Origin of the sequence: Mycobacterium sp. 2YAF39 (assembly GCF_052114565.1) — a bacterium.
Lineage (GTDB): Bacteria > Actinomycetota > Actinomycetes > Mycobacteriales > Mycobacteriaceae > Mycobacterium.
Window position 1 is genome coordinate 1 of the sequence record NZ_JBFREZ010000005.1, and the last position, 228,808, is coordinate 228,808.

A 228,808-nucleotide genomic window follows, 5' to 3' on the forward strand; every position below is an offset into this window, starting at 1 on the left:
GGGTCGTAGCGGTCGACCCAGTAGTCGATGGCCTGCTCTGTCTTGGCTACCGACAGCGAGCCCCACCCGGTGAGGTGGGCGGCGATCTCGGTGTCCACCTTGGCCACAGCATCGCGATCGTGGATGAGCCGGGTCCGTGCGGACACCGCGGCCACCAGCCGGTAGTTGATGGCGCCGGCGGCGAACACCTCAGCCACCCGCGGCAGGCGATGCCGCAGGTCGTCGGCGACCACCAGTTGATGGGCGGCCACCCCCAGCGACACGTTCTGCGCGGCGGCCACCGATGCGGCGACGGCGTCCCAGTTGTCCAGACACCACTGCGCGCGTTCGTCGGACCCGTCCGCGGCGAGCATCCGTTCGAGTTCATCGGCCATCGCCGCCAGCCGCCGCGCGCAGGCTGCATTCTCCACCCGCGCCCACGCCCCCACCGCGGCAGCGTGCCGGGAGGCTTCAGCCGCTGCGACCAATGAATCGAACATACATTCGACACTAACCGTGAAGCCGACACGAACAAGCAGGTCAAACCCAGCCTGTGGATAAAAACACGATTGGGGATAACTCGGGACAGCTAGAGCTTGGACGCCGCGCCCTCGTCGAGCAGCCATACCGTCGCCTCGCGACCCACTCCGCCGGCAGCGGGCACGTCGACAGGCTTGGCGCCGCCGATCGCCGCGGCAACAGCATCGGCCTTCCCGTCGCCCGACACCACCAACCACACCTCACGGGACCGCTGAACAGCTGGCAATGTCAACGTGATTCGTCGTGGCGGCGGTTTGGGGGAGTCCGTCACTCCGATGACCATCCGGCTGGTTTCCTGCACCGCGGGCGTGTCCGGGAACAGCGAGTTGATATGCCCCTCGCCGCCCATGCCCAGGAGATGGACGTCGAAATCGGGCACGGACTGGCCGTCGTCGGCGACGTCGGCCAGCTCCTGCCCGTACGCCGCGGCCGCGGCGTCGAGGTCGTCCCCGAACGCGCCGCCGCTGGGCGCCATGGCATGCACATTCGCCGCGGGGATGTCGACGTGGTCGATCAGCGCCTCACGCGCCTGCTTCTCGTTGCGCTCGTCGTCATCGGCGGGCACGAAACGATCGTCACCCCAGAACAGGTGCACCTTCGACCAGTCGATCGCCTCGGCCTGCTCGCGGACCCGTTTGAGCAGTCCCGTCCCTGTCCCGCCGCCCGTGAGTACGATCAGTGCACGGCCGCGTTCGTTGATCGCCGAGGTGATCGCCGCCACGAGCCGATCGCCGGCGGCCGCCACCAAAGCGTCTGTGTCCGCATACTTCTCGACGCAGATGCTCATACGTACTGCACCTTCTCGATTCCCTTCAGTGCCTCGTGGTAGATCTCGTCGGCGTCGAGCCTGCGCAGATCCTCGGCGAGGCATTCCTTTGCCTCCCTGCGGGCCAACGGGATCAGAGAGTCCGGCTTGGCGGTTCTGCTGATTGTCGCCGTCACACCGGTCTGCGGCCTGCGCAATGTGATGGTCTCGGTTTTGCGGATCAACTCGACCTTCAAGTCGCCCACCTCCCGCTGCACGGGACCGTCGATCCGCGCGGCCAGCCACCCGGCGAGGACATCGAGGGACGGTTCGTCGCGAAGCCCGGAGACCACCGCCGAGGTGACCGGCTCGAATGGCGGCTGATCTAGCGCGGCCGTCAGCAGCGCGCGCCAGTACGTGATGCGGGCCCACGCCAGATCGGTGTCACCCGCCGTGTACCCGGCAAGGCGTCCCTTGATCGCCGCCATCGGGTCGGCACAATCGGTCGCATTGGTGATCCGGCGAACCGCCAACTGCCCCAGTGGGTCCCGCGAAGGATCATCGGGACCGCCGGCCGGCCACCATGCCACCACGGGGGTGTCCGGGAGCAGGAACGGCAGCACCACGCTGTTGGCGTGGTCGGCCATCTCGCCGTGCAGATGCAGGGCGACCACTTCGCCCGCACCCGCGTCCCCGCCGACCCGTAGCTGTGCATCGAGGCGCGGTTCTTTCGCATCCCGATCGCCTGCCACCACAACGATGACGCGGCAAGGGTGTTCACGGCTGGCGAAGTTGGCCGCCTCGATGGAATCCTCGAGCAGGTCATCGGTGTGCAGCGAGATCACGAGTGTGAGCACGCGGCTCAGCGTGATCGCGCCGCCCTCTTCACGCAGCCCGGTGATCTTCTTGCTGATGTCGTTGGTGTTCGTATCCGGCAAGTCGACGATCATGGCCGCCTCCATTCCCGACCCATGCGTTGCAACATCTCGGCGGCCGACTCGGGCCCCCAGGTACCGGACTCGTAGGCATCGGGTTTACCGTGCGAAGCCCAGTACTCCAATACGGGATCGAGTATCTCCCAAGAGAATTCGACCTCTCGATTGACCGGGAACAGCGACGGCTCACCGAGCAGCACATCGAGGATGAGTCGCTCGTAGGCTTCGGGGGAGTCCTCGGCGAACGCCGAGCCGTAGGAGAAGTCCATGTTCACGTCGCGGACCTCCATGGCGCTTCCTGGCACCTTGGATCCGAACCTCGTGGTGATGCCTTCATCGGGCTGCACCCGGATCACCAACGCGTTCTGGCCGAGTTCCTCCGTCATCGTCTTGTCGAACGGCAGATGCGGTGCCCTCTTGAAGATCAACGCAATCTCGGTGACCCTGCGCCCCAACCGTTTTCCGGTCCGAAGGAAGAACGGCACACCTGCCCAGCGGCGGGTGTCGATCTCCAGGGCGATCGCCGCGTATGTCTCGGTGGTGGACTCTTTGGAGAACCCCTCCTCTTCGAGCAGCCCTACGACCTTCTCGCTGCCCTGCCATCCCGCGGAGTACTGTCCGCGCGCAGTTGTCTGATCCAGCGGCTGCATCACCTGGGTGGCCGAGAGAATCTTGATCTTCTCCGCCTGCAGTTCACCAGGTCCGAAGCTCACCGGCTCCTCCATGGCGGTCAGCGCCATGAGCTGCAGCAGATGATTCTGGATGACGTCACGGGCGGCGCCGACACCGTCGTAGTAGCCACCGCGGCCGCCGAGGCCGATGTCCTCGGCCATGGTGATCTGGACACTGTCGACGTAGTTGTTGTTCCAGATCGGTTCGTACAGCTCGTTGGCGAAGCGCAGAGCCAGGATGTTCTGGACCGTCTCCTTGCCGAGATAGTGGTCGATGCGAAACACCGAGTCCTCGGGAAAGACGCTGTTGACCACCGCGTTGAGATCTCGTGCGCTCTGCAGATCGTGGCCGAACGGCTTTTCGATGACCACTCTGCTCCAGGAGCCGTCGGGTTTGTTGGCCAGCCCGGACTGCTTGAGCTCCTCGCACACCACCGGAAACGCATTCGGTGGAATCGACAGGTAGAAGGCGTGGTTACTGCCGGTTCCGCGTTCGGCATCCAGCTTCTGCAGTGCCTCGGCCAGCCTCTCGTACCCCTTCGGGTCGTCAAAGGTGCCCTGCACGAACCGGATTCCCTCGGCAAGGCGGTCCCAGACCTCCTGCCGGAACGGTGTCCTAGCGTGCCCTTGCACGGATTCGAGGACCAGCTTGGCGAAATCCTCATCCACCCAGTCGCGCCGGGCGAACCCGACGAGGGCGAAGTTGGCCGGAAGCAGTCCGCGGTTGGCGAGGTCGTAGATCGCGGGCATCAGTTTCTTGCGCGCCAGATCACCCGTCACACCGAAGATGACGACAGCACACGGACCCGCGATGTGCGGCATCCGCTTATCGCGCTTGTCGCGCAGCGGATTACGCCATCCACTCATTTCTTAGCGGAGTCGAGCTGTTCCTGCGTGGCGTCGAGCAATTCCTGCCAGGACTTCTCGAACTTCTCCACGCCCTCGTCCTCGAGCACCTTGAAGACGTCCGGAAGATCGATGCCGACCGCCGACAGCTCGTCGAACACCTTCTGCGCCTCGGCACCCTTGCCGGAGACGGTGTCACCGGTGATCACGCCGTGATCGGCCACCGCGTCGATCGTCTTCTCCGGCATGGTGTTCACGGTGTTCGGCGCGACCAGTTCGGTGACGTACAGCGTGTCGGAATAATCAGGGTTCTTCACGCCGGTCGACGCCCACAGTGGCCGCTGGACGCGCGCGCCGTCGGCCTTCAGCGCCTCGAAGCGCTTGCCGCCGACGAACACCTCTTCATAGGCCGCGTAGGCGAGGTGGGCGTTGGCCACGCCGGCTTTTCCTCGTAGTGCGAGCGCCTCGTCCGATCCGATCTTCTCCAGTCGCTTATCGATCTCGGTGTCCACCCTGGACACGAAGAACGAAGCGACGGAATGGATCTTGGAGATGTCGTGGCCCGCCTCCTTGGCCTTCTCCAGGCCGGCGAGGTATGCGTCCATGACGAGACGGTGACGCTCGACGGAGAAGATCAGCGTGACGTTCACCGAAATGCCTTCGGCGATAACGGCGGTGATCGCCGGTATGCCCTCTTCCATAGCCGGAATCTTGATCAGCAGGTTCGGTTGGTCGACGATCTTCCACAGCTCGATGGCCTGCGCGATGGTCTTGTCCGCATCGTGGGCCAGTCGCGGGTCGACCTCGATCGAGACGCGGCCGTCGACGCCGTCGGACGCCTCCCATTGCGGTCGCAGCACGTCGCAGGCATTGCGCACGTCGTCGGTGGTGACGGTGCGGATCGTGGCGTCGACGTCGGCTCCGCGCTCGGCCAACTCCTTGACCTGATCGTCGTAGGCGTTGCCCTTCGACAGCGCGGCCTGGAAGATCGACGGGTTCGTGGTGACCCCGACGACGCTGCGGGTGTCGATGAGCTCCTGCAGATTGCCGGTCTGCAGCCGATCACGCGACAAGTCGTCGAGCCACACCGATACGCCGGCGGCGGACAGGGCGGCCAGATTCGGGTTCTGCGTCATGATTGATGCCCTTCTTCGTTGAGATCTAGTTGTCTATGGATCGCTCTGCGGCAGCCGCGACGGCCTCAGGCGTGAAACCGAACTCGCGGAACAGCGTCTTGTCGTCGGCCGATTCGCCGTAGTGCTCGATCGACACGATTTCCCCGGTGTCGCCCACGAGCTTGTACCAGCTCTGTGCGACGGCCGCCTCGACCGCCACCCGTGCCGAAACCGAAGGCGGAAGCACGGAATCGCGATACTCCTTCGGCTGCGACTCGAACCACTCGACACACGGCATCGACACCACATACGCCGTGATGTCCTTCTCGGCCAACAGCTTCTTGGCTTCCACCGCGAGCTGAAGCTCCGAACCGGTACCGATCAGGATCACGTCGGCGTCATCGGCGGGATTACCGCCGCCGAGCACGTAGCCACCCTTCGCGACACCCTCGGCGTCGGTGCCCTCCAGCACTGGGATGCCCTGGCGCGTGAGAATGAAACCCACAGGACCGCTGCCGTTTCCGCGCGACAAAATGCTGCGCCACGCGTACGCGGTCTCGTTGGGATCACCCGGCCGCACGACCGACAGGTTCGGGATCGCGCGCAGCGCCGCCAGATGCTCGATCGGCTGATGCGTCGGTCCGTCCTCACCCAGACCGATCGAGTCGTGGGTCCAGATGTAGATGGTGTCGATGTCCATCAGCGACGCCAGCCGAACCGCCCCGCGCATGTAGTCGGAGAACTGCAGGAACGTTCCGCCGAAGGCACGTGTCGGCCCATGCAGCACGATGCCGGACAGGATCGAGCCCATCGCGTGTTCGCGGATGCCGAAGTGCAGCACGCGGCCGTACCAGTCCGCGGTGAAGTCCTCGGTCGAGATCGACGGCGGCCCGAAGGACTTGACGCCCTTGATGGTGGTGTTGTTACTGCCCGCCAGGTCGGCCGAACCACCCCAGAGTTCGGGCAGCTTCGGCGCCACATCGTTGAGTACCTGGCCGAACGCGGCCCGCGTGGCGAGCGGCTTGCTGCCCGGCTCCCAGTACGTCATGTCGGCATCCCAGCCGTCGGGCAGCTCCTCGGCCAGAAGGCGATCCAGAAGGGCCTTGCGCTCGGGTTCGCGTTCGGCCCATGCGTCGAAGGTCGGTTGCCACTTCTCGCGGGCTTCCTTGCCCCGCTCCACGAGCTTGCGGGTGTGCTCGATGACCTCGGGGCGCACCTCGAACGTCTTGTCCGGGTCGAAGCCGAGGACCTTCTTGGTGGCCGCGACCTCTTCGTCGCCCAGCGCCGAACCGTGCACACCGCCGGTGTTCATCTTGGTGGGTGCGGGGTAGCCGATGATCGTCCGTACGGAGATGAACGACGGCTTGTCGGTGACCTTCTTGGCCTCGACGATGGCCTGCTCGATTCCGACGACGTTCTCGCCGCCCTCGACCTCCTGGACATGCCAGCCGTACGCGCGATAACGCGCCGGAACATCTTCGGAGAGAGCGATGTTCGTGTCGTGCTCGATGGAGATCTGATTGTGGTCGTAGAACACGATGAGATTGCCGAGCTGCTGTGTGCCTGCCAGCGAGGAGGCTTCGCTGGTGACGCCCTCCTCGATGTCGCCGTCGGAGGCGATGACATAGATGAAGTGATCGAACGGGCTCTCACCAGCGGGCGTGTCCGGGTCGAACAGCCCGCGCTCGTAACGCGATGCCATCGCCATGCCGACCGCAGAGGCCAGACCCTGACCCAGGGGACCGGTGGTGATCTCCACACCCTTGGTGTGGCGGAACTCGGGATGGCCGGGCGTCTTGGACTTCCACGTCCGCAGCGACTCGATATCGGAGAGCTCCAGGCCGAAGCCACCGAGGTAGAGCTGGATGTACAGCGTCAGGCTGGAATGCCCGCACGACAGGACGAAGCGATCGCGGCCCAGCCAGTGCACATCGCTGGGGTCGTGGCGCATCTGGCGCTGGAACAGCGTGTACGCCAGCGGCGCCAGGCTCATGGCCGTGCCGGGGTGACCGTTACCCACCTTCTGCACCGCATCCGCTGCCAGCACCCGTACGGTGTCGACGGCTTCGGAGTCCACGTCGGACCAGTCGTCGGGGTGATGGGGACGGGTAAGAGTGGAAATCTCTTCGAGCGTGGTCACAGGCGCCCTCTCCTGGTCGACGGTTGAGCTCGGCAAGCTGCCTCTTCGAACAGCCTAGTGCGGGATCGACATCCGTTGCAGGCTGCTTGGGGGACGATTAGGCGGCCGTTCAGCCGCGGTCTACCATCCTCTGTAGTAGACGCCGCGCGCGCTGCAGCCATTTCAAGGAGTACTGCGTGGATATTCGCGAGAGCCAGCTCCCCGCCGGGGCGCACGGCCGAGTGCGTACCACGCTGCTGGGCTACCTGTCGCTGACGAAACCGCGCGTCATAGAACTGCTCCTGGTCACCACGATTCCGGCGATGTTGCTCGCCGACCGCGGCACCGTCGACCCGCTGCTGATCCTGAACACACTGTTCGGCGGGCTGCTGGCCGCGGCGGGCGCCAACACGTTGAACTGCGTGGCCGACGCCGACATCGACAAGAAAATGAAGCGCACCGAGCGCAGGCCGTTGGCCAGGGACATCGTTCCGCGCAGCCATGCGCTGGTCTTCGGGCTCGCGCTGTCGGTCGGCTCGTTCTTCTGGCTCTGGTGGACGACGAACATGCTGTCGGCCCACCTTGCCGGGGCGACGATCGCGTTCTACGTCCTCGTCTACACCCTGCTGCTGAAGCGGCGCACGACGCAGAACGTCGTCTGGGGCGGCGCCGCCGGCTGCATGCCGGTGATGATCGGCTGGTCGGCGGTCACCGGAACCATCCAATGGCCCGCGCTGGTCATGTTCGCCATCATCTTCTTCTGGACGCCGCCGCACACGTGGGCGCTGGCGATGCGTTATAAGGAGGACTACGCGGCGGCCGGGGTCCCGATGCTGCCCGTCGTGGCCACCGAGCAACAGGTCACCAAGCAGATCCTCATCTACACATGGCTGACGGTGGTGGCCACCCTCGCTCTCACGCTGGCCACCGGCTGGCTGTACGCGGCGGTCGCCATCCTGGCCGGAGCGTGGTTCCTGGTGATGGCACATCAGCTGTACGCCGGCGTGCGTCGCGGCGAACCGGTCAAGCCGCTGCGGCTGTTCCTGCAGTCGAACAACTACCTGGCCGTGGTGTTCTGCGCGCTGGCAGTCGACTCGGCGCTGGATCTGCCCACACTGCTGCACCTGTAGCCCTAGCCTCGGGTTCATGCCCGATGTTCTGGTGAGCCCCGACAATTTCGTCCGCGCCGAGAGCGATCTCTACTTCGGAAACATCGTGAGCAACGGCGGGTTCGGCGAGTACTTCCACATCCGCGAGCTCACCCCGATCGACCACCAACTTGTCATCCGGGCCAACCGCGACACGCTGTACTCGGCGGCCGTTTTCGATCTCGATGCCGGGCCGGTGACCATCACCCTGCCCGACTCCCGCGGCCGGTTCATGTCGCTGCAGGTGATCGACGAGGACCACTACACACGTGACGTCGTATACGGCGCGGGCGAGTGCATCCTGACCCGGGATCAGATCGGCACACGATACGTCGCCACGCCGGTGCGCATTCTGGTCGACCCCAACGATGCGGCCGACGTCTCCGCGGTGCACACCTTGCAGGACGCGATCACGGTGAAGCAGGAGAACGTCGGCGCCTTCGAGATACCAAACTGGGAACCGGCGAGCCAGAAGACGGTTCGCGACGCCTTGGTCACATTGGCGACGACGCTGCCCGACACCAGGGAAACATTCGGCACCAAGGAGAACACCGACCCGGTGCGCCACCTGATCGGGGCGGCCAACGCCTGGGGCGGCAATCCGGAGAAGGACGCGCTGTACCTCACCGTCGTCCCGCCTCAGAACGACGGCACGACAGCGCATCGATTGGTCGTCGGCGAGGTGCCGGTGGACGGTTTCTGGTCGGTGACGGTCTACAACTCCGACGGTTACTTCACCCTGAACGAGCAGAACGCCTACTCCTACAACAACCTCACCGCGCAGAAGGGCCCCGAAGGGAACACCACCATCCATTTCGGCGGGTGTGACGGCGCGACCAACTGCCTGCCGATCACACCCGGCTGGAACTACACCGTGCGGCTGTATCGGCCACGGCAGGAGGTTCTCGACGGCACGTGGACCTTCCCGGTCGCCGAGACCGCCTAGGGGATCAGCACCACCGAGCCGACCGTCTTGCGGCCCTGGAGGTCGCGATGGGCCTGCTCGGCATCCTCCAGGCGGTACCGCTCGCTGACCGTGACGGTGATGGTGCCGTTGGCGATGGCATCCAGTAGTTCTCCTGCGCGCCAGGCGAACTCGTCGGGTGTGCGGGTGTAGTGCACGAGCGTCGGCCGCGTGAGGAACAGCGAGCCCGCCGAATTGAGCCGTTGCGGATCGAACGGCGGCACCGGGCCGCTGGACGCGCCGAAGAGCGCCAGCGTGCCGCGGATGGCAAGGCTGGCGATGCTCGCGTCGAAGGTGTCGGCGCCGACGCCGTCGTAGACCACGGCGACGCCACCGTCGGTGAGGTCCTTGATCTTGGCGCCGAACTCCGCGGGATCGTCGGGGTAGTCGAGTACCTCGACGGCGCCCGCCTTCCGCGACAGCTCTGCTTTTTCGGGGGTTGACACCGTGGTGATCACCCGGGCTGCCAGGCTGGTGGCCCACTGCGTGAGGATCAGGCCCACACCTCCCGCGCCTGCGTGCACCAGAACGGCGTCGCCCTGCTGCACCGGGTAGGTCGAGGTGATCAGGTAATGCGCCGTCATTCCCTTGAGCAGCGCCGCGGCCGCCACGTCCGAGCCGACGCCGTCGGGCACGTAGGCGCAGAAATCCGCTCTCGCCAAGGCGTATTCGGCGTAGGCGCCGTTGGCCTGGGCGGTGACCACCCGGTCGCCGACAGCCAGCGCCGCGACCTCGTCGCCGACGGCCTCGACGGTCCCGCACACCTCGTTGCCGAGGACGAAGGGCACCTCGCGTGGGTACTGCCCGGAGCGGAAGTACGTGTCGAGGAAGTTCACGCCGATGGCCTCGGCCTTGATCAGCACCTCGCCGGGGCCGGGGGCCGGCTGCTGCTTCTCGACGTAGGTCAGGACTTCTGGTCCGCCGGTCTCGGCGACTTCGATGGCATGCATGCTTCTATCCTGCCTTGATATGAAACTCGCCCGCCCCGACATCCTCCATCCGCGCATCGTGCTGGCCGGATGTGCGGCCTTGCCCGAGGGGGACGGGGACGACGCCGAACTGGTCGCCGCGCTGCGCGGACGCGGTCTGCATGCTCGCTGGCTGCCCTGGGACGACCCGGACACTTTGAAGGCGGACCTGGTCATCCTCCGGGCGACGTGGGACTACATCGACCGTCTCGACGAGTTTCTGGCGTGGACCAGGAATGTCGGCAACCTCGTCAACGCCGCCGAGGTCGTCGCCTGGAACGTCGACAAGCGCTACCTCGCCGACCTCGCCGCCGCCGGTGTGCCGGTCATCACCAGCCGGTTCTTCGCGCCGGGTGAGCAGGCGCACGTGCCTGCCGGTGAGGTTGTGGTCAAACCGGCCGTCGGGGCCGGATCCGTTGGTGCGCAACGATTCACCGACAGCGATGACGCGCGTGGCCACGTTGCGGCGCTGCACGCCGACGGCAGCACTGCGCTCGTGCAGCCCTACGACGAGCGGGTCGAGAATGGTGAAACCGCGCTGGTCTTCCTCGGCGGCCGTCAATCGCACGCGTTCACCAAGGGCCCGATTCTGCCGGCGCCGGGCGGGCGGCCCGACTTCGACGACTCGGGCACATTCGCCGCCGAGTCGCTGACACCGGCAGACCCGGACTTCGAGCTGTGGGATGTCGGTCATGCGGCGCTGGCCGCTGCCGCCGCACACCTCGACGTCGACGTGGCCGAACTGCTGTACGCCCGCGTCGACGTCATCGGCGACGCGTCCGATCCGCAACTGCTGGAACTCGAACTCGTCGAACCGTCGCTGGGGTGGCGGCAGCTAGACGACGCCACGCGGGCGCGCAGGCAGCGCGACTTCGTCCTCGGCGTCGAGGACACCCTCGAGCGCCGCGGGCTCGGCCCTCTCTCGCATCGACGCCCATAGCGCGGCGGTGGCAGCGGTGCACGCGGCCGCACCGGCGACGTGGATGGCCACCAGCGCGGCGGGGACGTCGTTGAAGTACTGCACGGTGCCCACCAGTCCTTGAGCGCACACCAGCGCGATGAGCACCCCGAGCCGCAGCATGACCGGCCGTGGCGCGCGGACGGCGAGCAGTGCGAAGCCGAGCGCGACGAGAAGGGACAGGTACGCCACGAGCAGAGTCGAGTGCATGTGCACGAGCGTCGTGATCTCGACTTGTAGCCGGGGTACCGGTTGGGTGATGCTCTTGTCGCCCGCGTGCGGGCCTGCGCCGGTGACCAGTGTGCCGGTCACGAGCATCGCGGCCAGTGCGACCGCGCTCAGAATGGTCAACTGGCGCAATGGTTTCGGAACGCGGTGGTGGACGACGCCGGCTGTGTCTTCGTCGGGCTCCCCGATCTTGACGTAGAGCAGCACCGAAACCCACACCATCGTCATCGACGCCAGCAGGTGGATCGCCACCGTCCACCACAACAGGCCGGTCAGCACAGTGATGCCGCCGATCACGGCTTGAATCACCGTCGATGCCGGCATCAGCCACGCATAGATCAGAACCTCGCGGCGCCTGCGGGCACGCGTGACGGCCAGTACCGCCAGCGCTGCGGTGAGCACCACGAGGAACGTGAGCATCCGGTTGCCGAACTCGACGGCCTGGTGAATGCCGGCGACCTCAGGGTGGGGGATCGGCGTGAAACTGCCGGGGAAGCATTGGGGCCACGTCGGGCAGCCCAGGCCCGAGGCCGTGACGCGGACGATCGCGCCGGTCACTGCGATACCGCCCTGGCTCAGGATGACGGCAGCGGCGATGACGCGCTGGACCCGCAGGCTTGGCAACGGCAGAAGGTCGACCAGCCGCAGGAAGATTCGTCCGACGGGCACGGATCGATGGTAGAGCAGATTTAACTACACGCTGTAGTAGGGCCGGCTTATGCGCGAGGCGCGACGAACGGCACCAGGACCTCATCGACCAGCTGCACCACGAGATCGTCGGTGATCGGGTCGCCGGTGATCAGCAGCCGGTGCCACAACACGCTCTGTCCCAGCTCGCGGGCGATCTCGACGGGGACGTCGGCGCGCACGTCGCCACGTTCGATGCCGCGGGCCAACAGCGCGGCCATCTCCTTCTTCCGCCAGCCGATCACGTCCTGCTGAAACGCCGCCGTCAACTCGGGGTCGTGGGCCGCGGCCGCGACGGCGGCGCGAAGCACGGCGGCCTGGGGACCGGTGAACAGCGCCGCCCACCCACGCAGGATCGCGAGCATGTCGCTGCGGTAGCTGCCGGTGTCGTCGTGGGGGATCGCCGCGGTCGCGATCCGCAGCAGGGTGTCGCGCAACAGCGCGGCGCGATCGGGCCACCTTCGGTACAGCACGGGCTTGCTGGTCTGCGCGGCCGCGGCGACGGCTTCCATGGTCACTCCGGAGGGCCCGTGTTCGGCCAGCAGATCCAGCACCGCGGTACGGATCGCCGCGTCCAGTTCGTCGCCGTGGCGCCGCCGCATCAGACCTCCCAAGAGAAACGCTTGCGTATCTTAGTTGCAAAGTCTAACCTGCCGATATAAGAAACGCTAACGTATCTTGGAGGCTCCGATGACCCGTCCGGTGCTCTACCCACTCCGCGCCGTCGGCACGGCGACAGTTCGATGCAGCGACCTTCCGCATGGCCGGCGCCGCATCACCATCGACCATCGGCCGCTGGCCGGATTGACACCCGCCATGCTGCTCGAGTGGTTCACCCACCTCGGCGGGACGATGTCGTACGGAGGTGAGGTCATCGACCGCTATCTCGCATGGCATCCGATCGACCACATCAGGTGGGAACTCGAGCGGCCCGCCCGGGATGGGGGTGCGGCCGAAGGTGCGCGATTCCGCATGGTCGAGGCGTTCGGCGGCAGGCCCGAATACAAGATCGACGAGGTCGCCCGCGTCGAGAAACTCGACGAGACCGGTATCCGGCTGGTCAAGCGGGTGGTCGGCATTCCGGTCTTCACGCTCGAGCACACCTGGTCGGCAGGCAGCGACGGCGCACACTACGTCACGGTGATGGACCTCGGCGTCCGGTCGCCGTGGCTGGCGGCGATCAACCGCATCGTGCGCCGCCGGTTCTACGACGACAAGGTCCAGGCGTGGATCAAGCACAACATCGAAGAGGTCGGGCAGCTGGAATATCTTCTGCCGCAACTGTCGTCGTCAGGTGAAACGGAACCAGCGCAAGGCGCAGAGGGCCGCAACGCCGCCCCACACCGCGAGCACCGCCAGGCCGAACCAGTCAACTGACGGCGTCATCGCCTGCGACAGCGCTTCGGTCAGTGCGCCCGACGGTGTGAGTCGCGCGACCCATGCCAGCGCGGTCGGCGCCATACCGCCCTCGAGTGTCAGCGCGCCGAGGCCGGCGAAGACGAACCACAGCAGGTTGGCCACCGCCAACACGATCTCCGCGCGCAGCGTTCCGCCAAGCAGCAGGCCGAGCGCGGCGAAACCGGCCGTTCCCAGGGCGATGACCACCGCGCCCAACGCCAGGCCGGCGATGTCCGGTCGCCAGCCGAGCGCAAAACCGATGGCGCCCAGGATGATCGACTGGAGGAACACGACGGCCAGCACGGCAAGCGACTTGCCCGCGATGATGCCCCACACCGGCAGCGCGGTCGCGCCGAGTCGTTTCAGCGCGCCGTAGCGGCGGTCGAATGCCACGGCGATGGCCTGCCCCGTGAAGGCGGTCGAGATCACCGCCAGGGCCATGATCGCGGGAACGAACGTCGCGGCACGGTTTTCGCCGAACGAGCCGAAAGGCAGAAGGGTGAGGCCGACCAGCAGGGTGATCGGGATGAACATCGTCAGCAGCAGCTGTTCGCCGTTGCGCAGCAGCAGCTTCAGCTCTAGGCCGAACTGCGCGGTCAGCATCTTCTGCACCGTGGCCGGGCGTGGGTCAGGCGCGAAGGTGCCTGGCGCAAAACGATTCACGAGCGCAGCTCCCGGCCGGTGAGTTCGAGGAAAACATCTTCGAGGCTGCGCTGCTCCACCCGCATGTCGGTGGCCAGCACGTTGACCCGCGCGCACCACGCGGTCACGGTGGCCAGCACCTGAGGGTCGATGTGACCCTCGACGAGGTATTCACCCGGCGCCGTCTCGGTCGCGGTGTAGGTCTCCGGAAGAGCCGACATCAACAGCGTCAGGTCGAGCATGCGTGGCGCACGGAAACGTAACTGGTTCTCCGCGCCACTGCGCATCAGTTCCTCGGGCGTTCCGGAGGCCACCGCGACACCATGGTCGACGATGACGATGCGATCGGCCAGCTCCTCGGCCTCGGCCAGCTGATGGGTCGTCAGAACCACCGTCACACCGTCACGGCGCAGTGCATCGATCAACTCCCACACCACGATTCGGGCGTGGGCGTCCATGCCTGCGGTGGGTTCGTCGAGGAACACCAACTCCGGGCGGCCGACCACGGCGCACGCCAGCGCGAGTCGCTGCTGTTGCCCTCCCGAGAGCCTGCGATACGTCGTGCGCGCCGATTCGGTCAGGCCGAGCGTGTCCATCAACCACTTCGGGTCGAGCGGGTTGGCGGCGTACGCGGCGACGAGATCGAGCATCTCGCCCGCCCGCGCCGCGGGATACGCGCCGCCGCCCTGCAGCATCACGCCGATGCGTTCGCGCACCGCGGCGTTCTCGCCGAACGGATCGAGTCCGAGGATCTCGATGGTGCCCGAATCGGGTTTGATGAATCCCTCGCACATCTCCACAGTCGTGGTCTTGCCCGCGCCGTTGGGGCCGAGCAACGCGAGCACCTCGGCGGTCGCCACCTCGAGGTCGAGGCCGGACACCGCCGTCGTCGACCCGTACCGCTTGCTGACCCCGCGCAGGCGCACGGGGACGGGGGAAGTCCCCGATCCTGTGTGGGTCACGGGGATTCAGCGTAGGCGTCGGGCTTCACCGGTGGTGTCGGCGGTGGCGACGGCTGCTCGGCGGGGGGAGCGACATCGTCGGTGGTGTCGTCGGTGCCCTCGGTCGGCATGCGCCGCCACGGCAGATGGTTGGAGGTGATCATGATGAGCAGCGCGACGATCACCGTGCTCGCGACGACGGCCAGCAGGATCTGGAACAACGTGAACCGGTCGCCGTTGGCCGTCGGACCGAAGATGCCCACCACGAGCGTCACCACGATGGTCGTCGTGCGGAATGCGGGGCGGGTGGCCCACGCCGCGAGCGGGATGACTGCCCAGAGCACGTACCAGGGCTGGACCACCGGGAACAGCAGCACGGTCAGTCCGAGCGCGACGCCGAGGCCGCCGACCGGGTGCAGGCGTCCGCGCAGTACGGCGAGCAGCAGCCAGGTCACCAGGATCGCGATGATGACGACACCGATCGCACGGGTCAGGCCGAGCACCGCGGTGGTGTGGTCGCCCAGCCCGAGCAGAATCCCGACCTGCCCGGTGCCAAGGGCCGCCAGCGTCGGCAGCGACATCCAGCTGCGGACGACGTTCGCGGTGCCCAGCGTGAAGAGCCAGCCGAATCCCAGGCCGCTGACCCAGCCGATCAAAGCCATCACCGCCACCGATACGGCGGTGAGTGATCCGCCGGCGAGGATGAACGCCTTGAAGGTGCCGCCCCATCGGCAGGCCAGCGCCATCGCGACGAAGCCCAGCGCGAGCAGGGACGGCAGCTTCACTTGCGAGGACAGCGTGATCAGCACAACGCCGATCAGGAGCATCAGCGACGGCCGCCACCGCGCCCAGGCTTCTGGTCCCTGCGGCCAGGCCAGTGGCTTCGGGATCAGCGGGCGGGCCGCATCGATTCCCCGCAACGCGAACTCGGTGCCCGCGAGCATCAGGCCGAGCATCAGCGCCTCGTTGTGGATACCGGCGACCAGATGCATGATCAGCAGCGGGTTGGCAGCGCCCAGCCACAGCGCGCTCACCTCGGCGACGCCGCAGCGTCGCGCCAAACGCGGTGTGGCCCAGACGATCAGGCCGACACCCAGCAGAACCACAATCCGATGGCAGAGCACCGCCGCCACGATGTCCTCGCCGGTGATCGCCGATATGCCCTTGCCGATCCACAGGAACAGCGGTCCGTACGGCGCGGGCGTATCGCGCCACATGTTCGGCACCGACAGCGTGAACACGTGGTCAAGGCCGAGGCCGGGCGCGGGACCGACACGGTACGGGTCGAGGCCCTTCATCGCGATCTCGCTCTGCGCCAGATAGGAGTAGACGTCGCGGCTGTACATCGGGGGCGCCATGAGCAGCGGCAGCACCCACAACAGCAGAGTGCGGTCCAGCTGGCTGCGGGACATGCGCCGCCGGCCAAGGGCGAACCGTCCGAGCATCAGCCAGGCGAGCGCCATCATCACTGCGCCGGTGGTGGTCATGGTCAGCGAGACCGTCTGGATCCGTGACGGCAGATTGAGAAGGCGAACACCGAACGTCGGATCCTGCACCACGGGACGGGCACCCACGCCCAGCGCGCCGATCGCCATCAGCACGGTGCCCGTCGCACCGAACAGGCGCGTCCGCCGCATCGCGATGACCTCGGCGTCGTTGAGCGGCGAGCCCACGGCGCGCTCGTCGGCATGCCAACGGGCAATCGACGAGCTCAGGGAGCCGGGGCGGGCGGCCATCAGTGCAGCGTAGCCGTCAGAGCGAGACGATCACTTTGCCGGTGTTTCCGCCGCTGAACAACAGGTTCAGCGCGTCGGGCGCCTTCTCCAGACCCTCGACGATGTGCTCGGACGACTTGATCTTTCCCTCGGCGATCCAGCCCGCCATCTCCATCTGCGCGGCTCCGAAGCGGTCGAGGTAGTCGATGATGATGAAGCCCTCCATGCGTCCGCGGCGCACCAGCAGGGTCAGGTAGTTGCTCGGTCCCGTCGGCGGGCCGTCATCGTTGTACGTGGAGATCGCCCCGCACAGCACTACCCGGCCGCGCAACGCCAGGTTGGCGAGGCAGTCATTGAGGATCGAACCGCCGACGTTGTCGAAATACAGGTCGATACCGTCCGGGCACGCCTCGCGAAGACGGGCCGCCACGTTGTCGTTCTTGTAGTCGATCGCCTCGTCGAAGCCGAGCTCGTCGACGATGTAGGCGCACTTCTCGGCGCCGCCCGCGATGCCGACGACCTTCTTCGCGCCTTTGATCTTCGCGATCTGTCCCGCGGCCGAACCCGTGGCCCCCGCGGCGCCGGAGATGACCACGACGTCGCCGTCCTTGATCTGGCCGACGTCCGTGAGACCGAAGTAGGCGGTCATGCCGGTGACGCCGAGGATGCCGATCGCGATCCCCGGCGGCACACCCTCGGGCAGTACCTGCATCGACTTCTCGCCCGCGTCGGCGATCACGTAGTCCTGCCAGCCCGTCATGCCGAACACCAGCTGGCCGGGCTGATACGCGTCGGTGCGGCTCTCGACCACTTCGCCGACACCACCGCTGCGGACGACCTCGCCGATCTGGATCGGCGGGAGATAGCTCGGCACATCGTCCATCCACGTACGAATGGTCGGGTCGATCGACAGATATCGGACCTTCACCAGGGCCTCACCGTCGGCGGGCGTAGGTGCCGGTTCGGACTCCATGCGCACTGTTTCGTCATCGACCAGGCCGGAGGGGCGCTTGGCCAGGACCACACGTCGGTTCGTATCGCTCACCAGGCGATCCTATGACGGCGCTCACGTAAGGGTCCCCTTGCTAGACCCGGTTTCGGAATTCGGACACAATAGTGTTGTGAAATTAAATCCGGACCATAGCGATCGCCACACGCGTGGCGCTATCGTCCAGCATCTGCTGGAGTCCGGACCCGTCACTGCAGGTGAGATCGGCGAGCAGCTGGGAATTTCTGCCGCGGGCGTGCGCAGGCACCTCGACGCCCTGACGGACGCGGGTGACGCGCAGTCCAGCGCCGCGGCGGCATGGCAACACAGCGGACGCGGCAGGCCGGCCAAGCGGTACCGGCTCACCGCGGCAGGGCGGGCCAAGCTCGGCCACGCGTACGACGATCTGGCGGCGGCTGCCATGCGCCAGCTGCGCGAGATCGGCGGCGACGAGGCCATCCGCACCTTCGCGCGCCGTCGCATCGACACCATTCTCTCGGGAGTAACCGAGGGATCCGATGACGTTGAATCGACTGTCGATCGCATGGCAGAGGCACTGACCGACGCCGGGTACGCGACCACCGCCACCCAGGTGAGCGGTCCGCTACACGGAGTCGAGCTGTGCCAGCATCACTGCCCGGTGTCGCACGTCGCAGAGGAGTTCCCGGAATTGTGCGAGACGGAGCGGGAAGCCTTCGCCGAGATCCTGGGTACGCACGTACAAAGGCTCGCCACGATCGTCAACGGTGACTGCGCGTGCACGACGCACGTGCCGCTCGCCGAGAACACCACCCTTCGGCACACAGCCCACGCCGAAGCCACCACGAAGCTAGGAGCGTCGACATGACGACCACCCCCGAGGCCCTGACTCAGGAGCAGACCATCGAGTCGCTGGGTCGCTACGGTTATGGCTGGGCGGATTCCGACGTCGCGGGCGCCAGCGCCCAGCGCGGACTGTCCGAGGCGGTGGTGCGCGACATCTCGGGCAAGAAGAGCGAGCCCGAGTGGATGCTCGAGATGCGGCTCAAGGCATTGCGCACCTTCGACAAGAAGCCGATGCCGAACTGGGRCTCCAACCTCGAGGGCATCTACTTCGACAACATCAAGTACTTCGTGCGCTCCAGCGAGAAGCAGGCAGCGACGTGGGACGACCTGCCCGAGGACATCCGCAACACCTACGACAAGCTGGGCATCCCCGAGGCGGAGAAGCAGCGTCTGGTGTCCGGCGTTGCCGCGCAGTACGAGTCGGAGGTCGTCTATCACTCGATCCGTGAGGATCTCGAGGCCCAAGGCGTCATCTTCCTCGACACCGACACCGCGTTGAAGCAGCATCCGGAGCTCTTCAAGCAGTACTTCGGGACGGTGATCCCCGCTGGTGACAACAAGTTCTCCGCGCTGAACACCGCGGTGTGGTCGGGCGGTTCGTTCATCTACGTGCCGAAGGGTGTCCACGTCGACATCCCGCTGCAGGCCTACTTCCGGATCAACACCGAGAACATGGGCCAGTTCGAGCGCACGCTGATCATCGTCGACGAGGACGCCTACGTGCACTACGTCGAGGGCTGTACGGCGCCGATCTACAAGAGCGACTCGCTGCACTCCGCGGTGGTCGAGATCATCGTGAAGCCCGGCGGCCGTTGCCGATACACGACCATTCAGAACTGGTCGAACAACGTCTACAACCTGGTGACCAAGCGGGCCCGTGCCGAAGCGGGCGCCACGATGGAGTGGGTCGACGGCAACATCGGCTCGAAGGTGACGATGAAGTACCCCGCCGTGTGGATGACCGGTGAGCACGCCAAGGGCGAGGTGCTTTCGGTGGCGTTCGCGGGCGAGGGCCAGCATCAGGACACCGGCGCGAAAATGCTTCACCTGGCGCCCAATACGTCCAGCAACATCGTGTCCAAGTCCGTCGCGCGCGGCGGCGGCCGGACGTCCTACCGTGGCCTGGTTCAGGTCAACAAGGGCGCACACGGTTCGCGCTCCAGCGTGAAATGCGATGCGCTGCTTGTCGACACCATCAGTCGCAGTGACACCTACCCGTACGTCGACATCCGTGAGGACGACGTCACGATGGGTCACGAGGCCACCGTGTCGAAGGTCAGCGAGGATCAGCTGTTCTATCTGATGAGCCGCGGTATGGCCGAGGACGAGGCGATGGCGATGGTCGTCCGCGGCTTCGTCGAGCCGATCGCCAAGGAACTCCCGATGGAGTACGCGCTCGAGCTGAACCGTCTGATCGAGCTGCAGATGGAAGGCGCGGTCGGCTAGTGACTCAGAACCTCACCAGTGCGGTCGAGGGCGCCAACAAAGGCGAGCTGTTCACGTCGTTCGACGTCGACGCTTTCGAGGTGCCCGGCGGTCGCGACGAGATCTGGCGCTTCACCCCACTCAAGCGCCTACGTGGGCTGCACGACGGCTCAGCGCCCGCAAACGGCACCGCCCATATCGAGGTGTCGGAATGCACCGGTGTCACCGTGGAAACGGTGCGCCGCGGCGACGAGCGCCTCGGGCAGGCCGGCGTGCCGGCCGATCGAGTTGCTGCGCAAGCATTCTCGTCGTTCAACAGCGCCACCGTCGTCACGATCCCCAAGGGTGTCGTGTGCGAACAGCCCATCGAGATCAACGTCACGGGGCCCGGCGAGGGGGCGACGGCATACGGCCATCTGCAGGTGCGGGTGGGCGAGCTCGGTGAAGCCGTCGTCGTCATCGATCAACGTGGCAGCGGAACCTACGCCGACAACATCGAATTCGTCGTCGAGGACGCCGCACGGCTGACCGTCGTCTCGATCGCCGACTGGGCCGACGACGCGGTGAGCGTCAGCAGCCATCACGTCGCACTGGGTAAGGATGCCGTGCTGCGGCACGTCGCGGTGACCCTCGGCGGCGACGTGGTGCGGCTCACGGCGCGGACCAAGTTCTGTGCGCCCGGCGGCGACGCCGAACTCCTCGGCCTGTACTTCGCCGACGACGGCCAGCACTTCGAATCACGCCTACTGGTCGACCATGCACAGCCGAACTGCCGCTCGAATGTCACGTACAAGGGTGCGTTGCAAGGCGATCCGGACTCCGCCAAGCCCGATGCGCACACGGTGTGGATCGGCGACGTGCTGATCCGGGCCGCGGCGACGGGTACCGACACCTTCGAGACCAACCGCAACCTGGTGCTCACCGACGGCGCACGCGCCGACTCGGTGCCCAACCTCGAGATCGAGACCGGTGAGATCGCCGGTGCCGGCCACGCCAGTGCCACCGGACGTTTCGACGACGAGCAGTTGTTCTATCTGCAGGCGCGCGGTATCCCCGAAGACCAGGCCAGGCGCCTCGTGGTGCGCGGCTTCTTCGGCGAACTGATTCAGAAGATCGCGGTGCCCGCGGTGCGAGAACGCCTCACCGAGGCCATCGAACACGAACTAGAGATAACGGCTCAGGCCCAATCAACAGACAAGAGGACAGCCACCTCATGACCACACTGGAAATCAAGGACCTGCACGTCAGCGTCGTGTCCAAGGAGGACGGGACCGACATCCCGATCCTGAAGGGCGTCACACTCACCGTGAAGTCGGGGGAGACGCACGCCCTGATGGGCCCCAACGGCTCCGGGAAGTCGACGCTGTCCTACGCCGTTGCGGGACACCCGAAGTACACGGTGACATCGGGCTCGATCACGCTGGACGGCCAGAATGTGCTCGAGATGAGCATCGACGAGCGCGCCCGCGCCGGGCTGTTCCTCGCGATGCAGTACCCGGTCGAGGTGCCCGGTGTGTCGATGTCGAACTTCCTTCGCACCGCCGCCACCGCCGTGCGGGGTGAGGCGCCGAAGCTTCGGCACTGGATCAAAGAGGTCAAGAGCGCCATGGAAGGCCTCGACATCGACCCGTCGTTCTCCGAACGCAGCGTCAACGAAGGCTTTTCCGGCGGTGAGAAGAAGCGCCACGAGATCCTTCAGCTGGAAGTGCTCAAGCCGAAGATCGCGATCCTCGACGAGACCGACTCGGGCCTCGACGTCGACGCACTGCGGGTGGTCAGCGAGGGTGTGAACCGGTACGCCCAGGCCGCTGACGGCGGGTTGCTGCTGATCACGCACTACACGCGCATCCTTCGCTACATCCAGCCGCAGTTCGTGCACGTGTTCGTCGGCGGGCGCATCGTCGAGTCCGGCGGTCCCGAATTGGCCGACGAACTCGACGCCAACGGATACGAGCGCTTCACGCAGGCGGTCGGAGCCTGACATGACCACGTCGGTCGAGAAGTCGGCGAAGGCCCTCGATCTCAACCTGGATGTCAGCCGGATCAGGGCGGACTTCCCGATTCTGCATCGCGTGATGCGCGGCGGAAACCGGTTGGCGTATCTGGATTCCGGTGCCACCTCACAGCGGCCGCTGCAGGTACTCGACGCCGAACGTGACTTCCTGACGACCTCCAACGGCGCGGTGCACCGCGGTGCGCACCAGCTGATGGAGGAGTCGACCGACGCCTACGAGCAGGGCCGCGCCGACATCGCCGCCTTCGTCGGCGCCGACACCGACGAGCTGGTGTTCACGAAGAACGCCACCGAGGCCATCAACCTCGTGTCCTACTCGGTCGGTGACGCTCGATTCCCCCGGGCGATCGGCCCTGGCGATGTCATCGTCACCACGGAGCTGGAACACCACGCAAACCTCATCCCGTGGCAGGAGCTGGCGCGTCGCACCGGTGCGACGCTGAAGTGGTACGGCGTCACCGACGACGGGCGGATCGATCTCGATTCTCTGCAGCTCGACGAACACGTGAAACTTGTTGCCTTCAGCCATCATTCCAATGTCACCGGCGCCGTCGCACCCGTGGATGAAATCGTCTCCAGGGCCAAAGCCGTCGGTGCGTTGACCCTGCTGGACGCCTGCCAGTCGGTACCGCACCAGCCGGTCGACTTCCATGCACTCGACGTCGATTTCGCCGCCTTCTCGGGCCACAAGATGTTGGGGCCCAACGGTATCGGTGTGCTCTACGGTCGGCGCGACGTGCTGGACCAATTGCCGCCGTTCATCACCGGCGGGTCGATGATCGAGACGGTCACGATGGAGCAGACCACCTACGCTCCGGCGCCGCAGCGATTCGAGGCGGGCACGCCGATGACCTCCCAGGTCGTCGGGCTCGCCGCGGCCGCGCAGTACCTGACGGAGATCGGCATGTCCGCCGTCGAGGCGCACGAGGCCGAATTGGTGGCCGCTGCGCTCACGGGTCTTTCGGCCATCGACGGTGTGCGCGTCATCGGGCCAGCGTCACTCGAGAACCGCGGTTCACCGGTGTCTTTCGTGCTCGACGGTGTGCACGCGCACGACGTGGGCCAGGTCCTCGACGACGAGGGTGTCGCGGTGCGCGTCGGGCACCACTGCGCATGGCCTCTGCATCGCCGGTTCGGGATCGCCGCGACCGCACGCGCGTCATTCGCGGTCTACAACACGCTCGACGAGGTTGACCGCCTCGTCGCAGGCGTCAAACGGGCCGTGGAGTTCTTCGCATGAGGCTCGAGCAGATGTATCAGGAAGTGATCCTCGATCACTACAAGCACCCGCACAACCGGGGGCTTCGCGATCCGTACCACGCGCAGTCGTATCAGGTGAACCCGACGTGCGGTGACGAGGTGACGCTGCGGGTGACGCTGTCCGACGGCGGCGAGCAGGTGACCGACATCTCGTACGACGGGCAGGGCTGTTCGATCAGCCAGGCCTCGACCTCGGTGCTCACCGATCAGGTGATCGGCCAGGACGTCGGTGCCGCGCTGAAGACGGTCGCGGCGTTCACCGAGATGATTTCGTCCCGCGGCGCGGTCGAGGGCGACGAAGATGTGATCGGAGACGGCATCGCATTCGCGGGTGTCTCGAAGTACCCGGCGCGGGTGAAATGCGCGCTGCTGGGTTGGATGGCGTTTAAAGATGCGCTGGCCGCGGCCAGCGACGAAAAGGATGCGTTAGCGCAGGCCAGTGAGGAGTACTCAGATGAGCGACACCGCAGTGCCTAGCGAGGAGATGCTCGCCGACCTCGAGGAGGCGATGCGTGACGTCGTCGATCCGGAACTCGGGATCAACGTCGTCGACCTCGGTCTCGTCTACGGCTTGAACGTCGAAAAAGGGGAGCAGGGTGACGTCGCGTTGATCGATATGACGCTGACGTCGGCGGCGTGCCCGCTCACCGATGTGATCGAGGACCAGTCGCGGACCGCACTGGTGGGCAGCGGTCTGGTCAAGGAGATCAAGATCAACTGGGTCTGGAACCCGCCGTGGGGCCCGGACAAGATCACCGAGGACGGCCGCGAACAGCTTCGGGCACTGGGCTTTACGGTCTAGCGGGTCTACGTCACCGATCAGCAGACAATCGGTCCACCGAACAGGCCGTAGCCGCAGTCATAGGCCGAACCCGGCGGTATGTTCGGGCCGTCCCAGACATTGCTGTTGGGCTGAATCTCCCAGCCCGTCGGCTGAAAGGTGTTCGGGTCGAAGCCGCTGGGCACCTTGACTCCGACATTGCCCATGCCGGAGCGGACGTACTGCCAGGTGTGGCACACGTTCATATCCCAGACATAGTTGGCTCCAGGGCCCGTCGGGGAATACATCGATTGCCCCGGACACCATTGATGTGGCACCGATGGCGCGGCCACAGCGGTGTCCGTGGCAAGGCCAAGGCCCGCCGCCGCGAGGCCGGCCGACGTCAGTGCTCCCGCGAGTATCCGTTTGGTCGACATGCGGACTTCCCATCGCTCGTGCGCCGCCTCGATGGCGGCGTCGTCGCAAGAAGTACATCGTCGCCGGCGCACTACCGATCCCAAGTTGAGAACAGCTACCGACGCGCCCGCACGGTGACGACCATCTTCCCGCCGGCTTCACCGGCTCCCATCACGCGATGGGCCTCGCGGATCTCGTCGAACCGGAACACCCGCGACGGTTCGACGGCCAGCCGGGGGTGCCGAAGACGAAGCTGCCGAAGAAACTCAGGTTCACCCCGCTGGACATCCGCAACAGCGGGTTGAACTCGGCGATGGGGTCGAGGCCGCCCAGCCCGCCTGCGAGGCACGCGGTACCGCCGCGCCGGAGCATGTCCAATGAGTCCAGAATCGTGCTGTTGCCGACGAGGTCGAGCACGACGTCAATCTGTTCGTCGGCCAGTTCAGCGGCCAGCCGGGGGTTTTCGGCCACGGACCGCGACACACCGAGTTCCTCGAGCATGCCGAACCTGTCACGGTTGCGCGCGGTGGCGATCACCTTGGCGCCCGCGCCGACGGCCATCTTCACCGCGGCCTGCCCGAAAGATGATGTGGAGCCACGGATCACGATCGTCCGCCCGGGTTGCAGGTCGAGGTTTCGGAACAGGCACGTCCACGCGCTGGAGTAGGTCTCAGGCAACGCGGCCAGCCGTGACCACGGCCGGTCCGAGTCGATGAGCGCGACATTGGCGGTGCCGACGCATTCGATGCCGCTGACTTCGGCCGCTGCGGCCCACTCGCCTTTGCGCATGTGCATTTCGGCATGGTTGAGCCCGAACGCCTTGACCTCGATGACGACCTCGCCGGCTTTGGGTAGCGGTTTCGGAATGTCGGTGTAGACGAGGCCGTCCAGACCGCCGAAATGCTCGAGCACGATCGCCCGCATCGTCTGCCCGTTCTCCTATTCACGAACCACGGCCGGACCGGGCGGCGGCGCGGCGGGAGATGCCGGTCCGAGTCGGTGCGCCAGGTCCCGCAGGTCCGCGGCGAGCACGTCGGGCTGGGGCAGTTCAGGCGTGGGCAGTGGGGCGTTACCCGGTCGGGTGATCAGCGCGCCCCGCAATCCGGCGGCCTGTGCACCGATGGTGTCCCATACGTGGGCGGCGACCATCATGCAGTCCGAGGGCGCCACCCCCAGTTGTTCGGCGACGCCTGTGTACAGCTGCCGGGACGGCTTGAACGCCCGCCATTCGTCGACACTGAACTGTTTTTCGAAGAAGTCGGCGAGGCCCGCGTGTTCCAACGGCGTCGGCGCACCGGGCTTCGTCGGCGAATTGGTCAGGGTGACAAGGCGATAGCCCTGAGCGCTCAGTGCTTTGAGGCCGCCGGCGACATCGGGGTGCGCGGGCATCGTTCGCATGCCGTGTGCGAGCTCGTCGAGATCACTCTCGGTGATCTGCGCGTGGCGACTGTCGCCGATCATCCGCAGAACCGCTTGTCCGAGAGTGAAGAAGTCGACGTAGACGTCCGACACGGTGACCGTCATCGAGTACATGACGAGCTGGTTGAACCACTCGCGCAGCACCGAGCGGTCGCCGAAGATCCTGTCGAAGTACGGCTCGAGCGACGTGATGTCGATCAAGGTCTCGTTCACGTCGAACACCAGAACCGACGGGCCCTCATCCATTGCTGTGGTTCCTCTCCTGCAGGACCCACGTGTTGCCGTCGGGATCGCCGAAGTCGGCGAAGCTGGCGTAGTCGGACCTGTGCGGATCCACACCCAGATTGAAGCGACCACACCACTGCCCGTTGTCGAGGTCTTTGTGCCGGATGGACGTCACGCCGACGCCGTGGTCGATGAGCTCGTCGCGCACCGCGGCGACGTCGTCGACGACGAGGTACAGGCCCTGCACCGATCCGGGGTGCGCATCGGTGAGTCCGACGCCGAACTGTATCGAAGTGCTCGACCCGGGCGGAGTGAGCTGGACGACCCGAAAGTGCGGTGTGGGTGCGTAGTCCACGTCGAGGGTGAACCCGAGTCCGTCCCGGTAGAAATCCAGGGACTTGTCGACGTCGGAGACGGGCAGGATCACGACTTCCAGTGTCGCGTTCACGATGCGCTCCGTGCGCGGCTGTGGAGAACCTCGTCGGAGTCGAGGTCGCGGTCGACGCCGTGGGCGACGACGGTTTGCCCCGGTTCGAGATCCAGGCGTCGATCGTCGAGCCAGACCTCGATCTTGTCGGGCTCGAAGGACACCAGGTTGCCGATGCGAGCGGACTCCTGCCACGCGTCGATGTAGGACCAGGCTGCCCGCTTGTGGTCTCCGATCGTGTAGTAGTCGGCCAGCCCCTTGTACGGGCAGAACGTCTGACCCCCAACGTGTTCGAGTTGTGTTTCATCGATGTCCTCGCGCGGGACGTACCAGCGCGGCGCGAAACCCGATTCGTACAGGACCACCGGCCGGTGGCTGTCCGCTATCACGCGGTCGCCGTCGCGGACGACCAGATGCCGCGAGGTGCTGCGGATGTCGATTCGGTGGTACGGGTCCGCCGCGTGCCCGACGATGCGGTCGTCCTCTTCGTAGAAGCCGTCCATCGCCCGCCAGGCGAACGCGACGCGGTGCGTCAGCTCGGTGGCGTAGGCAGGCAACGCGGTGTGCTGCCATGCGGCATGGGGGAGGCGCCGATCCCCGACCACCACGGTGTACCACTGCATATCGCCGAGTTCACCGTGGCCGGTGATCCGGTCCTCTTCGACCAGAACCCCGGCGGCGATGTCGTTCAGCGGAAAGTACGCGACGGGGTAGCGACCCGGTTCGTGGAGCGCCAACACGTTCTCGCTGTCGGCGATCCAGTCGTCGCCGACACGCACCCGCATCCGCCGGCGCAGCGGCTCGGCGAACAGCAGATGTTCGGGCAGCGGTTGCGCAGTCAGGAAACGTCCGATCGCTCCCGCGCCCAGCGGGCCTTGTTGCCATGCCAATCCCATTGTCCTGTCCCTTGTCTCGATACCTATGGGTTGATTCGATACATGAAGCCACGGATGAGGTCGGCGACCTCGTCGCCTGCGGACTCCAGCAGGAAGTGGCCGCCGTCGAGCAGATGGATCTCGGCGTCCGGTGCGTCCTTGCCGAATGCGCGCGCACCGTCGGGCCCGAAGATCGGATCGCCCTGACCCCATACCGCAAGGACCGGCACCCCGCTGGTGCGCAGGTAGTCGTGCAGCGCCGGATACATCGGCGCGTTGGTCGCGTAGTCGCGGAAGAGCGCGAGCTGGATCTTGTCGTTGCCAGGCCGGTTCACCAGTGCCGCGTCGTGGATCCACGTGTCCGGGCTCACGAGCGATTCGTCACTGACGCCGGTCAGGTACTGCCACCTGATTCCCTCGAGGGACAGCGCGGTGCGAACGGCGGCTTCGGTGTCGGGGTTCTGCTCGCGCTGGTACTCGGTGACCGTCGTCCAGAAGCTCTCGACGAAGCCCTCCTCGTAGCCGTTGCCGTTCTGCGTGACGATCGCGGTGATCGCGTGCGGACTGCGCAGGGCCAGCCGCCATCCGATGGGAGCCCCGTAGTCCTGGACGTAGATCGCGTACCGGGTCACGCCCAGCTGGTCGAGCAGTCCCTCGGTGAGATCGGCCAACGCGTCGAAGGTGTATGAGAACTCCTCTGCGGAGGGAGAGTCGGAGAACCCGAAGCCGAGGTGATCGGGTGCGATCACGTGATAGCCGTCGGCCAGCCGGGGGATCAGGTCGCGGAACATGAACGAACTGGTGGGGAAGCCGTGCAGCAGGACCAGCGTCGGTGCGTCCTGCGGACCTGCTTCTCGGTAGAACAGCCGGTGGCCGTCGACGGTGGCGTAGCGGTGGTGGACCCGAATGTTCATATCTAACTCCTTTGTTTAGTTTTATCGGTTAGTGACAGTGAACCCCTCCTGATGTAACCTGTCAATATCGATTTGGAGGTTAGCTATGGATTTGGTGGCGGTGGACCCGGCGGACGAGTCGATGTTGCTGGACCTGCTGAACACAACGCCTGTGGTCGACGGAATCGTGCACGACGGCCTCACCGATTCGTCGGCGGCGAAAGCCTGGATGCGTGCGCACGGAATCGCGACCACCAACGAGGAGGCGGCGGCACTGCTGCACGCGCGGACCGCGCTGCAGAAGGTGGTGCGTGGTGAGGCGGGGCCGAAAACACTGAAGCGGTTCGTCGACGACATCCGGTTGCGGCCGGTCGTCGGCGGCGACGGACTGGACTGGCGCCTGGACGTCGGCGGCGGTGCCACCGGCGCGGCCAGGGCAGTGCTGGCGTGGGACGCCTTGCGGATCTCCAGTCCGGGCCGCCTGCGGCCGTGTGCGAACTCCGAATGCCGGTTGTTCCTCATCGATCGCAGCAAGCCCAACACAGCGAGGTGGTGTTCAATGGCCATCTGCGGCAATCGGATGAAGGCCCGTAGGCACTACCAACGCGCCCGCACGGCCGAGACATGACCAACCGTAGGACGACCGCCTGGAGGTGAGGAGTGCGTGCCCTGCTGGTTTCCGTCAACGTCGGGATGCCCGCCGACGTGGCATGGCGAGGTAAGACCGTGCACACCGGCGTATACAAGAACCCGGTGCAGGGCCCGGTGATGGTGCGCCGGCTGAACATCGACGGTGATGGACAGGGTGACCTCAGCGGTCACGGCGGCGAACAACGCGCGGTCATGGTCTACCAAACAGAGTCCTACGACCATTGGCAGCGACACTTCGGGCGCGACGACCTGGTGCCCGGCATGTTCGGCGAGAACTTCACGATCACCGGTCTCGGCGATGACGAGGTATGTATCGGCGATCGGTACCGCATCGGGGCGGCCGAGTTCGAGGTCACCCAGCCGCGGGTCACGTGTTTTCGGGTGGGGATGCGCCTCGGCGAACCCGAGATGCCCAACCTTCTTGTCGCCCACCATCGCCCGGGATTCTATTTCCGCGTCATCGAAGAAGGGTTCGTCACGGCGGGCGACGAGATCGTGCGGACGCGGCGCGGCCGCCACGAACTGAGAGTCGCCGATATCGATGCGTTGTTGTACCTACCCGACCGTGACGTGGACATGCTCAGCAAGGCGGTCGATGTTCCTGCGCTGAGCCCCGGCTGGCAGCAGTCCTTCGCTGAATTGCTCGCAGCCCACGAGAACCGTGCGGGGGCAACGCCACCGGCAGTCGGCGTCGAACCGGGCTGGAACGGATTCCGAACACTTCGCGTCGCCGAAACCCGCCGCGAAAGCCCGACCGTCTTGTCGATCGAGCTGGAAGCCGCCGATCGCGGGACACTGCCCGTCGCTCGCCCGGGTCAGTTCCTGACACTGCGGCTTCCGTCAGGCGATCCGGCGCCACTGCGCAGCTATTCGTTGTCGAGCACGGGCCCGCGATATCGGATCAGCGTGAAGCGCGAAGACCATGGCTTTGCGAGCAGGTGGATACACGACAACGTCCGCGCTGGGACCGTCATGGAGGCCGCCGCCCCCCGCGGTGATTTCTACCTCGGCGACGAGGCGGATCCTGTTGTGCTGGTTTCGGCCGGTATCGGCATCACACCCGTGCTCGCGATGCTGCACGCCCTGGCCGCGCAGCACAGCGAGCGTGAGATCTGGTGGCTTCACATCACGCGTGACGCGCACACGCTGGCCTTCGGCGGAGAAGTCGGCGAGCTGATCGAGTCGCTGGCCCGTGCCCGTCAGCACGTGTTCTACACGGCCGAGGCCGGAAGACCCGACGCGGCGGCGATCGCCGCGCTCGGTCTGCCTCGCGAGGCAATCGCTTATCTATGCGGCCCCGAATTGTTCATGACCGGAATGCGTAACGCACTGGAGGGGGCGGGGATCGACGCGGCCCGGATCCACTCCGAGCTGTTCGGCGCGTTGCCCCCCATCAACCCCGGGATCAAAGATGTGCCGCATCGGACGCCACACTTGCCGGACGGACCGCCGGACACCGGGGCGCCGGTGTCCTTCGCGCGCAGCGGGATCACCGTCAACTGGTCGGAGCGCTACGACAGCATTCTCGAACTCGCCGAGGCGTGCGACGTGCCGACGCGCTTTTCCTGCCGCAGCGGCGTATGCCATATCTGCGTCACTCCGCTGGTGGACGGTGCCATCACCTACACGCAGCGCCCCCTCGAATTGCCCGCGGAGGGGACCGTGCTGATCTGTTCGGCCCAACCGTGTTCCGGTGTCGTGTTGGACCTGTGAACCATCGACATCCGTCACACTGTGACGCGTGGTCACGATTCCAGCGGCGGTGTGGCGAGGCGGATTCACCCTTCGGGCGCTGACGGCCGGCGGTGCCGTCGGACTCTGCGCAGCTGCGCTGGCATGGCTTGATTCGGGCTTCTGGATCTCAGGTGTCGTAGTGCTCGTCGTTGTCGGCACGTTCTACGGAGTCTGGATGGCCCGCCGCATGGCGCGGTACTGGCCGGGGGCGAAAGACCTCACCGGCGAGCAGCGCGTAGCGGTGGCCCGGGCGGCGCGGCGGGGTGAGCACATCGATGACGCTCGACTGTCGCAGCCGGTCATCGACTACAGCCGTGCCCTGCATGCCGCGGCCGAGACGGGCCGGTGGTTGCGCTGGGTACTCGTGTTCGTTCTCGCCGTCGGGGTAGGGGTGGCGGTGTGGGATTTCGAATTCGGCACGTGGGGCAACGCGGCGGCGTCGGCCATCTATCTGGTGGCCATCGCGGGTGAGCTGTTCTTGATGCCGAAATGGCAGGCGCAACTGCTGGCCAACGCGGACCGGGCTGCCGACAAAATGCCGCGGTCAGACCCTGCCGATCAGCCGCCCGAGATCGAGTAGCCGCCTACGCTAGTCATCGCCTCGGGGGTACGCGATGCTGTGTCCAGTCGCATCCGTCACAGAGGTGCCGAGAAAGGCGTCGATAATATGAGTGTGACCACTGAACCCATTGTCCCGCTGAGCAATACGGATAAGTTCTTCATCGGCGGTGAGTGGGTCAAGCCGAGTTCGGATGCCGTGTTGGACGTCATCGACTCGGCAACTGAGCAGCTGTACTACCGGGTTCCGGAAGCGCAGGCCGCCGATATGGACCTCGCCATCGGTGCCGCGCAGCGGGCGTTCCACACGGGCCCGTGGCCGAGGATGACACACGCCGAGCGTGGCGGCTATCTGCGGGCGATGGCCGACGCGCTCCAAGCACGAGCGTCGGACTACAGCGCGATGTGGCCCCGGGAGTCGGGGGTGGTGCACGCCTACGCCCAAGCCAGCGAGGGGGGCAGCGCCGACACGCTGCGGTACTACGCCGGGCTCGCCGACGACTATCCGTTCGAGGAGCCATTCCTCCCGAGCACGACATCCCTTGCGGGTGGCGGATACGGCCTTCTGGTGCGGGAGCCCGTCGGTGTGGTGGGTGCGATCATCCCTTGGAACGCCCCGCTTCCTCTGATCCTGTACAAGGTGGCGCCCGCACTGCTGGCCGGCTGCACCGTGATCGTCAAGGTTTCCCCCGAGGCTCCTGGCGCGGGATATTTGATCGCCGAGATTGCCGAGGAGGTGGGGCTGCCCGGCGGAGTGATGAACGTGATCACCGCCGACCGCGAGGTATCCGAACTCATGGTGCGTGACCATCGCGTCGACAAGATCGCGTTCACCGGTTCGACGGCGGCCGGCCGCAAGATCGGGGCGATCTGCGGCGAGCGCATCGCGCGGTTCACTCTGGAGCTGGGCGGCAAGTCGGCCGCGGTGATTCTCGACGACGCCGACATCAATGTCGCGGCGATGACGTTGGCCGGCGCGGAATGCTTTCTGTCCGGCCAGGTATGCGCCTCGCTCACCCGGATCGTGGTGCCGCGCCAACGCCACGACGAGTTCGCCGACGCGCTGGCGGCGGCATTCTCCGCAGTCCAGGTCGGCGACCCGTTCGATGTCTCTACGCAGATGGGGCCGCTGGCGATGGAACGCCAACGCGACCGCGTTGAGCACTACATCGCCAAGGGCATCGAGCAGGGCGCGACCCTGGTGACCGGGGGAGGCCGGCCCAAACACGTAGATCGCGGCTACTACATAGAACCGACGGTGTTCGCGGGAGTGGACAACAAGCACGTCATCGCGCAGGAGGAGATCTTCGGCCCAGTTCTCAGCGTGATCCCCGCCGACAACGACGAGCACGCGGTCGATATCGCCAACGACACCGTCTACGGGCTCAACGCGGCGGTTTTCACACCCGACGCGGCGCGGGCACGAGAGGTTGCGGGCCGACTGCGTTCGGGCACCGTCGGACACAACGGTATGAGGATCGATTTCGACTCCGCATTCGGTGGCTTCAAACAGTCCGGTATCGGCCGGGAAGGTGGCCGCGAAGGCCTGCTCCCTTACCTGGAGACCAAGACGGTGCTGCTCGACGCGGCGCCCTGAGTGGCATTGGTCCGAAAGCCGCTGTAACGCTCGGGGCAATCTGGTAACTCAGTCAGTGTGAGCTTCGAGGCGATTTATGTCGGCACCCGCCGCCAGCTGCGCGGGGTGGCCGAAAGCCTGGTAGCCGGCCCCCAGTACCGGTCATCGGGCACGATCCGGCTGGCGGTCCGTCCCGACGGCTTCGCCGCGGTGACGATCCCGATAGCGGTGCACGGAACGGAACTGGTCGTGCCGAACGACGCGGTGCGATTGGACGGCCCGATGAGTACGGTCGCCGACGCCGCAGGCATCGTCGCGGGTCCACCGGAGGGGGCGTACACCATCGTCGATCCCTTGCCGCCCGACGCGGACCTGAGACTCAACGCCGAAGCCGCCGAATGGGTCAACCGAAGTCACTACGCGGGTGGGTACGCGCTGAAGGGCTTTCTGCCCGACTGCCATCCGGTGCTGTGGCCCGAACACTTCGATGTCGCCGTCACAGAGGGCGAAGTGAACTACGGCGTATCCGCGGGCGACGACGGGCATCCGATGCCGTACGCATACGTGGGACCGTGGACCGTCCCCACCGGTTCGTTCTGGAACGCGTCGTTCGGTGCGGTCTACCCTCTCGACCACGGCACCGACGTCGATGGCCTCACCGGCAGCATCGTCGACTTCTTCGAGCGCGGTCGGCGTGAGTTGTCGAAGCAACCATGACTACTGCGGTCGACGAGTCCGGTCTCATCGCCGCACTGCGCGACGGCGACGAGACCGTGTTCGCGCAGCTGGTCGATCAGCACACCCCGTCGATGCTGCGCGTCGCCCGCGGCTATGTGCCCAGCCGCGAGATCGCCGAAGAGGTGGTCCAGGAGACGTGGATCGCCTTGGTCAAGGGGCTAGCCGGGTTCGAGGGCCGATCCTCGCTGCGCACTTGGCTTTTCAGCGTGATGATCAACATCGCGAAGGCGCGGGGCGTGCGGGAGCGCCGTGATGCCGATGCGGCGATCGCGGCGTACACCGGCGGCACCGTCGACCCGGCCCGCTTCCGCGGGACCGACGACCCGTACCCGGGACACTGGAAGCCCGACGATGTGCCGTCGGCGTTCCCCGAAACCCCGGAGGGTTCCGTGCTGGGCAACGAGCTCATCGACGTGACCCGGCGCGAACTCGACAGGCTGCCGGAGCGGCAGCGCATCGTCGTCACGATGCGCGACATGCTGGGGTTCGACTCGTCAGAGGTGTGTGAGCTCCTCGACATCAGCACAGCCAACCAGCGGGTGCTGCTGCACCGCGGCAGGGCCGCGGTCCGGCAGGTGCTCGAGGACTATCTGGCGGAGGCGGCGTCATGACCGAGTACTCGATGGACTGCAATGAGCTCGTCGAGCTGGTGACCGCCTACCTCGACGGCGCCCTGGATCCGGACACCAGGACGCGCTTCGACATGCACCTGCTCGAATGCGACGGCTGTGAGAACTACCTGGCGCAGTTCCGTGAGACCGTCCGTACCGTAGGCAGGATCCGCGACGACGAACTCGATCCGGCGTACCGGAAACGCCTGCTCGACGCCTTTCGCGACTTCCACTGACGTGAGATTGCCCTGACCACATAGTGGGAACAGACCGGTAGAGCCTGACGTTAGGAGAAACGTGGCTACAAAAGACATCACCGCCGAACAATTCAACGACACCATCACGGAGAACGACATCGTGCTGGTGGACTTCTGGGCGTCGTGGTGCGGCCCCTGTAAGGCATTCGCGCCGACGTTCGCGGCCTCCTCTGAGCAACATCCCGACGTCGTGTTCGCCAAGGTCGACACCGAGGCCGAGCAGCAGCTCGCCGCCGCTGCGGATATCCGCTCCATCCCCACGCTGATGGTGTTCAAGAAGGGCAAGCTGGTGTTCAACCAGGCAGGAGCCCTTCCGCCCGCCGCGCTGGAGGACCTGGTCCAGAAGGTCAAGGAGTTCGATGTGGACGCCGCGATGGCCGCGCAGGAGAACGGCCAGCCGGAATAACGGCCGCACGCGATAGCGTGCTGTCCGTGACTGAGCATTCAGGCCCCTCGGAAGAACAGTTCGTTCTGGTCGACCATCCGCGCCCCGGTGTCGCACTGGTGACCCTGAACCGCCCCGAGCGAATGAACTCGATGGCGTTCGACGTCATGGTGCCGCTCAAGAAGGTGCTCGACGAGCTGACCTATGACAATTCCGTGCGGGCGATCGTGCTCACGGGTGCGGGCCGCGGATTCTCCTCGGGCGCTGACCACAAGTCGGCCGGCTCGGTACCCCACATCGACGGGCTGACCCGGCCCACGTTCGCGTTGCGCTCCATGCAGGTGCTCGACGACGTCATCCTGTCGCTGCGAAAGATGCATCAGCCGGTCATCGCCGCGGTCAACGGCGCTGCGATCGGCGGGGGACTGTGCCTGGCGCTGGCCTGCGACATCCGCGTCGCCTCGGCCGGGGCCTACTTCCGCGCCGCGGGCATCAACAACGGGCTGACGGCCAGCGAGCTCGGGTTGTCCTACCTGCTGCCCCGCGCCATCGGGACCTCGCGGGCATTCGAATTGATGCTGACCGGGCGCGACGTGGACGCAGAGGAAGCCCAGCGCATCGGGCTGGTGTCGCGCGCCGTACCCGACGACGAACTGCTCGACGCCTGCTACGAGCTCGGTGAGCGCATCGCGTCGTTCTCCCGGCCGGGCATCGAGTTGACCAAGCGCACGCTGTGGAGTGGACTGGACGCCGGTAGCCTTGAGGCACACATGCAGGCCGAAGGCCTGGGACAACTCTTCGTCCGACTGCTCACCGCCAACTTCGAAGAAGCGGTAGCCGCGCGCGCAGAACAGCGGTCCCCGGTCTTCACCGACGACAAGTAACTAGGAGAGCAGCGTGATCACCGCAACGGACCTCGAGGTCCGCGCCGGCGCGCGCACACTGCTCTCCATCGACGGGGCCGCGCTGCGGGTGCAACCCGGCGACCGGATCGGACTGGTCGGGCGCAACGGCGCGGGCAAGACGACCACGATGAGGATCCTGGCGGGCGAGGGTGAGCCCTACGCGGGCACGATCGCGCGTACCGGCGAAATCGGTTATCTGCCACAGGATCCCAAAGAGGGTGACCTCGAGGTCCTGGCCCGTGATCGGGTGCTGTCGGCAAGGGGTCTTGACACGCTGCTCGCCGACCTGGAGAAGCAGCAGGCATTGATGGCCGAGGTCGCCGACGACACCGCACGCGACAAGGCCGTGCGACGCTACGGCGTTCTCGAGGAACGGTTCGCCGCACTCGGCGGATACGCCGCGGAAAGCGAAGCGGGCCGCATCTGTGCCAGTCTGGGCCTGCCCGAACGTGTTCTGACCCAACCGCTGCGCACGTTATCCGGCGGACAACGGCGACGTGTCGAACTGTCGCGGATCCTCTTCGCCGCATCCGAGTCCGGTGCAGGTTCGGGGACCACGCTGCTGCTCGACGAACCCACCAACCACCTCGACGCCGATTCGCTTGGCTGGCTGCGCGAATTCCTTCGGAGCCACACCGGCGGGCTCGTGGTGATCAGCCACAACGTCGAACTGCTCGCCGACGTCGTGAACCGCGTCTGGTTCCTGGACGCGGTGCGCGGCGAGGTCGACGTCTACAACATGGGCTGGCAGAAGTACCTCGACGCCCGTGCCACCGACGAACAGCGGCGCAGGCGCGAACGGGTCAACGCCGAACGCAAGGCCACCGCGCTGCGCACCCAGGCCGCCAAAATGGGGGCGAAGGCCACCAAAGCCGTTGCCGCGCAGAATATGTTGCGCCGCGCCGACCGAATGATGGCATCCCTTGATGCGGAACGGGTGGCCGACAAGGTGGCCCGGATCAAATTCCCGACGCCTGCGCCGTGCGGCCGCGTCCCGCTGGTCGCGAAGGGCCTCACCAAGAATTACGGGTCGCTGGAGGTGTTCACCGGTGTCGACCTGGCCATCGATCGCGGGTCGCGCGTGGTGGTGCTCGGACTGAACGGCGCCGGCAAGACGACGCTGCTGCGACTGCTGGCCGGGGCCGAGACACCGGACGCCGGCGGGCTGGAGCCCGGACACGGCGTGAAGATCGGCTACTTCGCGCAGGAGCACGACACGCTCGACGACCGGGCAACGGTGTGGGAGAACATCCGTCACGCGGCACCCGATACGGGCGAGCAGGATCTACGAGGGTTGTTGGGCGCGTTCATGTTCAGCGGTCCGCAGCTCGATCAGCCCGCGGGCACGCTGTCGGGTGGCGAGAAGACCAGGCTGGCGCTGGCCGGTCTCGTCGCATCGACGGCGAATGTTCTTCTGCTCGACGAGCCGACCAACAATCTCGATCCCGCCTCGCGTGAGCAGGTTCTCGATGCGCTGCGAAGTTACCTCGGCGCGGTGGTGCTGGTGACCCACGATCCGGGAGCGGCCGAGGCGCTGGACCCGCAACGAGTGGTGCTCCTGCCCGACGGCACCGAGGACTTCTGGTCCGCCGACTACCGGGATCTCATCGAGCTCGCCTGAGCCGAGGAAAGCGACACCGTTTCGCCGAAATTTCTCCGCGCTGGTGTAGGCCCTTCCTACGCTGGGTATGCGTCGGAGAATCAAACGCGTGGGGAGGTGCCGATGAAAAAACTGACAAAGGCCCGAGATGAACTGCTCACAGAGCTGAAGTCTGCATACGAGGGGGGTGCGAGTATTCGCACATTGGTCGCGTCGACCGGTCGTTCATATGGGTCGATTCACAGCATGTTGCGTGAATCTGGCACCACGATGCGAAGCCGCGGGGGGCCGAATCACCGAAGCCGAAGGCACTACGCCTGATCCGGTTGCGCCTGCCGTAACGATGCTTCGACCAGGTCCAGTACGCCACTGAGCTTTTCGGGATCATCGCCCGAAGCGAGCCGCGCGACCAGACCGTCGAGCACGAGATCGAGGTACGTCTGCAACACCGCACTGGGCACGTCGTCGCGTAGGCGGCCTGCCTGTTTCTGGCGGCGCAGGCGCGCGGTGGTGGCCGCCGACAGCTCGGCCGAGCGCTCCATCCAGCCTCGATGGAACTCCGGGTCGTTCCGCAGCTTGCGGGCGATCTCCAGCCGCGTCGCCAGCCAGTCGAATTGTTCCGGCGCCGCGAGCATGTCGCGCATCACCTGCACAAGACCCTCGCGCGACGCCACATCCGCCATCCGCTCTGCGTCTTCGCGCGCCAACTCGAAGAACAGGGTGTCCTTGTCGCGGAAGTGGTGGAAGATGGCGCCGCGCGACAGCCCGATCGTCTGTTCGAGCCGCCGCACGGTCGCCTTGTCGTAGCCATACTCCGCGAAGCAACGCCGGGCACCGTCAAGTATCTGACGGCGGCGCGCCGCCAAATGGTCCTCGGTGACCCGGGGCATTTTTTTACGACCGCAGCATGTTGCGCAGGACGTACTGCAGGATGCCGCCGTTGCGGTAGTAGTCCGCCTCGCCAGGTGTGTCGATGCGCACGACCGCGTCGAACTCGATGGTCTTGCCGTCCTCCTTCGAAGCCTTCACCTTCACCGTCTTCGGAGTCTTACCGTCGTTGAGCGCCTCGATGCCCGTGATGTCGAACGTCTCGGTGCCGTCGAGCTTGAGCGACGCCGCCGATTCGCCTTCCGGGAATTGCAGTGGGATGACACCCATCCCGATCAGATTCGAGCGGTGGATGCGCTCAAACGATTCGGTGATGACCGCGCGCACACCCAGCAGGCTGGTGCCCTTGGCGGCCCAGTCACGCGAGCTGCCCGACCCGTACTCCTTACCGCCGAGCACGACCAGCGGGATGTCGGCTTCCGCGTAGTTCTGTGCGGCGTCATAGATGAACGCCTGCTCTCCGCCGTTGGTGAAGTCCCGGGTGTACCCGCCGGACACGTCGTCGAGCAGCTGGTTGCGCAACCGGATGTTGGCGAACGTGCCCCGGATCATCACCTCGTGGTTACCGCGGCGTGAACCGTAGGAGTTGTAGTCCGCCTTGTCCACGCCATGGCTGTCCAGGTACTGCGCAGCGGGGGTCCCACCCTTGATGCTGCCTGCGGGGGAGATGTGGTCGGTGGTCACCGAATCGCCAAGCAGCGCGAGCACTCTGGCGCCCGCGATGTCGGTTACCGGCTCCGGCTCGGCAGGCATCCCGTCGAAGTACGGGGGCTTGCGCACGTACGTCGACTTGTCGTCCCACTCGAAGGTGTTGCCGCTGGGTGTCGGCAGGTTGCGCCAGCGCTCGTCACCCTTGAAGACGTCGGCATAGTTGTCGACGAACATCTCGGTGTTGATCGCGCTGGCGATGGTGTCGTCGATGTCCTTCTGCGTCGGCCAGATGTCGCGCATGAAGACGTCGTTGCCGTCGGAGTCCTGCCCCAGTGGGTCGTTCTCGAAGTCGAAGTCCATGGTGCCGGCCAGCGCGTAGGCGATGACCAGCGGAGGCGACGCGAGATAGTTCATCTTCACGTCGGGATTGATCCGGCCCTCGAAGTTGCGGTTACCCGACAGCACCGCGGTCACCGAGAGGTCGCAGTCGTTGATGGCCTTGCTGATCTCGTCGGGCAGCGGTCCCGAGTTGCCGATGCACGTCGTGCAGCCGTAGCCGACCAGATAGAAGCCCAGCTTCTCCAGGTACGGCCACAACCCGGCCTTGTTGTAGTAGTCGGTGACGACCTGCGAGCCGGGCGCCATCGTGGTCTTCACCCACGGCTTGGACACCAGGCCCTTCTCGACGGCGTTCTTGGCCAGCAGCGCCGCGCCCAACATGACCTCGGGGTTGGACGTGTTGGTGCACGACGTGATCGCCGCGATCACCACTGCACCGTGGTCGAGGATGAACTCGCCGCGTCCCTCGCACTTGACGTCGACGGGATTGCTCGGCCGCCCATTCGAGTTGACGGCCGCCGACGGGACCGGCACGTCGCTGTCGTCGAACGAGAGCACCGCGGGGTCGCTGGCTGGGAACGACTCCTCGACCGCCTCGTCGAGCTTGGTGTGCTCGGCGGGCATGTTCTCTTCGACATAGTTGTGAATGTCCTTGCGGAAGGCCGTCTTTGCGTCGGTCAGCGCGATGCGGTCCTGCGGGCGCTTGGGCCCGGCGATCGACGCGACGACATCGCCCAGATCCAGCTCGATGTACTCGGAGAATTTCGGCTCCCGCGAGGGGTCGTGCCACATGCCCTGCTCTTTGGCGTACGCCTCAACCAGCGCCAGCTGCTGATCGCTGCGTCCGGTCATCTTCAGGTAGTCGATCGTCACCTCGTCGATCGGGAAAATCGCTGCGGTGGAGCCGAATTCGGGGCTCATATTGCCCAGAGTGGCGCGGTTGGCCAGCGGCACCTCGGCGACGCCGTCGCCGTAGAACTCGACGAACTTGCCGACCACGCCGTGCTTGCGCAGCATCTCGGTCACGGTGAGCACCACGTCCGTGGCGGTGACGCCGGCCGGACGCTCGCCGCTCAGCTTGAACCCGACAACCCTGGGAATCAGCATCGACACCGGCTGCCCCAGCATCGCGGCCTCGGCCTCGATACCGCCGACGCCCCAGCCCAGCACGCCGAGGCCGTTCTCCATCGTGGTGTGGCTGTCGGTGCCCACGCACGTGTCCGGGTACGCGACCCCGTCGCGCTCCATCACGACGCTCGCCAAGTACTCGATGTTGACCTGGTGCACGATGCCGGTGCCGGGCGGCACCACCTTGAAGTCGTTGAAGGCGCCCTGACCCCAACGCAGGAATTGATACCGCTCACCGTTGCGCTGGTATTCGATCTCGACATTGCGCTCGAACGCATTCGCGGTACCGAACAGGTCGGCGATCACCGAGTGGTCGATCACCAGATCGGCGGGTGCCAGCGGGTTCACCTGGTCCGGGTCGCCGCCGAGCTCGCCGACGGCCTCACGCATCGTGGCGAGGTCGACGATGCACGGCACGCCGGTGAAGTCCTGCATGATCACGCGCGCGGGGGTGAACTGGATCTCCACGCTGGGGTCGGCCGACGGATCCCAGTTCGCGATCGCCTCGACGTGGTCCTTGGTGATGTTGGCGCCGTCCTCGGTGCGCAGCAGATTCTCGGCGAGCACCTTGAGGCTGTAGGGAAGTTTCTCGGTTCCGGGTACCGCGTCCAGGCGGTAGATCTCGTAGCTCTCGTCCCCGACCTTCAGCGTGTCGCGGGCTCCAAACGAATTGACCGAATCTTTGCTGCTCACATCAACTCCCGGTTAGATATCGCCGCGACGGGCTGTGTCGGCGGCGCTCTCGATTCTAACAGTACGCTTGTCCTGTAAACCACCCCATGGGCGATCCAAGTCTTCTCCTGCCGTGCGCGTGCTGCCACCCGGACGGATACCCATCACGTACGGTTCACCTGTGATCGGACCGCAAGTCATGCCGTTTCCACCGACGTATATCCCGCCCGATGTCTGCGGGCCGGTCGGGCAGGACCCCGCGACGACGCCGGTCGACACGTGCATGAACATGGTGATCGCCGATATCAAGGACGACGGCGTCAGCGCGGCGCCGACCCCCGAGAACGCCGGCCTGACCGATGTCGTGGCCGAGGCCAAAGAAAAGGGCATCGACCTCAAGATCGTCGTCGTCGAACAGAACCCGCCGATCGACACACCGCTGCGCGACATCGCCACCGAGGTGGGGGAGGCGTTTCCGGGGTCGACCGTGCTGGTGCTCAGTCCGACGGACGCGGGCACGTTCAGCGCGACCTATGACCGGGTCACGCTCGAGGCGGGACAGGACGTCGCCGAAGGGCGCGGTTCCGTGCAGGGTTCGAAGAATTTCGTCAGTGAGTTGACGACTCAACATTTCCCGTGGACGACATTCACGATTGTGGTCGTACTAGCAGTGATTGCCGCCGTGGCGGCAACGCGAATGTTGCAAAATCGCGCCAAACGGCTGAACGCCTGACAACCCCCAAAAAGCCGCGTGTCGCTGCGGTTTTGCGAAATTCGTTGTGGCGCAAAGTCACAGCCGCATAACGCTATCCGCAATTACAAACTTGTAGTTTGTGACTAAAGTTTCTTTGGCGTCAGTTGTGACGTACGGTGCAATCTGTAGCTGATGTTGCAGATGTGACTTCTGTGACTTCACGTAGCCATAGGAGACCTTGTCCAATGAGACGCACCCCTAGCGCCTCTGCTTCGCAGCTATGCGGGCGGGTCTGCGCGATTCCGCTCACCGCGGGCATGCTGTTCGTCGCACCGGGATTGGCCGTCGCGCAGCCCGGCAGCTCGGACACCCTCGGGTCACTGGTCGCCGAAGTAGCCAACGTCAATCAGAAGCTGCAGGATCTCGGCGCCGCGATTCAGGAGAAGCAGGAAAGCGTCAACAAGGCGATCGTCGACGTGCAGACCGCACGCGACAACGCGGCCGCCGCGCAGCTCGAAGTCGATGCCGCCGCGCAACGGGTGAAGGACGCCAACATCGCCATCGACGCGGCGCAGGATCGCTTCGACACATACGCCGTCGCAACTTATGTCCACGGTCCGTCGAGCTCGTATCTGACCGCATCGGATCCGAGTGACATCCTCAACACCGCGACGACCGCGGAGACGCTGCAGGTCAGCACGCAGCGCGTCATCTCCGATCTGCAGCGCGCGCGAACCGAACAGGTGAACAAGGAGTCGGCTGCGCGGTTGGCCAAACAGAACGCGGATCAGGCGGTCGTCGACGCCGAGGCCAGCCAGCAGACCGCGGTGTCGGCACTCACCGATGCCCAGCAGACCTTCAAGACTCAGCAGGCCGAGCTGGACAAGCTGACGGCCGATCGCGCTGCGGCGCAGGCCAAGCTCGACGAGGTCCGCACGGCGTCGGCGCCTGCCGGCGGTGTTCCGGCTCAGCCGGCCGCCGCGGTGACAGGACCGTCGAACCCCGCCGCCGACTGGGATCGTGCGCCACAGAAGATCGATCCGGCCACCGGCAACTGGGCCACCGCGTGGGATCCGTTCCTGCCGGCCATCCCGAGCGCATTCGTCAGTGGCGATCCGATCGCGATCATCAACCAGGTCCTCGGGTACGCGTCGACCTCGGCGCAGGTCACCCAGGACCTGGGACGCAAGTTCCTGCAGAGTATCGGCCTGCTGCCCACCCCGAGCGGCTACACCAACGGCGGTGCGATTCCCAACGTCCGGGGCCAGCAAGCCAGCGAATACGTGATCGCGCGCGCCATGGCGCAGCGGGGCGTGCCGTACTCATGGGGCGGCGGCAATGCGGCGGGGAAGAGCACCGGCATCGATTCCGGTTCCAACACAGTCGGATTCGACTGCTCGGGGCTGACGCTCTACGCCTTCGCCGGTGTCGGCATCAAGCTGGACCATTACACGGGTTCGCAGTACAACGCGGGCCGCAAGATCCCGTCGGCACAGGCGCGCCGAGGCGACTTGCTCTTCTGGGGGCCCAACGCCAGTCAGCACGTCGCGATCTACCTCGGTGACGGCCAGATGCTCGAGGCGCCCTACACCGGCTCGGTCGTCAAGGTCTCTCCGGTTCGGACCAGCGGCATGACTCCGTACGCGACACGTCTCATCGAATGGTGACGAGAAGGAATACTTTGCACTTCAAGCGTTTTCGCCTCTTCGCCGGCTTTCTGACGATGGTCGCGGCGCTCGCCGTTGCCATCGGTGCGGCCATGCCCGCCAATGCCGCTCCCGACGACGGCCAGTGGGACCCGACGCTGCCGAAGATTCTCAGTGCGGGCGCACCTGGGGATCCGCTGTCCGTCGCCAACGCGTCACTTGCGGCGACTGCACAGGCCACCGAGGCCACGATGAACCTCGGCCGCTCGTTCCTGTCCTCGCTCGGTTTCGGTCCGCCGGCAGGCGCGGCCAGCGTGGCGCCCGGCAGGGTGCGCGGCCCGGAGGCCATCGAGTATGTGATCAGGCGCGGCGGCTCCCAGATCGGTACGCCGTATTCGTGGGGCGGCGGCAAGCCGACCGGCCCGAGCACCGGCATCGACTCCGGTGCCAACATCGTCGGCTACGACTGCTCCGGTTTCACCCAGTTCTCGTTCGCAGGCGTCGGAGTGCTGATCCCGAAGTACTCCGGTGATCAATACAACACCGGCCGCAAGGTTCCACTCAATCAGGCCAAGCGCGGCGATCTGCTGTTCTGGGGCCCGGGCGGCAGCCAGCACGTGGCGATTTACCTCGGCGGCGACAAGATGCTGGAATCCGGGGGCACCGCGGGCGGGGTCGCAGTCGGCCAGGTGCGTACCGCGGGCCTGCAGCCGTACGTGGCGCGCATTATCGAAACCTGAGTGTGGTCTGAGTTAAACCTGAGCACCAGTGGTGAATTTGCGTGTGCGGCGCGGCCAACGCCGGGCAACGTCGACGGATTCCGAAGTGCCTGGAATAGTTGACGACGAGCGTGCGGCGGACAAGGTGTCGCAGAGGCCGGATATAGGCCATACACAGATGTGGGAGGACCGTTGATGACGTCACCGAGTGGGCCGCCGCAGGGCGCCGGAGGGTTCCCTGGACAGGCCCCGTCCGGGCAGGGCCCCGCGCAGGGTTATGGCCCCGGCCCGACCGGAACGCATGCCGCACCGGCCAACAACGGGGGCCTCCAACAGGAGGTGCACACCCTGGAGCGGGCGATCTTCGAGGTCAAGCGGATCATCGTCGGTCAGGATCTGCTCGTCGAGCGGATGCTGGTCGGACTGCTGGCCAAGGGCCACGTCCTGCTCGAAGGTGTCCCCGGAGTGGCGAAGACGCTGGCTGTCGAAACCTTCGCCAAGGTCGTGGGCGGCACCTTCGCACGTATCCAGTTCACCCCCGACCTCGTGCCCACCGACATCGTCGGTACTCGCATCTACCGCGTGGGCAAGGAGGAGTTCGACATCGAGCTCGGCCCGGTGGTGGTGAACTTCCTGCTCGCCGACGAGATCAACCGCGCACCCGCGAAGGTGCAGTCGGCGCTGCTCGAGGTGATGGCCGAGCGGAAGATCTCGATGGGCGGCAAGACGTTCCCGCTGCCCGCGCCGTTCCTGGTGATGGCCACGCAGAACCCGATCGAGCAGGAGGGTGTGTACGCGCTCCCCGAAGCTCAGCGCGACCGCTTCCTGTTCAAGCTCAACATCGACTACCCGACGCCGGAGGAAGAGCGCGAGATCATCTACCGGATGGGCGTGAAGCCGCCGGAGCCCAAGCAGGTGCTCGCCCCCGGCGACCTGCTGCGTCTGCAGGACGTCGCGGCTAACAACTTCGTGCACCACGCGCTGGTCGACTACGTGGTCCGCGTCGTCACCGCGACGCGCACGCCCGAGAAATTCGGCATGCCCGATGCGAAGGCGTGGATCGCCTACGGTGCATCGCCGCGTGCGTCCCTCGGCATCATCGCCGCCTCTCGCGCGCTCGCGCTGGTACGCGGACGTGACTATGTCGTCCCGCAGGACGTCGTCGAGGTCATTCCGGACGTGCTGCGCCACCGCCTCGTGCTGACGTACGACGCGTTGGCCGACGAGATCACGGCGGAGACCGTGATCGACCGGATTCTGCAGACCGTGGGCCTGCCGCAGGTGAATGCCATTCCGCAGCAAGGCCATTCGGTGCCGCCCGTCATGACCGCCGCAGCGGCTGCGGCGGGCGGTCGGTGACTCAAACACCAGGCCGACCGACGCGCCAAGTCGATCTGCCGTCGCTCAAGCGCGGGGAGATCCGTGACCCCGCGCTGACGGCGGCGCTGCGCAAGCTGGAGTTGACTGTGCGCCGCAAGCTTGACGGCGTGCTGCACGGCGACCACCTCGGCTTGCTGCCCGGACCGGGTTCCGAACCGGGCGAATCACGGCTCTACCAGCCCGGCGACGACGTGCGCCGGATGGACTGGTCGGTGACGGCCCGCACCACGCATCCGCATGTGCGGCAGATGATCGCCGACCGCGAACTGGAGACCTGGCTGGTGGTCGACGTTTCGGCGAGCCTGGACTTCGGCACCGTGGGCTGCGAGAAGCGCGACCTGGCCGTGGCGGCCGCTGCGGCGATCACGTTCCTCAACAGCGGCGGCGGCAACCGGATCGGCGCCATCATCGCCAACGGCGACTCTGTCCGGCGGGTGCCTGCGTTGTCGGGCCGGATGCACGAGCAGGAGATGCTGCGGGCCATCGCCACGATGCCGAAGGCGCCCGCGGGGGTGCGCGGCGATCTGTCCGCGACCATCGACGCCCTGCGCAGGCCCGAACGACGGCGCGGTATGGCGGTGATCATCAGCGACTTTCTCGGCCCCATCGACTGGATGCGCCCGCTGCGGGCCATCGCAGGGCGGCACGAGGTGCTCGGGATCGAAGTGCTGGACCCGCGCGACGTGGAACTGCCCGCCGTCGGCGACGTCATCCTCCAGGACGCCGAGACCGGCCGCACCCGCGAGTTCACCATCGACGAGCAGCTGCGTGACGACTTCGCCAAGGCCGCAGCCGCGCATCGGGCCGAGGTGGCGCGGACGCTGCGACGCTGCGGTGCACCGCTGCTGTCGCTGCGCACCGACAGGGACTGGATCGCCGACGTGGTCCGATTCGTCGCCACCCGCCGTTTGGCCCTGGCTGGCCGCGCCTAAGAGCTGACTTGTTCCGAAAGACTAGGCGTACATGACATTACCGCTCCTCGGACCGATAACGCTTTCGGGGTTCGAGCACGCATGGTTCTTCTTGTTCCTGTTGGTCGTGCTCGGCGTCGTCGCGCTGTACGTCTTCATGCAGCTCGCTCGGCACCGGCGGATGCTGCGGTTCGCCAACATGGAATTGCTGGAAAGTGTTGCGCCAGCGCGGCCGACACGGCGGCGGCATCTTCCCGCGATCCTGCTCGTGATCGCGCTCGTGTTCTTCACGGTGGCGATGGCAGGCCCGACAAACGACGTCCGCATTCCGCGCAACCGTGCCGTGGTGATGCTCGTCATGGATGTCTCGCAGTCGATGCGGGCCACCGACGTCTCGCCGAATCGCATGGCAGCGGCCCAGGAGGCATCCAAGCAGTTCGCCGACGAACTCACCCCCGGCATCAATCTCGGGCTGATCGCGTACGCAGGCACGGCGACCGTGCTCGTGTCACCGACCACCGGCCGCGAGGCCACCAAGGCCGCGATCGACAAGCTCCAGTTCGCCGACCGCACCGCCACCGGCGAAGGCATTTTCACCGCCCTGCAGGCGATCGCCACCGTGGGGGCGGTGATCGGCGGCGGCGATGAACCGCCACCGGCGCGCATCGTGTTGTTCTCCGACGGTAAGGAGACGGTGCCGTCGAACCCGGACAACCCCAAGGGTGCCTTCACAGCGGCCCGCACCGCGAAGGATCAAGGGGTGCCGATTTCGACGATCTCGTTCGGCACGCCCTACGGATACGTCGAGATCAACGACCAGCGTCAACCGGTGCCCGTCGACTCCGAGATGCTCAAGGAGATCGCCGATCTGTCCGGCGGCGAGGCGTTCACGGCGTCCAGCCTCGAGCAGCTGCGCGAGGTGTATGCGAACCTGCAACAGCAGATCGGCTACGAAACGATCAAGGGCGATGCGAGTATCGGCTGGCTGCGTCTCGGCGCGCTGGCGCTCGCGCTGGCCGCGTTGTCGGCGCTGGTCATCAACCGTCGGCTGCCGAACTAGGGACGACGAACTGATATGACGCTTCCACTACTGGGTCCGGTCTCGCTCACCGGATTCCAACATATCTGGTGGCTCCTGCTCTTCATCGTCATCGTCGCGGGGCTGGTCGCGCTGTACGTCGTCGCGCAACTCTCGCGGCGCAAACGGCTACAGCAGTTCGCCAACACCGAGCTACTCGACAGCGTGGCGCCGAAGCGACCGAGCCCGTGGCGTCACGCACCGGCGGCGCTTCTGGGAATCTCGTTGCTGCTCTTCACTATTGCCCTCGCCGGACCCACCTACGATCAGCGCCTGCCGCGCAACCGCGCGGTGGTGATACTTGCCATCGATGTGTCCCAGTCGATGCGGGCCACCGATGTTGATCCCGACCGGCTGACCGCAGCCAAGGAAGCATCCAAGAAGTTCGTCGACGAGCTCACCCCGGGGATCAATCTGGGAGTCATCGCCTACGCAGGCTCCGCGACGGTGTTGGTTTCGCCGACCACCAACCGGGATGCGAGCCGACGTGCCATCGACAATCTTCAGGTGGCCGACAAGACGGCCACCGGCGAAGCGATATTCACCGCACTCTCGTCGATCGCCACGGTCGGCGCGGTGATCGGTGGCGGCGACACGCCACCCCCGGCCCGCATCGTGCTGTTCTCCGACGGCAAGGAAACGGTGCCGAACAACCCGGACAACCCCAAGGGTGCGTTCACCGCTGCACGCACCGCCAAGGATCAGGGCGTGCCGATCTCCACCATCTCCTTCGGCACCAAAGGCGGTTCGGTAGAGGTCAACAACGAGCGTGTGCCGGTGCCTGTCGACGACGAGATGATGAAGAAGATCGCCCAGCTTTCCGGCGGCGAGTCCTACACCGCTTCCAACGTCGAAGAGCTGAACAAGGTCTACTCCACGCTTCAGGATCAGATCGGCTACGAGACCGTCCGGGGTGAGGCGACCACCGGCTGGCTGCGACTGGGCGCACTGATCGCGGCCGTGGCGGCCGTGGCGAGCCTGTTGATCAACCGGCGACTGCCACTCTGAGGCGATTTCTTAAGAATGCTGTCGAGGCGATAGGTTGGCGGGCATGCCGGAATTCGTATCGCGCTCCGTACTCGTCACCGGTGGCAATCGCGGCATCGGACTCGCGATAGCTCAGCGGCTCGCGGCGGACGGCCACAAGGTCGCGGTCACGCACCGGGGTTCGGGCGCGCCGGACGGCCTGTTCGGCGTGGTGTGCGACGTCACCGACAGCGAGGCCGTCGACCGCGCTTTCAAAGAGGTCGAAGAGCACCAGGGCCCCGTCGAGGTGCTGGTGTCCAACGCGGGCATCTCCCAGGACGCGTTCATGATCCGGATGACCGAGGAGCGCTTCGAGAACGTCATCAACGCCAACCTGACCGGCGCGTTCCGGGTGGCCCAGCGGGCCTCGCGAAGCATGCAGCGCAAGCGGTTCGGCCGGATCATCTTCATCGGGTCGGTCTCGGGTATGTGGGGCATCGGAAACCAGTCCAACTATGCGGCCGCGAAGGCGGGCCTGATCGGTATGGCCCGCTCGATCTCGCGCGAGATGTCCAAGGCCGGCGTCACCGCGAACGTGGTCGCCCCCGGCTACATCGACACCGAGATGACCCGCTCGCTGGACGAGCGGATTCAGGCCGGTGCGCTGGACTTCATTCCCGCGAAGCGGGTCGGCACCGCCGAGGAGGTCGCGGGCGCGGTCAGCTTCTTGGCGTCCGAGGATGCGAGTTACATCGCCGGCGCGGTGATCCCGGTCGACGGCGGCATGGGCATGGGCCACTAGAAACAACAAGGAGACTCCACATGACACTTCTGGAAGGCAAGCGGATCCTCGTCACGGGGATCATCACCGACTCCTCGATCGCGTTCCACATCGCCAAGGTCGCCCAGGAGGCGGGCGCGGAGCTGGTGCTCACCGGGTTCGACCGCATGAAGCTGATCCAGCGGATCGCCGACCGGCTCCCGGAGAAGGCGCCGCTGCTGGAACTCGATGTGCAGAACGAGGATCACCTGAGCACGCTGTCGGACCGCGTCGCCGAGGTGATCGGCGAGGGCAACAAGCTCGACGGCGTGGTGCACTCGATCGGCTTCATGCCGCAGACGGGGATGGGCATCAACCCGTTCTTCGATGCGCCCTACGAGGACGTCGCCAAAGGCATCCACATCTCGGCGTTCTCGTATGCGTCGCTGGCAAAAGCGGTGCTGCCCATCATGAATCCGGGCGGTGCGATCGTGGGGATGGACTTCGACCCGACGCGCGCGATGCCCGCCTACAACTGGATGACGGTGGCCAAGAGCGCGCTGGAGTCGGTCAACAGGTTCGTCGCACGCGAGGCGGGGCCGCACGGTGTGCGATCCAATCTCGTTGCCGCAGGCCCGATCCGTACCCTCGCGATGAGCGCCATCGTCGGTGGCGCGCTCGGCGAGGAAGCCGGCGCGCAGATGAAGCTGCTCGAGGAGGGCTGGGATCAGCGTGCGCCCATCGGCTGGAACATGAAGGATCCGACGCCGGTCGCCAAGACGGTATGCGCGCTGCTGTCGGACTGGCTGCCCGCCACCACCGGCACGATCATCTACGCCGACGGCGGCGCCAGCACCCAGTTGCTGTAGTGCAGACCCTCTGATGCAGATCGACGCCCTCCTGCTGTTGTCCTTCGGCGGTCCGGAGGGTCCTGAGCAGGTGATGCCGTTCCTCGAGAACGTCACACGGGGACGCGGGATTCCGCGGGAGCGGCTCGCCGCCGTCGCAGAGCACTACCTGCATTTCGACGGCGTCTCGCCGATCAACGGCATCAACCGTGCGCTGATCGATCAGCTTCGGGAGCTCATCGACATCCCGGTGTACTTCGGGAATCGCAACTGGGAGCCGTATATCGAGGATGCGGTCACCGCGATGGCCGCCGACGGCATCCGCCGCGCCGCGGTCTTCGCCACGTCGGCGTGGGGCGGCTACTCGGGCTGTGCGCAATACGTCGAGGACATCGCGAGGGCGAGGCGGGCGGCGGGCGAGGCGGCGCCGCACCTGGTGAAATTGCGCCAGTTCTACGACCATCCGCTGTTCGTGCAGATGTTCAGCGACGCCATTACCGCGGCGGCTCAGGGCGTTCCGGACGATGCGCGGTTGGTGTTCACCGCGCATTCCATTCCGCTCTCAGCCAGATCTCGTTGTGGCACAGAGCTATACGAGCGACAGGTGGCGTATGCGTCCAAGCTCGTCGCCACCGCCGCGGGCTATGACGACTATGACCAGGTCTGGCAGTCGCGGTCGGGGCCGCCGCAGGTGCCGTGGCTGGAGCCCGACGTCGCCGATCATCTCGCCGCGCTTGCCGAGGCGGGCACCGACGCGGCGGTCGTCTGCCCGATCGGCTTCGTGGCCGACCACATCGAGGTGGTGTGGGATCTCGACCACGAACTGAAGCTGCAGGCGCAGGAATCCCATATCGCATTCGCGCGGGCGTCGACACCCAACGCCGACCTCGCGCGTGTCGTCGCAGACCTCCTTGACGAACTGCGCTCAGAGCGCGAGCCGGTTCGCGTGCCTGGTCCGGATGCTCCACCGCTGCAGGGGTTCTCGCTTGACGGGGTGGTCTGCACACCTAGGTGCGATACCAGGTAGCCGGGGGCCCGCATTGGGTGTCTCCCACAAGGACACGGGCGCTTCGGCGCGCAACTCTGGAAGTGCAACGGAAACATAGGTATTCAAAGGAGTTTCACGATGCGACCAGGGTTGAGACAGATGACGGCAGCGATTGTGGCGGGCGCCGCGGCGGTGAGCATCGCGGCGGCTCCCGTCGCGGTCGCCGAACCCGCGCCGAGTGCGCCTGCCGTGGTGCCGGCGGCCGGGCACGGGCACGGCGGTCATGGCGGCGGGTATGGCTACGGCTACGGCGGTCATGGCCACGGCGGCCCCGGATTCCGCGGTTACGGTGGCCCGGGCTACGGATTCGGTGGATTCGGCTACTACAGGCACTGGTGGCCGTGGCGTTGGTGAGCGTCGCGGCCCACCGCGCGGTCAGCCTTGCCAGGCGGAATGCAGGATCGCGCTGACGGCTGCCAGCCGTGCCGATCGCACAACACTGTTCAGCGGACGCAGCGCCTCGCTCGCGGTCTGAACATCCGCGGAGCTGTTCAGCCCGATCGGGATCAGTCCCGAGCTGACCGTGATGATCGCGTCGATGTACGCCGCGTTCTCGAGCACACGCAGGGCGCGTGTCGGGGCATGGTCGGGAATGCTGTGCCGCCGTTCGGATTCCACGACCTGCTCGACCAGACTCCGCGGATCCTCGATGTCCCGGCCCGCCGCCTCGGCGTGCAGAGCCCCCAACGCATCAGCGGCCGAACGAACCGCGGAACGCATGGCGTACTCCGCCTCGCCGAGGTCCAGGCCCTCGGTGGGCACCGCACCGGGCACCGAGTACACCGTCCACGACAGCCCGCACGGATCGGGTGCGCTGTCGGGGTCGTCGACGTCCTCGTCCATGTCCGGATATTCGTAGTCGGGCACCAGGCCGATGGCCTCGGTGGGGTCACCCGCCACGATGAGTGCCTCGCCGGCGGTGACGGCGTCGCGCTGAAACTGTGTACCTGCTGGGAGTCCGCGGACGTCACCGGGCACCGGTAGGGCGACGCCCATCGCGGGAGCATCACCGCCGCGGCCCGCGCTGGTGCGCAGTGTCTGCAGCAGCGAGACCGCGCCCGCGTCGGTCAGATCAGGCCACGGCAGGCCGGTGCGACCGGCCGCGACCGAGTCGTATGCGGTGACGGAATGTCTTGGCGCCCACTGTGATAGCGCGTCCAACACATCATCGGGTGCGGCAACGCCTGCAAGCCAGGCATTCGCCCAAACAGACAACGAGACACTCGGACGCCACATGATTCCCGCAGTGTAGTTGTTAGCCGCTCATCGGGTCGGCTACGCGCTAGGCTGACGTCATGCCTGCAGCGCTGATCTGGCTAATCGCCGCGCTGGCCCTTGCCGGGGCCGAGGCGCTGACGGGCGATCTGTTCCTGCTCATGCTCGGCGGCGGGGCCCTGGCAGCCGCGGGGTCCAGCCTGATCTTCGACGACCTGTGGGTCCACGGCGCCGTTTTCGCCGTCGTATCGGTGCTGCTGCTCGTCGGTGTCCGGCCGGCACTGCGCAGGCACTTCCTGTCGGGTAAGGGCCTTCCCGAGCCTGTCAGGGCGTTGGAGGGCAAGAGCGCACTGGTGCTCGACCGGGTCGGCCGCCACGAGGGACAGGTGAAGCTCGAGGGCGAGGTCTGGACCGCGCGCCCGCTGAACGACAACGATGTCTACGAACCGGGCGATCACGTCACCGTGGTGCAGATCGACGGCGCAACGGCGGTCGTCCAAAAGGTCGTCTAGAGAAGCCTGGACAACGAGGGAAGGAACGTTTCATGGATGGTGCTGTCGCCGGCCTGGTTCTGGTGGCTGTGCTGGTGGTGTTCGCCGCCATCATCGTGGCCAAGTCCATCGCGCTGATCCCGCAGGCTGAGGCCGCGGTGATAGAGCGGCTCGGCCGCTACAGCAAGACGGTGTCGGGGCAGCTGACGCTGCTCCTGCCGTTCGTCGACAGGATCCGCGCCCGCGTCGACCTGCGTGAGCGGGTGGTGTCCTTCCCGCCGCAGCCCGTGATCACCGAGGACAACCTGACGGTGAACATCGACACCGTCGTCTACTTCCAGGTGACCAATCCGCAGGCCGCCGTCTACCAGATCAGCAACTACATCGTCGGCGTCGAGCAGCTGACCACCACCACACTTCGCAACGTGGTCGGCGGTATGACGCTGGAGCAGACGCTGACGTCCCGCGACTCGATCAATGGTCAGCTGCGCGGCGTGCTCGACGAGGCCACCGGCCGGTGGGGGCTGCGCGTCGCGCGCGTCGAGCTGCGCAGTATCGACCCGCCGCCGTCGATTCAGGAGTCGATGGAAAAGCAGATGCGCGCCGACCGCGAGAAGCGCGCGATGATCCTGATGGCGGAAGGCAACCGCGAGGCCTCGATCAAACAGGCGGAAGGCCAGAAGCAGGCCCAGATCCTCTCGGCCGAGGGCGCCAAGCAAGCGGCGATCCTGGCCGCCGAGGCCGACAGGCAGTCCCGCATGCTCCGCGCCCAGGGTGAACGAGCCGCGTCCTACCTGCAGGCCCAGGGCCAGGCCAAGGCCATCGAGAAGACGTTCGCCGCGATCAAGGCCGGCCGTCCGACGCCCGAGATGTTGGCCTACCAGTACCTGCAGACGCTGCCGCTGATGGCCAAGGGTGAAGCCAACAAGGTGTGGCTGGTGCCCAGCGATTTCGGGACGGCGCTGCAGGGCTTCACCAAGATGCTCGGGGCGCCCGGCGACGACGGCGTGTTCCGCTACCAGCCGTCGCCGGTGGAGGGGGATCTGCCCAAACCCGAGGATGACTCGGCCGAGGTGGCCGAGTGGTTCAACACCCAGACCGATCCGGAGATTGCCCAGGCGGTCGCGCAGGCGGTGGCCGAGGCGCGTACTCCCGTTTCGGGCACTCCGCCCGTTCCGGAACCGGCGATCGACCCGCCTATGCAGTATCCGCCGCTGTCGCAGCAGTCACAGAATTATCCGCCGCAGGATCCACAGGGTCCTGGTCGTCACGGCGGCTGACGCGGTGCGCGCGGATCTCGTAGACCAGCCCGGCCGCGCCGACGCACGCGGTGCAGAACGAGACCAGAATCAGTAGCGGGCTGACGTTTCCGGTCAGCGCATCGCCGAGGATCACCACCGCCGCGGTGCCGGGCACCAGCCCGACCAGAGTGGCGAGCGTATAGGGGAGTACTCGTACGGCCGACGCGCCCGCCGCATAGTTCAGCACCGAGAACGGCACGGCCGGGATCAGGCGCATCGACACGATGGTGGGCCAGCCGCGTGCACGCAGCCGGGCGTCCAGCGCGTCGATCCGGGGATGGTGCACCAGCTTGTTGAGCTGCCACCCCGCGGCGCGGACCAGAAGCAATGCGATGACAGCACTGACGGTGGCCGCCACGACGGCGAGCGGGATCCCGAGGACCGGACCGAACAGCAGGCCCGCGGCCAGCGTGAAAGCCGTGCGCGGGAACGGAAAGACCGTCACCACGATGTGTGCGCCCAGGAACGCCAACGGGAACCAGGGGCCGACGGAATTCGCCCAATCGCGCAGTTGAACCGCGGTGGGCAGGTCCACGAGCAGCGCGACTGCGACGAGAATCACAATGGCGGCAAGGATCGCGAACACCCGTCGTCGCGGGACCGCGGATGCGGTCGCGATCACCGAGCCGCGCAGGGCGCGCAGGGTGCTGACGACGGTATTCACGGCTACCAACCCTACGTGGCGGCGCCGCGGTCCACCGACCAGCGCGAGCGTGAGTCGGCTGCCCGGCGGTCAACACCGTGACCGGGATCATTTAGCCTGGTGAACGGTCGTGTTAGACACAGAGGTCACACACTGCGACAACAGGAGATAGCCGGTGTCGGTAGATACGTCCGTGGGATCGGAGTCGGATCGCGAGCAGTGGCGCGCCGCCGTTGCCGGAGTGCTCGCCAAGAGCAGCCGCAAGGATCCCGCGGAACTCGGCGAAGCGCCCGAGCACCTTCTCGACTCGCCGACCTACGAAGGCTTCCCGATCCGGCCGCTCTACACCATCCTCGACTCCCAACCCGAGGCACCGCTTCCCGGCCGGTGGCCGTATACCCGCGGTTCCGATGGGTTGCGTGACGTCAAGTCCGGCTGGAAGGTCGCCGAGTCCTTTCCCGCGCCGGGGCAGGTCTCGGTGGTCGACGGAAACGGTGCGGTGCTGTCCGCGCTGACCGAGGGCACCAGCGCGCTGATCCTGTCGGTCGGGCCGGACGGCGTACGTGCGGACGAACTCGACCGGCTCCTCGAGGGTGTCTTCCTCGAACTGGTTCCGGTAGTCCTCGATGCGGGGCCCGACTTCGCGGCCGCCGCCGACGCGGTGCTGGCGCTGGTGACCGACCTCGACGACGAACGGCGGGCACGCCTTTCGGTTGATCTGGGCGCCGACCCGCTCACTGCGGCCCTGTCCGGGCGCGTTGCTCCCTCGACCGATGACGTGGTGGCCACCGCGGTCAAGACCGTCGCCTACGACGGTGGCATCCGTGTGATCACCGTCGACGGTCCCGCGTTCCATGACCTCGGGGCGAACGCGTCGTGGGAGCTGGCGGGTGCGATCGCCGCGGGTGTCAGCTATCTGCGCCTTTTGACCGACGGCGGAATCCCGGTGCCGGAAGCGTTGCGTCAGATCAGCTTCCGCTTCGCCGCCGATGACGACCAGTTCATGACGATCGCCAAACTGCGCGCCGCGCGTCAGATCTGGGCGCGCGTGGCCGAGGTCGTCAACGCCGCCGACGCCGGCGCCGCCACCGTGCATGCCGTTACGTCGAAACCGATGATGACGCAACGTGATCCGTGGGTGAACATGCTCCGCACCACCGTTGCCGCCTTCGCGGCGGGCGTCGGGGGAGCCGACACCGTCGCGGTCCACACGTTCGACAGCGCCATTCCCGGTGGATGGCCCGGCACCGCAGCCAGTTTCGCCCGACGGATGGCCCGCAATACCCAGCTGTTGCTGCTGGAGGAATCGCACATCGGGCGCGTACTCGACCCTGGCGGGGGCTCGTGGTTCATCGAAGACCTCACCCGCTCGCTGGCCGCGGCGGCGTGGGAGCACTTCCGCGACATCGAATCCCGCGGCGGTTTCACCGCCGCACACGACTATCTGGTGACGCAGATCGCGGAGGTGCGCGAGAAGCGCAGCGACGACATCGCCCACCGGCGCACGGCGCTCACAGGTGTCAACGAGTACCCGAACCTCGCGGAAATGTCGCTGCCCCAAGCTGATCCGGTCCCGGGCGTGCAGCGCTACGCTGCGGATTTCGAAGCACTCCGAGACCGCTCTGATGCGTATCTCGAAAAGCACGGTCAGCGGCCCACCGCCTTGCTTCTGCCGCTCGGACCGCTCTCCGAACACAACATCCGCACGACGTTCGCGGCGAACCTGCTGGCATCGGGCGGCGTCGAGACAGTGAACCCGGGCCCGGTCGATGCAGCGGGGATCGCGCAGGCGGCTTCGGATGCCGGAAACGTCGTCGCCGCGGTGATCTGCGGTACCGACGCCCGCTACGGCAGCGAGGTGTCCGGGGTCGTCGACGCGGCCAGGGCGGCCGGTGTCACGCACGTGTATCTGGCCGGGCCCGAGAAGGCGGTCACCGGAGCCGCCCCGGCGGCGACATCAGACGCTGAGGCCGCCAGCAAGCCGGACGAATACCTGACCGCCAAGATCGACGTGATCGCCGCGCTGTCGACCCTTCTCAGCCGCTTGGGGGCGTGACCATGACCAGTGTGAAACCCGGCATTGCCAACTTCGCCGACGTGCCGCTCGACGGCGAGAAGACGGCCGAACCCGCGACCGCGGCCGCCGTGGGCGAGCATGTCGCGGCCGCCGCGGCGGCCCACGGGTACACCGCCGATCAGCTCAACTGGGCCACCCCCGAAGGTATCGACGTCAAACCGGTGTACATCGCCGCCGACCGCGATGCGGTGGTCGACGCCGGTTACCCGCTGGACAGCTTCCCCGGCGCACCGCCGTTCGTCCGCGGCCCGTATCCGACCATGTACGTCAACCAGCCGTGGACCATCCGCCAGTACGCGGGCTTCTCGACCGCTGCCGAGTCCAACGCGTTCTACCGCCGCAACCTCGCCGCGGGGCAGAAGGGTCTGTCGGTCGCGTTCGACCTCGCAACGCATCGTGGCTACGACTCCGACCACCCCCGGGTGGCGGGCGACGTCGGAATGGCCGGGGTGGCAATCGATTCGATACTCGATATGCGGCAGCTGTTCGACGGTATCGACCTTTCGACCGTCTCGGTGTCGATGACGATGAACGGCGCCGTGTTGCCGATCCTCGCGCTCTACGTGGTCGCCGCCGAGGAACAGGGGGTACCGCCGGAGAAGCTGGCGGGGACCATCCAGAACGACATCCTCAAAGAGTTCATGGTCCGCAACACCTACATTTATCCGCCGAAGCCGTCGATGCGGGTGATCTCCGACATCTTCGGCTACACGAGCACGAAGATGCCGAAGTTCAACTCGATCTCGATCTCCGGTTACCACATCCAAGAGGCCGGAGCCACAGCCGATCTCGAGCTCGCCTACACGCTCGCAGACGGCGTCGAATACATCAAGGCCGGCCTGGATGCGGGCCTCGACATCGACAAGTTCGCACCGCGCCTGTCCTTCTTCTGGGGCATCGGCATGAACTTCTTCATGGAGGTCGCCAAGCTGCGGGCCGGCCGGCTGCTGTGGAGCGAGCTGGTTGCCGAGTTCAATCCGAAGAGCGCGAAATCACTGTCGCTGCGTACGCATTCGCAGACCTCGGGATGGTCGTTGACCGCGCAGGACGCGTTCAACAACGTTGCCCGCACCTGCATCGAGGCCATGGCCGCCACCCAGGGGCACACCCAGTCGCTGCACACCAACGCACTCGACGAGGCGCTCGCCCTGCCGACCGACTTCTCGGCGCGCATCGCCCGCAACACCCAGCTGCTGTTGCAGCAGGAGTCCGGAACGACGCGTCCGATCGACCCCTGGGGCGGTTCGTATTACGTCGAATGGCTGACCCACGAGCTGGCGACGGCCGCGCGCATGCACATCGGTGAAGTGGTCGCCCACGGCGGCATGGCGCAGGCGATCGGCGAGGGCATTCCGAAGATGCGTATCGAGGAGGCCGCCGCGCGCACCCAGGCGCGCATCGACTCGGGCGCACAGACCGTGATCGGCGTGAACAAGTACCAGGTCGACGAGGACCAGGAGGTAGAGGTCCTCAAGGTCGAGAACAGCCGGGTGCGCGCCGAACAAATCGCGAAGCTGGAGAAGCTGCGCGCCGAGCGCGACGAAGCCGCGACAGAGGCTGCGCTGGCCGAATTGACCCGCGCGGCTGGTGAATCCGGACATGCGGGGGAGGACGGCCTCGGCAACAACCTGCTGGCGTTGGCGGTCAACGCGGCCCGTGCGCATGCGACGGTCGGCGAGATCTCCGATGCGCTCGAGAAGGTGTACGGCAGACACGTTGCCGAGATCCGCACCATCGCAGGCGTCTACCGTGACGAGGTGGGGAAGGCCAGCAACGTGTCCACTGCAACCGAATTCGTCGAGAAGTTCGCCGAGGCCGACGGCCGCAGGCCTCGAATCCTGGTCGCCAAGATGGGCCAGGACGGTCACGACCGCGGACAGAAGGTGATCGCAACGGCGTTCGCGGACATCGGCTTCGACGTCGACGTCGGCTCGTTGTTCTCCACGCCCGAGGAGGTCGCGCGCCAGGCCGCCGACAACGATGTCCACGTGGTCGGCGTGTCGTCGCTGGCAGCAGGCCATCTGACACTCGTGCCCGCACTGCGCGAGGCGCTCGCCGAGGTGGGCAGGCCCGACATCATGATCGTCGTCGGCGGTGTGATCCCACCGGGAGACTTCGACGAGTTGTACGCGGCGGGAGCGACCGCGATCTTCCCGCCCGGCACCGTGATCGCCGACGCCGCCATCGGCCTGCTGCAGAAGCTCGCCGAGCGGCTGGGCTACAACCTGAAGTAGTAGATGAACCTTCCGGTCTCTGAACTAGCCGAAGCCGTTCGCGGCGGCGACCGAGCGGCGCTGCCGAAGGCCATCACACTGGTCGAGTCCACCCGCGCCGATCACCGCGAACAGGCGCAACAACTGCTGCTGGACCTGATGCCGGACGCCGGCAACGCCATGCACGTCGGGATCACGGGGGTACCGGGCGTCGGCAAATCCACCACTATCGAAGCGCTCGGCATGTACCTGATCGAGCAGGGCCACCGTGTCGCGGTGCTGGCGGTCGATCCGTCGTCCACCCGCACGGGTGGTTCGATCCTCGGCGACAAGACCCGCATGGCGAGACTGGCGGTCCACCCCGACGCGTACATCCGGCCGTCGCCGACCTCGGGCAACCTGGGTGGGGTCGCCCGGGCGACCCGCGAAACTATCGTGCTGCTGGAGGCGGCCGGGTTCGACGTCATCCTGGTCGAGACGGTAGGGGTCGGGCAGTCTGAGGTGGCCGTCGCCAACATGGTCGACACTTTCGTGTTCCTGACCCTGGCGCGGACCGGCGATCAACTCCAGGGCATCAAGAAGGGCGTGCTGGAGCTCGCCGACATCGTGGTGGTCAACAAGGCCGACGGTGAGCACGCGATCGAGGCCAAGGCCGCCGCCCGCGAGCTGACCGGTGCGATCAGACTGATCTATCCGCGTGAAACACTTTGGCGCCCACCGGTTCTCACGATGAGCGCCCTGAACGGCGAAGGCCTCGTCGAGCTGTGGGAGACGGTGCTCAAGCACCGCCAGGTGCTCACCGACGCCGGCGAGTTCGAGGCCCGGCGGCGCACGCAGCAGGTCGACTGGACGTGGTCGATGGTCCGCGACACGGTGCTGGATCGTGTGCTGTCGCACCCCGCGGTTAAGAAGATCAGGGCCGAGGTGGAGCGCCAGGTACGCGACGGTGAGCTGACCCCCGCGCTTGCTGCGCAACGGATCCTGGGCGCATCTGACGTGCGATAACCTAACTTTTCGGTAACGCCGGGTATATTTGCCGGGGGTCCAGGTAAATTCAATGCATTGTGACGGGTGTCAAATCCGCGGAGCGCAGCGCAGCGCTCCCGCACGGGATCCAAGGCGCAGCGGACTCCAGCTTTGCCTGCACCCTGCGGGCCTTCTCCAAACTGTTCCCGGGACGCCGGTTCGGCGGCGGCGCACTCTGCGTCTATCTGCACGGTGAACCCGTCCTCGACGTCTGGACAGGCTATTCCGACCGCCGCGGCACCGAGTACTGGACGGCCGACACCGGCGCGATGGTCTTCTCGGTCACCAAGGGCCTGGCCTCGACGGTGATCCACCGGCTCGCCGACCGCGGCCTCGTCGACTACGACACGCCGGTCAGCGAGTATTGGCCCGAGTTCGGCGCCAACGGCAAGGCCGACATCACGGTGCGCGAGATCATGCGGCACCGCGCCGGGCTGTCCCAGCTCAACGGCGTCACCAAGGCCGAACTGCTGGACCACGTAGAGATGGAGCAGCGGATCGCCGCGGCGCCGGTCAACCGGCTGCTGTACGGCCACCAGGCCTACCACGCGTTGACCTATGGCTGGCTGATGTCGGGGCTTGGCCGCGCCATCACCGGCAAGGGGATGCGGGACCTGATCCGTGAGGAACTGGCGGAACCACTCGATACCGACGGACTGCACCTGGGCCGACCGCCGGTGGGCGCGCCGACCCGCGCTGCGCAGATCCTCGCGCCTCAGGGCACCTTGGCCAATCCGGTGTTCAACTTCGTGGCGCCCCGGCTGGCCGCGCTCGGGGTCTCCGGGGTGTTCGGATCGATGTACTTCCCCGGCATGAAGGCCGTCGTGCAGGGCGACACCCCGTTTCTGGACGCCGAGATCCCGGCTGCCAACGGTGTGACGACCGCGCGCGCACTGGCGAAGATGTACGGCGCGATCGCCAACGGCGGCCGCGTCGACGGCACGCAGTTCCTATCCCGCGAAAGGGTGGAGGGACTTACCGGCGAGCCGAGCTACGCGCCGGACCGCAACATCTGGGTGCCGCTGACGTTCCACCTCGGATACCACGCCGTGCCGATCCCCGGCGTGATGCCAGGCTTCGGGCACGCCGGGCTGGCAGGCTCGGTGGGCTGGGCCGATCCGGAGTCGGGGATGTCGTTCGGGTTCGTGCACAACCGGCTGCTGACGCGGATGGTGCTCGATCAGGCCACGTTCGCCGGCCTGCAGACGCTGATCCGTCGAGATGCCGCCCGCGCCCGCAGGCGGGGCTACGAGACGATGCCCGCGCTCGGCGCACCCTTCAAGAAGGTCTCACGCTCCGCCGCGGGTTAATTCGACTCAGCGACCTGCCGTCGAGAACCACTTGGTCTTCTTGCGCCAGGATTCCGCCGAAGTGATGGCGAAGCCGGCGCCGCACATGCACGCGAACACCCACACCAGCGTGGTGCCGGCGTCAATCGCCTGCAGCTGCGGGATGAAGGCCGTCGCCAGCCGCACCAGACACGCTGCGATGCCCGCGGCCGACGAGACAAGGTAGATGTTGGCCACCGTCCGCGAGCGCGGATCCTTGCGCAGGACCAGCAGGGCGCGGGCGCCGTATCCCAGCAAGTAGATGAGGATGCCGCACAACAGCAGCCAGTAGATGTTCAGCCACAAGTCGGTCGGCACCTGGAAGAAGTCGGCCTTGTAGATCTTGGCGCCGTTTCCCAGGGTGAACGCGACCAGGAGCAGTGGTATGCACAGCGTCGCGGGTAATTCGACGTACTGCTTGAACGAGCGCCGCAGGTCGTGGTCCTGCTGCAGCCTTCCGAGCGCGTTGTAGACCACGGCGGACGCGGCGACGATATAGAGGTCGTGTCCGATGTAGTCCTCGAGATTCCACTTACCTGTCAGTGAGTGAAGGAAGACGCCGAGAGTTTCCGAGGCCCAGGGGGACATGAGGAGCACCGCGCCACCCTGTAGGGCGATGTTCAACGTTGCGGCGAACTCCCACCGAGACGACCAGGTGACACGGCGAATCCACAAACTCCACGCGATACAGCAAAGTGTGATCGCGATGAGCGAAGTGAGTGCCATGAGTATCGCTTTCCAGCCGCGGTGTACTCAGCAAAGTATAGAGCTACAGCGGGGGTGCGTCACTGCGCGGTTTCAGCTCCGAAAGCTTCGGCGCGCGAGTCCTGTGGGTGGTTTGGAGAGTTGTGGTCTCTCGCAGTGCGGTTCTGCCTGCCGGCATGGATTCGATGTAGCTCCACACCTCTTGTTCGCTCATCAGGCCGAACCGAATCTGTAGATCGGGATAGCTGAGACCGAATCTGTCTGCCACGCGGCGCAATTCTTCTGCGTGCGGATAGTCGGTCTCCTTGATACGCCGGTAGTACGTGCTGCTCGATGTGCCGAGCGCGTCGTAAATATCCTTGGCGTCAATATCGCCGTCGAGTAGGTAATCGAGCAGGGCTTTTAGCTGTCTGCCATTCTCGTCGGTACGGGGCATTCACTTACGATAGTGCAAATTCCTTCATATGGGCAGGGGTAACCGCAAACTGTAAGCCTTTGCCTTAATTGACACTGGCGTCACAGTTTCGGGAGCGGTATCCCATATTTGGGACACTTGAGCTATCGTTGGCAACATGGTTGCTCCCCAGTTGCCGATGACGGCTACAGAGGCCTTTGAATCCGTTACTGAATTCGCGTTGTCGACGATCCACATCGTCGATTACGCCACTCCCGACGCGAGCCGTCCCGCGGGCATGGTGCGGGTGTCGACGCCGGATACCGAAGAACTCACAGCGGAGCTCGACGGCGCCACCGAGTGGCTCGGCGTCGCATCCGACGAACTTCTCCTCGCGGCACTGTCGCGCACGATCGCGAAGACGCTCGGTGACGGCATCGTCCCGGTCGACGTCGCCAGCGAGCGCGGCAGCATGCTCGACGCGGTCCCGCTACTGTGCGCGACGGCCCAGCAGGCCGACGCCACCGAGGTGCTCCGCGGCGTCCACCTCCTCCTGGCCTCGGCCACGGAGAGCGTCGTCGACGGCATGTCTGAGGTGTACTTCAACTATCTGGGCGAGGTTCCCGAAGAGTCGATTCCGGTGCCCGTTCAGGAAGCGCCCCCCGGGCTGGGACATGCCCTCGAGCTGCGGGTCTACCGCACCGAGGAGCAGGTACACCTCGACTGGTGGTACGACACCAGCCACTTCGAGCCCTACACCATCGAAGAGCTCGCCGAGCAGTTCCCGCGTGCGCTTTTCGAGATGACCTCGGACGCGCAGCCGACTGCGTAAGTAGAATCCACCACTAAGGGCGTTGATCCGGCCATCACCGGGGAGTCTTCGGAAGAACGGCTGAACCCAGCTCAGTAGACCCGAACGGGTGGGCCCGTCATTGCCTGAATGAGCGGCGCACGTCATGTGCGCAAGCGGGGTGGTACCGCGGCGCTCGCGCAACCGCGCGTCGTCGTCCCCGTGCCTTTGAACTTGGGCCTCCGATGCCGGAGGCCGCAATTGGGCACAGGAGACACGTGACCGCGTATCCGAAGCCGGCCGCAGGCGCGCCGAACTTCCCGGCGACCGAAGCCGGCGTCCTTGAGTACTGGGACTCCGATGACACGTTCCGCGCCAGCGTCGAGCAGCGCGACGGATCGCCGGAGTACGTGTTCTACGACGGTCCGCCGTTCGCCAACGGCCTCCCGCATTACGGCCACCTGCTGACCGGCTACGTCAAGGACATCGTGCCGCGCTACCGGACCATGCGCGGTTACAAGGTGGATCGCCGCTTCGGCTGGGACACCCACGGCCTGCCCGCCGAACTCGAGGTCCAGCGCCAGCTCGCGATCACCGACAAGGCGCAGATCGAAGAGATGGGCATCGAGAAGTTCAACGACGCCTGCCGCGCATCGGTGCTCAAGTACACCGGCGAATGGCAGGCCTATGTCACCCGGCAGGCGCGCTGGGTGGACTTCGAAAACGATTACAAGACACTGGACCCCGGCTTCATGGAGTCGGTGATCTGGGCGTTCAAGCAACTGTGGGACAAGGGCCTGGCGTATGAGGGCAATCGGGTGCTGCCGTACTGCTGGAACGACGAGACTCCGCTGTCCAGCCACGAGCTGCGCATGGACGACGACGTCTACCAGAGTCGTCAGGACCCGGCGATCACCGTCGGGTTCAAGGTCTCCGAGGGCGATCTGGCCGGCGCCCATCTGCTGATCTGGACGACGACGCCGTGGACGCTGCCGTCCAACCAGGCCGTCGCGGTCAACCCCGACGTGAGCTACGTGATGGTGGCCGCGCCGGACGGCAACCGGTATGTCCTGGCGGAGGCACGGCTGGCCTCCTACGCGCGCGAGCTCGGCGAAGATCCGCAGATCGTCGGCACCTACACGGGGCGCGACCTGCTCGGCGTGCGGTACCTGCCGCCCTTCCCGTACTTCTCCGACGCTGCGAACTCATTCCAGGTGCTGCCCGCCGACTTCGTGTCGACCGAGGACGGCACGGGCATCGTGCACATGTCACCGGCGTACGGCGAGGACGACATGGCGACCGCCTCGGCGGCAGACATCGTCGCCGTCACCCCGGTCGACACCAAGGGCCGCTTCGATACGACGGTGCCCGAATACGCGGGCCAGCACGTGTTCGACGCCAATCCGCAGATCATCCGCGACCTCAAGAATCAGGCCCGCTCCGCGGCCGCGAACGGGGCGGTGCTGCTGCGGCATGAAACCTACGAACACTCCTACCCGCACTGCTGGCGGTGCCGCAACCCGCTGATCTACCGAGCGGTGTCGTCCTGGTTCATCAAGGTCACCGAATTCCGTGACCGCATGGTCGAACTCAACCAGGAGATCACCTGGTATCCCGAGCACGTCAAGGACGGCCAGTTCGGGAAGTGGCTGCAAGGTGCCCGCGACTGGTCGATCTCTCGAAACCGGTACTGGGGCAGCCCGATTCCGGTGTGGAAGTCCGACGATCCGGCCTATCCGCGCATCGACGTGTACGGCAGCCTCGACGAGCTCGAGCGTGACTTCGGCGTGCGCCCGACCGATCTGCACCGCCCATACATCGACGAGCTGACCCGGCCCAACCCCGACGATCCCACCGGCCGCTCGACGATGCGCCGCATCGAGGACGTGTTCGACGTGTGGTTCGACTCCGGGTCTATGCCGTATGCCCAGGTGCACTACCCGTTCGAGAACGAGGACTGGTTCGACACCCATTTCCCCGGCGATTTCATCGTCGAATACATCGGCCAGACCCGCGGCTGGTTCTACACGATGCATGTGCTCGCCACGGCACTGTTCGACCGGCCCGCCTTCAAAACCTGTGTGGCGCACGGCATCGTGCTGGGCAACGACGGCCAGAAGATGAGCAAGTCGCTGCGGAACTACCCCGACGTGAACGAGGTGTTCGACCGCGACGGCTCCGACGCGATGCGCTGGTTCCTGATGGCGTCGCCGATCCTGCGCGGCGGCAACCTCATCGTCACCGAACAGGGCATCCGCGAAGGTGTGCGCCAGGTGCTGCTGCCGTTGTGGAACGCCTACACATTCCTGGCGCTCTACGCGCCGAAGAAGGGGACGTGGCGGACCGATTCGGGCAACGTTCTGGACCGGTACATCCTGGCCAAGCTCGCCGAACTGCGCGACGACCTCACCGCGTCACTGGATGTCTGCGACATCTCCGGAGCCTGCGACGAGTTGCGTCAGTTCACCGATGCGCTGACCAATTGGTATGTGAGACGGTCACGTTCGCGGTTCTGGGAAGAGGACCCCGACGCCATCGACACACTGCACACCGTGCTGGAGGTGACGGCCAGGCTGGCCGCGCCGCTGCTGCCACTGATCACCGAAGTGATCTGGCGTGGAGTGACGGGGGAGCGCTCGGTGCATCTGACCGACTGGCCGGCCGCCGACGTGCTACCCAAGGATCCGCAGTTGGTCGCCGATATGGACCTGGTCCGCGTGGTCGCGTCGGTCGGCTCGTCCCTGCGCAAGGCCAAGAAGCTGCGGGTAAGGCTTCCGCTGCCGAAACTCACTGTCGCCGTAGATAATCCGCAGCGCCTTGAGGCATACCGGGACCTCATCGCCGACGAACTCAACGTCAAGGAGGTCGTCCTCACCGAGGACATCGCCGCCTACGGCCGGTTCGATCTGACCGTCAACGCCAAGGTGGCGGGACCGCGCCTCGGCAAGGACGTTCAAGCCGCGATCAAGGCCGTGAAGGCTGGCGAGGCGGTCGTCAACGACGATGGGACGCTGACCGCCGGACCCGCTGTGCTGCAGCCCGATGAGTACAACTCCCGGCTGGTTGCCGCCGACCCCGAGTACACCGCCGCGCTGCCCGACGGCGCGGGGCTGGTGGTGCTCGACGGCACCCTCACCGAAGAGCTGGAGGCCGAGGGCTGGGCCAAGGACCGCATCCGCGAACTGCAGGAGCTGCGCAAGTCGACGGGGCTGGACGTTTCGGATCGCATCTCCGTGGTGATGTCGGTGCCGCCTTCGCACCAGGAGTGGGCGCGTATCCACAGCGAGCTCATCGCACGCGAAATCCTGGCCACCAGTTTCGAATTCGGTGAACCCGCCGACGGCAGCGAGATCGGCGACGGTGTGCAGGTGAGGATCGCGAAGGTCTGAGCGCGGGGCGGCTGAATCAGCTCACCCGTGCGCGACGGCCGCCGAACTCCACGGTGTCACCCGAGCGGAGCTGTCGGCCCCTACGGCGCTCGACTGTGTCGTTGACGGTGACCAGCCCGTCGGCGATGACCGCCTTGGCGTCTGCTCCGCTGTCGATCAGCCCCGAGAGTTTCAGGAATTGGCCCAGGCGGATCGTCTCGTCGCGGATCGGCACATCGTCTGAGCCGGTCATGCTGGTGTCCACGACGCGAACTTCCGGCGCAACAGCACCGCCGCCGACAGTTTCGCGAAATCGGCCAGCACGTCGCGGATGAATCGGGTGCGTCGATATCCGATCGCGTCGAGAAGCCCACGATGATCGATGGCGACCACCACGGTCGCGCCCATCGCCACGCCCCACCACAGGACCAGGGCGAGGATCCGCGACGCCGCCGGCGAATCGGCGAAACCGGCGTGCAGGCGGTCCCGCTGAAACTGCACATGCGCGCGCTCGTCGTCGACGATGCGCGCGGCGACCGCGCGTGTCACCGGGTCGAGTCCAGACGCCGACAATCCGCCGTAGTAGGACAGCGCGACGACCTCGGCGACGGTCAGCACCATCAACTCGGTGCGCAGGCCGAGCACCCGGCGAAAGCGCACGAACACCGAGTCCGACCAATGCTTGCTCATCGGAGTGCCGCCGAGGTGACCGAGCAGGCGCAGCAGCAGTGCCGCGTGTTGCTGCTCTTCGGCGACGAAATGACCGATCGCGTCGGCGTCGAAGTCGATCGCCGCGTCGAACTCGGCGTGTACCGCCGCGTTCGCCTCGAAGTGCTCGACCATTGGCCGAAACCACTTAGTTGACCGACGGGTTGCGCCACGGAGTCAGGCTAGCGAAATAGCATCGGCGGGTGTGGAAGGTCGATGGGTGCTGCACCTCGACATGGACGCGTTCTTCGCGTCGGTCGAGCAGCTGACCCGGCCCACCCTTCGCGGCCGTCCGGTGCTGGTCGGCGGGCTGGGTGGCCGCGGTGTGGTGGCAGGCGCCAGCTACGAGTCCCGGGTGTTCGGCGCCCGCTCCGCGATGCCCATGCACCAGGCCAGGCGAATGGTGGGGGCGGCCGCCGTCGTTCTGCCGCCGCGCGGCGTCGTCTACGGCGTCGCGAGCCGCCGGGTCTTCGAAACCGTTCGCGGCTTCGTGCCCGTGCTCGAACAACTCTCGTTCGACGAGGCGTTCGGTGAGCCTGCCGAACTCGCAGGCGCCCCGGCCGACGACGTCGAAGCGTTCTGCCGCATGTTGAAGGCCAGGGTCCTCGACGAAACGGGACTGGTCGCCTCCGTCGGCGCCGGATCGGGCAAACAGGTCGCCAAGATCGCCTCCGATCTGGCCAAACCCGACGGTGTTCGGGTGGTGTCCGCCAGCGAAGAGCGCACGCTGCTCGACGCGTTGCCCGTGCGGCGGTTGTGGGGCATCGGGCCCGTCGCCGGGGAGAAGCTGCACCGGCTCGGTATCGACACCATCGGCGCGTTCGCGGCGCTGAGCGACGCCGAAGCCGCGGACATCCTCGGCGGCGCCGTCGGCGCGGCGTTGCACCGGCTGGCCCGTGGCATCGACGAGCGGCCCGTTGCCGAGAATTCACCCGCCAAGCAGATCAGCGCCGAGTCCACGTTCCCCGAAGACCTGACCACCCTGGACCAGCTGCGTGAAGCGGCGTCACGCATCGGCGAGCACGCTCACACCCGGCTGCAGAAGGACGGCCGGGGTGCACGCACCATCACCGTCAAGTTGAAGAAGTCCGATATGAGCATCCTGACCCGGTCGGCGACCCTGCCGTACGCCATCACGGATGCTCCCACCCTGATCGCCACCGCGCGGCGGCTGCTGCTCGACCCGATCGAAGTAGGGCCGATCCGGCTTGTCGGCGTTGGCTTTTCGGGTCTCTCCGAGGTTCAGCAGGAATCGTTGTTCCCCGACCTCGAGTTGGTCGCCGAGGAGGTGTCCAACACCAGCCTGCCCCCGACGGTCACCGAGGCCGCCGCCACTCCGCCGGCCTGGCGCATCGGTGACGACGTCGTTCACACCACGCACGGGCACGGGTGGATCCAGGGTGCGGGCCACGGTGTGATGACGGTGCGGTTCGAAACGCGCGGCACCGGACCCGGGCCGGTGCACACGCTGCCCGAGCGTGATCCCGACGTCGTCAGGGCCAATCCGGTCGACAGCCTGGACTGGCCCGAATACGTCGAAGAGTTGTCAGCCCCAGCGCGCGAAGACGTCCGCGACGGGTGAGCCGGTCGCCAGCGCGGCCATGAGAAGGACCCGTGCCTGCGGTGGGCGCAGCCGAGGCACCACCACGGCGCCGGCGTCCGCAAGCTCGCGACCGGGGCCGTATCCGGGACTGACTCGCCCACCGGGCACCCGCGTCGAGACCGCGACAACGACACCGTCGCGACAGTGCCGCCGCACGCCGTCGATCACCGCGGCGCCCGCGTTGCCCGATCCCAGTGCCTCCAGGACCAGACCCCGTGCGCCCGCGGCCACGCAGGCGTCCATCGCCACCGCGTCGCTGCCGGCATACACCGCAATGGTGTCGACCCGCGGCGCGTCCGCCGCCGACCCCGCGGCCAGGTGCGGGCGAGTCTTCGTCCCGTGCACGGTGAACCGCCCATCCGACACGGACCCGATCGCGGATCCGGTGAACGCCTGCAGATCCGCCGTGGCGACCTTGTGCAGGCCGAGGGGTTGCCACACCGTGCCCGCGAAACCGACGAGCACGCCCAGGTCCTGCGCTTGCGGGCTCGCGGCGACCGTCAGCGCATCGCGCAGATTGCCTGGGCCGTCGGCATCGGGTGCGTCGGCGCTGCGCTGAGCGCCGGTGAGCACGACGGGTACCCGCCCGTCATAGGTCAGCTCGAGCCACAGCGCGGTTTCCTCCATGGTGTCGGTGCCGTGAGTGATCACCACGCCGTCGGCGTCGGTCACCGCGCGCACGGCTGAGCCGATGCGGTCCCAGTCGGCAGGCGTGAGCATGGAGCTGTCCATTGCCAGCAGGTCGACCACCTGCACGTCGAGCCCCGAGGTCAGGTCGGCTCCGCTGCGGGTCGGGCGCTTCACGCCGCGATCGTCGGCACTGGTGGCAATGGTGCCACCGGTGGTGACGACGACGAGGCGAGCCATGGGTGGAATTCTCGCCCATTCCGGCCCTGGAATGATGGGGGAGTGAATGATCAACCCTCGGCGTCCGATGAGCCGGTGACAGGCACCGAGGCGCCGCCGGCCGAGGAGCATCTCGCGCCGAGGCGACGACTGCGCATGCTGCTGATCGTCGCGGGCATCGTGCTGGTCGCTGACATCGTCAGCAAGGTGCTGGCCGTCAGGTGGCTGACCCCGGGTCAGCCGGTGTCGATCATCGGGGACACGGTGACCTGGACCCTGGTGCGCAATTCGGGTGCGGCCTTCTCGATGGCCACCGGCTACACCTGGGTGTTGACGTTGGTCGCGACCGCGGTGGTCATCGGCATCATCTGGATGGGACGCCGACTTGTCTCGCCCTGGTGGGCGCTCGGCCTCGGTATGATCCTCGGCGGGGCGATGGGCAACCTCGTCGACCGGTTCTTCCGTTCGCCCGGCCCGCTGCGCGGCCATGTCGTCGACTTCTTCTCGGTCGGATGGTGGCCCGTGTTCAACGTCGCCGACCCTTCGGTGGTCGGTGGGGCGATCCTGCTTGTCGCGCTGTCGGTCTTCGGCTTCGACTTCGACACGGTCGGCCGCCGGCGGGGCGATCCGTCATAGTGACCACCCGCTCGATGCCGGTCCCCGAGGGGCTGGCGGGGATGCGCGTCGACGCGGGCCTGGCGCGGCTGCTCGGCCTGTCACGCACGGCCGCCGCCGCGCTGGCCGAGGACGGCGGCGTCGACGTGGACGGCGCGCCGGTGGGCAAGTCCGACAAGCTGACGGCGGGCGCATGGCTGGAAGTACGTCTGCCGGAAGCTCCTGCGCCCGTGGAGAATACGCCCGTCGAGATCGAAGGTATGTCGATTCTCTACTCGGACGCCGACATCGTGGCAGTCGACAAGCCGCCCGGCGTCGCGGCGCACGCCACGGTCGGCTGGAACGGACCGACGGTGCTCGGTGGTTTGGCCGCGGCCGGTTTCCGCATCAGTACGTCGGGGGTCCACGAGCGCCAGGGGATCGTGCAACGTCTGGATGTGGGCACGTCGGGCGTCATGGTGGTGGCGCTCTCGGAACGCGCGTACACGGTGCTCAAACGCGCGTTCAAACAGCGCACCGTCGAGAAGCGCTACCACGCCGTCGTGCAGGGCCACCCCGATCCGTCCAGCGGGACCATCGACGCGCCGATCGGGCGTCATCGCGGACACGACTGGAAGTTCGCGGTCGCCGAGGGCGGCAGGCACAGCGTCACCCACTACGACACGCTCGAGGCACATCGGGCCGCGAGCCTGCTCGACATCCACCTGGAAACCGGCCGCACCCATCAGATCCGCGTACATTTCGCGGCCCTGCACCATCCCTGCGCCGGGGACCTTACGTACGGCGCAGACCCCACCCTGGCGAAAAGGCTTGGCCTGGAACGTCAATGGTTGCACGCCCGGTCCCTGGCCTTCGCCCATCCTGCCGACGGGCGGCGCGTCGAGATCACCAGCCCGTATCCCTCGGACCTTCAGCACGCGCTCGAGGTGCTGCGGCAGCACGAATAGTGAGAAGAAGCGGGCTGTTCTACGGCATCGCCGCCTATGCGATGTGGGGCGTGTTCCCCGCATTCTTTCCGCTGCTGAAACCCGCGAGTGCGCTCGAGGTGCTGTCCCACCGGATCGTGTGGACGTGCGTCCTGATGGTCGTCGTCATCGCGGCGGCGCGCCGACTTCGCGACATCCGCGCGATCACACCCCGGCTGTGGCTGCTGCTGGTGTGCGCATCGGCGCTCATCTCCATCAACTGGGGTATCTACATCTACGCCGTCAACAACGGCCATGTCGTCGACGCCGCGCTCGGGTATTTCATCAATCCACTGGTCACTGTCGCGCTGGGGCTGTTGATCTTTCGCGAGCGCCTCAACCGCGCCCAGTGGGGTGCACTTGCCATCGCCGTGGCCGCCGTGGTCGTGTTCACGGTGGAGGTCGGCGCACCACCGGTCATCGGGCTCGGGCTGGCCTTGTCGTTCGGTCTCTACGGTGCGGTGAAGAAGGTGGTGCCGACCGATCCGCGGGTCAGCGTCGGTGTAGAAGCTGCAGTCGCCGCGCCCTTCGCCGTCGCGTACATCGTCGTGCTCGAGGGCGGCGGGCCGGGAACGTTCACCGACTTCGGCCCGCTGCACATCGCGCTACTCATACTTTCGGGCATCGTGACGGCGCTGCCGCTGCTGATGTTCGCCGCGGCCGCGCAGCGCCTGCCGCTGGTGACGATGGGCCTGATGTTCTATCTGACGCCGGCGATGCAACTGACCTGGGGCGTTTTCGTCGGACATGAACCCATGCCGCCCGCTCGTTGGCTGGGCTTCGCGCTCATCTGGCTCGCGCTGCTGGTGTTCAGCGCCGACGCCCTGTGCCGAGCGCGGGCCAATTCGGCAGCCGGTCGAGCCGACAAACGTAGGGAAACACCCGATTCCTCGGTGCCGCCCGCGCCCTAGCGTTACTTCCATGAACGGCTTCTGGTTCGCGGCGACCATCGCGGCCCTCGTGGTGGCCGGTGTTGTGGCCCAACTCGGTCTGCAGTTGCCGGAGAAAGCGGAGGTCAAGCGGGCGTTGGGGCTGGGCCGGCTGCGGTCCGAGCACCGGTCGGCGCGCGGGTCCACGCCCGCCGTGGTCGCAGATCCGCGATAACCGACATCGCGGTAAAGACACGCACCGCGACACGCCGAGATCTGTCGGGGCGCGGTCATAGACTGGCCACCCTATGAGCGGTTCCTCCTCGCAGTCCTTCGTGCACCTGCATAACCACACCGAATATTCGATGCTGGATGGCGCCGCGAAGGTGAAGCCGATGCTGGCCGAGGCGCAGCGGCTCGAGATGTCCGCGATCGGCATGACCGATCACGGAAACATGTTCGGCGCCAGCGAGTTCTACAACGGTGCGACCGAAGCGGGTATCAAGCCGATCATCGGCGTTGAGGCGTACATCGCCCCCGGATCCAGGTTCGACACCAAGCGCATTCTCTGGGGTGACCCTTCGCAGAAGTCCGACGATGTCTCGGGCAGCGGGTCCTACACCCACATGACGATGGTCGCCGAGAACGCGACCGGTCTTCGCAACCTGTTCAAGTTGTCGTCGATGGCCTCGTTCGAGGGCCAGCTCGGCAAGTGGTCGCGCATGGACGCCGAACTGATCGCGGAGAACTCCGAGGGCATCATCGCCACCACCGGCTGCCCGTCGGGCGAGGTGCAGACGCGCCTCCGTCTCGGCCACGAGCGCGAGGCTTTGGAAGCCGCCGCCAAGTGGCGCGAGATTTTCGGTCCGGAGAACTTCTTTCTCGAGTTGATGGACCACGGGCTCGACATCGAACGACGGGTCCGCGAAGGACTGCTCGAGCTCGGCCAGAAGCTGGGTATCCCGCCGCTGGCCACCAACGACTGCCACTACGTCACCCGCGACAACGCCCGTAACCATGAGGCGCTGCTGTGCGTGCAGACCGGCAAGACGCTGTCGGACCCCAACCGGTTCAAGTTCGACGGCGACGGCTACTACCTCAAATCGGCCGCCGAGATGCGCTCGCTGTGGGACGGCGAGATACCAGGCGCGTGCGACTCCACTCTGCTGATCGCCGAACGGGTGCAGAGCTACGCGGATGTCTGGACGCCGAAAGACCGGATGCCGACCTTCCCGGTGCCCGACGGGCACGATCAGGCCAGCTGGCTCAAACACGAGGTCGACGCCGGCCTGCAGCGGCGTTTCCCCGGTGCGACGGTGCCGTCTGATTACGTCGACCGGGCCGAATTCGAGATCAAGGTCATTTGCGAGAAGGGCTACCCGTCCTACTTCCTCATCGTCGCCGACCTGATCAACTACGCCCGCTCGGTGGACATCCGGGTGGGTCCCGGCCGCGGTTCGGCGGCCGGGTCGCTCGTCGCGTACGCGATGGGCATCACCAACATCGACCCCATCACCTACGGTCTGCTGTTCGAGCGCTTCCTGAATCCCGAGCGTGAGTCGATGCCCGATATCGATATCGACTTCGACGACCGTCGCCGCGGTGAGATGCTGCGCTACGCCGCCAACAAGTGGGGCAGCGACCGGGTAGCCCAGGTCATCACATTCGGCACGATTAAAACCAAAGCGGCGCTTAAGGATTCGGCCCGCGTCAATTACGGCCAGCCGGGCTTCGCGATTGCCGACCGGATCACCAAGGCGCTGCCGCCGCCGATCATGGCCAAGGACATCCCGCTGTCGGGTATCACCGATCCGAATCACGAGCGGTACAAGGAAGCCGCCGAGGTTCGCGGGCTGATCGACACCGACCCCGATGTGCGCACCATCTATGAGACGGCGCGCGGCCTCGAGGGCCTGGTCCGCAACGCAGGCGTGCACGCCTGCGCGGTCATCATGAGCAGCGAGCCGCTGGTCGACGCGATTCCGTTGTGGAAACGGCCGCAGGACGGCGCCATCATCACCGGCTGGGACTACCCGTCTTGTGAGGCCATCGGCCTGTTGAAGATGGACTTCCTGGGTCTGCGCAACCTGACGATCATCGGCGACGCGATCGAGAACATCAGGGCCAACCGCGGTATCGACCTGGACCTCGACAAGGTGCCGCTCGACGATCCGCTCACCTACGAGCTGCTCGGTCGCGGTGACACGCTCGGGGTGTTCCAGCTCGACGGCGGCCCGATGCGCGATCTGCTGCGCCGCATGCAGCCGACCGGATTCGAGGACGTCGTCGCCGTGATCGCGCTGTACCGGCCCGGCCCGATGGGCATGAACGCCCACAACGACTACGCCGACCGCAAGAACAACCGGCAGGCCATCAAACCGATCCACCCGGAGCTGGCCGAACCGCTCTCCGAGATCCTCGCCGAGACCTACGGCCTGATCGTCTACCAAGAGCAGATCATGCGCATCGCGCAGAAGGTGGCCTCCTACTCGCTTGCGCGAGCAGACATTCTGCGAAAAGCCATGGGCAAGAAGAAGCGTGAGGTCCTGGAGAAGGAGTTCGAGGGCTTCTCCGAAGGGATGAAGTCCAACGGATTCTCGGCAGCCGCCGTCAAGGCGCTGTGGGACACGGTGCTGCCTTTCGCCGACTACGCCTTCAACAAATCACACGCCGCAGGCTATGGACTGGTGTCCTACTGGACCGCCTACCTCAAGGCCAATTACCCGGCCGAGTACATGGCGGGGCTGCTGACGTCCGTCGGCGACGACAAAGACAAGGCGGCCGTCTACCTGGCCGACTGCCGAAGGCTCGGCATCACGGTGCTGCCGCCGGACGTCAACGAGTCGAGCCTCAACTTCGCCTCGGTCGGCGAGGACATCCGCTACGGTCTCGGCGCGGTACGCAACGTCGGCGCGAATGTCGTTGCCGCACTGATCGGTTCGCGTACCGACAAGGGCAAGTACGTCGACTTCTCCGACTACCTCAACAAGATCGATATCGGCGCCTGCAACAAGAAGGTCACCGAATCGCTGATCAAGGCGGGTGCGTTCGACTCGCTCGGGCATCCGCGCAAGGGCCTGTTCCTCATCCACACCGACGCGGTCGATTCGGTGCTCGGCACCAAGAAGGCCGAGGCGATGGGGCAGTTCGATCTGTTCGGCGGTGCGGATACGGCCACGGATGCGGTGTTCACCATCAAGGTGCCCGAGGATGAGTGGGAGGACAAGCACAAGCTGGCGCTGGAGCGCGAGATGCTGGGCCTCTATGTGTCGGGACATCCGCTCAACGGCATCGCCCATCTGCTGGCGGCGCAGGTCGACACGTCGATTCCCGCCATCCTCGACGGCGACGTCCCCAACGACACCCAGGTGCGGATCGGCGGCATCCTCGCATCGGTCAACCGCCGCGTGAACAAGAATGGGTTGCCTTGGGCCTCAGCGCAAGTGGAGGATCTCACCGGCGGCATCGAGGTGTTGTTCTTCCCGCAGACGTACTCGACATTCGGCGCCGAGATCGCAGACGACGCGGTGGTCCTGGTCGGCGCCAAGGTCGCCATCCGTGACGACCGGATCTCGCTGATCGCCAACGAGCTTGTCGTGCCGGACTTTTCGAGCGCACAGGCCAACCGTCCGGTGGCCGTCACCCTTCCGACGCGCCAGTGCACGGTCGACAAGGTCACCGCGCTCAAGCAGGTGCTGGCCCGTCATCCCGGAACCGCTCAGGTGCACCTGCGGCTGATCAGCGGCGAGCGCATCACCACACTCGAACTGGATGCCTCATTGCGGGTAACGGCGTCATCCGCCTTGATGGGCGATCTGAAGGCGCTGCTCGGCCCCGGCTGCCTGGGTTGATGTCGTTTCGCAAAATGCACGAGGCCGGTTGCTTCGTCATTCCGAACCCGTGGGACCGTGGGACGGCGATCGCATTGGCGGCCATGGGGTTTCCGGCGCTGGCCACCACAAGCGCGGGCGCGTGCTTCGCGCAGGGGCTGCCTGACACGCCCACCGCCCTGGGTGTCGACGGGGCACTGCGCAACATCGCGGAGATCGTCGGTGCGGTCGAGCTGCCGGTGAACGCCGATTTTCAGGCGGGCTACGCCCATGATCTGGACGGACTCGCGGCGAACGTCAGGCGTTGCGTGGCGACCGGTGTCGCCGGCTTGTCCATCGAGGACGCGCGGGGTGGTGCGCAGGAACCCCTGTATCCGTTGCCGGAGGCGGTCGAGCGCATCCGCGTGGCGCACGCCGCAATCGACGGTGCCGACGTGCTCCTGACCGCGAGAGCCGAATGCTTCCTGTACGACCACCCCGATCCGCTGCGGGAGGCGATAACGCGGTTGCAGGCCTTCGCCGAAGCGGGCGCGGAAGTGCTCTATGCGCCGGGTGTGCGGACGCCACAGGACATCGCCGCGCTCGTCGACGCGCTGCGGCCGTCACCGGTCAACGTGTTGATGTCGTCGGACACGGGGCTCACGGTCAACGATCTGGCGGAGCTCGGGGTGCGGCGGATCAGCGTCGGATCCGCGTTGACGCGCGTCGCGTGGGGCGCGTTTCTGTCGGCTGCCCGCACAATCGCGCTGGACGGTTCGTTCGCAGGGCTGGCCGATGGTGCGAGCTTCGCCGAACTCAACGGCATGTTCGAGACGCGCCGACGTTAGGCGGTCAGCCTAGAACCCGTAGCGCAGGATTCGCGCCTTGCGGGCACCGGATTTCGTCCTGCCCATCAGCCTCGTCGAAACCCGGATCCAGGCCGGGAAGAGATCGACCTCGGGCTCATGTGTCAGGCTGGCCTCCTCCAGCAGAGTCATCCGCGGATTCCACGTCTGTGGATGGTGCGCATCCTTGAAACCGGTGTAGCCCCACTGGCTTCCGACGTCTTTGAACATCTTCTGTGGGTAGAGCTTGACCGCCAGTTGACTTAGCCAGCCGATGTGGCCGTAGTCGTTGAACGCCAGTTCTCCGGAGGCGAAGTGGTCGGTGATGCGGCGGAAGATCGCGGCGATCTGCGATTCGGACAGGAATGCGAACAATCCGTCGGCAATCAGCACGGTCGGACGGTCGGCAGGGATGGCGTCGGGCCAGTGCCCGTCGGTCAGCGATACCGGCACGGAGTGCGAATGCGCATTCGAGGGCAGCACCTGGTCGCGAAGCGCGGTGATCCCGGGCAGGTCGACGCTGTACCAGTCGACCGACGGTGGGGGATCTACGCGATAGAAGCCGCTGTCGAGCCCTGCACCGAGATCGACGACAACCGCGTCGGGATGGTCGGCGGTGAATGCGCGCACCCGATCGTCGAGCATCTTGGCGCGTAGCGCCGTTTGGCAGGCCACGCTCGTCTGCACACCCAGCGCCGTGAAGTCGTAGTCGATCTTGCCGACGACCTCGTATGCGAGATGGTCGCCCAGAATCGGCTGCGGCCATCGGCTGTCGAGCGCACGGGCGTACTCGGTGAGAAAGGCGGTCTGCTCAATCGGTGACAGTTCGGCGGTCACAATTCCCATGAATGCGACCGTACTCCATTTGTTGGACTGAACGTTCAGCCCAAAACGTTCACCGCCCTTGCGATTACGAGTGCGAGCGTGGTGAACGAGATCATCGCCTGCACGGTCATCATCGCCTTCGCCCGATGGGTCATCGGCATGGTATCGGTCGGCGAGAACGCCACGACGTTGGTGATGCTCACGTACAGGTAGTCGAGGAACTCCGGGCGCCAGTCCGGCGGCGCCAGTTCACGTTCCGTCATCTGAGGGAACATGAAATCGGGGTAGGGCTTACTGCCTTCGCGCCGGGCGAACGGGCCACCGCGGTCCAACTCCCAGTACCAGATCCCGAAGACGATGACGGTGGTGACATAGATCGCGCCGCCACTGCCGAGCAGGACCGCGGGTTTGTTGCTCACCTCGCCGGACAGGATGCGGATGTCGAGGACCACCGCGGACAGCATGTTGTCCACGGTGATCGCGGCCAGCAGCACATAGCTGGCCCACTTGCCGAACGTCGTCTCCCGCGAGAGACGCAGCGGATTCAGGCCCACCAGCACCACGACGAGCAGGATCTCCATGGCGATCAGCGGCCACCGGGGCACCACCGTGTAGCTCTTGGGGATCGCGAGCTGCAGGGCGATCGCCACGATCAGCGCCGACAACATGGGCATCCGGTTCTCCGGGTCACCCGGGCGCAGCCATGAGGGTATGCGGGTTTCGGCGCCCGTGGACAGGCGCTCGGCGCGGCGGACGAACTCCTCGACCGGATTCGGGCGTTCAGGTGTGGTGTCCATCGGGCAAGTGTGTGCGCCACGATGGAGGTATGGAATCGCGACACGTCAGTATTTGGATCGACGTTGCACCCGAGGTGGTCTACGAATTCGCCGCGGACCCGCAGACCTGGCCGCGGTGGGCGGCCGGACTGGCGGAGGGCGGGCTGCGCCAGGAGGCTGCCGGCTGGGTTGCCGATTCACCGATGGGCACCGTCACCGTCGAGTTCTCGCCGCCGAATGCGTTCGGCGTGCTGGATCACGTCGTGCGGATGCCGTCCGGTGAAGAGGTGTACAACCCGCTTCGGGTGGTCCCCGGCGCGGTGGGCGCGGCGGAGTGCGAGGTGGTGTTCACCGTTCGGCAGCGTCCCGGGATGACCGACGAAGAGTTCGCCGCCGACGCCGCCGCGGTCGCCGCGGATCTGGCCACGCTCGCGCGACTGGTGGTCTCCTAGCCGGTTCCCCCGATCGGGGGACACGCGAATTCCCCCGGGTCGACGGCCGATCAGCGGACAGACGGTAGCGCCTGGCCACGGCATTCTTTAGTCATTGCCGGAACACCGGCCAAGAGGAACTCAAAGAGGAGAACTCAAATGACGAACACCACGATCACCCGCCGGATGGCCCGCTACATCGCCCTGCCGCTCATGTCGGCCGGCATCATCGGCGGAGCCGCCCTCGGTATGGCAGGCATGGCCAACGCCACGCCGACCGCGCCGAATGGTCCGGGCTACTCCTACGCACCGGCGGTCAAGGCCCCTTCCGCGGCAGCGGGACACACCCATCACCACAGCGGTGTCACCCACATCGCGGGGATGGTTCCCGGCTACCAGCGCTGAGCCCAGACGAGTCAGGCCCTCCCGATCACGGGAGGGCCTGATTTGCGTGCAGGCTCAGTCAGTCGATTGGAAGAAGATGCCCAGGCCCAGCCAGACGACGGTCCCGGCGGCAGCGGCGGCCAGTACGGAGGCCCCCGCGCTCGTCGTCGCGAACGCGACGATGACCAGCACAATCGCTGCCACGGCGAGTGCCAGCACCTTGTATACGGGCCACGGCACTCCGGCGATGCTGACTTGGTCGCGCACGGTCATGTTTTGACGATAGCTCGTAAGCAAGTTTTCGGGCAACCGAAACGCCGGATAAGGTCTATCACTTTTCTAGTCGGTCTAAGCTGTTGACATGCCACTTTCCGGAGAATACGAAGCCAGTCCGTGGGACTGGGTGCGCGACCACGCCGACAAGATCATGGAATCGGGCAGCACCGAGGGCGTCGAGATGAAAGACAAACCCCTCATCCTGCTGACCACCATCGGCGCCAAGACCGGCAAGATCAGAAAGACTCCGCTGATGCGGGTCGAACACGACGGGCAGTACGCCATCGTCGCGTCCCTCGGCGGCGCGCCCAAGCACCCGGTTTGGTACCACAACGTCGTCGCTCATCCCCAGGTCGAGCTGCAGGACGGCCCGGTCACCAAGGACTACGAGGCGAGAGAGGTCTTCGACGACGAGAAGGCCGTCTGGTGGGAGCGCGCGGTAAAGGCCTGGCCCGATTACGCGGAGTATCAGACCAAGACCGACCGCCAGATCCCGGTGTTCGTGCTGACCCCGATCAACTGACGGGTCCATTTAAGAGAATGGCCCGGTTGGTGGCACCATTGACCGGTGTCCGCTGAACTGAGCAATCCTCGGAGAACGTCGCCGCTGTGCGCGGCCGACATCGATGAGGCTGCTCGCCGAATTTCCGGCGTGGTCCAGCGCAGCCCGCTGCAATTCAGCGAGCGACTGTCAGAGGCCACCGGCGCGAACGTCTACCTCAAGCGCGAGGACCTGCAGGCCGTGCGGTCCTACAAGCTGCGGGGCGCCCACAACCTGCTGATGCAACTGTCGGCCGAGGAGATCGCCGCGGGCGTGGTGTGTTCGTCGGCGGGCAACCACGCGCAGGGTTTCGCGATGGCCTGCCGGTCGATGGGTATCCACGGCCGCGTCTACGTGCCGGGTAAGACACCCAAGCAGAAGCGCGACCGGATCAGCTATCACGGTCGCGAGTTCATCGAGCTGATCGTGGGCGGTCGCACGTACGACGAAGCTGCAGCGGCCGCGCTCGAGGACGTCGCGCGCACGGGGGCGACCCTCGTTCCGCCATACGACGACCTGCGCACGATCGCGGGGCAGGGCACGATCGCCGCTGAGATCCTCGACCAGCTCGACGGCGAGCCTGACCTGGTCATCGTTCCGGTCGGCGGTGGCGGCTGCATCGCCGGTATCACCACATATCTGGCGGAGCGCACCAACAACGCCTCGGTGCTGGGTGTCGAGCCGGCCGGTGCGGCGGCGATGATCGCCGCGCTGGCCGCGGGGCAGCCCGTGACGCTGGAGGATGTCGACCAGTTCGTGGACGGCGCGGCGGTGAACCGTGCAGGCAACCTGACCTACGCCGCGCTCGCCGCGGCGGGGGACATGGTGTCGATCACCACCACCGACCCGGGCGCGGTGTGCACCGCGATGCTCGACCTGTACCAGAACGAGGGCATCATCGCCGAGCCCGCGGGCGCCCTCTCGGTGGCCGCGCTGCTGGAAGCGCGGCTGGAACCCGGATCGACTGTGGTGTGCGTGATCTCGGGCGGCAACAACGACGTGTCCCGCTACGGCGAGGTGCTCGAACGCTCGCTGGTACACCTCGGGCTCAAGCACTACTTCCTGGTGGACTTCCCGCAGGAGCCCGGTGCGTTGCGGCGGTTCCTCGACACAGTGCTCGGCCCCAATGACGACATCACGCTGTTCGAGTACGTCAAGCGCAACAACCGCGAAACCGGTGAGGCCCTGGTGGGCGTGGAACTCGGTGCGGCAACCGACTTCGACCCTCTGCTCGAACGCATGCGGGCATCCGACATCCATGTCGAGGCGCTGGAACCAGGTTCGCCTGCGTATCGCTATCTGCTCTGAGAGCGGCGAAGGATCGCAAAGGTTCGGCCGGGCAACGTCGTCGCTTCCGTGCCGACGACCGGGTCGTCCCATGCCAGGACCACGTCGCCGGTGACGGGAATCTCGACGGCATCGGTCCCGAGGTTGGCCGCGATCGACAGCGCGCCGCGCTCCATTACGATCCACTGCCGTTCTTCGTCGAAATCGACGCGCATATCGTCCAGCCACGGGTCGGCGAGATCGGGTTCGGTGTGCCGCAACGAGATCAGCCGCCGATAGAGATCTCTCAGCCTGCCGTGGTCGCCCACGTCGATCTCCTGCCAGTCCAGCTTGGAGCGTTCGTACGTGGCGGGATCCTGCGGGTCGGGGATCTCGTCGGCATCCCATCCGTGCTCGGCGAATTCGCGTTTGCGGCCCTCAGCGGTGGCTCGGGCCAGATCGGGCTCGGGATGTGAGGTGAAGAACTGGAACGGAGAGGACGAGCCCCATTCCTCACCCATGAAAAGCATTGCGGTGTAGGGCGATCCGATCGCAAGTGCGGCCTTGACCGCCAACTGGCCGAAGGTGAGGTTCTGCGAAGGGCGATCTCCGCACGCCCGATTGCCCACCTGGTCGTGGGTCAGCGTGTAGGCCAGCAGCCGGGTTGCGGGGATCGTCGCGGTGTCCAACGGGCGCCCATGCCTGCGGTGCCGGAACGACGAATACGTGCCCGCATGGAAGTAACCGTGTTTCAGCGTCTGTGCCAGCGCCTCCAATGTCCCGAAATCCGAGTAGTAGCCCTGGCGCTCACCCGACACCGCGGCGTGAATCGCGTGGTGGATGTCGTCGTCCCACTGCGCGGTCATCCCCAGGCCGCCGCGATCGCGCGGGGTGATCAGCCGCGGATCGTTGAGGTCGCTCTCCGCGATCAGTGACAGCGGGCGGCCCAACTGCTCGGCCAGTGCGTCTGTTTCGGCCGTGAGTTCCTCGAGAATGTGGATCGCGGTCGTGTCGACGAGCGCGTGGACCGCGTCCAGGCGCAGGCCGTCGGCGTGGAAGTCACGCATCCACCGCAGCGCACACTCGAGGATGTAGCGCCGCACCTCGTCGGCATCGGGCCCGGAGATGTTGATCGACTCGCCCCACGGATTGCTTCCCGACGAGAGGTACGGGCCGAACCGCGGCAGATAGTTGCCCGAGGGGCCGAGGTGGTTGAACACCGCGTCGATCAGCACCCCGAGGCCGCGCCGGTGGCAGGCGTCGACGAATCGCACCAGCGCATCCGGACCGCCGTACGGTTCGTGCACCGCGTACCACAACACGCCGTCGTAGCCCCAGCCGTGGGTTCCGCCAAAGGCGTTCACGGGCATAACTTCGACGAAGTCGACGCCGAGATCGACCAGATAGTCGAGCTTGTCGATCGCCGAATCGAATGTCGCACCGGGGGTGAACGTCCCGATGTGCAGCTCGTAGATCACCCGGCCCTCGATCGACCGGCCCGCCCAGTCGCCGTCCGTCCACGCATCGGGATCCGGCCGCCACAGGGCGGAACGCTCGTGCACACCGTCGGGCTGACGCGCCGACCGCGGATCCGGCAGCACCGTCGGGTCGTCGTCGAGGACGAACCCGTAACGCGCACCGGGTGCGGCGTCGATGTCGGCACGCCACCAGCCGTCGTCAGCGGGGGTCATATCGTGCAATGTGCCGTCCACGTCGACCCGGACGCGATCGGGGATGGGCGCCCACACGGCGAAATCAGACATCGGTGCGCTCCAGCAGCGCCACCGGCAGGTCCGCGAATATCTCGGCGGCAAGGGTCCGGCCGCTGAACTGCCCGCCGGTGATGCGGTCGGTCCATCGTCCCTCCGGGAGCACCAATGCGGTGTCGCCCCAGCCGGTTTCCGAAAGGAGGACCGTATGCCGGCTCACGGCGGTCAGCACGTCGTCGCCGCGGAGAAACGCCACCAGATGGTCGGCCGCCGGACCGTCGCCCAGTACCGGCGTGTAGCCACCGTCGGTGAAGGTGGCGGCGCGTTCACGCCTCAGGTGCAGCGCGGCGGCCACGACCCGAATCTTCGGATGGCGCAACGCCTCGACCGCTTTCGCGCGGGTTGCGTAGTCCACCGGGCGCCGATTGTCGGGGTCGACCAGGCTGTCCTCCCACAGTTCGGTGCCCTGATACACGTCCGGTACGCCGGGGGCGGTGAGTGCGATCAGCTTCTGGCCGAGCGAGTCGCTACGCGCATGAAGGTCCAGCCGTGCGACGAGCGATGTCATCTCCGCGCCGACGTGGCCGTCGAGCACGGTGTCGATCCAGTGGTGCACCCCCGACTCGAACTCTTCGTCCGGGTCGTTCCACGTCGTGTGTGAGCCGGCCTCGCGAATGGCTTTCTCGGCATAGGCGTGCAGGCGCTCGCGTAATGGGTCACCGATCGATCCGTCGGCCGGCCACACCCCGAACATGTTCTGCAGGAGGAAGAGTCCCGTCGCCGCGTCGGGGGGTGGGGCGGCCAGCACCCATTTCGCGACGAGCTCGGCCCACAGCGACGGCACCTGCGACAGGATGCCGATCCGGGCCCGCACATCCTCGCCGCGTTTGGTGTCGTGGGTCGTCAGGGCGATCATTGCGTCCGGCCATTCACTGGCCCGCACCGCGGCACGCTGATGGAACTCGGCGACGGTGACGCCGAAGCGCCGCGGCTCGCCGCCGACCTCGTTGAGCGACACCAATCGGGCGTCGCGGTAGAACAGACAGTCCTCCATGGACTTCGCCGTCGCCGCGCCGCACAGCTGCTGCAGTCGCACGTTGGTCTCGGTGCTGACCGCCAGCGCCGACGCGACGATCGCGAAAGCCCTTGCGAGATCGGGTCGTTCGGCACCGGCGTCGGCGAATGCGACAGGCAGGATCGCCGAGAGCGCCTGGTAGTCGGACCGATAGACCTCGATATGGCTGATCAGCGTCGCCACGGCATCCGGAACGTCGGCGTGCTCAACGCCGGTGGCCGCCGTGATCGTCCGGCACAGCCGGGCGAGTTCGCTCTTGAGGGTGTCGGTGACGGCTTCGGCCTTGAGCCGACGGGCGAGTTCGGGCATGCCGCTGTATGGCGGGCCCACCGAGTCGAACAGGTCGGTTAGTGGACCTGCGCCCGCAGGGTCGATGAACACGCCGCCGATCTCGCGCAGTGCGTCATAACCCGTGGTGCCTGCCACCGGCAGCGTGGGTTCCAGCGCCTCGTCGACGGCGAGGATCTTCTCGACGACAATCCAGGCCTGCGGTCCGACGAGTTCGCGCAGCCACGCGAGATAGCCTGCGGGGTCCGATAATCCGTCCGGGTGGTCGATACGGATCCCGTCGACGAGACCCTCGTCGAACCAGCGTTTGACCTCCGCGTGCGTCGCATCGAAGACGGCACGATCCTCCTGCCGCAACCCCGCCAGAGAGGTGATGGAGAAGAACCGCCGGTAGCCGCAGATGCCGTTGCGCCAGCCGATGGCCCGGTAGTTGGTGCTGTCGGCGGGATAGCCAGGGGGTGCGTCGTCGCCGTCGGCGCCAAGGACCGGCAGCACGATCCGGCCTTGCGGATCAAGATCCCAGTCGATATCAAAAAACGAGGAATACGACGACTCGCGGCCGTGCGTCAGCACATCCAGCCACCACTTGTTCTGCTGTGGATCGTCCACGCCGACGTGGTTGGGCACAATGTCGACAATGAGGCCGATGTTTCTTTTGCGTGCCGCCGATGACAACCGCGCCAGACCTTCGGCGCCACCGAGTTCGGCCGAGACGGTCAGGGGATCGGTGACGTCGTAGCCGTGCGTCGACCCACGCGCCGCGGTCAGGATCGGGGACAGGTACAGGTGTGAGACACCGAGCGTGTCGAGATAGTCGAGCAGGTTCTCTGCGTCGGCGAATGTGAAGGCGTCACCGCGCATCTGGAGCCGGTACGTCGAAAGCGGGCGAGTTGGCATGCGCTAGGCGGTCTTACGAAGCACCAGCAGTGACCGCGGTGCAAGCGTGAGCTTCTCGCCCGCGGCGACGACGACGTCGGTGTCGCCCTTGGGGTGGGCGGTGTCGATGTCCGCGGTCCATTCGGCGGCATAGCCGAGGTCGGGCGCGACGAACTCCACGGGCTTGCTGTGCGCGTTGAAGCAGAGCAGGAACGAGTCGTCGACCACGCGCTCACCCCGTTCGTTGGGCGCCGTGATCGCCTCACCGTTGAGGAATACCGCAACGCACTTGTCCAGGCCAGAACCCCAGTCCTGCGGCGTCATCTCGCTGCCTGCCGGGGTCAGCCACGCGATGTCGCGGAACTGGTCACCGCTGCGGATCGGCGTGCCCTCGAAGAAGCGCCTGCGCCGGAACACCGGGTGCCGCTTGCGCAACTTGCTCACCTTGCGGGTGAAGGCGAGCTGGTCGGCGTTCTTGTCGCACAGTGACCAGTCCATCCACGAGATGTCGGAGTCCTGGCAGTAGACGTTGTTGTTGCCCCGCTGCGTGCGTCCGATCTCGTCGCCGTGGGAGATCATCGGGGTGCCCTGCGACAGCATCAACGTGCCCATGATGTTGCGCATCTGCCGACCTCGCAGTGCCAGGATCTCGGGGTCGTCGGTGGGGCCTTCGATACCGCAGTTCCACGACCGGTTGTGGCTCTCGCCGTCGCGGTTGTCTTCGCCGTTGGCCTCGTTGTGTTTCTGGTTGTACGACACCAGGTCCGCGAGCGGGAAACCGTCGTGGCAGGTGACGAAGTTGATGCTCGCACCGGGACGCCGACCCGTCGCCTCGTAGAGGTCCGACGAACCGGTCAGCCGCGAGGCGAATTCACCGAGTGTTGCGGGCTCGCCCCGCCAGTAATCGCGCACAGTGTCGCGATACTTCCCATTCCATTCGGTCCACAAACCTGGGAAGTTGCCGACCTGATAGCCGCCCTCGCCGACGTCCCACGGTTCGGCGATCAGCTTGACCTGACTGATCACCGGATCCTGCTGGACGAGATCGAAGAATGCGCTCAGCCTGTCGACTTCATAGAACTCCCGGGCGAGCGCCGCGGCAAGGTCGAACCGGAATCCGTCGACGTGCATCTCGAGGACCCAGTACCGCAGCGAGTCCATGATCAGCTGCAGCGTGTGCGGATGCCGCGGATTCAGGCTGTTGCCGGTGCCGGTGAAGTCGCGGTACAACCGCTTGTCGTCGTCCATCAACCGGTAGTACGCCGCGTTGTCGATGCCGCGCATGTTGATCGTCGGCCCGAGGTGGTTGCCTTCGGCGGTGTGGTTGTAGACGACGTCGAGGATGACCTCGATACCGGCCTCGTGGAACGTCCGCACCATCGCCTTGAACTCCGCGACGGCCGCGCCTGCGTGCTTGTTGGCCGCGTATTGGTAGTGGGGGGCCAGGAAGCCGAATGTGTTGTAGCCCCAGTAGTTCCGGAGTCCGAGGTCGATCAGCCGGTGGTCGTGCATGAACTGGTGCACCGGCATGAGTTCGATCGCGGTGACGTTCAGCGACTTGAGGTGGTCGATGATCACCGGATGTGAGAGCCCCGCGTAGGTCCCGCGCATCTCCTCGGGAATGCCCGGATGGGTCTGCGTCATGCCCTTTACGTGCGCCTCGTAGATGACGGTCTGGTGGTACGGCGTGCGGGGCGCGCGATCGGATGCCCAGTCGAAGTACGGATTGATCACGACGCTGGTCATGGTGTGGCCAAGGGAATCGACCATCGGCGGCGTCCCACCGCTCGCCAGGTCGTCGGCCTTCAGGTCGTAGGAGTACAAGGCCTGGCTGAAGTCGAATTCGCCATGGAAGGACTTCCCGTAGGGGTCGAGCAGCAGCTTGCTGGGATCGCAGCGGTGCCCGGCGGCCGGTTCCCACGGCCCGTGGACCCGGAATCCGTAACGCTGCCCCGGTGTGACGGTGGGCAGATAGCAGTGCCAGACGTAGCCGTCGACCTCGTCGAGGTTGATGCGCTCCTCGCTGCCGTCCTTGCCGATCAGGCACAGCTCCACCTGGTCGGCGACCTCGGAGAACAACGAGAAGTTCGTTCCTGCGCCGTCATAGGTGGCCCCGAGGGGATAGCTCGTTCCCGGCCAGACGGTGTGTACCGACGCCGGCGCGTCGGATGCCATCAGTTGTCCCACCAACCGGTGGCAATCGCGATCTGACGTCCGAGTTCGGCGGTCATCGTGCGCATGTAGGTGGTCGAGATGTGGTGGGCATCGTGATACAGCAACACATTTCCCTCCACCGCACGGCAGATGTCTTTGCGGCACACCGCGTCGCTCATGTCCAACGGCTTGAGCAACGGGAACCGCGTGACGAAATCGAGTGTGGGGTTATAGGGCGACAGTACGTCGGATCGCTTGACTCCGCAGGAGATGGCATTGCCGCCCTCGGCCAGGCAGTCGGCGGGGAAGTACGGCTGACCGTTGCGCACCAGCCACGGGGTATCGCGCATCGCCAGGATCGGAATGTTGTTGTCGGACAACGCTTGCCAGATACCGACGTAGTTGCCCGGCATCACGTCGCCGGGCTTGATGTTCCACGGCCGTGTTGCGGTGGTGAAGACGTAGTCGGGGTGGTCGGCGATGAGCTTGTCCATCACCCGCTCGTTCCACTCGTGACACTTCGGGTAGGGGCGGTTGTCGCCCATGACCAGCGGGACTTCCTCGGTGGTCAGCGGGCAGCCCATCTTCAGATAGGTGACCACCTTGAAGTGGTGCATCCGGCCGAGGAGATCCAGGGCGGTGATCCAATGCTCGGCATGCGACCCGCCGGCGAGCGCGATGGTGCGGGTGGCGGATTCGTCGCCGTAGGTGCAGTTGATGACGCCGACGTTGTCGAAGTCACTGATGCACCCGTCCTCGGTGGTGCGGGGCAGGTCATTTCTGGCCTCGAGCACCGTCGGGCGCATCGGCAGCTTCGGCACCTTGGCCTTGTTGAGAAGTGCATGGGCACCGGGGTAATCGCGCGACGAAAGGCCGGTCAGCTCTTTGCCATTCGACCGTTCGATCGTCACGTGTTCGCGCCATGTGAACGACGTCGCCGTCAACGCCACCGCCAGCAGCATGACCACCGAGCCGAGCACCATCGTCGGCCTGCGCAACCGGGCCCGCAGCGGGATGGACGGGGTAGATGCGGCGCCCGCGCGATAGCGCAGCGGGTTCTCGACGTAGCGCGTGGTGAGCCAGGCCAGCACACCGGACACCGCCAAGACGGCGGCGCCTTCGACGAAGTTGACGCGCGGGAATCCCGTGTAGGACAGGTAGAAGATCAGCAGCGGCCAGTGCCACAGGTACAGCGAGTACGCCATGGCGCCCAACTCCACGAACGGCGCAGTGGCCAGCAGACGATTGGGCGCGGGCATGCGGCCGTTGGTGTGCGGATCGGCCATCCGGTTCGCGGCGGACAGGATGAACAGCATCGTGGCGCCGACGGGCACCAGCGCCCACGGCCCGGGGAACTCGTGGACCCCGTCGATCAGCGCACCGCACGCCAGGATCGCGGCCAGCCCGACGACCGCGGCCACCGTCCGCAGCCACATCGGCCAGCGCAGACGCGTTACCAGTGCGCCGACCAGAGCACCCAGGAGCAGCTCCCATGCCCGCGCGAAGCTGTTGTAGTACGCCGTGGCCTGATCGGCGTTGTGGGCGAAGATCGCGTAGACGAACGACGCGATGGTCAATGCGCTCAGCAGCACGATGAAGGCGATCCGCATGTGGCGGCCGAAGATTCGGCGGAAGAGCAGGGCGGCCCCGAAGATCAGCGCAAGGAATCCGATGTAGAACTGGCCCTGCACCGACATCGACCAGATGTGCTGGAGCGGGCTGACGGCCTCGCCGGCGCGCAGGTAGTCCGATGCGGTGCTGGCCAGCTCCCAGTTCTGGTAGTAACCCAGGCTCGCCAGACTCTGGTCGGCGAATGTCTCCCAACGGGTCTCGGGCTGGATGAGGATCGTCAGCACCGCGCCGGCCGCGAGCACGATCACCAGTGCGGGCAGCAGCCGCCGAACCAGGCGGGTGACCTCCGGCACGGGCCACAGCGATGCACCCGGCGTCATCGCAGTGCGCAGTATGCGACCGCCGAAGAAGAACCCCGACAGCGCGAGGAAGACGTCCACACCGCCGGAGACGCGGCCGAACCACACGTGGAACACCGCGACGAGCAGGATCGCGACGCCGCGCAGGCCGTCGAGGTCATGCCGGTAGTGATCCGATGCGCGCGCTCCCTGGGAAGCACGCACATCGCGCGACGGCGGTCCCGGTTTGGTAGCCGGTGCCGGCCGGGGAGGGGCGATGGTCATCATGGTCGACGGATAATCTACCGAAGGTGCCTGCATTGACGCCCGCCGAGATCGGCGCCATCGACGCCGCCCACGTCTGGCATCCCTACAGCACGATCGGCGCCGAGGCCCTGCCCCCGCTCGTCGCCCTGGGCGCCGACGGTGCCTGGCTGACCCTGCACCGCGACGGGGACGAGGTGCGCGTCCTCGACGCCATGGCGTCCTGGTGGACGGCGATCCACGGGCACGGCCACCCGAAACTGGACGCCGCGGTCATCGCACAGCTGGCCAACTTGAACCACGTCATGTTCGGCGGGCTGACCCATGAACCAGCGGCGCGGCTCGCCCAGCTGCTGGTCGCGCTCACGCCGGAGGGCCTGGACACCGTGTTCTTCAGCGACTCGGGGTCGGTCGCCGTGGAGGTCGCGGTCAAGATGGCGCTTCAGTACTGGCGCAGCATCGGGCGCGGGGTGAAGTTCCGCCTGATGACCTGGCGCGGCGGCTATCACGGCGACACGTTCACGCCGATGAGCGTCTGCGACCCCGACGGCGGGATGCACTCGATATGGACCGACGTCCTGGTCCACCAGGAGTTCGCCCCCGCGGTGCCGACCGACTACGACGCCGCCTACACGGCAGCCTTCGAGAAGCAATTGGCCGACCATGCTCATGAACTGGCGGCCGTCATCGTCGAACCGGTGGTGCAGGGTGCGGGCGGGATGAGGTTTCACGATCCGCGATACCTGCGCGACCTGCGGGAGATCTGCACCCGCCACGACGTGCTGCTGATCTTCGACGAGATCGCCACCGGCTTCGGTCGCACCGGCGAGATGTTCGCCGCCGATCATGCCGGGGTGAGCCCGGACATCATGTGCGTCGGCAAAGCGCTGACCGGCGGCTACATCACCCTGGCCGCGACGCTGTGCAGCCGCGAGATCGCACAGACGATCAGCAGCCACGAGCCGGGGGCGCTGATGCACGGCCCGACGTTCATGGCCAACGCGCTGGCGTGCGCGGTCTCGGTGGCGTCGGTCGAGCTCCTGCTGGCCGGGGACTGGCGGTCGTCGGTACGCACGATCGAGGCGGGTCTGCGCGAAGGATTGTCGCCCGCCGCGGAGCTGCCGGGGGTGGCCGACGTGCGGGTACTGGGCGCGATCGGCGTCGTCGAGATGGATGAGCCCGTCGATCTGCGTGTGGCGACGCCCGTCGCACTGGACCACGGCGTGTGGCTGCGGCCCTTCCGCAACCTCATCTATGCGATGCCGCCGTACATCTGTACGCCGGAGGAGATCGCACAGATCACCTCGGCGATGGTCGGCGTCGCGCGTGCACTAACCTGAACGGTGTTCAATTGGTCGGTTGAGTCGCTTTAGGAGTGCCGGGTGACACGTACGGGTCTTTCGCCGCTGGCGTGGCTCGACGCCGTCGAGCAGCACAGACGCCGCGCCGGTCTCCGGCGCTCCCTGCGCACCCGCCAGCCTGTCGGCGCCGAACTGGACCTGGCCTCCAACGACTATCTGGGCCTGTCGCAGCACCCTGACGTGATCGAGGGCGGCGTCGCCGCGCTGCGCACCTGGGGTGCGGGGTCGACGGGATCGCGACTGGTCACCGGCAACACCGAGATTCACGAGGGCTTCGAGTCGGCGCTGGCCGCCTTCATGGGCGCCGAATCGGCGCTGGTGTTCTCCTCCGGCTACACCGCCAACCTGGGCGCGGTCGTCTCGCTGTCCGGCGCCGGGTCGCTGCTGGTGTCCGACGCCCTGACGCATGCGTCCCTGGTCGACGCATGCAGGCTGTCACGGGCCCGGGTCGAGGTGACCCCGCACCGCGACGTAGCGGCCGTCGACGCGGCGCTGGCCGCCCGCAATGAGGAACGCGCGGTCGTGGTGACCGATGCGGTGTTCTCCGCGGACGGCGTGATTGCTCCGCTACGGGCGTTGCACGACGTATGCCGGCGGCACGGGGCGCTGCTCGTCGTCGACGAGGCGCACGCCCTCGGCGTCAGGGGGTCCGCCGGCCGCGGGCTGGTGCACGAGGTGGGCCTGGCGGGCGCGCCGGACGTGGTGGTGACGACGACGATGTCCAAGGCGCTGGGGAGCCAGGGCGGCGTGGTGCTCGGACCGGCCGCGGTGCGCGAACATCTGATCGACGCGGCGCGGCCGTTCATCTTCGACACGGGACTGGCGCCCGCCGCGGTGGGGGCGGCGTGGGCGGCGCTGAACGTGCTGATCGCCGAGCCGTGGCGCGCGCAGGCCGTGCTGGACCATGCGGCGGCGCTCGCCGAGGTTTGCGATGTCGTCGAGAGACCCGACTCTGCGGTGGTGTCGGTGATCCTTGGCGAGCCGGAGGTGGCATTGGCCGCGGCGGTGTCGTGTCTGGACCGCGGCGTCCGTGTCGGCTGTTTCCGCCCACCGACCGTCCCTGCCGGAACATCCCGGCTGAGGCTGACGGCACGCGCCTCGCTGTCGGAGGACGAAATGGCCTTGGCGCGCGAGGTTCTCGCCGACGTGCTGTCCGCCGGCGCGTGAGCACTCTAGTCGTCACCGGAACCGGTACCGGCGTCGGTAAGACGGTGGCGACGGCAGCCCTGGCGTGTCACGCGCGGCTCTCAGGCATCGACGTCGCGATCTGTAAGCCCGTACAGACCGGCAGCCCTCATGACGACGACCTGGCCGACATCGCCCGCCTCTCCGGCGTGACCGACCTGCACGGTTCGTGGCGATACCCGGAGCCGCTGGCCCCGGCCGCAGCGGCGCAACGGGCGGGCATGGCGTTGCCGACGCGCGCCGAACTGGCCGCGTCGGTGCGTGAGGCAGGCGACGGGGGCGCGAAGCTGGTGCTCGTGGAGGGTGCCGGTGGTCTGCTCGTCGAGCTGGGTCAGGACGGTGTGACGCTGCGTGACATCGCGACGGACGTGGCCGCACCGGTGCTGATCGTCGTCGCCGCGGGACTTGGCACGTTGAACCACACGGCGCTGACGTTGGAAGCCCTTGCTTCCCAAGGGATTCCGTGTGCCGGACTCATCGTCGGCGCATGGCCGTCCAATCCCGGGCCTGCCGAGGACGGCAACCGTGAGGCCCTGAGCAGGCTGGCGCCGCTTCGTGCGGTTCTCCCAGCGGGTCTCGGGACCGCGAGCGCCGCCGACTTCGAGACCGTCAGCGCGTCGGCGTTCGATCCGGCGTGGGTCGCCGGCCTTTCCTGACGATGGTGCACTCTGTCGAGCTGATCTTCGACGAGGACGCCGACGAGGCGATCCGCAGTATCTGGGACGGCCTCACCGAAGCCGGCGTCCGCAGTCAAGCCGCGCACACGGGCCCCAGCAACAGGCCGCACGTCACCCTGGCGGTGGCCGAGAGCATGACCGAATCGGTGAACGCCGCATTGCGGCCGGTGCTCCAACGTCTGCCGCTTGCCTGCACCATCGGCGCGCCGATGCTGTTCGGCCGCCGGGACTTCACCCTGGTGCGAATGCTCGTACCGTCAGCCGGCCTGCTGTCACTTCATGCCGAGGTGCACCGGCTCTGCCTGCCGCATATGCCGACCGGGCCGCTACCACATTCCGAGCCGGGTCAATGGACACCGCATGTCACGCTGGCGCGCCGGGTGTCTCCGGAGCAGCTGCAATCGGCCCTGACGGTCAAGGGGCTGGGTCAAAATCTGTCCGCGACCGCAGTCGGCATCAGGCACTGGGACGGCAACGCCAAGCGCGAATACCCGCTCTGAGGGCCTAAGGGACCGTCGCCCCAACGCTTTTGGGTACGCACATCCGCCAGCCGTCGATCACCAGCTCGCGGAGCTCATCGAGATCGATCGCGTCGAGTCGCACCAGGATCCAGTTGTATCGCATCTCCGATTTACGCGGGAGCATGAACTTGTCGGGTTCGGCCTCGACCATCGCGGCGCGCTCCTCCTTGGGGAAACCGACGCCCATCACCGTCTCGTCCCGTGAGAACGCGGCGTACACCAACCGTCCGGCGCGAAACCTGATCTCGTCGCGCACGACGGCCTCGTAGGACCTCGGCAAGGTCGAGGCGATGCGCCGAACGTCGTCGACGGTGATCACGTCTACTCGTAGATCGCCTGCGACACGTTGATGCCGTCGACGAACAGGCGCAGGCCGAACCCGAACCGCGCATTGGCGTCGTCGGTGAGCACGGATTGCCACTCGGGCAGCTCGGCGCCCGCGGCGTCCCACTGCAATCGGGACTGCTCGTCGACGGTGAAGCCGAGCACGTAGTAGACGACCGTGCGGGCGGCCAACTCGGCATGCGCCGAGTCCACGCCGATGCCGGACACCGCTTCGGTCAGCACCGCCAGGATCTGCTTCATCGCCGACGACTGGCCGGCCGCGAAGCTGGCGGACACCAGCTCGGCGCCATCGGTATGGGAAAGAAGCGCGTCGCGAAGGCGATCGCACACGTCGGCGATGCCGCGCGCGGACGACACTCCATCGAGGATGCGGTCGGAGATGGCGCCCAGGAGTTCCTGCTTGTTGGCGAAATGCCAGTACAACGCGCCGGGGGACACGCTGAGCTCGCGCGCGAGCCGTCGCATCGTGAGATCGGCGATCCCGTATTCGTCCAGCAGCGTCGCCGCCGCCTCGACCACGTCGCGTTTGTGGAGCTGCACGCCGGTAGCCTAACCTGAACGCTGTTCAAGTCACAGGAGGCTATTCACGTGAGCGACATTCTGGCGAAGGCACGCGACCAGGTACTGGAGCGCGGCGAGGGCCTCGACCAGGATCAGACGCTGCAGGTGTTGCAGCTGCCCGACGAGAATCTCGACGACCTCCTCGCCCTCGCCCATGAAGTCCGGATGAAGTGGTGCGGTCCCGACGTCGAGGTCGAGGGCATCATCAGCCTCAAGACCGGCGGCTGCCCCGAAGACTGCCACTTCTGCTCGCAGTCAGGGCTTTTCGCGTCGCCGGTGCGTAGCGCCTGGTTGGACATCCCGAGCCTGGTCGAGGCCGCCAAGCAGACCGCGAAGAGCGGCGCGTCCGAATTCTGCATCGTCGCCGCGGTGCGTGGGCCCGACGAGCGGCTACTGGCACAGGTGGCCGCGGGCATCGAGGCCATCCGCAACGAGGTCGACATCCAGATCGCCTGCTCACTGGGCATGCTCACCGCCGAGCAGGTCGAGCGCCTCGCGAAGATGGGCGTACACCGCTACAACCACAACCTGGAGACCGCGCGGTCGTTCTTCACCAACGTCGTCACCACCCACAGCTGGGAAGAGCGGTGGGACACGCTGCAGATGGTCCGCGAGGCAGGCATGGAGGTCTGTTGCGGTGGCATTCTCGGCATGGGCGAGACCCTGGAACAGCGCGCGGAGTTCGCCGCCAACCTTGCCGAACTCGATCCGCACGAGGTGCCGCTCAACTTCCTCAACCCGCGCCCGGGCACGCCGTTCGGCGATCTGGACGTGTTGCCTGCCTCAGAGGCGCTGAAAGCGGTTGCGGCGTTCCGGCTCGCGCTGCCGCGCACCATGCTCCGTTTCGCCGGTGGCCGCGAGATCACGCTGGGCGACCTCGGCGCCAAGCAGGGCATCCTCGGCGGAATCAACGCCGTGATCGTCGGTAACTACCTGACGACGTTGGGACGGCCTGCCGAAGCCGATCTGGAACTCCTCGACGATCTGCAGATGCCCATCAAGGCGCTCAACGCCACCCTGTAGCAGATGGCGTTCAACGTCTACACCGGCGAACCCGACGGCACAGCGCTGCCGACCGCTGCGCGGCTCGGCCTCGAGCCGCCGCGGTTCTGCGCGGAGTGTGGGCGCCGGATGATCGTGCAGGTGCGGCCCGACGGCTGGTCGGCCAAGTGTTCGCGACACGGCGTCACCGACTCTCAAGATCTGGATGAGCGATGAATGAAGTAGCTCCGCCACGTATTTCGCGCGGCCGCGCAGCGGTGACCGTCGTCGCCGGACTCGCACTGACCGGTGTCGCGATCGGCGTGCTATGGGCGTTTTTGGCGCCTGCGGTGCACGGCGTGGTGGCCCTGAACAGGGACGGTGAACGCGTCCGGGCGCACCTCGGCAGCGAGGCCGACCACTTCTTCATCGCCGCATTCCTGGTGGTCGGCATGCTGTCTGCGATGGCGGTCATCGCCGCGGTGCTGGTGTGGCAGTGGCGCGCGCACCGCGGCCCGCTGATGGTCGCGGCGCTCGCATGCGGAGCCGCTGCCGCAGCCGGCGCCGCGGCGGGAGTCGGTGCGGCACTGGTGCATTGGCGGTACGGCTCGATCGATGTGGCGGGCGCGCCGATTTCACCCGACCATCGCGTGCACTACGTGATCGAGGCGCCACCGGTATTCTTCGGGCACTCGCCGATGCTGATCGCCCTGACGCTGCTGTTTCCCGCGGCGATCGCGGCCCTGGTCTACTCGCTCATCGCGGTGTCGGTGCCACGTGACGATCTGGGTGCGTGGCCACCTGTCGAGGACGACGAACTCGGTCCGGTCCTTACAGCGGGGAACGTTCCACCGTCCGGCCAGTGACCACCTTGGCGACGATCTTCGCCAGGCGGGCCATGCCGACATAAGTCATCGGGTTCAACAACGTCGGCCACTTCGTCCGAACCATGTGCTCCGACAGCGGCTTTCCGGCGAACCGGTCGATGAGCCAGCGGAACGCCATCGGTGCGGACATCGGGTGCAGCAGCATGTGCTCACTGAACATGTCCCGGTGATAGGTCACCGAGGCGCCTCCGGACTTGTACGTGTCGGCCAGCTCGTCGATGTCCCCTACCGAGATCAGCTGGTCGTGCACCGCCTGGATGATGAGCACTGGCGGTGTCGGCACCGCCACGCCGAGCTTGATGTCGGCGAAGACGTGCTGCACCGCGGGGCTGCTGAGAATCTGCTCTAGGGGCAGGTCGAGCAGGTCGCCCATGTCTTTCTTGGCCATCCGCACCATCGCCTCGGCGGTCGTCATCGTGTGCAGGCGCTGCAGTAGCACCTTGCCCTCTTCGGTGGCGTGCTCCTGAATGAGCCGGTCGAGGTCGGGATAGATGTGGGCCAGCGCGGCGACGACGAGTGCAGGCAGCCCGGACGCGAAGGTGCCGTTGAGTCGGCGGAAGGTGTGGCCGAGATCGCCGACGGGCGATCCGAGCACCGCACCGACGACGTTCAGTTCCGGCGCGTAGGAGCCGCTCATCTCGGCGGCCCATGCGCTCGCCAGTCCGCCACCGGAGTAGCCCCAGAGGCCGACCGGCGCGTCCGGGGACAACCCCAGCCCCTTGGAGCCGAGCGCGGCACGCAAACCGTCGAGAACGTGGTATCCGGGTTCGTACGGGGCGCCCCACATGCCGAGACGGCCCTCGTGGTCGGGCACCGACACCGCCCAGCCCTCGGCGAGGCAGGCGGCGACGAGGAGGAACTCGAACTGCGCGACCGCACCCGTGGCGTGCGCGTGGCGACGCAGGGCGTACGACGGGAAGCAGCGTGACGTGACGGCGTCGATCGCGCACTGATAGGAGATCACCGGCGTGACGGCCGCGGGCACGCGCTCCGCGGGCACGATCACCGTGGTCGCGGCCGCATCGGGCTTACCGTGCATGTCGCTGGTGCGGTACAGCAGCTGGGTGGCCCGCACGCGCTGCGGGATCAGGCCCATGAACGCCAGCTCGACGTCGCGGCTGCGCAGTACGGTTCCCGGGTCGGCATGCTGGTAGCCAGTCGGAGGTTCGTAGAACGGATCGTCGGACGGCAGCAGCGGGCGGGTACCGCGCACCAGATCCTCGTGGGGGACGTGCCCGATCCACTCTGCACCTGCTGCTGGTGCGACGCTGCCCAGATCCATCTGGCCATTCTTACTTAAGAAAGCGTTAAGAAGCCAGCCCGACTCACCCCGGCGGACGTAATGCGGCGAATTCGTCGGTCACCCGGTAGTGGGAGTCAGTGAACCTGTACAGCGCGGCGGGCCGACCGCCGCTGCGACCTGAACGAGCGGTGGTGCCGGTGCGGGTGATGACGTTCCGGCGCTCCAGTACGCGTTGCAGGTTGGTCGCGTCCACCGGATGGCCGAGCGCGGCGCTGTAGATATCCCGCAGTGTCGACACGGCGAATTCGGTTGGCGCCAAGGCAAACCCGATGTTCGTGTAGGACAGCTTGGCGACAAGTCGAGTGCTTGCGTGCTCGACCATCGGACCGTGGTCGAAGGCCATCGGCGGCAGATCGTCCACCGGGTGCCAACGTGTGTCCGACGGCAGCTCCGGAGTTGCGGGGGAGGGCACCAGTCCGAGGAACGTCGATGCGATGGTGCGCGTGCCCGGAACCCGCTTGGGGTCGGAAAACACCGCGAGCTGTTCGAGGTGAGCAACCTCACGCAGGTCGACTTTCTCGGCGAGCTGACGCCGAACGGAGCTGGTCAGGTCCTCGTCGTCGCGCAGCCGGCCTCCCGGCAGAGCCCATTTCCCGGCCTCCGGTTCCAGTGCACGCTGCCACAACAGCACGTGAAGTGCGGGTTTCGGGGAGTCGACGGCGCGAACCTGGAACACGGCAGCCAGCACCTCGTGCTCGGTGCTAATATGGGCCATGTTTTCGATTATAAGTCGAAAACCTCGACGGAATGAAGGAGGCGGCTGTGACAGTTTTGGATCGCATGCCCGCTAACGATCTGGCGGACCACATCATTGCGGGTCCGAACGGCTTTTCCGGCGTCGACGGTGATCAGGAATGGGCCGACGAGGTGCGTCGCCTGGCCGATCTCCGCGGCGCGACGCTGCTGGCGCACAACTACCAGTTGCCGGCCATTCAGGACGTCGCCGATCACGTCGGCGACTCGCTGGCGCTGTCGCGCATCGCCGCCGAAGTCCCCGAGGACACGATCGTGTTCTGCGGTGTGCACTTCATGGCCGAGACCGCGAAGATCCTGTCTCCGGACAAGACCGTGCTCATTCCCGACCAGCGGGCAGGATGCTCGCTTGCCGACTCGATCACCGCCGAGGAACTGCGCGCCTGGAAGGCCGAGCATCCCGGGGCGGTGGTCGTGTCCTACGTCAACACCACGGCAGCGGTGAAAGCCGAGACCGACATCTGCTGCACCTCGTCGAACGCCGTCGAGGTCGTCGCGTCGATCCCGGCCGACCGCGAAGTGCTGTTCTGCCCGGACCAGTTCCTCGGCGCCCACGTGCGCCGGGTCACCGGCCGCAAGAACCTCCACGTGTGGGCCGGCGAGTGCCACGTGCATGCGGGCATCAACGGCGACGAACTGGCCGACCAGGCACGCAGCCATCCGGATGCCGAACTGTACGTGCACCCCGAATGTGGCTGTGCCACTTCGGCTCTGTACCTGGCAGGCGAAGGTGCGTTCCCTGAAGACCGGGTCAAGATCCTGTCCACCGGCGGCATGCTCGACGCCGCTCGCAACACAAGGGCGCGCCAGGTGCTGGTCGCCACGGAGGTCGGGATGCTGCACCAGTTGCGTCGCGCCGCACCGGAAGTCGACTTCCGGGCGGTCAACGACCGGGCGTCCTGCAAGTTCATGAAGATGATCACGCCTGCCGCGCTGCTGCGCTGCCTGGTCGAAGGAAAGGACGAGGTCCACGTCGATCCGGAGATCGCCCGCCTGGGGCGTGACAGCGTGCTGCGGATGATCGAGATCGGTCAACCCGGCGGCGGCGGCGAATGACGTCGCCTGCGGCCTGCGGCGGCCGCGGTTATTGGCAACAGCGCGCCGACGTCGTGGTTATCGGCACCGGTGTCGCGGGTCTGGTGGCTGCCCTTGCGGCGCATCGCCGTGGCCGCAAAGTCATGGTGCTCAGCAAGGCAGGCAACACGGCTACCTTCTACGCGCAGGGCGGCATAGCCGTCGTGTTGCCCGATGCCTTACGGGAAGACGGAGATTCGGTGGACGCGCATGTCGCCGACACCTTGGCCGCAGGCGCCGGACTGTGTGATCCGGATGTCGTGCGGTCCGTCGTCTCCGACGGCTACCGCGCAGTGCGCGACCTCGTCGACGACGGTGCGCGATTCGACGAAGCAACGCCGGGCCAGTGGTCGCTGACTCGCGAGGGCGGCCATTCGCGGCGGCGGATCATCCACGCCGGGGGGGACGCGACCGGTGCGGAGGTGCAGCGGTCGCTCGACGATGCCGCGGCGCGGTTGGACATCCGCCGCAACCACATTGCGCTGGAGATCCTTCACGACGACGGCGGGGTCACGGGCGTGCTCGCGCTCAACGACGACGGTCCTGGCATCGTCCATGCGCGATCGGTGATCCTGGCGACCGGGGGACTGGGGCATCTGTATTCGGCGACCACCAATCCCGAAGGGTCCACCGGAGACGGCGTCGCGTTGGCGATGTGGGCCGGACTGCCGGTATCCGACCTCGAGTTCATCCAGTTCCACCCCACCATGCTGTTCGACGGGCATGCCGGCGGTCGCCGGCCGCTGATCACCGAGGCAGTCCGGGGAGAGGGTGCGGTTCTTGTTGACGCTCAAGGTCGTTCGGTGACCGAGGGCGTGCACCCGATGGGCGATCTGGCACCACGTGACGTCGTCGCCGCGGCGATCGACGCGCGCATGACCGCGACCGGTGACCCCTGCGTCTACCTGGACGCACGGGGTATCAAGGGCTTCAAGAAGCGCTTTCCGACGGTCACCGCGGCGTGCCGGGAGGCGGGCATCGATCCGACGCGCCAGGCCATCCCCGTCGTCCCCGGTGCGCACTACAGCTGCGGCGGTGTGGTCACCGACGTGCACGGCCGCACCGACTTGGCGGGCCTCTTCGCCGCGGGTGAGGTGGCCCGCACCGGAATGCACGGCGCCAACCGCTTGGCCTCCAACAGCCTGCTCGAAGGCCTGGTGATCGGCAGTCGAGCCGGAAAGGCCGCTGCTGCACACGCTTCGGACGCCGGACCCTCGACTGCGACAATGCCGGAGCCCGCTGTCCGGCGCGCGCTACCCCGCGCGGATCTGCAGCGGGCGATGACGCAGAACGCGTCGGTGGTCCGCGACGACCGTGGCTTGCGCACGCTGTCGCAGGTACTGGAAACCGCCACGTCGCGAAAGCTCAGGTCGCGCAGGGACTTCGAGGATGTCGCACTGACGTCCGCGGCCGGCGCCGTCATGGCGGGCGCCTTGGCGCGAACGGAAACTCGAGGCTGCCATCATCGCTCCGACTATCCGGACACCGATCCGGCGATGGCCCGCAGCCTGGTCCCCGCGGTGGCGTGCGCCTGATGGAACTGAACGCCGATGAGCTCACCGAAGCTCGACGGGTGATCGCCCGCGCCCTGGAGGAGGATCTGCGGTACGGACCCGATGTCACCACGCTGGCGACCGTGGGCGCTGATGCGACGACGACGGCATCGATGGTCGTCCGGGAGCCGGGCGTCATCGCCGGTGTGGACATCGCATTGCTCGTACTCGACGAAGTGATTGGTTCTGGCGGATATGTCGTCAAGCATCGTGTCGACGATGGCGAACGACTGGAGGCCGGCGGTGTGGTGTTGGCCGTCGAGGCGCCCACCCAGGGACTGCTGACAGCCGAACGGACGATGCTCAACCTGGTGTGTCACCTGTCGGGCATCGCGACGACCACCGCGGCCTGGGTGGCTGCCGTCGAGGGCACCGGCGCCAAGATCCGGGACACCCGCAAGACGCTGCCCGGACTTCGGGCACTGCAGAAATACGCGGTACGCGTCGGTGGTGGAGTCAACCATCGGATGGGGTTGGGCGACGCGACGCTGATCAAGGACAACCATGTCGCCGCGGCAGGCTCGGTGGTCGCCGCGTTGCATGCCGTGCGCGCGGTGGCGCCGGAGCTGCCGTGCGAGGTCGAGGTCGACTCCCTCGAGCAACTCGACGAGGTGCTCGCCGAGAATCTAGAGGATGGGGCACTCGTGCTGCTCGACAATTTCCCCGTCTGGCAGACACAGATCGCCGTGCAGCGCCGCGATTCTCGGTCGCCGGCAACCAAACTGGAATCATCTGGCGGACTGTCGCTCGACACCGCGTCCGAGTACGCGGGCACCGGCGTGGACTATCTGGCCGTCGGTGCTCTCACCCACTCGGTGACGGTGCTCGACATCGGCCTCGATCTGTAGAGCCATCGTGAACGCAGAACCGCGCGCCATCAGCCCGCTAACCATCATCAGTTTGGTCGTTGCGGTCGTTGCAATCGTCCTGGCCGGCTGGGCGCTGTACCGGTCGGAGCCCTCCAAGCCGGAATACAGCTCCGATCAGATCGACGCCGCAAAGACCAAGGCCTGCACCGCAGTTGACGTCGTGCGGCGCGGCGTTTCGCTCAACACGAACCTCATGCCCGCGGGCGGGCCCTCAGACGTGACCGGCGCACAAGCGGTGGCCGCCAACGCCCGGGTATCGCTTTTCGACGGCGGGCAGTACCTGATCGCGCGGCTGGATCCGGCCACCCCGGAACTGTTGGCCGAGAAGGTGCGCGATTTCGCCAACAACCTGATGGACATCGGCGCCAATGCGACTGCGGGCGTTCCGAACAGCGATTCCGCGCAGACCGAGCGCCTGCAGGCCGCCGACCGGACCAGCAACACCCTGACCGAGTTGTGCAAGTAGCAGCTATTTGGTGGACAGCTTGCGCGTGAGCAGGGTGCGCGCACCCGCCTTGGCGGCGTCGAGCGCGGCACTGTCACCCGCGATGCGCGACAGGATCAGCGCGCCTTCGAGCAGCGCGATGACGGCAAGCGACGTCTCCTCGGATTCGGCTTCGCCCCAGCCGTCTTGGCGCAACCGGTCGGCGATGGCCTGACGCCAGGCGCGAAACGCGCGCGCCGATGCTTCGCGGACGAGCGGGCTCGCGTTCACTGATTCGGTCGCGATCGGTTCGATGGGGCAGCCGTCGCGGCGGTCCAGCGCCAGTCCCGACGACATCAGGTCGATCCAGCCGTCGACGATGTCGACCACCGGCAACCCGCTGTCGAGGAACTGCCGCAGCCGCGTTTCGATGTCGGTGCCCGCGTTGTCCACGACGGCGGCGGCCAGCTGCTGCTTGCCGTCGGGGAAGTGGTGGTACAGCGATCCGGCCTTCACGTCGGCGGTCTCCAGGATCTGGTTCACACCGGTCGCCGCGTAGCCCTGCCTGCGAAACAGCAGTGCCGCGGCGTCGACGAGCGCGGCGCGGCTGCGGTCTGGTCGGGGCATCCCTTGACTTTACTTGAAAGGTCACTCAAGAATAGTTGGACACTCGCTAAAGAAGGGCCGACGATGCAGCAGTTGATGTTCGAGGAGGCGGGCACTTATGCGTGGCGCGAGGCCGCCGAGCCCGAGATCCAGGCTCCTGAGCAGGCGATTGTCCGCCCGATCCTGGTGGCATGTTGTGACCTCGACGTGGCGGTCGCCGAGGGCAGGCTGCCGATGCCACCGGGACACGCCGTCGGGCATGAAGGCATCGGGGAGGTCGTCGCCGTCGGGGCAGCGGTACAGGGCGTGGCCCCCGGCGACCGCGTCGTGATCCCGTTCCAGATCAGCTGCGGGCAGTGTCGCGAATGCCGACGCGGCGTGACGGGGTCATGCGGCGCATTGCCACTGATGGCGATGTACGGCATGGCTCCGATCGCCGGGCTGGACGGCGGCGGGTTCATGGCGGATCTGGTGCTCGTGCCGTACGCCGACGCGATGCTGGTGCCGATTCCGCGCGGGGTAGATCTCGTCGGCATAGCGTCACTCTCGGACAACATCGTCGACGGGTGGCGGGGTGTTGGGCCGTACCGGAGCGAACTCGACGCGCTGGATGCCGCCGATCGCCGTGTTCTCGTGGCCGGACGGCAGTCGATCGGCCTGTACGCGGTGGGCTTGGCCGCGGCGCTCGGCTACGGGGTCGACTACGTCGACACGGATCCGCGACGGCTGGCCGCAGCCGAAAAGCTCGGCGCCACAGTGCATGACACGCCCAAGCCGGACAAGTCGATGGGACCGTATCCGGTCACCGTCCACACGTCTGCGGATCCAGCCGTGCTCGCGGCGACGTTACGCGTGACATGGCCGGACGGCGTGTGCACCGATACGGGGATCTATTACCAGGGAACGGTCGAGATGCCGCTGCTCCCGATGTACACGCGCGGGGTGAGGTTCGTGACCGGACGGGTCAATGCGCGCGCGGTCATTCCAGAGGTCGTCGAACTCCTCGAAGCGGGCTGCGATCTCGTGCCCGCCGTCGACCGCGTGGCGCCGTGGGACGCCGCCCCCGACGTCTGGCCGACGATGACGGGTAAGACGGTCTTCACGCGATAGCGCTCAGGCGATATCGGCGACGAAGATGGCCATCTTCTTCGCTTGTGCACGAGCCATGAACGGCAGCCCCTCGGTACCGCCGCTGCCCGCGGGCAGGATCCGGGGGTTGACGATGTGGACGGTGCGCGAGCCGTAGAGCACGTCTGCCTCGTCGGCGGCGAGCACGTTCTTCACCCAGTCCGTCTTGCCGTGGCCGAGTGCGATGGCGAGCACGTTGCCCTTGCGGAAAGGGGTGACCACGGTTTCGTAGGTCTTCCCGGACTTGCGGCCGCGATGCTGCACCTTGGCTAGCCCGGGCATGACGCCCGCGATGCGCTTGACCATGGGGTTCATGTACTTGATCTGCAGACGCTCGAACGTAGGCGGATAAACCATCGGGACGCCAGGAGCGTTGTTGGGGTGATCCTTTGCGGACATGAATCTGGACATTACGTGACGATGCCCGCCCCACGAGGGGACGGGCATCGCCATGTGTAATGCGGTGTCAGACGTTTTGACGTTTACGGATTGTCGTCGCCGTCGTCGCCGTCGCTGCCACTGCTGCCGCCGAATCCACCGGAGCCGCCGTCGCCGGCGCTGCCACCGGTGCCGGTGCCGGCGCCGCTGGCGTCGCCGCCATTTCCGCCGTTGCCACCGTCGGATGCGACGAAGCCGCCGTTGCCTCCGTCGCCCCCGTCGCCGCCGGACCCGGTGCCGCCGACAGCGGTGGTTGTGGAGTCGCCGCCAGTGCCACCGTTGCGGCCGTCACCGAATACGACGCCACCGCTACCACCATGTCCGGCGTCCCCGCCGTTGGCAACGCCAGTGGCGGTTTGGGCGTCACCGGCGTCTCCGCCCGTGCCCCCGTGACCGACGAAGTCGGCGTCTCCGGCGTCTCCGCCCTCGCCGGACGTGGCGACACCTGCGACCGTGGTGGCGTCGCCACCCTGGCCGCCGTCTCCGCCGCCCGTGCCACCGCCGGCGCCTGCGCCGCCGTCGCCGCCGTCAGCAGCGTCAGTCCCCACGGCCGTTGCCTCGCCGCCGTCGCCGCCGTCGCCGCCGATTCCGTAGTAACCGCCCGCGCCGCCGTCGCCGCCCTCACCGGCGTTCGCGGTGTCAGGGGCCAAAGCTCCGCCAGGACTGTTGTCGTCGCCGCCGTCGCCACCGGCACCGCCGTTGCCAACCGCGCCGGCCCTGCCGCCGTCGCCGCCATCCTGCGCGGCGTTTAGCTGAACCCCTGCCAGGTAGGTCGCGTCGGCGCCGTCGCCGCCGCGTCCGCCGTTGCCGCCGAAGAAGCCGGCGTTGCCGCCATTGCCCGGTTTCACACCGAGCGCGGCCTCCGCTGCCGTCGGGCTGTAGCCGTCACCACCGCTACCGAACAGCCATCCCCCGCTATAGCCGTCTGGGTGAAGCGCATTGCCGTCGGCGCCATTGCCAATGGCCCCGAAGGTGAAGAGGCTGACCAGCGGATTGTCAAGGAACGGATCTCCCATGGACACAAACGCGCCCGGGTCGAAGATGCCTCCACCGGAGCTAGATTGAGCGGACCCACCGATCAAGTTGCCTGGCAGGAAATCGCAGATGATTGGGCAATCGATCGGCGCTGCCTGCGCCGTACCGACCGCGCCGGCCGTACTGAAACCGATGAACGCGGCGGTCATCGCTCCTCCGAGCATCGCGCCCCCGACAGCGCGCCGGGCGACGGTACCTCGTGCCGAGGCCGCCCGGTGTTTACCGGCAAAACTTGTGTAGGACATTCTTCTCCCCTTCTGACGACCTGGATCGGGCGACCCAGTTACCCCGAAATCTCTGACCTTGGTTCGCGAAGCCTGTGGCCGAGTGGTTGGACCCCAGTGATCGCTCTCGTAGTCAGCTAATCAGTTGATACCGACCACAGACATATTGACATGTGATTCACAGATTCTCTAGCAACTTGCCGAAAAATGAGAAAAAAGATTTTTCTGATCATGAGGTTAATACTAACGGTGGCGTGAATAATCGCCCGGAAGCTTGCCTCACGAGAGGTACTCGTCCAGCGAACGGCGCCCGTACGGCAACCTTGTTTTGCTGTCGCCGCCGGCCGCAAGATCCCAGCACAAACACGGTAAAAATCGCGCGCAAGGCTGCTTAAAAGCCCCTGTCAGCTACTGGATCGGTCCACGGGCACCACCGAGTGGGAACGTGCTTACCCGATCTTGAATTCGTTTTTTTTACTTCACAGTAAATAAACAGATTGGCACGATCGATGTGCTCGGGAGCTTCCATTTCCAGCTAACTATCAAGATCATATTGTTGAGAAATCAATTGTCTCGTTAGCAACAACTTTCGGCGAAAGTATTTGATATCGGGACTAAACCACCACGTAATCCGTAGTTTGCTGTGCTGAGCGATGGCCCGATGGGGCAAAGCTATGGCAGCGACGCGGTCGCAAACTTGGGTGCAAATCTAGGGTTTGCTGCGGAGGTCGGCGCTAGATGGCTACTATCGGCCGCATGTCTGAGCATTCCGATTCTTCGCGGGGGTCCATCGTTTCCGTTCTGGCGTTAGTCGTGGCGGTCGCCGCCGTCGGGCTGGCCGTCTGGGCATTGGTAAAAGGGCCGTCGGCGTCGTCGTCGCCCTCGGAGTCGGCTCAGCCGTCCGAGTCGATTCAGTCGGCGTCGGTCTTCACCGGCACCGCGAGCGATGACCCCAAGGGCAGCGTCTGCGAGGCGTTCGCCGTCGTCCGGAACGGAGTCCACCTCAATACGAATATGCAGGCCCCCGGTGGGACGGCGGACGTCAACGGCACGTTGGCGGTAGCGGCCAACGCGCGACTGTCGCTCTTCTCAGGTGGGCAGTACCTGCTCGCCCGTCTGCAGCCGGATACGCCGCCGGAGCTGGCGGACGCCGTGCGCAAGTTCGGCAACCAGCTCATGGACATCGGTGCACGCTCGATCGCGGGCATTCCGAACGCGGATGCCGCCCAGTCCGCGCGGCTGAAGGACGCCGACGCCTCCAACGCCACGATCACCAATCTGTGCAAGTGAACGCCCGCCTGGCCTGACCTGAGACGCGTCGCCGCTGGCCGCGGCAATATCGATTTGGCCTGTTCTGGGACAATGGCTGCGTGAGTGCATCGAAGATGGCCCGCATCGACCTGCGGGGCGCCGAGCTTTCGGCTGCCGGCCTGCGGTCGGCCCTGCCCCGGGGTGGAGTGGACGTCGATGCCGTGGTGCCCACGGTTCGCCCCATCGTCGATGCCGTGGTCGCACGCGGTGCCGAGGCCGCCCTCGAGTTCGGTGAATCGTTCGACGGTGTGCGCCCCGCGCAGGTTCGTGTGCCGGTGGGTCATCTGCAGACCGCGCTCGATGAGCTGCCCGACGCTGTCCGCACCGCCCTAGAGGTAGCCATTGAACGTGCCCGTACGGTGCACGCCGACCAGCGTCGGACCGACACCACCACGACGCTCGCCCCTGGTGCCACAGTGACCGAACGCTGGGTACCGGTCGAGCGTGTCGGCCTCTACGTGCCGGGCGGCAACGCCGTCTACCCGTCCAGCGTGGTAATGAACGTCGTGCCCGCGCAGACCGCAGGTGTCGATTCGTTGGTGATCTCCAGCCCACCGCAGCGCGACTTCGGCGGACTGCCGCACCCGACGATCCTTGCCGCGGCGCGGCTGTTGGGTGTCGACGAGGTATGGGCGGTCGGCGGTGCACAGTCGGTGGCGCTGCTGGCATACGGCGGCACCGACACCGACGGTGCCGAATTGGCGCCGGTCGACATGATCACCGGGCCGGGAAACATCTACGTGACGGCGGCCAAACGAATCTGTCGTTCGCAGGTCGGCATCGACGCGGAGGCGGGCCCGACCGAGATCGCGATCCTCGCCGATCACACCGCCGACCCCGTGCACGTGGCCGCCGATCTGATCAGCCAGGCGGAGCACGACGAGATGGCCGCCAGCGTGTTGGTCACCCCCAGTGCAGATCTGGCCGACGCCACCGACCGGGAGCTGCAGAACCAGCTGGCCACGACCGTCCACCGCGAGCGGGTGACGGCGGCACTGAGTGGGAAGCAGTCCGCGATCGTCCTCGTCGACGACCTGGACGCTGGCATCCGGACCGTCAACGCCTACGCCGCCGAGCACCTGGAGATCCAGACCGTCGATGCGCGCGATGTTGCGAGCCGAATCCGTTCTGCCGGTGCGATATTCGTCGGTGCATACTCTCCGGTGAGTCTTGGCGACTACTGCGCCGGGTCCAACCACGTGCTGCCTACCGCCGGCTGTGCCCGGCACTCCAGCGGGCTGTCGGTGCAGACGTTCCTGCGCGGCATCCACGTCGTCGACTACGACGAGGCGGCCTTGAAGGACGTGTCCGGCTATGTGATCACGTTGGCGGAAGCCGAGAATCTGCCGTCGCACGGCGAAGCGGTTCGGCGGAGGTTCGAGGCGTGATGAGCCGCTTGCGCGAAGAACAGAAAAAGGGGCCGCTTGGTCGATCAGTAACCCTGGACGATCTGCCGCTGCGTGACGATCTGCGCGGCAAGTCGCCCTATGGGGCCCCGCAGCTGGCGGTTCCGGTGCGGCTCAACACCAACGAAAACCCGCACCCTCCGACCCAGGCGCTCATCGATGACGTGACGGCCTCGGTCCATGCGGTGGCGGGGGAGCTGCATCGTTACCCGGACCGTGATGCGGTGTCGCTGCGCACCGACCTGGCCGCGTACCTCGCCGCGCAGACCGGTGTGGACCTCGACGTCGAGAACCTCTGGGCCGCAAACGGTTCTAACGAGGTTCTGCAGCAGCTGCTGCAGGCGTTCGGGGGACCGGGTCGCATTGCGATCGGATTCGTGCCGTCCTACTCGATGCACCCCATCATCTCCGACGGCACGCAGACGAAATGGTTAGCGGCCAATCGCGCCGACGATTTCAGCCTTGACGCCGATGTCGCGGTGCAGGCGATCAAGGAGCACAACCCGGACGTCGTGTTCGTCGCCAGCCCGAACAACCCGTCGGGACAGAGCATTTCGCTCGACGATCTGCGACGCCTCCTGGAGGCGATGACGACCGGGCTGCTGATCGTCGACGAGGCGTACGGCGAATTCTCGAGCCAACCCAGCGCGGTCGGTCTGATCGACGACTATCCGAGCCGGCTCGTCGTCACCCGCACGATGAGCAAGGCGTTCGCGTTCGCCGGTGGGCGGCTCGGGTATCTCATCGCTGCGCCCGCGGTGATCGACGCCATGCTGCTGGTGCGGCTGCCGTATCACCTGTCGTCGGTGACCCAGGCCGCCGCCAGGGCCGCACTCCGCCACGCAGACGACACGTTGGGCAGCGTCGCCAAACTCATCGCCGAGCGTGAACGAGTCACTGAGGCCCTGATCCGGATGGGCTTTCGCGTCATCGACAGCGACGCCAACTTCGTGCTCTTCGGCGAATTCGCCGACGCACCGGCCACCTGGCAGCGCTACCTGGAGTCCGGCGTCCTGATCCGCGACGTCGGCATCCCCGGGTACCTGCGGGCCACCACCGGACTTCCCGACGAGAACGATGCGCTGCTCGATGCCAGCGCTCGCCTCGCGCCGACCGAACTCGTATCCATAGGAGCACAGTGACGAAATCCCGTATCGCGAAGATCGAACGCAAGACCAAGGAATCGGACATCGTCGTCGAGCTCGACCTCGACGGCACCGGCGTCGTCAGCGTCGAAACCGGTGTGCCGTTCTTCGACCACATGCTGACCGCCCTTGGCAGCCACGCGAGCTTCAACCTGCTCGTCCGCGCCAAGGGTGACACCGAGATCGAGGGCCACCACACCATCGAGGACACCGCGATCGTGCTGGGGCAGGCACTGGCCAAGGCGCTCGGCGACAAAAAGGGCATCCGGCGTTTCGGCGATGCCTGGATCCCGATGGACGAGTCTCTCGCGCATGCCGCTGTCGACGTGTCGGGCCGGCCGTACTGCGTGCACACCGGCGAGCCGGACCACATGCTGCACTTCACCATTGCGGGATCCGAGGCGCCGTACCACACGGTGGTGAACCGGCACGTGTTCGAAACCATCGCGATGAACGCACGCATCGCGCTGCACGTTCGGGTGCTCTACGGCCGGGATCCGCATCACATCACCGAGGCGGAGTACAAGGCGGTCGCCCGCGCTCTGCGCCAGGCCGTCGAGTTGGACCCCCGCGTCACGGGAGTGCCGTCGACGAAAGGCGCACTGTGACGGCGAGAGTCGTCGTCCTCGACTACGGCTCGGGAAATCTTCGATCGGCTCAGCGCGCGCTGGAACGTGTCGGCGCGGACGTCGAGGTGACCGCTGACCCGGATGCGGCGATGAACGCCGACGGTCTCGTGGTGCCAGGAGTCGGCGCTTTCGAGGCCTGCATGACGGGCCTGCGAAAGATCGGTGGCGAGAAGATCATCGCCGAGCGCATCTCCGCGGGGCGCCCGGTACTGGGGGTCTGCGTCGGTATGCAGATCCTGTTCGCACGCGGGGTCGAGTTCGGCGTGGAGAGCACTGGCTGTGGCCAATGGCCGGGTTCGGTGATCCGGTTGGATGCCCCGGTGATCCCGCACATGGGATGGAACGTCGTCGACGCGCCCTCGGACACCCGGCTGTTCAAGGGGCTGGAGCCCGACACCCGGTTCTACTTCGTGCATTCCTACGCCGCCCAGCAGTGGGAAGGTAGTCCGGACGCACTGCTGACGTGGGCCACGCACACGGTGCCGTTCCTGGCCGCAGTCGAGGACGGTCCGCTGGCAGCCACCCAGTTCCACCCGGAGAAGAGTGGCGACGCGGGGGCATCTCTTTTGGGCAATTGGGTGGAAGGGCTCTAGGTTGACCGCCGTGAGATTGATACTCCTTCCCGCTGTTGACGTGGTCGAGGGTCGTGCCGTTCGGCTCATGCAGGGCAAGGCAGGCAGCGAGACCGAGTACGGCTCGGCGCTCGACGCCGCGATGACCTGGCAGCGCGACGGCGCAGAGTGGATCCACCTGGTCGACCTGGACGCCGCATTCGGCAGGGGCGACAACCGCGAACTGCTCGCCGAGGTGGTCGGCAGGCTCGACGTCGCGGTGGAACTCTCGGGCGGAATACGTGACGACGACTCGCTGAAGGCGGCACTGGCGACCGGCTGCGCCCGGGTCAACCTCGGGACCGCAGCGCTGGAGAACCCGCAGTGGTGCGCGAAGGTCGTCGCCGAGTATGGCGAAAAGGTGGCCGTCGGTCTGGACGTGAAGATCGTCGGCGACGACCACCGATTGCGTGGCCGCGGTTGGGAAACCGACGGCGGTGACCTCTGGGAGGTACTGGAACGACTTGACCGCGAAGGATGTTCACGCTTCGTGGTCACCGACGTGACCAAGGACGGCACACTCAACGGGCCGAACCTCGAACTGCTGGGCAAGGTCACCGAACGCACAGAGGCACCGGTGATCGCGTCGGGTGGGGTCGCGAGTCTTGACGATCTGCGGGCGATCGCGACCCTGACCGACCGCGGCGTCGAAGGTGCGATCGTCGGAAAGGCGCTGTACGCACAGCGTTTCACGCTTCCTGAGGCGCTGGCCGCGGTGGCGGGATAGATGGCACTCGATACGGCCGACCTCAATGCGATGGTCGCCGTGGCCGCCAAGATCCTCGACGATGCGGCCAAGCCGTTCATCGAGGGCCACCGCGCGGATTCTGCAGTTCAGAAAAAGGGCAATGACTTCGCGACCGAGGTCGACCTCGCGATCGAGCGCCAGGTGGTCGAGGCGCTGACGCGCGAGACCGGCATCGGGGTGCACGGCGAGGAGTTCGGGGGAGCCGACGTCGAATCACCGCTCGTGTGGGTGCTCGATCCGATCGACGGGACGTTCAACTACGCGGCCGGCTCGCCGATGGCAGCCATTCTGCTCGGCCTCCTGCGCGACGGCGAACCGGTGGCGGGCCTGACCTGGATTCCGTTCTCCGGCGAGCGGTTCACCGGCGTCGTCGGTGAACCATTGCGCAGCAACGGTGTCGAGCAGCCGGCGCTGCAACCCGTGCAACTGGCTGAGTCCGTCGTCGGGGTGAGCACGTTCAACGTCGACTCACGCGGCAAGGTGCCGGGACGGTATCGGCTCGCGGTGATCGAGGACCTGAGCCGCAAGTGCTCCCGGATGCGTATGCACGGCGCCACCGGGATCGACTTCGCATACGCCGCGTCGGGCGTTCTCGGCGGGGCCATCAGTTTCGGCGCACATGTATGGGACCACGCCGCCGGTGTCGCGCTGGTGCGGGCGGCGGGCGGCATCGTCACGAACTTGGACGGCAGCGAATGGAGCACCGAGTCGCGCTCGGCGCTGGCCGGGGCGCCAGGCGTGCACGGCGAGCTGCTCGAGTTGCTGAATGCCGTCGGCGCACCGGAGGATTTCTGATGGACCTCGCGGTTCGGATCATCCCGTGTCTGGATGTCGACGACGGCCGGGTGGTGAAGGGCGTGAACTTCGAGAACCTGCGCGACGCCGGTGATCCCGTCGAACTGGCCGCTGCTTACGACGCCGAAGGCGCCGACGAGCTCACCTTCCTGGACGTCACCGCATCGTCCGCGGGCCGGGCCACCATGCTCGAGGTCGTCAAGCGCACGGCCGAGCAGGTATTCATCCCGCTGACCGTCGGCGGCGGCGTGCGCTCGGTGGCCGATGTCGACGTGTTGTTGCGTGCGGGCGCGGACAAGGTCGCGGTCAACACCGCCGCCATCGCCAGACCTGAACTGCTCGCCGAGTTGTCCCGCCAGTTCGGTTCGCAATGCATCGTGCTTTCCGTCGACGCGCGCACCGTGCCGGAGGGCCAGGACCCGACACCGTCGGGCTGGGAGGTGACCACGCACGGCGGCCGGCGGGGCACCGCAATCGACGCCGTCGAATGGGCAACTCGCGGTGCCGAACTCGGTGTCGGAGAGATCCTGCTGAACTCGATGGACTTCGACGGCACCAAGGCGGGTTTCGACCTACCGATGATCACGGCAGTGCGCGGGGCCGTCAACGTTCCTGTGATCGCCAGCGGTGGCGCAGGTGCGCCGGAACATTTCGCACCCGCCGTTGTTGCAGGTGCTGATGCGGTACTGGCCGCGAGCGTGTTCCACTTCCGCGAGCTGACGATAGGCCAGGTGAAGGCGGCGATGGCGGCAGAAGGGATTGTCGTGCGATGAGCGTATTGGACGCTAACATCGCCTCGCGGCTCAAGCGTGACGCCAACGGGTTGTTCACCGCGGTGGTGCAGGAGCACGGTACCGGCCAGGTGTTGATGGTCGCGTGGATGGACGACGACGCGCTGGCGCGGACGCTGGAAACCCGTGAGGCGACGTACTACTCACGTTCCCGCGGTGAGCAGTGGGTCAAGGGCGCCACCTCGGGCCATACGCAGCACGTGCATTCGGTGCGGTTGGACTGCGACGGCGACACCGTGCTGCTGGAGGTCGATCAGGTGGGCGCGGCATGTCATACCGGCGACCACACTTGCTTCGATGCGGACGTGTTGCTGGCACACGAGGCCTAGGCTCGCCGTGTGCGGAAGGCTCTTGCATTTGCGGCGTTGACAATGGTCGCGCTCGTCGCGCGTGGTCGTCTCAAGGTTCGTGATGCATGGGCGGACGTTGCTCCCGAATTGCGCAGTCCGGTGCTGCCGCTCGTCGCCACGGGGTTCACCCAGCGCAAACTGTGGTTCGGTCGGTTGCTGTTGGGCATTCCCACCAAGCCTGGCCCCGGCGTGACCATGACCAAACGGCAGGTCGCTGATCCACCGGTACCCGTGCTGATCTTCACTCCCGATCAACGTTCCGAGCCGGCCCCCGGGGTGTTGTGGCTGCACGGCGGTGGGTACATCGTCGGGTCCCCGGAGTTCGAGGCGGCGGGTTCGGGGCCCCTCGCCCGCGCTCTCGGCGCCGTGGTCGTGTCGCCCGCCTACCGCTTGGCCCCCGAGCACCCGTTTCCGGCGGGACTCGACGACTGCATGGCAACGCTGCATTGGATGCGCGAGCATGCAGGCGTGTTGGGAATCGACCCGGACCGGATCGCGGTGGTCGGGGCAAGCGCCGGTGGGGGAATGGCGGCTGCGGTCGCTCAGCGTAGCCGCGACGAAGGCATCGCGCTGCGGGCGCAGATCCTCGTCTATCCGATGCTCGACGACCGCAGCGCGCTGGTCGAGGACCACGCGGGCCGCGGCCGTTTCGCCTGGACACCTGCCTCGAATCTGTACGGATGGACGGCATACCTTGGTCGCCCACCGCGAACGGCCGACGCGCCCGAGTATGCCTCTCCGGCAAGACGATCCGACCTGTCCGGGCTGGCTCCGGCTTGGGTCGGTGTCGGCGAACTCGACGTGTTTCACGATGAGGATGTCGACTACGCCGAACGATTGAAATCGTGCGGTGTGCCGTGCGAGCTCGTGACGGTACCGGGGATGTATCACGGCGCCGACGGGGTTCGGCCGAATGCGCAGTCCATGAAGGACTTTCGCGCAGCCCAGAAGAAATTCCTGGCGAAGCACCTCGGTTTGGCGGAAGAAGGTCTCCGGCCATGAGGAAAGTCCTAGCGCTCGCGTCCGTAGGGCTTGCCGCGGTGGCGGGGCGCCGTTACCTCGGGATGCGCGCCGCGATGGAGCAGGCCGCTCCGGAACTCCGCAGTCCCATCCTGCCGTTCGTCTCGGTCACATACGATGCGAGGTCCTTGCCGGTGATCCGGCGTCTGTACCAGATCAAGACGCCGGTGGGACGCGGCGTGACCGTCACCGAACGCAACGTCGGTCAGCCGCCGGTGCGCGTCCTGGTGACGACGCCCGACGGGCAGCAAGCGGCGCGGCCGGGTGTGCTGTCGATTCACGGCGGCGGAATGGTCGTCGGGTCTCCGCAGTTCGAAGTGGGTTCTCACGGGCGACTGGCGCGGGAGCTCGGTGCGGTCGTCGTCTCGCCCGACTACCGGCTCGCACCTGAAAACCCTTTCCCCGCAGGCCTCGACGACTGTATGAACACGCTTTACTGGATGCGGGAGAACGCCGACGAATTGGGTATCGACGCAGAGCGCATCGCCGTCGTAGGCGCGAGTGCGGGCGGCGGGCTTGCTGCGGCCGTCGCGCAGCGCAGTCATGACGAGGGCATCGCACTTCGCGCTCAAGCGCTCATCTACCCGATGCTCGACGACCGTGCCGTGTTGCGCAGCGATCACGAGGGTCGCGGCCAGCTCGTATGGAGCCCTGCGTCGAACCGGTTCGCATGGACGGCGTATCTCGGTCATGAGCCCCGAGTCTCGGATGCGCCGCCGCCCTACGCGGCGCCGTTGCGACGTGACGATCTGTCCGGTCTTGCGCCGGCATGGATCGGCGTCGGCGAGCTGGACCTGTATTACCTCGAAGACATCGAATACGCCGAGAAGCTACGCGCTTGCGGGGTGCCCACCGAGCTGATCACCGTTCCCGGGATGTACCACGCGGCCGACGGTTTCGCGGCGAAGGCCCGGTCGATGAAGGAGTTCACCGCCGGAGCCGACAATCACCTCAGGACGTACCTGTGATGCGGGTCGCCAGCCTCGACACCTTGGCGCGGGCGGTCCACCGGCCTTCGTCGTAGCCGACGACCACGGGGTGGGCGAACGCGGCGCTGACGTTGTCGGTCGTCACCGTCGCACGCGCCGCACCGACGGCCACAGTTCGTCCCTCGGCGATCAGCAGGGCGTGCGTCGTGGTTGTCGGCAGCTCTTCGAGATGGTGCGTGACAAGGATCGATGCGACTTCCGGATGCGTTTCATCGAGCGAATCGATGGTCTCCAGCAGCTGCTCCCGCGCGGCCACGTCGAGCCCCGTCGTGGGCTCGTCGAGCAGCAACAGCCGCGGCTCCGACACCAACGCGCGTGCGATGAGCGTTCGGCCCCGTTCACCCTGGGAGAGTGTGGGCCACACGTCAGTGGCCTTGTGCGACAGGCTAACCGCGTCGATCATCGCCTCGGCGCGATCACGTTCCTCGGCACTCGCCGTCCAGCGCATCGGGGTGTCGATGGTCGCGGTGATACCCGTCAGCACGACCTCGCGGACCGTCAACGAATACTGCAGCCGGTGGCGGGGATTCACATGACCGATGAAGCGGCGTAACTGCGCGAGTTCAACGCGGCCCATCTGCTCGCCGAGGATGCGCACCGTGCCCGAACTCGGGAACATGACGGCCGCGCAGAACCCCAACAGCGTGCTCTTGCCTGCACCGTTCGGGCCGAGCAGCGCCCAGTGCTCACCGGCATTCACGGTGAGCGAGACGCCGTCGATGATCTGCTTGCCGTCGCGACGGAACGTCACATCGGCGAGTTCCAGAACTGGCGTCACGCCGACTGCCGTTGCCGCAGCACCTCCAGCGCCTTATCGGCGTGAGTGTCCATGTTGACCTCGCTGGAGATCACCTCGAGCACCGTGCGGTCGGTGTCGATCACGAACGTCGTCCGCTTGACCGGCGACAGCTTGCCCAGCAGACCGCGCTTCACTCCGAACTGCGAAGCGACGGCGCCGCCGACATCCGACAGCAGCGGATAGTCGAAGCTCTGCTTGTCAGCGAACTTCGCCTGCTTCTCGACGGCGTCGGTGCTGATGCCGACCCGGCTCGCCCCCACCGAGGCGAACTCCGACGCCAGATCGCGGAAGTGACAGGCCTCCTTCGTACAACCGGGCGTCATCGCCGCGGGATAGAAGAACAGGGCGATGGGGCCACCCGCGAGCAATTCTGTGAGGCTCCGAACTGTGCCTGTCTGGTCCGGCAATTCGAACTCTGCAACCTGGTCACCACGTTTCATGGCTCCACGCTACCTCCACCGAAAATCGTTGGCGCCGCCTGCCGTTTCCATGAGAGCGTGCCTTGGATGCTGGATCTCGACGCCTTCGTGACCGACGGCTTCGCCAAGATCGAGAGGGCGGCTCCCCGCCACGTCGCCGATGAGGCGCGAGCACTTCTGTGGCGGCAGTTGGGTCTTTCACCCGACGACCTCGACCAATGGACAGAAGCCGTGCGATGGGCGTCAGATCTGATGGGCCACGGGCCCTTTGGTGGACTCGTTCGAAGCCGCGCGCTGGCTGCGGCGCTCGACGCGGTCTGCGGCAGTGGCGGCTGGGTGCCGCGGGGTTCGCTGGGCAATATTCCCGTGCGCTTTCCGGTGTCCCCGCCCAATGACGATCGCGGATGGCACATCGACGCGAATACGCCGCTGCCGGACGGGTCGTGGGCGGTCACCGGTCGTCCGCATACCGTGCTGTTGCTCACGCTGCTTTCCGACGTCGGCCCGGACGACGCTCCGACGCGAATCCGCCCCGGGTCACACCACGACGTGGCGCGGGTACTGGGCCCCGACCCGGTGGAGCCGACCGAACTGGGGCGTCTGGTTGACAACGCCAGTGCACACCGGCCGGTCGTGCACGCCACTGGTGAGCCCGGCGACATGTACGTCGTTCATCCCTTCACGGTGCACGCCGCCGACGAGCATCGCGGCACCACGCCGCGCTTCATGGCGCAGGCGCCGATCGTGCTGACGGACCCGCTGACGCCTGCGTCGTCGTCGCCGCTGGCACGCGTCTGGGAGAATCGGTGAGTGCAAACGACCGCCAACCTCGCCGGAGCCGCCCCGGCGGCGACATCTGGCACGAGCACCACGTCGCGCGAGGACTTCAGGGCGCTGGCCGCCGAGCACCGCGTGGTGCCGGTGACCCGCAAGGTGCTCGCCGACAGTGAGACCCCGCTGTCGGCGTACCGCAAGCTGGCCGCCAACCGGCCCGGGACGTTCTTGCTGGAATCGGCCGAAAACGGCCGGTCCTGGTCGCGCTGGTCGTTCATCGGTGCCGGTGCCCCGTCGGCGTTGACGGTCCGTGACGGCGAAGCGGTGTGGCTGGGCGCAACCCCGCAGGACGCGCCCAAGGAGGGCGATCCGCTGCAGGCGCTACGCGCGACTCTCGAGCTGCTGAAGACCGAGCCGGTGCCGGGGCTGCCTCCGCTGTCGTCGGGCCTGGTCGGGTTCTTCGCATACGACATGGTGCGACGCCTCGAGCGCCTACCGGAGCTGGTTGTGGACGACCTCGGGCTGCCGGACATGTTGTTGCTGCTGGCCACGGACGTCGCCGCTGTGGACCACCACGAAGGCACCATCACGCTGATCGCCAACGCCGTGAATTGGAACGGCACCGACGAGCGCGTCGATTGGGCCTACGACGACGCGGTCGCCAGGCTCGACGTGATGACCGCCGCGCTCAGCGAGCACCTGCCGTCGACCGTTGCGACGTTCGGCAGGCCCGAGCCGATGCACCGTTCACAGCGGACTGTGGAGGAATACACAGCGATCGTCGAGAAGCTCGTCGCGGACATCGAGGCGGGCGAGGCTTTCCAGGTGGTGCCGTCGCAGCGGTTCGAAATCGACACCGACACCGATCCGCTCGACGTGTACCGGATGCTGCGGGTGAGTAACCCCAGCCCGTACATGTACCTGCTCAATGTGCCTGATGATGCTGGCGGACTGGACTTTTCGATCGTCGGCTCGAGTCCCGAAGCGCTGGTGACCGTCAAAGACGGCCGCGCGTCGACGCATCCGATCGCGGGTACGCGGTGGCGCGGTGAGACCGAGGAAGAGGATGTGCTGCTCGAGAAGGAGCTGCTGCACGACGACAAGGAACGTGCCGAGCACTTGATGCTGGTCGATTTGGGCCGCAACGACCTTGGCCGCGTCTGCCGGCCGGGCACCGTGCGCGTCGAGGACTACAGCCACATCGAGCGCTACAGCCACGTCATGCACATCGTGTCGACGGTGCACGGAGAGCTGGCGGAGGGCAAGACCGCGCTGGATGCCGTGCTGGCGTGCTTCCCGGCAGGAACGTTGTCCGGGGCACCGAAGGTGCGCGCCATGCAGCTCATCGAGGAGGTCGAGAAGACCCGTCGCGGCCTGTACGGCGGCGTTCTGGGCTATCTGGACTTCGCGGGCAACGCCGATTTCGCCATCGCGATCCGCACGGCGCTGATGCGCGGGGGTACGGCGTATGTACAGGCCGGCGGGGGAGTAGTGGCCGATTCCAATGGGCCATACGAGTACACCGAGGCGGTGAACAAGGCCCGCGCGGTGCTCAATGCGATCGCCGCGGCGGAAACCCTGACCGAACCATGATCCGGATCGCCCAGCTCGGGCTCGTGCTGGCCGCGGCGGCGCTGTGGATCGCGTCGCGGATGACATGGGTCGAAGTCACGTCGTTCGACGGGCTGGGGCAGCCCAGGACCACAACATTGTCGGGCGGCTCGTGGTCGACGGCGCTGGTGCCGCTGGCGGTGTTGCTCTTGGCGACCGCCGTCGCCGCGCTGGCGGTACGTGGCTGGCCGCTGCGGGTGCTGGCCGTGCTCGCGGCGATGACCAGCGCAGGAACCGCCTACCTGGCGATCAGCCTGTGGGTGGTCCGCGATGTCGGCGTCCGTGGTGCACATCTGGCCGACGCGCCGGTGGCCGATCTGGTGGCGACTCAGAGGCACTACGGGGGTGCGATGACCACGATGGCCGCCGCCGTCGTCACACTCGCGTGCGCCGCGCTGCTCCTGCGTTCGGCCACCAAAGAGAGGTCAGGCCCGGCTCGCTACGCACGTCGCAGTGCTGCTCCGAGGGACCAACCGGACGACGCGATGTCGGAGCGTCAGCTGTGGGATGCACTCGATGAGGGACGTGACCCGACCAATACGGACAACAAGGGGCGGTGACACCCGATTACGCGGCGACGGTTACCCTTCGTTTAAGACTGAAGGCAGCATCGAGGGGAATCGACAAGCCATGAGTTCGGCAACCGTGCTCGACACCATCATTGAAGGTGTTCGCGCTGATGTCGCCGCTCGTGAGGCCGCTCTTCCGTTTGCCGAGATCAAGGAAAAGGCCAAGGCAGCGCGGTCCCCGCTGGACGTGTTGGCCGCATTGCGCGAACCGGGCATCGGTGTGATCGCAGAAGTGAAGCGCGCCAGCCCGTCGCGAGGAGAACTGGCCACGATCTCGGATCCGGCGAAGCTGGCCCGCGCATACGAGAACGGTGGCGCGCGCGTCATCAGCGTGCTGACTGAAGAACGTCGCTTCAACGGTTCGCTGAAGGATCTCGACGCTGTGCGTGCAGCGGTGTCAATCCCCGTGTTGCGCAAGGACTTCATTGTCGGGCCGTATCAGATCCACGAGGCACGTGCACACGGAGCAGACATGTTGTTGCTGATCGTCGCGGCGCTCGAACAACAGGCGTTGGAATCGATGCTCGATCGCACCGAATCCCTCGGTATGACTGCGCTTGTCGAGGTGCATACCGAGGAGGAAGCTGATCGCGCTCTGCAAGCGGGTGCCAAGGTGATCGGGGTCAACGCACGAGATCTCAAGACACTGGCAGTCGATCGGGACTGCTTCGCGCGCATCGCGCCCGGGCTACCGAGCGGTGTCATCCGGATCGCTGAGTCGGGTGTGCGCGGAACGGCCGATCTGCTCGCATACGCCGGGGCAGGCGCCGATGCCGTGCTCGTCGGCGAGGGACTGGTCACCAGTGGTGATCCCCGCGGCGCCGTTGCCGATCTGGTCACCGCAGGTACGCATCCGTCCTGCCCGAAACCCTCGCGCTGACACGGCGATGAGCCGCTTGCGCGAAGAGCATCGTTGATGGCCGACCTCGCCGGGCCGGAGTTGCCGCGTTCCAGCGCGGCCGTCGCCGAACCTACAGTCCACGATCCCGATGCGGGCGGCCACTTCGGTGTCTACGGCGGAAGATTCGTGCCCGAGGCGCTGATGGCGGTGATCGAAGAGGTCACCTCGGCTTACGAGAAAGCTCGTGGCGATCAGGCGTTTCTCGATGAGCTGGACCGATTGCAGCGCCACTACACCGGCCGGCCGTCGCCTTTGTACGAGGCCTCGAGGCTGTCCGACCATGCGGGTGGCGCCCGGATCTTCCTGAAGCGAGAAGACCTCAACCACACCGGATCTCACAAGATCAACAACGTCCTCGGTCAGGCGCTGCTTGCGCGGCAGATGGGCAAGTCACGCGTGATCGCCGAGACGGGCGCGGGACAACACGGCGTGGCCACCGCGACGGCGTGCGCGCTGCTCGGCCTGGAGTGCATCGTCTACATGGGTGCGGTCGACACCGCGCGCCAGGCCCTGAACGTCGCGAGGATGCGCCTGCTCGGCGCGGAAGTCGTGTCCGTCGAGTCGGGTTCAAAGACTTTGAAGGATGCGATCAACGAGGCTTTCCGGGACTGGGTCACCAACGCCGACAACACCTACTACTGCTTCGGGACCGCGGCCGGACCCCATCCGTTTCCGACGATGGTGCGCGACTTCCAGCGGGTGATCGGCCTGGAGGCGCGTGCACAGATTCAGTCGCAGGCGGGACGACTGCCCGATGCGGTGACGGCGTGTGTGGGCGGCGGGTCGAATGCGATCGGTATCTTCCACGCGTTCATCGACGATCCCGGCATTCGACTCGTCGGCTACGAAGCGGCAGGCGATGGTGTTGAAACCGGTCGCCACGCAGCGACTTTCACGGGCGGATCGCCTGGAGCCTTTCAGGGGTCGTTCTCATACCTGCTTCAGGACGAAGACGGGCAGACCATCGAATCCCATTCGATTTCAGCCGGTTTGGACTATCCCGGCGTCGGCCCAGAGCATGCGTTCCTGAAAGACATCGGTCGTGCGGAGTACCAGCCGATCACCGATGCCGAGGCCATGGATGCATTCGGTCTGTTGTGTCGCACCGAGGGAATCATTCCGGCCATCGAATCGGCACACGCCGTCGCGGGCGCGTTGAAGCTGGGTCGGGAACTCGGCTCCAACGCGATCATCTTGATCAACCTGTCGGGGCGCGGCGACAAGGACGTCGAGACGGCGGCTAAGTGGTTCGGCCTGATGGACGGTGAGCCGTGAGCCGGTTGGCAGGAATGTTCGACGCGTGCCGGGCGGAAAATCGCTCGGCGCTGATCGGTTATCTGCCGACAGGCTTTCCCGATGTGCCGACCTCGATCTCGGCGATGACGGCGTTGGTCGAATCCGGCTGTGATCTGGTCGAGGTCGGTATCGCGTACTCGGACCCCGGTATGGACGGCCCGACGATCGCGGCTGCCACCGAAGTGGCGCTACGTGGCGGTGTGCGAGTGCGTGACACGCTGACAGCTGTCGAAGCGATCAGCAACGCGGGCGGCCGGGCTGTGGTGATGACGTACTGGAACCTTGTGCTGCACTGGGGTGTCGACGCCTTTGCGCGTGACCTCGCGGCGGCAGGCGGGCTGGGGATGATCACGCCCGATCTGATCCCGGATGAGGCATCGGAGTGGATTGGGGTGTCGGAGGCTCACGATCTGGACCGCATCTTCTTGGTGGCGCCGGCGTCGACTCCGGAACGGTTGGCCGCAACAGTCGAGGCGTCGCGCGGATTCGTCTACGCCGCTTCGACGATGGGTGTGACCGGTGCACGAGACGCCGTGTCGACGGCCGCACCCGAACTGGTCAACAGAGTGAAGGCGGTGTCTGACATTCCAGTCGGTGTGGGACTCGGTGTGCGGTCGCGCGAGCAGGCCGCGGAGATCGGCGCGTATGCGGACGGCGTGATCGTTGGGTCGGCGTTGGTGTCGGCATTACAGGACGGGGTGCACGCGGTGCGGACGCTGACTGCTGAGCTCGCCGACGGAGTGCGGCAGAGGATTACCGCGTGACGACAACGGTGCTCGCCTCGTTTCCGAGTCCGTCCCAAGGCGTGTGGTATCTCGGTCCGGTTCCGATCCGTGCCTACGCGTTGTTCATCATCGTCGGGATCGTCGCGGCGCTGATCATCGGTGATCGGCGCTGGGAGGCCCGGGGTGGCGAACGTGGAGTCATCTACGACATCGCACTATGGGCGGTGCCTTTCGGTCTGATCGGCGGCCGGCTGTACCACGTCATCACCGACTGGCCGAAGTACTTCGCCGAAGGCGGTGCCGGATTTCTCGGCGCGTTGCGGATCTGGGACGGTGGCCTGGGAATCTGGGGTGCCGTCGCGCTCGGCGGCGTCGGCGCGTGGATCGCATGCCGGCAACGCGGTATTCCGTTGCCCGCGTTCGGTGATGCGATTGCGCCGGGAATCGTGCTGGCGCAGGCGATTGGCCGGTTGGGAAACTATTTCAATCAGGAGTTGTACGGACGCCCGACGGACGTGCCGTGGGCTCTGGAGATCTACGAGCGCCGAGGCGCGAACGGTGTGGTCAGTCCCGACCTGGCCAACGGTGTTTCGACGGGTGAGCTGTATGCCACCGTCCATCCGACGTTCCTTTACGAATTGCTGTGGAATGTCCTGATTTTCGCTGTTTTGATCTGGGTCGATCGACGCTTCAAGATCGGTCACGGTCGATTGTTCGCCCTGTATGTCGCGGGCTACTGCCTGGGCCGGTTCTGGATCGAACTGCTGCGCAGCGACCACGCCAGCCTCATCGCCGACATCCGCGTGAACTCGTTCACGTCGACCTTCGTGTTCATCGGCGCTGTCGTGTACATCATGGTCGCGCCCAAGGGGCGTGAGGATCCGGCGGCACTCAAGGGCAAGCCGCGCGATGGGTCGGTCATCGACGAAGTAGCCGACGAGCTCGTCGCGGTGGCTGCGACATCGGGTGTGGTGGCCGCGGCCAAGGCGGCTGGCGCAAACGAGGCTGAAGACAGCAGCCCCAACTTGGATGAACAGGTCGCCGACGATCTGGAAGAGCCCGGCGCGGAGGACGATTCGACCACCGAGACGGAGTCCGCTGAACTGGCCGAACTGCTCGCGGCGGCTGCAGCGAGTGACGAATCCGAAGCCGAGTCCGAGTCTGTGGGTGGTGTGGGTGCCGTCGAGGGTGAGGATGCCGTCGAGGCCCAGGAAGCCGCGCCGGAAGTGCACGAGGCCGCCGTCGAGGACGCTGCTGAAGCCGAGCAGGTAGCCGACGAGGTCGCCGAAGAACCCGAAGACGATGACACCGACGCCGAAGCCGAAGCCGATGAGGATTCCGACGCCGAGCCTGTCGGTGGCGTGGGTGCTGTCGAAGGTGAGGACGCCGTCGAGGCCCAGGAAGCCGCGCCGGAAGTGCACGAGGCTGCCGTCGAGGACGCTGCTGAAGCCGAGCAGGTAGCCGACGAGGTCGCCGAAGAACCCGAAGACGATGACGCCGATGCCGATGAGGATTCCGAGGCCGAGGCTGTCGGTGGCGTGGGTGCTGTCGAGGGTGAGGACGCCGCCGAGGCCCAGGAGGCTGCGTCGGAGGTGCACGAGGCTGCCGTCGAGGGCGCAGCTGAGGCCGAGCAGGTAGCCGACGAGGTCGCCGAAGAACCCGACGAGGCTTCCGAGACCGACGCCAACGCCGATGAGGATTCCGAGGCCGAGGCTGTCGGTGGTGTGGGTGCTGTCGAGGGTGAGGATGCCGTCGAGGCCCAGGAGGCTGCGTCGGAGGTGCACGAGGCTGCCGTCGAGGACGCAGCTGAGGCCGAGCAGGTAGCCGACGAAGTGGCCGCCGAATCCGAAGAACTTGAAGACGATGACCTTGAAGACGAAGCCGATGAGGATTCCGAGGCTGTCGGTGGCGTGGGTGCCGTCGAAGGTGAGGACGCCGTCGAGGCCCAGGAAGCCGCGCCGGAAGTGCACGAGGCCGCCGTCGAGGACGCAGCTGAGGCCGAGCAGGTAGCCGACGAAGTGGCCGCAGAACCTGAGGCCGACGGACTCACCGAAGGCTCAGCCGAGGAAGCCGCAGAAGGAGATACCGCCGCTCCGGTTTCGGATACCGCGGCGACGGTTGTGCGGCCAGTGGCCCAAGCACCTGAAGCCCCGGCAGAAGAGCGCGGCGGTCGTCTTCGTCGGATCTTGAGGCGCCGCAACCGCTAGGTCTCCAACTCGCCACATCGGAGTTGTCGGAGGGTCGCGGTAGAGTCGAACATATGTTCGATATAGCAGCTGTAACCGCGGTTGATCCGCTCGCCGATGAGGCTCACTTGATCGCGCGTATCGCGGAGTTGGAGGGCCTGAAGTCGGCCGCCGCGGCCGGCCAGGCATATGCCACCGCAGCGTTGGATGCGTGCCGACGCGCTGATGAAGCCGCAGCGGGGATGCCGTCCGCCAAGCGCGGTAGAGGCGTGGCCAGCGAGGTGGCATTAGCTCGTCGCGATTCCCCCTCGCGAGGTAACCGGCATCTCGGCTTCGCCAAGGCGCTGATTTATGAAATGCCGCACACGCTCGCGGCATTGGAGAGCGGTGTGCTCTCGGAGTGGCGGGCCACCTTGGTTGTACGCGAGTCAGCGTGTCTGGAGGTCCGGCACCGACGAGCTCTCGATGCCGAATTATGCGCTGATGCAACCAAGCTCGACGGGATGGGTGACGCCCGTGTCGCCGCGGAAGCCAAAGCGATCGCGTACCGGCTCGATCCGCAGGCGGTAGTCGACAGAGCCGCCAAGGCCGAGACCGACCGGACAGTGACGTGCCGTCCAGCCCCAGACACCATGACCTACGTGACCGCGCTGCTACCGGTGGCGCAGGGCGTCGGGGTGTATGCGGCGCTGAAACGGGCGGCCGACACCACCTTCGACAGTCGGTCACGTGGACAGGTGATGGCCGACACACTGGTGGAGCGGGTAACCGGAAGGCCAGCCGAGGTTCCAGAACCCATTGCGGTCAATCTCGTCATATCGGATGAGTCGCTGCTAGGTGCGGGGAACACCCCGGCGCTGGTCGACGGTTACGGGCCGATTCCCGCCGCCGTCGCACGCCAAATGGTCGAATGCGCCGGTGGCGACAGGAGGTCGAAGGCCACCTTGCGGCGGCTGTACCGGCGGCCGAAGAGCGGCTCTCTGGTGGGGATGGAATCGCGATCGCGGTGCTTCCCTAAAGGATTGGCCATGTTCATCGGCCTGCGCGATCAACGATGCCGAACTCCATATTGCGATGCGCCTATTCGGCATCGCGACCACGCTGTGCCGAGAAGCCGCGGCGGGCCGACGCATGCACTCAACGGACTCGGGATGTGCGCACACTGCAACTTCACCAAGGAATCACCGAAATGGCAGGTGTGGCCCAGTGAGCAGAACGGTGTCCACGTAGCCGAATTCGTGACGCCGACAGGTGCGCGTTACCTCTCGACCGCCCCACCGCTGTTGCCGGGTCAGCCGGAGATCTTGATCAGTGAAGTCGAGGTCAGGATCGGGATCGAGCTCGCGGATCTACACGCCGCGTAGGTGGTAACGACGCTCGGGTCTGCCGGCGCCGTATTGCAGCCGTAGGTTTAACACCTCGGCGTTCAGGTAGTGCTCGAGGTAGCGGCGCGCGCTGACTCGCGAAATCCCAACCATGTCCGCGCATTCTGCGGCCGACACCTCGGTGGCACTGCGCACGGCATCCAACACCAGTCGGCCCGTTTCGGCGCCAAGCCCCTTCGGCATTGGCTGCGCCGTACCGCCCGGCCGGCCGAACAACGAGTCGACGAGCGACTGGTCGATGCCACCCGCTGACTCCAGCGTGTCCGCCCGTGCCGCGAATGCCTCCAGCTTCGTCTTGAACTGACTGAACTCGAAGGGCTTGATCAGGAAGTCGGCTGCGCCACCATCAAGAGCGCCTTTCACGGTGTCCAATTCGCGCGCCGCGGTGATCATGATGACGCCGACGAGGTTGCCGCTCGACCGCAGCCGCTGCAGCACGTCCAGGCCGGTCATGTCCGGCAGATACACGTCCAGCAGCACCAGCTGCGGCTGCAGATCCTCCACGGCGGTCAGCGCTTCCGTGCCTGTTCGGGCGACCCCGATCGCGCGGAAGCCGTCGACCTGTTCGACGAACCGCCGATGGATCTCCGCAACCATGAAATCGTCGTCGACGATCAGCACGTCACGCATGTGCGGCCTTCTCTGCCACGTCGGTCGCCGGCAGCCGCGCCACGAAAAGTGCCCCGCCGGAAGGACCGTCGCTCACCTGAACGGTGCCCCCGTGTTGCGTGGTGACGATCCGCACCAGCGCCAGGCCGATACCCCGTCCGCCGGGGGCGTCCGGTTTGGAAGTCACGCCACGAGCGAATATCGACTCCCGAAGATGTTCGGGTACACCGGGTCCGGAGTCGGCGACGGAAATGGTCAGACCGGCATGGTCGTCGATGCTGATCGTGACCCGTGCCGGCCGCGAGCCCACCGACACGTCGACCGCATTGTCGATGAGGTTGCCAAGCAGGGTGATCACGTCGGTCGCCAGCGCGGGCGGCAGAGTTGCCAGATGCGAATCCGGGGCGATCTCGAGAGAAACCCCGCTCTCGGCCGCCAGCGTCGTCTTCGCGATCAGCAGCGCTGCGACTGCGGGATCGGAAATACGCTGCGTGACAGCGTCACTGATCTCTGCTCGCCGTCTCGTCAGGGTGCCCACGAGATCACGCACGGAATCATATTCGCCCAGCTGGACCAGGCCGGAGATGGTGTGCAATTGGTTGGCGAACTCGTGGGTCTGCGCACGCAGCGTGTCCGTCACACTCTTGTGCGACGACAGCTGTCCCTGCAACGCCGCGAGTTCGGTGCTGTCACGCATGGTCGTGACCGTGCCGATCCGCTGGCCCTGGCTCGTCGCCGCCCGCCGGTTCAGAGCCAGCACCCTTGTGCGGGTGACGATCACAGTGTCTCCGGCGGACCGGCCATCCTCGCCCGAGAGCAGGAAATCGACCACCGCGGGATCCAGGCCGACACCGTCGACCGGGCGACCCACCGCATCGTGGGCCACGCCGAGTAGCTCCTGTGCGCTGTCGTTGAGCAGCGTGATGTCTCCATCGTTGTTCACCGCGACCACGCCCTCGCGGATGCTGTGCAACAACGCCTCCCTGTGATCGGCGAGACCGGCGATCTCGGCGATCTCCAAGCCGCGGGTATGCCGTTTGATCCGCCGCGACAGCAGCCACGACGCCAGCAGTCCCAGCAGCGCGCCGAGGCCGAGGTAAAACAGCAGGCGCTCACCGGATGCGCCCATCAATTCCCACACCGAGGGATAGCGCTCACTGACCGATGCGATGGACACGACGTTGCCGCTGTCGGCGAGGATCGGCACCTCGCCGACGAGGCTGTGAACCCCGTCGATGTTCAGGTCGCCGAACCACGCTCGCCCCTCGTCGGCGCGGGTCAGACCCATGTCGACCTGCTTACCGATGCGCGACGGGTCCGATGACACACGCACCGTCCCGCCGGGGTCGACGATCTCGGCGAGTCCGGCTCCCGACAGCGCCACCGCACGGTCGACCTCGGGCGCCAACACCTTCGAAGCCCCGGGGTCGCTGTACCTATCGCGCACGACCGGTGTGGAGGCCATGTTCTCCGCGACCGCGATCATCCGCGCTCCGCGCACCTCACGGAACTCCCGCGTCGACTGCGCCACCGACACCGCGGCGACCGCGATCAGCACGATCGCAACGACCAGCAACTGGAAGACCAGGAACTGGCCCGCCAGGCTGCGAAAGCCCCGCGCTGGAGACCGGAGAAGTTTCACAACGACCAAAACGTCCTTTGCGTACTCATGCGTGACCTGGATCACTCGGGGTACCAGTATTGCTGAGCATCACAACTGACGTGATTGGGGAGCGACGTGAAGAGCACGCACACACGGCCGGTGCTCGTCATCGCCGTGATCGTGGCACTACTGGTGACGTCATGCGGCGTCACCCGTGACAGCGGCGAATTGGGACTGCACCGGCTGCGCATGATGGTGCCGAACAGTCCGGGCGGTGGTTACGACCTGACCGCGCGCACTGCGGTGAAGATCATGGAGGAAGACGACATCACCGGTCGCGTCGAGGTCTTCAACGTGATCGGCGCAGGCGGCACCGTCGCGATGGCCCGGCTGATGAACGAAAAAGGCAACGACGACCTCATGATGACCATGGGGCTGGGCGTCGTCGGCGCGACCTACACGAACGGGTCAAAGATCAAAGCTTCCGACGCGACGGCCCTGGCGAAGCTGATCGAGGATCCCGGCGCGATTTTCGTTCCCGCCGATTCTCCGTTCAAGACGGTGCAGGACTTCGTCGCGGCATGGAAGGCCGATCCCTCCAAGGTGACGATCGGTGGCGGTTCGTCACCGGGCGGACCCGACCATCTCTTCCCGATGGAAGTGGCGAAGACCGTCGGCGTCGACCCCAAGTCGGTCAACTTCATCACCTACGACGGCGGTGGTGACCTGCTGACCGCATTGCTCGGCAAGAAGGTCACGGTCGGCACATCGAGTCCCGGTGAGCTCATCGACCAGATCGAGGCCGGCCAACTCCGGGTGCTCGCGGTGTCCAGCGAGGAACGCGTCGAGGGTGTCGACGCCCCGACGCTGAAGGAGTCGGGCATCGACATGACGTTCGCCAACTGGCGCGGAGTCCTTGCACCGCCTGGCATTTCCGATGAAGCCAGGCAGTCGATGATCAAGGTGCTCGAGGACCTGCACGCCACTCAAGGGTGGAAGGACGCGCTGGTGAAGAACGGCTGGACCGACGCGTTCGTCACCGGCGACGCCTTCGAGCAGTTCCTCAAGGACCAAGACAACCGGGTCTCGTCGACCCTGACCGAGCTGGGGCTGCTATGACGACGACAGACGATGCGGTGACGCCGACGCCCGAGAAGCGCACCGACAAGGCGCAGTACCTCGTGTGCGTCGTGCTCGTCGCGGTCGGCGGATTCGTGATCTATGACGCGCTCACCCTCGAGGCGGGCTTCGCGAAGGTCGATCCCGTTGGGCCCAAGTTGTTCCCGGTCGTCATCGGTGTTGTGCTTATCGCGCTGGCGATCGTGTTGGCGATCGCGATTCCGCGCGGGTCGGTGGGGGAGGCCGACGCCGGCGAGGACGTCGACCCCGATGCGCCAAGCGACTGGCGCACCGTCGGCTTGCTGGTCGGCCTATTCGTCGCCACGATCCTGCTGGTACAGCCGCTCGGCTGGGCCATCACCGGCGCCCTGCTGTTCGCCGGCACAGCAACGGTGCTGGGAAGCAGGCATTACGTCCGGAACATCGTCATCGGTGCGGTGCTTTCGGTCGGCAGCTTCTATGCGTTCTATTCCGGGCTTGGAATCCCTTTGCCCGCAGGCATTCTGGATGGAATCCTCTGACATGGAAAATCTTGACTGGCTGATCCAGGGCTTCGAACAGGCCGCTACCCCGATGAATCTGCTGTACGCCGTGATCGGCGTGCTGCTGGGCACCGCCGTCGGCGTGCTGCCCGGTATCGGGCCGGCCATGACGGTGGCGCTGCTGCTGCCCGTCACCTACAACGTTCCTCCCAGCGCCGCGTTCATCATGTTCGCCGGCATCTTCTATGGCGGCATGTACGGCGGTTCGACGACCTCGATCCTGCTGAATACGCCGGGGGAGTCCTCGTCGGTCATCACCGCGATCGAGGGCAACAAGATGGCCAAGGCCGGACGCGCGGCACAAGCGTTGGCGACGGCCGCAATCGGGTCTTTCGTGGCGGGCACCATCGGCACCGCATTGCTCGCGGCCTTCGCCCCGGCGATCTCGCGGTTCGCGGTCACCCTCGGTGCGCCGTCGTACCTGGCGATCATGCTCTTCGCACTCGTCGCCGTCACTGCGGTGCTCGGTTCGTCGAAGCTACGCGGCGCGATCGCACTGTTCCTCGGTCTGGCGATCGGCGTGGTCGGTATCGACTTCCTCACCGGCCAGCCGCGCGCCACCTTCGGAATTCCGCTGCTGTCCGACGGCATCGACATCGTGATCATTGCGGTGGCCATCTTCGCCGTCGGCGAAGCACTGTGGGTCGCAGCGCATCTGCGTCGCCGCCCAGCCGAGGTCATCCCGGTCGGCCGGCCGTGGATGGGCAAGAGCGACTGGCAGCGCTCGTGGAAGCCGTGGCTACGCGGTACCGCATACGGTTTCCCGTTCGGCGCGCTGCCGGCGGGCGGTGCCGAGCTGCCGACGTTCCTGTCCTACATCACCGAGAAGCGGCTGTCGAAGCACAAGGACGAATTCGGCAAGGGTGCGATCGAGGGCGTCGCCGGTCCGGAAGCCGCCAACAATGCCTCGGCCGCAGGCACTCTCGTGCCGATGCTGTCCCTCGGCCTGCCCACCAACGCCACCGCGGCCGTCATGCTGACCGCCTTCGTATCCTACGGAATCCAGCCCGGCCCAACACTGTTCGAGAAGGAACCGTTGCTGATCTGGACGCTGATCGCCAGCCTCTTCATCGGCAACCTGCTCCTGCTGCTGTTGAATCTGCCACTGGCACCGCTGTGGGCCAGGCTGCTACGCACACCGCGGCCCTACCTCTACGCGGGCATCTTGTTTTTCGCCTGCCTCGGCGCGCTGGCGGTGAATGTGCAGGCACTGGACCTGGCGTTGCTTCTGGTGTTCGGCCTGCTGGGCCTGATGATGCGCAGATTCGGGCTGCCGGTGCTGCCGCTGATCATCGGCGTGATCCTCGGCCCACGCATCGAACGCCAACTGCGGCAGAGCCTGCAGCTGGGTGGGGGGGACTGGAGCAGCCTGTTCACCGAACCCGTCGCGATCATCGTGTACGTGCTGATGGTGGTCCTGTTGCTGGTGCCACTGGTGCTCAAACTCATGCACCGCAGCGAGGAGACGCTTCTGGTCGTCGAGGACGACAAGGACCAGCGGGAGAAGGCGGCACAGTCATGATCGTCGTCGGATACAGCGCCGACCCGTTCGGCCGCGCCGCACTGGAGCACGGAATCGCCGAAGCGAAACTGCGCGGCACCACGCTTCTGGTCATCAATTCGAGCTCGGGTGAGTCCTACGTCGATGCCCGCTTCGCGCAGGCACCTGAAGTCGGGGATGTCGAGCGGCATCTCGCCGAGTGCGGCGTCGAGTTCGAACTCGTCCAGCCCGTCGGGGTGGACACCGGCACCGAACTGCTCAAGGCAATGGACCGAGATGACGCCGAACTGCTGGTGATCGGCATCCGGCACCGCAGTCCGGTCGGCAAACTGCTGCTGGGCAGCGTGTCCCAACAGGTGCTGCTCGAGTGCCCGAAACCGGTGCTGGCGGTCAAACCCGACCAAAGCTGACGTGGCCTGCGTCACGAATGTTTCCAACGCGTTTCGTGCACCGCGCACCCGGCCACTACGGCGAAGTGAGCGGGTGTTGACGTTTCCGACACGACGGTGCAACGGGTGTGGAATGGCTTCACGCGAACCTAATGCTCGTGAAGACCTTGAGGCGCGGCCGCACGATCGAGCACTGGGATGCCGAAGATGTCGATGCGTGGGAGACCACCGGCAATCAAATCGCTAAACGCAACCTGATCTGGTCCATTTTCGCCGAGCACGTCGGCTTCTCGGTGTGGTCGATCTGGTCGGTGATGGTGCTGTTCATGCCACAGAACGTCTACAACATCGATGCGGCGGGCAAGTTCTACCTGGTCGCGGTGCCCACGCTCGTCGGCGCTGCCATGCGCATCCCGTACACCATCGCGCCCGCCAGGTTCGGCGGTCGCAACTGGACGATCGTCAGCGCACTGCTACTGCTCGTCCCGACGCTGCTCACGCTCTGGGTGATGCAGCAGCCCGGCACGACCTACACCACCTTCATGATCGTGGCGGCGTTCGCCGGTCTCGGCGGTGGAAACTTCGCATCGTCGATGACCAACATCAACGCCTTCTACCCGCAGCGGCTCAAGGGCTGGGCGCTGGGGCTGAACGCAGGCGGCGGCAACATCGGCGTTCCGGTGATCCAGCTCGTCGGCCTGTTGGTGATCGCCGTGGTCAGCAATACCGCACCCGAAATCGTCTGCGCCATCTACCTCGTCCTGATCGCACTCGCCGCGACGGGCGCCGCGCTGTTCATGGACAACCTCGGCAATCAACGCTCCAACATCGGTGCGATGGCAGAGGCATTGCGGTACAAGCACTCCTGGGTGATGAGTTTCCTCTACATCGGCACCTTCGGTTCGTTCATCGGCTTCTCGTTCGCCTTCGGACAGGTGCTGCAGATCAACTTTCTCGCCGGGGGAGACACCGCGGCGCAGGCATCGCTGCACGCCGCGCAGATCGCCTTCATCGGCCCGCTCCTCGGCTCGATCTCCCGGCCGTTCGGCGGCAAGGTGTCCGACCGCGTCGGCGGCGGCAAGGTCACCATGTACACGTTCGTCGCGATGATCTTCGCCGCGGGAATCCTGGTGGCAACCGGAATGATCGACGACGGTATGGCCGGTGCCGCGACCGGCGGGCAGATGATCGCCTACGTCACCGGTTTCATTCTGCTGTTCATCCTGTCGGGTCTCGGAAACGGCTCGACGTACAAGATGATCCCGTCGATCTTTGAAGCGAAGGCCCAGGGCCGTGACGACTGGACCCGCGATGAGAAGGCGGCATGGTCGCGCAGCATGTCCGGTGCGCTGATCGGTTTCGCCGGCGCGACCGGCGCACTCGGCGGAGTATTCATCAACATCGTGCTGCGCGCCTCGTACGTCAGCGACGCCAAGTCCGCGACCAACGCGTTCTGGGTGTTCCTCGCCTTCTACGTGATCTGCGCCTTCGTCACCTGGGCGGTCTTCCTGCGAGTCCAGACCGCGCGGGCGGGTGCTGGTGAGCCGATCGACCGCACAACCGCGCCGGTGCCTGCCTGACGCGCATGACGCCCAAGGTGACCCGGACGGCGTGCTCATACTGCGGTGTCGGCTGCGGTATCGAAGTTCACAGCGTCGTGAGCTCCGATACCGGCCGGCCCGTCATCGCACGTGTCACCGGGGACAAGCTGCACCCCACAAACTTCGGCCGGCTCTGCACCAAGGGTGCGACACACGCCGAGTTGATGGCCGCCGACGACGGCAGGCTGACTTCTGCACTGCTGCGTCCCGCCCGCGGTGAGGAACTGGTGCCCGCACCCGTCGACGACGCGGTCGCCGAGGCCGGACGCCGGCTGCGCGCCATCGTCGACGAACACGGACCGGATGCGGTCGCCCTCTACGTCTCGGGGCAGATGTCGATCGAGGCGCAGTACCTGGCGACCAAGCTGGCCAAGGGCTTCCTGCGGACCGTCCACATCGAGTCGAACTCGCGGCTGTGCATGGCAAGTGCGGGAACCGGTTACAAGCAGTCGCTCGGCGCCGACGGCCCTCCGGGTTCCTACACCGACTTCGACCGCGCCGACCTGTTCTTCGTCACCGGCTCGAACATGGCCGACTGCCATCCCATCCTGTACCTGCGAATGGCCGACCGACTCAAGTCCGGCGCCAAACTGATCGTCGTCGACCCCCGCCGCACCACCACCGCCGAACGCGCCGATCTCTTCCTGCAGATCAAACCCGGCACCGACCTTGCGCTACTCAACGGCCTGTTGCATCTTCTCGTCGAAAACAACGACATCGACGCGGATTTCATCGCCGAGCACACCGACGGCTGGGACGCCATGCCCGAGTTCCTGGCCGAGTACACCCCTGACCGCGTCGCGCAGATCACCGGTCTCGCAGAAGATGACATCCGCACCGCCGCCCGGATGATTGCCGAGGCGGGCGAGTGGATGAGCTGCTGGACGATGGGGCTGAACCAGAGCACCCACGGCACCTGGAACACCAACGCCATCTGCAACCTGCACCTGGCCACCGGAGCGATCTGCAGGCCCGGCAGCGGCCCGATGTCGCTCACCGGCCAGCCCAACGCGATGGGCGGGCGCGAAATGGGTTACATGGGACCGGGTCTGCCCGGCCAGCGCTCGGTGCTGTCCGCGGACGACCGGGCCTTCGTCGAGCAGCAATGGTCGTTGGATGCGGGCACCATTCGTTCCGACGTCGGGCCCGGCACCATCGACATGTTCGGCCAGCTCGCCGACGGAAAGGTCAAGGCGTGCTGGATCATCTGCACCAATCCCGTTGCCACCGTGGCCAATCGGCGGACGGTGATCGCGGGACTCGAAGCCGCTGAACTCGTCATCACGCAGGATACCTACCGCGACACCGCCACCAACCGCTACGCCGACATCGTGCTGCCCGCGACCCTGTGGGCCGAATCCGACGCCGTGATGGTGAACTCCGAACGCAACCTCACACTGCTCGCGCAGTCGGTGCCACCACTCGGCGGATCCCGCCCCGACTGGCAGCTGATCTGCCAAGTGGCCGCACATCTGGGGTTCGAGGAGCACTTCACCTACGAGTCCAGCGAGCAGATATTCGACGCGATCCGCCGCTTCTCGAATCCCAAGACCGGCTACGACCTTCGCGGTGCGAGCTATGCACGCCTGCGGAACACGCCGCTGCAGTGGCCCTGCCCGCCCGATGACGAGAACGACCGCCACCCGATCCGCTACCTCAACGACGGCGTCAGCCAGGACTACTTCGTCGATGCGAATGGCCATGCGCCCCGGCTGGCGTTCCCGACCCCGTCGCGGCGCGCCGTCTTCCACGCCCGTCCGCACATGGACGCCCGCGAAATGCCCGACGACGACTACCCGCTGGTGCTCAACACGGGCCGCTTGCAGCACCAGTGGCACACCATGACCAAGACCGGCAGGGTCGACAAACTCAACAAGCTCGACAACGGGCCGTTCGTGGAGGTCCATCCCGTCGACGCGGCCGCCCTCGACATCGTCATCGACCAACCCGTCGAACTCACCACGCGCCGCGGCCGCGCGGTGCTTCCCGCGGTGATCTCCGATCGCGTGCGCCAAGGCACCTGCTTTGTGCCCTTCCACTGGAACGACGAACATGGCGAATACCTCGCCGTGAACGCGCTCACGAATGACGCGGTCGACCCCGACTCGCTTCAGCCGGAGTTCAAGGCCTGCGCGGTGAGCCTGAGACCGCTGGGCGCGCCGCTGCGCGGCACCAGGACACTGTCGCGTCCGGACCTCAGTGACGGACCGTTGGTGCTGTGGGCGTCGCAGACCGGCACCGCCGAGGAGTTCGCAGGTAAGGTGGCCGCCGGAATCGGCGTGCCGAATCTAGTGAACATGAACGACGTCGCCCTTGCCGACCTCGCTTCGCGCGACGTATTGGTGATCACAAGCACGTTCGGAGACGGAGGGCCGCCCGACAACGGCGCCGAATTTTGGAACCGGCTCACTTCGCCGGATGCGCCCACGCTGGACGGGGTGCGCTACGCGGTGCTCGGTATCGGCGATCGCACATATGACGACTTCTGCGGACATGCGAGGTCCATCGACACCAGGCTGGCCGCACTGGGCGCGACCCGGCTGCTCGAGCGCGTCGATTGCGAGGCTTACGACGTCGAACCGATGGGCCGATGGGTGGACCGGGTCGCCGCCCTGTTGGGTCGCGCGGTGTTCTCGATGCCTGCGACCGTTGCGGAGCCGTTCACCCGCACGCATCCGATCACGGCGCCGTTGTCCAGAAACATGGTATTGACCGCGCCATCGTCGCTAAAAGAGGTACGCCAGTTCGGGTTTGACATCTCCGAGTTCGATGTCAGCTACGCCGCAGGCGACTCACTCGGGGTGTTCCCCACGAACGACCCGGCCGCCGTCGACGGGTGGCTGGCGGCCACCGGCATGCGTGGTGAGCACATCGTCGTGGTCGACGGCACCGAGCAGACCATGCGCGGCGCCCTGACGTCGCGCTACGACTTCTGCCGCGTGACACCCGACTTGTTGCGCTTCATCGCCGAGAACAGTCGCGATGCGAAGGCGTTGCGCGCTCGCAGGGACAAGTTGGACAAGTGGCTGGTCGGACGCAATGGACTCGATCTCGTGCAGGAGTTCGTCGTCCACGCGGACCCCGACCAGTGGCTCGAGGTCCTGGTGCGGCTGACGCCGCGTAGTTACTCGATCTCGTCGAGCCCGCTGGTCAGTCCACACGAGATACAACTGACGGTCTCGGTGGTGCGCTATTGCGGCTCCGGCGGCGGGAAGCGTGGCGGTGTGTGCTCGACGTTCCTCGCCGATCGCGCGGCGTCGGCGCCGGTGTTCCTGCAACGCTCACCGCACTTTCGGCCACCCGACGACGGTGACGCACCGATGATCATGGTCGGCCCAGGGACGGGCATCGCGCCGTTTCGTGGCTTTCTGCAGGAACGACGCGCGCTCGGTCACGCGGGTCGCAACTGGTTGTTCTTCGGTGATCAGCACCGCCGCGAAAACTACTATTACCGAGACGATTTGGAAGACATGACTCGCGACGGGTTTCTGAGCCGTCTCGACCTGGCGTTCAGCCGTGACCAGGCCGACCGGGTCTATGTGCAGGACAGGATGCTCGATCGCGGTGCCGACGTGTGGCGCTGGCTCGACGACGGTGGGCACTTCTACGTCTGCGGTGACGCGACCAGGATGGCGCGCGACGTCGACGCGGCGCTGACGACGATCATCGAGACCCACGGAAAGATGTCGCGCGAACGGGCTCACGACTTCAAGCGCGAACTCGTCGCCGCGAAACGTTATGTCCGCGACGTGTACTGAGGACCGCGGTCGGCGTATTGCGCGATTGCGGTTACGGGCCCATGGATCGGAGTACGTTCCCCCTTAGCCAGGATTTGCTTTCTGGACATTGGGGGAATTCATGAGACGACGCGTATTTCTCGCCGGTGGGGCCGGCGCCGTCGTCGCAGTCTCTGCGCAGTCGGTCGCCGGGTGCTCAACCTCAACGGATGAACGGCCCGGAGCGGGGAGTAGTGCAGGAGGTGAAGTGGCCCGGCTGCGCGAAGAGTATCCAGACTTCGACGCCGACTATGTCGACAACGCGATCGCGCCGTTTCTTCAGAACAGCGTCTTCGATGGCCAACGGCCCGTTCTGCCGATGATCGACGTCGCGCTGACGAAGGAAAATGCGTTGCCGTCCGACCTGTGGGGCCTGCTCAGCGATAAGTGGGGACCGGACCCCGAGAAGGGTGTCACCGTCTTCCTTCAGGGGCTCGAACTCCGCGGGCCCGACAACCGCCGCAAGCGGATCTACATGTCGGCGGTCACGCCCGACCTGTACGACCGCATGTACAAGGGCAAGGTGGTTCGCTTCTGGGACGAACTGCTGAGTCAGCAGAACCGCGAAAAGCCTTTAATGAGGATCTATTTGGACACGTTCTGGGATCTGTATTGGGACCTGCATCTGGGTGTGCGTGGCTCCGAGATTCCCGATCAGGTACGTGAGATCGGCGCCAGCTTCAACGCGGTGCTGGCCTACCGGGATCCGACTCAGAAGATCGTCTATGACAACTACATGGCAGTCAGGGAGCGGCTCACCTTCCTGAAGTCGTGGATCGACGATCGGCTGGCGGACATCGGCTCCGGCAAGACGCGGGAGCCGGAGAAGACCTTCGCCTGGTACTGGCTCAAGAACGGCGAGGAAAGCGAGTATTTCAACCACCAGGACGTCGTGTTCGAGTGCTTCCACAACTTCGTGGCATTCAGTCAGTGGGGCAACAGCCTCTACAACGTGATGTCAAACCTCGGCCGCGAAGGAGGCGACCCGCAGGCGAAGGACTGGTTCGCGAAGACGATGGCGGGGGATTACGACAAGCCGGACGGTTCTGCGTTCCCGCCGCTGGAGCGGTTGGTCATGGAGCTGTTCCGCACCATCTCCCCCAACGGTGGAAGCATCTCGGCTGTCGAGCCGACGCGACCGCCGGCGTTCGAGAGCCACGGTTATATCGCCACACCGCACCCGTCGACGAGCAGGGACCCGGTCCAGTGGTCAAACCCCGACGACTTCGATCCGTCGCGGTACCAGGCGGCACCGACGAGCCAGCAAGTCGATGAAACGCGAATTCGCCAGATGGGTTTGGCCAACTGCCCATTCACGCCGACAGACTTTCCCGTGAGGGACGGGCGCGCAGCGACATTGCGCAACAGCGCTTTCGGCACGGTGTTCGGCGTGGTCGAGGACCGACCCAGACCCGTGTGCGACTACGCCGGTTTCGCACCCTTCGGTTTCGGTTACCGACGGTGCCCCGGAGAACAGCTGACCACGATGGCCTTCGAGGACCTGCTCCGCAAGGTCGCACGTGATCGCCTCGAGTTCGTCAAGGTCGTACCGAATAACGCAGAGCAGCTACCGATCGGGCCTAACACTGTGATCGGCGACGACATCGGGTTCGTCCGTCTGTCATAGCCGATGGAACGTGACGTGTACTAGAGACCAGGTTCCATCGCGGCCGCGACTTCGGCCGCTTCGTAGTGGTCTTCTCCGCGCAGCCCGGCGACCACCCCGCGGCGGTCGGCCTCTGAGCGGTTCTGGCTCAGCTTGGCCTTGCCCTCCACACGCGTGACGGTGATCTCGAGCCCGACGATGCCGCCGAGCTGTCCCTCGATGTACTTTTCCGGCGCATCGCAGGGCTGCCACGGCTGAGCACGGGGGTCTTCGTGCACCCCGGTCAATCGGGTGACGACGTCGCGCAGCCAGTCGCGGTCCTCGTGGACCCGCACCGTCCCGGAGAGGTGCACGGCGCTGTAGTTCCACGTCGGCACCACCTTGCCGTGCTCAGCCTTCGCCGCGTACCACGACGGGCTGATGTAGGCCTCGGGGCCCGGACAGATCAGCAGCGCCGGACTGTCGACGGCGATGGACTTCCACTGCGGGTTGGCACGCGCCATATGCGCGAGGACGACATCGCCGTCCCACATGATCGGCAGCAGGGTCGCGACGGGCATCCCGTCCGGATCGACCGTGACGAACTCGGCCGATCGCGCCGCGGCGACGAAACGTCGGATCTCGTCGTCGTCCTCGATCCGGTTGAAAGACGGGATGTACATCGTGTGTCCGAGGGGGACATGAACCCCCGCAGAGCCTCCTGCTCATGAACCGAAAAGTGCTTCTAGCAGCTAAAACTTATCACTGCACATCACCGCAGTTACCAGCCGGCACGGCTTGTCACCAGGGCCCGGTCGTCAGTGTCCTTCCAGCGGACATGGGTGGCGACCAGCGTCGAGGGCGTCGGCAATCGCAGGTCAACGAGGTCGCCACAACCGTCGCAGACGAGTGATGCGAACACTCCCATTCATGCCGCCGAAAGGCGGTCGCGCATTCATGCCGCCGAAAGGCGGTCGCGCCGCGCACTGCATGCACCGCCGCTCGTCAATGAACGTCGGTACGCCACATTTTTCGCAAACATTGGTGCTGCGCATTTACTGACCCCACGCGGCGGGCTGGCTATCTAACCCGGCCAATCACGATGTTCTCCCCCAGGACCCTCACCTGGACGGCGGCGGCACGGATGTGCTGCGGTCGGTCCTCAGAGGATTCCAGTCTCGTGTGAACGATCGTAGCGACTTTGGTGGCGAAACGTCAGCCGTTGACCTTCCACGCTTGCATTCACCGGCTTGCGGTGGGGGAGGTGAATGTGCTGGCCGTCGCCGATGTTGAGTTCCTAAAACGTCGTATCTCGGTGCACCGCAACGCTGTCCAGGTCGGGACAGGACTTTGACACCGGGTAGACGAAGGGTAAGTAAGTCGAACGGTGCCGCTAGCGGCCTCGGTTCTGTGTCGGCTGGCGGTACGGTGCGAGGACCGCTTGCCGGGCGATCTGCTATTCCCGGCGCGAATGTCCTTGCGGTGTCCAAGTAGCCTGCCGACCGCCGCCGCGAGCGTCGAATAACCGCTGTCGAGCTGCGTCGATGCGTTTGGCTGTTGTGTGTCCGAGGGGGGACTTGAACCCCCACGCCCGTTAATAGGGCACTAGCACCTCAAGCTAGCGCGTCTGCCATTCCGCCACTCGGACCAGTTCGAAGGCAGCTTAGGTTATCGGATCACCCAGGCCGGACCCAAACCAAGTGAGGCGCCACCCTGGGGCGGGGCGAAGCCCCCGGGGGAGACCGAGTGGTACGAATGGTGACTGTGACAGCTCCCTGGAAAGCCGAAGACGAGGTGGTTGATCTCGTCAGCGCGCTCATCCGCTTCGACACGTCGAACACCGGCGAGCCCGAAACCACCAAAGGCGAGGCCGAATGCGCCCGCTGGGTGGCTGAACAGCTGCAGGAGGTCGGCTACACCACCGAGTACATCGAAGCCGGGGCCCCGGGGCGGGCCAACGTGTTCGCGCGGCTGGAAGGGGCCGACCGCGAGCGCGGCGCCCTGATGCTGCACGGCCACCTCGACGTGGTGCCCGCCGAGGCCGCCGACTGGAGCGTCCATCCGTTCTCCGGCGCGGTCGAGGACGGCTACGTCTGGGGTCGCGGCGCGGTGGACATGAAAGACATGGTCGGGATGATGATCGCGGTCGCCCGGCACTTCAAACGCTCCGGAATCGTCCCGCCACGCGACCTCGTCTTCGCATTCGTCTCCGACGAGGAGGCGGGCGGCAACTACGGCTGCAAGTGGCTGGTCGACAACCGGCCCGACCTGTTCGACGGCGTCACCGAGGCCATCGGCGAGGTCGGCGGCTTCTCGCTGACGATCCCGCGCCGCGACGGCGGCGAGCGCACGCTGTACCTGATCGAGACCGCCGAGAAGGCGATGATGTGGATGCGGCTGACGGCGCGAGGGCGCGCGGGCCACGGTTCGATGATTCACGACAACAACGCCGTCACCGCGGTCGCCGAGGCGACGGCCAAACTCGGTCGCCACCAGTTCCCGGTAATCCTGACCGACGCGGTCGAGCAGTTCCTGACCGCCGTCGCCGAGGAGACCGGATACACGTTCGACGTGGACTCGCCCGATCTCGAGGGAGCCATCGCCAAGCTCGGCCCGATAGCGCGCATCGTCGGCGCAACGCTGCGTGACACGGCCAACCCGACGATGCTGAAGGCGGGGTACAAGGCCAACGTCATTCCCGCGACGGCGGAGTCCGTCGTCGACTGCCGCGTGCTGCCGGGTCGGATGGAGGCCTTCGAGCGCGAGGTCGACGAAATCATCGGCCCCGGCATCACCCGCGAGTGGATCACCAACCTGCCGTCCTACGAGACCGGCTTCGACGGCGAGCTGCTGGACGCGATGAACGCGGCGATCCTGTCCGCAGACCCCGACGGCCGCACGGTGCCGTACATGCTGTCGGGCGGTACCGACGCAAAACACTTCGCCCGGTTGGGGATTCGGTGCTTCGGGTTCGCGCCGCTGAAACTGCCGCCGGACCTCGACTTCGCCGCCCTGTTCCACGGCGTCGACGAACGGGTACCCGTTGATGCGCTGACGTTCGGCACCCGGGTTCTCGAACACTTCCTGATTCACTGCTGAACACCGCTGACCATACGAAAGGGCAACCATGGCTTTTGACTACAACCCCTACGACTTCCTGCCGGAGCTGCCGACCTTCACGCTGACGTCGGAGTCCTTCACCGACGGCGAGGCGTGGGGCAACGACCAGGTCAGCGGAATCATGGGCGCGGGCGGCTCCGATGTGTCGCCTCAGCTGTCGTGGTCGGGCTTCCCCGAGGAGACCCGCAGCTTCGCGGTCACCGTGTACGACCCGGACGCGCCGACCGGCTCGGGGTTCTGGCACTGGGCGGTCGCCAACCTGCCCGCCACCGTCACCGATCTGCCCGCCGGGGTCGGCGATGGCAGCAGCAGCGGATTTCCCGGTGACGCACTTACTTTGGCCAACGACGCGGGCCTGAAGCGGTTCATCGGCGCCGCGCCGCCTGCCGGCCACGGCGCACACCGCTACATCGTCGCGGTGCACGCCGTCGGTGTGGAGAAGCTGGACCTGCCGGCCGATGCCACACCGGCCTATCTGGGCTTCAACCTGTTCTCGAACGCGATCGCCCGCGCGCTCATCACGGGGACCTACGAGCAGAACTAGTCGCGGACGGCCGAGCCCACGGCGTCGGCCAGCGAGGTGAACCCGCCGTCGTGGAGTCGGCGGGCCAGGCCGTCGTGGATGCGTTTGGCCCACAGTCCGCCGCCGTAGATGAATCCCGTGTAGCCCTGCAGCAGTGAGGCGCCCGAGGTGATGCGGTCCCACGCGTCGTCGGCGGTTTCGATGCCTCCGACGCTGATCAGCACCAAGCGGTCGCCGACGCGGCGGTACAGCCGGCGCAACACCTCCGCGGACCGCTGCGCCACCGGGGGACCGGAGATACCGCCCGTACCCAGCTCGTCGACGCCAGCCGTGGCCAGTCCCTGCCGGGACACCGTCGTGTTGGTGGCGACGATGCCTGCCAGTCCCAATTCGACTGCCAGATCGGCGATCTCGTCGATCTCGCCATCCGACAGGTCCGGTGCGATCTTCACCAGCACGGGTGTGGTCGTCTCGGCGCGGACCGCAGCCAGGATGGGGCGCAGCGAATCGACCGCCTGCAGGCCACGCAGGCCGGGGGTGTTCGGCGAGCTGACGTTCACCACCACGAACGCCGCCAGCGGTCCGAGCAGACGCGCACTTTCGGCGTAGTCCTCGACCGCCGATTCGGCCGGGGTGGTCTTGGTCTTGCCGATGTTGACGCCGATCGGCACGTCGGGGATGTGGCGCGCGAGTCGGGTGGCCAGCTCGCCTGCCCCGTGGTTGTTGAACCCCATCCGGTTGAGCAGCGCCCGATCGTTGGGCAGGCGGAACATCCTGGGCTGCGGGTTGCCCGGCTGCGCCACCGCGGTCACCGTGCCGACCTCGGCGTATCCGAATCCCAGCGCACCCCAGGTCCGCAGCCCCCGGCCGTCCTTGTCGAACCCGGCGGCCAAGCCCAGTGGTGCATCGAAATCGACCCCGAAGACCGTGCAGGCCAGCACCGGATCGCGAGGTGCCAGCCACCGTGCCAGCGGGCGACGGGTGACCGCGGCGGCGGTGACCGCCCGTAAAAGTGCGAAGACCCAGGTGTGAATGCGTTCGGGGGCAAACAGGAACAGCACCCGCTGCAGCGCGCGGTACATCACGAGATCACAGCGCGGGCTGCTCCGGGACGGCCGACCCGCGGACCGCGGACTTCTTGCGGCGCAGCAGCACCCGCCGTGAACCGTCGGTGTACAGCCGCACACGGGTGAGCTCCCAGCCGCGGTACTCGGCTTCGATGGACAACCGGGTCGAGGCGTTGATCCGAGTGAGATCGGGCGGCAGCCGCAACGGAATCCACTCGTAGTCGTCGGACTGATCAGCCGCAATCACGTCGGCCCAGCCCTCCGGCATCCGGCCGCGCTGCATCGCCGTCACGAGCCCACCGCCGCGCCGGGGATCACCTGGACACCCGCTCCCGAGCCCGACACCACGTACAGGGTGCCGGACGATTCGTCGTAGACCAGGGAGTTCGGCTGTTGCACGGTTCGATAGCGCACCTTCTCGACGGGGATGCCGGTTGACAAATCGTAGCCAACAACCGAGTTCGAGGCAGTCTGCGACACCCAGGCCAGCGTTGACGACCCAGCCAGTCCGTACGGAGCGTCGGCCACCGGATACTTCTGGCGAAGGATCAGCGGATCTGTGCCGAACACCAGCAACTGGCCGCCGCGGGTATCGGCGACCAAGACCCGGCCTGCCGCATCGGCCGCCATCGTCGTCGCCCCCTCGCCGGCGCGCAGGGCATGTTCGTCCTCGGTACCGTCCTCGGACAGTGCCGTAACCGATGTCTGCCCCCGGTCCAGCACGACAACGGTATTGCCTTGAGCGACAAGGGCATCCACCCGCGCGAAGATCTTCAGCTGCGCGCCGACGGCGGTGTCGGAACTCAGCGTGAAGACGGTACCGTCGGCGCTGCCCAGCACCAGCTTGCCGTCCGCGCGGCGGGCGATGGCGGTGAAGTCGGTCTCGTTCTGCCCGTCGACGCCGATGTGCGTCGCGTTGCCCTTGGCGAGATCGACCAGGAAGTAGCCGCCACGAGTCGCCACGTACACCCGGCCCTCGCCGTCCCCGGTCATCGCGGTGGCGGTCCCCGGCAATGGCACCGACCGGCTGTCGCCCGCCCCGCGCATGGCGGTGATCAGCGATTGCTCGCCGCCTTGGGGGCTGAGTACGGCAAGCGACGCGGTGCCGGTGTCGAACACCGCGGCCTGCGCCTGCCCGGCAAGCGGGCGCACCGCGCCGGCGGGCGAGCCGGCCTGCGGCGGTGAGACGGCGGCCTCGGCGGGCACGATCGTCGGCGGTGGCGTTTCGGCGGGCTTCGATGAACACCCCGACAGCCCGACAATTGCCAGCGTGCAGGCCAAAAATAGAATTGCCTGAATAAAGGGGTTTATTCGAGTTGGCAAGGGGTAACTCTCACGGGTGCGAATTGGATGTCTCCTGACCAGCAAGTGTAGGCAGAGCGAATATCGCGGGTTACGCGCCGCTGGTGGCGCCGTCTGCGCCACCGCCATGAGCAGAGTTATGGTCTTCTGATGACCCTTGCCGCAGAACGGGATTTGGGCAGCCGAGAGTTTGCTCTCGAGGACATTTCTACAGGTGTACACGCTAGCGGGTTTGGCCAGGTTGGCGACGGCCGCAGCTTTTCCTTCCATGTCGAGCGGCAGGTTCTGCTCGTCGAGGTCTACCGCCCACGGCTGAGCGGGCCGGTGCCGCAGCAAGAAGACATCGTCGCGGTCACCAACCGAAAGCTGATCGACATCGATCTCTCCGACGAGAGAAGCCTGGCAGCGGCCGTGCGTGACGCGGTGGCCGCCGCGCAGCCGGTGACGCGGGCCGGCCGCTGACCCAACCGGTACGGTCGTCGTCGTGACGGACGTGGCTGCAATGTCGTGGGTCCAGGTCATCGTTCTCGCGATATTGCAGGGGCTGACCGAGTTCCTGCCCGTGTCGTCATCAGGACACCTGGCGATCGCATCGCGGGTGTTCTTCGCCCAGGACGCCGGCGCCTCATTCACCGCCGTCACCCAGCTGGGTACCGAAGTGGCCGTGCTCGTCTACTTCGCGCGCGACATCGCCCGGATCGTCAAAGCGTGGTTCAACGGCCTTTTCGTGACCGCGCACCGCACCGCGGACTACTGGCTGGGCTGGTGGGTCATCATCGGCACAATCCCGATCGGGGTGCTCGGCCTGTTGTTCAAGGACGAAATCCGAACGGGCGCACGCAATCTCTGGTTGATCGCGAGTGCGTTGATCGTGTTCTCCGCAGTGATCGCCGCGGCGGAGTACTACGGCCGCCAGACACGTCGAGTCGAACAGCTCACGTGGAAGGACAGCGTCATCGTCGGATTCGCGCAGTGCCTCGCACTCGTGCCGGGTGTGTCGCGCTCCGGTGCGACGATCAGCGCCGGCCTGTTCCTCGGAATGGACCGCGAGCTCGCCGCGCGGTTCGGCTTCCTGCTGGCCATCCCGGCGGTGTTCGCATCGGGGCTGTTCTCACTGCCCGACGCCTTCCATCCGGTGGGTGAGGGGATGAGTGCCAGCGGTCCACAGTTGTTGGTGGCGACCCTGATCGCGTTCGTCGTCGGATTCGCGGCAGTCTCCTGGTTCCTGCGATTCCTGGTGCGGCACAGCATGTACTGGTTCGTCGGTTATCGCGTCGTGCTCGGAACCGTCGTGCTGGTCCTGCTCGGCACGGGCGTGGTGGCGGGCGTATGACGGTCATCCTGTTGCGGCACGGGCGGTCGACGTCGAACACCGCCCATACGCTGGCCGGCCGCAGCGAGGGCGTCGACCTCGACGACAAGGGGCAGGAGCAGGCGCAAGGACTGGTCGCGCGGGTCGGAACGCTGCCCATCCGTGCGATCGTGCGCTCGCCTCTGCTGCGCTGCGAGCGCACGGTGGCGCCGCTGGCGGCCGCACTGGGTCTGGACCCCGTCGTCGATGAACGCATCTCCGAGGTCGACTACGGCGCATGGACAGGCCGCAAGATCGGCGACCTCGTCAAGGAGCCGCTGTGGGCGGTCGTGCAGCAGCATCCCAGCGCGGCGGTCTTTCCCGATGGAGAGGGGCTCGCGGCGGTGCAGGTGCGCGCGGTGGGTGCGATACGTGATCATGACCGCCGGCTGGCCGAACAGTACGACGGTGACGTGCTGTGGCTCGCGTGTACGCACGGCGATGTCATCAAGGCCGTCGTGGCCGACGCACTTGGCACGCATCTCGACAGCTTTCAGCGCATCACCGCTGATCCCGCGTCGATGAGTGTGATCCGTTACACGGCGGTGCGCCCGTTCGTCATCCACGTCAACCACACCGGTGACCAATTGACCTCCGGACTACTGGCAAAACCGCCGAAGGACGCATCGAAGGATGGCTCCAAAGAAGACGACGTGCCAGCCGACGACGCGGTCGTGGGCGGCTCGACCGGTTAGTCGACGCGTACCCGGGATTGCGGCTCACGCGGCCGCTACCGGTATTTTGGAGATGCCATGCCTCGCGCAATTCATGTCTTCCGAACACCCGACCGCTTCGTGGCCGGGACTGTCGGGCAACCCGGCAACCGAACGTTCTACCTGCAGGCCGTGCACGACAAGCGTGTGGTGTCCGTGATCTTGGAGAAGCAGCAGGTTGCCGTGCTCGCCGAGCGGATCGCCGCGCTGTTGCTCGAGATCAACCGGCGATTCGGCACTCCGGTGCCACCCGAGACCGGCGACGTGGACGACCTGAGCCCCCTGATCACCCCCGTCGACGCCGAATTCCGCGTCGGGACGATGGGTCTTGGCTGGGACTCCGAGGCGCAGACCGTCGTCGTCGAACTGCTCGCGGTGTCCGAGACCGAGTTCGACGCGTCCGTGGTGCTCGACGACGCCGAGGACGGCCCCGACGCGGTGCGGGTATTCCTGACGCCCGAATCGGCGCGCCAGTTCGCGACGCGCTCCACCCGGGTCATCTCGGCGGGCCGACCACCGTGCCCGCTGTGCGACGAACCACTCGATCCCGAGGGCCACATCTGCGTGCGGACAAACGGCTACCTGCGCGGCGCCATCGCCGGTTCCGACGATGACGCCGACGACGCGTAGCGGCGGAGACGACGCCGCTCGGGACTCCGATGAGGTGCTGCGGCGCGGTGAACTGACCGTCATCGGACGTATCCGCTCGGCGAGCAACGCCACCTTCCTGTGTGAAGCGCATCTTGATGAGCGGCAAGCACATTGCGTCTACAAGCCGATCAAGGGAGAGGCCCCGCTGTGGGACTTTCCCGACGGCACGCTGGCGGGTCGTGAGCTCGGCGCGTTTTTGGTGTCGGACGCGTTGGAGTGGAACATCGTGCCGTACACGATCATTCGCGACGGGCCAGCCGGACGGGGCATGGTGCAGCTGTGGGTGGACCAACCCGGCGAAAGTCTCGGCGAGGTCGGCGACGAGCCCGACGCAGCACCGGATCTGGTCGACCTGCTACCCGCCGGTGACATCCCGCCCGGCTTTCTGCCGATCCTGCAGGCCTACGACTACGCAGGCAACGAGGTCACCCTCGTGCACGCCGACGACGTCCGGTTGCGCCGGATGGCCGTGTTCGACGTGTTGATCAACAACGCCGACCGCAAGGGCGGCCACATCCTGTCCGGTGTCGACGGGCAGGTGTACGGCGTCGATCACGGCGTGAGCCTGCACGTCGAGGACAAGTTGAGGACCGTCCTGTGGGGTTGGGCGGGCAAGCCCGTGGACGAGGCGACCCTGGATGCGGTCGCAGGTCTGGCGCAACGACTGCGCAACGGGTTGGCCGATTCGCTCCGCGAGCACATCACCAAGCGCGAGATCGCCGCTTTGCGGGCGAGAACGGATGCATTGCTTGATGATCCGGTGATGCCGACACCGGACCGGCGACGCCCGATCCCGTGGCCTGCGTTCTAGTCGGTGATACTGACCGGATGACTCTCACCGATGCGGCGCTGGCCGCCGACGTGGCGCGCGAGGCCGGTGAGATGTTGGTGGCGGTGCGTGAGGAGATCGGTTTCTACGATCCCTACGACCTTGGCGACACCGGTGACAGGCGCGCCAACACCCTGATCCTGAACCGGCTGCGCGCCGAGCGCCCCGACGACGCCGTGCTCTCCGAGGAGGCGGCTGACGACATTTCCCGTGTTCAGGCCGATCGCGTCTGGATCGTTGATCCCGTCGACGGCACCCACGAATTCTCGATGCCCGGCCACACGGACTGGGCAGTCCACATCGCGCTCTGGCAGCGCTACGGAGCCGCAGGGGCGACGACATTCCACACGCGCGGGCCCAACGGCGGCATCACCGACGCGGCCGTGGCACTGCCTGCCCAGAACGAGGTGTGGCGCACCGACACGGTGACGCCCCCGCCGCCGCGGACCGAGGGACCGATCCTCATCACGGCCAGCGCCAACCGGCCGCCGCCGGTGCTGTGGTGGTTACGCGACCGGCTAGATATCCGGCTCGTACGGATCGGATCGGCCGGCGCCAAGGCGATGGCCGTGGTCCGTGGCGACGTCGACGCCTACGTCCACGCGGGCGGCCAGTGGGAGTGGGATTCGGCGGCGCCTGCCGGTGTGGTGGCGGCGGCCGGTATGCACGCGTCTCGGCTGGACGGTTCGCCGTTGGTCTACAACCGACCCGATCCTTACCTACCCGACCTCCTGATGTGCCGGGCAGAGCTGGCCGATGTGCTGCTCGAGGGGATCCTGTCGGCATACAAACAACGCTGAGCGGGAATGAATCGGCCGCTCGCGGTGTCCCATCCCCTGATGCCTAAAGTCGACGCTATGAAATCGTGGCCGGCGCCGACCGTCCCGGCCATTGATGGCCGCGGTCCGCAGCTGCGCCTGTATGACAGTGCCGACCGGCAAGTCCGTCCCGTGACCACCGCGGACCTCGCCACCATGTACGTATGCGGTATCACCCCGTATGACGCCACTCACCTGGGCCACGCCGCCACCTATCTGACGTTCGACCTCGTCTACCGGGTATGGCTGGATTCGGGCCATCAGGTGCATTACGTGCAGAACATCACCGACGTCGACGACCCGCTGTTCGAGCGGGCCGAGCGCGACGGCATCGACTGGCGCGAGCTGGGCGACAGGGAAACCGAGCTCTTCCGCGAGGACATGGCGGCCCTGCGGGTGCTGCCCCCGCACGACTACGTAGCGGCCACCGAGGCGATCGCCGAGGTCATCGAAGTCGTCGAGAAGCTGCTGGCCGCGGGCACCGCTTACGTCGCCGATGACGACGAATATCCCGACGTCTACTTCCGCGCCGACGCCACGCCCCAGTTCGGCTACGAATCGGGATACGACCGAGACACCATGATGCGGCTGTTCGCCGAGCGCGGCGGCGACCCGGACCGCCAGGGTAAGAGTGACCCGCTGGACGCGTTGTTGTGGCGCGCCGAGCGCCCCGGCGAGCCCAGCTGGCCGTCGCCGTTCGGGGCAGGCAGGCCCGGCTGGCACGTCGAATGCGCAGCGATCGCGCTGAGCCGTATCGGAACCGGCTTGGACATCCAGGGCGGTGGTTCCGATCTGATCTTCCCGCATCACGAGTTCTCTGCCGCGCATGCCGAATCTGTCACGGGGGAGCGGCGATTCGCCCGCCACTACGTTCATGCAGGCATGATCGGCTGGGACGGGCACAAGATGAGCAAGAGCCGGGGCAACCTGGTGCTGGTGTCCCGTTTGCGCGCCGATGGCGTCGACCCCGCGGCGATCCGGCTCGGACTGTTCGCGGGCCACTATCGTGCCGATCGGTCGTGGAGCAACGCCGTTCTCGACGAGGCCGACGACCGGTTGCAGCGCTGGCGCAACGCCGTCGCGCTGCCCGCGGGACCCGATGCCGGCGATGTCGTCGCCCGGGTGCGCCGCTACCTGGCCGATGACCTTGACACCCCGAAAGCGCTTGCCGCACTTGATGGGTGGACGACGGACGCGCTCACCTACGGCGGCCACGACCCGCAGGCGCCGCAGGTGGTGGCGGCCGCCGTCGATGCGCTGCTGGGTATCAAGCTGTAGACCTGCCCTGCGGCCGCAACGGGTGGAGTACGTTTCGCCCATGGGTTCTGTGAACGGAAAAGTCATCCTCATCACCGGCGCGGCCAACGGCATCGGGGCAGAAGTGGCCCGGCGCCTCCATGAGAAGGGCGCCAAGCTGGTGCTCACCGATCTGGACGAGATCGAGCTGAAGAACTTCGCCACCCGACTCGGTGAGGACAGGGTGCTGACCGCGGTCGCGGACGTACGCGATCTCGCCGCCATGCAGAAGGCCACCGATGCAGGTATCGCGCGGTTCGGTGGCATCGACGTCGTGATGGCCAACGCCGGTATCGCCACCCACGGATCGCTGATGGCCGTGGATCCTGCGGCCTTCAAGACGCTGATCGACGTCAACGTCGTGGGCGTGTTCCACACCGTGCGCGCCGCGTTGCCCTCGGTCATCGAGCGCCGCGGATATGTGTTGATCGTGTCGTCGGCCGCCGCATACGCGCCCGCGGCGGGCATGGTGCCATACGACACGTCGAAGGCGGGCGTGGAGCACTTCGCCAATGCCCTCCGCCTCGAGCTCGCCCATCGCGGTGTCGACGTCGGCTCCGCACACATGCTCTGGATCGACACGCCGTTGGTGCGGGAGAGCAAGGACGAATCCGCGGCCTTCCAGGAAATGCTGCGCAAGCTGCCGGGGCCCCTCGGCAAGACCACGTCGGTCGAGAAATGTGGTGAAGCGTTCGTCAAGGGCATCGAAGGCCGTAAGCGCCAGATCAACTGCCCGGGGTTCGTCGGGCTGCTGCGCTGGTTGAAACCACTGCTGTCGTCGCGGCTTGGCGAGTCGACCACGCTCAAGCACGTTCCGGAACTGTTGCCGAAGATGGACGCCGAAGTGGCCGCACACGGCCGCTCGATGAGCGCACGCACCGAAGCGCTGGAAAAGAACTGATGCGCCGGATCGCCGTTCTGGCCGCCGTCCTCGCGCTGCTGGCGGCTTGCAGTACGAACAAAGCCGACGACAGCGCCACGTCGGCGCCACCACCGGAAAGTCCCAGCGCCGTGTCCCTGGAACAGACCCGTGCCATCGCAAAAGAGGCCTATGTCTACGGCTTCCCGATCGTCGACAACTACCGCGTCATGTACTCGTACTTCGTCAATAAGGACGACCCCGAATACAAGGGCGCCTGGAACGAAATCCACAGCAGTGCACAGGTTTACACGCCAGCAGACAAGGCGATCCAGACTCCGAACTCCGATACTCCCTACTCTGCCCTCGGCGCGGACCTGCGCACCGAACCGCTGGTTCTGACCGTTCCGCCGATCGAACAGGACCGTTACTATTCGCTGCAGTTCATTGATCTCTACACGTACAACATGGCCTACGCGGGGAGTCGGACGACTGGTAACGGTGGCGGGAAATACCTTCTGGCGGGGCCGAATTGGCAGGGCGACAAACCCGAGGGTATCGACGAGGTCATCAGATCCGACACCGACCTTGCGATGGTGCTGTATCGGACCCAGTTGCTCGGTCCGTCCGACATCGACCAGGTCAAGAAGATCCAGGCCGGCTACCAGGTGACACCGCTGTCGGCGTTCCTCAACCAACCGCCACCGAAGCCTGCCCCGCCGATCGACTTCGTCCCGCCGCTGACCCGCGATCAGCAGAAAACCTCGCCTCAGTTCTTCGAGATCCTCGACTTCGCACTGCGGTTCGCGCCGACGCCACCGGGCGAAGAGGAAATGCGGGCCCGGTTCGCCACGATCGGCATCGGTCCCGACGGCGGATTCGACGCCGACAAGTTGACGCCCGAGGTGCGATCGGCGATCGAGGGCGGCATGGCCGATGCCTGGGCCGAACTGGACACGCTCAAGAGGGAGAAGATGGACACCGGTGAGGTGGGCTCGGCCCAACTCTTCGGCACGGCATCCGATCTCAAAGGCAACTATCTGTACCGCATGGCGGGTGCTGCGTTCGGCATCTACGGCAACACCGCCGCCGAAGCGCTGTATCCGGGAATCTTCCACGACACCACCGGTGCGCCGTTGGACGGTGCGAACAACTACATCGTCAAGTTCCCCTCCGGCCAGTTACCGCCCGTCAATGCGTTCTGGTCGTTGACCATGTACGAGATGCCGCAGAGCCTGCTGGTCGAGAACCCGATGAAGCGCTACCTGATCAACTCACCGATGCTGCCCAGCATCGTTCCCGATCCCGACGGCGGCTACACGATCTACGTCCAGAACGCGTCTCCGGGCATCGACAAGGAATCCAACTGGCTGCCTGCGCCCAAGGGTCCGTTCCAGATGGTGTTGCGGCTGTATTGGCCGAAGCCCGATGCCCTCAACGGAACCTGGAAGCCGCCAACGGCAGTGCGGGTCTAGCGCCCGCTGTGCTGGTCCTTCGGGCTAGCGCCCGCCGTGCTGGTTCTTCGGACTAGCGCCCGAAGCCCGGACCGCGGCGGCGCAGATAGCGCTCGAACTCGGCGGCCAGCGCATCGCCGTCGATCTTGCCGACCGCCTCGTGCATGTCGACTTCCGCGTCGCCGCGTTCCTCCAGCGACTGCACGTATTCGGCGATGTCGTCGTCCTCGGCGGTCATCTCGGTCACCGCAGACTCCCACTCCTCGGCTTGCGTGGGCAGGTCGGCGAGCGGCACCTCGATGTCGAGGACATCCTCGACGCGGCGCAACAGCGCAACCGTGGCCTTGGGGTTCGGCGGCTGCGACACATAGTGGGGAACCGCCGCCCAGAACGTCACGGCCGGGATACCCGCCTGCACGCACGCGTCCTGGAACACCCCGGCGATGCCGGTCGGTCCTTCGTAACGCGTCTCCTCCAGCCCGAACACCTTGGCCGATTCGGGGGAGTACGCCGCGCCGGACACCGGCACCGGACGGGTGTGCGGGGTGTCTGCCAGCAGCGCCCCGAGGATCACGACCGTCTGCACGTTGAGCTTGTCGGCGATCGCCAACAACTCGGCACAGAACGTTCGCCACCGCATATTGGGCTCAACGCCGTGCATCAACACGATGTCGCGATCCGCCCCGGGCGGACGGCAGTGCGAGATGCGCATCGAGGGCCACACCAGCTCCCGCGTCACACCGTCGATCTGTCGGATCACCGGCCTGTTGACCTGGTAGTCGTAGTACGCCTCGTCGTCGATCTCGACGATCGGGTCGGCTTCCCAGATAGCGTCCAGGTGCTCCAGCGCGTCGCTGGCCGCATCACCTGCGTCGTTCCATCCTTCGAAGGCGGCGACGATGATGGCGTCGTGCAGATCGGGAAGGTCTGTCACCAGGCCAGCGTAAGCCTTGTCAGGCACCGCGGAGCGTCATCGCGTGGCGGGTCGCCATAACGTCGGATTTAAGTGGACCGACGACGCGACGAGATGGACGTCGATGACGCTGATCGGGTGACGACGGTAGACTTCTCTGGTCGAGAGGCGTTGCAACGGTTCTCCGGATTCTCCGGTATCCGCCACGCTCGGCAGAGTTAAGGACGCCTTCCGCTACGGAAGGAGTGCACGTGGACGCGCCCGAGCCGAACATCGCCGAGCCGAACACCCTGGAGCCGAACCTCCGCCCCGACTGCACCGATGAACTGACTGCAGCTCTGCGCCAACGCATCATGGTGATCGACGGCGCGATGGGCACGGCGATCCAGCGGGACCGGCCGGACGAGGACGGCTACCGCGGCGACCGGTTCAGGGAGTGGCCGACAGCTCTTCAGGGCAACAACGACCTGCTGACGCTGACACAGCCCCAGATCATCGAGGGCATCCACCGCGAGTACCTCGAGGCGGGTGCCGACATCCTGGAGACCAACACGTTCAACGCGAACGCGGTCTCACTGTCGGACTACGACATGCACGAGTTGGCCTACGAACTCAACTACGCCGGCGCCGCGCTGGCCCGCAAAGCCGCCGACGAGTTCAGCACCCCGGCCAAGCCCCGCTACGTCGCAGGCGCCCTCGGGCCGACCACGCGTACGGCATCGATCTCGCCGGATGTCAACGACCCCGGAGCCCGCAACGTCTCCTACGACCAGCTCGTCGCCGCATATCTCGATGCCGCCAACGGCCTGGTCGATGGTGGTGCGGACCTCCTGATCGTTGAGACGATCTTCGACTCGCTGAACTCGAAGGCTGCGGTGTTCGCGATCGAGACGTTGTTCGAGGAGCGCGGACGCCGCTGGCCGGTGATCATCTCGGGCACCATCACCGACGCGTCCGGGCGGACGTTGTCCGGTCAGGTCACCGAGGCCTTCTGGAACGCGATCCGGCACGCGAAGCCGATCGCGGTGGGCCTCAACTGCGCCCTCGGTGCGCCGGAGATGAGGCCCTACATCGCCGAGGTGGCGCGCATCGCGGACACCTTCGTCTCCTGCTACCCGAACGCCGGCCTGCCCAACGCCTTCGGCGAGTACGACGAGTCCCCGGAGGCTCAGGCCGGCTACATCAAAGAGTTCGCCGAGGCCGGCCTGGTCAACCTGGTCGGTGGCTGCTGCGGAACGGCGCCGCCGCACATCGCCGAGATCGCCAAGGTCGTCGACGGCAAGGCACCACGCGAGCTGCCGGAGATTCCGGTGGCCACCCGGCTCTCGGGCCTGGAGCCGCTCAACATCAACGACGACTCCCTGTTCGTGAACATCGGTGAGCGCACCAACATCACCGGCTCCGCCCGGTTCCGCAACCTGATCAAGGCCGAGGACTACGACACGGCGCTGTCGGTCGCTTTGCAGCAGGTAGAGGTCGGTGCACAGGTCATCGACATCAACATGGACGAGGGCATGATCGACGGCGTCGCCGCGATGGACCGGTTCACCAAGCTGATCGCGGCCGAGCCGGACATCAGCCGCGTCCCGGTGATGATCGACTCCTCAAAGTGGGAGGTCATCGAGGCGGGCCTGAAGAACGTGCAGGGCAAGCCGATCGTCAACTCGATCTCCATGAAGGAGGGCGAGGAGAAGTTCGTCCGCGAGGCTCGGCTCTGCCGCAAGTATGGCGCCGCCGTCGTCGTGATGGCCTTCGATGAGCAGGGTCAGGCCGACAACCTGGAGCGCCGCAAAGAGATCTGCGCGCGTGCCTACAGGATCTTGACCGAAGAGGTCGGCTTCCCGGCTGAGGACATCATTTTCGACCCGAACTGCTTCGCGCTGGCGACCGGCATCGAGGAGCATGCGACATACGGGATCGACTTCATCGACGCATGCGCCTGGATCAAGGAGAACCTGCCCGGGGTGCACATCTCCGGCGGTATCTCGAACGTGTCGTTCTCATTCCGGGGGAACAACCCGGTCCGCGAGGCGATCCACGCGGTGTTCCTTTTCCACGCCATCAAGGCCGGCCTGGACATGGGGATCGTCAACGCCGGCGCGCTGGTGCCCTACGACTCGATCGACCCCGAGCTGCGGGACCGGATCGAGGACGTCGTCCTGAACCGTCGCGAGGACGCGGCCGAACGGCTGCTGGAGATCGCCGAACGGTTCAACTCCTCGGAGAAGGCCGACGACCCCGTGGCAGCCGAGTGGCGATCTCTCCCGGTCCGCGAGCGGATCACGCACGCTCTGGTCAAGGGCATCGACGCCGACGTCGAGACCGACACCGAGGAATTACGGGCGGAGATCGAGGGCGCGGGTGGTCGCCCGATCGAAGTGATCGAGGGCCCGCTGATGGACGGCATGAACGTCGTCGGTGACCTCTTCGGCGCGGGCAAGATGTTCCTGCCCCAGGTCGTGAAATCGGCACGGGTGATGAAGAAGGCCGTGGCGTACCTGCTGCCGTTCATCGAGGCGGAGAAGGCGGAACCCTTGCCGGGGGAGGCTGCGAAGAAGGACACCAATGGCACGATCATCATGGCGACCGTCAAGGGCGACGTCCACGACATCGGCAAGAACATCGTCGGGGTCGTCCTGCAGTGCAACAACTTCGAAGTGATCGACCTCGGCGTGATGGTGCCCGCCCAGAAAATTCTCGACGCGGCCAAGGAGCACAACGCCGACATCATCGGGCTGTCCGGTCTGATCACCCCGTCCCTGGACGAGATGGTCAACTTCGCCGTCGAGATGGAGCGACAGGGGCTGGAGATCCCGCTGCTGATCGGCGGCGCGACCACCTCGCGCGCCCACACGGCCGTGAAGGTGTCGCCGCGTCGGAGCGGCCCGGTGGTCTGGGTCAAGGACGCGTCCCGGTCGGTGCCGGTCGCTGCTGCGCTCCTCGACGACAAACAGCGGCCTGCTCTGCTGGAGGCCACCGAAACCGACTACGCGGCCCTTCGCGAACGGCACGCCCAGAAGACCGAGCGGCCGATGCTGACACTGGGGAAGGCCCGCGCGAACCGGACACCGATCGAGTGGGTCGGGTACACGCCACCGGAGCCCGCCCAGGGTCTCGGCGTTCGGGAGTTTCTTGACTACGACATCGCCGAGCTGCGCGAATACATCGACTGGCAGCCGTTCTTCAATGCCTGGGAGATGAAGGGCAGGTTCCCCGACATCCTCAACAACCCGGTCTCGGGCGAGACCGCCCGCAAGCTGTACGACGACGCCCAGGAGATGCTCGACACCCTGATCAAGGAGAAGTGGCTGACCGCCAACGGGGTGATCGGCTTCTTCCCGGCGAACGCGGTGGGCGACGACTTCGAGGTGTACACCGACGACACCCGTAGCGAGGTGTTGACCACGTTGCACAACCTGCGTCAGCAGGGCGAGCACCGGGACGGCATTCCCAATCGGTCACTCGGCGACTTCATCGCCCCCAAAGACACGGGTCTCCGGGACTACGTGGGCGCCTTCGCCGTCACCACGGGTCTCGGCAGCGCAGACAAGATCGACGAGTACAAGGCGGCCAACGACGACTACAGCGCGATCCTGTTGGAGTCGCTCGCCGACCGGCTGGCGGAGGCGTTCGCCGAACGGATGCACCAGCGGGTCCGCAAGGAGTTCTGGGGATTCCAGCCCGACGAGCAGCTGGACAACGAGGCGCTCATCGGTGAGAAGTACGTCGGGATCCGTCCTGCCCCCGGCTATCCGGCATGCCCGGAGCACACCGAGAAGGCGACGCTCTGGGATTTGATGGACGTCAAGGAACGCACCGGGATCGAGCTGACCGAGTCGATGGCGATGTGGCCCGGTGCTGCCGTCAGCGGCTGGTACTTCTCGCATCCACAGTCTCAGTACTTCGTGGTCGGCCGGATAGCCCAGGACCAGGTCGCCGACTACGCGAAGCGCAAGGGCTGGACGTTGAAGGAAGCAGAGCGCTGGCTCGCACCCAACCTCGGTTACAACCCCGAGGACTAGCCGAAAGACGTTGCGTCCAAACGGTTCCGATCCTTTGTGGTCAGCGGAACAGCGTGGCGTTCTGTCGCGCCCAGTCGGCCACCGACTGTGCGGGCACGCCCGTCAGATCGGCAACCAGCTGATTGGCCTGTTGTGGCGCATCGACGGCAAGCGCGACCGTATCGAGGTACCAGCCGGCTTCGGCGCCGATCGCCGGTTGCAGCGCCTCGATCGCCTCATCCCGGCTGCACGGCTCGAACGCGACTTCGGTCCCGATGCCCACCCCGATCTGTTCGGCGATCTGCGCGCGGGTCAACGACTGCGGGCCGGTGATCTCATACATCCGGCCGTGATGGGATTGCTCGGGGCTGATCAGTAGCGCCGCCGCCACCCTCGCAATGTCATCCATCGATATCGGCGCCTCGACCGCATTCGGATACGGGTCGCGAACGGTCCCAGTGGTCTTGATCGCATCGGCCCACAGCGCAAGGTTCTCCAGGAATTCGCCAGGCCCGAGTTGCGTGTTGGCGAGGCCGGAGGCGGAGATGGCGTCGGCGTGCGCCTGCCAGTACCCGACCCCGGACAGCGCGACGACGTAGTCGATGTTCGCCTGCTTGGCCAGCTCGAGCGTGGCGTCGAGCGTGCGTGGCAGCGGCGCCAGATACATCCGGTCGACGCCATCGAACGCGGCGGGAAGCGACTCGGGTGCACCGAGATAGCCGGTGAACGTCGCGACACCGTCGGGCAGATCGGCTTTGGCAGGGTTCATAGTCAGGGCACGGATGTCGTTGGCGCCCAAGTTGATCAAATGATCAACCACGAGTCGGCCGATGTTGCCTGTTGCGCCGGTCACAAGAATCGTCACGATTTCACCGTACTGGGTACGCATGACAGAATTGGGACATGCGTGCGGTGCTGTTCGACATGGATGGCACGCTTGTCGACTCCGAAAAGCTGTGGGACATCTCGTTGGCCGCGCTGTACGAGCACCACGGTGGACAATTGACCCCCCAGGTTCGCGTCTCGATGGTGGGCGGGTCGGCCGAGGACACCATCCGCACCGTCTACACCGATCTGGGTCTGGACCCCGACCCGGCGGCGATGGCGGCCTCCGATCGTTGGCTGCACGAGTACACCGCCGAGTTGTTCGACGGCGGCCTGCCGTGGTGCCCCGGCGCGCGAGAGTTGTTGGAAGCACTTGCCGCCGAAGGGACTCCGATGGTGCTGGTCACCAATACCCAGCGAGCGCTGACCGAGCGCGCCTTGAACAGCATTGGTGAGCACTACTTTTCGGCATCGGTCTGCGGGGACGAAGTGCCGCGGGGCAAACCGGCACCCGATGTATACCTGCGGGCTGCCGAGTTGCTCGGGCTGGAGCCGTCGGCATGCCTGGCGATCGAGGATTCGATCACCGGCACCGCGGCGGCCGAGAGCGCGGGATGCCCGGTACTGGTGGTGCCCAACGACGTCGAGGTGCCCACGGGCCGCCGGCGGGCGCATCTGAGTTCGCTGGAGGGAATGGGCGTCGCCGATCTGCGCCAGGTTTACGACAACCTCAGCCGCAATGCCGGAGAACGCTCGGCGTAAGTCGCCCGCTGCACGCTTGTCAGTGGTAAGACGGGGGTACTCAAGTGACCCGGATCACGCAACGCTGCGAAAGGGACGCCCATGGCAGGCTCCAATGCCCCCGTCGGAGACGAAGGCTCGCTACCGATAGCCGATGATGACTTCTCTTCGGGCGGCACTGCCGTCCGAATCGCTTCGGTCGCAGCGCTCGGTGGGTTGCTGTTCGGCTACGACAGCGCGGTGATCAACGGGGCCGTCGACTCGATCCAAGAGGATTTCGGCATCGGCAACGCCGAACTCGGATTCGCCGTCGCTTCGGCGCTTTTGGGTGCGGCAGCCGGGGCGATGACGGCAGGGTGGATCGCGGACAAGATTGGCCGCATCTCGGTCATGAAGATCGCGGCGGTGCTCTTCCTCATCAGCGCGATCGGAACGGGTTTTGCGCACGACGTGTGGACAGTGGTGCTGTTCCGCATCGTCGGCGGAATCGGTGTCGGCGTGGCCTCGGTCATCGCGCCCGCCTACATCGCCGAGACATCGCCGCCGCGCATTCGCGGCCGACTGGGGTCCCTGCAGCAGCTGGCGATCGTGTTGGGCATTTTCGCGTCGTTCGCCATCAACTATTTGCTGCAATGGCTGGCCGGTGGGCCCAACGAAGTTCTGTGGTTCGGACTCGACGCCTGGCGGTGGATGTTCCTTGCAATGGCGCTGCCCGCCATCCTCTACGGGGTCCTGGCCTTCACCATCCCCGAATCACCGCGATATCTGGTTGCCAGCCACAAGATTCCGGAGGCCCGGCGAGTCCTCAACATGCTGCTCGGAGAGAAGAACCTCGAGATCACCATCGACCGGATCAAGGAGTCCCTGGAACGCGAGGACAAGCCGTCACTGCGCGATCTGAAGAAGCCGACCGGCGGTATCTACGGCATCGTGTGGGTCGGCCTCGGACTATCGATCTTCCAGCAGTTCGTGGGCATCAACGTGATCTTCTATTACTCCAACGTGCTGTGGCAGGCAGTCGGATACAGCGCCGACGTTGCGGCCATCAACACCGTGATCACCTCGGTGATCAACGTGCTCACCACGCTGATTGCCATCGCGTTGATCGACAAGATCGGGCGCAAGCCTCTGCTGCTCATCGGATCGTCGGGCATGGCGGTCACCCTGATCACCATGTCGGTGATCTTCGCCAATTCCACGCTGAACCCGGATGGGACGCCGCATCTGGACGACATACCCGGCTGGATAGCGCTGATCGCCGCCAATCTGTTCGTCGTTTCGTTCGGCATGTCGTGGGGGCCGGTGGTCTGGGTGCTACTCGGCGAGATGTTCCCCAACCGCATCCGCGCCGCCGCGCTGGGGCTCGCCGCTGCGGGCCAGTGGGCGGCCAACTGGCTGATCACCGTCACGTTCCCCGGGCTGCGTGACCACCTGGGCATCGCCTACGGCTTCTATGGGCTTTGCGCGGTGCTGTCCGGCCTGTTCGTCTGGCGGTGGGTGATGGAGACCAAGGGCGTGTCGCTGGAGGATATGCACGGCCAGATCCTGCACCAAGAGTCGCCCAAGGCCGCCACCTGAGCGCGGCGACAGCGGCGAAACTGCCGTGACTTTGCTCGCGGCGGCGTGACACAATCGCGTCCCGTGAAGACCTTCGACGCGTTGTTCGCTGAGCTCAGCGAGAAAGCGCGCACCCGCCCGCCGGGCAGCGGCACGGTCGCGGCGCTCGACGGTGGCGTGCACGGGCTCGGCAAGAAAATTCTCGAAGAGGCCGGCGAGGTGTGGCTGGCCGCCGAGCACGAAGGCGACGAGGAGCTGGCCGACGAGATCAGTCAGCTGCTGTACTGGACCCAGGTGCTGATGATCTCCCGCGGCCTGTCCCTCGATGACGTCTACTCCAAGCTATGAACACGCTGCGCGTTGCCGTGCCCAACAAGGGGACCCTGTCGGATTCGGCCGCCGAGATCCTGTCGGAGGCCGGATACCGGCGCCGCACCGACCCCAAGGACCTGACGGTCATCGACCCGGCCAACAACGTCGAGTTCTTCTTCCTGCGGCCAAAGGACATTGCGATCTACGTCGGGTCGGGACAGCTGGACTTCGGCATCACGGGCCGCGATCTGGCCTGGGAATCCGACGCGCCGGTGCGGGAGCGACTCGCCTTGGGCTTCGGGTCGTCGACATTCCGCTACGCGGCGCCCGCCGATGCGCAGTGGCGCGTCGAAGACCTCGCAGGCAAGAGAATTGCGACGGCCTTTCCCAATCTGGTGCGAAAAGATCTGGCCGCGCGGGGGATTGAGGCGACGGTCATCCGGCTCGACGGCGCCGTCGAGATCTCCGTCCAGCTCGGTGTCGCCGATGCCATCGCCGACGTGGTCGGCTCGGGCCGCACCCTGGGACTGCACGACCTGGCGGCATTCGGTGAACCCCTGTGTGATTCGGAGGCGGTGCTAATCGAGCGCGAGGACATTGGTGATGAGACGGCCGAGAACGCGGCCGCCCGTGACCAACTGGCCGCGCGCGTACAGGGTGTGGTGTTCGGGCAGCAGTATCTGATGCTCGACTACGACTGCCCGCGCACCGTGCTCGAGGAGGCCACCGCGGTCACCCCGGGACTGGAATCGCCCACCATCGCTCCACTCGCCGATCCGGCGTGGGTGGCCGTGAGAGCGCTGGTGCCGCGCCGCGACGTCAACGCGATCATGGACAAGATTGCGGCCATCGGCGCCAAGGCGATCCTGGCGTCCGACATCCGGTTCTGCCGCTTCTAGTTCGACAAGTCACCGCGCTGTACGCGTGTTAGCGTCCGGGTGTCGTTTTCACCGGTACGGAGGTTGGCATGACGCAGGTCCTCGTTATCGTGCTCGCTCTGCTGATCGGCGTGATCGCCGGATTGCGGGCGCTGACCGCCCCGGCGGTTGTCGCTTGGGGGGCTTTCCTCGGCTGGATCGACGTCGACGGCAAATGGTCGGAGTGGGTGGCCCATCCGATCACCGTCACCGTCCTCACGATCTTCCTGCTGGTGGAACTCGTCACCGATCAACTTCCGAAGACGCCGAGCCGCAAGACTGCGCCGCAATTCGCCGCCCGGCTCATCATGGGTGCGTTCGCGGGTGCGGTGATCGGCAGTGCGTTCTTCCATACCTTCAGTGCGACCGGTGCAGGCATTGTCGGTGCAGTGCTCGGCACGCTAGGCGGGGCCGCGGTCAGGCAGAAGCTCTATGACGCCAACAACGGTAAGGACCGGCCAGGCGCATTCATCGAAGACGTGGTGGCAGTGGGCGGCGGTTTCCTGATCGCCTTCCTGGTCAGCCTGGTCTGACCCGCGGTCTATGGCAGAGAAATTCGACGCGATCATCGTCGGCGCCGGCCAGGCCGGTCCGCCGCTGGCGGGCAGGCTCACCGAGGCCGGTCAGACGGTAGCGGTGATCGAGCGAAAGCTCGTCGGCGGCACCTGCGTCAACTCCGGCTGCATTCCGACCAAGACACTGGTCGCCAGTGCGCACACCGCCCACGTTGCGCGTCGGGGGGCCGAATACGGCATCGGCACAGGCGATATCAGTGTCGAGATGGCCGCTGTGAAGGCACGCAAGGACAAGATCGTGCGCGGCGACCGCGAGGGCGTCGAGTCCTGGCTCAACGGCATGAAGGGCGCCACGTTCATCCGCGGCCATGCCCGTTTCGAAGGCCCGCACACCATCAGGGTGGATGATCGGGTTCTCGAGGCAGACAAGATCTTCCTCAATGTCGGCGGTCGCGCGGTGGCGCCCGATATGCCCGGCCTCGCCGACATCGACTACATGACGAATGTGGGCATCCTCGAACTCGACACGGTGCCAGAGCATCTGGTTGTCATCGGCGGCAGCTACATCGCCCTGGAGTTCGCGCAGATGTACCGCCGCTTCGGTGCCCACGTGACGGTGATCGAAAAGGGCCCGCGACTGACCTCCCGCGAGGACGAGGACGTCTCAGCGACCATCAAGGAGATCTTGGAGGCCGAGGGCATCGATGTGGTCGTCGACGCCGACGATATTCGTTTTGCCAAGCGCGGCAGTGGTTTCGAAGTGACCCCGTGTGAAGGGGCGCAGCCGATTGCCGGGACCCATCTGCTGATGGCCGTGGGGCGTCAGCCCAACACCGATGACCTCGGGCTCGAGGCGGCAGGGGTCGAGACCGATCGCCGCGGCTACATCGTCGTCGACGACCAGCTGCGTACGAATGTCGAGCACATCTGGGCGATGGGGGACTGCAACGGACGTGGCGCGTTCACCCACACCTCGTACAACGACTTCGAGATCGTCGCGGCGAACCTGCTCGATGACGATCCACGTCGGGTCAGCGACCGGATCCCCACGTACGCCCTCTACATCGACCCGCCGCTGGGCCGCGCCGGTATGACGGTCGACGAGGTTCGTAAGTCGGGACGAAAAGCGTTGGTGGGTAAGCGGCCCATGACGCGCGTCGGACGCGCTGTCGAGAAGGGCGAGACACAGGGTTTCATGAAGGTTGTCGTCGATGCCGAGACCGAGCTGATTCTCGGCGCCGCGATCTTCGGGGTCGGCGGCGATGAGGTCATCCACTCGATCCTCGACATCATGACGGCTGAGAGGCCCTACACCTCGATCTCGCGCACGATGCACATCCATCCCACCGTCAGTGAACTGGTGCCGACGATGCTCCAGGAATTGAAACCGCTGGAGTAGCGGCGCGTCCGACATTGAGCTGCCGCGTGACGTGCGCGACGCGCCACCCGAGATGGCGACACGTGACTATCAGCGGCGCATCACCAGCAGGGTCTGCGCAGAGGTTCCGACGAATCCGTGGCGGTCGAAGAGCTCCGCGGTGGTCACGCCGATCCCATCGGGTCCGATCGAACCGCGGGCGCGCAGCGCGAAGTCTTCACCGACCGGCAGCCGGTGTAGGTGCACGGCGGTATCGGTGTTCATGAACATGAACTCCTCGGGATCCAGCGCCGCACCCGCGCCGTTGGCCGAATCGACCACCATCGCCAGTCGCTGCAGATCCGTCGTCGGCTCCGAATCCACCAGCGGTACAAGGGGACTGAGCCACACCACGTTTCCGCTTTCGCCACCCTCGGGCTGGCGTCGCCAGCTCACCGTTTCGAGGTAGCCCTTCGCGCCGACCCAGCTGTGCGGCACTGCGATTGCCTCACCCTCGACCAGCGGGGGATAGCGGTCGGTGGCCGCATCGGTGGTGTCACTGGTGGCCAACAGCCAGGCCGTGACCCGCGCGACGGCACGGTCGGTACCGTCGCTCCTCGTCGCCAGCATCTCCGCCATCATCAGCGAGATCCGCTTACCCGGCCGTTCTACCCAGGCCCGCACTTTCACGGTCGTGACCGGAATGGCCCCGAGGATGTCGAGCGTCACGCGCCCGATACGCAGCCCCGACCCGGGGGCCATCTCCTCGATCAACTTGATCATCAGCGCCAGAGGCGGTGAGCCGTGCTGGATTTCGGGATCCCAGTTGCTGCGGGTCCCGTCGGTGGATTCGAACACGAGCAAGTCACCGTCGGCGCCGACTCGCCGGTAGTAGCAGTCGATCATGCAGCGGGCTCCGAAGCGCGCAACACCACGTCGCCCTCGGCGGCGGAGCCCTCGTCGGGAATCTCAGGCCAGCCCGGGTAGGGCGGCGGGGTGCCACCGAACACCGGGCAGCGGGAATGGTGTGCGCACCAGTCGCACATACGCGATGGGCTGGGGCGGAAATCGCCTGTGACCCCGGCGGATTGGATCGCATGCCAGATCGCCATCAACGTCCTCTCGAAGCGCAGCAGCTCGTCGAGATCGGGGGAGTAGTCCAGCATCTGCCCGTCGGCCAGATAGATCAGTCGAAGCCGCGCAGGCAGCACGCCCCGGGACCGCAACAGTGCGACGGCATAGAACTTCATCTGGAACATGGCCTTGAATTCGGCGAGCGCCCGGGCCTCGGGAGGAGCCTTGCCGGTCTTGTAGTCGACGATCCGCAGCTCGCCGGTGGGCGCGACATCGATGCGGTCGACGAAGCCGCGGAGCAACGTGCCGTCCTCGAGCTCGACTTCGACGCGCTGCTCGCAGCTCTGCGGCTCGAACCGGGTCGGGTCTTCCAGTCGGTAGTAGCCGGAAAGCAGTGTGCGAGCTTCATCGAGGAGTTCGGCCCGCAGTCCGGGTTCGAACTCGTCGGCAAGTTCGGGTGCGGCGGCCACCAGTTGCTGCCACGCGGGGTCGACGAGCGTCATCGCGGTGGCGGGACCGCGATCGGCTGCGGGCAGCGCGTAGAGCTGTTCGAGCGCCGCGTGCACGACTGAACCGCGCACCTGCGCTGTCGACGACGGTTCGGGCAGCCGGTCGATGGCGCGGAACCGGTAGAGCAACGGACACTGCTTGAAGTCCGCGGCCCGCGACGGCGACAGCGCCGGACGCCGAATGGCGGTCGGCTCCGGCGCATCTGTCATGAGTCCAGCGTATGGCGACAGTCTGACAACCCCGCGCACCCGTCACGGCGCGTTGACTGGCAGGCTGAACTGCTGTGAACAGGACCGGACCATTCGCCGTCGGTGATCGTGTACAACTCACCGACGCGAAGGGCAGGCACTACACGATGCTGCTGAAACCGGGCGGTGAGTTCCACACCCATCGCGGGATCATCGACCTCGACGCCGTGATCGGCCTGCCCGAGGGCAGCGTGGTCAAATCCACCAACGGCGACCAATTCCTGGTGCTGCGACCGCTGCTGGTCGACTACGTGATGTCGATGCCCCGCGGCGCACAGGTCGTCTACCCGAAGGATGCCGCCCAGATCGTGCACGAGGGAGACATCTTCCCGGGCGCACGCGTCCTGGAGGCCGGTGCCGGCTCGGGCGCGCTGACATGCTCGCTGCTGCGCGCCGTCGGATCCGACGGACAGGTCACCTCCTACGACGTACGCGAGGACCACGCCGAGCATGCGGAGCGCAACGTCACCACGTTCTTCGGCGAGCGCCCGCCCAACTGGACGCTGGTGATCGCGGACGTCGCCGACTATGCGGGTCCCGAGGTCGACCGGGTGGTGCTCGACATGCTGGCGCCGTGGGAGGTGCTCGAACCGGTGGGCAACGCGCTCGTCGCGGGCGGGGTGCTGATGATCTACGTCGCGACCGTGACCCAACTCTCGCGGACGGTCGAGGCATTGCGCGAACAGAAATGCTGGACCGAGCCGCGGGCATGGGAGAGCATGCAGCGCGGGTGGCATGTCGTCGGCCTCGCCGTGCGCCCGCAACACACAATGCGGGGGCACACGGCATTTCTGATCAACGTGCGTAAATTGGCGCCGGGTGCGATCGCGCCCATGCCGCTGCGGCGCAAGCGCCAAATCGGCGGGAGCGTCTAGTCGTCGGTGCTGCGCCGCAGACCCCGCCGGACGGACAACGACTCCATCTCGGGTCGTGATGCCACCAGACGTTCAGCGGCGTCGAGCACCTCGACGAGGTGGGCGCGGTCGGCCGACACCACCGCCATGCCGACGCCCGCACGGCGATGCAATTCTTGGGAGCCGGTTTCGGCGGCCGACACCGCGAACCGGCGCTGCAGCTCGGCGACGACAGGGCGAACGACGGAGCGCTTCTCCTTGAGCGAGTGCACATCGCCGAGCAACAGATCGAATTCGAGCCAACCGATCCACATCGGACATCCCGACTATCGCGGCGGCGCCGGGGGCGCAGTGGTGCTCGGCGGCGCCAGCGGCGCAGTGGTGCTCGGCGTCGGCGGGGTGTCCGCACCCGGTTGCAGCAATTCGTCGGCGGAGCGGCGCGTCAGCTGCCAGGCGTTGTCCGTGAGGATGAACTCCATCGGATACGAGAAGTCGCCGGCCTGCGGGCTTGCGGATTTGAGCGACACCTCGGCCCACACGGTGTCGGAGGACCCTTGAACCCATCGCAGATCCCGGGCCTCGAAGTTGAGCGGGGTGTAGCCGTTCTGGCGCAGCGCCTGGCCGAACTTGTCCATCGCGGCGCCGTCAGCGGGCATAGCGGATTCGATCAGCCCGCTCTTGTCCGCGCCGGGGACGTTGGCATCGGCGATCCGGTTCATCACGTCCGACAGCGCGGTCGGGGGCGGCAGCGGAGCACCGGGCGGGGGCACCGGTTCCTGGACGGGACCAGGCGGGGGCGGTGTCTGGACCGTTGCGTCGGCCGGTTTTTCTTCGCTCTTCGCACTGCATGCGCCAAGCCCGAGCGCCGCCGCAATTGCGGCGGCGCTCAGGATCACGGCACCGGTAGTGCGGCGCATAGGCGGCCTAGCCGACAGCCGACATCAACGCCATGAGCGACTGCTTGGACATCTGCCAGCCGGTGGGGCTCGGGCCGGGAACGAATGCGATGTTCTGGCTCGCGACCCCGCCGTTTGCGGCGGTCGCGGTGACGTCAGCGGTCACCACGGCGCCGTTCTGGTCGATGTTCGCCACGCTGAACGACAGCGGGAACTTGCCTTCGGCCTGCGCCTGGGCCAGCTTCGAGTCGGCGACACGGCCTTCGATCCGGCCGATGCCGCCCTGGATGTACGGCGCCTTGCCGGCGGACGAGCCCGGCCCGCCGAGTGCCTGCAGTGTCTGAAGCAGGGGAGCCTGCAGGTCGGGCGCGGGCGCCTCCGGCATCGGGATGTCCCATACGACCGGGGCAACGCGCGGGGTGTTCATCACATCTTGGGATGCAAGAGACGTCACACCTGCGGCGGCACCGGCGATGGCGACGGCTGCTGCCGCCCCGCTAACGAGGGCTTTCAGGGTCACAATTGTCCTTTCGATGGGCCCAACTCACGAATGAGGTTAACAAGTGTTGCTGGTGTGTCGAATTCCTAGAGCGCACACAAAGGCTGAATCGCCGGTAGCTTTGAAGTTGTTACTGCACCAACATCAGGTGCGGGGAGGGGCGCAACATGAGCGAGTCCGAGCGTTCTGAAGGATTTGGGACACCCCACGAGTCCGGTATGTCCAGCGATGAGGCTGCCGAACTCGAAGAACTGCGCCGCGAAGCGGCCCTCCTGCGCGAGCAAATCGAGAGCGCCGTAGGACCGCAAAGCGGTCTGCGCAGCGCCCGCGATGTGCACCAGCTCGAGGCCAGGATCGACTCGCTCGCAGCCCGCAACGCCAAGCTGATGGAAACCCTCAAGGAAGCGCGGCAGCAGTTGCTGGCGCTGCGTGAGGAGGTCGACCGGCTGGGTCAGCCGCCGAGCGGATACGGCGTGCTGCTGTCGGTTCAGGACGATGAGACCGTCGACGTGTTCACCTCCGGCCGCAAGATGCGGCTGACGTGCTCCCCGAACATCGACACCAAGATTCTGAAGCAAGGACAGACCGTTCGCCTCAACGAGGCACTGACGGTGGTCGAGGCCGGTCACTTCGAGGCCGTCGGCGAGATCAGCACACTGCGGGAAATCCTCTCCGACGGACATCGTGCGCTGGTAGTCGGGCACGCCGACGAAGAGCGCATTGTCTGGCTGGCCGAGCCCCTGGTCGCCGCCGAATTCCTGCCCGAGGACACCGAAGAGTACGACGACGATGACGACAACCGTCCGCGCAAGCTGAGGCCGGGCGACTCGCTTCTGGTCGACACGAAGGCCGGGTATGCGTTCGAGCGCATCCCGAAGGCCGAGGTCGAGGATCTGGTCCTCGAAGAGGTCCCCGACGTGAGCTACAACGACATCGGCGGGCTCGGCAGGCAGATCGAGCAGATCCGCGATGCTGTCGAGTTGCCGTTCCTGCACAAGGAGCTCTACCGGGAGTACTCGCTGCGGCCGCCCAAGGGTGTGCTGCTCTACGGCCCTCCCGGTTGCGGCAAGACGCTGATCGCCAAGGCGGTCGCCAACTCACTGGCCAAGAAGATGGCCGAGGTCCGTGGTGACGACGCCCGCGAGGCGAAGAGCTACTTCCTCAACATCAAGGGCCCCGAGCTGCTGAACAAGTTCGTCGGCGAGACCGAACGCCACATCCGGCTGATCTTCCAGCGCGCCCGTGAAAAGGCGTCCGAGGGCACTCCGGTGATCGTGTTCTTCGACGAGATGGACTCGATCTTCCGTACCCGCGGCACGGGCGTCAGCTCTGACGTGGAAACGACCGTTGTCCCGCAGCTGCTCTCGGAGATCGACGGTGTCGAGGGGCTCGAGAACGTCATCGTGATCGGCGCCTCCAACCGCGAGGACATGATCGACCCGGCGATCCTGCGGCCCGGCCGCCTTGACGTCAAGATCAAGATCGAGCGCCCGGACGCCGAAGCGGCTCAGGACATCTTCTCCAAGTACCTGGTGGAGGAATTGCCCGTGCACGCCGACGATCTCGCCGAGTTCGGCGGCGACCGTCTGGCATGCCTCAAGGCGATGATCGAAAAGGTCGTCGACCGGATGTACGCCGAGATCGACGACAACCGGTTCCTGGAGGTCACCTACGCCAACGGTGACAAGGAAGTCATGTACTTCAAGGACTTCAACTCCGGCGCGATGATCCAGAACGTTGTCGACCGCGCGAAGAAGAACGCGATCAAGGCGGTGCTGGAAACGGGGCAGCCTGGTCTCCGCATCCAGCACCTGCTCGACTCAATCGTCGACGAATTCGCCGAGAACGAAGATCTGCCCAACACCACGAATCCCGATGACTGGGCACGGATTTCGGGCAAGAAGGGCGAGCGGATCGTTTACATCCGCACACTCGTTACCGGGAAGTCGTCGAGCGCCTCACGCGCGATCGACACCGAGTCGAACCTGGGCCAGTACCTGTAGCGGTACTGGGCCAGGTCCAAACTCAGCTCAGCCGCAGAGGTTCGCGGCTGCTGCGTCGTAGAGCACCTGTGCGTGCTCTGCAGTGATGTCGTTGCTGGTGTTCGTGTAGATCGCAACGACCGTGGTGCCCTCGGGGATGCCCGCCGCGATCTCGTTGCATACCGCCTGGCCCATCTGCAGCGCCGCGTCGTTGGGCTCGATGCCACCCGCCTGGACCGCGCTGTAGAACGCGGCGTCATCCGCCAAAGCGGGCGCGGCCACTGCCAGACCAACTGCACCAACTGCCAATGCACCAATTGTGGAAACAAGAAGTCTCTTCATTGTTTGAATCCCTTCACCCTGTGGTCGCATCGCGTTTCCGAGCCTGGGTGTGGTCACGTCGACCACTCGGGTACGTTGCTGCCGCGAAGTTTAAGTTATGAATTCGAGACTTGCCACCGAAATGGTCGTTGTCGTCAATTAAGGCCGGCCGGGGCGGTTGACCTGCACTGACGTCGCTACAGGCAATATGCCCGCACCCCGGCACCCGGCCGGAAGTAACAGTTTGGGTACGCCCGCGCGGCCAGGGGACGTAATTTCGCAATGTGGCTAACTACGATATGCCTTTGATCGGCGACGTATTCGGGAAGCGCTATGGCGAAGTCCTTCTTGTCCAAACCGGAGGATCGGGACCCGAGGCGACCGTGTACAACACATTTCCGCTCAACGACTGCCCGGCCGAACTGTGGGACGAATTGGACGCGACCGCCATCGCCGCGGAGAACGGTGCGGTGGCCGCATTTCTCAACGGACCGCGATATTGGTTGATGAGTGGCATCGGCAAGCGCACCCGGGATGATCTTGAACACCAGACGTTCGGCGGTCTCGAGATGATCAAGCAGGCGACCGTGAAATTGGCGTCGATGAACCCGGCGCCGTACCAGCCGAACCGGGTCGACCGCAAGGCGCTGTTCACCTTCGACGCCGGCCGCGAGATCTATGAACTCGTCGACCCCGACGGTCGGCGCTGGGTCATGCAGACATGGAGCCAGACTGTCGATCGCACGTTGTCACTGGCTGATCTGACGGGGCTGGCAAGCCGCCTTTCGCTGCCCGCCGGTTGGCGCTACGAATCGCGAACGCCGACAAGGACGCTTCGTGTCGACACCACCGACCAGATCGCCACCGTGACGCAGGACGATCTGGCCAACAGCTACTCGCTTCAACCCGATTCAGCCATCTCGAGGTAGGCGTCGCGGCCTGCAAGGCTCACCGCGACGTCGGAGATCAGTGGGTCGAAGAACCGCTCCCGGTAGATCGGATCGACGCTGGTGCTGACGGTGAAGTACAAGCCGGACAGCACAGCCACGAACAGCGACACGTGCACGACGGTCTGCGCTATCGGCACGTGGATGCCGAACCATGTACCCGCACAAGGCGGTACACCGACAGCGCACGTTTCCTCCGACGCCCACAGCACCGCCACATCGTCGGGCACCGCGACGACTCCGAGCGCGACGAAGAACGCGAACAAGCCCGCGGTGAACAACACCACCTGGATAGCCTGCGCAACCACCATCACCGCAACGACATTGACCTGTTCGGCGAACGACAGCGCGGTGCGCGTTGGCGCGTGACCGTCCGCGGTGGCAAGCGGCGTGCCTTCGAGGAGCTTGGCGGGGTCCGTCTGCCCGGCCCGATCATCGCGCAGCGCCTTCACCTCATCGCGGATGGTGGTCACCATGAAGATGATCGCCACGACGGCGAGGAATCCGATGGTCTGCCAGAGTCTCTGGCGGGTCATGCGTGCCGCCAACTGCCACAGTTCGCCGGTGAAGTACACCACGACGGTCAACATCAGCAGCGGCAACGCACGGCTCATCAGGGTGCCGAGAGCGCCTACCTGAAGCCAGGCGAATCTGAAGGCCCACAGCACAATTGACCCGATACCGACGTACGTCAGCCAGATCGCCAGGACTGCCACAACCACGAACCCGACGATCTCGGCCGCGGCGATCCCGGAGAAGCCGCTGTCGGCGAACGGCAGGCCGAAGACGAACAACGCCATCACCAGTAACGCGGCCGAAGTTCGGCCCGCCTCACTGCGCGTCGTTCCCGAGCGGTGAAGCAGATACAGCGCGAACGGCGCGGCGATCAGGAGGGCGGTGAGCACGCCGAGTCGGATCGCGTAGCCGTAGTCCGGGTCGCCGTCGGTCAACTCGCTCAGCGTCATGGTCAGGGCGATCACCGCGCCGATTCCGCTGACCATCGGCGCCGACCGTTCCATCAGCGCACGGGACCGGACCCGACGCGTCAGGACCAGTGGCAGCCCGCGATGGAGAAACCATTCGTGGACGTCCCGCATATCGGACACGCGCATATTGTGCGGTAATCCGCGACCTCGGTTGCGTCAGCGCGCCGGAACGGCGGCCCGATAACGTCCCCGCGCCACCAAAGTGAGCCGCAGGTCGTCGCTCAGCGGGTCGAGGAACATCGTGCGGTATTCACCGTCGCCTGCGGCCCGTGCGCTCACATACATGAACGTCAGGGCGCCCAGGAACATCGTGACGTGAATCAGCGCCTGCGGGACGGGGATCGTCATGCCCAGAAGAATTCCGTCGCTCGACCCGTTTCGAGTCCACGCCGCGAGCACCTCGGGGGATAGCAGGATCAGGCCGAGAACAAAGAAGATCAGGGCGATGACGATGGCGACGACCAGGATGTGTGCGAGCTGCGAAACGGCCAGCACGAACATCACGTTGAGCCGCTCGACACGACTCAACGGCGCAGTCTTCGGGGGATCGGGCATCGCCGAGAACGGTGTGTCGGCCAGTTGTTCATTGCGCCCTTCGGCAGCATCGGGAGCCGCTAGCAGCGGCTTGAACCGGTCGACGGTGACGGCCACGACGAAGGCCGCGGCGGTCAGCGAAAGCAACCCGATCGCGAGCCACATCCGCGTGCGGGTGACGACGCCGGCCATGAGCCACACCGGCGAGTTGAAGAACACCAGAAAGGTCAGGAGCAACACCGGCAGTGCGCGCACCATCAGCGACCCGACGGCCGCGAGATGAGCGAGCGTCGTCCGCACGGTCCAGGACAGGATGGAGCCCAGGCCGCACGCGGTGAGCGCCAGAATGGCCGCCATCACGATCGCCTCGAAACCCATTCAGCGAAGAACGGGGCCCGGGCGTTTTGCGAGAAGTCGATCAGCTGCAGGCGGCGGACTTCGTTGCGGCGTAGGCCCCACCCGTAGAGCGTCTTGAAGGCGACCGCGTCCCTTGTTTGCAGTTGGCTTCGCACCACGACGGGGCAATATCAGGTGTCCGGTCTCAATGTAGTTGGCGGTCAAATCCTCGGAAGCGCTAGCTAGCTACTGCGCTGCTTTGACTGCGAGAGTGTTGAGGTCGGCCGACCCCCAGATCGGTGAAATGCCCACGTTGGTCACGTTTGCGCCGACGACCTCTGGGTCGTTGTTGAGAACCGTGGGTAGGATCGGCCATCCTGTGGTTTGGATTTCGTTGGCGATCTCGACGAAGTTCTTGGCGACTGCGGCAGGTTCCTCCGACGACGACCTCAGCGCCTGCAGTTCCCCGGACAACCTCGGATCGAAGTATTTGGCGTAGTTGGTCGATGCCCAGCTCGTGCCCTCGGTGTTGGGTCCGAGTGTCGGCAGAACAATCGCCGCCGCGGTGGGCCAGTCCCAACACCAGGCGGGGTAGTCGGTCATCTCCGGTGCATCGTCGGCGGATATGACAGCATCGATGTCGTCATCGGAGTGAACGTCGACGATGACCTCCAGTCCGACGGCCTTGAGATTGTCCCGAATCTGGTTGGCCTCGTCCGGGTCGCCGGCAGTGGCCAAGTGCAGCGGGGGCACCGCCTTTCCCCGGAGCAGCTTCTTCGCCGCGTCGGGATCACCGCCGGGGGAGAGCGCGAGGTCCGGTGCGGTAAAGCCGGGAATGTTGGGCGGGATCAGTGAATCGACTACGGGGCCGGACAGATCGCCGCCGTTAGTGGCTTGGATGGCTCGCCGGTCGATCGCGAGTGCAATCGCGTGCCGGACGTCAGGATCCTTGAGTTTCTGCGTATTGATCGCGATGTAGTTGACGCACGGGCCCGGCCCGTCAATGACTCGCGGTTTCACCGAAGCATCGTCGAGCTTCGAATAATTGTCGACCTGCAAGAGGTATCCCAGCGGGACCGCGAAGGCTCTTTCGCCGTCGCCAGAGAGGAGTTGCTGATTGGCCGCCGCCCGGTCGACGTTCAGTTCGATTTGGAATCGGTCGGGATATGCGGGTCGGTTGGGATCGGTTGCAGAGGACCAATTCTCATTGCGGACCAACACGAGAGACTTACCGGGATCGTAGGTCTCGATCTTGTACGGCCCCGATGCGACTGGGCGACTGCCGTAGTCCTGTTTTGTGTCGCGGTCCTTGGGCACTGGTGAGGTGTAGGACAGCGATGTGATCCAGTTCGCGTCGGGCTGGGGCCCGGCGAAGTGAAAGATCAACGTCCTGTCATCAGGGGTCTCAACTGAAGTAAGGTCTTTTTCCGGTGTGGCATAGGGGCTTTCGAATCCTGTTTCGTTCGCCAGCAGGTCAGGCATCCAGGTTGCACCGAGGGGATAGGCGTCACGATCGAAGGAGCGCATGACCCCGTATTTGATGTCCTGCGCGGTGATCGGCCGGCCATCCTCATACTTCAGCCCCGAACGCAGCTTGTAGGTCCAAGTGCGCCCGTCGTCACTCGGAGTCCCCAGGGACTCGGCCAGGTCAGGCTGAATCGACGGGTTTTCGCCCGGGGTGTCCTTTATGAACGTCAACGTGCGATAGATGAGCCGACCCACCGCCATCGAATCGCTCAAATAGTTGTTCGCGGGATCCAACGAAGAAAACTCAGTTGCTGACAACACGTCTACGGTACCGCCCCTGGCGGTGACACCTTTGTCCTTCACACGGACGCTCGAGTCCGCCGATGGTGTTTCGACGCTCGACGATTCGGCCTTGTCACTCTGTTGACTGTTCGACGAGCAGCCGGCCACCGTTAGCGCGGTCGCAGCGATCGCCACGGACAACCTCTTCGATAATCGTTTCAAGCGATTCCCCCCGAATTGTCGCCCGCCCCACGCAGGCAGATACAGCTACTACATAGTAGGTAACCACATGCATGCCGATATCGATAGATATCAGCCAAACTCGCGATACCGCGCTGTCGCTGTCCTTGCTGTCGCAAATTTGATTCCGGTCTTCAAGGCTACCCGGTATCGCACGATTCATCAGATCGTGGCGTGACCACAACCCGAATTTTGGCAGGTGGGCCAGCCAAGGGTGGATAAGAGGAACCGTCGAAGGCGGGGAACGTCGAGATGCGCAGCGACCTTTGAATCGAGTCGTTCGATGAAGCGGGTCGGGGCGTCGACGCCTGGAATTCATTTCGCTGCTGGCAGTCTGAGTACCAACCGCGCCTGAGATGGATTCCAACGCGGGAGCGCTAATTATTGAACATCTGAAGTTGGGGAGCGAGGTATGGGCGCAAGACACTTCGGTCGCAGCTCCGAAGTCTCAGCCAAGCGCGGTGAGAAGGAGTCGAGATCCCATTCCGACGCTGTGCGCCAATGTCGTTGTGTACGAGTCGCAGAGGCGAATGCGTCGTAGTTCCCATAGTGTCTCCACGTTAAGCCAGGCAAACTCTCGGGCCAAGCGCGCGCAGACGTGGAGCTGTCATTTTGGCCCCTTGAACCACCTGCCGCGACGCTATCGGACTCGCATTACATGCGAATAACCCACTTACTACTTGACATAATGTGGCTTATCGGCACTTTATGAACCGGCAGGTACACCCGGTTGCGGTGCACGGACCGCTTCTTGCGCAGTCTGTCGCACCGGTGTCTCGGATGGTGACATGCATCGACCAAGTCAGCACCTACCCGCCCGCAGTCCTCTGTTGTGCGCCGTCGCGGTGGCGGTGACGCGAGTCGTTCGCCGAGTGAATTTTGCCTGAGGCCAGATCCTTGAGTCCGCCTGCTCAAGTCGGCCCTCATCGACCGCTCTTCCCCTCCCGCCCCTACCGGTACGATACGTCACAGTGACGAATTACCTTGTGCTACTGGTCTATTAGAGGTTTGGCATCCTGTCGGGATCTCTGGTCGCAGCTCGTTTACGAGCACGTTGGCGTCGCGGCGGTCTTGACCACAACAGCCGCGCTGCTCGCGGTCACGCTCGTCGGCAATGCTCGGTCGCGGTAGTGCGGTCCGCTCCGAGCAACCCCGACGTCCACTGAATAGCATTACGTGCAGTAGGTCGCCGATGACGTGTCACGGTGAAACGCCTGCTTATCGCGCTACACGTTGTGGTCGGTGCTCTCGCCCTCGCGACCTTTTGTCCCGCACCTGATCCAGACGTCGAAACGGTCCGTCGCCCGCCTCAACTGAGGCATGCTTTTCGACGTGCAAGAGTTTGAGCCGCTCACTGCCGCTGAGCAAAAGCTCGTAGAAGCGGCGGCGCGTGGAGAGTTCTGCGAATTCCTCGGCACGGATGGCCATGGCGTCGGTGGCGTTGCCGGGTCCGACGGCGACGGCTGTATCCGGTCAGCAGTGTTACGAGCGCTGCTCTCCGGGTCTGGCAATCCATGGGGCGTCGACGCTGGGACGCCGATATACATCCGCGGCGCACTTATATCGGGCCGCCTTGGTGATTTTCACGGGGCTGAGCTGCCACAGATTCGGTTGGAGTCTTGCAGGTTTGATGACGACATCGACTTCACCGCCGCCATTTTTGCCGGCGAGGTTCGCATTTTATCGTCGACATTTGAGAAATGCGCCACCTTTGCCGAGACGATATTCGCGCGCGGTGCTTGGTTCGATGGCGCCGCCTTCACCGGAGATGCCAGGTTCGACGGCGCGATCTTCACCGGCAAGGCCCACTTTGATAGGGCTTCCTTCCGCTGTGACGCGTGGTTCGACGAAGCGACCTTCACCAGGGACGCCACGTTCGACCGGACAACTTTCAGCGGCGAAGCCTGCTTCACACAGGCCGTCGCGCGGCATATTTCATTTTCACGGGCCGTCTTTGTGCAGCCCGACCCAGGACCGTGGGTCGCCGCCACCGTCTCATTGGAGAAGGCGCAATTGATGGTTAGGGGTCGCATCTCTATCACCGCGACCGAGGTCAACGCTTCCCGATTGCAAGCCAGAGAGGGCGCGTACCTGGCACTGCATTGTGACCGCGTCGATTTGAGCGCTTCGGAGTTATTGCGCGGCAGTATCTTTACCAGTGCGCCGCCCATGGAGGTGGTGCCGATCCGTATCCCCCCTTCGACTGCCCAATCCCAACCTGAATCGACTGCGCAAGCGGCTACTGCGGCGGCCGCCAAATTCAGAAGCGAGCTCGCCGACGAGTTATCCGGACTGCCATCTCGATGCCGGTTGACCTCGCTGGCCCGGGCTGACATTCGTGGATTGGTCGTATCTGACGTTGCGCTGGACGACTGCGAGTTCGCGCTGGCTCATGGCCTCGACGAGCTTCGAATCGGTGCTGGATGCTCGTTCCAGCACACCAATGGTCTGTGGCATCGGCGACCAATGGTCCGCCGTGTCGTGATCGCTGAGGAACTTGATTGGCGGCGACACCACATGGGTCGCCGCGACAAGGCCTCTCGTCGTGGGTTCGTACCTGCGCCAGAAATCGCCGGCATCTACCGCGATCTCCGAAAAGGTATGGAGGACGCGAAGAACGAACCGGGCGCCGCCGACTTCTACTACGGCGAGATGGAGATGCGCCGACTCGCTGGTCGCAAGCCCACAGGGCTGGCAGATACGATGCAATTGCCATCTTCGTGGGTGGAACGCGCAGTCCTATATGGGTACTGGATCGTGTCCGGATACAGTTCGCGCACAACCCGCGCCCTGATCGCCCTTGCTCTCGTCATTTTCAGTGCAGCGCTGCTGTACACCACGCCCGGCTTTGCAACGGTCACACCACCACCCGCTCAGATCGCAACGATAGACCCGATCGGCGGGCAGGTCACCTATACCTCTCCGCCACCACCCGTAGGACCGACGTTCGGTGTTGCACTCGACTACGCCGCGCGCGAGAGCGTCTCGCTGCTGGAGGGCTCTGGTACCTCACTCATCACAACGAAATGGCCCGGTGATCTTGTGAATGCCATCGTTCGCCTCGCCGGACCCATCCTCCTGGCCTTCGCCATTTTCGCACTGCGGTCGCGAACCAAACGCTGATCGTGGACGGTCGAAAGTCACTCCCTCGCCCGGACCGGCGTATCACCTCAATATGTCACTGTGACGAAGTAGCTTGGGCTGCAGGGCTGTTGGAGATCAATTGATGTCGCACCGATCGCCGGTATCGCCAGCCTGGCGCCCGCATCCGAGAGGTATCAGAGTGGGACGCATGCCTATCGCGCCACGCCTTCTGTACGGCGCGCTCGCTCTCACGACCATCGCTGCGTGCAGCGGCGTTGACGGAGCAGGCGAATCGAACGCAACGGTGTGGCGACCGCCTGTCGGCACGACATGGCAGTGGCAGCTGTCGGGCTTGCCTATCGACACGTCGTTTGACGTCGCCGCCTACGACGTCGATCTGTTCACCACGACCGACGAAGAACTGGCGACGCTGAAAGCCGATGGTCGCAAAGTCATCTGCTACTTCAGCGCCGGCAGCTGGGAAGGATTCCGCCCCGACGTCTCCGACTTACCTGCGGCGGTCAAGGGCGGCCCTCTCGATACCCCTTTTCAAGACGAACTGTGGCTCGACGTACGCAGCACTGAGGTTCGCACGCTCATGCAGCGACGGCTCGATCTCGCGGCGGCGCGCGGCTGCGACGGTGTGGAGCCCGACAACGTCGACGGCTTCGGCAACGACACCGGCTTCGAGCTGACGTCGGCCGATCAACTCGACTACAACCGCTTCATCGCGGCTGAAGCCCATGCGCGTGGTCTGTCAGTGGGACTCAAGAACAACGTCGACCAGCTCGCCGATCTCGTGCCTGACTTCGACTGGGCCCTCAATGAGGAATGCTTCACGTTCAACGAGTGCACGCAATATCAAGACAACTTCCTGGCCGCGAATAAGGCTGTGTTCCATGCCGAATACGTGAACCCCGACCAGCTCGCTGCGATGTGCGCGGTGACCAAGCCGCTCGGCCTCTCGACGCTCATCAAGAATATTCGGCTCGACGCTTTCCAACTCCCCTGTCCGTAGCTCGTCTGATCGGAACAGCCGCATCCTCCCAATGATGCTGTCCCATAGCGGGTTATGTCACAGTGACGCATCGGATGTGTCGCCGCGGCGGATCGTACGAACGACAGCGGTTAGACGGCCAACACCCATCCTCACCGGCTGGTCATAATTCGGTGCTGTGATGAAAAAGCATGGAGCACAGCGGGATTGAGTCTAAATCGTGGTCAGGATCTCGACAAGTCTGTCGATATCGGCGATTGTGGTGTGCAGGTGGGGTGCGATTCTCAGGGACGATCCACGGAGCGCCGCATAGCAATTGGCGTCCTCCAGGGCCGGGATGATGACGCGTCGCTTCGATTCAGGTATCTGAACGCCGAGCATGTGCGGACTGCGAAGCCCCGCCGGTGTGGGCTCTAAACGCGTGCTGCTGAGGCTGTCTGCGATCTGTGTGGTGATTCGCTCCAGAGAACTCGCGATACGTCCCACACCCCAGTCAAGGATCTGCTCGAGCGCCGCGATGGCCATCGGGGTCAACTCGAAGCAGGTTCGCTGACCGACGTCGAAGCGACGCGCACCAGGCTGGTAGTCGTCGCGGTAGTCGACCAGGCGAGCGAAGTCCTCCGAGTCGACCCGCGAGATCCAGTTCTCCTCAACCGGCTCTGCGCCCCGGTGCGGCTCGGCGATCCACATGTAGCCACGGCCGAAAGGGCCAAGCAGCCACTTGTAGCCAACACTGATCACGAAATCCGGGCGAAGCTCGTCGACATCCAGTGGCAACGCACCCACCGATTGGCTGCCATCGATCACCAACAGCGCGCCGACGTCATGGGCGGCGCCGGCGATGCGGACTAGGTCGATCAACGTGCCGTCGGTCCAATGCACGTTGGGCACACTCACCACAGCTACCGTCTCGTCAATCGCGGCGAGAACTGCTTTCGTCCAATCGTGGTCGGGTCGTCCTGCCACCGTGAGGATTTCGGCACCCGTATGGCGTGCAGCCCGTCGCCAGGTGTAGATCCCCGACGGGTACTCCTCGGCGAGCACGAGAACGCGCCGTCCTGCGGAGAGGTTGGCGCACTGGGCGGCGACGGTGAACCCGTAGCTTGTTGCGGGAATCAACGCGACACCGTCTGCGTCGCCACCGATCAGCCGACCAAACAAGCCGCGCAGATGTTCGACATCTGTGAACCAATCTTCGGGCGTGATCGTCCAGGGCCTGCCTCGTTGATCAAGAGCCGCCTCGCCGGCGGCGCGGACCGCGTGCAGGTGCGGCGCGAGGTTGGCGGTGTTGAAGTAGGCGATCTCGTCGGGGACCGCGAACAGTTCCCGCTGCGCAGGCAGCCGTTCCGGCAGATTCATGTCAAAACTCCCCTGTGGGCACGTCGTCGGACCGTGGAACCGGCCCGCGGGGTGCTTCGTCGTCGGACACCTGATCGGCCAACTCGAGGCCTGCGCCGGCGTAGACATTGAAGGCGATGTCCACACCGTGTTCCTTGGCCCACTGGACTTCATCGTCGTATCTGGCGACCGCCGCGATCTTGCCGCTGAAGCCGGACTCACGCAGACACGCGAGTGCGGTGACATTGGCCCCGTGACGCGGCATGGCCAGCACGGCGATACGCACTGACTCGGAGTGACGTAGTTGGTGCCAGAAATCCAGGTCGGTGGCGTCACCCTCGATGACCCGCAGGCCGTCGTCCGCGAGCCGTTGGATTCGGGGTCCGTCGAAGTCGACACCGACTACCCGAAGACCGTAGTGATCGGTCATTCGCTGGTAAGCGGCGTATCCGACACGGCCCATGCCGATCACCACGACCTCTGCGTCGCCGGCGTCACCGGGGCGTTCCTCGGGGTGCAGGCTGTTCTCGTCCTGAGCGGGCAACCGCGCCGCGATCTTTTCCACCATCAGGTGTCCGCGACCGTTCACCAGTGCCGAGAGGACGAAGCTGATGGCCACGGCGATCGACATCTCGACCAGCCAGGCTTGCTCCAGCAGCCCCGCCGAGACTCCGACCGACACCACGATCAAGCCGAACTCGGAGTAGTTCATCAAGCCGAGCCCAGCGAGCAAGGCGGTGCGATATCGCAGTTTCATGCGCGACAGCAGGATCACATACCAGCCGGCCTTGAACGGCAGAAGCAGCACCATCACCAGCGCGACGCCGATCGTGGGCAGATCGGGCAGGCCGGTGAGGCCGATCGATACGAAAAACCCCACGAGCAGCAGTTCCTTGATGTGGAACAACGAGCGTGACAGCTCGGAGGACGCCGAATGCGACGCCAGCAGCACGCCGATGATCAGGGCACCGAGGTCACCCTTCAGCCCGACCGCGGAGAACAGCGCGTACCCGGGCACCAACGCCATCACGATCCCGAAGAGCGACTGCATCTCCCCGTGGCCCAAGCGACTCCAGATCTTGCGGACGAGTCGGGTCAGCGGCCACAGCAGCACCAGCGTGAATGCCCACGGGCTGGGCAGGTGACCGCTGGTTGCGGTCAGAAAGACCACCGCGACGATGTCCTGCATGACCAGGATGCCGATTGCGACGCGGCCGTACAGCGCATGCGATTCACCCCGCTCCTCCAGCACCTTGACCACGAACACCGTGCTGGAGAACGACAGCGCGAAGGCGAGCAGGGCGATCGTTTGCGTGCTCTGGCCGGACAGCATGGACACCCCCGCCACGGCGGCCAGCCATAAGGCGACACTGCCGAGAACGACGCTGACCAGCATGTGCACCGATGTGGTCAGCCATACCTCGCGGCGCAGCAGGATGCGAACGTTGAGCTTGAGTCCGATCGCGAAGAGCAACAGCGTGACGCCCAGATCGGCCAGCACGTCCAGTTGCGGTAAGTCCTCGACGTTGAGGGCATTGATGACGAATCCCGCCGCCAGGAACCCGACCAGAGGAGGAAGACGCAGCGCCATCGCGAGGCCGCCGAGACCGAATGTGATGACGAGATAGACGGCGACGACTGTCACGCGCGGCCCCTTGCTGTCGGCGAAAGTTGTACAAGTATCTCGGCAAACGCCGGAATCTTCATGTCCATCGGTAATGGCACTGCACCGCAGGCGAATACGAAAAGACGACACGCCTATCGGTCAAAGCATGGAAAGTCGCATCGACGTGCGGGACAGTTAACAGATGGCGAGCAAGGTTCCCACACCGAAAGACATCATGGCCGCCGCGCAAGCAGCCGCCGAGACTGCGCAGGCGGCGGCGCGGGAGGCGGCGGAGACCGCGCAGTCCGCCGCAGGGGCGGCGTTGCGTATTCCACCCGCGTCGATACAACTCGCGGCTCAGTTGCCCGATTTGATCGAGAATCTGGCGATTGCGACCGAGCGATTGAACACGGCGATCGACCGCGCCGAACGCTACCTCGCGCTCGCTGACCCGATGATCCGGACGATGGACGCGGTCTTGCCTCAACTCGAAGCTCTCGTCGCGACGGGCAACGAGGTTTACGGCGCCGTGTCGTCGCTACCCGGTGTCTCCACCCTGAGCCGTCTGGCCACTCGTGGATCAGCCCCTGCCGCCGAGAAGCCACCGAGAAGGCGCTCAACTCCGAAGAAGTGATTCAGGTCTGGTGACGCCAGTCTCGTGACCGGATGCGCCACGTCGCCTTCGCGTAGTCCAGTTCGGAGTGCGGCCACTGCGTGACGATCCGACCGGTCGGCGATCGGTAGTAGCTGTCGCATTGCGTCCATATGGTCCGCTCCAGCTCCGCAGAAATCTGTTCGTTGAACCGAGATTCGACCTCGGGTCGCACGCTGAGGTAACCACCCCGGCGGGCCAGCCGACTCACCGCACTGGCCACCATGCGCGCACCGGCCTCCAGGATGTAGATGATCGAGTTCGCACCCTGGTTGGTGTTGGGTCCATACAGCATGAAGAAGTTGGGAAACCCGCTCACGGCGACGCCAAGATACGCCCGGGGATCCAATCCCCACAGGTTGTGCAAGCTCTGACCGCCGACCCCGACCACCTCGAGATCCGACAGGTAGCTACTGGTCTCGAATCCCGTCGCCAGCACGATGGCATCGACCTCGACACGACCACCCTCGGTGACGACCGCTGTCTCAGTGACCCGCTCGATCGGATCCGTCACGAGATCGACGTGCGGCTCTTGCAATGCCGTGTAGTACTTTTCGCCGAGCAGCACACGCTTGCAGCGGAACGGGTAGCGAGGAGTCAACGCGTCGCGCATCGCCTCGTCCTCGACATGGCGGCGCAGAAAGTTCTCCGACAACTCCTGAACGACCGCCATCCTCGGATGATCGGGTGTCAGCGCCGTGTTGTCGTGCTGCATCTTCCACAGCCGCCACCGCTCACGCAGAGCGGCCCACGGGATACGGCGGAATCGGGCGAGCTCGTCACTCCCGTAGGGCCGGTCCTCCTTTGGCACCATCCACGGTGGCGTCCGCTGAAACACAGTCAGCGCTGCGGCCGTGGCGGCGACTTCGGGGATGACCTGCACGCCACTTGCCCCGGTGCCGACGACGGCCACACGCTTGCCGGTCAGGTCGACGCTCGCGTCCCACTGCGCGGTGTGCATCAGTGTGCCCGAAAACTCCGTGATGCCCTCGATGTCGGGATACCGTGCGGCGCCGAACAACCCGACGGCGCTGACGACGACGTCCGCGACGAGGCGGCGGCCGTCGGTCAGTTCGACGTCCCAGTGCGCTTCGGTTTCGTTCCAGATGAGCCTCCGCACGTTGGTGCCGAGCATCAGGTGTCGACGTAGGTCGAAGTCGTCAGCGACGGACTCGAGGTACGCAAGGATCTCGGGCTGATAGGCGTAGGTGCGGGTCCAGTTGCGGTTGGGAGCGAACGAAAACGAGTACAGGTGACTCTGGATGTCGCACGCAGCACCCGGATAGGTGTTCTGCCGCCAGGTGCCACCGACACCGTCGGAGCGTTCGACTATCGACAGATCGTCGATACCTTTGCGGCGCAAAGCGACCGCCGCGGCGAGTCCGCCGAATCCGGCCCCGATGACCACCACACGCGGTGACCTGCCGCGGCGAGTGAGTGCCCGAACACGACCGGTGAGGTATCGGCCGCGCCTCGTCATCGATGGATACCTGTGCGGATCTCAAAACCTTCCGGTGCGCCGCCCGCCCGAGATGCCTCGAGGATGTCGGCGTATTCGGTTGGCGTGCCGAAGAAGAAGCTGCCCTGACGCGTCTTCGCGTTCGCCTGGCCTTCGCGGTTGTAGTAGCCCGGGGTGCAGGATTTGGCCCGGTCTGCGCTCGCCGCCGACCGTGCGACGATCGTGTCGACCCACGCCGACTGGGCGTCTGCCGACGCCTCCAACTCGGTGACGTCATTGGCGAGTGCCCACGCGATCACTTCGGCAGTGTGACGCGCTTGCACGTCAAGGAGATATGGGAAGTTCACGGTGAACCCGGACTGCGCGATGGACAGGATGAAGCAGTTCGGGAATCCGTTGACCGAGAGGCCGTGCAGGGTTCGTACTCCGTCTCGCCATGTGTCGGAGAGCGTGGCCGCATCCCGGCCGATGATCTCGAAGCCGGTGCGTCGCGAGTAGTCGGTGCCGACCTCGAAGCCGGTGGCGAAGATCAGGCAGTCGACGCCGTACTCGGTGCCGTCGACGACGACGCCATCGCGGGTGATGCGCTCAACGCCCTTGCCTTTCGTGTCGACGAGTCTCACGTTGTGCCGGTTGAAGGTCTGCAGATAGTCGTCGTGAAAGCAGGGTCGCTTGCAGAAGTAGCCATACCAGGGTTTGAGCGCCTCGGCGGTGGCGGGGTCGTTCACTATCGAATCGACGCGGGCGCGGATCTCGTCCATCTTCGCGAAGTCAGCCATTTCCACTGCGCGCAAACGCTCTTCGTCGGACATCCCTTCGACGGATCTCTGCCGCATCACGAACAGCTTCTTGACGATGCTCGTCCACGCGTCGTCGACCAGATCCTCGTCGGCCTCACCGCCCGCCGTGAGCAGCTGGAAGTTCTCGATGCGGCGACGCTGCCATCCGTCGTACAGCGACTCCGACCACGCCGGATCGGTCGGCCGGTTGCCACGCACGTCGACGGTCGACGGCGTGCGCTGAAAGACGAGCAGTTGTTTGACGGCTTTGGCGATGTGCGGAACGCACTGGATGGCGGTGGCACCCGTTCCGATGATTCCAACCCTCTTGTCTACGAGCTTGGACAGATCGGAACCGGTGTAGTCGTAGTCCCATCGACTGGTGTGGAATGTGTGCCCTTGGAAGGCCATGATCCCTTCGATGCCAGGGAGTTTCGGCTTCTGCAGGTATCCGTTGGCCATCGCGACGAAACGTGCGCGGATGGTGTCGCCGTGGTTGGTGGCGATGATCCAGCGCAGAAGGTCTGGGTCCCAGCGGATCTCATGTACCTCGGTCTGCAGGCAGATGTCGCGGTACAGGTCGTAATGCTCCGCGATGCTCTTGCAGTGCGCGAAGATCTCGGGGCCCTTCGCGTACTTCTCGGTCGGGACATAGCCCAACTCTTCGAGCAGCGGCATGTACACATAGGACTCGACGTCGCAGGCGATGCCCGGGTATCGATTCCAGTACCAGGTCCCTCCCACATCGGCGGCCTTGTCGATCAGCCGGATGCTCTGCACGCCCAGTTCTCGCAACCGGGCGGCGGTGAGAAGCCCACCGAAACCGGCGCCGATGATCGCGACGTCGACCTCGTCTGACAGCGGGGCGCGGGTGAAGCCCGGATCGGACCACGGATCTTTCGCGAAGTCGGCGAACGGACCTGAGATCTCGACGTACTGCGCAATGCCGTCGGGCCGCAATCGGCGATCCCGCTCGACCGCGTATTTCTCCCGCAGAGCATCTACGTCGATCGCCACCCCCGGCATCTTGCCGCGAAACCGGGTCAGGTGCCGACGTATTTCGCGAGATGTTCGCCGGTCAGTGTGGACCGCTTCGACACCAGGCCGGCAGGCGTGCCCTCGAAGACCACCCGGCCGCCGTCGTGGCCGGCCCCCGGGCCGAGGTCGACGATCCAGTCCGCGTGCGCCATCACTGCCTGATGGTGCTCGATGACGAGCACCGACTTGCCGGAGTCGACGAGGCGATCGAGCAGGCCGAGCAGCTGCTCGACATCGGCGAGGTGCAGACCCGACGTCGGTTCATCCAGCACGTAGATTTCGCCCTTGTCGCCCATCTGAGAGGCGAGCTTTAGCCGCTGGCGCTCACCGCCGGACAGTGTGGTGAGTGGCTGACCGAGTGTCAGGTAGCCGAGTCCGACATCGGCGAGCCGTTCCAGGATCCTGCGCGCGGCTGGGACGGCCGCTTCGCCGGTGTCGAAGAATTCGAGCGAGTCGGTCACCGACATCGCCAGGACCTCGGCGATGTTGCGACCACCGAACGTGTGCTCGAGGACCGACGCTTGAAACCGCTTGCCCTCGCATTCCTCGCACGGCGATTCCACCGTGGCCATGACACCTAATTCGGTGAAGATGACGCCGGCGCCGTTGCATGCCGGACATGCACCCTCCGAATTGGCGCTGAAGAGCGCCGGTTTCACCTCGTTGGCCTTTGCGAACGCCTTGCGGATCGGGTCCAGCAGCCCGGTGTAGGTCGCAGGGTTGCTCCTGCGCGATCCGCGGATGGGCGCCTGGTCGATCACCACGACGCCGTCGCGGCCGGCGACCGAGCCACTGATCAGCGAGCTCTTGCCGGAACCTGCGACGCCGGTGATCACGCAGAGCACGCCCAGCGGGATGTCGACGTTCACCTTCTGCAGGTTGTGCGTCGAGGCACCACGGATCTCCAGAGCTGCTGACGACGAGCGCACCTGGTCCTTGAGCGCTGCGCGATCGTCGAGGTGGCGACCGGTGATGGTGTCGCTCCCCCGTAGCCCGTCGATCGTGCCCTCGAAGACCACCTGGCCACCGTCGGTGCCCGCTCCGGGGCCGAGGTCGACGACATGGTCGGCGATCGCCATCACCTCGGGCTTGTGCTCGACGACCAGGACGGTGTTGCCCTTGTCGCGTAGTTGCAGCAGAAGGTCGTTCATCCGCGCTATGTCGTGCGGATGCAGGCCGACGGTCGGTTCATCGAAGACGTATGTGACGTCGGTGAGCGCCGATCCGAGATGGCGAATCATCTTGACGCGCTGGGCTTCACCACCGGACAACGTTCCCGCCGGGCGGTCGAGGGACAGGTAGCCCAGCCCGATGTCGACAAATGAGTCCAGGGTGTGCTGCAACGACGCCACCAGTGGAGCCACCGACTTGTCGTTGATCTTGCCGATCCAGACGGCCAGATCGCTGATCTGCATCGCAGACACATCGGCGATGCTGTGGCCCGTGATCTTCGACGACCGAGCCGTGTCGGAGAGTCGCGTGCCGTCGCAGTCGGGGCATGTCGTGAACGTCACCGCCCGTTCCACGAACGCACGGACGTGCGGTTGCATCGCCTCGACATCCTTGGCCAGGAACGACTTCTTGATCTGTGGGATCAGACCCAGATACGTCAGGTTCACTCCGTCGATCTTGAGCTTGGTCGCCTCCTTGTGCAGCAGGGCGTCCAGTTCCTTCTTGGTGAACTTGCTGATCGGCTTGTCGGGGTCAAAGAAGCCGCAGCCGTTGAAGATTCGCCCGTACCAGCCCTCCATGCTGAAGCCGGGGATGGTGAGCGCACCCTCGTTGAGTGACTTGCTGTCGTCGTACAGCGCGGTGAGGTCGATGTCGTTGATCGAACCCCGGCCCTCACACCGCGGACACATCCCGCCGACGACGTTGAACTCGCGGCGTTCCTTGACCGTTCTGCCGCCGCGCTCCATCGTCACCGCCCCGGCGCCACTGATCGAGGCGACGTTGAACGAAAACGCCTGCGGCGAGCCGATGTGCGGCTTGCCCAGCCTGCTGAACAAGATGCGCAGCATCGCACCCGTGTCGGTGGCGGTGCCGACCGTGGAGCGTGGGTCGGCGCCCATGCGCTGCTGGTCCACGATGATCGCCGTCGTGAGCCCCTCCAGAACGTCGACCTCGGGCCGCGCCAGCGCCGGCATGAACCCCTGGACGAAGGCGCTGTAGGTCTCGTTGATCAACCGCTGCGACTCGGCTGCGATCGTGTCGAACACCAGCGAGCTCTTACCCGAGCCCGACACCCCGGTGAAGACGGTGAGGCGGCGTTTCGGCAATTCGACGTCGACGTCCTTGAGGTTGTTCTCGCGGGCGCCGTGCACGCGGATCAGGTCGTGGCTGTCTGCGGTCTTCGCCATCGTTTAGGGGAGCTCCTGGATACGGACCATGTTGCCTGCGGGATCGCGCAGCGCGCAGTCACGCACACCGTAGGGCTGCTCTGTCGGCTCCTGAACGATCTCGGCGTCGCCGGCCTGGACACGCTCGAAGGTCGCGTCGAGGTCCTTGGTTGCCAGGTTGATCTGGGCGTAGGTGCCCTTGGCCATCATTTCGGCGATGAGGCGGCGCTCATCCTCGGTGAGGCCCGGCGTGGCGGTCGGCGGATACAGGACGACGTTGGTGTCGGGCTGGTTGGGAGGTCCGACGGTGATCCAGCGCATCTTTCCCTGTCCGACGTCGAGGCGGACTTCGAAGCCGAGAGTGTCGCGGTAGAACGCCAGGGAGGCATCCGGGTCGTCGTGCGGGAGCATGCTGGAGTGGATGGTGATGAACATGGCGCTCACGTTATGTGCAGCGCTACGGCAGGCGCTTCTCGATTCCTGATCGGTCTGGTGATCTGTTTCTCCACACAGTGAGGTAAGCCTGTCGAAGCATCGGCCGTCTGTGCGCGGTACGTGCTGGGCGGTACGCCGACCAACTCGGTGAAACGGGTGCTGAACGTGCCCAGCGAGGAGCAGCCGACGGCAAAACAGACCTCGGTCACGGACATCTCGCCGCACCGCAGCAACGCCATCGCACGCTCGATGCGCCTGGTCATCAGATAGGAATACGGGGATTCTCCGTATGCGCTCTTGAACTGGCGCGATAGGTGGCCGGCCGACATATTCACGCCACGCGCGAGCGCCTCGACGTCGAGCGGCTGGGCGTATTCGCGGTCGATCCGGTCACGAACCTTGCGCAGGAGCTTGAGGTCTCGCAGGCGCTGTTCTTCCGCCGGCCCGCTGGTCATGCACGAGATCGTACGTCGCGTTGAGCGGGTTGCCGATGCCGCCATTGAATGTTCTTGGTGCCGACCGGTTTTCAGGTCGAGAATCTTAGGTGTCTGAGCGTGCCGCTGAGGACGGTAAAATGCGTGCATGGCCGAGAGCGTTGCCCTGTGGGGAAGGGATATCGACGAGTCGACGGCCGAACCTGACGGTGCGCACGTCACCGACGGGCAACACGACCCGAACACCGCGCCGATTCCAGTGGTCAGCGACGATTCGGGCGGCTACGACCCCCAGGGCGACTACAACGTCCAGTTCGTCGATTTCGACGAGCCAGGCGGCTACGTCAAGGACCAGTCCAGCTACCTCGAGGAGACGGTCGAGCCTGTTGCCTCCGCAGAGCCCGTCATCGACCGCCGACCCTCCGCCGGAAGCACGCTGACGTTCAAGCCCGCCCGCGCGCCGTGGTACCGCACCAGGCGCGGTCTGATCGTCCTGATCGCCGTCATCGCCGTCGCGGTGGTGCTCGCCATCATTCCCATGCTGCTACGAACCCCCGGCCCGAGTTCCGAGGAGCCGGCGAACGTGACACCGACGACGGAACAGGTACCCAGCAGTGTCGCGCCGACGACCGGCGGCACGGCACCCACGCTCACGAGCCAGCCCGCACGACCATCCGCTCCGCCACCGCCGCCGGCTTCACCGCCACCGCCGCCTCCACCACCACCGGCGCAGGACGCCCCGGTATACGTGCCTCAATATCAAGCGCCGCGCGGCGGGTCGGCCTCGGACGGACCACAGATCGGCGTCACCCGCGCACCGATCAGCGTGGCGCCGAAGCCCGTGACGCCGCCTTCGACGGCCGAAGTCGGTGTCGACGGCGGCAATGGCAACTGGCACAGGCGCTGGTAGTCAGGCGGACCGCACTATTCGTAGTCGAGGCCGCGCTTCTCGAATGACCTGGTCGTGAAGTCGATCTGGGCGGCGGGGTTGGCGACCGCGGTCGTCATGCCCGATCCGAAGGCCCCCTGGTGATCGAATAACGTTGCCGTCCCGACGGCTATACCGTCCGACGCCCAGTGCGAATCGCCCTGGATGCTGATCCAGTCGTCGACCGGCAATCGGGACAAGGCCACCGTCAGATCACCATTGATATAGCCGATGCCTTCGGTGCCGAGGTTGGTCACGAGGCTGGTCGCCTCGGCGACGATCGCGGCTCGCACAAAAGGCGAGATCTTCTCCCCCGCAACGACATTGAGGCCCCCGTAGAAGAACGTCTTGCGTGAATCGTTCTGGTGCGCCGCCGGAGTGCGGGTCCAACCGGCTTCGCTGCCGACGAACGGCATCATCTGGTCGTCCGGGGGTGGCGGCGACGGCTGCGGCATCGTTGCGGCCCACTGACGACCGGGTGGCGGCGACGAGCGTCGGTACTGAACCAATGTCGCACGCGCGACGGCCCGACCGTCTTGAAGCACATCGCATTCCGCGCTGCGCACCCGGCGGCCATCACGAACCACCCGTACATCAACCCTCGTCGGGGTGGAGCGGGCCGCCCGGAACAGGTCGACCGTGAGGCGAGTCGGCAAGAAGTCGGGCGATCCGACATGGTTCTCCAGCACCTGCGCTGCCAGGCCGACGACAGCGGGGCCGTTGAGATGATCGTCGCCCCAATGGCTCAGCGCAAAGCGGGTAGGCGTGAACTCGCCGTCCTGGGTTTGCGTGAAATGCGCAGCTTCGGTGGCCATTCGCGCATCCTCGCACAGCGCCGCACCTCAACCGGAAGTGGCGTCTTCCTCGTCGCGGGCTTCTTCTTCGGCCGGGTTGTCGTCGCTGCGCCGTCGCTCACGCAACACGTACGCCGACAACGCGAGCACGAGCACGGCCACGCCCAGCACCGCGACCTCGACGATCGCACGCGAGAACTGCGGCCCATCCTTAAGCAGTGTGGCGGCTTCAACGGACAGCACCACGATCTCCTTGATGCAGGCCAGGATTCCCACAATGAGGAACGGCTCCGCGACGATCTCCCGCGACCGAAGGCACGAGCGGACCGCGTACAACAGCTCGACGAATATGAAGATCAGCAAGAGGCCGTCGAGGACCTCCAACATGACGATCTTGGCCGGTGAGGTCCGCAGGCCCAGCATCGTGTGGAACTGCGCGACGAGCAAGGCGATGGACCCGCTGACGAGAACGACGGCGATCGCCCAGTACACGACGTCTTCGAGAAACCCGAGCACACGGTCGGCGAATCGCTGACGTTCCTCCTCGTCGCCATCGCCCTTCGCCGCTTCGGCCATGCGCCACCTCCGGATCGATGCCCCGTCACGTGAGGTACCCCCGGGTCGACGGTGCCAATCCCTGCCAACACCTACGGCCGGGTGGCGCTGACCGCCCACACCGCATGGCGGCCCCGCCCGGGTTGATCGACGACCACGTCGGCGAAGCCCGCTGTGCGGCATTGGGCCGCAAATGATTCCGCCTGCTGGTGCGTCCAGCCATGGCTCGCGAGGCCCGTCGCGCCCGGTTGCACCCGGCGTTCGACGGCGAGCAGGCGCCCGTTCGGCGCCAGGAGCCGGTGCGCTTCGCCGAGTCCCTTGCCGACGTCCTGCCAGTGGTGCACGGTCGCCAACGACCACCAGACCGTCGCCGACCCGTCCGGCCGCGGCACGTGCTCGGCCGTGCCTTCGACCCATTCGACACCCCGAGCTCGCGTGACGATGCGGGCCAGCCGCAACATCACCGGCGAGGGATCGACGCCGGTCACTGTGGCGCCACGGCGCGCGGCTTCCCGCACCGCGCCACCGGGACCGCTGCCGACATCGATGACCCGGTCGCCGGCCGAGACGTCGGTGACCTCGGCCGCCAGTCGGGCGTTCGCCCGCCCCCTCAACAGCAGGATCACGCCGACGATCGCCCCGGTTACACCCGAAAAGCCGGGGTGGTCGGCGTGATGGTTGACTGGTGACGGCTCTGGAACAGTCATCGTGATCTCCCATCGATTCGGCGCAGCCGTTCCCACGGCCAGGTCATGGCCGCCCACACCGCTGCCACGAGCACCGCCCCCACCAGCACGTACCACGGCCACGGGCCCATCACATCCAGCAATGACGCGATTCCGGGTTTCCCGTTGAGGAAGCCGTAATTGCTTCCGGCGATGCTGTTGAACGTCATGGTGACCACGACCCACATCACGGACACCACCACCACGAACCGGTAGCTACGCCAGTTTGTCCGCATGCCCCGGCCCCAGGTGAGATAGATCGCGGCCCAGACGACCAGCAGATGAATCGACCAGAATCCGAGGAACTGGTAATTCGGGAAGTCCGGTCCGGTCAGCACCGGCGAGATCAACGCCTGCACGCTGAGGACCAGGCCCCAGTAGTAGGTCAGCACGTAGGCCCAGTGACGTTGCGACCACATGGCGTAAGCGGTGACCACGGTCGCCAGATCGGTCAGGTGCAGCGGTACCGACCACCGCAGATCGGGCGGGATCAGCGCGTTGACGAACGCTGCTGCGTAGATGACCGCCGTGACCACGCCGACGATCCGACCGAACCGGCGCGCCTGCCGTTCGGTCTGCCTGCGGCCCAGCCACACCAAGGCCACCGCGCCCACCACGAAGACGGCCAGCACGACCCAATGCGACGGGCCGTACGGCGTGAATTCGCCTTGTGTGGTGATGCCACAATTCTGGCCGCTGCATTAGCGTTGCGCGATGGCAACCGACTGGCAGATACTCCCGGCAGGCGTTGGGGAGTTACACCTCGTCGCGCCGCTGTGGGTGGCCGTGCATCACCGCCACGCGGAATCGATGCCGCAACTCGGCCCGTACGTCAGCGATGCGCAGACATGGTCGGTGCGTCGCGCACTGTACGAGGAACTTCTGGCCAAACCGGACACCCTGTTGCTGATGGCGTTCGTCGACGACGCAGCCGTCGGATACGGGCTGGCACATGTGATGGCCCTCGCCGATACCTGGATCCCTGACACCTGGGAGACCGGGTCACGCATCGGCGAAATCGAATCGCTCAGTGTCCTGCCACCGTTGCGCGGCAGCGGGCTCGGCTCCGAGCTGCTCACCCGACTCGAGGATCACCTGCTCGGCCTTGGCGTCGACGATGTGATCCTCGGCGCATTACCAGGCAATAGTGACGCGATCCGGCTCTACGAACGTCGGGGTTATCAGGCCACTTGGCTTTACCTGTCCCGGTTTCGGGGTAGACACTGACCGGACATCATTAAGGGGCCGAATCCACATGGATGAGATGAAGTATCTCCAGCTGCACGGCGATCGCGTGGCTTACCAGGATGAGGGCACGGGACCCGAAGCGTTGCTGCTCATCCACGGTATGGCGGGAAGTTCCCACACCTGGCGTGCGGTGATCCCCCAGCTGGCGCGCAGGTACCGGGTCGTGGCGCCGGACCTGCTCGGCCACGGCCAATCCGCGAAGCCGCGAGGCGATTACTCGCTCGGCGCGTTCGCGGTCTGGTTGCGGGACCTGCTCGACGAGTTGGAGGTTTCGCGGGCGACGATCATCGGCCAATCGTTGGGCGGCGGCGTAGCCATGCAATTCGTCTACCAGCATCCCGACCTGTGTGAACGGTTGGTCCTGATCAGCAGCGGTGGCCTGGGTCCCGACGTCGGCTGGACACTTCGAATGCTCTCAGCACCCGGGGCCGAGCTGATCCTGCCGGTCATCGCGCCCCGCCCCGTTCTCACTGCGGGAAACAAACTTCGATCGTGGTTCTCCACGGCGGGCATTCAATCGCCCCGCGGTGCCGAGATGTGGAGCGCCTATTCATCTTTGGCCGATTCCGAGACGCGACAGGCGTTCTTGCGGACATTGCGCTCGGTCGTCGATCATCGCGGTCAGGCGGTCAGCGCGTTGAATCGGCTGCATCTCACCTCGGATCTGCCGACGATGGTGATCTGGGGCGATCAGGACCGCATCATCCCCGTCGAGCACGGCTACGCCTTGCATGAAGCGCGGGAGGGCAGCAGGCTCGAGGTGCTCGAAGGCGTCGGTCATTTCCCGCACGTCGAACGGCCGGGCGATGTCGTCGATCTGATCGACGACTTCATTCACACCACCGGTCACAATGCTGACGCGCGGCGCCTCCCCCACAATCGGTAACCGCCGTAAAGTGTCGCGGCGACAAGAAGATTGACGAAATAGGCGACATCGGCGCCGTGCCACGCGACGGCGACCGGCCCCTGGAATATCGAGGTGTTCATGAACGGGACCGCGGCCCCGTATGCCACCACGAACACGATCAGCGCAACGGCGGCATCGCGTCGATCTGTCGGTTCCTGTGCCGGGTCGATGCTGGCCCGTCCGCGGATACGCAACGCCCAGTCGATCACGACCACGGCGACGAACGCGGGAATCCAATAGCTCACCAGCAGCAGCACATCGGTGAACCGTGTCGCGGTGTCGGCCGAGTGCAACCAGAGGATCAGCGAGAACGCCAGCGCGGTGACGATCACTGCCGACACCGGGCGTCGGACCTTCACCCCGATCGTCTGCAGCGCGAGCGATCCGCTGTAGTCGTTCATGACGCCGGATCCGACTGAGGCAACTGCGATTATCAGCAACGTCAGCGCGCCCAGCACCCCGCCGCCCATCACCGAACGCAGTCCTTCCGCGGTGTGCTCAGCGATCGTCCCGGCCGCCGCGATGCCGATGGCCTGCACAAAGATGTACGCCGACACGATCCCTGCGAACGTGAAGCCGAAAACCCGGGCACGCGACGAATGCGCGGGCAGATATCGACTGAAGTCTGCGGCATAGCTGGCCCATGACACCGCCAAGCTGAAGGCGACGGTGACTTCGAGCACGAACGCGCCGACGAGATCAGGGCCCGACACGGCCGCCGGCGTGACGATGTCATGTCCGCCAACGAGTTTCACCGCGAACACCACAAAGGTGGTGAACAGGACGACGGTCAGGACCGCCTGCAAACGGTGGATGAGCTCATAGCCGAAGAAGCCGACCGCGCCCTGTACCCCGAGGACTATCAGGACAGCGATCCAGAACGGGATGTCGAGTAATACGGCAAGGGCTTCCCCACCGAACAATCCGACAAGCGCATCCCACGCGATCGACGAGAGCCACTGCAACGCAGCGGGAAGCACGACACCGCCGCCGAACGCCATCCGCGAGTTCGGCAGCTGACCGGTGCCGGTCCTCGGGCCCCATGTCGACAGGTAGCCGACGACAAGCGAACCCAGGACGGTTCCGATCACCATCGCCAACAGGCCCAGCCAGAATCCGAGGCCGAAAACGATTGCCAGCGTTCCGGTGAAGACACCGGTCATGTTGACCTGCGGCGCAAACCACACCGTGAACAACCTGCCGGGAGTGCCGTAGCGCTGGTCTTCGGTGATTGGCGTGATGCCGTGCGTCTCGACCGACAGGTCACCGGCACCGGAAGGACGGTTGCCGCTGAATGTCGACTCCGTGAGGGGGCTCGATGTGCTCTGTTGTGACATGTGGCTATTCGATCACGTGCGGGCACCCGTCAGCCCGCTGCGGGTCTAGGCCCATAATCGATGAGAACCAAAGACGAGCTAACGAACGGGGTGGTGCGTGGTCGAGACCGGTGCGACGCGGTCGACCACGTCCAACGATGCGAGTGGGCGGCACAGGCTGCTGGTCGCGGGTTTGAGCATCGTGGTGCTGACAGTCGCGGTGTTGCAGACCGCCGTCGTCCCTGTGCTCGGGATCATCGCCGACCAGCTTCACGCGTCCGACGTCGGCGTCAGCTGGGCGGTCACCGCCAACCTGCTCGCCGCGATCGCCGCGACACCGTTGATCGGCCGACTCGCCGACCTGCACAGCAAGAAGCAGGTCCTGCTGAGCGTCCTCGTCGTCGTACTCCTCGGTTCGCTGCTCGCTGCCACGACGACGTCGCTGCCGTTGCTGATCATCAGCCGAGTACTCCAGGCCGCCTCCTTCGCCCTCTACCCGGTGGGCATTGCGATCTTGCGTGAGGAGCTATCCCCAAATCGGCTGATGTCGGCGATGGCGGTGCTGTCGGGCACGCTGGGTTTCGGCGGCGGCAGCGGTCTCGTGGTGGTGGGCCTTCTGATGAGCGGCAACGCGGGCTACCACCGGGTGTTCTGGTTGACCACCGTGTTCACCGCCGCCGCCATCGTGATCACCCTCTTCGTGATCCCGCGAAGGCCGCGCGGTGTCAGCGGGACCATCGATTGGCTCGGCGCGATCGGGCTGGCATTGGGTCTGTCGACCGTCCTGCTGTCGCTCACGCAGGGGCAGTCATGGGGCTGGACGTCGCCTGCGACGTTCGGATGTGGCGTGGGCGGTGTGGTCGTCCTCCTCGGCTGGTGGCGGTGGGAACGGCGTGTCAAACAACCGCTGGTCTCGACGGAAATGCTGCGGCGCCGCCCGATCCTGCTCACCAACCTCGCCACCGTTTTCGTCGGGATGGGTCTGTACTTCGCCTTCCTCGGCTTGACTCAGTTCGTCCAAATCCCGAGGGAGGCCGCGGGTTACGGGTTCGGTGCGACCGTCTTGGAGGCCAGCGTCGTCTTCCTGCTCCCGGGCGTGGCCGTTGGCTTCGTCATCGCCTTGTTCAGTGGGAGGTTCATCGACCGCTTCGGGGCTCGCCCGGTACTGCTCGTCGCGGCCGTCGCAGGGATCGCCGGGTTCCTGTTGGCGGCGTTCGTCCATTCGCAGGCGTGGCATGTGATTGTCGCCGGCGTCCTCGCCAACGCCTACATCAGCCTCGGTTACGGCGCCCTGCCCGCACTGGTGGTCAACGAGGTCGACGCCAGCGAGACCGGTGTCGCCACGAGCATGAACGCAATCGCCCGAACGATCGGCAGTTCGACGGCGGCGGCTCTGGTCGCGGTGTTGCTCAGCAGGCTGGCGGCCGGTACGGGTGTGCCCATGGAGAGCAGCTTCTTCGCGATCTTCATCGGCGGCGCCGCGACCGCGACACTGGCGATGGTGCTCATCGCATTTTCGAGGCTGGGCACACCGCCGCCGGAATCCGTCGAGGCGCGCTACGAATCCCGCGCCATGAACCACGAATGGGGTTAGCGCAGGGCGGCCAGGTTCGTCACTGAGCGGCGGACGTCGGACTCGAGGACCTTGGCCACCAGGTTGCCGACGCGTGTGTTGAGCAGGCCGCCGGTGAGATCGGCGATCACCTGAAAAGTCGAACCCGCTTCTTCGTCCTTCACGCACAGGCGCAGTGCGATGCAGACGGCGGGCTTACCGCGGCCGACCATCTCGATCGCCTTGGGTTCGTCGTAGCGGGTGACCCGCCAATGGATGATGTTGCGGAAACCCTTCACCTTGATCGCCGACGACACGCTGGTGCCGACCTCGACCTGCGTCGGGACCTCGCTCCTCCACCCGCCGAAGATGGTCAGCCACTCGTCGAACCGGCTCAGATCCGACGCGAGCTTCCAGGCGTCCTCCGGGCTGAGATCGGACGATACCGAGACATCCACCGTGGCCATGCCACTTCATTACCCGGGTTAGCGCCAGGGGTAAACGAGCGGGCGGAATTCTGCGACCTGGGGTCCAACGGCTGCGAAACTGGGGTGGCGCCCCTTGTCGCCACCCCCGCAGCCGGCTGCCCTGACAGCCCGGCCGTGGGCGGTTACGCTCACTTCAGCGGATTCTGGCGGTTTCCCGCGTCGGTGACAAAGGATTCCATTGTCGAAATGTAAATTCGTTGCGGAATCGCTTGCGCAGGTCCGCTTGATCGGCGATTGTTTTATCCACAGCTCCGGGGGGCTGCTTTAGAGGAGGATCCGCTCTGACCGGCTCACACACCACCGCCGTAGACCAGCCGACGGGACAAGACGGGGCCAGCCGCGCCAAGGGCGGCCCGGTCATCGAGATCGACCATGTGACGAAGCGCTTCGACGACTACGTCGCGGTATCCGACGCGGATTTCTCCATCGCCTCGGGCGAGTTCTTCTCACTGCTCGGTCCGTCGGGCTGCGGGAAGACGACCACGCTGCGGATGATCGCGGGTTTCGAGACGCCGTCCGAAGGCGCCATCAGGCTCGAAGGCGCCGACGTGTCGCGGGTGCCGCCGCATAAACGCAATGTCAACACGGTGTTCCAGCACTATGCGCTGTTCCCGCACATGTCGGTGTGGGACAACGTTGCGTATGGCCCGCGGAGCCGCAAGAAGGACAAGACCGAGGTACGCAAGCGGGTCGACGATCTGCTCGAGGTCGTCCGGCTGACCGACTTCGCCAAGCGCATGCCCGCGCAGCTGTCGGGCGGGCAACAGCAGCGTGTGGCGCTGGCGCGCGCCCTCGTCAACTACCCGAGCGCGCTGCTGCTCGACGAACCGCTCGGCGCCCTGGACCTGAAACTGCGCCACGCCATGCAGTTCGAGCTCAAGCGGATCCAGCGCGAGGTCGGCATCACGTTCATCTACGTGACGCACGACCAGGAGGAAGCGCTCACGATGAGCGACCGGATCGCGGTCATGAATGCCGGCAACGTCGACCAGATCGGGACGCCGACCGAGATATACGACCGTCCCGCAACGGTGTTCGTCGCCAACTTCATCGGGCAGGCCAACCTGTGGGCCGGTCGCCAGATCGGCCGCACCGATCACGACTTCGTCGAGGTCGAGGTTCTCGGAACGACATTGAAGGCCCGCCCCGGCGACACAGCGATCGAGCCCGGCGGTCACGCGACGCTGATGGTGCGGCCGGAACGCGTCCGGGTGTCGATGGACGCGCCCACCGGCGACGTGGCCACGGTGCAGGCGACGGTCAAGGACCTGACGTTCCAGGGCCCCGTCGTGCGGCTGCAACTTGCGGCGCCCGACGATTCGACGATCCTCGCGCACGTCGGCGCCGAGCAGGACCTGCCGCTCCTGCGGCCGGGCGACGGGGTGCACGTGTGCTGGGCGCCGGAAGCCTCGCTGGTCCTTCCCGCCGCGGACATCCCCACCGCCGAAGACCTCGAAGAGATGCTCGACGACTCCTGACCGGCTCGATCGTTTCCGTCCCCTCTTTCACATCGACGAAAGGCACAGTCGCCATGCCCTCCAAGAACATCGACGCGATCGACCTCGAACTGGCGGCCCGGCTCGCCGCCAGTAGAACCTCACGTCGACGGTTCATCGGCGGGGGTGCGGCGGCCGCCGCGGCGCTCGCCCTCGGCCCGTCCTTCCTTGCCGCGTGTAGTTCGGACGGCGGTGGGTCCGGCCAAACGGCTACGCAGGACAGCGGACCCGCCAGCGGCACACTGCGAGTCTCGAACTGGCCGCTGTACATGGCCGACGGTTTCGTCGCCGCCTTCCAGACCGCGTCCGGTATCACCGTGGACTACAAGGAAGACTTCAACGACAACGAGCAATGGTTCGCCAAGAACAAGGAACCGCTGTCACGCAAGCAGGACATCGGCGCCGACCTCGCGGTGCCGACCACGTTCATGGCGGTGCGGCTGCACCAATTGGGCTGGCTCAACGACATCAGCGATGCGGGCTGGTCCAACAAGAAGAACCTGCGCCCAGACCTCCTCGAGGCGAGCGTCGACCCGGAGCGAAAGTACAGCGCGCCTTACATGTCCGGTCTCGTTGGCCTGGCCTACAACCGCGCGGCGACCGGCCGCGACATCACCAAGATCGACGACCTCTGGGATCCCGCGTTCAAGGGCCGCGTGAGCCTGTTCTCCGACGCGCAGGACGGGCTCGGAATGCTCATGCTGTCGCAGGGTAACTCGCCTACGGACCCCAGCACCGAGACGGTGACCAAGGCCGTCGACCTGGTTCGCGAGCAGAACGACAAGGGTCAGATCAGGCGCTTCACGGGCAACGACTATGCCGACGACCTCGCGGCGGGCAACATCGCTGTCGCACAGGCATATTCGGGTGACGTCGTGCAGCTGCAGGCGGACAATCCCGACCTTCAGTTCGTCGTCCCCGAATCGGGCGCGACCACGTTCGTCGACACGATGGTCATCCCCTACACCACCAAGAACCAGAAGGCCGCCGAGGCGTGGATCAACTACATCTATGACCGGGCGAACTACGCCAAGCTGGTCTCCTTTGTCCAGTACGTGCCCGTGTTGTCGGATATGACAGAAGAACTCGAGAAGATCGATCCCGCCGCGGCGAAGAATCCTCTGATCAACCCGTCGAAGGAAACCCTCGACAAGTCGAAGGGCTGGGCGCCCCTGACCGACGAGCAGACGCTGGAATACAACACGCTGTACGCAGCGGTCACCGGCGGCTGACCGGATGGCAGGTGTAGCAGCCAGCGGCAGACAACGGAGCAAGATCGCTCCCTATCTGATGGTGCTGCCGGCGCTCGCGTACCTCGGAGTGTTCTTCGTGGTCCCGTTTTTCACGCTGGCGCGGACGTCGCTGTCATCGTCCGGCGGTTCGGTGTACATGCCGACGTTGGAGTTCGCTTGGGACTTCGGCAATTACACCGAGGCCTTCACCGAGTACCGCGAGCAGATTCTTCGATCGTTCGGCTACTCGCTGGCGGCGACGCTGCTGTGTGTGCTGCTGGCCTTTCCGCTGGCGTACGTCATCGCGTTCAAGGCGGGCCGTTACAAGAACCTGATCCTCGGTCTGGTGATCCTGCCGTTCTTCGTGACGTTCCTGATCCGCACGATCGCCTGGAAGACGATCCTCGCCGACGAGGGTTGGGTGGTCACCGCACTCGGCCACATCGGAATGCTGCCCGACGAGGGCAGGCTGCTGTCCACCAGCTGGGCGGTGATCGGCGGCCTCACCTACAACTGGATCATCTTCATGATCCTGCCGCTGTACGTCAGCCTCGAGAAGATCGATCCACGATTGATCGAGGCGTCCAAAGACCTCTACTCGTCGAACGTGCGCAGCTTCACGAAAGTTATTCTGCCGCTGTCGATGCCCGGCGTGCTGGCGGGAAGCATGCTGGTCTTCATTCCGTCGGTCGGTGACTTCATCAACGCCGACTATCTGGGAAGTACGCAGACCACGATGATCGGCAACGTCATCCAGAAGCAGTTCCTCGTGGTCAAGGACTACCCTGCCGCAGCGGCTCTGAGCCTCGTGCTGATGGTCATCATCCTCGTTGGTGTCTTGCTGTACACCCGCGCGCTCGGCACGGAGGACCTCGTATGACCATCGCCGCCATGGAGTCCGCCACCAGCCCCAAACCGGCGAAGACCGTCAAGGGCACCCCGCGATGGGGCGACCTCCTGCTGCGGGGCGCGGCCGGATTGGTGTTGCTCTACCTGTTCCTGCCGATATTCGTCATCGTCCTGTTCTCGTTCAACAAGCCCGCGGGCAAGTTCAACTACACCTGGCACGGCTTCACGCTGCAGAACTGGGCGCATCCGTTCAAGTACCCACCGCTGACCGAAGCGCTCAAGCTGAGCCTCAACGTGGCCGCCGTCTCCACCGCCATCGCGCTGGTCCTCGGCACGTTGGTGGCGATCGCGCTTGTGCGGCAACGCTGGCGGGGCCAGAAGGCCGTCGACACCTTCCTCATCCTTCCGCTCACCGCTCCGGAAGTCGTGATCGGTGCGGCACTGCTGACGCTGTTTCTCGACTTCGGGTGGGCCGCGGGCTACACGACCATCCTGATCGCGCACATCGCCTTCGAGGTCAGCTTCATCGCAATGACCGTTCGGGCTCGAGTGCGAGGTTTCGACTGGACGCTGGAGGACGCGTCGATGGACCTCGGCGCCAGCCCGATGCGCACGTTCTTCAGAGTGACGCTGCCGCTGATCGTTCCGGGCATCGTCGCAGCCGCGATGCTGTCGTTCGCACTGTCGCTGGACGACTTCATCATCACCTATTTCGTCAGCGGGTCGACGGTGACCTACCCGCTTTACGTGAACGCCGCCGTCAAGGCAGCGGTACCGCCACAGATCAACGTGTTGGCGACCGCGATCCTGGTGATCAGCCTGGCTCTCCTCGCAGCCGGAACACTGCTGCGCCGCAAGAGGTTCGAGGGCTAGGTCAGTCTGACGGCGACCGAGACGCCGCCGTTGGGATCGCGGTTGGCGATCGCGTGGCCGGTACGGTCGCGGCCGTCGAACTTCAGCAGGGTGATCTCGCCGCCGTCGCCGAGGAAGTTGCGCCACCATGTCTTGTTCTGTGGCGACATGACATTGATGATCAGCCCGTCAGCGGTGCGACGGTAGCCGACCGGGGTCTCGATGGTCGTGCCCGAACGCCGTCCGACGTAGCGGATGTTGATGATTCCGCGTCGCACCACAGACCCGATGACCGGCGCATCGATGAGGCCGACGAAGAGCTTGTTCATGAGTCCGGCGATCGGCGAACCGAAGAATCCGCGTGCCACGTCGCGAACGCTACCAGTGCGCTGGTCGTGCTACTTTTTCGTCATGGCAGACGCTGGTGGCCAGATGCCTTGGTGGAAGATCATCGCGATTCTGGTCGTGGTCGCCCTCGTCGTGGGCGCCGTCATCGGACTGTTGGGCAGCCTGCTGGGCTTCTCGACGACGTGGGCGGGTGTCGGTGTCGGCGCCGCGCTGGGCGTCGTCGCCGCCACGTTGCTCGCCCGTCGTCGCAACCAGGCGCCCTAGCAGCGCGTCAGGAACCGACCTCGGCGGGCACAGCCGGCGGCGTACGGGCGCCCGAGCGCGCAGCGCCGATCCCGGCGAGCACGACGAAGCAGATCCCGACGATCCCTCCGACACCGGGCACCTGGTGCAAGACGATGAGGCCGACGATCATCGCGAACGCGGGCTCCAAAGCCATCAGCGTGCCGAACGCGGCAGTGGTCAAGCGCCGCAACGCCAGCAGCTCCAGCGCGAACGGCACCACCGGCAGCAGGATGGCCAGGCCGATGCCGATCAGGAGGATCTCGGGAGTCATCCGCTCGAACACCGCGGGGCCGACCGTGACTGTGGCCACCAGACCTGCGACGGGCATCGACACCGCCAGACCGTTGATGCCCGCGACCTGATCGCCGACGCGCTGGGTGAGCAGGATGTAGGTGGCCCAGCAGACGGCCGCGCCGAGCGCGAACATCACACCGACGGGATCGATGACACCGGCCCACGGCTGGGTGAGCAGAACGACGCCCAGCGCTGCCAGCCCCGGCCACACAAATCGCTGCCTGCCCTTGCCATGTGCCACGGCGACGCAGAGCGGACCGAGGAACTCCAGTGCGCTGGCGGTGCCCAGCGGAATCCGGTCCAGCGCCGCCATGAACAGCAGCGTGATCGCCGCGGTGACGACGCCGAGCACGACGCACATCGCGAAGCTGGATCGCGTGAATGCCGATCGCTTGGGTCGCACGATCAGCAGGAGCAGAACTCCGGCCCACGCCAGCCGTAGCCACGCCGCGCCTTCGACACCGATCCGGTCGATCAGCGTCACCGCGATCGCGAGGCCGACCTGAACGCAGAACATCGACCCCATTGCCATGACGGCTCCGGTGCGCGCCTCGTTCGTGTTCACTCCTGCATTGAACGGGAGAGCTACCGTTCACGTCCACGTGATTTTCGTGGACATACCGTTCGGAAATCGTGAACAATTGCGGGATGGACACCCGGCGGCTGCAGCTGTTGCTTTCGCTCTCGCGCCTGGGCTCGATGCGCGCGGTGGCCGACGCGCATCACCTCACCACGTCGACGGTGTCTCAGCAGATCGCCGCCCTCGCAAAGGAAGCCGGCGCACAACTGATCGAACGTGACGGTCGCCGCGTTCGGCTCACCCCCGCAGGCCTGCGGCTCGCAGACCATGCGGTCACGATTCTCGCCGCGATCGACAGCGCGCGCCTGGACCTCGATCCCGGCGCCGAGCCGTCAGGGACGGTGCGCGTCGGCGGATTCGCCACCGGTATCCGGGTGTCGCTGCTGCCGATCGTCGCCGACCTTGCCGAACAGTTTCCAGACGTGCGTTTGGTGATCAGTGAGTATGAGCCCATCGAGGCGTTCTCGCTGTTGACCGACGACGACCTCGACCTGGCGCTCACCTACGACTACAACCTGGCGCCCGCCTCGCCCAACCAAGTGCTTCAGGCCGAAGCGTTGTGGTCGATCACCTGGGGGTTGGGCGTCCCGTCGAGCTTTCCCGACGGGCCCGCCGATGTCGGCGGGTATGCGGAAGAGACGTGGATCGTCAACTCCCGCAATACAGCTGACGAAACCGCCGTTCGTACGCTGGCGTCGCTTGCGGGTTTCGCGCCCCGCATCGCGCATGAGATCGACAGCCTGGACCTTGTCGAGGACCTGATTGCCGACGGCTTCGGCGTCGGCCTGTTGCCCATCGGCAGGCCGACGAGCAGGGGCGTCAAGGTGCTTCCTCTGTCGAAACCCGAGGCCGTGCTGACCGCCTATGCGGTGACACGCCGAGGTCGGGCCGACTGGCCGCCGCTGCGGGCTGTTCTGGACCGGATGCGACCTCCGCCGGGAGCCGCACTTCCGCGTCCGCAATGGCCTCGCCCGGAGGCGGACAACTAACGGTCAGGCCGCGCGTCGCTGTCGCCACGCACGTTTCCGGGTGTCGGTCGACCAGAGGTAACCGCAGTCGGAGCATTGCAGGTGGACCACCATGCCCTTGTTGCTCAGCAGGTACTGCCAGTGTGTCGCGCAGTTCTTGCGTTGGTGGCAGTCGTCGCACTTGGCGGCGTGGTCGCAGCACGGGCAGGGCAGCCACGCCCGGCGTCCGCGGTCGGCGGTGGGATCAATCGGCAGCACGGGTCACCGTCCGATCGGGCAGGACACCAGCGCGGACGAGGTCGTCGTAGATCCGTTGCTGTTCGGCGTCGAGGCCGGAATACAGCATCTCCTCGGCAAGCTGCTCCTCGGCGAGGACAGCGATCGGGTCCCAGTCCTCACCGAGCGCCTCGAGCACGGCGCTGCGTCGTCGCGCCTCGTCGAGCGTCAGGTCATAGGTGAACTCAAGACCAGGCCTCATGGCACCTCCGGCCGTCCATGGCGAATTGAACGGTAAGGGTGTCCTAATTACACGAGGTCAGACAATGATCTAGGTCACAATTTTCGGCTGGAGTTCGTCACACGTTTCGCGGCTCGCCATTCCGTCGAAGGTCACTGCCCCAGTGTCAACGGCTGCGCGGCGCGGTACTGCTCGAGCACGTCCGGTGTGGGATCGGCGGTGTACGTCGATGTTTTTCCCGTTGCCCACGCCGGCGGCGAAGCGTCCTGTGAGAGCGTCCAAGCGGCCTGCCGGGCGGCGCCCAACGCGACGTATTCCGCTGGTGTTGGCACATGTACGGACGCTCCCCAGAGTGCGGGCGCGATCTCCCGCACCGCCGCCGACCGCGCTCCCCCGCCCACCAGGATGATGCGATTCACGTCGACGCCATGCGCGGTGATCCTGTCGATGCAATACGCCATCGAGCTGAGCAGACCCTCGACGGCTGCGCGAGCGACGTTGGCGGCATTGAGATTTCGGGTGGTCGCACCGTGCAGCGCACCCGCGGCTCCCGGCAGGTTCGGCGATCTCTCGCCCTCGAAGTACGGCACCAGCGTGAGTCCCCCGGCGCCGGCCTGCGCCGAGATCGCCAGCCGGTCAAGCTCGTCGAAGTCCACACCGAGCATTGACGCCACGGCGGCAAGCACAGGGGCGCCGTTGAGCGTGCAGACCAGCGGCAGTTGCCGCCCGGTGGCGTCCGCGAAACCCGCCACGATTCCATCGGCATCATGCGGGGCCACGTCACCGACCGCGCTCACCACACCCGATGTGCCGAGCGAAACGATGCAGTCACCCGGCTCCGCGCCCAGCCCGAGGGCCGCGCCCGCGTTGTCCCCTGCGCCCGGCCCGAGCACCGCACCCGTCGGCGTGCGTCCTGCCTCCTTCGAAGGACCCAGTACGGCGGGAACTTCCGGTCGCCGTCCCCGCATCGCGATCTCGAGCAGATCGAGTTGATAATCGCCGGACTCTGCCGAGTAGTAACCGGTTCCGCTCGCATCGCTTCGATCGGTGCGCAGATCGGCGATGTCGGCCGATCCGCTCAGCCGCCAGGTCAGCCAGTCGTGCGGAAGGCACACCGCCGCAGTCGCATCCGCGTGCGCGGGTTCGTGATCGGCGAGCCAGCGCAGTTTGGCCGCCGTGATCGCCGCGACGGGCACCACGCCGACGCGCTTGGCCCACTCGTCCGCACCAAATTCGGCCAGGAGCGCATCCGCCGCGTTGCTCGAGCGAGTGTCGTTCCACAGCAGCGCATCTCGTACAGCAGCGCCAGTGCTGTCCAGGCACACCATGCCGTGCTGCTGCGCGCCGACCGACACCGCCGCCACGTCATCGAGGCCACCTGCGGCGGAGATGGTCGTCTGCAGCGCCGACCACCACCGCTGCGGAGCGATCTCGGTGCCGTCGGGGTGCGGCGTCGTCGCCGTGCGGACGACTGTGCCGGTGTCCGCATCGCAGATGACGACCTTGCAGGACTGGGTGGATGAGTCGATACCCGCGACGAGAGCCACGCAGCCGACGCTACGCCGATGAGTTCCGCACGCGCATCAGGTCTACCCCTACATGCGAAAGCTCGTAATCACCCAGAACATCACCGTAGACGGCGCTGTCGAGATGCTCGGCGACTGGTTCGACCCCCAAGTCGCCGACGACGATCTGGTCGCCGAGACGCGCCGGCAGGATGCCGAGGCCGATGCGTTGCTCGTGGGCCGTCGGACCTTCGAGGACTTTCGCAGCTACTGGCCCCATCAGACCGATGACGCCACGGGGATCACCGCCTACCTGAATCAGGTGGCCAAATACGTGGTGTCCTCGACGATGACAGACCCGGGGTGGGAGAACTCGACCGTGCTCGCGGGCGATCCCGTCGAACAGACCAGCACGCTGAAGTCGCGGCCCGGCAAGGACATCGTGCTGACGGGAAGCATCAGCCTGGCGCACGCGCTCATCGCCGCGGGCCTTGTCGACGAATACCGCTTGTTCGTCTACCCGACGGTTCAGGGCGGCGGTCGGCGGTTGTTCCCCGACGGCGCGGTTTTTCCGAGGCTGGAGCTGGTCGAAGCGCCCAAGTCGTTCACGTCGGGCATCACGCTGTTGCGTTACCGCGCGGCGTAACCGGCCCCAATCCGGCGCAGGCGGTCAGCGGCGGTGGAACAATTGCCGTGTGGCCAGCGAACACCCGAACGTCGACGAACGTTGGGACGATGACCGCAACGAGACGGAAGCTCAACGGCTGGACCGCAACTGGTCGAGCCTGCTGCAGGAGTTGCGTGTCGCCCAGACCGGCGTCCAGCTGCTGACCGGGTTCCTCCTCATCCTGCCGTTCCAGCCACGCTTCACCGGACTGGACGCCGTCATGCGCGTGGTCTACCTCGTGACGGTCGGTTGCTCGCTCGGGGCGACGGTGTTGTTGGTCGCTCCGGTCAGCATGCATCGGGTGTTGTTTCGACGCCACCAGCTGAAGACGTTGGTGGCCGTCTCCCATAAGTACGCCGTCGTCGGGACCATGCTGCTGGGCACCGCGCTCTCGGGGGTCGCAGTGGTGATATTCGACAGCGTTGTCGGCAGAACCGGCGCCTGGATCGCCGGTGGATGCACCTTGGCCGCGCTCATCTGTTTCTGGTACGCGCTCCCTCTGCGGGATCGGCGCTTCCGCGACCCCTCTTACTGAAGTTTGTGACCAGACGGGCCGGGGAACACCCCGTCCATGTTGATCCGACGTGTTGCCCGTCCGATGTTGTCTGCGATCTTCGTCGCCCGCGGTGTCGATGCCCTGCGTAGTCCCAAACCGGCCGCCGATGCGGCCCGGCCCACACTCGACGGACTCAGCAAACTGCCTGATCCCGTCGGTCCCAACGTTCCGTCCAATGCGGAGACCGTCGCCCGTGTGAACGCCGGTGTGCAGATCGGTGGCGGCCTGCTGCTCGCCACCGGCAAGCTACCGCGGCTGGCGTCGGTGGCACTTGCGCTCAGCGTCGTACCCGGCAGCCTTGGCGCACATAGCTTCTGGAACGAGTCGGACCCACAACGCAAGGCCGACGAACGTCGCGCCTTCCTCACCGACATCAGCCTCATCGGCGGGCTGATCATCGCCGCCGTCGACACCGAGGGCAAACCGTCGCTGGGATGGCGCGGCCGCCGTGCAGCACACAAGGTGTCCGACGCCGTCAGCGCCGCGTTGCCGGTCGGCGCCGCGACCGGCGGAGCCCTTGCCGACAGCCAGCTCGCCGAGAAGGTGGGACACGGCCTGCAGGTCGGTGCCGAGCGCGGTCGTGAACTCGCGCAGGTCGCACGCGAACGGGCCCCGGAGATCGCCGAGGTCGCACGTAAGCGCGGTTCCGAACTGGCCGACGTGGCCCGCGAGCGCGGATCGGAACTCGCCGATGTCGCACGCGAACGGGCCCCGGAGATCGCCGAGGTCGCACGTAAGCGCGGTGGAAAGCTGGCCGATGTTGCTCGCGAACGCGGCGCCGAAATCGTCGATGTGACGCGTGATCGCGGCTGGGAATGGGCAGATGCGGCGCGCGATCGTGCACCGGAACTGGCGGATGCCGCACGCGACCGCGCAGCAGATCTCGCCGATACGGCGCGCACACAGGGACGTAAGCAGGTCAAGCAGGCCCGCAAGCAGATCAAGCAGGAACGCAAGCGCCTGAATTCATGATCATCGCGCGCTGAACAGGCGCGTCCCGTCAGTTTCGGCGGTAAGTTGACTCCACCATCCCCGCGGTTGGATCCCCCGATCGCGCAGCGGACATGAGGAGTGCGAGATGACGACCCCCGACTACAACCCTCAGCCGGGCCAATACGGTGAGCAGGGCGCCTACCCGCCCCCCGCCGGCGGCCAACCCGGTGGACTGCTCGTTCGCTGGCTTGCCCGCATCATCGACGGCATCCTCGTCGCGATCGTCAGCTATGCGTTGGTCTTCGCCACGGACTCGTGGTCCAACGTCATGGTGACCGGATTGTTCACCGGTGTGCTCACGTTCGTGTACTTCCTGGCCTTCGAGCTCGCCATCGGCTCGACGCCGGGCAAGAAGCTGCTGGGCCTGAGCGTCCGCGGCCCGGGCGGTGCACCCAAGCCGACGGCCGCTCAATCGGCGATCCGCAATTCGTGGACGCTGTTGCCGATCATCCCGTTCATCGGTGGGTTGCTTGGTGTCATCGCGATCATCGTCATCGCGGTGACCATCAACGGCAGCCCGACCAAACAGGGCAAGCACGACGAACTCGCAGGCGGCACTCAGGTCATCAAGGGCTGACGCCCGGGGATCATATGAAGATCCCGAGCAGCAGCACCAGGATCAGGCCGGTGACCGAAAGCACCGTCTCCATGATCGACCACGACTTGATGGTCTGACCGACGCTCATCCCGAAGTACTCCTTCACCAACCAGAACCCGGCGTCGTTCACATGGGAGAAGAACAGCGACCCCGCACCGACCGCCAGCACGATCAATGACACCTCACCGGTGCTCATACCCTCGACGAGTCCGAGCATCAACGAGGACGCGGTGATGGTGGCGACGGTCGCGGAACCTGTAGCGAGACGGATCAATACGGCGAGCACCCAGGCGAGAAGAATCGTGGAGACGCCGGTGGTTTTCGCCCAGTCCGCGAGCATCGTGCCGATGCCGGTGTCGACCAGAACCTGCTTGAAACCGCCACCCGCGGCGACGATCAGGATGATGCCCGCCACCGGCGGAAGCGACGTCTCGATGCACTTGACGATCTGATCGCGTGTCATCGCCGCGCCGCGGCCCAGCGTGAACATGCCGACGACGACCGCGATGAGTAGCGCGACCAGCGGTCGGCCCAGGATGTCGAAGGTCTGGCGGACGACGTGGGTCTCGTCGTCGATGAAGATGTCGACCAGCGCCTTGCCCATCATCAGCGCGACGGGCAACAACACCGAGAACATCGTCATGCCGAACGAAGGCCGCTGCCGGGTGGACGTCCTGGTGGACGTCGTCGTATCGCCCTCGACCGAAGCCGCAGCCGTCCCGCCGCCGCCGTCGCGCGAGAAGTCGTCGGCGTCGAAGCGGTCGGGCACGTCGAGGACCACCCATTTGCCTGCCAGACGGCCGAACAGCGGACCGGCCACGATGACCGTCGGAATCGCCACGGCCACACCCAATGCGAGCGTGATGCCCAGGTCGGCGCCGAGCAGGTCGATCGCGGTCAGCGGTCCCGGGTGCGGTGGGACCAGCCCGTGCATCGCCGAAAGACCCGCCAGGGCCGGGATTCCGACGGTGATCAGCGACAACTGGGACCGCTTGGCGACCAGATAGATGACCGGCATCAACAGCACGAGACCGATCTCGAAGAACATCGGCAACCCGATGATCGCGCCCACCAAGGCCATTGCCCACGGCAAGGCGCGCGGTGAGGCATGTCCGACGATGGTGTCGACGATCTCGTCGGCTCCGCCCGAATCGGCGAGCAGTTTGGCGAACATCGCACCCAACGCGATCAGAATGCCCACCCCCGCCGCGGTGGTGCCGAATCCGTCAGCGAAGGAGTCGAATACATCCGCGAGGTTGTTCCAACCCTGCGCGACGATACCCACGGTGATGGCGCCGAAGATCAACGCCAGGAAAGGGTGAAGTTTGGCGACCGTGATCAGCACGACGATGAGCGCGATACCCGCCAGCGCCGCCACGATCAACTGCCAACCGGCTGCGACTGGTTCGGCCAACTCTGTGTCGGCCGCCAGGGTGGTGATCGCCAGCCCAATATCTGAAGTCATCGATTCTCCTGTTCGGTTGCGCGCGTATCGGTTTGGGCGACGTAATTTTCGACGATGGAATCGATGCTCTGGTCGACGTCGATGACTGTGCCCCGTTCGTCATCAGCGAGAGGTTCCAGCGTTTCGAACTGAGAGGCCAGCAGCGATGCCGGCATGAAATGACCTGGGCGGCTGGCCTGGCGTTTGGCGATGACCTCGGGAGTGCCGCTGAGATGGAGGAACTCGACATCCAGGCAATGGCGCCGAAGCTGATCGCGGTACTTGCGCTTCAGCGCCGAGCAACTCATCACCCCGCCGGTGTCGCACCGCTCGGCCAGCCACTCCCCGATCGCTTCCAGCCATGGGTACCGGTCGTCGTCATCGAGCGCTTGGCCGGCGGTCATCTTGGCGATGTTGGCCGGCGGATGAAAGTCGTCGGCGTCGGCGAAGGGCACCCGGAGGCGCTGCGCGAGTGCCGCGCCGATCGTTGATTTACCCGAACCGGAGACGCCCATCGCGACAATTGGTGACGCCATCATTCCCACCTACCCCATTGTGCTTGACGTCACACAGCATGCATCAATGATCATACGATTACAAGTATCTTTCGGAATCGTATGTTTTTAGTAACCCTCAGCAAACGTATGACAGGATGTATGAGTGGTGTCTGCATCAAACGTCGGTGCTCTGCACGGCAGTTTGCTCGCGGCACTGGGCACCGCGATCGTTTCCGGGGAGTACGGGGCGGGCCAGGTCATCACCCTCGACGGGGTCAGCGCCAAGCACGGTATGTCGCGCAGCGTCGTCCGCGAGGCGGTCCGCGTGCTGGAGTCGATGGGCATGATCGAGTCCCGACGCCGGGTGGGCATCACCATCCAGCCCGCCGAGAAGTGGAACGTCTTCGATCCTCTCCTGATTCGCTGGCGTCTGGAATCCGGCGATCGAACCGCACAACTGTTGTCGCTGTCAGAGCTACGTCGCGGGTTCGAACCGGCCGCCGCGGCACTCGCGGCGCTGCGGGCTGATCCACACCAATGCCGGATCATGGCCGCGGCGGTTTCGGACATGGTGGTGCACGGACGGTCGGGCGATCTGGACTCGTATCTGTTGGCCGACAAGATCTTTCACCAGACAATGCTGGAGGCCAGCGGCAACGAGATGTTCCGGGCGCTCAACGGCGTGGTGTCTGAGGTGCTCACCGGCCGCACCCACCACGGGATGATGCCGGAGACGCCGAATCCCGCCGCCATCGCGCTGCATGACGAGGTCGCGCGCGCCATTCGGATGCGCGATGAAGCGGCGGCCGAAAGGGCGATGCGCGCGATCATCGACGAGGCGGCTTCCGCGGTGATCGAGGAGTTTTAACACCCCCGCGGGCCTAGTGGTTAACTGACGAAAATGGACAGGCAACCGAGACTGGCGCGGCGTTTCTTCGATCGACTCGAACCGGTACATGCCGTGACGTATTTCGCCCCGGAGTCCCGTGCCGCCCTCGACGGGCTCGGGTTCCGTGGTTTCTGGATGGGCTACTTCGCGGCCCGATCGGCGCCGTTCGGCGTCGTCCCGACTGAAGTCGTGACCGCGGCGTTTTACAACTTCGCTCCCAACCGGGTCGCCAAAGCGCTACCCGCGGCGTGGGAGGTCGCGTCGCCTGCGGATGCGCTGCGCGCCCGCGAACAATCGGCGGTCGAAGCGCTGCGCCGCTACGGAGTCGGTGTCGACGACGAGACGGCCACCGCCGCGGATCTCGCCGCCAAGGCCGCGCGAAACGCTGCCCTGGGCGGTCGCCCGGTGTTCGCCGCCAACCTGGCGCTGGACTGGCCCGACGAACCGGTGGCCAAGCTGTGGCATGCCGTCACACTGCTGCGCGAGCAGCGCGGCGACGGGCACGTGGCCGTGTTGTCATCGCTGGGAATCTCCGGCCGCGAGTGCAACGTCCTGCACGCGGCGGCGGGCCGTGTGCCCAAGGAGTTCATCATGCGCAGCCGCGACTACGACGACGACCAATGGGGCTTCTACCGCGACCGGCTGGTCCACAGGGGCGTGCTCGACGACAACGACGAACTCACCGCGGCGGGCAGCGAGCTCAAACAGCGCATCGAGGACACCACCGACGCGCTGGCCCTCGGCGCTCTCGACGCGCTCGACGATGACGAGGTCGAGCTGCTGTTTCGCAGCCTGACGCCGATCACCCGAAAGGTGGTGGCCGCAGGCGACGTTCCCGCGGCGACCCCGATGGGCCTGAGCCGAGACGACCTCGACGACGACAGCGCCCATTTGAGTTGAGATTTCGGCGTGCTCAGTCACGCTGAGCGTGACCCAGCACGCCGAAATCACGTGTTTGGCGGCAGGATGACAGTCGTGGTGGTGCTGAAATCGATCGCATTGTTCGTCCTGGCCGCGCTGCTCGAGATCGGCGGAGCGTGGCTCGTCTGGCAGGGCGTCCGCGAACACCGCGGACTGGCGTGGATCGGCGCCGGCGTCATCGCGCTGGGTGCGTACGGGTTCGTCGCGGCGTTTCAGCCCGATCCGCATTTCGGGCGGGTCCTCGCCGCGTACGGGGGTGTCTTCATTGCCGGCTCGTTGTTGTGGGGCATGGTCGCCGACGGCTTCCGTCCCGATCGTTGGGATGTGACGGGCGCTGTCATCGCGCTCGTCGGGGTCGGGATCGTCATGTACGGGCCGCGCTGAGTGCACGGGCGCGAATCAGGGGTTGTTGCGGTTCCACTCCACCCAGCCGACACCGGTGCGGCCGTCGGCGGTGGTGACCGTCGCCCACGCGCGCGGGAAGTGACTGGTGCGTCCGTCGGGTGACGTGAGAAGGACCGGTGCGTGTCCGCGAATGTCGATGGTCGCGACGAGGTCACCCGGGTTGAACGCGATTGTGGTCGACGCCGGAAGATCGTTGTCGGAGAACGTCTCCTGCGCGGCGACCTGCTGTAGCTCGACGAGCGGCTCACCCGAGCGTTGCGTGTAGCCGATACCGATCGGAGGGGCGCCCGGTATCCGTAGGTCGACGCCGTGGACGTGGGTGCCGTCGTCGAGATGCAGTGCGCTCCACACCCAGTCCATCGACCACCAGTCGCGTACACCCCACGAGTGGTCGCGCTGCCCGGGCACGGCGTTCACCGTGTACTCGCGACCGTCGACGGTCACGGTGCCCGACACCGTGCACGGGATCTCGTAACGCGGGGTGATGCGGTACTGGTACGGGACACCAACCGTCGTCCACACCAGTTCCATCGTCGCCTCGACTGTCCTGCCCGACTCTCCATGCAGCAGCGCGGCGGGATCGTCGTACGCCTGACCGGTTCCGCGCACCGTCACCATGTAGGTCCGCAACGGCTCGGTGGCGTCGAGGGACAGTTCGATCTCGCCGGTGTTCTCGAAATCGAGCATTGCGACGGTCGGCATATCCGGTCCGCAGAGCAGCGCGTTGACCCAGGTGGTGTTCTCGTTGGGCATCAGACCCAGCCGCACCCATCCGCCGATTCCCTGCTGCGGATCGGCGAAGTCGAAATACCAGCTCTCGCTCCATAGCGGCTCGTCGCCCGGGGTGTGCGCCTGTTCGTCGGCGGGATCCGGTGTGAGTGGTTGCACCGCAACAGGTTCCGGGAGAGTATCCAGTGCACCGGTGTCGAGCACGTGGTCGCCGTGCCGCGCCAGCATCGTCATGAACATCTCGTCGCCGCGGTCGGTGCGCTCGACGAGCATCGAGCTCACGATCGCCATCATCACGCCGAAGAAGCTCTGCCGCCGCACGCCGTCACGGACATCGTCGAGCGAGATTTCCGTGTTGGAGCCGAGTGCCTCGTGGTAGGTGCGCAGCAGGGCGTCATAGTTGTCGCGGCGAAGCTCGCTGGGTAGCGCGCAGCCGAGGAAGTAGGCCACGTCGGTCATGGCCGGACCCCAGGTGACGGTCTGCCAATCGACCACCGTCAACGGACGGTCCGCTCCCGCCTCGCCAAAAAGCATGTTGTCCAGCCGGTAGTCGCCGTGGACGAGGCCCATGATCCGGTCGCCGGCACCCTCGGCCTCAAGGTAGGCATCGAAGCTCTCGACGAGGCGCTCGCACACCGCGCGGTGCCTGGGCGCGATCTGATCGCTGTACCGGTCGACGAATCCGGCGTACAGCTGGGCGATGAGCGCCTGGTTCATCGGCGCATCGCGGTTGAGCCAGTCCGCCTGCGCCATCGACGTGTCGCCGAATGCGGGCGCGTGCAATCGGGCCAGCTCGGCCAGCGCCAGCATGGCCTGTTCGATTGTCGCGCCACGCAGTTCGTCGCCGACGACGGCGGGGCCCGCGTCACCGAGCAAGAGGTGGAAGGCGCCGGTATCAGGTTCGAAGCCGGACGAATAGCAGGCGGCTACCGGGCCTGCGCCGATGTTCGGCGCGATGTCGGTGTAGAAGCGCACCTCACGCTCGTACAGTCCGAGCGCAAGCCCGGTCTGCCTGCTCACCGGATCGGTCGCCGCCACCTTCAGCACGACCGACGACGGCCCGGCGTCACCGGATGGGCGGGTCAGCTCGACGCGGTAGCACTCGCTCATCTGCCCCGTGCCGATGCGTTCGAACGCGAAGTCTGTGACGGGCACGCCGAGTGCGGAACTCAACCACTCGGCAGTCAGATCCGACGGCCGCTCCACCACGTCAGTGCGCTGCACTGGTCGATGTGGTGTGGCACATATCGGGCGGAGTCCCGACAACGTCCAGCGAGGGATTGCGGTCGAAGAACCCGAACGGCTTGAGCCAGAACGACACGATGTCGACGGGCATCACCGGCCAGTCCTCGGGCCGGGTGATGTGATGGATCCCGAACACGTACCACATCACGACGTCGGTGTTCTCGATGGAACGGTTAGCCAGCGTCCACTGCGCAAGGCCGGTGTCGGTCGAGGACTGGTTGACGAATTCACCTGCAGGCCAACGTTCGTCGGGATGGTTCGGGGTCACCCACAGAGTATGGCCGATGACGCTTGCCCGCTCGATCACGGGTGAGTCGGGATCGAACATGGGTGGGATCGCCCCGCTCGGCACCAACTTGTACGACGGGTGGGTGCCCAGCCCGTTGACGACGTTGGGGTTGACGATCTTCCAGGTGCGCTGCGTCGCGAAGTTGACTAGCTGCTTGCCCTGGCTCTCGGTGCGCAGTGGATGGCTGCGCGTCACCACCGACAGGCCGTACGGATTCTCCGGACCCATCGGCTCGGCATGCGATTCGGTCATGCAGACGGTGTTGTCGGTGCCGTCGATGTCCATGTCGAGCCGGGCCACCAGGAAGTGCTGGTGGTACGGCGCGTAGGTCCGCTCGTCGACCAGGGTTCCGTTGGGATGCGGCTGTCCGGGAGCCACCGGAGTGGTCACCATGATTCCGGTGGCCCGGATCTCGCACTCGATGTTGCCGTCCTGGTAGAACCGCCAGTAGATCAGGTACTCGTAGTTGGCGACGGTCACGTGCGACGACACCGTGAGCCTGCGCATCCGGCGCACCTCGGCGCCGATGTCGTGATCGACGTGCTTCCACAGCACGGCGTTGTCCTCTTCGTGGATGCAGACGGCGTTCGTGATCGTGTACGGCTCGCCCTTGCTGTTGTGCAGCACCGCATCGAGGTAGCGGATCTCCCCCAGGCAGTCGCACCCCAACTCCAGCGACGTGGTCATGAACCCGAGGCCCCACTCGCCGATGTCGAAGGCGGTGCGCCGGTAGTGGTCCTCCGACGAGTCGCGGTACGGCACGATCATCTCGGCAAGCGATATCCGGTGCGCCACAGAGCGTTCCCGGTCACCGTCGCGGTAGCTGATGGTGTGGAGCGTCATCCCTTCGCGGTGGTTGAAGCCGATGCGCAGAGACCAGTTCTGCCACTGCAGCAGGTTGCCGTCGAGGACGAACGACGGCCCCTCGGGCTGCTCGATGTGCAGCGGCTTCAGTGGCTCTCTGCGCGACGCCGCCCGGATGGCCTCGGGGATCATGCTCGGGACGTATTCGCCCATCACGTCGGGCTTGTCGACACCCTCCCCAGAAAAAGGACCACTGTCCTCGACGCGCAGCAGCTCCATGGCGTTCAGGTCGATGACGCAGTGCAATCCGCTGAGCAGATTCGCATACGGACTTCCGCCCGCGGCGTCCCTCATCCAGGTGTCCGACCACCCGATCCGCCGGTCGCGGTACTCCGGCGGCGCGACGGCGTTGCCGTAGGTCCAGGTGTCGAAGAACACGAGATCCATGTCCGTGACGCCGCGCTTGCGCAATGCGGCCGCGACGTCGGGATGCCCCCGCAACAGCCGGTCGCACTCGGCGAACTCGTCGACGGTGAAATTGGCCTGCACCCCGGGTATGTGCTCGAAGGTCTCCACCCGGTCGTCGGTCAGCGACACGGTGGTCTTGTACGTCGCGTTGGCGGAACGCTGAAAGCACGTCGCCCTCGCGCGTCGCGGTGGCCGCGCTCCCCCTGCGTCGAACGCGCGCAACTCGTCCTTGCCCGGTTCGATCAATTCGATGGACGCGTACCTCCAACCGAGGTCGGATGTCGCCGGCGGGCCGGCTCCGGCGCCGACTCCGTGCTCACGTTGCAGGATCGATACGACCGCCGTGAACTCGTCGCCGCTGAGCGGATCCAGGGGGTACACCACGGGGATCACGCAACCATATCGGCGGTCCGACGCGCAGCGGTTTGAAGCAGCGCAACGGATTCAGCGGCCTGCCAGGGTGAAGCCCTCCCACGCCTCCCGCCGGGATGCGTGCGGGTCGTACTCGACGCGGGGCCTGCGGTCGAAGACGCGCACCGCCCGCTCGGGGTTGGCGTAGGCGGGCCAGTCCTCGCCGGGGACCCCGGTCTGGGCGAACGCACGCCAGCGCGACTGGATGTCGTCGCTGACGCGCAGGGCCCCCTTGCGATCCGCGGCGGCGGTCAGCAGCTTTCCGAAAGTTGTTCGGTAGACGTCGAACACCGCCAGCAACTCCGTCGCGTGCGTGGCACCAAGACCCGACCACCGCAACGTGCGGGGCGCGTAGTCGTAGCGGTAGAGGTAGGTCGGAGCGTGTCGGCTGTGCGCCTCGGCGATCTGCCACGCCGCCGCTCCGAACGCGAAGTCCCCGCCGAACTGAATACATGCCGCCGGGTCGGGATATCCGGGATATGCCGAGGTGATGCGTTCGCGCTCAGCGGGTTCCGTTCCGGAGAGCAGCCGCTCGATCATCGGTTCGTTCATGGGCAGCAGTTTGAGGAACCGGCCGAACAGCCGGGCCTCGTCGGCGTTGGTGCCCACGATGAGCGGCACCTGGTGGGCGTGCCCGTCGCGCATCGCCTCGACGGGGTCGAGCGGCAGGTACTCGGTGCCGGCGGTGGGGCCTGCCGCGAAGGCGCCCAGCATCTCGCGCTGGCCCGCGACGATGAGCCGCTCGAACGCGGTCACCAGTTCCGTGGGCCTGGCGGCCATCACGGCTGCCGCACCATCGGCCTCGCCGTCGGCGACAAGCTCGGCGAACGTGGTGGCGTAGTCCGCCGCGATCTCGGGTGTGCGCACCATCCCGGCGGCGGGGCTCTCGGAAATGGCCTGGGCGAACAGGCCTTTAGCGGCGGGAACCGCCAGCAGCGTGGCCACCGCGTGGGCGCCTGCGCTCTCGCCGAAGATCGTCACGTTCTCCGGGTCGCCGCCGAAGACCGCAATGTTCTCGCGAACCCAGCGAAGTGCCATCACCAGGTCGCGCAGATACAGGTTGTCGTCGAAGGTGTGGTCCTCGTCCGACAGCGACGACAGGTCGAGACAACCGAGTGCGCCCAGCCGGTAGTTGACCGACACGTACACACAGCCCTGCCGCGCAAGCGCCGCACCGTCGTAGATCGGCGTCGCCGAACTCCCCATGAAGTAGCCGCCGCCGTGGATGAACACCATGACCGGCAACGACGTGTCGGGCGGCGTGGTGGGGGCCACGACGTTGAGCGTCAGGCAGTCCTCGCTCATCGGCTGGTACTTGCCGGGGGCGAGGATCGTGTACATGCGCTGCTGCGGCGCGCAGTATCCGACTCCGTGGCAGTACCGCACACCTGGCCATGCCTGGACGGGTTGCGGTGCGCGCAGTCGTAGCTGGCCCACCGGTGGACGGGCGTACGGAATGGCGCGCCAACGATTGACCCCGTCGCGGGTGAAGCCCTCGACGGTGCCGGAGGTGATGTTTGCGCGGACCGTATGTTCGTGCATCACCTGACGTTAGCGAATACCACTCGCCGCCGCGCCTGGACAGCTTCGGCGCGTCGGCCCGCTAGCCTGGCCGGTATGCGAATGGCCGGGCTGATCGCGATCTTGTTGCTGGTAGCGGGGTGTTCATCGTCGACGGACGGGGAGGCCGAGCGGATCACGCCGATACCGCCCAACACCAACAGGCCGTCGTCGAGCACGACTCCGTCGAAGGCGCCACCGACCACGCCGCCGGTTCCCGGCGCGCCGATGGCCGACGTCATCGCATGGATCGAGGCAGGCAAGACGGTCGACTCCGCGCAGTATCACGTCGCCATGCGCGACGGGACGAGCACAGAACTCGGCGAGGATGTTGCGTTCATCACGCCCTCGGGCAAGACCAACTGCATGACCGACTCCAAGTACAGCGCTGGCGCCTTGGCGTGCCTGGTCGACCTCGTCGACCCGCCGCCGCGGCCGGAGGACGCGTACGGAGAGTGGAAGGGCGGTTGGGTCGACTTCGACGGCAAGAGTGTCGCGGTCGGATCTGTGCACGGCGACCCCGGCCGGTTCACGGCGGGCACGGGTCCCGAACTGCCGTACGGCGCGGCGCTCGGCTTCGGCGACTACCAGTGTCGCGTCGACCCGGCCGGCTTGTTCTGCGCCAACCGTGCCCATGGCACCGCGGTGCGCTACAGCGACGAGGGCATCGAACCGTTCGGATGCCTGAAACCCGTCACGGCGCCACCCCAGATCGGCGAGATGTTCAGCTGCTGACCAGACGGTCGTGCGCCGGGTAGGCGTGCACGACCACCGAACTGAGCTGCGGAATCGCATGCGCGAGTTCATGTTCGGCGGCGTGAGCGATGGCATGCGCATCGGCCAGACTCAGCGACGGATCGACGTCGAGTTCGGTGTCGGCCTCGAGCCGATGCCCCGACCACCTCATCCGCAGCCGCCGGACGCCGCGTACGCCCGGCTGGCCCGACAGCACGGCGCGTGCGGTGTCGACGTATTCCGGATCAATACGGTCCAGCAGCCTGCCGAACACATCCCGCGCCGCGACGATCAGCACGACGCCGATGGCGCCGGCGATCACCAATCCGACGATCGGGTCTGCCACCGGATAGCCCAACGCCACTCCGACCGCGCCGGCCACCACGGCCAACGAAGTCAAACCGTCTGCGCGAGCATGCATTCCATCGGCGCGCAGTGCCGCCGACCCGATCCGGTGCCCGACTCGAATGCGGTACACCGCGACCACCTCGTTGCCGATGAAGCCGACGATGCCGGCCGCGACCACCCAGCTCAGATGGCTGAGCGGCACCGGGTTGATGAGCCGGCGCACGGCTTCGACGGCCGCAACGAGCGCGGAGATCGCGATGGCCGCCACCACGAACAGCCCCGCCAAGTCCTCCACCCGACCGAATCCGTAGGTGTAGCGCCGGGTCGCGGCGCGCCGGCTCATCGCGAATGCGATCCACAGCGGCACTGCCGTCAGGGCGTCGGAGAAGTTGTGCACGGTGTCGGCGAACAGCGCGACCGATCCCGACACGACGACGATCGCCAACTGGACGGCCGCGGTGATGCCGAGGAGAACGAGACTGATCTTGACCGCGCGAATGCCCGCGGCGCTGTCCCGCAACGCGCTGTCGACGCGGTCCGTGTGATCGTGAGAATGCCCGACACCCACTACCCCACCCCCCTGTCGTGCAATACCCGCAGCTCGCCCTCGTCCAGGTGGTGCGCGGGCACCCCGCCCGTCGCATGTTCGGCGTTATGCACCGCGTCGGTGACGAGCTGGCGGACGTGATCGTTCTCGAGGCGGTAGAACACCTGGGTGCCCTCGCGACGGGGGCGGACCAGGTGCGCCATCCGCAGCTTGGCGAGGTGCTGCGACACCGATGGCGCCGGTTTGGCGACTCGTGACGCCAGGTCGTTGACGGACATCTCGCGGTCCGCCAACGCCCACAGCAGCTGCACACGGGTTGCGTCGGCCAGCATCCTGAACACCTCGACGACCAGGTCGGCCTGGTCCTCGGCCAGCCGGCGCCCGCAGACTTGCTTATCTGCATTCATATGCAGATAGTAGCGCAGCTACGCGACACCCTTCTGTTTCAGAATCGGCAGCACACCCTCGGCGAACCAGTAAGCCTCCTCCAGGTGCGGGTAGCCCGAGAGGATGAACTCGTCGAAGCCCACGGAGTGGTACTCGTAGATCAGGTTCGCGACTTCCTCGTGGCTGCCGACCAGTGCCGTGCCTGCTCCACCGCGAACCAGCCCGACGCCGGCCCACAGGTTGGGATAGATCTCCAGGCTGTCCACGCGACCGCCGTGCAGAGCGGTCATCCGTCGCTGTCCCTCGGATTCCGATTTGGCATGCAGCTCAGTCTGTTTGGCGATCTGCTCGGGGCTGAGTTCGGCAAGTAGTTCATCGGCAACCGCCCATGCCGCCGCCGAGGTGTCCCGGCTGATGGTGTGCAACCGGATACCGAAACGCACTTTGCGGCCGCGTTCCTCGGCGAGCTTGCGGACCTGTTCGATCTTGGCCGCCGCCGCCTGTGGCGGCTCGCCCCACGTCAGGTACACGTCGACGTACTCGGCGGCGATCGGCAGCGCCGCCGCAGACGAACCGCCAAAATAGCTCTGCGGCAATGGATCCGGCGCAGCCGACACTCGCGCATCCTTCACCGTGTAGTGCTTGCCCTCGAAGTCGAGCGACTCCTGGCGCCACAGTGTGTTGACGATATGCAGGAATTCCCCCGTCCGGGCGTAACGCTCGTCGTGGCCGAGCCAGTCACCGAACCGGCGCTGCTCGACATCGTCACCGCCGCTCACGATGTTGAGGAGGACCCGACCCTCGGAGAAGCGCTGAAGCGTGGCGGCCTGTTGTGCGGCCAGGGTCGGCGGAACCAGTCCGGGCCGGAATGCGACAAGGAACTTGAGGCGTTCGGTTTCGGCGAGCAGCGCCGACGCCGTCAACCACGCGTCCTCACACCACGTACCTGTCGGCGTCAGCACACCCTCGAACCCGAGCCGGTCGGCCGCCCGCGCCACCTCGGCGAGGTATCTGCGCGTCGGTGCACGGTAGTTGGCGGGCACGGTGTGGCCCGACGACGCGTGCGATGCGCCGACGATGGATCTGCTGTCGCCGTTGGTGGGCAGGAACCAGAAGAATTTGGCTGTCGATTGGGGCTGTTCTGTCATGTCGAACTCGATCCTAACTACGGTTGAGGTAAAGGGGCGCAAGCACTTCGCTGTAGCGGGTATCCACCCAGTTCTTGAATTCGGGTGCGTCGGAGATCTGTTTTGATTCGGCGAACAGGTCGGCCAACTCCTGTTCGGATGCCATGAGCTGATCGGATAGATCGGTGGGCAACCGTAGGCTGCGACCCTGCGCGGCGGCCGCGACGGCGGGATCCAGACCCACTGAGGCGGCGTAACTCTGCGCCCATCTCTCGGGATTGTCCTGTGCCCATCGCACCGCTTTCGCATACCGCACCAGAAGGTCACTCAAAGCGGTGTTGCGTTTCGGATCCGCCAGCGCGGTATCGAATGCGACGCCGAAACCGGCGCCGTTGGTGACACCCGTCGCCTGGGCGATGCTGCGCACCGGGATGTCCGCCTCTGCTTGGGCGGTGTAGGGGTCCCAGATCGCCCAGGCGTCGACCTGCCGTTGACGGAAGGCGCCCAGCGCGTCGGCGGGCTGCAGGAAGACCAGCTCGACGTCCGACGGCGACAACCCGGCGCGTTGCAGCTGCGCCAGTATGTTGCCGTGCGCGGAGCTGCCCTTACCGACGGCGATCTTCTTGCCGCGGAGATCGGATACCGAGCGGATCGGCGAATCAGCTTGGACCAGTACCTTGTCGCCCCTGCCGCTTCCGTCGTATGCCGACACGACCTTCACCTTCGCGTTGGATGCGGCGCCGAAGATCGGAGGTGTGTTTCCGGTGACCGCGAAGTCGATCTTGCCCGCGGTGGCCGCCTCGATCTGGGGCGGTCCGGAGGTGAACGTCGAGAAGGCGATCTTGTACGGCAGGTCGTCGAGCGCCCCCGCCGCCCGCAGCAGCGCCTCGGTGCCGCCCTTCTGATCGCCCACGTTGAGCGTCAGGTCCGACAACTCCGAAAGGGCAACCGTCGCAGGCACTTCGGAAGCACCGGAGCTCTCCTGACGAGAAACACATCCCGCGAGCAGCAGGGCGAGTAGGGCGGTGACGACAGCGAGTTTTCGCATGGAAATCCTTTCGGAGAGGTCAGATCCGCACACCGAGCTGATCGAGCAGCTCGGCGCGATAGAGCTCAGCGTTGGTGGACTGCCGCGGGTCGCCGATCTCCAGCGTGTGGGTGACTCGGCCGTCGTCGAGGACGAGAACCCGATCGGCGAGTGCGATGGCTTCATCCACGTCGTGGGTGACGAGCAGGACGCCGAAGCCGTGCTCTCGCCACAGGTCCAGCAGCAGTGCCCGCATGCTCAACCTGGTCAGGGCGTCCAGCGCGCCGAAGGGCTCGTCGAGCAGCAGCAGCTCGGGCTCGGCCACCAGCGCGCGTGCCAACGAAACACGTTGCGCCTGGCCACCGGACAGCGTCAGCGGCCACACGTCGGCGCGGTCGGCAAGTCCGACATCCGCAAGTGCCTTCTCGGCGCGGGCGTGCGCGGCTGCCTTGGGCAGCCGATTGCGGGTGAGGCCGTAGACGACGTTGGTGCGCACATCGCGCCACGGGAACAGTCGCGGTTCCTGGAACGCAAGTGCGGACGCCCCGACGACCTCACGATGGCCGGTGTGGTCGGGTGACAGGCCTGCGAGCACGCGCAGCACCGTGGACTTGCCGGACCCGCTACGACCGATCAGGGCGACGATCTCGCCGCTGTCGATGCGCACCGAAACGTCGGTCAGGACATGGTGATCGCCGTACCACTTGTTCACCTCTCGCAGTTCGCCTGCGATGTGCGTTGTGCGTGATGCCGTCAGTGTCATGTTCGGTACCTCACTGCTCGTCGTTCCAGTGCGCGGACGATGGCGTCGGTGCCGATCCCCAGGAGTGCGTAGACGATCAGTCCGAAGATGATGATGTCGATCCTCAGAAAGTCGCGAGCGTTGTTGATCATGAAACCGATTCCCTTGTCGGCGTTGATCTGTTCAGCCACGATCAGCGTGAGCCACGCGATCGCCAGCGACTGGCGTAGACCGACGAGGACCTGCGGTGCGGCGCTGGGCACGATGATGGTGCGGAATCGTTGCCAGAACGAGAAGCCGAGCACCTGGGCCGTCTCGAACAACTTCGGATCGACCTGGCGGATCGCCGAGAAGGTGTTCAGATACAGCGGGAAACTGACGCCGAGCGCCACCAGAAGCACCTTGGGAATCTCGCCGATGCCGAACCACAGGATGAACAGCGGAATCAGGCCGAGGTGCGGCAGTGCCCGGACCATCTGCATCGGCGGGTCGACTGTCGCCTCGAACCAGCGGGACAGTCCGACGGCGGTCCCGAGCGCGACGCCGATCAGCCCGCCGAGCAGCAGTCCTTCGACCACTCGAATTCCCGACACCCGCAGCGCGTCGGTCAGCTGTCCGTTCTGTACCACCTCGATGCCGGCCTCGGCGATCAACGACGGCGCAGGAAGCACGTCCTGCGAGATGAGACCCAGTGCGCTGCCCAACTGCCACAGGGCGACAAGCACGATTGGCGATGCCAGCCGGATCAGCCCCCATTTGCGCTGCCGCCATCCGGCATTCGCAGCGCGTATGGGCGCTATCGGCGCCGCCAACTCGGCAGGAGTAGTCACGGTGCGTCGACGCTACGCACGATGCCGCGGTGTCAGTAGGTTTTGATTCGCGATGATGCAAAGACACGGGCCCTGCCGATGTGATTCAGCACACCGGCAGGGCCGTTGGGTAGCAACGATTTTGAGCTGTCAGCCGAGGCGGAAACTTCCGGTGACCAGCGTCGGCGTCACGTCCCTGCCGTTGATCTTGGAGCTCATGCTGCCGTTGGACAGCCGGGTGATCTGCTGAGCCTGCTGGAGTTGGCGCTTGTTGCGGACCTGGGCGCGGAACTGCGCGTCATTGAGCTGCTGCACATCGACCGCGTCGAGAACGGCGCCGTTGATCTGGACGCCGACCGCCGAGCCGTCGTCGCGGAGCACCCAGGAGGCACGTGCACCGTCGAGCTCAGCGGTGTACATCCCGGCCGCACCGGTCGCCGGCTTCGCCGTGAACTGATAGGCCACCCCGTTCATATTGAGGTCGCCCGCGACGTTCCCGCCGTCGAACTCTGCCTGCAACGTGTCGCGGAAGCGCGACTTGATGTCGATGGAACCGTCGGTCTGGTTGCCGAAGAACCATGCCTCGTCGTCGGTTCCGTTGCAGGCGTACGCCGCAACCTCGTCTCCCTCGACGGAGATACCGATCGTCATGGTTTTGCCGTCGGCCGCCGTCATATCCGCGATGTACCGCGCCGACTCCGGGAAGGCGGTGGGCGCGGAGCTGGTGGTTGCTGTCGGTGCCTCTGATGAGGAGGCCGCTTGATTGGATGATCCGCCCGAGCAGGCGGAGAGGGTGCCAAGCGCGACGATCGCGCTGATACCCACGAGCAGGTTGAGAGTGAGTTTCTTCATGTGACCAGCATGGATGGCCGGGCGCGGCGTTACATGAAGAATGTATGGAGATTGCGTGGAGATATGCGCTGGTCGTCGGCATGCGGGTTCACACCGCCAGAAATGCGTGGATCTCGGCGCGGAACACCTGCCACGCCGGTTCGGATGCGGTCAGCAGATGGTTGTTACTGGCAAGAGCCACGAGGCGGGAATCCGGTATCAGGGAAGCCAGCTCCTCGCCGAAACGCAGTGGGACCCGGTGGTCGTCACGCGAATGCATGATCAGCGTCGGGCAGGCGACGTCGCGCGCCAGATCCCTTACATCGATGCGGCCGAACTCCTCGAGGAAACGTACTGCGTTCTCCGGCGAGGTGGTGCGCCGCTGCAGTTGGTCGAAGGCGGCCCAGTCGGCGCGGGTGCCGTCGGGCAGGAACTGCGCAGCGAACACCTGGCGGAACGCCGGATCGTCGCGGCCCCAGCCGACTCGGGCGAGTTCGAGATCGAGCGCCGCGGCCCGCTTTTCATCGTCACCGGACGCGCGCACGGCCCGTCCGCGCGCATACGCACTGCACAACACAAGGCGGCTCACACGCTCGGGATGGCGCGCCGCGTAGGCCACCGCGACCGCGCCGCCCTGAGACACACCGAGTAGCGGGAAGCGTTCCAGACCGAGCGCCTCCACCACCGACTCCAGGTCGGCCACCCAGTCTTCGAAGGTGAAATCTGTTGCATCCCAATCGGATAGGCCACACCCCCGCTCGTCATAACGGATGAAGCGGTGCTTGTCCGACAGATCGCGCACCCAGTGATTCCACACCGGGCTTTCGATGTCGTATCCGAGGTGAGTCATCCAGTTGGCGGCCCGCACCAGCGGCGGGCCCTCCCCCGCCACGGCGTACGCGAGGCGCACACCGTCGTCGGCCCGGCAGAACGCGATGTGCTGGCGCGGCGGCGGTGGCTCGTCGACTGTCACGGGCTCCGGCGGCGCCGGTTCCGGTACGTCCGCGATGAGCGTGCCCACGAACTGGTAGCCGCGCCCGCGAACGGTTCTGATGAGCCGCTGCGATTCGCCGTCATCGCCGATCGCGCGGCGGGCGGCCTTGATGCGACTCGTCAGCGCCGCCTCGGTCACGAAGCGCCCGCCCCACACGGAGTCGAACAGTTCTTCTTTCGACACGAACCGGTCGGCGTTGCTCACCAGCTGGGTCAGCACGTCGAACACCTGGGGTTCGACGCGGATCACCTCGTCGTCGCAGCGCAGTTCGTAGCGTTGGGTGTCCAGCACGAAAGCCCCGAATCGCCACACGCCCGTCGAGGTGGGCAGAGACGCTGAAGACTCGGGTGTTGACAAGGTCACGGCGGGTCCCATCGGGAGGTTTGCAGGTCATCGTAACGACGAGCAACCCCATCCGATGGTTCGAAACTAACGCCAGCCGTCCGCCGCCTTGGCCGCGCGCATCAGCGCGTCGCACAGCTGACGTAACTCAGTCCCGTCCGCACCCTCGTCGACCGCGGTGGACACGTCCTCGGCAGCACATCTGACCTGGTAGACGCGGTCAGCCAATTCTGCGGCCTCATCGGCGGTGAGCACTACGGCGTCCGGTGCCAGTGAGGTGCCCTTGACGATCGAACGCTGCTCATAGGCCCGTTGACGGCACGACTGCCTGCAGTATTGCCTGCGTCTGCCCATACCGGCATCAGCGACCTCACGACCGCACCAGCGGCAGGGTTGAGAACGCAGACGACGTACCACGGACCGACTGTAAACCGACGCGAGCGGGAATCCCGGTATCATGAAGGGTCGAGTCGGGAACTGCGCGTCACGTCGCTGCGTTGATTCCCCGGATGACTTGCAATGATTTGAGGAGAGCTGACCATGGCTGATCGCGTCTTGAGAGGCAGTCGCCTCGGGGCTGTGAGCTACGAGACCGACCGCAACCACGATCTGGCGCCGCGTCAGGTTGCTCGTTACCGGACCGACAATGGCGAGGAATTCGACGTCCCGTTCGCCGACGACGCCGAGATCCCCCACGCCTGGCTGTGCCGCAACGGCATGGAGGGCACCCTGATCGAGGGCGATGCGCCCGAGCCGAAGAAGACAAAGCCGCCGCGCACCCACTGGGACATGCTCCTGGAGCGCCGCTCGGTCGACGAACTCGAGGAGCTGCTCAAGGAGCGCCTCGACATCATCAAGGCTCGCCGCCGAGGCTGACCTAGCGGGTCACGCCGGCGCCGCGGGCCCGATCCAGGCGCCCGCGGACACCCCATTCCGCGACCTTGAACAGTGCTTCGCGGATGTTGGAGCCACTCATCTTGGATTGGCCGAACTCGCGCTCGGTGAAGGTGATCGGTACCTCGACGACGACGAACCCGTTGTTGATGGTGCGCCAGGTCAAGTCGATCTGGAAGCAGTAGCCCTTCGAGTCCACGGCGGACAGGTCGATCTTCTCGAGCACCTCGCGGCGGTACGCGCGGTACCCGGCGGTGATGTCGTGGATGTCGACGCCCAGGAGGATGCGCGAATAGCCGTTTGCGGTGCGGGACAGCAGCATTCGCCGTCGCGGCCAATTGCGGACCTCGCCGCCCTTGACGTATCGCGAACCGATCACCAGGTCCGCGCCGTTGTCGATGCTGTCGAGCAGGCGGTGCAGGTGTTGAGGCGGGTGGCTTCCGTCGGCGTCCATCTCGACCAGGACTGAATACCCGCGCGCCAGGCCCCACTCGAAGCCGGCCAGGTACGCCGCTCCGAGACCGCTCTTGGTGGCGCGGTGCAGCACGTGCACCTGGTCAGGGTCGGCGAGGGCCAGCTCGTTCGCCAACTCGCCGGTGCCGTCCGGGCTGCCGTCGTCGACGACGAGGATGTGCACGTCCGGACAGGCTTCCTGGACGCGTCCAACGATCAACGGCAGGTTTTCCCGCTCGTTGTAGGTGGGGATGATGACCAGCGTGCGCTGGCTTGGGCGTTCCCCCGGGCCCGGGCCCGTCGTCATGTGGCTCCTCTATCTTTCGTCGCCTTTCCTAGCCGACGCACGAAACTCCCATTGTGCAGCATCGCCGCGAGCAGAGCCCCAATGCCAACGGCCGCGAGCAGGCCCTCGACGAGCGGCCCCCACTGCGTCGCGGCTGTGAGCTGGGTTTTCAGCCGGACCTGGGTGTCGAGGTAGGCGGGTTCGAAGAACGCAGTGCGGGCAAGCTCACGTCCGTCCGGAGCGATGACGGCGCTGATACCGGTGGTTCCGGCGACGATGACGTATCGGTTGTGCTCGACGGCCCGCAACCTGGCGAAGGCGAGTTGTTGTTCGCTCATCGCCTCATCGAAGGTGGCGTTGTTGGTCGGGACGGTCAGAATCTGCGCCCCACTGCGCACCGACTCGCG

Annotated in this window: 226 protein-coding genes, 1 tRNA gene and 2 pseudogenes (1 of these 229 cut by a window edge); 133 read left to right on the forward strand and 96 right to left on the reverse strand. The window is 65.9% G+C overall.

Annotation, left to right across the window (positions count from 1 at the left end; all coding sequences use genetic code 11):
• The 6 genes from AB4Z42_RS15345 to tkt all read right to left on the reverse strand — a co-directional run.
• On the reverse strand, positions 1–479 hold a 479-nt coding region (locus AB4Z42_RS15345; RefSeq protein ID WP_442010063.1), incomplete at its 3' end, for a DUF222 domain-containing protein.
• 89 nt (positions 480–568) lie between these two features.
• Positions 569–1,306: a 6-phosphogluconolactonase gene (gene pgl / locus AB4Z42_RS15350; RefSeq protein ID WP_442010064.1), complete on the reverse strand. Its 738-nt coding sequence runs from the start codon at positions 1,304–1,306 to the stop codon at positions 569–571.
• The gene (gene opcA, locus AB4Z42_RS15355) at positions 1,303–2,214 is read right to left on the reverse strand and encodes a glucose-6-phosphate dehydrogenase assembly protein OpcA (RefSeq protein WP_442010065.1); all 912 of its coding nucleotides are present in this window, start codon (positions 2,212–2,214) and stop codon (positions 1,303–1,305) included. The genes pgl and opcA overlap by 4 nt, the downstream gene beginning before the upstream one ends.
• Entirely contained in the window at positions 2,211–3,737 is a 1,527-nt protein-coding gene (zwf, locus tag AB4Z42_RS15360) for a glucose-6-phosphate dehydrogenase (RefSeq protein ID WP_442010066.1), read from the reverse strand. The genes opcA and zwf overlap by 4 nt, the downstream gene beginning before the upstream one ends.
• Complete coding sequence (tal, locus tag AB4Z42_RS15365) at positions 3,734–4,855, reverse strand: transaldolase (RefSeq protein WP_442010487.1); 1,122 nt, start codon at positions 4,853–4,855, stop codon at positions 3,734–3,736. The genes zwf and tal overlap by 4 nt, the downstream gene beginning before the upstream one ends.
• Positions 4,856–4,877: 22 nt before the next feature.
• Entirely contained in the window at positions 4,878–6,971 is a 2,094-nt protein-coding gene (gene tkt, locus AB4Z42_RS15370; protein WP_442010067.1) for a transketolase, read from the reverse strand.
• A 176-nt stretch (positions 6,972–7,147) separates the two neighbouring features.
• Here tkt and AB4Z42_RS15375 point away from each other — a divergent pair, with 176 nt between their 5' ends.
• Complete coding sequence (locus AB4Z42_RS15375) at positions 7,148–8,080, forward strand: heme o synthase (protein WP_442010068.1); 933 nt, start codon at positions 7,148–7,150, stop codon at positions 8,078–8,080.
• Between the two features lie 31 nt (positions 8,081–8,111).
• Positions 8,112–9,044, forward strand: coding sequence for a DUF1254 domain-containing protein (locus tag AB4Z42_RS15380; RefSeq protein ID WP_442010488.1), 933 nt, complete (start codon positions 8,112–8,114; stop codon positions 9,042–9,044).
• Here the strand turns inward: AB4Z42_RS15380 and AB4Z42_RS15385 are convergent.
• Positions 9,041–10,012 (reverse strand): quinone oxidoreductase family protein, encoded by a 972-nt coding sequence (locus tag AB4Z42_RS15385; RefSeq protein WP_442010069.1) that lies wholly within the window; start codon positions 10,010–10,012, stop codon positions 9,041–9,043. The genes AB4Z42_RS15380 and AB4Z42_RS15385 overlap by 4 nt on opposite strands.
• 19 nt (positions 10,013–10,031) lie before the next feature.
• Between AB4Z42_RS15385 and AB4Z42_RS15390 the strand changes: the two genes are divergently transcribed.
• Complete coding sequence (locus tag AB4Z42_RS15390) at positions 10,032–10,970, forward strand: ATP-grasp domain-containing protein (protein ID WP_442010070.1); 939 nt, start codon at positions 10,032–10,034, stop codon at positions 10,968–10,970.
• On the opposite strand, the gene AB4Z42_RS15395 is transcribed toward AB4Z42_RS15390, so the two are convergent.
• Positions 10,866–11,858, reverse strand: coding sequence for a COX15/CtaA family protein (locus AB4Z42_RS15395; RefSeq protein WP_442010489.1), 993 nt, complete (start codon positions 11,856–11,858; stop codon positions 10,866–10,868). The two genes, AB4Z42_RS15390 and AB4Z42_RS15395, sit on opposite strands and share 105 nt — an antisense overlap.
• 74 nt (positions 11,859–11,932) lie before the next feature.
• Positions 11,933–12,505: a TetR/AcrR family transcriptional regulator gene (locus tag AB4Z42_RS15400; protein WP_442010071.1), complete on the reverse strand. Its 573-nt coding sequence runs from the start codon at positions 12,503–12,505 to the stop codon at positions 11,933–11,935.
• 88 nt (positions 12,506–12,593) lie between these two features.
• Here AB4Z42_RS15400 and AB4Z42_RS15405 point away from each other — a divergent pair, with 88 nt between their 5' ends.
• Positions 12,594–13,280, forward strand: coding sequence for a hypothetical protein (locus tag AB4Z42_RS15405; RefSeq protein WP_442010072.1), 687 nt, complete (start codon positions 12,594–12,596; stop codon positions 13,278–13,280).
• On the opposite strand, the gene AB4Z42_RS15410 is transcribed toward AB4Z42_RS15405, so the two are convergent.
• From AB4Z42_RS15410 to AB4Z42_RS15425, 4 genes are read right to left on the reverse strand one after another with little or no spacing between them, the layout of a single operon-like run.
• Positions 13,194–13,964, reverse strand: a complete 771-nt coding sequence (locus AB4Z42_RS15410; RefSeq protein ID WP_442010073.1) for an ABC transporter permease — start codon at positions 13,962–13,964, stop codon at positions 13,194–13,196. The genes AB4Z42_RS15405 and AB4Z42_RS15410 overlap by 87 nt on opposite strands.
• The gene (locus AB4Z42_RS15415) at positions 13,961–14,905 is read right to left on the reverse strand and encodes an ABC transporter ATP-binding protein (protein ID WP_442010074.1); all 945 of its coding nucleotides are present in this window, start codon (positions 14,903–14,905) and stop codon (positions 13,961–13,963) included. Before AB4Z42_RS15415 ends, AB4Z42_RS15410 begins: the two co-directional genes overlap by 4 nt.
• On the reverse strand, positions 14,902–16,620 hold the full coding sequence (gene mptB / locus AB4Z42_RS15420; protein WP_442010075.1) for a polyprenol phosphomannose-dependent alpha 1,6 mannosyltransferase MptB: 1,719 nt from the start codon (positions 16,618–16,620) through the stop codon (positions 14,902–14,904). Before mptB ends, AB4Z42_RS15415 begins: the two co-directional genes overlap by 4 nt.
• A 16-nt stretch (positions 16,621–16,636) precedes the next feature.
• Entirely contained in the window at positions 16,637–17,644 is a 1,008-nt protein-coding gene (locus AB4Z42_RS15425) for an NADP-dependent oxidoreductase (RefSeq protein ID WP_442010076.1), read from the reverse strand.
• Positions 17,645–17,720: 76 nt separating this feature from the next.
• Here AB4Z42_RS15425 and AB4Z42_RS15430 point away from each other — a divergent pair, with 76 nt between their 5' ends.
• From AB4Z42_RS15430 to AB4Z42_RS15460, 7 genes are read left to right on the forward strand one after another with little or no spacing between them, the layout of a single operon-like run.
• Entirely contained in the window at positions 17,721–18,434 is a 714-nt protein-coding gene (locus AB4Z42_RS15430) for a helix-turn-helix transcriptional regulator (RefSeq protein ID WP_442010077.1), read from the forward strand.
• A complete protein-coding gene (gene sufB, locus AB4Z42_RS15435) occupies positions 18,431–19,858 on the forward strand; it encodes a Fe-S cluster assembly protein SufB (protein ID WP_442010078.1) in 1,428 nt (475 codons plus the stop codon). Before AB4Z42_RS15430 ends, sufB begins: the two co-directional genes overlap by 4 nt.
• Positions 19,858–21,054: a Fe-S cluster assembly protein SufD gene (sufD, locus tag AB4Z42_RS15440; RefSeq protein ID WP_442010079.1), complete on the forward strand. Its 1,197-nt coding sequence runs from the start codon at positions 19,858–19,860 to the stop codon at positions 21,052–21,054. The genes sufB and sufD overlap by 1 nt, the downstream gene beginning before the upstream one ends.
• The gene (gene sufC / locus AB4Z42_RS15445) at positions 21,051–21,818 is read left to right on the forward strand and encodes a Fe-S cluster assembly ATPase SufC (protein WP_442010080.1); all 768 of its coding nucleotides are present in this window, start codon (positions 21,051–21,053) and stop codon (positions 21,816–21,818) included. The genes sufD and sufC overlap by 4 nt, the downstream gene beginning before the upstream one ends.
• 1 nt (position 21,819) lies before the next feature.
• The gene (locus AB4Z42_RS15450) at positions 21,820–23,091 is read left to right on the forward strand and encodes a cysteine desulfurase (RefSeq protein ID WP_442010081.1); all 1,272 of its coding nucleotides are present in this window, start codon (positions 21,820–21,822) and stop codon (positions 23,089–23,091) included.
• Positions 23,088–23,588: a Fe-S cluster assembly sulfur transfer protein SufU gene (gene sufU / locus AB4Z42_RS15455; protein ID WP_442010082.1), complete on the forward strand. Its 501-nt coding sequence runs from the start codon at positions 23,088–23,090 to the stop codon at positions 23,586–23,588. The genes AB4Z42_RS15450 and sufU overlap by 4 nt, the downstream gene beginning before the upstream one ends.
• Complete coding sequence (locus AB4Z42_RS15460) at positions 23,566–23,913, forward strand: metal-sulfur cluster assembly factor (protein WP_083123407.1); 348 nt, start codon at positions 23,566–23,568, stop codon at positions 23,911–23,913. The genes sufU and AB4Z42_RS15460 overlap by 23 nt, the downstream gene beginning before the upstream one ends.
• A gap of 17 nt (positions 23,914–23,930) precedes the next feature.
• Here AB4Z42_RS15460 and AB4Z42_RS15465 read toward each other — a convergent pair whose 3' ends face one another.
• The 6 genes from AB4Z42_RS15465 to AB4Z42_RS15490 form a co-directional block, all read right to left on the reverse strand.
• Positions 23,931–24,308 carry a hypothetical protein gene (locus AB4Z42_RS15465; RefSeq protein ID WP_442010083.1) on the reverse strand — a complete coding sequence of 126 codons (378 nt, stop codon included), beginning with the start codon at positions 24,306–24,308 and terminating at the stop codon, positions 23,931–23,933.
• 151 nt (positions 24,309–24,459) lie between these two features.
• Positions 24,460–25,212, reverse strand: coding sequence for a zinc-binding dehydrogenase (locus tag AB4Z42_RS15470; protein WP_442010084.1), 753 nt, complete (start codon positions 25,210–25,212; stop codon positions 24,460–24,462).
• Positions 25,213–25,227: 15 nt separating this feature from the next.
• Positions 25,228–25,953: a haloacid dehalogenase type II gene (locus AB4Z42_RS15475; RefSeq protein ID WP_442010085.1), complete on the reverse strand. Its 726-nt coding sequence runs from the start codon at positions 25,951–25,953 to the stop codon at positions 25,228–25,230.
• On the reverse strand, positions 25,946–26,380 hold the full coding sequence (locus AB4Z42_RS15480) for a VOC family protein (RefSeq protein ID WP_442010086.1): 435 nt from the start codon (positions 26,378–26,380) through the stop codon (positions 25,946–25,948). The genes AB4Z42_RS15475 and AB4Z42_RS15480 overlap by 8 nt, the downstream gene beginning before the upstream one ends.
• Positions 26,377–27,255, reverse strand: a complete 879-nt coding sequence (locus AB4Z42_RS15485) for a DUF427 domain-containing protein (RefSeq protein WP_442010087.1) — start codon at positions 27,253–27,255, stop codon at positions 26,377–26,379. Before AB4Z42_RS15485 ends, AB4Z42_RS15480 begins: the two co-directional genes overlap by 4 nt.
• Before the next feature lie 23 nt (positions 27,256–27,278).
• Positions 27,279–28,148, reverse strand: a complete 870-nt coding sequence (locus tag AB4Z42_RS15490) for an alpha/beta fold hydrolase (RefSeq protein ID WP_442010088.1) — start codon at positions 28,146–28,148, stop codon at positions 27,279–27,281.
• Positions 28,149–28,233: 85 nt separating this feature from the next.
• On the opposite strand from AB4Z42_RS15490, the gene AB4Z42_RS15495 reads away from it, so the two are divergent.
• From AB4Z42_RS15495 to AB4Z42_RS15545, 11 genes are all read left to right on the forward strand, one after another.
• Positions 28,234–28,755, forward strand: coding sequence for a CGNR zinc finger domain-containing protein (locus tag AB4Z42_RS15495; RefSeq protein ID WP_442010089.1), 522 nt, complete (start codon positions 28,234–28,236; stop codon positions 28,753–28,755).
• 65 nt (positions 28,756–28,820) lie between these two features.
• A complete protein-coding gene (locus AB4Z42_RS15500) occupies positions 28,821–30,491 on the forward strand; it encodes an MOSC domain-containing protein (protein WP_442010490.1) in 1,671 nt (556 codons plus the stop codon).
• A 28-nt stretch (positions 30,492–30,519) separates the two neighbouring features.
• Positions 30,520–31,092 carry a hypothetical protein gene (locus tag AB4Z42_RS15505; protein WP_442010090.1) on the forward strand — a complete coding sequence of 191 codons (573 nt, stop codon included), beginning with the start codon at positions 30,520–30,522 and terminating at the stop codon, positions 31,090–31,092.
• An 87-nt stretch (positions 31,093–31,179) separates the two neighbouring features.
• Positions 31,180–32,667, forward strand: a complete 1,488-nt coding sequence (locus AB4Z42_RS15510) for an aldehyde dehydrogenase (protein ID WP_442010091.1) — start codon at positions 31,180–31,182, stop codon at positions 32,665–32,667.
• A 57-nt stretch (positions 32,668–32,724) separates the two neighbouring features.
• A complete protein-coding gene (locus AB4Z42_RS15515; RefSeq protein WP_442010092.1) occupies positions 32,725–33,363 on the forward strand; it encodes a hypothetical protein in 639 nt (212 codons plus the stop codon).
• The gene (locus tag AB4Z42_RS15520) at positions 33,360–33,995 is read left to right on the forward strand and encodes an RNA polymerase sigma factor (protein ID WP_442010093.1); all 636 of its coding nucleotides are present in this window, start codon (positions 33,360–33,362) and stop codon (positions 33,993–33,995) included. The genes AB4Z42_RS15515 and AB4Z42_RS15520 overlap by 4 nt, the downstream gene beginning before the upstream one ends.
• On the forward strand, positions 33,992–34,231 hold the full coding sequence (locus tag AB4Z42_RS15525; RefSeq protein WP_442010094.1) for an anti-sigma factor family protein: 240 nt from the start codon (positions 33,992–33,994) through the stop codon (positions 34,229–34,231). The genes AB4Z42_RS15520 and AB4Z42_RS15525 overlap by 4 nt, the downstream gene beginning before the upstream one ends.
• Before the next feature lie 61 nt (positions 34,232–34,292).
• A complete protein-coding gene (gene trxA, locus AB4Z42_RS15530) occupies positions 34,293–34,658 on the forward strand; it encodes a thioredoxin (RefSeq protein WP_442010095.1) in 366 nt (121 codons plus the stop codon).
• Positions 34,659–34,675: 17 nt separating this feature from the next.
• On the forward strand, positions 34,676–35,521 hold the full coding sequence (locus AB4Z42_RS15535; RefSeq protein WP_442010096.1) for an enoyl-CoA hydratase: 846 nt from the start codon (positions 34,676–34,678) through the stop codon (positions 35,519–35,521).
• A gap of 13 nt (positions 35,522–35,534) precedes the next feature.
• Complete coding sequence (locus AB4Z42_RS15540) at positions 35,535–37,163, forward strand: ABC-F family ATP-binding cassette domain-containing protein (RefSeq protein WP_442010097.1); 1,629 nt, start codon at positions 35,535–35,537, stop codon at positions 37,161–37,163.
• 102 nt (positions 37,164–37,265) lie between these two features.
• Positions 37,266–37,463, forward strand: a complete 198-nt coding sequence (locus tag AB4Z42_RS15545) for a helix-turn-helix domain-containing protein (RefSeq protein ID WP_442010098.1) — start codon at positions 37,266–37,268, stop codon at positions 37,461–37,463.
• Here AB4Z42_RS15545 and AB4Z42_RS15550 read toward each other — a convergent pair.
• A complete protein-coding gene (locus tag AB4Z42_RS15550; protein WP_442010099.1) occupies positions 37,454–38,032 on the reverse strand; it encodes a TetR/AcrR family transcriptional regulator in 579 nt (192 codons plus the stop codon). The genes AB4Z42_RS15545 and AB4Z42_RS15550 overlap by 10 nt on opposite strands.
• Before the next feature lie 4 nt (positions 38,033–38,036).
• Positions 38,037–40,841, reverse strand: a complete 2,805-nt coding sequence (gene acnA, locus AB4Z42_RS15555; RefSeq protein ID WP_442010100.1) for an aconitate hydratase AcnA — start codon at positions 40,839–40,841, stop codon at positions 38,037–38,039.
• Positions 40,842–41,001: 160 nt separating this feature from the next.
• Here acnA and AB4Z42_RS15560 point away from each other — a divergent pair, with 160 nt between their 5' ends.
• From AB4Z42_RS15560 to AB4Z42_RS15610, 11 genes are all read left to right on the forward strand, one after another.
• On the forward strand, positions 41,002–41,553 hold the full coding sequence (locus AB4Z42_RS15560) for an Rv1476 family membrane protein (RefSeq protein WP_442010101.1): 552 nt from the start codon (positions 41,002–41,004) through the stop codon (positions 41,551–41,553).
• Positions 41,554–41,759: 206 nt separating this feature from the next.
• Positions 41,760–43,181, forward strand: a complete 1,422-nt coding sequence (gene ripA, locus AB4Z42_RS15565) for an NlpC/P60 family peptidoglycan endopeptidase RipA (protein ID WP_442010102.1) — start codon at positions 41,760–41,762, stop codon at positions 43,179–43,181.
• A 56-nt stretch (positions 43,182–43,237) separates the two neighbouring features.
• A complete protein-coding gene (ripB, locus tag AB4Z42_RS15570) occupies positions 43,238–43,900 on the forward strand; it encodes an NlpC/P60 family peptidoglycan endopeptidase RipB (protein ID WP_442010491.1) in 663 nt (220 codons plus the stop codon).
• 174 nt (positions 43,901–44,074) lie between these two features.
• Positions 44,075–45,238, forward strand: coding sequence for a chaperone MoxR1 (gene moxR1, locus AB4Z42_RS15575; RefSeq protein ID WP_442010103.1), 1,164 nt, complete (start codon positions 44,075–44,077; stop codon positions 45,236–45,238).
• On the forward strand, positions 45,235–46,191 hold the full coding sequence (locus AB4Z42_RS15580; RefSeq protein WP_442010104.1) for a DUF58 domain-containing protein: 957 nt from the start codon (positions 45,235–45,237) through the stop codon (positions 46,189–46,191). The genes moxR1 and AB4Z42_RS15580 overlap by 4 nt, the downstream gene beginning before the upstream one ends.
• A 31-nt stretch (positions 46,192–46,222) precedes the next feature.
• On the forward strand, positions 46,223–47,230 hold the full coding sequence (locus AB4Z42_RS15585) for a VWA domain-containing protein (protein WP_442010105.1): 1,008 nt from the start codon (positions 46,223–46,225) through the stop codon (positions 47,228–47,230).
• A gap of 15 nt (positions 47,231–47,245) precedes the next feature.
• A complete protein-coding gene (locus AB4Z42_RS15590; protein WP_442010106.1) occupies positions 47,246–48,256 on the forward strand; it encodes a VWA domain-containing protein in 1,011 nt (336 codons plus the stop codon).
• 43 nt (positions 48,257–48,299) lie between these two features.
• On the forward strand, positions 48,300–49,016 hold the full coding sequence (gene fabG1 / locus AB4Z42_RS15595) for a 3-oxoacyl-ACP reductase FabG1 (protein ID WP_442010107.1): 717 nt from the start codon (positions 48,300–48,302) through the stop codon (positions 49,014–49,016).
• Between the two features lie 20 nt (positions 49,017–49,036).
• Positions 49,037–49,843, forward strand: a complete 807-nt coding sequence (inhA, locus tag AB4Z42_RS15600; protein WP_442010108.1) for an NADH-dependent enoyl-ACP reductase InhA — start codon at positions 49,037–49,039, stop codon at positions 49,841–49,843.
• Between the two features lie 13 nt (positions 49,844–49,856).
• A complete protein-coding gene (locus AB4Z42_RS15605; protein WP_442010109.1) occupies positions 49,857–50,849 on the forward strand; it encodes a ferrochelatase in 993 nt (330 codons plus the stop codon).
• 120 nt (positions 50,850–50,969) lie between these two features.
• The gene (locus tag AB4Z42_RS15610) at positions 50,970–51,224 is read left to right on the forward strand and encodes a hypothetical protein (protein WP_442010110.1); all 255 of its coding nucleotides are present in this window, start codon (positions 50,970–50,972) and stop codon (positions 51,222–51,224) included.
• A 21-nt stretch (positions 51,225–51,245) separates the two neighbouring features.
• Here AB4Z42_RS15610 and AB4Z42_RS15615 read toward each other — a convergent pair whose 3' ends face one another.
• The gene (locus tag AB4Z42_RS15615) at positions 51,246–52,106 is read right to left on the reverse strand and encodes a hypothetical protein (protein ID WP_442010111.1); all 861 of its coding nucleotides are present in this window, start codon (positions 52,104–52,106) and stop codon (positions 51,246–51,248) included.
• A 59-nt stretch (positions 52,107–52,165) separates the two neighbouring features.
• Between AB4Z42_RS15615 and AB4Z42_RS15620 the strand changes: the two genes are divergently transcribed.
• On the forward strand, positions 52,166–52,597 hold the full coding sequence (locus AB4Z42_RS15620) for an NfeD family protein (RefSeq protein ID WP_442010112.1): 432 nt from the start codon (positions 52,166–52,168) through the stop codon (positions 52,595–52,597).
• 32 nt (positions 52,598–52,629) lie between these two features.
• On the forward strand, positions 52,630–53,856 hold the full coding sequence (locus AB4Z42_RS15625; protein WP_442010113.1) for an SPFH domain-containing protein: 1,227 nt from the start codon (positions 52,630–52,632) through the stop codon (positions 53,854–53,856).
• Here the strand turns inward: AB4Z42_RS15625 and AB4Z42_RS15630 are convergent.
• A complete protein-coding gene (locus AB4Z42_RS15630) occupies positions 53,774–54,541 on the reverse strand; it encodes a TVP38/TMEM64 family protein (protein ID WP_442010114.1) in 768 nt (255 codons plus the stop codon). The two genes, AB4Z42_RS15625 and AB4Z42_RS15630, sit on opposite strands and share 83 nt — an antisense overlap.
• Positions 54,542–54,695: 154 nt before the next feature.
• On the opposite strand from AB4Z42_RS15630, the gene mutA reads away from it, so the two are divergent.
• From mutA to AB4Z42_RS15650, 4 genes are read left to right on the forward strand one after another with little or no spacing between them, the layout of a single operon-like run.
• The gene (mutA, locus tag AB4Z42_RS15635; RefSeq protein ID WP_442010115.1) at positions 54,696–56,576 is read left to right on the forward strand and encodes a methylmalonyl-CoA mutase small subunit; all 1,881 of its coding nucleotides are present in this window, start codon (positions 54,696–54,698) and stop codon (positions 56,574–56,576) included.
• Positions 56,577–56,578: 2 nt separating this feature from the next.
• Complete coding sequence (gene scpA / locus AB4Z42_RS15640) at positions 56,579–58,831, forward strand: methylmalonyl-CoA mutase (RefSeq protein ID WP_442010116.1); 2,253 nt, start codon at positions 56,579–56,581, stop codon at positions 58,829–58,831.
• A gap of 3 nt (positions 58,832–58,834) precedes the next feature.
• Positions 58,835–59,815 carry a methylmalonyl Co-A mutase-associated GTPase MeaB gene (gene meaB / locus AB4Z42_RS15645; RefSeq protein ID WP_442010117.1) on the forward strand — a complete coding sequence of 327 codons (981 nt, stop codon included), beginning with the start codon at positions 58,835–58,837 and terminating at the stop codon, positions 59,813–59,815.
• A gap of 59 nt (positions 59,816–59,874) precedes the next feature.
• Positions 59,875–61,146: a serine hydrolase domain-containing protein gene (locus AB4Z42_RS15650; protein WP_442010118.1), complete on the forward strand. Its 1,272-nt coding sequence runs from the start codon at positions 59,875–59,877 to the stop codon at positions 61,144–61,146.
• A gap of 6 nt (positions 61,147–61,152) precedes the next feature.
• Here AB4Z42_RS15650 and AB4Z42_RS15655 read toward each other — a convergent pair whose 3' ends face one another.
• Together AB4Z42_RS15655 and AB4Z42_RS15660 are read right to left on the reverse strand one after the other, a co-directional pair.
• Complete coding sequence (locus tag AB4Z42_RS15655; RefSeq protein WP_442010119.1) at positions 61,153–61,890, reverse strand: hypothetical protein; 738 nt, start codon at positions 61,888–61,890, stop codon at positions 61,153–61,155.
• Positions 61,891–61,933: 43 nt separating this feature from the next.
• Entirely contained in the window at positions 61,934–62,305 is a 372-nt protein-coding gene (locus AB4Z42_RS15660; RefSeq protein ID WP_442010120.1) for an XRE family transcriptional regulator, read from the reverse strand.
• A 136-nt stretch (positions 62,306–62,441) separates the two neighbouring features.
• On the opposite strand from AB4Z42_RS15660, the gene AB4Z42_RS15665 reads away from it, so the two are divergent.
• Together AB4Z42_RS15665 and ileS are read left to right on the forward strand one after the other, a co-directional pair.
• Positions 62,442–63,095 carry a hypothetical protein gene (locus AB4Z42_RS15665; RefSeq protein ID WP_442010121.1) on the forward strand — a complete coding sequence of 218 codons (654 nt, stop codon included), beginning with the start codon at positions 62,442–62,444 and terminating at the stop codon, positions 63,093–63,095.
• A 203-nt stretch (positions 63,096–63,298) separates the two neighbouring features.
• On the forward strand, positions 63,299–66,442 hold the full coding sequence (ileS, locus tag AB4Z42_RS15670) for an isoleucine--tRNA ligase (RefSeq protein WP_442010122.1): 3,144 nt from the start codon (positions 63,299–63,301) through the stop codon (positions 66,440–66,442).
• Between the two features lie 16 nt (positions 66,443–66,458).
• On the opposite strand, the gene AB4Z42_RS15675 is transcribed toward ileS, so the two are convergent.
• Complete coding sequence (locus AB4Z42_RS15675; RefSeq protein WP_442010123.1) at positions 66,459–66,674, reverse strand: RNA-binding S4 domain-containing protein; 216 nt, start codon at positions 66,672–66,674, stop codon at positions 66,459–66,461.
• Positions 66,671–67,264 carry a ferritin-like domain-containing protein gene (locus tag AB4Z42_RS15680; protein WP_442010124.1) on the reverse strand — a complete coding sequence of 198 codons (594 nt, stop codon included), beginning with the start codon at positions 67,262–67,264 and terminating at the stop codon, positions 66,671–66,673. Before AB4Z42_RS15680 ends, AB4Z42_RS15675 begins: the two co-directional genes overlap by 4 nt.
• 70 nt (positions 67,265–67,334) lie before the next feature.
• Here AB4Z42_RS15680 and AB4Z42_RS15685 point away from each other — a divergent pair, with 70 nt between their 5' ends.
• A complete protein-coding gene (locus AB4Z42_RS15685) occupies positions 67,335–68,711 on the forward strand; it encodes a DNA polymerase IV (protein ID WP_442010125.1) in 1,377 nt (458 codons plus the stop codon).
• Here AB4Z42_RS15685 and AB4Z42_RS15690 read toward each other — a convergent pair.
• The gene (locus AB4Z42_RS15690) at positions 68,676–69,599 is read right to left on the reverse strand and encodes an asparaginase (RefSeq protein WP_442010126.1); all 924 of its coding nucleotides are present in this window, start codon (positions 69,597–69,599) and stop codon (positions 68,676–68,678) included. The genes AB4Z42_RS15685 and AB4Z42_RS15690 overlap by 36 nt on opposite strands.
• A gap of 42 nt (positions 69,600–69,641) precedes the next feature.
• Between AB4Z42_RS15690 and lspA the strand changes: the two genes are divergently transcribed.
• From lspA to AB4Z42_RS15720, 6 genes are all read left to right on the forward strand, one after another.
• Positions 69,642–70,214: a signal peptidase II gene (gene lspA / locus AB4Z42_RS15695; protein WP_442010127.1), complete on the forward strand. Its 573-nt coding sequence runs from the start codon at positions 69,642–69,644 to the stop codon at positions 70,212–70,214.
• 14 nt (positions 70,215–70,228) lie between these two features.
• The gene (locus tag AB4Z42_RS15700; RefSeq protein ID WP_442010128.1) at positions 70,229–71,140 is read left to right on the forward strand and encodes an RluA family pseudouridine synthase; all 912 of its coding nucleotides are present in this window, start codon (positions 70,229–70,231) and stop codon (positions 71,138–71,140) included.
• Positions 71,140–72,069 (forward strand): EamA family transporter RarD, encoded by a 930-nt coding sequence (rarD, locus tag AB4Z42_RS15705; RefSeq protein WP_442010129.1) that lies wholly within the window; start codon positions 71,140–71,142, stop codon positions 72,067–72,069. The genes AB4Z42_RS15700 and rarD overlap by 1 nt, the downstream gene beginning before the upstream one ends.
• A gap of 10 nt (positions 72,070–72,079) precedes the next feature.
• Positions 72,080–72,262, forward strand: a complete 183-nt coding sequence (locus AB4Z42_RS15710) for a hypothetical protein (protein ID WP_442010130.1) — start codon at positions 72,080–72,082, stop codon at positions 72,260–72,262.
• Positions 72,263–72,335: 73 nt separating this feature from the next.
• Positions 72,336–75,878, forward strand: coding sequence for a DNA polymerase III subunit alpha (gene dnaE / locus AB4Z42_RS15715; RefSeq protein ID WP_442010131.1), 3,543 nt, complete (start codon positions 72,336–72,338; stop codon positions 75,876–75,878).
• Complete coding sequence (locus tag AB4Z42_RS15720; protein ID WP_442010132.1) at positions 75,878–76,684, forward strand: isocitrate lyase/PEP mutase family protein; 807 nt, start codon at positions 75,878–75,880, stop codon at positions 76,682–76,684. The genes dnaE and AB4Z42_RS15720 overlap by 1 nt, the downstream gene beginning before the upstream one ends.
• A 9-nt stretch (positions 76,685–76,693) precedes the next feature.
• Here AB4Z42_RS15720 and AB4Z42_RS15725 read toward each other — a convergent pair whose 3' ends face one another.
• Both AB4Z42_RS15725 and AB4Z42_RS15730 read right to left on the reverse strand, forming a co-directional pair.
• Complete coding sequence (locus AB4Z42_RS15725) at positions 76,694–77,527, reverse strand: class I SAM-dependent methyltransferase (RefSeq protein WP_442010133.1); 834 nt, start codon at positions 77,525–77,527, stop codon at positions 76,694–76,696.
• Positions 77,528–77,562: 35 nt separating this feature from the next.
• Positions 77,563–78,180 carry a hypothetical protein gene (locus AB4Z42_RS15730; protein WP_442010492.1) on the reverse strand — a complete coding sequence of 206 codons (618 nt, stop codon included), beginning with the start codon at positions 78,178–78,180 and terminating at the stop codon, positions 77,563–77,565.
• 152 nt (positions 78,181–78,332) lie between these two features.
• Between AB4Z42_RS15730 and AB4Z42_RS15735 the strand changes: the two genes are divergently transcribed.
• The gene (locus AB4Z42_RS15735; RefSeq protein ID WP_442010134.1) at positions 78,333–78,734 is read left to right on the forward strand and encodes an SRPBCC family protein; all 402 of its coding nucleotides are present in this window, start codon (positions 78,333–78,335) and stop codon (positions 78,732–78,734) included.
• Positions 78,735–78,872: 138 nt separating this feature from the next.
• Positions 78,873–79,118: a hypothetical protein gene (locus AB4Z42_RS15740; RefSeq protein WP_442010135.1), complete on the forward strand. Its 246-nt coding sequence runs from the start codon at positions 78,873–78,875 to the stop codon at positions 79,116–79,118.
• Between the two features lie 54 nt (positions 79,119–79,172).
• On the opposite strand, the gene AB4Z42_RS15745 is transcribed toward AB4Z42_RS15740, so the two are convergent.
• Positions 79,173–79,370, reverse strand: a complete 198-nt coding sequence (locus AB4Z42_RS15745) for a hypothetical protein (protein WP_442010136.1) — start codon at positions 79,368–79,370, stop codon at positions 79,173–79,175.
• An 88-nt stretch (positions 79,371–79,458) separates the two neighbouring features.
• Here AB4Z42_RS15745 and AB4Z42_RS15750 point away from each other — a divergent pair, with 88 nt between their 5' ends.
• Together AB4Z42_RS15750 and ilvA are read left to right on the forward strand one after the other, a co-directional pair.
• Complete coding sequence (locus tag AB4Z42_RS15750) at positions 79,459–79,896, forward strand: nitroreductase family deazaflavin-dependent oxidoreductase (protein ID WP_442010137.1); 438 nt, start codon at positions 79,459–79,461, stop codon at positions 79,894–79,896.
• A 45-nt stretch (positions 79,897–79,941) separates the two neighbouring features.
• Positions 79,942–81,222: a threonine ammonia-lyase IlvA gene (gene ilvA / locus AB4Z42_RS15755; protein WP_442010138.1), complete on the forward strand. Its 1,281-nt coding sequence runs from the start codon at positions 79,942–79,944 to the stop codon at positions 81,220–81,222.
• Here the strand turns inward: ilvA and treZ are convergent.
• The 4 genes from treZ to AB4Z42_RS15775 are packed head-to-tail and all read right to left on the reverse strand — an operon-like array spanning position 81,210 to position 89,480.
• On the reverse strand, positions 81,210–82,943 hold the full coding sequence (gene treZ / locus AB4Z42_RS15760) for a malto-oligosyltrehalose trehalohydrolase (RefSeq protein WP_442010139.1): 1,734 nt from the start codon (positions 82,941–82,943) through the stop codon (positions 81,210–81,212). The two genes, ilvA and treZ, sit on opposite strands and share 13 nt — an antisense overlap.
• Positions 82,936–85,149 carry a malto-oligosyltrehalose synthase gene (gene treY, locus AB4Z42_RS15765; protein ID WP_442010140.1) on the reverse strand — a complete coding sequence of 738 codons (2,214 nt, stop codon included), beginning with the start codon at positions 85,147–85,149 and terminating at the stop codon, positions 82,936–82,938. Before treY ends, treZ begins: the two co-directional genes overlap by 8 nt.
• A gap of 3 nt (positions 85,150–85,152) precedes the next feature.
• The gene (gene glgX / locus AB4Z42_RS15770) at positions 85,153–87,303 is read right to left on the reverse strand and encodes a glycogen debranching protein GlgX (protein WP_442010141.1); all 2,151 of its coding nucleotides are present in this window, start codon (positions 87,301–87,303) and stop codon (positions 85,153–85,155) included.
• Complete coding sequence (locus AB4Z42_RS15775; protein WP_442010142.1) at positions 87,303–89,480, reverse strand: acyltransferase family protein; 2,178 nt, start codon at positions 89,478–89,480, stop codon at positions 87,303–87,305. Before AB4Z42_RS15775 ends, glgX begins: the two co-directional genes overlap by 1 nt.
• A gap of 23 nt (positions 89,481–89,503) precedes the next feature.
• On the opposite strand from AB4Z42_RS15775, the gene AB4Z42_RS15780 reads away from it, so the two are divergent.
• From AB4Z42_RS15780 to AB4Z42_RS15795, 4 genes are read left to right on the forward strand one after another with little or no spacing between them, the layout of a single operon-like run.
• Complete coding sequence (locus AB4Z42_RS15780) at positions 89,504–90,796, forward strand: adenosylmethionine--8-amino-7-oxononanoate transaminase (RefSeq protein WP_442010143.1); 1,293 nt, start codon at positions 89,504–89,506, stop codon at positions 90,794–90,796.
• A 42-nt stretch (positions 90,797–90,838) separates the two neighbouring features.
• The gene (locus tag AB4Z42_RS15785) at positions 90,839–91,984 is read left to right on the forward strand and encodes an 8-amino-7-oxononanoate synthase (RefSeq protein WP_442010144.1); all 1,146 of its coding nucleotides are present in this window, start codon (positions 90,839–90,841) and stop codon (positions 91,982–91,984) included.
• Complete coding sequence (gene bioD, locus AB4Z42_RS15790; protein WP_442010145.1) at positions 91,981–92,658, forward strand: dethiobiotin synthase; 678 nt, start codon at positions 91,981–91,983, stop codon at positions 92,656–92,658. The genes AB4Z42_RS15785 and bioD overlap by 4 nt, the downstream gene beginning before the upstream one ends.
• Before the next feature lie 2 nt (positions 92,659–92,660).
• The gene (locus AB4Z42_RS15795; RefSeq protein WP_442010493.1) at positions 92,661–93,179 is read left to right on the forward strand and encodes a 2'-5' RNA ligase family protein; all 519 of its coding nucleotides are present in this window, start codon (positions 92,661–92,663) and stop codon (positions 93,177–93,179) included.
• A 4-nt stretch (positions 93,180–93,183) separates the two neighbouring features.
• Here the strand turns inward: AB4Z42_RS15795 and AB4Z42_RS15800 are convergent, their stop codons facing one another.
• Positions 93,184–93,519: an MmcQ/YjbR family DNA-binding protein gene (locus tag AB4Z42_RS15800; protein WP_442010146.1), complete on the reverse strand. Its 336-nt coding sequence runs from the start codon at positions 93,517–93,519 to the stop codon at positions 93,184–93,186.
• A gap of 2 nt (positions 93,520–93,521) precedes the next feature.
• Positions 93,522–94,085 (reverse strand): TetR family transcriptional regulator, encoded by a 564-nt coding sequence (locus tag AB4Z42_RS15805; RefSeq protein ID WP_442010147.1) that lies wholly within the window; start codon positions 94,083–94,085, stop codon positions 93,522–93,524.
• Between the two features lie 48 nt (positions 94,086–94,133).
• On the opposite strand from AB4Z42_RS15805, the gene bioB reads away from it, so the two are divergent.
• The 3 genes and pseudogenes from bioB to AB4Z42_RS15820 all read left to right on the forward strand — a co-directional run bounded on the left by bioB (position 94,134) and on the right by AB4Z42_RS15820 (position 95,953).
• On the forward strand, positions 94,134–95,129 hold the full coding sequence (gene bioB, locus AB4Z42_RS15810) for a biotin synthase BioB (RefSeq protein ID WP_442010148.1): 996 nt from the start codon (positions 94,134–94,136) through the stop codon (positions 95,127–95,129).
• A pseudogene (gene bsaP / locus AB4Z42_RS15815) lies at positions 95,108–95,324 on the forward strand (biotin synthase auxiliary protein BsaP); the annotation flags it as partial. The gene bioB and the pseudogene bsaP, both read left to right, overlap by 22 nt.
• Positions 95,321–95,953 (forward strand): DUF2567 domain-containing protein, encoded by a 633-nt coding sequence (locus AB4Z42_RS15820; RefSeq protein WP_442010149.1) that lies wholly within the window; start codon positions 95,321–95,323, stop codon positions 95,951–95,953. The pseudogene bsaP and the gene AB4Z42_RS15820, both read left to right, overlap by 4 nt.
• Here AB4Z42_RS15820 and AB4Z42_RS15825 read toward each other — a convergent pair.
• The gene (locus AB4Z42_RS15825; RefSeq protein WP_442010150.1) at positions 95,919–97,256 is read right to left on the reverse strand and encodes a lipase family protein; all 1,338 of its coding nucleotides are present in this window, start codon (positions 97,254–97,256) and stop codon (positions 95,919–95,921) included. The genes AB4Z42_RS15820 and AB4Z42_RS15825 overlap by 35 nt on opposite strands.
• A 43-nt stretch (positions 97,257–97,299) precedes the next feature.
• On the reverse strand, positions 97,300–97,992 hold the full coding sequence (locus AB4Z42_RS15830; protein ID WP_442010151.1) for an NUDIX hydrolase: 693 nt from the start codon (positions 97,990–97,992) through the stop codon (positions 97,300–97,302).
• 65 nt (positions 97,993–98,057) lie between these two features.
• Here AB4Z42_RS15830 and nadA point away from each other — a divergent pair, with 65 nt between their 5' ends.
• Genes nadA through AB4Z42_RS15850 form a run of 4 tightly spaced genes read left to right on the forward strand, consistent with a single transcriptional unit; the run spans position 98,058 to position 101,992 of the window.
• Positions 98,058–99,086, forward strand: coding sequence for a quinolinate synthase NadA (nadA, locus tag AB4Z42_RS15835; protein ID WP_442010494.1), 1,029 nt, complete (start codon positions 98,058–98,060; stop codon positions 99,084–99,086).
• A complete protein-coding gene (locus tag AB4Z42_RS15840) occupies positions 99,083–100,639 on the forward strand; it encodes an L-aspartate oxidase (RefSeq protein WP_442010152.1) in 1,557 nt (518 codons plus the stop codon). Before nadA ends, AB4Z42_RS15840 begins: the two co-directional genes overlap by 4 nt.
• On the forward strand, positions 100,639–101,505 hold the full coding sequence (gene nadC / locus AB4Z42_RS15845) for a carboxylating nicotinate-nucleotide diphosphorylase (RefSeq protein WP_442010153.1): 867 nt from the start codon (positions 100,639–100,641) through the stop codon (positions 101,503–101,505). Before AB4Z42_RS15840 ends, nadC begins: the two co-directional genes overlap by 1 nt.
• Positions 101,506–101,512: 7 nt before the next feature.
• Positions 101,513–101,992, forward strand: coding sequence for a hypothetical protein (locus tag AB4Z42_RS15850; protein WP_442010154.1), 480 nt, complete (start codon positions 101,513–101,515; stop codon positions 101,990–101,992).
• 3 nt (positions 101,993–101,995) lie between these two features.
• Here the strand turns inward: AB4Z42_RS15850 and AB4Z42_RS15855 are convergent, their stop codons facing one another.
• Entirely contained in the window at positions 101,996–102,577 is a 582-nt protein-coding gene (locus AB4Z42_RS15855; protein WP_442010155.1) for a TetR/AcrR family transcriptional regulator, read from the reverse strand.
• Between the two features lie 63 nt (positions 102,578–102,640).
• Here AB4Z42_RS15855 and AB4Z42_RS15860 point away from each other — a divergent pair, with 63 nt between their 5' ends.
• Positions 102,641–103,666 (forward strand): zinc-dependent alcohol dehydrogenase, encoded by a 1,026-nt coding sequence (locus AB4Z42_RS15860; RefSeq protein WP_442010156.1) that lies wholly within the window; start codon positions 102,641–102,643, stop codon positions 103,664–103,666.
• Between the two features lie 3 nt (positions 103,667–103,669).
• On the opposite strand, the gene AB4Z42_RS15865 is transcribed toward AB4Z42_RS15860, so the two are convergent.
• On the reverse strand, positions 103,670–104,083 hold the full coding sequence (locus AB4Z42_RS15865) for a nitroreductase family deazaflavin-dependent oxidoreductase (protein WP_442010157.1): 414 nt from the start codon (positions 104,081–104,083) through the stop codon (positions 103,670–103,672).
• An 83-nt stretch (positions 104,084–104,166) separates the two neighbouring features.
• Positions 104,167–105,402, reverse strand: a complete 1,236-nt coding sequence (locus AB4Z42_RS15870) for a PGRS repeat-containing protein (protein ID WP_442010158.1) — start codon at positions 105,400–105,402, stop codon at positions 104,167–104,169.
• 735 nt (positions 105,403–106,137) lie between these two features.
• Between AB4Z42_RS15870 and AB4Z42_RS15875 the strand changes: the two genes are divergently transcribed.
• The 11 genes from AB4Z42_RS15875 (at position 106,138) to AB4Z42_RS15925 (ending at position 115,155) form a co-directional block, all read left to right on the forward strand.
• Positions 106,138–106,671 (forward strand): hypothetical protein, encoded by a 534-nt coding sequence (locus AB4Z42_RS15875; RefSeq protein WP_442010159.1) that lies wholly within the window; start codon positions 106,138–106,140, stop codon positions 106,669–106,671.
• 95 nt (positions 106,672–106,766) lie between these two features.
• On the forward strand, positions 106,767–108,080 hold the full coding sequence (gene hisD, locus AB4Z42_RS15880) for a histidinol dehydrogenase (protein WP_442010495.1): 1,314 nt from the start codon (positions 106,767–106,769) through the stop codon (positions 108,078–108,080).
• The gene (locus AB4Z42_RS15885) at positions 108,080–109,240 is read left to right on the forward strand and encodes a histidinol-phosphate transaminase (RefSeq protein ID WP_442010160.1); all 1,161 of its coding nucleotides are present in this window, start codon (positions 108,080–108,082) and stop codon (positions 109,238–109,240) included. Before hisD ends, AB4Z42_RS15885 begins: the two co-directional genes overlap by 1 nt.
• The gene (gene hisB / locus AB4Z42_RS15890) at positions 109,222–109,851 is read left to right on the forward strand and encodes an imidazoleglycerol-phosphate dehydratase HisB (RefSeq protein WP_442010496.1); all 630 of its coding nucleotides are present in this window, start codon (positions 109,222–109,224) and stop codon (positions 109,849–109,851) included. Before AB4Z42_RS15885 ends, hisB begins: the two co-directional genes overlap by 19 nt.
• Positions 109,848–110,465, forward strand: a complete 618-nt coding sequence (gene hisH, locus AB4Z42_RS15895; RefSeq protein WP_442010161.1) for an imidazole glycerol phosphate synthase subunit HisH — start codon at positions 109,848–109,850, stop codon at positions 110,463–110,465. The genes hisB and hisH overlap by 4 nt, the downstream gene beginning before the upstream one ends.
• 10 nt (positions 110,466–110,475) lie before the next feature.
• Positions 110,476–111,210 (forward strand): bifunctional 1-(5-phosphoribosyl)-5-((5-phosphoribosylamino)methylideneamino)imidazole-4-carboxamide isomerase/phosphoribosylanthranilate isomerase PriA, encoded by a 735-nt coding sequence (priA, locus tag AB4Z42_RS15900; protein WP_442010162.1) that lies wholly within the window; start codon positions 110,476–110,478, stop codon positions 111,208–111,210.
• Positions 111,211–112,026, forward strand: coding sequence for an inositol monophosphatase family protein (locus AB4Z42_RS15905; RefSeq protein ID WP_442010163.1), 816 nt, complete (start codon positions 111,211–111,213; stop codon positions 112,024–112,026). It abuts the gene before it with no gap.
• Complete coding sequence (gene hisF, locus AB4Z42_RS15910; protein ID WP_442010164.1) at positions 112,026–112,799, forward strand: imidazole glycerol phosphate synthase subunit HisF; 774 nt, start codon at positions 112,026–112,028, stop codon at positions 112,797–112,799. Before AB4Z42_RS15905 ends, hisF begins: the two co-directional genes overlap by 1 nt.
• Positions 112,796–113,146, forward strand: coding sequence for a phosphoribosyl-AMP cyclohydrolase (gene hisI, locus AB4Z42_RS15915; RefSeq protein WP_442010165.1), 351 nt, complete (start codon positions 112,796–112,798; stop codon positions 113,144–113,146). Before hisF ends, hisI begins: the two co-directional genes overlap by 4 nt.
• Positions 113,147–113,155: 9 nt before the next feature.
• Positions 113,156–114,169: an alpha/beta hydrolase gene (locus tag AB4Z42_RS15920; RefSeq protein WP_442010166.1), complete on the forward strand. Its 1,014-nt coding sequence runs from the start codon at positions 113,156–113,158 to the stop codon at positions 114,167–114,169.
• Positions 114,166–115,155, forward strand: a complete 990-nt coding sequence (locus AB4Z42_RS15925; RefSeq protein WP_442010167.1) for an alpha/beta hydrolase — start codon at positions 114,166–114,168, stop codon at positions 115,153–115,155. The genes AB4Z42_RS15920 and AB4Z42_RS15925 overlap by 4 nt, the downstream gene beginning before the upstream one ends.
• Here the strand turns inward: AB4Z42_RS15925 and AB4Z42_RS15930 are convergent.
• Both AB4Z42_RS15930 and AB4Z42_RS15935 read right to left on the reverse strand, forming a co-directional pair.
• A complete protein-coding gene (locus tag AB4Z42_RS15930) occupies positions 115,139–115,954 on the reverse strand; it encodes an ABC transporter ATP-binding protein (protein WP_442010168.1) in 816 nt (271 codons plus the stop codon). The genes AB4Z42_RS15925 and AB4Z42_RS15930 overlap by 17 nt on opposite strands.
• Positions 115,951–116,415, reverse strand: a complete 465-nt coding sequence (locus AB4Z42_RS15935; protein WP_442010169.1) for a peroxiredoxin — start codon at positions 116,413–116,415, stop codon at positions 115,951–115,953. Before AB4Z42_RS15935 ends, AB4Z42_RS15930 begins: the two co-directional genes overlap by 4 nt.
• A 66-nt stretch (positions 116,416–116,481) precedes the next feature.
• Between AB4Z42_RS15935 and AB4Z42_RS15940 the strand changes: the two genes are divergently transcribed.
• The 8 genes from AB4Z42_RS15940 to AB4Z42_RS15975 all read left to right on the forward strand — a co-directional run bounded on the left by AB4Z42_RS15940 (position 116,482) and on the right by AB4Z42_RS15975 (position 125,820).
• Positions 116,482–117,204 carry a phytanoyl-CoA dioxygenase family protein gene (locus AB4Z42_RS15940; protein WP_442010497.1) on the forward strand — a complete coding sequence of 241 codons (723 nt, stop codon included), beginning with the start codon at positions 116,482–116,484 and terminating at the stop codon, positions 117,202–117,204.
• Positions 117,205–118,761: an anthranilate synthase component I gene (locus AB4Z42_RS15945; RefSeq protein ID WP_442010170.1), complete on the forward strand. Its 1,557-nt coding sequence runs from the start codon at positions 117,205–117,207 to the stop codon at positions 118,759–118,761.
• Positions 118,758–119,339: a TIGR02234 family membrane protein gene (locus tag AB4Z42_RS15950; protein WP_442010171.1), complete on the forward strand. Its 582-nt coding sequence runs from the start codon at positions 118,758–118,760 to the stop codon at positions 119,337–119,339. Before AB4Z42_RS15945 ends, AB4Z42_RS15950 begins: the two co-directional genes overlap by 4 nt.
• A 70-nt stretch (positions 119,340–119,409) precedes the next feature.
• On the forward strand, positions 119,410–120,228 hold the full coding sequence (gene trpC / locus AB4Z42_RS15955) for an indole-3-glycerol phosphate synthase TrpC (RefSeq protein ID WP_442010172.1): 819 nt from the start codon (positions 119,410–119,412) through the stop codon (positions 120,226–120,228).
• 36 nt (positions 120,229–120,264) lie between these two features.
• Positions 120,265–121,524: a tryptophan synthase subunit beta gene (gene trpB, locus AB4Z42_RS15960; RefSeq protein WP_442010173.1), complete on the forward strand. Its 1,260-nt coding sequence runs from the start codon at positions 120,265–120,267 to the stop codon at positions 121,522–121,524.
• 14 nt (positions 121,525–121,538) lie between these two features.
• Entirely contained in the window at positions 121,539–122,309 is a 771-nt protein-coding gene (gene trpA, locus AB4Z42_RS15965) for a tryptophan synthase subunit alpha (RefSeq protein WP_442010498.1), read from the forward strand.
• Entirely contained in the window at positions 122,306–124,477 is a 2,172-nt protein-coding gene (lgt, locus tag AB4Z42_RS15970; protein WP_442010174.1) for a prolipoprotein diacylglyceryl transferase, read from the forward strand. Before trpA ends, lgt begins: the two co-directional genes overlap by 4 nt.
• Positions 124,478–124,530: 53 nt before the next feature.
• Positions 124,531–125,820 carry a DUF222 domain-containing protein gene (locus AB4Z42_RS15975; RefSeq protein WP_442010175.1) on the forward strand — a complete coding sequence of 430 codons (1,290 nt, stop codon included), beginning with the start codon at positions 124,531–124,533 and terminating at the stop codon, positions 125,818–125,820.
• Here the strand turns inward: AB4Z42_RS15975 and AB4Z42_RS15980 are convergent.
• Both AB4Z42_RS15980 and AB4Z42_RS15985 read right to left on the reverse strand, forming a co-directional pair.
• Positions 125,806–126,471 (reverse strand): response regulator, encoded by a 666-nt coding sequence (locus tag AB4Z42_RS15980; protein ID WP_442010176.1) that lies wholly within the window; start codon positions 126,469–126,471, stop codon positions 125,806–125,808. The two genes, AB4Z42_RS15975 and AB4Z42_RS15980, sit on opposite strands and share 15 nt — an antisense overlap.
• Complete coding sequence (locus tag AB4Z42_RS15985; protein ID WP_442010177.1) at positions 126,464–128,092, reverse strand: ATP-binding protein; 1,629 nt, start codon at positions 128,090–128,092, stop codon at positions 126,464–126,466. The genes AB4Z42_RS15980 and AB4Z42_RS15985 overlap by 8 nt, the downstream gene beginning before the upstream one ends.
• Positions 128,093–128,188: 96 nt before the next feature.
• On the opposite strand from AB4Z42_RS15985, the gene AB4Z42_RS15990 reads away from it, so the two are divergent.
• The 7 genes from AB4Z42_RS15990 (at position 128,189) to AB4Z42_RS16020 (ending at position 138,608) form a co-directional block, all read left to right on the forward strand.
• A complete protein-coding gene (locus AB4Z42_RS15990; protein WP_442010178.1) occupies positions 128,189–129,172 on the forward strand; it encodes a Bug family tripartite tricarboxylate transporter substrate binding protein in 984 nt (327 codons plus the stop codon).
• Complete coding sequence (locus tag AB4Z42_RS15995; RefSeq protein WP_442010179.1) at positions 129,169–129,693, forward strand: tripartite tricarboxylate transporter TctB family protein; 525 nt, start codon at positions 129,169–129,171, stop codon at positions 129,691–129,693. The genes AB4Z42_RS15990 and AB4Z42_RS15995 overlap by 4 nt, the downstream gene beginning before the upstream one ends.
• A gap of 1 nt (position 129,694) precedes the next feature.
• Positions 129,695–131,236: a tripartite tricarboxylate transporter permease gene (locus tag AB4Z42_RS16000; RefSeq protein WP_442010499.1), complete on the forward strand. Its 1,542-nt coding sequence runs from the start codon at positions 129,695–129,697 to the stop codon at positions 131,234–131,236.
• Complete coding sequence (locus AB4Z42_RS16005; protein WP_442010180.1) at positions 131,233–131,625, forward strand: universal stress protein; 393 nt, start codon at positions 131,233–131,235, stop codon at positions 131,623–131,625. Before AB4Z42_RS16000 ends, AB4Z42_RS16005 begins: the two co-directional genes overlap by 4 nt.
• A gap of 131 nt (positions 131,626–131,756) precedes the next feature.
• Positions 131,757–133,184: a nitrate/nitrite transporter gene (locus AB4Z42_RS16010; protein ID WP_442010181.1), complete on the forward strand. Its 1,428-nt coding sequence runs from the start codon at positions 131,757–131,759 to the stop codon at positions 133,182–133,184.
• A gap of 5 nt (positions 133,185–133,189) precedes the next feature.
• On the forward strand, positions 133,190–136,963 hold the full coding sequence (locus AB4Z42_RS16015) for a molybdopterin-dependent oxidoreductase (protein ID WP_442010182.1): 3,774 nt from the start codon (positions 133,190–133,192) through the stop codon (positions 136,961–136,963).
• 226 nt (positions 136,964–137,189) lie between these two features.
• A complete protein-coding gene (locus tag AB4Z42_RS16020; RefSeq protein WP_442010183.1) occupies positions 137,190–138,608 on the forward strand; it encodes a hypothetical protein in 1,419 nt (472 codons plus the stop codon).
• A gap of 20 nt (positions 138,609–138,628) precedes the next feature.
• Here AB4Z42_RS16020 and AB4Z42_RS16025 read toward each other — a convergent pair whose 3' ends face one another.
• Both AB4Z42_RS16025 and AB4Z42_RS16030 read right to left on the reverse strand, forming a co-directional pair.
• A complete protein-coding gene (locus tag AB4Z42_RS16025; protein ID WP_442010184.1) occupies positions 138,629–139,249 on the reverse strand; it encodes an FMN-binding negative transcriptional regulator in 621 nt (206 codons plus the stop codon).
• 879 nt (positions 139,250–140,128) lie between these two features.
• Positions 140,129–140,214: transfer RNA gene (locus tag AB4Z42_RS16030), tRNA-Leu, on the reverse strand.
• 107 nt (positions 140,215–140,321) lie between these two features.
• On the opposite strand from AB4Z42_RS16030, the gene AB4Z42_RS16035 reads away from it, so the two are divergent.
• Positions 140,322–141,665, forward strand: a complete 1,344-nt coding sequence (locus AB4Z42_RS16035; RefSeq protein WP_442010185.1) for a M20/M25/M40 family metallo-hydrolase — start codon at positions 140,322–140,324, stop codon at positions 141,663–141,665.
• Positions 141,666–141,693: 28 nt separating this feature from the next.
• Positions 141,694–142,230 (forward strand): YbhB/YbcL family Raf kinase inhibitor-like protein, encoded by a 537-nt coding sequence (locus AB4Z42_RS16040; RefSeq protein ID WP_442010186.1) that lies wholly within the window; start codon positions 141,694–141,696, stop codon positions 142,228–142,230.
• On the opposite strand, the gene AB4Z42_RS16045 is transcribed toward AB4Z42_RS16040, so the two are convergent.
• Genes AB4Z42_RS16045 through AB4Z42_RS16055 form a run of 3 tightly spaced genes read right to left on the reverse strand, consistent with a single transcriptional unit; the run spans position 142,227 to position 144,599 of the window.
• Positions 142,227–143,291, reverse strand: a complete 1,065-nt coding sequence (locus AB4Z42_RS16045) for a quinone-dependent dihydroorotate dehydrogenase (RefSeq protein WP_442010187.1) — start codon at positions 143,289–143,291, stop codon at positions 142,227–142,229. The two genes, AB4Z42_RS16040 and AB4Z42_RS16045, sit on opposite strands and share 4 nt — an antisense overlap.
• Positions 143,292–143,298: 7 nt before the next feature.
• Positions 143,299–143,559 carry a DUF5703 family protein gene (locus AB4Z42_RS16050; RefSeq protein WP_442010500.1) on the reverse strand — a complete coding sequence of 87 codons (261 nt, stop codon included), beginning with the start codon at positions 143,557–143,559 and terminating at the stop codon, positions 143,299–143,301.
• Between the two features lie 5 nt (positions 143,560–143,564).
• Positions 143,565–144,599, reverse strand: coding sequence for a YncE family protein (locus AB4Z42_RS16055; protein WP_442010188.1), 1,035 nt, complete (start codon positions 144,597–144,599; stop codon positions 143,565–143,567).
• Between the two features lie 129 nt (positions 144,600–144,728).
• On the opposite strand from AB4Z42_RS16055, the gene AB4Z42_RS16060 reads away from it, so the two are divergent.
• From AB4Z42_RS16060 to AB4Z42_RS16100, 9 genes are read left to right on the forward strand one after another with little or no spacing between them, the layout of a single operon-like run.
• Entirely contained in the window at positions 144,729–145,040 is a 312-nt protein-coding gene (locus AB4Z42_RS16060; RefSeq protein ID WP_442010189.1) for a hypothetical protein, read from the forward strand.
• 40 nt (positions 145,041–145,080) lie between these two features.
• Positions 145,081–145,911 carry an undecaprenyl-diphosphate phosphatase gene (locus tag AB4Z42_RS16065; RefSeq protein ID WP_442010501.1) on the forward strand — a complete coding sequence of 277 codons (831 nt, stop codon included), beginning with the start codon at positions 145,081–145,083 and terminating at the stop codon, positions 145,909–145,911.
• The gene (locus AB4Z42_RS16070) at positions 145,908–146,624 is read left to right on the forward strand and encodes a histidine phosphatase family protein (RefSeq protein WP_442010190.1); all 717 of its coding nucleotides are present in this window, start codon (positions 145,908–145,910) and stop codon (positions 146,622–146,624) included. The genes AB4Z42_RS16065 and AB4Z42_RS16070 overlap by 4 nt, the downstream gene beginning before the upstream one ends.
• A gap of 57 nt (positions 146,625–146,681) precedes the next feature.
• Complete coding sequence (locus AB4Z42_RS16075) at positions 146,682–147,272, forward strand: DUF3090 domain-containing protein (protein WP_442010191.1); 591 nt, start codon at positions 146,682–146,684, stop codon at positions 147,270–147,272.
• Entirely contained in the window at positions 147,253–148,104 is an 852-nt protein-coding gene (locus AB4Z42_RS16080; protein ID WP_442010192.1) for an SCO1664 family protein, read from the forward strand. The genes AB4Z42_RS16075 and AB4Z42_RS16080 overlap by 20 nt, the downstream gene beginning before the upstream one ends.
• 17 nt (positions 148,105–148,121) lie before the next feature.
• Positions 148,122–148,922, forward strand: a complete 801-nt coding sequence (locus AB4Z42_RS16085) for a 3'(2'),5'-bisphosphate nucleotidase CysQ (protein ID WP_442010193.1) — start codon at positions 148,122–148,124, stop codon at positions 148,920–148,922.
• Between the two features lie 57 nt (positions 148,923–148,979).
• Positions 148,980–150,218: a cysteine--1-D-myo-inosityl 2-amino-2-deoxy-alpha-D-glucopyranoside ligase gene (mshC, locus tag AB4Z42_RS16090; protein ID WP_442010194.1), complete on the forward strand. Its 1,239-nt coding sequence runs from the start codon at positions 148,980–148,982 to the stop codon at positions 150,216–150,218.
• Between the two features lie 40 nt (positions 150,219–150,258).
• Positions 150,259–151,137: an SDR family oxidoreductase gene (locus AB4Z42_RS16095; RefSeq protein WP_442010195.1), complete on the forward strand. Its 879-nt coding sequence runs from the start codon at positions 150,259–150,261 to the stop codon at positions 151,135–151,137.
• Positions 151,137–152,570: a DUF1254 domain-containing protein gene (locus AB4Z42_RS16100; protein WP_442010196.1), complete on the forward strand. Its 1,434-nt coding sequence runs from the start codon at positions 151,137–151,139 to the stop codon at positions 152,568–152,570. The genes AB4Z42_RS16095 and AB4Z42_RS16100 overlap by 1 nt, the downstream gene beginning before the upstream one ends.
• Before the next feature lie 52 nt (positions 152,571–152,622).
• On the opposite strand, the gene AB4Z42_RS16105 is transcribed toward AB4Z42_RS16100, so the two are convergent.
• Positions 152,623–153,486, reverse strand: a complete 864-nt coding sequence (locus tag AB4Z42_RS16105; RefSeq protein WP_442010502.1) for a PAC2 family protein — start codon at positions 153,484–153,486, stop codon at positions 152,623–152,625.
• Positions 153,487–153,713: 227 nt separating this feature from the next.
• Here AB4Z42_RS16105 and metH point away from each other — a divergent pair, with 227 nt between their 5' ends.
• Entirely contained in the window at positions 153,714–157,484 is a 3,771-nt protein-coding gene (gene metH / locus AB4Z42_RS16110; protein ID WP_442010197.1) for a methionine synthase, read from the forward strand.
• 40 nt (positions 157,485–157,524) lie between these two features.
• On the opposite strand, the gene AB4Z42_RS16115 is transcribed toward metH, so the two are convergent.
• Positions 157,525–158,328, reverse strand: a complete 804-nt coding sequence (locus AB4Z42_RS16115; RefSeq protein ID WP_442010198.1) for an NAD(P)H-binding protein — start codon at positions 158,326–158,328, stop codon at positions 157,525–157,527.
• A gap of 38 nt (positions 158,329–158,366) precedes the next feature.
• On the opposite strand from AB4Z42_RS16115, the gene AB4Z42_RS16120 reads away from it, so the two are divergent.
• From AB4Z42_RS16120 to AB4Z42_RS16145, 6 genes are all read left to right on the forward strand, one after another.
• Positions 158,367–159,050: an HAD family hydrolase gene (locus AB4Z42_RS16120; RefSeq protein ID WP_442010199.1), complete on the forward strand. Its 684-nt coding sequence runs from the start codon at positions 158,367–158,369 to the stop codon at positions 159,048–159,050.
• Between the two features lie 81 nt (positions 159,051–159,131).
• A complete protein-coding gene (locus tag AB4Z42_RS16125) occupies positions 159,132–160,607 on the forward strand; it encodes a sugar porter family MFS transporter (protein ID WP_442010200.1) in 1,476 nt (491 codons plus the stop codon).
• Between the two features lie 45 nt (positions 160,608–160,652).
• Positions 160,653–160,934, forward strand: coding sequence for a phosphoribosyl-ATP diphosphatase (locus AB4Z42_RS16130; protein WP_442010201.1), 282 nt, complete (start codon positions 160,653–160,655; stop codon positions 160,932–160,934).
• Positions 160,931–161,797, forward strand: a complete 867-nt coding sequence (gene hisG / locus AB4Z42_RS16135; protein ID WP_442010202.1) for an ATP phosphoribosyltransferase — start codon at positions 160,931–160,933, stop codon at positions 161,795–161,797. The genes AB4Z42_RS16130 and hisG overlap by 4 nt, the downstream gene beginning before the upstream one ends.
• Positions 161,798–161,865: 68 nt before the next feature.
• A complete protein-coding gene (locus AB4Z42_RS16140; protein ID WP_442010203.1) occupies positions 161,866–162,348 on the forward strand; it encodes a DUF4126 family protein in 483 nt (160 codons plus the stop codon).
• Between the two features lie 10 nt (positions 162,349–162,358).
• On the forward strand, positions 162,359–163,729 hold the full coding sequence (locus tag AB4Z42_RS16145; RefSeq protein ID WP_442010204.1) for an FAD-containing oxidoreductase: 1,371 nt from the start codon (positions 162,359–162,361) through the stop codon (positions 163,727–163,729).
• A 69-nt stretch (positions 163,730–163,798) separates the two neighbouring features.
• Here AB4Z42_RS16145 and AB4Z42_RS16150 read toward each other — a convergent pair whose 3' ends face one another.
• A complete protein-coding gene (locus tag AB4Z42_RS16150; RefSeq protein ID WP_442010205.1) occupies positions 163,799–164,593 on the reverse strand; it encodes a thioesterase family protein in 795 nt (264 codons plus the stop codon).
• Complete coding sequence (locus AB4Z42_RS16155; protein ID WP_442010206.1) at positions 164,590–165,480, reverse strand: RecB family exonuclease; 891 nt, start codon at positions 165,478–165,480, stop codon at positions 164,590–164,592. Before AB4Z42_RS16155 ends, AB4Z42_RS16150 begins: the two co-directional genes overlap by 4 nt.
• A 74-nt stretch (positions 165,481–165,554) precedes the next feature.
• Here AB4Z42_RS16155 and AB4Z42_RS16160 point away from each other — a divergent pair, with 74 nt between their 5' ends.
• Complete coding sequence (locus tag AB4Z42_RS16160; protein ID WP_442010207.1) at positions 165,555–166,394, forward strand: tRNA (adenine-N1)-methyltransferase; 840 nt, start codon at positions 165,555–165,557, stop codon at positions 166,392–166,394.
• Here the strand turns inward: AB4Z42_RS16160 and AB4Z42_RS16165 are convergent.
• The 3 genes from AB4Z42_RS16165 to AB4Z42_RS16175 are packed head-to-tail and all read right to left on the reverse strand — an operon-like array spanning position 166,391 to position 167,789.
• On the reverse strand, positions 166,391–166,687 hold the full coding sequence (locus tag AB4Z42_RS16165) for a DUF503 domain-containing protein (protein ID WP_442010208.1): 297 nt from the start codon (positions 166,685–166,687) through the stop codon (positions 166,391–166,393). The genes AB4Z42_RS16160 and AB4Z42_RS16165 overlap by 4 nt on opposite strands.
• Before the next feature lie 12 nt (positions 166,688–166,699).
• Positions 166,700–167,269, reverse strand: a complete 570-nt coding sequence (locus tag AB4Z42_RS16170) for a hypothetical protein (protein WP_442010209.1) — start codon at positions 167,267–167,269, stop codon at positions 166,700–166,702.
• Between the two features lie 28 nt (positions 167,270–167,297).
• Complete coding sequence (locus tag AB4Z42_RS16175) at positions 167,298–167,789, reverse strand: hypothetical protein (RefSeq protein WP_442010210.1); 492 nt, start codon at positions 167,787–167,789, stop codon at positions 167,298–167,300.
• Positions 167,790–167,935: 146 nt separating this feature from the next.
• Between AB4Z42_RS16175 and arc the strand changes: the two genes are divergently transcribed.
• On the forward strand, positions 167,936–169,771 hold the full coding sequence (gene arc / locus AB4Z42_RS16180) for a proteasome ATPase (protein ID WP_442010211.1): 1,836 nt from the start codon (positions 167,936–167,938) through the stop codon (positions 169,769–169,771).
• Between the two features lie 27 nt (positions 169,772–169,798).
• On the opposite strand, the gene AB4Z42_RS16185 is transcribed toward arc, so the two are convergent.
• The gene (locus tag AB4Z42_RS16185) at positions 169,799–170,059 is read right to left on the reverse strand and encodes a DUF732 domain-containing protein (RefSeq protein WP_442010212.1); all 261 of its coding nucleotides are present in this window, start codon (positions 170,057–170,059) and stop codon (positions 169,799–169,801) included.
• A gap of 311 nt (positions 170,060–170,370) precedes the next feature.
• Between AB4Z42_RS16185 and AB4Z42_RS16190 the strand changes: the two genes are divergently transcribed.
• Entirely contained in the window at positions 170,371–171,000 is a 630-nt protein-coding gene (locus AB4Z42_RS16190; protein WP_442010503.1) for a hypothetical protein, read from the forward strand.
• Here the strand turns inward: AB4Z42_RS16190 and AB4Z42_RS16195 are convergent.
• The 3 genes from AB4Z42_RS16195 to AB4Z42_RS16205 form a co-directional block, all read right to left on the reverse strand.
• Positions 170,973–172,130, reverse strand: coding sequence for a hypothetical protein (locus tag AB4Z42_RS16195; RefSeq protein WP_442010213.1), 1,158 nt, complete (start codon positions 172,128–172,130; stop codon positions 170,973–170,975). The genes AB4Z42_RS16190 and AB4Z42_RS16195 overlap by 28 nt on opposite strands.
• A 30-nt stretch (positions 172,131–172,160) precedes the next feature.
• The gene (locus AB4Z42_RS16200) at positions 172,161–172,916 is read right to left on the reverse strand and encodes a hypothetical protein (RefSeq protein WP_442010214.1); all 756 of its coding nucleotides are present in this window, start codon (positions 172,914–172,916) and stop codon (positions 172,161–172,163) included.
• 204 nt (positions 172,917–173,120) lie between these two features.
• A complete protein-coding gene (locus AB4Z42_RS16205; protein ID WP_442010215.1) occupies positions 173,121–174,659 on the reverse strand; it encodes an ABC transporter substrate-binding protein in 1,539 nt (512 codons plus the stop codon).
• A gap of 1,536 nt (positions 174,660–176,195) precedes the next feature.
• On the opposite strand from AB4Z42_RS16205, the gene AB4Z42_RS16210 reads away from it, so the two are divergent.
• Together AB4Z42_RS16210 and AB4Z42_RS16215 are read left to right on the forward strand one after the other, a co-directional pair.
• Positions 176,196–177,986 (forward strand): pentapeptide repeat-containing protein, encoded by a 1,791-nt coding sequence (locus AB4Z42_RS16210; protein ID WP_442010216.1) that lies wholly within the window; start codon positions 176,196–176,198, stop codon positions 177,984–177,986.
• 169 nt (positions 177,987–178,155) lie between these two features.
• The gene (locus AB4Z42_RS16215) at positions 178,156–178,965 is read left to right on the forward strand and encodes an endo alpha-1,4 polygalactosaminidase (RefSeq protein ID WP_442010217.1); all 810 of its coding nucleotides are present in this window, start codon (positions 178,156–178,158) and stop codon (positions 178,963–178,965) included.
• Between the two features lie 192 nt (positions 178,966–179,157).
• Here the strand turns inward: AB4Z42_RS16215 and AB4Z42_RS16220 are convergent, their stop codons facing one another.
• Positions 179,158–180,303 carry an aminotransferase class V-fold PLP-dependent enzyme gene (locus tag AB4Z42_RS16220; RefSeq protein WP_442010218.1) on the reverse strand — a complete coding sequence of 382 codons (1,146 nt, stop codon included), beginning with the start codon at positions 180,301–180,303 and terminating at the stop codon, positions 179,158–179,160.
• A gap of 1 nt (position 180,304) precedes the next feature.
• Entirely contained in the window at positions 180,305–181,927 is a 1,623-nt protein-coding gene (locus AB4Z42_RS16225) for a cation:proton antiporter domain-containing protein (RefSeq protein ID WP_442010219.1), read from the reverse strand.
• Positions 181,928–182,090: 163 nt separating this feature from the next.
• Between AB4Z42_RS16225 and AB4Z42_RS16230 the strand changes: the two genes are divergently transcribed.
• On the forward strand, positions 182,091–182,522 hold the full coding sequence (locus tag AB4Z42_RS16230; protein ID WP_442010220.1) for a hypothetical protein: 432 nt from the start codon (positions 182,091–182,093) through the stop codon (positions 182,520–182,522).
• Between the two features lies 1 nt (position 182,523).
• On the opposite strand, the gene AB4Z42_RS16235 is transcribed toward AB4Z42_RS16230, so the two are convergent.
• The 5 genes from AB4Z42_RS16235 to AB4Z42_RS16255 are packed head-to-tail and all read right to left on the reverse strand — an operon-like array spanning position 182,524 to position 189,045.
• Positions 182,524–184,020: a flavin-containing monooxygenase gene (locus AB4Z42_RS16235; RefSeq protein WP_442010221.1), complete on the reverse strand. Its 1,497-nt coding sequence runs from the start codon at positions 184,018–184,020 to the stop codon at positions 182,524–182,526.
• On the reverse strand, positions 184,017–185,804 hold the full coding sequence (locus AB4Z42_RS16240) for a flavin-containing monooxygenase (protein ID WP_442010222.1): 1,788 nt from the start codon (positions 185,802–185,804) through the stop codon (positions 184,017–184,019). Before AB4Z42_RS16240 ends, AB4Z42_RS16235 begins: the two co-directional genes overlap by 4 nt.
• Positions 185,805–185,821: 17 nt before the next feature.
• On the reverse strand, positions 185,822–188,176 hold the full coding sequence (locus AB4Z42_RS16245; protein ID WP_442010223.1) for an ATP-binding cassette domain-containing protein: 2,355 nt from the start codon (positions 188,174–188,176) through the stop codon (positions 185,822–185,824).
• A gap of 3 nt (positions 188,177–188,179) precedes the next feature.
• Positions 188,180–188,590, reverse strand: coding sequence for a VOC family protein (locus tag AB4Z42_RS16250; protein ID WP_442010224.1), 411 nt, complete (start codon positions 188,588–188,590; stop codon positions 188,180–188,182).
• Between the two features lie 5 nt (positions 188,591–188,595).
• Positions 188,596–189,045, reverse strand: coding sequence for a helix-turn-helix transcriptional regulator (locus AB4Z42_RS16255; protein ID WP_442010225.1), 450 nt, complete (start codon positions 189,043–189,045; stop codon positions 188,596–188,598).
• Positions 189,046–189,172: 127 nt separating this feature from the next.
• On the opposite strand from AB4Z42_RS16255, the gene AB4Z42_RS16260 reads away from it, so the two are divergent.
• Positions 189,173–189,934, forward strand: a complete 762-nt coding sequence (locus AB4Z42_RS16260; RefSeq protein ID WP_442010226.1) for a hypothetical protein — start codon at positions 189,173–189,175, stop codon at positions 189,932–189,934.
• Positions 189,935–189,948: 14 nt separating this feature from the next.
• Here AB4Z42_RS16260 and AB4Z42_RS16265 read toward each other — a convergent pair whose 3' ends face one another.
• The 4 genes from AB4Z42_RS16265 to AB4Z42_RS16280 all read right to left on the reverse strand — a co-directional run bounded on the left by AB4Z42_RS16265 (position 189,949) and on the right by AB4Z42_RS16280 (position 192,706).
• Entirely contained in the window at positions 189,949–190,767 is an 819-nt protein-coding gene (locus tag AB4Z42_RS16265; RefSeq protein ID WP_442010227.1) for an acyl-CoA thioesterase domain-containing protein, read from the reverse strand.
• Between the two features lie 27 nt (positions 190,768–190,794).
• Positions 190,795–191,322: a phosphate-starvation-inducible PsiE family protein gene (locus AB4Z42_RS16270; protein WP_442010228.1), complete on the reverse strand. Its 528-nt coding sequence runs from the start codon at positions 191,320–191,322 to the stop codon at positions 190,795–190,797.
• Positions 191,323–191,393: 71 nt separating this feature from the next.
• A complete protein-coding gene (locus AB4Z42_RS16275; RefSeq protein ID WP_442010229.1) occupies positions 191,394–192,008 on the reverse strand; it encodes a class I SAM-dependent methyltransferase in 615 nt (204 codons plus the stop codon).
• On the reverse strand, positions 192,005–192,706 hold the full coding sequence (locus AB4Z42_RS16280; protein ID WP_442010504.1) for a YwaF family protein: 702 nt from the start codon (positions 192,704–192,706) through the stop codon (positions 192,005–192,007). The genes AB4Z42_RS16275 and AB4Z42_RS16280 overlap by 4 nt, the downstream gene beginning before the upstream one ends.
• A gap of 34 nt (positions 192,707–192,740) precedes the next feature.
• Here AB4Z42_RS16280 and AB4Z42_RS16285 point away from each other — a divergent pair, with 34 nt between their 5' ends.
• Positions 192,741–193,253 (forward strand): GNAT family N-acetyltransferase, encoded by a 513-nt coding sequence (locus AB4Z42_RS16285; protein ID WP_442010230.1) that lies wholly within the window; start codon positions 192,741–192,743, stop codon positions 193,251–193,253.
• A 28-nt stretch (positions 193,254–193,281) separates the two neighbouring features.
• The gene (locus tag AB4Z42_RS16290; protein WP_442010231.1) at positions 193,282–194,160 is read left to right on the forward strand and encodes an alpha/beta fold hydrolase; all 879 of its coding nucleotides are present in this window, start codon (positions 193,282–193,284) and stop codon (positions 194,158–194,160) included.
• On the opposite strand, the gene AB4Z42_RS16295 is transcribed toward AB4Z42_RS16290, so the two are convergent.
• Positions 194,121–195,518, reverse strand: a complete 1,398-nt coding sequence (locus AB4Z42_RS16295; protein WP_442010232.1) for a purine-cytosine permease family protein — start codon at positions 195,516–195,518, stop codon at positions 194,121–194,123. The two genes, AB4Z42_RS16290 and AB4Z42_RS16295, sit on opposite strands and share 40 nt — an antisense overlap.
• 97 nt (positions 195,519–195,615) lie before the next feature.
• Between AB4Z42_RS16295 and AB4Z42_RS16300 the strand changes: the two genes are divergently transcribed.
• Positions 195,616–197,091, forward strand: coding sequence for an MFS transporter (locus AB4Z42_RS16300; protein ID WP_442010233.1), 1,476 nt, complete (start codon positions 195,616–195,618; stop codon positions 197,089–197,091).
• Here the strand turns inward: AB4Z42_RS16300 and AB4Z42_RS16305 are convergent.
• Positions 197,088–197,516: a type II toxin-antitoxin system Rv0910 family toxin gene (locus AB4Z42_RS16305; protein WP_442010234.1), complete on the reverse strand. Its 429-nt coding sequence runs from the start codon at positions 197,514–197,516 to the stop codon at positions 197,088–197,090. The two genes, AB4Z42_RS16300 and AB4Z42_RS16305, sit on opposite strands and share 4 nt — an antisense overlap.
• Positions 197,517–197,911: 395 nt before the next feature.
• Here AB4Z42_RS16305 and AB4Z42_RS16310 point away from each other — a divergent pair, with 395 nt between their 5' ends.
• From AB4Z42_RS16310 to AB4Z42_RS16325, 4 genes are read left to right on the forward strand one after another with little or no spacing between them, the layout of a single operon-like run.
• The gene (locus AB4Z42_RS16310) at positions 197,912–199,015 is read left to right on the forward strand and encodes an ABC transporter ATP-binding protein (protein WP_442010235.1); all 1,104 of its coding nucleotides are present in this window, start codon (positions 197,912–197,914) and stop codon (positions 199,013–199,015) included.
• Positions 199,016–199,068: 53 nt separating this feature from the next.
• Positions 199,069–200,265 carry a polyamine ABC transporter substrate-binding protein gene (locus AB4Z42_RS16315; protein ID WP_442010236.1) on the forward strand — a complete coding sequence of 399 codons (1,197 nt, stop codon included), beginning with the start codon at positions 199,069–199,071 and terminating at the stop codon, positions 200,263–200,265.
• 4 nt (positions 200,266–200,269) lie between these two features.
• Positions 200,270–201,145, forward strand: coding sequence for an ABC transporter permease (locus tag AB4Z42_RS16320; protein ID WP_442010237.1), 876 nt, complete (start codon positions 200,270–200,272; stop codon positions 201,143–201,145).
• The gene (locus AB4Z42_RS16325) at positions 201,142–201,987 is read left to right on the forward strand and encodes an ABC transporter permease (protein ID WP_442010238.1); all 846 of its coding nucleotides are present in this window, start codon (positions 201,142–201,144) and stop codon (positions 201,985–201,987) included. Before AB4Z42_RS16320 ends, AB4Z42_RS16325 begins: the two co-directional genes overlap by 4 nt.
• On the opposite strand, the gene AB4Z42_RS16330 is transcribed toward AB4Z42_RS16325, so the two are convergent.
• Positions 201,984–202,334, reverse strand: coding sequence for a hypothetical protein (locus tag AB4Z42_RS16330; protein ID WP_442010239.1), 351 nt, complete (start codon positions 202,332–202,334; stop codon positions 201,984–201,986). The genes AB4Z42_RS16325 and AB4Z42_RS16330 overlap by 4 nt on opposite strands.
• Before the next feature lie 43 nt (positions 202,335–202,377).
• Between AB4Z42_RS16330 and AB4Z42_RS16335 the strand changes: the two genes are divergently transcribed.
• The gene (locus AB4Z42_RS16335) at positions 202,378–202,578 is read left to right on the forward strand and encodes a hypothetical protein (protein ID WP_442010240.1); all 201 of its coding nucleotides are present in this window, start codon (positions 202,378–202,380) and stop codon (positions 202,576–202,578) included.
• A gap of 7 nt (positions 202,579–202,585) precedes the next feature.
• On the opposite strand, the gene AB4Z42_RS16340 is transcribed toward AB4Z42_RS16335, so the two are convergent.
• Positions 202,586–203,458 (reverse strand): EamA family transporter, encoded by an 873-nt coding sequence (locus tag AB4Z42_RS16340; protein WP_442010241.1) that lies wholly within the window; start codon positions 203,456–203,458, stop codon positions 202,586–202,588.
• Between the two features lie 83 nt (positions 203,459–203,541).
• On the opposite strand from AB4Z42_RS16340, the gene AB4Z42_RS16345 reads away from it, so the two are divergent.
• Entirely contained in the window at positions 203,542–204,462 is a 921-nt protein-coding gene (locus AB4Z42_RS16345; protein WP_442010242.1) for a LysR family transcriptional regulator, read from the forward strand.
• Positions 204,463–204,465: 3 nt separating this feature from the next.
• On the opposite strand, the gene AB4Z42_RS16350 is transcribed toward AB4Z42_RS16345, so the two are convergent.
• The 3 genes from AB4Z42_RS16350 to AB4Z42_RS16360 form a co-directional block, all read right to left on the reverse strand.
• The gene (locus tag AB4Z42_RS16350) at positions 204,466–204,699 is read right to left on the reverse strand and encodes a hypothetical protein (protein ID WP_442010243.1); all 234 of its coding nucleotides are present in this window, start codon (positions 204,697–204,699) and stop codon (positions 204,466–204,468) included.
• Positions 204,686–204,919, reverse strand: coding sequence for a DUF6400 family protein (locus AB4Z42_RS16355; protein ID WP_442010244.1), 234 nt, complete (start codon positions 204,917–204,919; stop codon positions 204,686–204,688). The genes AB4Z42_RS16350 and AB4Z42_RS16355 overlap by 14 nt, the downstream gene beginning before the upstream one ends.
• 131 nt (positions 204,920–205,050) lie before the next feature.
• Positions 205,051–206,445 (reverse strand): xylulokinase, encoded by a 1,395-nt coding sequence (locus AB4Z42_RS16360; RefSeq protein ID WP_442010245.1) that lies wholly within the window; start codon positions 206,443–206,445, stop codon positions 205,051–205,053.
• Between the two features lie 52 nt (positions 206,446–206,497).
• Between AB4Z42_RS16360 and AB4Z42_RS16365 the strand changes: the two genes are divergently transcribed.
• The 4 genes from AB4Z42_RS16365 to AB4Z42_RS16380 all read left to right on the forward strand — a co-directional run bounded on the left by AB4Z42_RS16365 (position 206,498) and on the right by AB4Z42_RS16380 (position 209,196).
• On the forward strand, positions 206,498–207,049 hold the full coding sequence (locus AB4Z42_RS16365; protein WP_442010246.1) for a dihydrofolate reductase family protein: 552 nt from the start codon (positions 206,498–206,500) through the stop codon (positions 207,047–207,049).
• 49 nt (positions 207,050–207,098) lie between these two features.
• Positions 207,099–207,605 (forward strand): DUF6328 family protein, encoded by a 507-nt coding sequence (locus AB4Z42_RS16370; RefSeq protein ID WP_442010247.1) that lies wholly within the window; start codon positions 207,099–207,101, stop codon positions 207,603–207,605.
• A gap of 36 nt (positions 207,606–207,641) precedes the next feature.
• Positions 207,642–208,598 carry a DoxX family membrane protein gene (locus tag AB4Z42_RS16375; protein ID WP_442010248.1) on the forward strand — a complete coding sequence of 319 codons (957 nt, stop codon included), beginning with the start codon at positions 207,642–207,644 and terminating at the stop codon, positions 208,596–208,598.
• 106 nt (positions 208,599–208,704) lie between these two features.
• Complete coding sequence (locus AB4Z42_RS16380; RefSeq protein WP_442010249.1) at positions 208,705–209,196, forward strand: RDD family protein; 492 nt, start codon at positions 208,705–208,707, stop codon at positions 209,194–209,196.
• 10 nt (positions 209,197–209,206) lie between these two features.
• Here the strand turns inward: AB4Z42_RS16380 and AB4Z42_RS16385 are convergent, their stop codons facing one another.
• Both AB4Z42_RS16385 and AB4Z42_RS16390 read right to left on the reverse strand, forming a co-directional pair.
• Positions 209,207–210,682 carry a GntP family permease gene (locus AB4Z42_RS16385; protein WP_442010250.1) on the reverse strand — a complete coding sequence of 492 codons (1,476 nt, stop codon included), beginning with the start codon at positions 210,680–210,682 and terminating at the stop codon, positions 209,207–209,209.
• The gene (locus AB4Z42_RS16390; protein ID WP_442010251.1) at positions 210,679–211,197 is read right to left on the reverse strand and encodes a gluconokinase; all 519 of its coding nucleotides are present in this window, start codon (positions 211,195–211,197) and stop codon (positions 210,679–210,681) included. The genes AB4Z42_RS16385 and AB4Z42_RS16390 overlap by 4 nt, the downstream gene beginning before the upstream one ends.
• 124 nt (positions 211,198–211,321) lie before the next feature.
• Here AB4Z42_RS16390 and AB4Z42_RS16395 point away from each other — a divergent pair, with 124 nt between their 5' ends.
• The 3 genes from AB4Z42_RS16395 (at position 211,322) to AB4Z42_RS16405 (ending at position 213,352) form a co-directional block, all read left to right on the forward strand.
• Positions 211,322–212,026 (forward strand): FadR/GntR family transcriptional regulator, encoded by a 705-nt coding sequence (locus tag AB4Z42_RS16395; RefSeq protein WP_442010252.1) that lies wholly within the window; start codon positions 211,322–211,324, stop codon positions 212,024–212,026.
• A 33-nt stretch (positions 212,027–212,059) separates the two neighbouring features.
• Positions 212,060–212,947 carry an SCO6745 family protein gene (locus tag AB4Z42_RS16400; RefSeq protein ID WP_442010253.1) on the forward strand — a complete coding sequence of 296 codons (888 nt, stop codon included), beginning with the start codon at positions 212,060–212,062 and terminating at the stop codon, positions 212,945–212,947.
• A gap of 78 nt (positions 212,948–213,025) precedes the next feature.
• A complete protein-coding gene (locus AB4Z42_RS16405; RefSeq protein ID WP_442010505.1) occupies positions 213,026–213,352 on the forward strand; it encodes a YnfA family protein in 327 nt (108 codons plus the stop codon).
• Positions 213,353–213,367: 15 nt separating this feature from the next.
• On the opposite strand, the gene AB4Z42_RS16410 is transcribed toward AB4Z42_RS16405, so the two are convergent.
• The 3 genes from AB4Z42_RS16410 to AB4Z42_RS16420 are packed head-to-tail and all read right to left on the reverse strand — an operon-like array spanning position 213,368 to position 218,861.
• Positions 213,368–215,326: a DUF7064 domain-containing protein gene (locus AB4Z42_RS16410; RefSeq protein WP_442010254.1), complete on the reverse strand. Its 1,959-nt coding sequence runs from the start codon at positions 215,324–215,326 to the stop codon at positions 213,368–213,370.
• A complete protein-coding gene (locus AB4Z42_RS16415; RefSeq protein WP_442010255.1) occupies positions 215,313–217,292 on the reverse strand; it encodes a primary-amine oxidase in 1,980 nt (659 codons plus the stop codon). Before AB4Z42_RS16415 ends, AB4Z42_RS16410 begins: the two co-directional genes overlap by 14 nt.
• Before the next feature lie 60 nt (positions 217,293–217,352).
• A complete protein-coding gene (locus tag AB4Z42_RS16420; protein ID WP_442010256.1) occupies positions 217,353–218,861 on the reverse strand; it encodes a carboxylesterase/lipase family protein in 1,509 nt (502 codons plus the stop codon).
• 75 nt (positions 218,862–218,936) lie between these two features.
• On the opposite strand from AB4Z42_RS16420, the gene AB4Z42_RS16425 reads away from it, so the two are divergent.
• Positions 218,937–219,614, forward strand: a complete 678-nt coding sequence (locus tag AB4Z42_RS16425) for a hypothetical protein (protein ID WP_442010257.1) — start codon at positions 218,937–218,939, stop codon at positions 219,612–219,614.
• Here the strand turns inward: AB4Z42_RS16425 and AB4Z42_RS16430 are convergent.
• The 9 genes from AB4Z42_RS16430 to AB4Z42_RS16470 form a co-directional block, all read right to left on the reverse strand.
• Complete coding sequence (locus AB4Z42_RS16430) at positions 219,604–220,530, reverse strand: cation diffusion facilitator family transporter (RefSeq protein WP_442010258.1); 927 nt, start codon at positions 220,528–220,530, stop codon at positions 219,604–219,606. The genes AB4Z42_RS16425 and AB4Z42_RS16430 overlap by 11 nt on opposite strands.
• A complete protein-coding gene (locus tag AB4Z42_RS16435) occupies positions 220,530–220,916 on the reverse strand; it encodes an ArsR/SmtB family transcription factor (RefSeq protein ID WP_442010259.1) in 387 nt (128 codons plus the stop codon). The genes AB4Z42_RS16430 and AB4Z42_RS16435 overlap by 1 nt, the downstream gene beginning before the upstream one ends.
• Positions 220,917–220,934: 18 nt before the next feature.
• Positions 220,935–222,044: an LLM class flavin-dependent oxidoreductase gene (locus tag AB4Z42_RS16440; protein WP_442010260.1), complete on the reverse strand. Its 1,110-nt coding sequence runs from the start codon at positions 222,042–222,044 to the stop codon at positions 220,935–220,937.
• Between the two features lie 13 nt (positions 222,045–222,057).
• Positions 222,058–223,071: an ABC transporter substrate-binding protein gene (locus AB4Z42_RS16445; RefSeq protein ID WP_442010261.1), complete on the reverse strand. Its 1,014-nt coding sequence runs from the start codon at positions 223,069–223,071 to the stop codon at positions 222,058–222,060.
• 19 nt (positions 223,072–223,090) lie between these two features.
• Entirely contained in the window at positions 223,091–223,813 is a 723-nt protein-coding gene (locus AB4Z42_RS16450; protein WP_442010262.1) for an ABC transporter ATP-binding protein, read from the reverse strand.
• Positions 223,810–224,541 (reverse strand): ABC transporter permease, encoded by a 732-nt coding sequence (locus tag AB4Z42_RS16455; protein WP_442010506.1) that lies wholly within the window; start codon positions 224,539–224,541, stop codon positions 223,810–223,812. Before AB4Z42_RS16455 ends, AB4Z42_RS16450 begins: the two co-directional genes overlap by 4 nt.
• A gap of 210 nt (positions 224,542–224,751) precedes the next feature.
• Positions 224,752–225,453, reverse strand: coding sequence for a hypothetical protein (locus tag AB4Z42_RS16460; protein WP_442010263.1), 702 nt, complete (start codon positions 225,451–225,453; stop codon positions 224,752–224,754).
• A gap of 88 nt (positions 225,454–225,541) precedes the next feature.
• Positions 225,542–226,801, reverse strand: a complete 1,260-nt coding sequence (locus AB4Z42_RS16465; RefSeq protein WP_442010264.1) for an alpha/beta fold hydrolase — start codon at positions 226,799–226,801, stop codon at positions 225,542–225,544.
• Positions 226,802–226,855: 54 nt separating this feature from the next.
• Positions 226,856–227,227 (reverse strand): hypothetical protein, encoded by a 372-nt coding sequence (locus AB4Z42_RS16470; protein WP_442010265.1) that lies wholly within the window; start codon positions 227,225–227,227, stop codon positions 226,856–226,858.
• An 81-nt stretch (positions 227,228–227,308) separates the two neighbouring features.
• Here AB4Z42_RS16470 and AB4Z42_RS16475 point away from each other — a divergent pair, with 81 nt between their 5' ends.
• Entirely contained in the window at positions 227,309–227,644 is a 336-nt protein-coding gene (locus AB4Z42_RS16475) for an RNA polymerase-binding protein RbpA (protein ID WP_014213284.1), read from the forward strand.
• A 25-nt stretch (positions 227,645–227,669) separates the two neighbouring features.
• Here AB4Z42_RS16475 and AB4Z42_RS16480 read toward each other — a convergent pair.
• Together AB4Z42_RS16480 and lnt are read right to left on the reverse strand one after the other, a co-directional pair.
• A pseudogene (locus tag AB4Z42_RS16480) lies at positions 227,670–228,431 on the reverse strand (polyprenol monophosphomannose synthase); the annotation flags it as partial.
• On the reverse strand, positions 228,419–228,808 hold the end of the coding sequence (gene lnt, locus AB4Z42_RS16485; RefSeq protein WP_442010266.1) for an apolipoprotein N-acyltransferase. 1,332 nt of this gene lie beyond the right edge of the window; only the last 390 of its 1,722 coding nucleotides appear in the window; the start codon falls outside the window, past its right edge — the gene reads right to left on this strand; the stop codon is at positions 228,419–228,421. The gene lnt and the pseudogene AB4Z42_RS16480, both read right to left, overlap by 13 nt.

Coding starts and splice junctions, on each gene's coding strand:
- pgl (WP_442010064.1), bottom strand. CDS start 1,306: ATGAGCATCTGCGTCGAGAAGTATGCGGACACAGACGCTTTGGTGGCG.
- opcA (WP_442010065.1), bottom strand. CDS start 2,214: ATGATCGTCGACTTGCCGGATACGAACACCAACGACATCAGCAAGAAG.
- zwf (WP_442010066.1), bottom strand. CDS start 3,737: ATGAGTGGATGGCGTAATCCGCTGCGCGACAAGCGCGATAAGCGGATG.
- AB4Z42_RS15385 (WP_442010069.1), bottom strand. CDS start 10,012: ATGCATGCCATCGAAGTCGCCGAGACCGGCGGACCAGAAGTCCTGACC.
- AB4Z42_RS15390 (WP_442010070.1), top strand. CDS start 10,032: ATGAAACTCGCCCGCCCCGACATCCTCCATCCGCGCATCGTGCTGGCC.
- AB4Z42_RS15400 (WP_442010071.1), bottom strand. CDS start 12,505: ATGCGGCGGCGCCACGGCGACGAACTGGACGCGGCGATCCGTACCGCG.
- AB4Z42_RS15405 (WP_442010072.1), top strand. CDS start 12,594: ATGACCCGTCCGGTGCTCTACCCACTCCGCGCCGTCGGCACGGCGACA.
- mptB (WP_442010075.1), bottom strand. CDS start 16,620: ATGGCCGCCCGCCCCGGCTCCCTGAGCTCGTCGATTGCCCGTTGGCAT.
- sufC (WP_442010080.1), top strand. CDS start 21,051: ATGACCACACTGGAAATCAAGGACCTGCACGTCAGCGTCGTGTCCAAG.
- AB4Z42_RS15450 (WP_442010081.1), top strand. CDS start 21,820: ATGACCACGTCGGTCGAGAAGTCGGCGAAGGCCCTCGATCTCAACCTG.
- sufU (WP_442010082.1), top strand. CDS start 23,088: ATGAGGCTCGAGCAGATGTATCAGGAAGTGATCCTCGATCACTACAAG.
- AB4Z42_RS15460 (WP_083123407.1), top strand. CDS start 23,566: ATGAGCGACACCGCAGTGCCTAGCGAGGAGATGCTCGCCGACCTCGAG.
- AB4Z42_RS15465 (WP_442010083.1), bottom strand. CDS start 24,308: ATGTCGACCAAACGGATACTCGCGGGAGCACTGACGTCGGCCGGCCTC.
- AB4Z42_RS15470 (WP_442010084.1), bottom strand. CDS start 25,212: ATGCGGGCGATCGTGCTCGAGCATTTCGGCGGTCTGGACGGCCTCGTC.
- AB4Z42_RS15475 (WP_442010085.1), bottom strand. CDS start 25,953: ATGGATGAGGGCCCGTCGGTTCTGGTGTTCGACGTGAACGAGACCTTG.
- AB4Z42_RS15485 (WP_442010087.1), bottom strand. CDS start 27,255: ATGGGATTGGCATGGCAACAAGGCCCGCTGGGCGCGGGAGCGATCGGA.
- AB4Z42_RS15490 (WP_442010088.1), bottom strand. CDS start 28,148: ATGAACATTCGGGTCCACCACCGCTACGCCACCGTCGACGGCCACCGG.
- AB4Z42_RS15495 (WP_442010089.1), top strand. CDS start 28,234: ATGGATTTGGTGGCGGTGGACCCGGCGGACGAGTCGATGTTGCTGGAC.
- AB4Z42_RS15500 (WP_442010490.1), top strand. CDS start 28,821: ATGCCCGCCGACGTGGCATGGCGAGGTAAGACCGTGCACACCGGCGTA.
- AB4Z42_RS15510 (WP_442010091.1), top strand. CDS start 31,180: ATGAGTGTGACCACTGAACCCATTGTCCCGCTGAGCAATACGGATAAG.
- AB4Z42_RS15520 (WP_442010093.1), top strand. CDS start 33,360: ATGACTACTGCGGTCGACGAGTCCGGTCTCATCGCCGCACTGCGCGAC.
- AB4Z42_RS15525 (WP_442010094.1), top strand. CDS start 33,992: ATGACCGAGTACTCGATGGACTGCAATGAGCTCGTCGAGCTGGTGACC.
- AB4Z42_RS15545 (WP_442010098.1), top strand. CDS start 37,266: ATGAAAAAACTGACAAAGGCCCGAGATGAACTGCTCACAGAGCTGAAG.
- AB4Z42_RS15550 (WP_442010099.1), bottom strand. CDS start 38,032: ATGCCCCGGGTCACCGAGGACCATTTGGCGGCGCGCCGCCGTCAGATA.
- ripA (WP_442010102.1), top strand. CDS start 41,760: ATGAGACGCACCCCTAGCGCCTCTGCTTCGCAGCTATGCGGGCGGGTC.
- ripB (WP_442010491.1), top strand. CDS start 43,238: ATGGTCGCGGCGCTCGCCGTTGCCATCGGTGCGGCCATGCCCGCCAAT.
- moxR1 (WP_442010103.1), top strand. CDS start 44,075: ATGACGTCACCGAGTGGGCCGCCGCAGGGCGCCGGAGGGTTCCCTGGA.
- AB4Z42_RS15585 (WP_442010105.1), top strand. CDS start 46,223: ATGACATTACCGCTCCTCGGACCGATAACGCTTTCGGGGTTCGAGCAC.
- AB4Z42_RS15590 (WP_442010106.1), top strand. CDS start 47,246: ATGACGCTTCCACTACTGGGTCCGGTCTCGCTCACCGGATTCCAACAT.
- fabG1 (WP_442010107.1), top strand. CDS start 48,300: ATGCCGGAATTCGTATCGCGCTCCGTACTCGTCACCGGTGGCAATCGC.
- inhA (WP_442010108.1), top strand. CDS start 49,037: ATGACACTTCTGGAAGGCAAGCGGATCCTCGTCACGGGGATCATCACC.
- AB4Z42_RS15605 (WP_442010109.1), top strand. CDS start 49,857: ATGCAGATCGACGCCCTCCTGCTGTTGTCCTTCGGCGGTCCGGAGGGT.
- AB4Z42_RS15610 (WP_442010110.1), top strand. CDS start 50,970: ATGACGGCAGCGATTGTGGCGGGCGCCGCGGCGGTGAGCATCGCGGCG.
- AB4Z42_RS15615 (WP_442010111.1), bottom strand. CDS start 52,106: ATGTGGCGTCCGAGTGTCTCGTTGTCTGTTTGGGCGAATGCCTGGCTT.
- AB4Z42_RS15620 (WP_442010112.1), top strand. CDS start 52,166: ATGCCTGCAGCGCTGATCTGGCTAATCGCCGCGCTGGCCCTTGCCGGG.
- AB4Z42_RS15625 (WP_442010113.1), top strand. CDS start 52,630: ATGGATGGTGCTGTCGCCGGCCTGGTTCTGGTGGCTGTGCTGGTGGTG.
- scpA (WP_442010116.1), top strand. CDS start 56,579: ATGACCAGTGTGAAACCCGGCATTGCCAACTTCGCCGACGTGCCGCTC.
- meaB (WP_442010117.1), top strand. CDS start 58,835: ATGAACCTTCCGGTCTCTGAACTAGCCGAAGCCGTTCGCGGCGGCGAC.
- AB4Z42_RS15655 (WP_442010119.1), bottom strand. CDS start 61,890: ATGGCACTCACTTCGCTCATCGCGATCACACTTTGCTGTATCGCGTGG.
- AB4Z42_RS15660 (WP_442010120.1), bottom strand. CDS start 62,305: ATGCCCCGTACCGACGAGAATGGCAGACAGCTAAAAGCCCTGCTCGAT.
- AB4Z42_RS15665 (WP_442010121.1), top strand. CDS start 62,442: ATGGTTGCTCCCCAGTTGCCGATGACGGCTACAGAGGCCTTTGAATCC.
- ileS (WP_442010122.1), top strand. CDS start 63,299: ATGCCGGAGGCCGCAATTGGGCACAGGAGACACGTGACCGCGTATCCG.
- AB4Z42_RS15675 (WP_442010123.1), bottom strand. CDS start 66,674: ATGACCGGCTCAGACGATGTGCCGATCCGCGACGAGACGATCCGCCTG.
- AB4Z42_RS15680 (WP_442010124.1), bottom strand. CDS start 67,264: ATGGTCGAGCACTTCGAGGCGAACGCGGCGGTACACGCCGAGTTCGAC.
- AB4Z42_RS15690 (WP_442010126.1), bottom strand. CDS start 69,599: ATGGCTCGCCTCGTCGTCGTCACCACCGGTGGCACCATTGCCACCAGT.
- AB4Z42_RS15700 (WP_442010128.1), top strand. CDS start 70,229: ATGCCGGTCCCCGAGGGGCTGGCGGGGATGCGCGTCGACGCGGGCCTG.
- AB4Z42_RS15710 (WP_442010130.1), top strand. CDS start 72,080: ATGAACGGCTTCTGGTTCGCGGCGACCATCGCGGCCCTCGTGGTGGCC.
- dnaE (WP_442010131.1), top strand. CDS start 72,336: ATGAGCGGTTCCTCCTCGCAGTCCTTCGTGCACCTGCATAACCACACC.
- AB4Z42_RS15720 (WP_442010132.1), top strand. CDS start 75,878: ATGTCGTTTCGCAAAATGCACGAGGCCGGTTGCTTCGTCATTCCGAAC.
- AB4Z42_RS15725 (WP_442010133.1), bottom strand. CDS start 77,527: ATGGGAATTGTGACCGCCGAACTGTCACCGATTGAGCAGACCGCCTTT.
- AB4Z42_RS15730 (WP_442010492.1), bottom strand. CDS start 78,180: ATGCCCATGTTGTCGGCGCTGATCGTGGCGATCGCCCTGCAGCTCGCG.
- AB4Z42_RS15735 (WP_442010134.1), top strand. CDS start 78,333: ATGGAATCGCGACACGTCAGTATTTGGATCGACGTTGCACCCGAGGTG.
- AB4Z42_RS15740 (WP_442010135.1), top strand. CDS start 78,873: ATGACGAACACCACGATCACCCGCCGGATGGCCCGCTACATCGCCCTG.
- AB4Z42_RS15745 (WP_442010136.1), bottom strand. CDS start 79,370: ATGACCGTGCGCGACCAAGTCAGCATCGCCGGAGTGCCGTGGCCCGTA.
- AB4Z42_RS15750 (WP_442010137.1), top strand. CDS start 79,459: ATGCCACTTTCCGGAGAATACGAAGCCAGTCCGTGGGACTGGGTGCGC.
- treZ (WP_442010139.1), bottom strand. CDS start 82,943: ATGTCTGATTTCGCCGTGTGGGCGCCCATCCCCGATCGCGTCCGGGTC.
- treY (WP_442010140.1), bottom strand. CDS start 85,149: ATGCCAACTCGCCCGCTTTCGACGTACCGGCTCCAGATGCGCGGTGAC.
- glgX (WP_442010141.1), bottom strand. CDS start 87,303: ATGGCATCCGACGCGCCGGCGTCGGTACACACCGTCTGGCCGGGAACG.
- AB4Z42_RS15775 (WP_442010142.1), bottom strand. CDS start 89,480: ATGATGACCATCGCCCCTCCCCGGCCGGCACCGGCTACCAAACCGGGA.
- AB4Z42_RS15795 (WP_442010493.1), top strand. CDS start 92,661: ATGGTGCACTCTGTCGAGCTGATCTTCGACGAGGACGCCGACGAGGCG.
- AB4Z42_RS15820 (WP_442010149.1), top strand. CDS start 95,321: ATGAATGAAGTAGCTCCGCCACGTATTTCGCGCGGCCGCGCAGCGGTG.
- AB4Z42_RS15825 (WP_442010150.1), bottom strand. CDS start 97,256: ATGGATCTGGGCAGCGTCGCACCAGCAGCAGGTGCAGAGTGGATCGGG.
- AB4Z42_RS15830 (WP_442010151.1), bottom strand. CDS start 97,992: ATGGCCCATATTAGCACCGAGCACGAGGTGCTGGCTGCCGTGTTCCAG.
- nadA (WP_442010494.1), top strand. CDS start 98,058: ATGCCCGCTAACGATCTGGCGGACCACATCATTGCGGGTCCGAACGGC.
- AB4Z42_RS15840 (WP_442010152.1), top strand. CDS start 99,083: ATGACGTCGCCTGCGGCCTGCGGCGGCCGCGGTTATTGGCAACAGCGC.
- nadC (WP_442010153.1), top strand. CDS start 100,639: ATGGAACTGAACGCCGATGAGCTCACCGAAGCTCGACGGGTGATCGCC.
- AB4Z42_RS15855 (WP_442010155.1), bottom strand. CDS start 102,577: ATGCCCCGACCAGACCGCAGCCGCGCCGCGCTCGTCGACGCCGCGGCA.
- AB4Z42_RS15860 (WP_442010156.1), top strand. CDS start 102,641: ATGCAGCAGTTGATGTTCGAGGAGGCGGGCACTTATGCGTGGCGCGAG.
- AB4Z42_RS15865 (WP_442010157.1), bottom strand. CDS start 104,083: ATGTCCGCAAAGGATCACCCCAACAACGCTCCTGGCGTCCCGATGGTT.
- AB4Z42_RS15870 (WP_442010158.1), bottom strand. CDS start 105,402: ATGTCCTACACAAGTTTTGCCGGTAAACACCGGGCGGCCTCGGCACGA.
- AB4Z42_RS15875 (WP_442010159.1), top strand. CDS start 106,138: ATGTCTGAGCATTCCGATTCTTCGCGGGGGTCCATCGTTTCCGTTCTG.
- hisD (WP_442010495.1), top strand. CDS start 106,767: ATGGCCCGCATCGACCTGCGGGGCGCCGAGCTTTCGGCTGCCGGCCTG.
- AB4Z42_RS15885 (WP_442010160.1), top strand. CDS start 108,080: ATGAGCCGCTTGCGCGAAGAACAGAAAAAGGGGCCGCTTGGTCGATCA.
- AB4Z42_RS15905 (WP_442010163.1), top strand. CDS start 111,211: ATGGCACTCGATACGGCCGACCTCAATGCGATGGTCGCCGTGGCCGCC.
- hisF (WP_442010164.1), top strand. CDS start 112,026: ATGGACCTCGCGGTTCGGATCATCCCGTGTCTGGATGTCGACGACGGC.
- hisI (WP_442010165.1), top strand. CDS start 112,796: ATGAGCGTATTGGACGCTAACATCGCCTCGCGGCTCAAGCGTGACGCC.
- AB4Z42_RS15925 (WP_442010167.1), top strand. CDS start 114,166: ATGAGGAAAGTCCTAGCGCTCGCGTCCGTAGGGCTTGCCGCGGTGGCG.
- AB4Z42_RS15935 (WP_442010169.1), bottom strand. CDS start 116,415: ATGAAACGTGGTGACCAGGTTGCAGAGTTCGAATTGCCGGACCAGACA.
- AB4Z42_RS15940 (WP_442010497.1), top strand. CDS start 116,482: ATGCTGGATCTCGACGCCTTCGTGACCGACGGCTTCGCCAAGATCGAG.
- AB4Z42_RS15950 (WP_442010171.1), top strand. CDS start 118,758: ATGATCCGGATCGCCCAGCTCGGGCTCGTGCTGGCCGCGGCGGCGCTG.
- trpC (WP_442010172.1), top strand. CDS start 119,410: ATGAGTTCGGCAACCGTGCTCGACACCATCATTGAAGGTGTTCGCGCT.
- trpB (WP_442010173.1), top strand. CDS start 120,265: ATGGCCGACCTCGCCGGGCCGGAGTTGCCGCGTTCCAGCGCGGCCGTC.
- trpA (WP_442010498.1), top strand. CDS start 121,539: ATGTTCGACGCGTGCCGGGCGGAAAATCGCTCGGCGCTGATCGGTTAT.
- AB4Z42_RS15975 (WP_442010175.1), top strand. CDS start 124,531: ATGTTCGATATAGCAGCTGTAACCGCGGTTGATCCGCTCGCCGATGAG.
- AB4Z42_RS15980 (WP_442010176.1), bottom strand. CDS start 126,471: ATGCGTGACGTGCTGATCGTCGACGACGATTTCATGGTTGCGGAGATC.
- AB4Z42_RS15995 (WP_442010179.1), top strand. CDS start 129,169: ATGACGACGACAGACGATGCGGTGACGCCGACGCCCGAGAAGCGCACC.
- AB4Z42_RS16000 (WP_442010499.1), top strand. CDS start 129,695: ATGGAAAATCTTGACTGGCTGATCCAGGGCTTCGAACAGGCCGCTACC.
- AB4Z42_RS16005 (WP_442010180.1), top strand. CDS start 131,233: ATGATCGTCGTCGGATACAGCGCCGACCCGTTCGGCCGCGCCGCACTG.
- AB4Z42_RS16010 (WP_442010181.1), top strand. CDS start 131,757: ATGCTCGTGAAGACCTTGAGGCGCGGCCGCACGATCGAGCACTGGGAT.
- AB4Z42_RS16015 (WP_442010182.1), top strand. CDS start 133,190: ATGACGCCCAAGGTGACCCGGACGGCGTGCTCATACTGCGGTGTCGGC.
- AB4Z42_RS16025 (WP_442010184.1), bottom strand. CDS start 139,249: ATGTACATCCCGTCTTTCAACCGGATCGAGGACGACGACGAGATCCGA.
- AB4Z42_RS16035 (WP_442010185.1), top strand. CDS start 140,322: ATGGTGACTGTGACAGCTCCCTGGAAAGCCGAAGACGAGGTGGTTGAT.
- AB4Z42_RS16040 (WP_442010186.1), top strand. CDS start 141,694: ATGGCTTTTGACTACAACCCCTACGACTTCCTGCCGGAGCTGCCGACC.
- AB4Z42_RS16045 (WP_442010187.1), bottom strand. CDS start 143,291: ATGTACCGCGCGCTGCAGCGGGTGCTGTTCCTGTTTGCCCCCGAACGC.
- AB4Z42_RS16050 (WP_442010500.1), bottom strand. CDS start 143,559: ATGCAGCGCGGCCGGATGCCGGAGGGCTGGGCCGACGTGATTGCGGCT.
- AB4Z42_RS16060 (WP_442010189.1), top strand. CDS start 144,729: ATGACCCTTGCCGCAGAACGGGATTTGGGCAGCCGAGAGTTTGCTCTC.
- AB4Z42_RS16065 (WP_442010501.1), top strand. CDS start 145,081: ATGTCGTGGGTCCAGGTCATCGTTCTCGCGATATTGCAGGGGCTGACC.
- AB4Z42_RS16070 (WP_442010190.1), top strand. CDS start 145,908: ATGACGGTCATCCTGTTGCGGCACGGGCGGTCGACGTCGAACACCGCC.
- AB4Z42_RS16075 (WP_442010191.1), top strand. CDS start 146,682: ATGCCTCGCGCAATTCATGTCTTCCGAACACCCGACCGCTTCGTGGCC.
- AB4Z42_RS16080 (WP_442010192.1), top strand. CDS start 147,253: ATGACGCCGACGACGCGTAGCGGCGGAGACGACGCCGCTCGGGACTCC.
- AB4Z42_RS16085 (WP_442010193.1), top strand. CDS start 148,122: ATGACTCTCACCGATGCGGCGCTGGCCGCCGACGTGGCGCGCGAGGCC.
- mshC (WP_442010194.1), top strand. CDS start 148,980: ATGAAATCGTGGCCGGCGCCGACCGTCCCGGCCATTGATGGCCGCGGT.
- AB4Z42_RS16095 (WP_442010195.1), top strand. CDS start 150,259: ATGGGTTCTGTGAACGGAAAAGTCATCCTCATCACCGGCGCGGCCAAC.
- AB4Z42_RS16100 (WP_442010196.1), top strand. CDS start 151,137: ATGCGCCGGATCGCCGTTCTGGCCGCCGTCCTCGCGCTGCTGGCGGCT.
- AB4Z42_RS16120 (WP_442010199.1), top strand. CDS start 158,367: ATGCGTGCGGTGCTGTTCGACATGGATGGCACGCTTGTCGACTCCGAA.
- AB4Z42_RS16125 (WP_442010200.1), top strand. CDS start 159,132: ATGGCAGGCTCCAATGCCCCCGTCGGAGACGAAGGCTCGCTACCGATA.
- hisG (WP_442010202.1), top strand. CDS start 160,931: ATGAACACGCTGCGCGTTGCCGTGCCCAACAAGGGGACCCTGTCGGAT.
- AB4Z42_RS16140 (WP_442010203.1), top strand. CDS start 161,866: ATGACGCAGGTCCTCGTTATCGTGCTCGCTCTGCTGATCGGCGTGATC.
- AB4Z42_RS16145 (WP_442010204.1), top strand. CDS start 162,359: ATGGCAGAGAAATTCGACGCGATCATCGTCGGCGCCGGCCAGGCCGGT.
- AB4Z42_RS16150 (WP_442010205.1), bottom strand. CDS start 164,593: ATGATCGACTGCTACTACCGGCGAGTCGGCGCCGACGGTGACTTGCTC.
- AB4Z42_RS16155 (WP_442010206.1), bottom strand. CDS start 165,480: ATGACAGATGCGCCGGAGCCGACCGCCATTCGGCGTCCGGCGCTGTCG.
- AB4Z42_RS16165 (WP_442010208.1), bottom strand. CDS start 166,687: ATGTGGATCGGTTGGCTCGAATTCGATCTGTTGCTCGGCGATGTGCAC.
- arc (WP_442010211.1), top strand. CDS start 167,936: ATGAGCGAGTCCGAGCGTTCTGAAGGATTTGGGACACCCCACGAGTCC.
- AB4Z42_RS16190 (WP_442010503.1), top strand. CDS start 170,371: ATGCCTTTGATCGGCGACGTATTCGGGAAGCGCTATGGCGAAGTCCTT.
- AB4Z42_RS16195 (WP_442010213.1), bottom strand. CDS start 172,130: ATGCGCGTGTCCGATATGCGGGACGTCCACGAATGGTTTCTCCATCGC.
- AB4Z42_RS16200 (WP_442010214.1), bottom strand. CDS start 172,916: ATGGGTTTCGAGGCGATCGTGATGGCGGCCATTCTGGCGCTCACCGCG.
- AB4Z42_RS16215 (WP_442010217.1), top strand. CDS start 178,156: ATGCCTATCGCGCCACGCCTTCTGTACGGCGCGCTCGCTCTCACGACC.
- AB4Z42_RS16220 (WP_442010218.1), bottom strand. CDS start 180,303: ATGAATCTGCCGGAACGGCTGCCTGCGCAGCGGGAACTGTTCGCGGTC.
- AB4Z42_RS16230 (WP_442010220.1), top strand. CDS start 182,091: ATGGCGAGCAAGGTTCCCACACCGAAAGACATCATGGCCGCCGCGCAA.
- AB4Z42_RS16235 (WP_442010221.1), bottom strand. CDS start 184,020: ATGACGAGGCGCGGCCGATACCTCACCGGTCGTGTTCGGGCACTCACT.
- AB4Z42_RS16240 (WP_442010222.1), bottom strand. CDS start 185,804: ATGCCGGGGGTGGCGATCGACGTAGATGCTCTGCGGGAGAAATACGCG.
- AB4Z42_RS16245 (WP_442010223.1), bottom strand. CDS start 188,176: ATGGCGAAGACCGCAGACAGCCACGACCTGATCCGCGTGCACGGCGCC.
- AB4Z42_RS16250 (WP_442010224.1), bottom strand. CDS start 188,590: ATGTTCATCACCATCCACTCCAGCATGCTCCCGCACGACGACCCGGAT.
- AB4Z42_RS16255 (WP_442010225.1), bottom strand. CDS start 189,045: ATGACCAGCGGGCCGGCGGAAGAACAGCGCCTGCGAGACCTCAAGCTC.
- AB4Z42_RS16260 (WP_442010226.1), top strand. CDS start 189,173: ATGGCCGAGAGCGTTGCCCTGTGGGGAAGGGATATCGACGAGTCGACG.
- AB4Z42_RS16265 (WP_442010227.1), bottom strand. CDS start 190,767: ATGGCCACCGAAGCTGCGCATTTCACGCAAACCCAGGACGGCGAGTTC.
- AB4Z42_RS16270 (WP_442010228.1), bottom strand. CDS start 191,322: ATGGCCGAAGCGGCGAAGGGCGATGGCGACGAGGAGGAACGTCAGCGA.
- AB4Z42_RS16275 (WP_442010229.1), bottom strand. CDS start 192,008: ATGACTGTTCCAGAGCCGTCACCAGTCAACCATCACGCCGACCACCCC.
- AB4Z42_RS16285 (WP_442010230.1), top strand. CDS start 192,741: ATGGCAACCGACTGGCAGATACTCCCGGCAGGCGTTGGGGAGTTACAC.
- AB4Z42_RS16290 (WP_442010231.1), top strand. CDS start 193,282: ATGGATGAGATGAAGTATCTCCAGCTGCACGGCGATCGCGTGGCTTAC.
- AB4Z42_RS16295 (WP_442010232.1), bottom strand. CDS start 195,518: ATGTCACAACAGAGCACATCGAGCCCCCTCACGGAGTCGACATTCAGC.
- AB4Z42_RS16305 (WP_442010234.1), bottom strand. CDS start 197,516: ATGGCCACGGTGGATGTCTCGGTATCGTCCGATCTCAGCCCGGAGGAC.
- AB4Z42_RS16315 (WP_442010236.1), top strand. CDS start 199,069: ATGCCCTCCAAGAACATCGACGCGATCGACCTCGAACTGGCGGCCCGG.
- AB4Z42_RS16320 (WP_442010237.1), top strand. CDS start 200,270: ATGGCAGGTGTAGCAGCCAGCGGCAGACAACGGAGCAAGATCGCTCCC.
- AB4Z42_RS16325 (WP_442010238.1), top strand. CDS start 201,142: ATGACCATCGCCGCCATGGAGTCCGCCACCAGCCCCAAACCGGCGAAG.
- AB4Z42_RS16335 (WP_442010240.1), top strand. CDS start 202,378: ATGGCAGACGCTGGTGGCCAGATGCCTTGGTGGAAGATCATCGCGATT.
- AB4Z42_RS16345 (WP_442010242.1), top strand. CDS start 203,542: ATGGACACCCGGCGGCTGCAGCTGTTGCTTTCGCTCTCGCGCCTGGGC.
- AB4Z42_RS16355 (WP_442010244.1), bottom strand. CDS start 204,919: ATGAGGCCTGGTCTTGAGTTCACCTATGACCTGACGCTCGACGAGGCG.
- AB4Z42_RS16365 (WP_442010246.1), top strand. CDS start 206,498: ATGCGAAAGCTCGTAATCACCCAGAACATCACCGTAGACGGCGCTGTC.
- AB4Z42_RS16375 (WP_442010248.1), top strand. CDS start 207,642: ATGTTGATCCGACGTGTTGCCCGTCCGATGTTGTCTGCGATCTTCGTC.
- AB4Z42_RS16380 (WP_442010249.1), top strand. CDS start 208,705: ATGACGACCCCCGACTACAACCCTCAGCCGGGCCAATACGGTGAGCAG.
- AB4Z42_RS16385 (WP_442010250.1), bottom strand. CDS start 210,682: ATGACTTCAGATATTGGGCTGGCGATCACCACCCTGGCGGCCGACACA.
- AB4Z42_RS16390 (WP_442010251.1), bottom strand. CDS start 211,197: ATGGCGTCACCAATTGTCGCGATGGGCGTCTCCGGTTCGGGTAAATCA.
- AB4Z42_RS16400 (WP_442010253.1), top strand. CDS start 212,060: ATGGACAGGCAACCGAGACTGGCGCGGCGTTTCTTCGATCGACTCGAA.
- AB4Z42_RS16420 (WP_442010256.1), bottom strand. CDS start 218,861: ATGCACGAACATACGGTCCGCGCAAACATCACCTCCGGCACCGTCGAG.
- AB4Z42_RS16425 (WP_442010257.1), top strand. CDS start 218,937: ATGCGAATGGCCGGGCTGATCGCGATCTTGTTGCTGGTAGCGGGGTGT.
- AB4Z42_RS16435 (WP_442010259.1), bottom strand. CDS start 220,916: ATGAATGCAGATAAGCAAGTCTGCGGGCGCCGGCTGGCCGAGGACCAG.
- AB4Z42_RS16440 (WP_442010260.1), bottom strand. CDS start 222,044: ATGACAGAACAGCCCCAATCGACAGCCAAATTCTTCTGGTTCCTGCCC.
- AB4Z42_RS16445 (WP_442010261.1), bottom strand. CDS start 223,071: ATGCGAAAACTCGCTGTCGTCACCGCCCTACTCGCCCTGCTGCTCGCG.
- AB4Z42_RS16450 (WP_442010262.1), bottom strand. CDS start 223,813: ATGACACTGACGGCATCACGCACAACGCACATCGCAGGCGAACTGCGA.
- AB4Z42_RS16460 (WP_442010263.1), bottom strand. CDS start 225,453: ATGAAGAAACTCACTCTCAACCTGCTCGTGGGTATCAGCGCGATCGTC.
- AB4Z42_RS16465 (WP_442010264.1), bottom strand. CDS start 226,801: ATGGGACCCGCCGTGACCTTGTCAACACCCGAGTCTTCAGCGTCTCTG.
- AB4Z42_RS16470 (WP_442010265.1), bottom strand. CDS start 227,227: ATGATACCGGGATTCCCGCTCGCGTCGGTTTACAGTCGGTCCGTGGTA.
- AB4Z42_RS16475 (WP_014213284.1), top strand. CDS start 227,309: ATGGCTGATCGCGTCTTGAGAGGCAGTCGCCTCGGGGCTGTGAGCTAC.